Consider the following 230,686-nt stretch of genomic DNA (forward strand, 5'->3'; position numbering starts at 1 on the left):
TGACAGCAACAAATGAATTATTGCAGGATTTAAAAGCTCGTGGGCTTATTGCACAGTGCACAGCAGACGAAGAATTAGCTGAGCACCTTTCTACTGACTGTCGTACTCTTTATTGTGGTTTCGATCCGACAGCAGACAGCCTACATATTGGTAGCCTAGTACCTTTGTTAGTTCTTAAGCGTTTTCAACAAGCGGGCCATAAGCCATTAGCACTTGTTGGTGGTGCAACAGGTCTAATTGGTGATCCAAGCTTTAAAGCGGCAGAGCGTCAATTGAACACCTCTGATGTTGTTGGTGATTGGGTTAATAAAATCCGTGCTCAAGTTTCTGCTTTTGTTGAGTTTACAGAAGAGAAAAATGGCGCAGAAGTGGTGAATAACCTAGATTGGATTGGTGAAATCAATGTAATCGAATTCATGCGTGATATCGGTAAGCATTTCAGCGTAAATGCAATGATTCAAAAAGAATCAGTAAAACAACGTATCGACCGTGAAGGTTCTGGTATCTCATTTACTGAGTTCAGCTACATGCTACTTCAATCGTATGACTTTGCTGCGCTAAACAAAGCAAAAGAATGTACGCTTCAAATTGGTGGTTCTGATCAGTGGGGTAACATCACTGGTGGTATCGATCTAACTCGTCGTATGAACCGCAATAAAGTATTTGGTTTAACGCTACCGCTAGTAACTAAATCAGATGGTACTAAATTTGGTAAGACTGAATCAGGTACAATTTGGTTAGACCCAAGCAAAACATCACCATACGCTTTCTACCAATTCTGGTTGGGTACTGCGGATGCTGACGTATATAACTTCCTACGTTTCTTCACTTTCCTATCTGTAGACGAAATTGCTGCAATTGAAGAAAGTGACAAGAGTGTTCAAGGCCGTCCTGCTGGTCAAGGCGTACTTGCTAAAGAAGTGACTCGTTTGGTTCACGGTGAGGAAGGTTTAGCTTCTTCTATCCGTATTACAGAAGCGCTGTTCTCAGGTGACCTAGCATCACTAACTGAAACTGATTTAGCACAACTAGCGCAAGATGGTCTGCCAACGACTGAGCTTGACGCTTCTGAGCAAACTATCGTTGAAATTCTGACTCAATCTGAACTAGCAAAATCGAATAAGATGGCGCGTGAATTTATTGGTAATGGTGCAGTTTCAGTAAACGGTGAGAAAGTTGCTGATTCTGAAGTTGTTCTTAAGAAAGAAGACGCATTATTCGGTAAATACAGCGTAATTAAGCGTGGTAAAAAACTGTTTAATTTATACGTTTGGAAATAGAATAAATTAGTAATGGAGTGGAGTAGATAACTCTGTTTCATTACTTTATATTCAGGCAATAAAAAAGCGAACCGCATTGGTTCGCTTTTTTTATACTTGTTAATTTTTTCTATTTACTTAACGGTGCTTTGGTTTACGTTTAGCACCTGTACCGCTTGGCTTATTGGCGGTTGGTTTATTACCAGTGGTTTTAGGTTTACCATTGCCACTTGGTTTATTATTTGAATAACCATTACGAACGCCATTTTTTTGTCCGCTTGATGCTGGCTTATCTGAACCTGTATTTCCACTAGGTTTTCCACCATTCCCATTGCGGTTTTGACCTTGACCTTGAGAGCTAGGCTTACCGTTGCGATTACTCTTATTTTGACCACCGCGACTATTACTATTACGTGGATCACCATCAAACTGTGCTTGAGTATGCTTAGTTGCAAAACGTTTCGCGCCGTGACGTCCTGTTTGACGACGTTCAGCAGGTGTTTGTGTATCGATATCGTCTTCAGGCACTAAACAATGTGGCTTGTCACCAATAAGGTGCTTTTTACCCATCTCTGTTAGTGCTTCACGGATCATTTTCCAGTTTTTAGGATCGTGATAACGTAATAAGCCTTTATGCAGTCGACGTTGGCGTTCACCTTTAGCCACTGTTACATCTTCACGTTTTTTATATTTCACGCGTTTCAGTGGGTTTGTTTCTGAGTAATACATTGACGTTGCATTACACATTGGTGATGGATAGAAGTTCTGAACCTGATCACACTCAAGGTTGTTTTTCTTCAGCCACATCGCTAGGTTCAGCATGTCTTCATCTTCTGTACCCGGATGAGCAGAGATAAAATAAGGGATAAGATATTGCTTCTTACCGGCCTCTTGGCTGTATTTTTCAAACATAGACTTAAAGCGATCGTACGTACCCATACCTGGCTTCATCATTAAATCTAATGGGCCTTTTTCGGTATGCTCTGGTGCAATCTTCAAATAACCGCCAACGTGATGGGTCACTAACTCACGCACGTATTCTGGAGATTCAATGGCTAAGTCGTAACGAACACCAGAAGCAATTAATACTTTATTAATGCCTTTGACTTTACGTGCTTCACGGTACAAATCAATTGTATGTACGTGATCAGTATTTAACTTGTCACAGATCTTAGGGAAAACACATGAAGGGCGACGACAGGTTGCTTCTGCTTTAGGAATAGAACAACCTAAACGATACATGTTCGCGGTTGGGCCACCAAGATCTGAAATTGTGCCGGTAAATCCTGGAACTTTATCTCTAATTTCTTCTAATTCATTGATAATAGATTCTTTAGAGCGGTTTTGAATAATACGACCTTCGTGTTCAGTAATACTACAGAATGAACAACCACCAAAACAACCACGCATAATGTTGACTGATGTTTTAATCATGTCATACGCAGGGATCTTAGCTTTACCATACATAGGGTGTGGTACACGTGCGTAAGGCAGATCAAACACAAAATCCATTTCTTCTGTTGTTAGAGGAATAGGAGCTTGGTTTACCCATAATTCACGATCACCATGACGCTGAATTAATGCTCGGCCAGAGTATGGGTTAGTTTCTAAATGCATAATACGACTAGCGTGAGCATAAAGAATACGGTCACCGTTTAGTTTTTCATACGGTGGAATACGAATCGCTGTTGTTTTTGAATCATGGCTTGAAGCACGAACCGTAATAACTTGCGGTTGTTCTTCTTTTACTTCCGATTTGTTGGTTTCGCACTGCTCTTCTGTTGCGTATGGATTGATTGGAACAAAGACAGCTTTGCTTGGTTTTTCAATACGAGAAGAATCAATGATTTTAAAACCTTCAGGCTCTGCTGGTAAGTTTACTGCAGTACCACGAATGTCAGTCATTGTTTTTACGTCTTCGCCATTGGCAAGGCGATGAGCAACTTCAACCAATGCACGTTCAGCATTACCAAACAGAAGAATGTCACCTTTCGCATCAAACAGTACTGAGCGACGAACTTTATCAGACCAGTAATCGTAATGTGCTAAACGACGTAGGCTTGCCTCAATACCACCTAAAACAATAGGCGTATCTTTAAAGGCTTCACGACAGCGTTGAGAATATACCAGTACAGCACGGTCAGGACGCTTACCACCTTCATTATTTGGGGTATAAGCATCATCATGGCGAAGTTTTTTATCTGAGGTATAACGGTTGATCATTGAATCCATGTTACCCGCAGTAATACCAAAAAATAGATTTGGTTGACCAAGAGCCATAAATTCGTCTTTATTGTCCCATTTTGGTTGGGCAATGATACCAACGCGAAAGCCTTGTGATTCTAGCAAACGTCCGATGATCGCCATACCAAAACTTGGGTGATCCACGTACGCATCCCCAGTTACAATGATAATGTCGCAGCTATCCCAACCAAGTTGGTCCATTTCTTTACGAGAAGTAGGAAAGAAAGGGGCTGTTCCATAGCATTCTGCCCAGAATTTAGGGTATTCGTTTATTGGAGTTACGTTATGCATTAGTTCACCTCAGAATTTGGAGGCCGAATTATACCGATTTGAGGTGAGTTTAACCAGAAAAGAAAGCCCTCAATATTAGTAAGGGAGTTTCATTGGGTATTAAAGTTATAGATATAAACGACATAGGTAGGTGATAGAAATCGCCAGAAAGGATAGGGTAAAAATAATAGTCGTATCTTTGATCATGATGGTTGTGCCTGTTTTTGTCGTATGTATTGATAAGCTAAATTTAGCTTTATTTCATAAGATTTACGTGAGCATTAGGTAAATTGTTTGTAAGGAAAGTGCCTATTGGCTAAAGCATCACAGAATAAAACGAATAAAATCAAAAAAAACGCCAGTAGCATTAACCACTGGCGTTTAAGAATCGTTATCTATCTAACTTAATTATGCATACATTGGAACAAGTACCATGGTTCCTGCAATTACAGTGATTAAACCACAAATAACAGGGACAGAAGTACGTTTCACAACTTCAAATGGGCTGATTTTCGCCATACCAGATGTCGCTACAATAACGCCAGATACTGGAGAGATTGTGCGACCAAGGTTAGATGCTTGAAGCATTGGGATGATAAGGAATGCAGGGCTAAGACCCATTTTACCAGCCAATTGTGGTGCAAGTTCTACGAATGCATAGAACGGCGCGTTACCAGAACCTGTTGCAATAGCCGCTGCTACTGTTAGACCAGTAAGAAGAAGCATCAGTGCAACACCACCAGCACCCGCAGAATCAGCAAGGTGAAGTAAGTTATCAATCGCACCAACAGACATTAGGCCTTGTGCAAATACACCTGCCGCAACTAATAGCATTACCACGCCTTTAAAGGCATCAGCCATACCCGCATAACAAGACTCTAGATCTTCTAGCGTTGCTCTGCCATCTAGCTTATTAGTGATAAAGTTAATGACTGCACCAATGAAGATTGAACCCACAACGATAGTATAAATATCTAAAGATAAACCAGGGATAGTTTCGCCATTGAAGACAAAGACACCAACGATTGGCAAGAAAGGTAAAATCGCATAGTAAGAAGGAGCGTTTACTTCCATTGCAGAAATATCTACTTTTTCCATTGGCGTATTTTCTTTCTTATCTAGGTATTTATTCCAGAAGAAAGCCGCCGCTGCCATTACAATGATTGCACAGATTGAAACAGGTAATACCGTCTCAACTGCAAATGTATGTAGAGGAAGGCCAGATTTTTCTGCTGCAACAATAACGTCACCAGAAGTAGGAGAAAGAATGATTGCCGCTGGAGAGGCACAAACGGCTACTGCTGCTGGGCGAGAAATACCCATTGCTGTCATCATTGGGAATAGTGTTGCCATTAATAGCACACCAAGACCCGTTGCTGAACTCACTGCAAGAGACATTAAACACGCCACGATATAAGCAGCAACCAGCAAAACATAAGGTGATTTAATAAATGCTAATGGTTTAGAAAACTGTTTTACAACCACATTGTTTGCGCCAATGTGAGTCATGTAAGAAGCAAAACCACAAAGTAGCATGATCTGCATACCTAGGCCGCCCCCACGATATTGCAGCATATATTTCACGTACTCTAACGCATCAGTTAGTAAGTTACCTGTCGCGGTTACTTTTGCTGGTAGAACGGTATGACCTAATAAGCCAGCAATAATAAGTAGTGCCAAACCAGCAGTGAGTAGTACGCCAGCGGCTTTATATCCTTTTACGATAAAGTAACCGACCAAAACGGTAATTACTAAACCAATCATTAACTCCAACATGGAATTTCCCTCTAATTAAAATATTAAAATACAAAAATTGTGTAACTTATCTACATATTCTTACACATTTCGTAATAGAAACTTACCTAATTTTCACCTGTAGCACATCTGCTACTTAGCACCATCATGATCTAAAACAAATAAAAAATAATTCTGTTAATAAGATGATACTTAACTGTTGTTCTTGTTGCGAGGAAAGGATAACGAGTTGAAAATTAATAAGCTGAAATTTGAGAACTTAACATAAGTTGGTTCTTTTTTGAGCACTACTAGACGAAGTAAAAATAGCGTTTATACTATCGTCATTCTACTATTTAGCATTCTAAAATCCGGCCATAATTATGTTCTTTCAAACCTTACAATATATTCTTATTCCAGCTCTTTTAGGGGCGCAAATATTATTAACGATCATTTTGCATAAAGGGGATATTTGCCCAGGTCAACGAGGTCGTATACATAAATGGTTGCCAGTGTTGATTCTAGGCTGGTGTGTTATTGCCGGTGTAGGTATGACTTACGCTTCAATTTTTGCGATTAATTTTGTTCCTGCCATCGCCATTGCTGGTTTTTACTTAAGTGTTAAAACGGGTAAAACGCGTGATAAAGGCCCCTTAATAGTTATGGCGCTTGCGAATGGTTTTGCTGCAGCAAGTTTTGTTAATTTAGCTTTGGGTTCAGGTTCATTTACGCAATTATTTTTTGCTGTTACTGGCCCATTCTTATTTGGGGCATTATTAGCGCATCTTCTATTAACTCTAGCGAGAACTCGCTTGCAGGCGTTTCATAAATTATTACCTATTAGTGGAATAGTGAGTGGGATAGTTATGTCGGTTATCTTGTTATGTCAGACATTAAGTATTCATGAAATCTTCTTGGACCGAATGGCCGTTAAGCTCGGTATTGCGTTAAGTTTGATGTTAGTAAGTATTGGTTTTTGGAGTTTTCACTTATTCAAACAGCAAGCCGTGAAGTGGCAAAATCTAGCGTTAGCAAGCGTAATTATGGCTATTTCTGGTTATTATCAATTTCAGTTGTTTTTTGTGATGTAGTCCACGCATTCATTCTTAAAACTGGTCTACTCTAAGTATGTCTCTTAAGCAACATGGAGGGTGAAGATTGGATTTAAGTAATGCTCACGGACTAGAAAGTGGAATTCTACTCGGCATAATTAATGAAAAATTGCGATTGGAATGTCACAGTCTAGAAGAATTATCTAGTATGTATGAGCTTGATACACAAGGAGTTCAAGACAAGCTCAGTGGCTTGGGTTATCAATATGACCCATTAACGAATCAATTTAAAAATAAATAGGTTTTTTAATACACGCAATAGAAAACACACTTCGTTTAAGTCATTTTAATTCCATCTAAATGACTCTGGCTCTGCTGTTTCGCAGTAGAGAAAAATGCTTGTAAATATTTTTTATCATGTTCGCTGTCTCTAACGGCAGCGAACAATCTTCGCCATAAACCTTTCCCTAGCGGTTTACTCTCAATTAAGCCTTGTCTTGAAAACTCACTGATAGCCCAATTAGGTAATGCTGCAACCCCCAAACCTGCTGACACCATTTGTATTAACATGAGTGTGTTCTCTGCTTGTTTCCATTTTGCTGGTTCTACATTGTTTGGCGATAGGAAATGTTTTACTACATCTAAACGCTGTTTTTGTACGGGGTAAGTCAGCATAGTTTGATCGAGTAAGTCCTCTGGTTCTATATATTCTTTATTGGCAAGCGGGTGGTTAGTTGCCATTACTAGGCGCATTTCGAAATCAAACAACGGCTCATAATGAACTTCTCCGCGAGGTTGGATATCAGAGGTAATAACGAGATCTAAATCGCCATTAACCAAGGCTGGTAAAGGCTCAAACCCAAAACCCGATGAAAAGTCCAACTCTACTTCTGGCCAACCCACTTGATATTCTTTAATCGCAGGCATTAACCATTGAAAGCAAGAATGGCATTCAATCGCCATGTGCAGTCGTCCGTGTAAATCTTCTTTTAAACTAGCAATATCATATTCAGCTCTGGCCATTTTCGGCAAAATATCATCCGCTAGCTTTAATAATATCTCCCCTTCTGATGTGAATTTTACAGGACGAGTTTTGCGTAAAAAAACATGGTTACCAAGTCGAGCTTCAAAATCTTTCAATTGATGAGAAAGCGCTGATTGAGTTAAATGGAGTGCATTGGCTGTTGCGGTTAATGAGCCAGTGTCACGTAATGTAGTTAAGGTTTTTAGGTGTTTTAATTCAATCATTACTGTACCTCAAGGTCCGTTTGAGTAAGTTCAACAATCTTCACAGTAAAGTGAAAAGGCCATAAAGTAAACATCTAGACGGCTAAATAAAATTAGTGCATTTAAATAAAATCTAGCTTAGTTGAAATAAATTCATAATCAAAATGAAGTATTCGACGTTGTAGATAGTTCGAAAAAAGGTCATTGTTTAGCCATCCAAACGGCTAAGGGAATTAGACAAATGACAACAAAATTAAACAATACAGTAGGAAAAACAGTCACTCATATTTTAGGTTATCCACGAGTCGGTGCTCAACGAGAATTAAAATTTGCTCAGGAAAAATATTGGCGTGGCGAGATAGAACAAAAAGAATTACTGGCCGTGGGCAGTGAGCTACGTCAGCGCCATTGGCAAGATCAATCCACATCAGGGTTAGATTTTGTTACTGCGGGTGATTTTGCTTGGTACGATCATGTATTAACCACAAGTTTACTTTTAGGTCACGTGCCTGCTCGTCACAATAACGGATTTCCTGATTTAGATACCTTATTTAAAGTGGGGCGTGGTCAATCTCAAAACAGCTGTGGTTGTGGTGAAGCAGCGTCGGATATGACTAAGTGGTTCAATACTAATTACCATTACATCGTGCCAGAATTTTCTAAAAACGATAAATTTAATGTCAGTTGGTCACAACTTTTTGATGAAATTGCTGAAGCACAAAAGCAAGGCCATAACGTTAAGCCGGTGTTACTAGGGCCGCTTAGCTACCTTTGGTTAGGTAAAGAAGTGAATGACGAGGAAGTAGAGCAAGGGTTCGATCGTCTGTCTCTTCTGCCTCGCTTGTTGACGGCTTATCAAGCTATTTTCTCTAAATTAAATGCATTAGGTGTTGAATGGGTTCAAATTGATGAGCCAATTCTGGCACTAGAGCTACCAAAAGCATGGGCTGATTCATTCAAATTGGCTTATCAAGTGATTCAAAGTGACGTGAAATTACTCTTAACAACGTATTTTGATGGCGTTGAGCATCATTTAGATAAAATCACAAAACTTGCGGTAAATGGTTTACATATTGATATTTCTGCCGATCCACACCAGTTAGATGCAATAGTGAGTGCATTGCCAAAAGAGTGGGTACTATCCGTAGGTGCGGTTAATGGGCGCAATGTATGGCGTGCAGATTTAGAACGTTTGCATGAAAAGCTTCAACCAATAAAAGAAGCCTTGGGTGATAAGTTATGGATCGCAAGTTCATGTTCATTGCTGCATAGTCCGGTTGATTTAGAACAAGAAACAGAATTATCACAAGAAACGACACAGTGGTTTGCGTTTGCAAAACAAAAGCTAAAAGAAGTGACTTTGTTAGGTAGTGCACTGGATGGAAATCAAAATGCAATCTTAGCGTGTCATCAATACAGTCAGCCATTGCGTGAACGTGAGACAGCAGAGCACATTAATAAGCCTGCGGTACAGCAACGTTTAGCGGCAATTACTCCAGCATTAGCAGAGCGAGTAGATGGGTATTCAGTTCGAGCGCAACACCAAGCGGAAAAATTGGGTTTACCATTATTACCAACGACAACGATTGGTTCATTCCCACAAACCTCTGATATTCGTCAACAGCGCAGCGCGTATCGTGCAGGTAAATTAAACGAACAAGATTATGTTGCAGCAATGAAAGGTCATATTTCTGATGCAGTTGAGCGTCAAGAGCGTTTAGATTTGGATGTATTAGTGCATGGTGAAGCAGAACGTAATGACATGGTGGAATATTTTGCCGAGAACTTAAATGGTTTTCAAGCAACACGATTTGGTTGGGTTCAAAGCTATGGCTCACGTTGTGTTAAACCGGCTATCGTGGTGGCAGATATTGAGCGTGAAGCTCCAATTACAGTCAATTGGACTCAGTACGCACAGTCTCTAACAACCAAACAAATGAAAGGCATGCTAACAGGTCCTGTAACGATTCTTGGTTGGACGTTCCCACGTGAAGACATTACTCGTAAAGAAATCGCACAGCAATTAGCTCTGGTATTACGTGATGAGGTTTCTGATCTTCAGCAAGCGGGTATTAATATTATTCAAATTGATGAGCCAGCAATTCGTGAAGGATTACCAATTAAAAAGAGCGATCAAAAAGCGTACTTAGATTGGGCTGTTGAAGCGTTTAAGATCTCAGCGGCAAGTGCGAAATCAGAAACTCAAATTCATACTCACATGTGTTACAGCGAGTTTAATGAGATTATCGAATCAGTGGCGGCGTTAGATGCAGATGTGATCACGATTGAAACCTCTCGTTCAAACATGGAATTATTGAAAGCGTTTGAAGACTTTAATTATCCAAATGAGATTGGACCGGGTGTTTATGATATTCATTCACCAAATATTCCAAGTGAAGAGTGGATCATTGATTTAATTGAAACGGCAGCAGCGAAAGTTCCTGTAGAGCGTTTATGGGTGAACCCAGATTGTGGTTTGAAAACACGAAACTGGAAAGAAACAGAAGCAGCACTAGAGAATATGGTCAAAGCTGCGAAAGCATTACGTAAAAAATTACAGGTAAATGCTGCTTAACTTGACATAATCTACTTATAGTTAGTGTGCATTTACACTAAACGAATAAAGCGAAACCTTTTCATTTAAGGGTTTCGCTTTTTATTTATGTAAACTAACGAGTTGTAATCCAAAGTGCATGGATCATACCTGGGAACCAGAAAAGAATGGTAAGAACGATATTAATTAAGAAATCTTTTCCTGCTCCCTTTGCAAAAAAAACACCGACAGGAGGGAGTAAAACACAAAGAATGATTAAAACGAGTTTGTTCATAAATAGATCCTTTTTTTTGTTAACTAAATGTATTCCATTTATTTATTATGAGTGGCTATTGTTATATATCAACAAGTCATTCGTTTTTTTTAGGGAAAGTTTTACAAGTAAGGCGTTATTGTTATTTATGAATAAAAAAATTAACAGCACAGAGGATGAATAGAATTGTTAATTGTTAAAAAGAATGATTATCTATTTATATTAAAAATAGATGCTATAAAATACCTCGCAACTAATTAAGCTATTTTAAAGTTGTTTTAGGTCTCTTTTATGAAAAAAGTTCTCGTTATTTCTCACTCTCAAAGTGGACAATTAGCAAAATTTGTAGACTTAGCAACGGCTCATCTACGCCAAGCTGATTCAATTCAAGTCGATTATCATTGTGTTGAACCCGTTAAAAAATATCCATATCCTTGGTCGTTTTACCCCTTTTTTGATGCTTTTCCTGAAGCGATCTATATGAACGGTTGTGAAGTTAAACCTGCTGAGAATCTAGAAGAAGAGTATGACTTAATTATTTTGGGTTATACAGTATGGTTTTTGTCCCCTTCAATTCCAATTACTGGTTTTTTACAAACCTCACAAGCCAAGACTCTGATTAAAGGTAAACCTGTTGTTACTTTTATTGCCTGTCGTGATATGTGGGTAATGGCGCAAGAAAAAATGAAAACAGTTATTGCCGATCTAGGTGGAACACTAATTGATAATGCAGTATTAACCGATCAGGGCGGTTCAATTTATGCCTTCATTACTACTCCTCGTTGGTTGCTTACCGGTAAAAAAGATCCATTTTTGATATTTCCAACGGCAGGCGTTTCTGAACAAGACTTACAAGAGAGTGAGCGTTTTGGACATCGCCTTGTTAATGCATTAGAAAATGATCTAGAAAAGAAAAAAGAACCATTACTTAAAAACCTGAATGCAGTGACAGTAAATGGGAAGCTGATTGGTTCTGAAAAAATAGCAACACGTTCATTTATGGTATGGGGGAAACTGATTCAAAAGTCAGGAAAACCAGGCTCTTTTCCACGTAAAATTGTTATTACTATTTATGCTACTTTTCTTGCGCTCATGGTCTTGACATTAGTGCCGATAAACTTATTAGTGAAGAAATTAATTTCTCCTTTTAGAAAAAAAGCAGTAGAAGAAAGTATTACCTATTACGAAAAACCGTCAGGACGTTAGAATGAATAACAAAGTATACATTAACGATATTCAGGCTTTTTTGCCTAATGATGCCGTTGGTAATAAAGAAATCGAAAACGTCCTTGGGCAAGTGGGCTTACGTCCTTCTCGTGCAAAAAATCTCATTTTGCGATCCAACAAAATTAAGCAGCGCTATTATGCAATTAATCCTACAACAGGTGAAACGACGCATACGAATACTGAGCTTACAGCAGAAGCGATTAGAAAATTATCGTCATCTTCCTTTGATATTAATTCCACTGAGTTGTTAGCTTGTGGTACGACGATTGCGGATCAAATTTTACCAAATCATGCCCTAATGGTGCACGGTGAACTAGGGAGCCCTAGCTGTGAAGTGATAGCGACATCAGGCATCTGTTTGTCCGGTACCATGTCATTAAAATATGGTTATATGTCGATCTTGAGTGGTCAAAGTAGTAACGCGATAGTTACTGGTTCGGAAAATGCGTCAGCTATGATGCGTGCTAACAAGTTTGAAGCGGAAATTGAAACCGTTGTTGATGAGCTAGAACGCCAACCTGAAATCGCGTTTGAGAAAGACTTCTTACGTTGGATGTTAAGTGATGGTGCGGGTGCCGCTTTACTGACTTCTCAGCCAAATCCCGATTCAATCTCACTTGAAATTGAATGGATGATGCAAAAATCGTATGCCAATGAGCTTGATGCTTGTATGTATGCCGGTTGTGATAAACAAGCGAATGGTCGTTTAAAAGGCTGGCGTGAGTATGAATCTCAAGAATGGTTAGCTCAATCTATTTTCTCTGTTAAGCAAGACGTAAAACAACTTAACGAAAACATTGTTGAATATACGGTGACTAAACCACTAAAAGAGCTAGTTGAGCAAGGTAAAGTGAAGGCTGATGAAATCACCTATTTTGTACCTCATTACTCGTCTGGTTATTTCCGTGATCGTTTATACCAAGGAATGCTTGATGCCGACTGTGATATTCCACAAGAGCGTTGGTTTACTAACTTACCAAGTAAGGGTAACACGGGATCTGCATCAATTTATATTATGTTAGAAGAGCTGTTCCATTCTGGTGAGTTAAAAGTGGGTGACACATTATTGTGTTACGTACCTGAGAGTGGACGATTCTCTACTGCATTTATGCAATTAAAGGTCGTGTAATGGAAGCTAAAAAAGTACCGCAAGATAACATCTCAACCTACGCTAATAATGCGAAAGCCGTGTATGCCACTGATGAAAATGGCGAGTACTCAGTGGTCGCGTCTACCGGTTGGGAAGTCGAAGAAGAAGTCACAAAGCAAGCCTTAAATGAATTTGAACGACAAGCACAAGTAGCGTATGACTTGGTAAGAACAGGAGAAAAGTCCTCTTTGTATTATCATATGTTTGCTCAGCGTATGGATTTAATGGTGTTAGCGCAATCCGTTGGTTGGTTTCAATGGCGAGTTAAACGTCATTTTTCACCATCGGTGTTTGCTAAGTTATCGCCAGCTAAGCTTTCGGCCTATAGTGATGCATTAGGTATTTCAGTTAAGCAATTAACGAAATTACCTAACCTTTCGAATAAAAAATAAATAAAGCGTGTTTATGACCACTACCTTGAAAAAAAATAATACTCAGTTTCAACATAAACACTATGCACACTGCGAGAGCGGTGTCATGTCTTCGATGCTTACTCATCATGGCCTGCCATTATCAGAGCCAATGGTGTTTGGTTTATCAAGTGCTTTAGTGTTTGCTTATCTTCCGTTTGTGAAACTCAGCGGCATGCCATTGATTGCCTATCGTTCGATGCCTAAATCCATTATGAAAGGATTACAAAAAAGCATCGGTTTGAAAATGAAGTTAGAGAAATTTTCAAAACCAGAGCAAGGCACCAAGCGATTAGATGAGTTACTGGAACAAGGTAAAATCGTTGGAGCACAAACGTCAGTATTTTGGTTACCGTACTTTCCTGAAGAGATGCGTTTCCATTTCAATGCGCATAATTTGATCATAGTAGGCAAAAAACATGGTAGCTATAAGATCAGTGATCCTGTTTTTGAGCACTTAGTTGAAGCCGAAGAGAAAGCGCTACAAAAAGCACGCTTTGTGAAAGGGGTAATGGCACCCAAAGGGTCATTGTATTACCCAACGCATATTCCAACGTCGATTGATTACCCTAGTGTGATTGAAAAAAGCATTAAGAAAACCGCTAAAACGATGTTGAAAACACCGGTCCCTATTGCGGGCTTAAAAGGGATGCATTTTCTAGCAAAACATATTCGCCAGTTAGAAAATAAAGACGAGCATTATGCCAAGTTATTTTTAGGTCATATCATTCGTATGCAAGAAGAGATTGGTACCGGTGGTGCAGGTTTTCGTTATATCTACGCATCTTTTTTACAAGAAGCGTCAGAGCTAATTAATAACGAAAAACTAAAAACCGCTTCTATTGAGATGACGGCGATTGGTGATGAATGGCGTGAGTTTGCATTGTTAATAGCCAAAGCGATCCGTCCTCGAAATAAAAAAGCCATTGAATTTGATATTATTGCAGCAAAATTAGAATCAGTTGCCGAGCAAGAAAAGCAGCTGTACTTATCATTAATGCGAGCGTTTTAATGATCAAAATTAGTGGCTTAAATAAATCCTATGGTAACAAGAAAGCGTTAGATAACTTAACGCTCTCCATTCCCTTAAATAGTATTTATGGTTTGCTCGGTCCTAACGGAGCAGGAAAAACCACGTTGATCTCCATTTTAAATGGCTTAGTATCGTTTGATTCTGGGGAGGTCTCTTTTTTTGATTTACCGTTAAAAAAGAATCTAAATGCTATTCGTCAGCGCTGCTCTTTGATCCCTCAAAGCTTGGCTTTTTATGAGAATTTAAGTGTAAAAGAGAACTTAAACTTCTTTGCTGGTGTGCAAAAAATAAAAGGCAAAACCTTAAAAGATAATTTAGCGTATGCGGTAGAAACGAATCGCCTTGCAGCCATGATGGATCAAAAATCATCAACCTTATCTGGCGGTCAAAAACGCCGTTTAAATATAGCGATTGGTTTGTTAAATAACCCTGATGTTCTGTTTTTTGATGAGCCGACAGTGGGGATTGATCCTGAGTCTCGTAATGAAATTTTAGATACAATTAAGGCCTATAAGTCAGATAATAAAACCGTTATTTACACTTCACATTACATGCCTGAAATTGAAAAAATTTGTGATGAAGTGGCAATTATGAATGCAGGGCAAGTGGTGAAACAAGGTTCAATTTCATCAATGGTAAATAACGAAGAAAGCCAACAAGTCATTATCGAGCTCTATCCTAATTCTTCGACTCAATGGCATTTACTCCTTGCTCAATGCTGTGAGGTGAGCTTGATTGATGAAACAACATTATTGTTATCAAGTTCAAATAGTGTCTTGGTTGCTCAAGTATTAACGTGGCTTGAAAACGCCCATATTAAAGTAAAGCAGCTTCGTTATGGTGCAACGACGCTTGAGTCTCTATTTATTAACTTAACATCAAAAGGAAGAACTGATGTTTAAAGCAATGTTAATGAAAGAATTCTTGCTAGTTAGCCGAGATAAACATGCCTTAGCTGCTTTATTTATTATGCCTGTGGTGTTCATTTTGATTATGTCCTTAGCACTTAAAGATGTGATGAATGAAGATAAATCACTAATGACATATGCATTAGTGGATAACGATCAAAGTAGCGGCAGTGAAGCATTAATCAATAAATTATCCAATATACCAACACTAACCAAATACGCATTGGATTCTAGTGAATATCGCTCGCCAGAAGAGGAAGGGGTTCAATTTATTATCGATATTCCTCAGGGGTTTTATCAAGATGAATTACCACTAGAGATCAGTGTTGCTGCGGATACTTCTCCCTCACTATTAACTATTTTTAAGAATCAAATAGCACTGAGTTGGATGGGGAATAAGCTTGATGAGGTCAACTCTGCCAATCAAGACAGCTTTGGTTTCTTAGATGAGGCAACGGCAGATACATCTTTTGATGAAGCTGCCTTGATGGAAATTCAATACGCCAAATTAGCACAAGATGAAAAGCCAACCTCAACTCAACAAAGTGTGCCTTCTTGGATCGTGTTTGGTCTGTTTTTTGTCATTATTCCAATGTCGACCATCTTTATCAGTGAGCGTAAACAAAATACTTTAATGCGCTTAAGCACCATGAATTTAAGCTTGCCTGTGTTATTTGGCGGGAAAATTTTGCCTTATATGCTAATAAACCAAGTTCAGGTTTGGCTGATGATTGGGGTCGGTATGTATATAGTCCCTCTATTTGGAGCGGCACCATTAACTATTGGCGGCTCAGTCTTAGGCTTAGTTTTAGTCTCACTGTCATTAAGTTTATCTGCTATCGGATTATCTATTCTTGTTGCTACCGCCGTTGACAGCATTGAACAAGCCACCACGATTGGTGGCATTATTAATATTTTATTGGGTGCGATTGGTGGCGTCATGGTGCCTAAGTTTGTGATGCCAGAAGCAATGCAAACTTTCTCCAATATTTCTCCAATGTCGTGGGGCTTAGAAGGTTTTTTAGATATTTTCTTACGTCGAGGAAGCGTGATGGACGTGCTTAATGAAGCCATGGCATTGACGTTATTTGGCGTGGTTTCACTATTGATTGCCAGTATTGTATTTACTTATAAACAAAGGAAAAGTTAATGAAAGGGTCGTTAGATACAGAATTCAAAATAAAGCTTAAAAACATGATCCTTGAAGAGTGCGACAGAGAAGAAATTGCAGCAGATGAATTAGCAGATGACGTGGAGCTGTTTTCTGATGAGAGTGGTTTAGAGTTAGATTCAGTAGATGGATTGCAAATTTCAATGTTATTACAGCGTCACTTTAATCTACGTTTGGTAGACCCAAAAGAGTTTCGTCGTATTGTAACGACGATTAACTACCTTGCTGATCACCTACAACCAGAATAATAACGATGATTACGATACTTGGTGGTGAAGTACTCAGCGCGCTTGGAAATAAAACGCTGCAATTGCAGTTAATGAAAGAAGGTAAATACCAAACCGTAGATAAATCGGTTAATGTATTTGAGCAAATTAAAACACTGCCTTACTATGCGATTCAAGATGAAGGCAGTTTTGAACCTTTATTTGATCCTATTCCTTATTTAATTCAGTTGGTCACTTCCCTGTTTGAACAACATGATTTTTCTGAGCATGACCGTCAACGTTGTGGCTTGTTTTTGGGCTGCGCTGCTAATGATATTTCTCTGATGATCCCTCTCGGGACGAGTATTCAAGAAAATCAATGTCCTCAATTTTCAGGGGGTAGAGTAGGGAATGGGGTTTACGCAGATAAGCTGGCGTCTGAATTTGGTTTGAACCCGCTAAGTCTGACTTATAACACTGCTTGTACCTCTAGTTCTAATGCTATTTTAGACGCGGCTACTATGCTAGAAGCCGGTGTTGTTGATTATGCACTTGTTATTGGTATGGAGATGTTTGCGCCTCACTCTTTTGAGGGGTTTGTTTCGATGCAATTGCTTGCTCAACAGCAAACCAAGCCTTTTGATGCGAACAGAGATGGGTTGCTATTGGGAGAAGCGCTTGGTGTACTACTAATGAGTCGTGATGATGTCAAACCATCACCTTGGCAGTTTTGTGGTGGCAGTAGCCAGTGTGAAACACACAGTGTGACAGGCGTAAACTCTGATGGTTCTGGAGTGGCTCAAGTGATTAAAAGTGCACTACAGGCCAGTGGTGTTAGTGCAGAAGATATAACCGCAGTAAAATCACACGGAACAGCCAGTAATCTCAGCGACTTAGCTGAGGTAAATGGTATGAAGCAAATCTTTAATCAATCGCCTTCATTCTTTTCCTTAAAGCCATACATAGGCCATACATTAGGCAGTTGTGGGGTGAGTGAATTAGTCATTATGATGAATGCCATCAATAATGGTTTTATACCCAAAACCCCAAATTTCGAACAACAAGATGATGAAATTAACTGGACCCCGACACAAGTAATGATCCCGTGTGATTCTGGGGTGTTCTTACTTAACTGTTTTGGTTTTGGTGGTAACAACAATGTACTTGTTGTGGAGAAAATGTCAGCATGATGTATATCCATTGCACTGCCAGTGTCAATATAAGACAGGATCAAAACGTGGATGTAAAAGCTGAATGTAAAAAGGTTGCGCCTGCGTTTGTTCGTCGTACTGACCGTTTTATCCAGCTTGGTTTATTAGGGGTATCCGGCATTAAAAATCAGCAAGAATTAGATAAAAATACCGCGCTGTTTATGGTGTCGGGACAAGGGGATTTATCCGTTTTTAATCGTTTATGTCAGCAGCGCTATGTTGAAAAAATGCCACCAAAACCTGTTGATTTTATTAACTCATTAAGCAATACCGCGGGCTTTTATATTGCAAAATATTTAGAGCTTGAAAGTAAAAACCTTAATTTAGCACAGCAAGGTTTTGCAATAGAAAATGCATTCTTATTGGCTGATGCGAGCCTAAAAACGAAGCAAGAAGAAACGATATTACTGGGTGGTGTAGATGAGGGCGTAGAGCAATCTAATAATTCATATAGATATTTAGGTCTTTCGGCGAATACGCCTATCGGTGAGGGCTCTAATTGGATGCTACTGAGTGCAAATAAGCAAGATGCATTAGCAACCGTTGATGTGTTGACGTTAGTATTTGATAGTGTCGGCGTTATTGAATATCTCAACAACCAAGAAGAAGTCACTCATGTTGCATTTGGGCAGAGGATGCCTAAGTTCTGTTCTGACTTATTATTATCCAGAATTAATATTCCGGAGTTTGGATGGAATGAAGTTGCTGATTTTTATGAAACTAATGGATTGTTTGTATTAAATAGTTACTTAAATTCAAAGCAAGGTTGCTTGGTGTATATTGATTATTTTAATGATATTTATAGAGTAATAACTCTTAATGTCATCTAATAAATCAATAGTTTAGATACATTTTATTACTAGATGTCAGGTTTTTGTTCGACTACTTCTTTGTAAGTATTCATTGGCGATGTAGGATGGTATAGTCTGCGTTATATGTCTTTTCTAATTAAAGTAGAGTGAATGTCTAATTCTTTGTTATTTCATAGAACCTATAAACATGAATCAAGCGCCAAATGGGTTGTGTTTGTTCATGGTGCAGGGGGAAGTTCAACAACCTGGTTTAAGCAGATCGCCGCTTTTAGAAAGAACTTTAATGTCTTATTAATTGATTTAAGAGGGCATGGTCGTTCAAACCATTTCTCTCAAATTAAAGAGTTTATGAATAAGCAGTACTCTTTTAAAGTCGTAAGCCAAGATATTATTGATGTTCTTGACCACTTAAATATTAAATCAGCTCATTTTGTTGGAATGTCTCTTGGTACCATTATCATTCGTAATTTAGCTGAATTGGCACAAGATAGAGTTAGCTCTATGGTGCTTGCAGGTGCGATCACTCGTTTTAATTTCCGATCTCAATTTTTGATTAAGATGGGAGATATGACGAAAAATATCATGCCTTACATGTGGTTATATAAATTGTTTTCTTATGTTGTTATGCCACAAAAAAGTCAAAAAGAGTCACGTCATATTTTTACAAGAGAAGCAAAAAAACTGTGCCAGAAAGAATTTAAACGCTGGTTTAAGTTAGCGGCTGATGTGAATCCATTGATGCGTTACTTCAAAGATAAAGAGTTAGCAATCCCGACACTATATGTAATGGGAGCAAATGATTATTTATTTATGAAACCAGTAGAAGAAATGGTTGCAGTGCATAAATACAGTCAGTTGTTACAGATCCCTGAATGTGGCCACGTGTGTAATATTGATAGACCAAAAGAGTTTAATAAGCACGCGATAGAATTTATCGCAGCTCAATAAGCCTGTGGTAGCTTAAAATAGAAACGGCGATCATTATGATCGCCGTTTTGCTTTTGATTTTTTTAAAATTAAAGGATAACGGTTTTGTTGCCATAGACGAAAACATGATCATTTAATACTTTTGTCAACGCTTTACTTAATACCGATTTTTCTACATCACGACCAGCCATTGCCATGTCTTCTGCACTGAAGTTGTGGTCGACAGGAATCACGTCTTGTTTAATGATTGGGCCTTCATCTAAATCATTCGTTACAAAGTGTGCTGTTGCACCAATGATTTTTACACCGCGGTCATACGCTTGTTGGTATGGTTTTGCGCCAATAAAGGCAGGTAAGAAGCTGTGATGAATGTTAATGATTTTTCTTGGGAATTGAGCGACAAAATTTGGTGTTAGTACACGCATGTATTTTGCTAATACGACATATTCTGGGTCGTATGAATTAATCACATCCAACATTTTTTCTTCATGCTCTTCACGAGATAAGCCTTGATGACAAACATGATGGAAAGGAATATCGAATTTTTCGATTAATCCACCTAGTGTATCGTGATTCCCAATGACCGCAGCAATTTCGATATTCATCGCACCGGAATAAGCTTTAATTAAAATATCACCAATACAGTGTGCTTCTTTTGTAACTAGAATGACGACTTTCTTACAAGGCTCAGTAACTAATTTACGATGGCTACCTTCGGGTAAAGCTTGGTCAATATCAAGTAAGAAGGTCTCATCATTGAAAATCCCTTCTAGCTCAGTTCTCATAAAAAACTGACCCGTAACGTTATCTACATATTCATTATTGTGAACAATATTAAGTTGATGTTTGTAACAAATGTTGGTTATTTTCGCTATTAGCCCACGAGAATCAGGGCAATCCGTTAATAATATTTTCTTTTCCATTTTATCTCTTGTGCTCACGAAGTGTTGTCTATTAATTTGATATACCTATGGTTGTACCGATAAAAGAAGGATAGGTAAAGCGTTTTTCATCGAGTAAAATTTAAAATATAAATATGAAAACTCATCAAAGCTTATGGTTATATGGAGATATTAATAAATATCCTTCAGGAAACTTAACGTTTAGTTTCTGTGAAAATCTTGGCATAATCCCAGTCTTATTTTAAATTCACGATGAATGTAGGTTGATATGATTGCCAAGATTTTTTCTTCTTCAGGCGCGTTAGGTAAAGCCATTCCTGGTTTCCAACCTCGTCAACCTCAGCTTGATATGGCTCATGCGGTTCATGATGCGATTAAAAATAGTACTCAGCTTGTTGTTGAGGCAGGTACAGGTACAGGTAAAACTTTTGCGTATCTTGTTCCTGCTTTAGTTAGTGGTAAAAAAACCATCATCAGTACCGGTTCGAAAAACTTACAGGAACAACTTTTTCATCGTGATTTGCCTTTAATGACTTCATCTCTTGGATTTTATGGTCAAGTTGCTTTATTAAAAGGGCGCTCAAATTATCTTTGTCCTGAGCGTTTAAATCAGCAGTTAGTTGAGAGTCATACCCCACAAGCGAATCCCGAGTTATTAACACAATTAGTGAAAGTACGATCTTGGTCATCTGAAACGAAAACAGGTGATTTAGGTGATTGCACTGCGATTGCAGAAGATAGTCCCATTATTCCTTCAATAACTTCTACCAATGACAACTGCTTAGGTAAAGATTGCCCAAGTTTTGAAGATTGCTTTGTGGTAAAAGCGCGTAAAAAAGCAATGGATGCCGATGTTGTGGTCGTAAATCATCATCTATTTCTGGCTGATTTAGCGATTAAAGAAACTGGTTTTGGTGAGTTAATTCCTGAAGCTGATATCTTTATTTTTGATGAGGCGCATCAACTACCAGATATAGCGAGTCAGTATTTTGGTCAAAACCTTTCTAGTCGCCAATTAACTGAATTAGCGAAAGACATTGAGATCGGTTACCGCACTGAAGCCAAAGACATGCGTCAGTTACAAAAAGTAGCGGAACGTTTGGTTGGTGCCGCAATGGATCTTCGTATTATTTTAGGCGATACCAGTTTTCGTGGTAATTGGCGTGAAGCGATAAAATCACAAGCAGTACAACGTGAAATTGTACGAATTAATGATGCCTTTGAATTGGCTCATGATGTCTTGAAGTTAGCATTAGGTCGTAGTCAGTTATTAGATGCGGCTTTTGATCGCTGTGCATTATTAAAAAATCGTTTAGAGCGAGTATGTGATACGACGATTAGTGGTTATTCGTATTGGTATGAATGTACTCCTCGTCATTTTAGTTTGAACATTACGCCATTGTCTGTGGCCGATAAATTTAAAGAACATTTAGCTGATAAAGAAGGCGCTTGGATATTTACCTCAGCGACCTTAGCTGTAAATGATGATTTCTCGCATTTTACTCAACGTTTAGGGTTATCACCTAAAAAACAGTTTACGTTACCGAGTCCATTTGACTATCAAACTCAAGCATTATTGTGTGTACCTAGATTTTTGCCAGAGCCAAATAGTTATGGCATTGCGGATAAGTTAGTTGAATTACTGCAGCCAGTAATAAAACAGAATAATGGACGTTGTTTTTTCTTGTGTACCTCACATCAAATGATGCGTGATTTAGCTGAGCAATTTAGACAAACACTTGATCTTCCTGTGTTGGTGCAAGGGGAGACCACTAAGCAACAACTGCTTTCCGAGTTTATGGAATTAGGTAATGCATTATTGGTGGCTACAGGTGCTTTTTGGGAAGGAATCGATGTTAGAGGTGATGCCCTAAGCTGTGTTATCATTGATAAACTTCCTTTTACCGCACCAGATGATCCGCTCTTAAAAGCGCGCATTGAAGATTGTCAGCTAAGTGGAGGTGATGCCTTTGCACAAGTTCAAATTCCAGACGCGGTGATTACCTTGAAACAAGGTGTCGGTCGACTTATCCGAGATACAAAAGACAAAGGGGTATTGGTTATTTGTGATAACCGTTTGGTGACAAGACCTTATGGTTCAATATTTTTACAAAGCTTACCGCCAATACCGCGAACACGAGATTTACGTAATGTGTCTGAGTTTTTAGCGAAAGCCAATCAGACCGATGAAAATGAATCAGAAAAACAAGAAGCCATTTTAGAAGATTGAGGCATTAATGAGCGCAAAAATTTTAGCGGTAGATACCGCCACTGAAAACTGTTCTGTTACATTGATTGTTGATGGAAAAGTCTATTCTCGACGTGCAGTGGCACCGCGTGAGCACACTATTAAAGTACTTCCTTTTGTTGATGAAGTATTAAAAGAAGCGGGTGTGCGCTTACAAGATTTAGATGCGTTAGCATTTGGTCAAGGTCCAGGTAGTTTTACCGGCGTTCGTATCGGTATTGGAATTGCTCAAGGTTTAGCGTTTGGTGCCGATTTACCTATGGTGGGTATTTCTACATTAGAAGCGATGGCTCAAGCGGGTTACCGAGTGCATGGCGCTACACACGTTGCGGCGGCGATTGATGCGCGTATGGGGGAAGTATACTTTGGTATGTACCAACGTAACGGTGATGGTACTTGGACTTATAATGTTGCTGAAACAGTTTCTGTTCCTGAAGGACTAGCTACCTATTTACCAGAACAGTCTGGTGAATGGTTAACCGTAGGCACTGGTTGGGATGCGTATACAGAAGCATTAGCAGAATTACCATTAGAGCGTAAAGCATCAGATATACTTTATCCTGATGCTGAAGACATGGCATTACTTGCACAACAGAAGTTTGAGCAAGGTTTGGCACTGCCAGTAGAAGAATCTGCGCCTGTTTATGTCCGTGATACTGTGACGTGGAAAAAACTTCCAGGTCGTGAATAATAGATAAATGAATGGGGACGCCGCTCCCCGTTTTTTGATAAATAAAGAAAGGTCACTATGGTATCAATTCATGGGCTACCGCCAGCATTAGTACCGAATCAAAAGGTACAAAAGCAGCAAGCCGTTGAAAAGAAAAGTCAGGTTAAGAAAACGGGTGGCAGTAAGGCCATGGTTGCTCAACCTTCTAAAGTGGCTACTGCGATAACCAATCAAGTAAAGCAACTTAACGCATCCGAATATGCTAATTCCCGTATTCATTATGATTTACCAGAAGGTGGAAATCGTAAAGCGATGGAAGAGTATATGGATATTATGTTGCAAAAACGCAGAGAGGAACTTGCACAGCTCGTCGGTGTCGACCTGTATATCTAAACATTTAATTAAGGATATTTATGAAATCTTCATTACTGTTTCTTTGTATTTTATTTCTTGCGGGTTGCAGCTCCCTTCCTAAAGAATTAACCTCGTCTCAGACCAATACACTTATTGAGTATAACGCTTTTGTTACTGCTGCTCAAAATGATGAAAATGTCGAAGTTCGCTTAGGTGGTGTTATTGCTCGTATTGATAACCTAAAAGACACGACTCGCATTGAAATTGTGAATCTCCCTATCTCCTCATCAGGTAAGCCCGACCTCTCTCAAGAACCAACTGGACGCTTTGTTGTTTATCTTGATGGTTTTATTGATCCTATTACTTATTCTGTTGGACGATTAGTGACTGTTTTAGGGCAGTCGATGGGCATTGAAGAAGCGAATGTTGGGGAGTTTTTGTATCCTTTCCCTGTGATAAACGGCTCTGCTTTGCATTTATGGCAAATTCAAGAGTACGTGATGAGTAATGATATAGATATGAGTTATATGCCTTGTACTGGTGCTCGTTGCTTTCATCAGCGTAGTATTGAAAGCCGACGAGGTAAAGTCGTACAAGAAGTGAAATAGTTAGAATGATTTCATTTCAGGAATCTACATTTTCATTGCACCATGGTTTACTGGCTGTCATGGAAATTAAACCGGAAGAAATTCATCAAACGTTGGTGTTTTTACATGGCTGGCAAGATAATGCTGCGACGTTCAAAACAACGATGGAAGCGTATGCAAAACACAATCCTCACCACCATTTAATTGCTGTAGATTGGTTTGGGCATGGATTGTCATCCCATAAAGGGCATGATAATTTTTATCATTTCTTTGATTATATTGATGATCTTCACCAAATCATTTTGCACATCAAATTAGAGCAGGTGGTTTTAATTGGGCATTCTTTAGGAGCGTTAATTGCAAGTGCCTATTGTGCCGTATTTCCTGAGAAAGTATCCGCATTAATGATGATTGAAGGGTTAGGTCCATTGAGTGAAGAAGAAACTGAGATTTCCGACAGAATACGTCAAGGGATCTTAAGTCGTCAGCGTTATCGTAATAAGCCTCAGCGCACATTAAAAGATCACCAGTCCGCAATTGAATTACGATCTAAAGTTAATCAGCTTCCTGAACACCTGGTAGAGCCTATGGTACTTCGTTCATTGGTATCAAAAGGTGGTGATGTGAAATGGAGAACGGATGCAAAAGTAAAATGCGATTCTTTATATCGAATGAGTGAAGCGCATGCTTTATCATTACTCTCAAAAATAGAGTGCCCCGTAATTGCTGTTATTGGTAATGACGGCTATGGTCATTTAAAGCAAAAGTCTCATCGTTATCGTTATATTTCAGATTTTCAATGTTACCAAATAGAGGGGGGGCATCATTGTCATTTAGAATACCCTGAGCAAATTAGTACCCATATTGGTGCCCTTGTTAACAAAATAACCACATAGTTGCTTCACATATTTAAAAAAAGACTTCATTTATGGTTAAATAGCAACCGAATGGAGAATTGATAATAAAATTAGTTGACTATACTTGTAGAGTAAATAGTCTACTCGTAAAAGTGATAATGATCACTGTTTTGAACTATTGCTAAAAGAGCAATAAGTCGCATATAGAATAGGAGAAAAGCGTGGATAAAGTTTGGCTTTCACGTTACCCAGAAGACGTACCAGCAGAAATTAACCCAGACCAATATAGCTCATTGGTTGATATGTTTGAGCAGTCGGTTCATAAGTATGCCGATCAACCAGCATTTATTAATATGGGTTCAGTAATGACATTTCGTAAGTTAGAAGAGCGCAGTCGTGCTTTTGCTGCTTATTTACAAAATGAACTGAAGCTTAAAAAAGGTGATCGTGTTGCGTTAATGATGCCAAACTTACTGCAATACCCAATTGCATTATTTGGTGTGCTGCGTGCAGGTATGGTCGCGGTAAATGTTAATCCACTTTATACGCCACGTGAGTTAGAGCATCAATTAACAGACTCAGGTGCTGCGGCAATTGTTATTGTGTCAAACTTTGCTAGTACGCTAGAAGAGATTGTAGATAATACGCCAGTAAAACACGTAATTTTAACTAACTTAGGTGAACAGCTGCCTCGAGCAAAAGGCACAATTGTTAACTTCGTGGTTAAGTACGTGAAAAAAATGGTGCCAAAATACGACTTGCCAGATGCGACATCAATGCGTAATGCATTACGTAAAGGGCGTAGAATGCAGTACATCAAGCCATTTATTGATAGTGAAGACTTAGCCTTCCTACAATACACAGGCGGTACTACAGGCGTAGCAAAAGGCGCAATGCTGACTCATCGCAATATGATTGCTAACGTAATGCAAGCAAAAGGGGCTTATGGTCCGGTTTTAACCGAAGGCCGCGAGCTTATTGTGACAGCTCTACCTCTGTATCATGTATTTGCATTAACCGTAAACTGTTTATTGTTTATTGAAATGGGCGGTCGTAATCTGCTAATTACGAATCCACGTGATATTCCAGGTTTTATTAAAGAATTGCAAAAATACCCATTCACTGCAATTACAGGCGTAAATACGTTATTTAATGCATTAGTGAACAATGAAGATTTCCACGAATTAGATTTCAGTAACCTTCGTTTATCTGTTGGTGGTGGTATGGCTGTGCAGCGTGCCGTTGCTGAAAAATGGCAGCAGCATACTGGTTGTTACTTATTAGAAGGTTATGGTTTAACAGAGTGTTCTCCATTGGTTGCCGCATACCCTCATAACCTAACATCATATAATGGTTCGATTGGCTTACCCGTTCCGTCAACTGAAGTGCGAATAGTTGATGAAGAAGGCAATGTTGTTGCGAATGATCAAATAGGTGAGCTTCAAGTTCGTGGTCCTCAAGTAATGAAAGGCTACTGGAACCGTTCTGAAGCTACTAAAGATATGATCACTAATGATGGTTGGGTAAGCACGGGTGACATCGTTAAATTTGATGAAGAAGGCTTCTTACACATTGTTGACCGTAAAAAAGACATGATCTTAGTATCAGGTTTTAATGTATATCCAAATGAGATTGAAGATGTTGTTGCGCTTCATGGGAAAGTGTTAGAAGTTGCTGCTGTAGGTAAACCACACCCAACATCAGGTGAAGTGGTTCGTATTTGTGTTGTTAAGCGCGATCCAAGCCTTACTAAGGATGAGTTGATTGCTCATTGCCGTAAGCATCTAACTGGTTATAAAATTCCTCGTATTGTTGAGTTCAGAGATGATCTTCCAAAAACAAACGTAGGTAAAATTTTGCGTCGTGAACTGCGAGATGAATATAAAGCAGAAGAAAACGCATAATTTAGTTACTATATAGAAACATGATAATGCCAGCCTATGATCGCTGGCATTATTTTTATAATAAATATAAATAATAGAGACAAGATAGCTTAGTTTTTCGAGGTTAAGCTATCTTGCCTTATTAATTTTTAAGGAAGAATAGTGAAATTTGAAATCGTCACTCAGAGTCAGCGTTTGGCTGAGATCTGTCAGCAAGCAAGTAGTAAACCATTTTTAATGTTAGATACTGAGTTTGTAAGAACACGAACGTTATATGCTCGCTTAGGTTTAATTCAAATGTTTGATGGCGAGACATTAGCTTTAGTAGATCCCGTTGAAATTGATGATTTAACACCGCTTTGGGGTTTATTAAAAAATGAATCGGTAACTAAAGTGCTTCATGCGTGTGGTGAAGATTTAGAAGTGTTTCAACATTATGCGGGTTGTATGCCAACGCCAATGATTGACACTCAAATCATGGCTGCATTTTTAGGTTATGGATTGTCGACAGGTTTTGCAAAACTTGTTTCTGATTACTTAGGTGTAGATCTTGATAAAGGTGAATCTCGCACAGATTGGATGGCGCGTCCTTTATCTGATAAGCAATTAAACTATGCAGCAGCAGATGTACATTATTTATTACCATTATTTGAAAAGTTACAAGCGGAATTAGCACAAACAGAATGGACTGATGCAGCATACCAAGAATCGACTCTTGCAGTAAGAAAACGTGAAAAGCAACCAGATGCAGAGCAAGCGTATCGAGATATTAAGAATGCGTGGCAACTGAATCCTAAACAATTAGCGATTCTAAAAATGGCCGCAAAATGGCGTTTAGAAGAAGCAAGAAAACGTGATTTAGCAGTTAATTTTGTTGTGCATGAACTAAGCTTATGGAAATTAGCGCGTTTTAGCCTGCGTAGTAAAGAGCAGATGTTAAAAGAAGCATTTGATCCAAGAGAAGTACAACGCCATGGTGGGAAGTTATTGCGTTTTACTTACTTAGCTGATGAGCTTTCTGCCGATGAGTATCCTGAAGTGATTACACGTTTAATGGATTACCCTGGCTACAAGCAAATATTTAAGTTATTAAAGGATGAAGTAAAAGAAGCTTCAGAAGAATCAGGTTTAATGCCTGAATTCTTAGCGTCGAAAAAGCAATTAAACCAGTTGTTATCTTGGAAATGGAAAAAAGGGTGTGCGCCTGAATGTAAACCGGATGTTGTTCAAGGCTGGCGTGGTAAATTATTAGAAGCTCGTTTTATGTCAGTACTTGAGAGATAATAGTCATTATCTGTTTGATCAAAAAAGGGTGACTGTGATAGTCACCCTTTTTAATATCCGATATTAATCATGGGGATTAATGGTCATCTTCTGGCAGAGTCACATTCAGCTCTAATACTGATAGGTCTTCTTCTTTTTGTTCAAGAGATACTGTTACCATATCAGGGCTTACGTTTACGTATTTACTGATCACTTTAAGAATATCTTCTTTTAATTGTGGTAAATACGAAGGAGCAGGGCCGCCATTACGGCGTTCTGCAACGATGATCTGTAGCCTTTCCTTAGCTATGTTAGCAGTGGCTTTTTTTTGTGGTCTGAAAAACTCAAGCAATGCCATGCTTAACCTCCAAATAGTCGTTTAAAGATACCTTTCTTCTCTTCTTCTAAGAAGCGGAATGAAACTTCCTTGCCTAACAGACGGTCTACTGCATCTTGGTATGCAGAGCCTGCATTTGATTCTTCGTCAAAAATAACTGGAACACCTTTATTTGATGCGTTCAGTACAGATTGGCTTTCAGGAATAACCCCTAGTAGTGGAATATTTAGAATTTCTTCTACATCACCAACACTTAGCATTTCACCTTGGTTTACACGAGCAGGGCAGTAACGAGTTAGCAATAAATGCTGTTTTACTGGCTCAAGCGCATCTTCTGCACGGCGAGACTTCGAATCTAGGATACCAAGAATACGGTCAGAATCTCGAACAGAAGAAACCTCAGGGTTCGTTGTGATGATTGCTTCATCAGCAAAATATAGCGCCATTAATGCACCAGCTTCAATACCCGCAGGAGAATCACAAATAATGAAGTCAAAATTCATAGCGATAAGTTCATCAAGAACTCGACGTACACCATCTTTAGTTAGTGCGTCTTTATCACGAGTTTGAGAAGCCGGAAGGATAAATAAATTACCTACACGCTTATCTTTAATTAATGCTTGGTTTAGTGTTGCTTCACCATTGATTACATTTACAAAATCATAAACAACGCGACGCTCACAACCCATGATCAAATCAAGGTTACGTAAACCAATATCAAAATCGATTACTGCAGTTTTCTTGCCAGCCAGCGCAAGACCGGATGCAATAGCAGAACTAGAAGTAGTTTTACCTACGCCGCCCTTGCCTGAAGTCACAACGACAATACGTGCCATTTTTATTATTCCTTTTATGTTGTGCTATAACGTGAGGGTATCGATCTGAATACGGTCTTCGACCATAGTGATCATGACATTTTGATGCCAATACTCTTTGTCAATTTGGTCGCTTAACCAATAATTACCCGCAATGGAAATCAGTTCAGCTTGTAAGTTTTTACAGAAGACTTTTGCTTCTGCTTGTCCACTTGCTCCAGCAATTGCTCTGCCACGCAAGGTTCCATGTATATGTATACTACCATCAGCAATAACTTCAGCCCCAGGACTTACATGATTTAAAATCACAAGGTCAGCATCTTTTGCGTACACTTGTTGTCCTGAACGAATTGGTGTTTTTACTACCATCGTTGGCCGCATATTGGCTTTTTGTGTTACTTGTTGAGGTGTAAAAGAGGTCATCACTGCAAAACCAGCTGCGGTTGCCTGAGCCTGTTTATTTTTATCTTTGCAGCCCGTAATCCCTACAGGGATCATACCAGTGCGTTCGACACCAGATTTTAGATCAACAAAGTTAATTTCATTCGATACATTTTCAATATTGACCACAACAGGAGCAGAAGCAAAAAAAGAAGGTGCTTGAGCCACTTTTTCTTCAAGCATATTTAGAGCTTTTGCGATGTCATCATTAGGTAAATGTAATACTGAAAGGGTGAAATTACTGCCCTTTAAATCGGCTGTTTTTGTCATGCTATTCTGTATCTTGATAAATTTAATACCACAAATCTGATACCATGTTATAGTCAGTTTGACCGCACAGCAAGTTATCTTATTGTCTTAAGTGTACTTTTTAGTAGGGCTCTCATCAAATAGACATTGATTGAATGCGTTAAGTTGAGAGTAGGCCCAATCCTTTCAAAAATAGGTTATAAAATGTTCTGTTCAGTTTACAAAAGTACCAAAAAACAGGGTGCTTATCTTTATATTGAAAAAAAAGATGATTTTACTCCTGTTCCTAAAGAATTAATGACCATGTTTGGTACTCCAACCATGGTTATGGTGGTAAATTTAGCGGGTAGAACATTAGCTTCAGTTGATGTTGAGAAGGTGAAAACAGCAATAAAAGAAGAAGGTTTCTTTTTACAACTTCCACCACCACCAGAAAATTTGCTTGAAAAATATAAAAAAGATAAAGCTGCACGAAAAGAGAGATAATAATGAAGAAAAAATTACTGCTAGGGATAGTCAGTTTGCTCATGGCAACATCGGTAACAGCAAATACTCCAGAAGGGGAATTTCAGGACTATATTGTAGAATTAAAAAATGAAGCGAGAGGCATTGGTATTTCAGATCCTATTCTTGAGCGTGCATTTAAAGATATTGCATTCAAAGAAAAAGCGGTCAAATCAGATCGTAGCCAACCAGAAAAAAAATTAACGTTAGATGAGTATATTCCACGTGCTGTGCCGAAGTGGAAAATCAAACAAGCGAACGATTTATATCAAAAACACTATAAAGAATTAAACCGAATTGGAAATGAATATGGTGTTCAGCCTCGTTTTATTGTTGCGTTATGGGGCGTTGAAAGTAATTTTGGTAAATTAACTGGCGGTTACAATGTTATTGAGGCATTGACGACATTAGCTTATGACGGTCGCCGCGAAGAATTTTTCAAAAAACAAACGATGGCTGCATTAACCATTTTACAACAAGGTCACATTACACCTGAAAACATGAAAGGTTCATGGGCAGGAGCTATGGGGCAGTGTCAATTTATGCCGACTTCATTCTTAGCTTACGCTGTTGATGGTAATGATGATGGGCGTAAAGATATTTGGACTACCGAAGCCGATGTATTTGCTTCAGCTGCAAATTATTTAAAACAAGTGGGCTGGGATGATACTTATACTTGGGGTCGTCAAGTTCAGTTACCTGAATCGTTGGATGCTGAAAGTTTAAAAGGTTTATCTGAAGAAAAAGGTAAGACATTAGCTCAATGGCAAGAATTGGGTGTTCGTCGTTTAACGGGCAAAGCGTTACCTGATGTAGATATCGAAGCATGGTTAGTGCAACCAGATGACAAAGATGGCCGTGCTTACCTTGTTTACAATAATTACCAAGTATTAATGGATTGGAACCGTTCGCATTACTTTGCGCTGGCGGTGAGTCACTTGGCAGATTCTATTAAGTAAAAGCGAGACGCAGCGAGCTGCTTGAGGGCGCAAACTGCGTTTACTTAAGACGCTTCGCTAGAGAATTTCTCCAGCGAAGCGTCTCAAGGAATTTATTCCGTCTTAAAGGGAGCTTGCGACCGCTCTGCTCTTGAGGATTTAAATATCCAACGGCTTTCCTTTTAGCAATCTTCTCACCCACAATCTTCCTGGGTGCAATCCTTCAAGTACTGTATTTGGTAGCGGAATTGGGTCTCCCATGATCTGTGATGCTAAGGTCTCAGCCAGTAGTGGGGCAGAGCTTAATCCTCTTGAACCTAATGTCAGCATACAGAACAGACCTTCATAGACAGGAATATCTTTCGCTTCACGTAACCAGTGGCGTTTTTTATAGATATATTTGTACTCTTCTTGCATATCCTCAAAACGAACCACATTACCAAGAAATGGCAGGTGATCACGACTGGCACAGCGAATGCCAACACGAGCGTGATTGTCAGACGTATCTGCCTCTTTCACCCAAGCTTCATTAGGAATGCATTTTTTTAGGCGATCGCCATTTTCTATTTGATCTGATTCGTTAAACGCTAAGTCTAAATCACGACGATCGTAGCTTGCGCCAATACAGTGAGTTTGATGTTTGGTATTTTCAGGCGTTAAATAGCCGTCATAACACAGTACTGTTTTCAATTGTTTCAATGATTCTGTTGTAGGAATATGACTTACTTGCCCTCGAACAGGAGTCGCTGGAATGTCTTTGGTCTGCTCAAAATCAGTAAATTTATGCCCATTTGCAACCACTGCTGCTTGGTGTAGGTAAGCCCCTTTATTTGATGAAAGAGTCCATTGCTTTGCTTCACCCTGTGCTAGTCCGGTTATTTCTACATCACAATGAAGAGTAAATAATGGATTATTTGATAAATGTTCAAATAGGCCACGAGTAAGCTGTTTTGGACACAGCCAACCACCAAGAGGGTAATGAACGCTCTCCATATTGATTGGTAATCCAACATGTTGATTGGTTTCTTCTTTATTAAACGCAGTAACTAATTCGTTAGGGAAATTAGCCGTTAGCATTTTATTTAGTTTATTTTCTGATTTTTCATCCCATTTGAGTTGGGTTACACCGCACCAATCGTGATCAAATTCGGCGTGTTTCGCGGCTTGGTCGATAAACTGACGAGCAAAAATAAAACCGGGCGCAAAGAATCGTGATAATGAATTAAACTTCTCATTAAGTAGTGGGTAAACTGCCCCTTGTTTATTACCTGATGCCCCTTGTGCCGCTTTATCATCTTTACAATAAACCGTTACTTTTACACCACGACGAAGCAGTGTTGTCGCCAATGCTGCACTGGCAACGCCACCGCCAATGATAGCCACATCAGTAATATCTTCAGGAGTTGAACGAGCATACCAAACTGCATGGTTCGCTTTTGTTTTACGCTCTGTTAATGTACCTGCAATCATTTCTCTTTTATGAGCGAAGCCTTTGACTTTTTTCATATCAAAGCCTGCTTCAATCAAGCCTCTACGAACAAAACCTGCTGCCGTAAAGGTGGCGCAAGTACAGCCTTCTTTAGCAAGGCTTGCCATATTATTGAACAAGTCTTGATTCCACATTTCAGGGTTTTTACTTGGTGCAAAGCCATCTAAGAACCATGCATCAATAATACCGTTATCGTCCATCCAAATTTGTGGCATGCAATCTTTTATGTCACCAAACCAGAGATCGAGTGTTATCATGCCATCTTCCAGTACTAAACGATGACAGTCAGGCACAGCGGCAGGATAATGTTCTTGTAACTGTTCAGCCAATTCAGCCAATTCAGGCCACGCTTGATGGGCTTTAATTAAATCTGTTTTGGTTACTGGGAATTTTTCAAAGCTAACGAAATGAAGCTCTTTAAGAGGGGCGTCAGGATTTTGTTCTCTAAAGGTTTTAAACCATTGCCACACGGCAAGAAAGTTTAATCCCGTACCAAATCCAGTTTCACCAATAACAAAACGACGTTGGTCATATTCCTGCCATTTTTGTGGTAGATGATTTTGTTGCAAGAAAACATATCGTGTTTCTTCTAACCCATTATCGTTAGAAAAATAGACATCACCAAAATCATTTGAGACCGGCGTGCCAGACTCATTCCAATCAAGGACTGCATTTGTGATGCTGTTTTGTGGTAAAGTGTGGTTACGTGACATAAATTTGTACCATTAAAGATAATCTACGTCGGATTTTAACGACTTATAGGAAAGCTGACCACTTTGTTGTGCTATCTTCGCTATTATCTACCAAGATTTATGACTTATTAGGAAAGAATCATGAAAAGAGCCGTAATTACAGGCATGGGCATTGTTTCAAGTATCGGTAACAATGCAGAAGAAGTATTAGAGTCTCTGAAAGCTGGTAAATCAGGTATTAACTTCTCTGAACAGTTCGCTGAAAAGGGTCTGCGCAGTAATGTTTGGGGCGATTTGAAAATGAACCCTGCAGAACACATCGATCGCAAAAAAATGCGTTTCATGGGTGATGCGGCTGCGTTTGCTTACATTTCAATGGAGCAAGCAGTAGCAGATTCTGGCTTAACAGAAGATCAAGTTTCAAATGACCGTACAGGTATCGTTGCTGGTTCTGGTGGTGCATCATCACTAAACCAAGTAAATGCAGTAGATATCTTGCGTGAAAAAGGCGTTAAGCGTGTTGGTCCATATATGGTTCCACGTACAATGGCGTCTACGGTTTCTGCATGTCTTGCAACTCCGTTTAAAATTCGCGGTGTTAACTACTCGATGAGTTCTGCATGTGCAACTTCAGCACACTGTATTGGTCACGCAGTAGAGCTTATCCAACTAGGTAAACAAGACGTAATGTTTGCTGGTGGTGGTGAAGAGCTAGATTGGTCATTAACGATGATGTTTGATGCGATGGGCGCACTATCATCGAAATACAATGACACACCAGAAAAAGCATCTCGTACTTACGATGCCGATCGTGACGGTTTCGTTATCTCTGGCGGCGGCGGTATGGTTGTTATCGAAGAACTTGAACACGCACTTGCTCGTGGCGCTAAAATCTACGGTGAAATCGTAGGTTACGGTGCAACATCAGATGGCTACGACATGGTAGCACCGTCAGGTGAAGGCGCAGTTCGTTGTATGAAGATGGCAATGCAAAATGTAGACAGCGTTGATTACGTGAATACTCACGGTACATCAACACCTGTTGGTGATGCAAAAGAGCTAGGTGCTATCCAAGAAGTATTTGGCGCGAACAGTCCAGCAATCTCTGCAACTAAAGCAATGACAGGCCACGCACTAGGTGCCGCTGGTGTTCATGAAGCTATTTACTCAACGCTAATGCTAGAGCACGGTTTTATCGCGCCAAGCATCAACGTTGAAACATTAGATCCTGCAGCTGAAGGTCTTGATATCGTTACTGAAAAACGTGATCAAAAACTAACAACTGTTATGTCTAACAGCTTTGGCTTTGGTGGGACAAACGCAACGCTAGTAATTAAGAAATACGAAGCGTAATATTTGCGTAAAGCATAAGTAATAAAAACCCAGTTAATTCAATTGACTGGGTTTTTTTATATCTATTTTTTATGACGATACTGATGTTGCTTAATAGAGCGCAGTGATACACTGAATTTATAAACCTAAAGGACAGATATTGAAAATATGAAAATATTGATTGATGAAAATATGCCTTATGCGGCCGATCTCTTTAGTGAATTAGGTGAGGTTATCGCTAAGTCTGGGCGAACGTTAACTGCTGATGATTTAATTGATGTTGATGCGTTAATGATCCGCTCTGTGACTAAAGTGAATGCGGAGTTATTAAGTAAAGCCAATAAACTGAAATTTGTTGGTACAGCAACCGCAGGTATGGATCATGTTGATCAGGTTTTATTAAAAGATAAAGGAATTTATTTTACAGCCGTGCCTGGTTGTAACAAAGTAGGTGTTGCTGAATACGTACTAAGTTGCATTATGGTATTGGCTCAGCAGCATGGTTTTTCTATCTTTGGTAAAACATTTGGGATTATTGGTGCGGGGCAGGTTGGTTCTTATCTTGCACAATGCCTAGATGCATTAGACATTTCTTATTTATTGAATGATCCGATTAAAGAGCAAGAAGGTGATACTCGTGCATTTGTTTCTTTAGATAAGCTATTGGAACATTCAGACGTTATTACTCTTCATACTCCAATTACCCGAGATGGTGAATTTCCAACTTATCATCTAATCGATCAAACTCAATTATCAGAACTTCGAGATAATCAAATCTTAATTAATGCCGCTCGTGGGCCAGTTGTTGATAATCAAGCATTAAAACAGCGTCTATTAAAGCAAGACAGTTTTAAAGCGGTATTAGATGTTTTCGAGTTTGAGCCGCAAGTAGATATGGATTTATTGCCATTACTCTCTTTTGCAACGCCACATATTGCAGGCTATGGTTTAGAGGGAAAAGCTCGTGGTACGACGATGATTTTTAACTCTTATTGTGAGTTTTTAAATCGCGAAGAACGAGCAGAACCACAGAGTTTATTGCCAGTAGCCCCAATCCCTAATGTGACATTAAATCAGCAATGGGATCATTCAACACTGCACAATTTGATTCAGTTAGTCTATGATGTGCGAAAAGATGATGCCGTATTTAGAAAAGAGATCTCAACTGTCGGTGCATTTGATAAAATGCGTAAGGATTATTGGGATAGAAGAGAATACAGTGCTATCACGATCACAGGCGATAAAAATTGTGGTCTTACCCCGTTACAACAACTTGGATTTACAATCGAGGAAGTCTAATGACTCAAGAATTTGATGTTGCCATTCTTGGCGCAACTGGTGCCGTTGGCGAAGCAATTATTAGTGTATTACAAGAGCGTAAGTTTCCTGTACGTAATTTATATCTTTTAGCGTCTGAACGTAGCGAAGGCAAAACAGTTCGTTTTGATGGTAAAACATTAACCGTTGAAAATGTAGAAGAGTTCGATTGGAGTCAAGTACAAATTGGTCTATTTTCTGCAGGTAGTGAACTTTCTGAAAAATGGGCCCCAATTGCAGCGGAATCAGGTGTTGTTGTTATCGATAATACATCACACTTCCGTTACGATCACGATATTCCATTAGTGATCCCTGAAGTAAACCCAGAAGCACTTGTTGATTTCCGTAACCGTAACATTATCGCGAACCCTAACTGTTCAACGATTCAAATGTTAGTTGCATTAAAACCAATTCACGATGCTGTGGGTATTGACCGAATTAACGTATCAACATACCAATCAGTGTCTGGTTCAGGCAAAGCTGGTATTGATGAGCTTGCAGGTCAAGCGGCTAAGTTATTAAATGGCCTACCAGCAGAGAATAAAGCATACGATAAACAAATCGCATTTAACTGCTTACCACACATTGATGAGTTTATGGATAACGGCTACACCAAAGAAGAAATGAAAATGGTGTGGGAAACGCAGAAAATTTTTGCTGACGATACTATTACAGTAAACCCAACGTGTGTACGTGTTCCTGTATTCTATGGCCATGCTGAAGCGGTTCATGTTGAAACTCGTGCACCTATTGATGCAGCAGAAGCTACTCGCTTACTTGAAGAAACGGATGGAATTGAAGTATTTCATGGAAATGATTACCCAACACAAGTAAGTGATGCGACAGGTAAAGACCATGTAATGGTTGCTCGTATTCGTGAAGATATTAGCCATTCTATGGGACTAAATATGTGGGTTGTTGCAGATAACGTACGTAAAGGTGCAGCAACAAACGCAGTACAAATTGCTGAAGTATTAATTCGTGATTATTACTAATCATTGTAATTAATTTATGATTTAAGAGATTATTATTCGTTGATAAATGAGCAGTATAATCTCTTAAATTGAAAGTCTTAGTGAAAGCTAAGGCTTTTTTCTTCCATAAACCACACAGTTTTTACTTAAAAGCTACAGTTTTCTTATTATTATCCGATATAGTTATACAGATATTAATTTTTCATTTTATTTAAGAGGCATCTCTAGTGTCTGACGCATCCAAAAAATTGTTAAAAACGCTAACTCCTTTAGCCTTATTCGTTGCATCACAGTGTTCTGTTGCCAATGCCGCAGGTACAATTCAAATTGTAGGCCCAGAAGGAAAGGATAAAACTGTCAGTTCACAGGTAGTGACACAATCACAGCCAGCGAGAGCCACAACAATTCCTGCTACGGTAATAAAAGAAAGAAAATCGGCTCCGACAAAAGTTTATGGCCCAACAAGGGAAGATGAAACCTTATGGTCAATTGCAAGCCGTGTTAACCCATCGAATACCACATCGGTTCAACAAACGTTAATTGCTATTTATCGCTTAAATCCACAAGCCTTTGAAAATAATAATATTCATGGATTAGAGCCAAATAGTCGTTTGCGATTACCGACACTAGAACAAGTTCGTCGTGAAAATACAGATGATGCAAAACAGCTACTTATCGCTCATAAAAAGAAGCAAGCACCTCAACATGCATCAGCTCAAAAAACAGCAAGGTCTACGACAACAGAGAAAGCGCCTGTTTCAGTTAAAAAAGAAGTAGCGCCGACGGTAAATAAAGTAAAACCATCGGCAGTAGAAGCAAAACCAACTAAAGATATCATTAAAGTGGCGACGCCTTCTGCCTCTGCTGTGGAATTGAAATCTGAATTAGAAACTACAGAGCAAGAGTTCTCTTCATTACAAGAAAACAACCACCAATTGCGTGTTCGATTGGCTGAAGTTCAAAATGAAGTCGACAATCTAAAAAATTCATTAGGGGATGAAGATCGAATTCGAAGTGAAGTCGAAAAATTCATTAATGAACAAAAGCAACTTGCAGCAGCTGAGAAAAAAGCAGAACCAAGTGCAATGGATAATCTAGCCTCAAGCCCTGGTTTAATTGCCTTGCTTGCTCTAATCCCTGGCGCTTTAATTGCTGGTCTTATTGCTTTCTTCTTATTCCGCCGTAAGAAAGAAGAAGACGAAGAGAGCTCAGAAAGTGCAGCAACAGAGCAACCTTCAGCACTAATCATGCCTGATGATAATTTCAATATGGATGATGATATTCCTGAAATTAGCTTAGATGACGATGATGACCTTTTAGGTGATTTAAATGATGATGAATTCTTATTTGGTGACGATGATTCTGATTCAAATGATGACTTATTTGCTGAGTTTGAAACAGAGAAAAGCACGTCAGATAACGACGACCCATTTGCTTCGTTAGATGATGAAGACAATGATGATCTAGATTCAATGTTATCTGGTGAAGAGCTTGATCTTGATTTAGACCTTGATGGTTTAGATGACGATATTGATATGTCTTCAAGTGCGTTAACTGTTGATGCAGAAGAAAAAGCACTAGGCCTTGAGGAAATGGAAAAAGCACTGAATGATTTTGACAGTGATTTATTCTCAGCAAGCGATTTAGAAGAAGAAGATGATGATTTTGATTTGTCGCTTATAGATGATTCAGAATTATCCGCGTTAGATAAATCGGCTCCAGAACTTGATGATAACGAAGATCTTGAAGATGGAGAGCTCGATCAATCAATGTTAGATGATCTATTCTCGTCAATGGATATGGAAGATGATTCAGAAGATTCTGAATTAGATCAAGGTTGGGATCTAGACGAAAAAGAAGAAACTAAGCTAGCGCCTGAGCCTATGTCTAATTCTGTAGAAGACGAGTTGGATTTTGATACTTTATTATCAGGAATAGAAGACACTAATAAACTTGATGAAGAACCAAATAAAGGAGAAAGCATCGAGTTAGATATTGATGCTGCTTTGTTTGGTGAGCAAAACGAAGACAGCGTCAATTTAGAGTCTGAAGAAGATGCCACTACATTGTTAGATGAATTACTTGAGGAATCTGATGATGAAGAGAGTATTGAGCTCGATATTGAAGATGATAGTACAGCGTTACTTGATGAGCTATTAGATGAATCTGATAACGAAGAAGATAGCATTGATTTAGATATCGAAGATGACAGTACCGCATTACTTGACGAATTGCTTGGTGATGATGAAGAGCTGAGTGAAGGCGATGCTGATATTGAACTAGATGAAGACAGTACAGCGCTTCTTGATGAGCTTTTAGCTGATGAGGACGAAGAAGAAATAATTGAATTAGGTGAAGATAGCACAGTACTTTTAGATGAATTGCTTGGCGATGATGTTGAAGAGGAAGAAACCACCTCGGGAAAGAGTGGCGATGATACTGAAGTTGAAGGTGTAGCAGTATCAGAGACAATTTCAGAAGACGCACCTCGTGATGAAGATTGGTTAATTGAAGCAGACGAAGATGAAGATGATGACATTCCATTATTTGAATCTGATACAAAACAAGATGATGTTTCTCTTGAGCTTGAAGAGTCATTAGAACAAGAGGTTCCAAGTTTAGAAGCGACAGAGCAAGTAGAGGAATCAGAATTAATTACAGAAACTGATGATGAATTTGATGACTTGTTTGGTGAAACAGAAGAGCTAGATGTTGAGAATGATGAACTTCTGACTGAAGACGATGAAGCATCGTTCGAACTTGATGAGCCAGAAGCTGGGTTAGAAATAGAGCAAGATGATGTTTCTCTTGAGCTTGAAGAGTCATTAGAACAAGAGGTTCCAAGTTTAGAAGCGACAGAGCAAGTACAGGAATCAGAATTAGTTACAGAAACTGATGATGAATTTGATGACTTGTTTGGTGAAACAGAAGAGCTAGATGTTGAGAATGATGAACTTCTGACTGAAGACGATGAAGCATCGTTCGAACTTGATGAGCCAGAAGCTGGGTTAGAAACAGAGCAAGATGATGTTTCTCTTGAGCTTGAAGAGCCACTAGAACAAGACATTCCAAATGTAGAAGCGACAGAGCAAGTAGAGGAGTCAGAATTAGTTACAGAAACTGATGATGAATTTGATGACTTGTTTGGTGAAACAGAAGAGCTAGATGTTGAGAATGATGAACTTCTGACTGAAGACGATGAAGCATCGTTCGAACTTGATGAGCCAGAAGCTGGGTTAGAAACAAAACAAGATGATGTTTCTCTTGAGCTTGAAGAGTCATTAGAACAAGAGGTTCCAAGTTTAGAAGCGACAGAGCAAGTAGAGGAATCAGAATTAATTACAGAAACTGATGATGAATTAGACGACCTGTTTGGTGAAACAGAAGAGCTAGATGTTGAGAATGATGAACTTCTGACTGAAGACGATGAAGCATCGTTCGAACTTGATGATCCAGAAGCTGGGTTAGAAATAGAGCAAGATGATGTTTCTCTTGAGCTTGAAGAGTCATTAGAACAAGAGGTTCCAAGTTTAGAAGCGACAGAGCAAGTACAGGAATCAGAATTAGTTACAGAAACTGATGATGAATTTGATGACTTGTTTGGTGAAACAGAAGAGCTAGATGTTGAGAATGATGAACTTCTGACTGAAGACGATGAAGCATCGTTCGAACTTGATGAGCCAGAAGCTGGGTTAGAAATAGAGCAAGATGATGTTTCTCTTGAGCTTGAAGAGTCATTAGAACAAGAGGTTCCAAGTTTAGAAGCGACAGAGCAAGAAGAGACTAAGACTGAAGTATTTAATATCGATGACGAAAATGATTTCTCTTTAGATGACTTTTTAGAAAACAATGCTGTTGATTTTTCAAAAGAAAGCGACGAAGTTTTACCTCAGTCTGATGAGATTGAAAATGATGACAGCAGCTTTGAAGGGTTATCGATTGAAGATGCTTTGGCGTCTTTAGAAGACGATAAAGATGTTGAAAACATTAATTCTGAATTTGCGACTCCTGATGAGCTTGTTTCTGAGGAATCAGCCTGTGAAAATGAAGCATCAGATGCTGAAGATAAATCAGCAGCTTTTGACTTTCAATCACGGGTATCTGATGAAGAAAAAGAAGCACTAACTCATCTTGATAGTTCAGGTTTAGATCTTGATAGTATGTTAGATGATGGAGCTAGTGATTGGAGTGGGTTCAATTTAGATAACGCATCAAGCACTGATTCAGAACTGGAAGATGAAGATTGGTCAGAACAACCAAGTGTTGAGAATGACCCTCATGGGGCTGACCGTTTCTTAAGTATTGAAGCTCTGATTGTCGAAAGTGAAAGTGGCGATAAATCAGAGTTTGAAGAAGAAGAGTTAAATTTAGATGTTGGTTTAGATGAATTTCCTGACATGCTAAATAATCGAGAAGCACATGACGTTGATGTAAATAGCGATGCTCAAAGTAAACTTGATTTAGCTAAAGCGTATATTGAAATGTCAGATGACAAAGGTGCTTTAGAGTTGCTAGAAGAAGTTTTACGTTGTGATGATCCTGCTCTTAAGGTTGAAGCTGCAAAATTAATGAAACAAATTGATTAGTTCTTTTGAACTATCTTAAAAAGGCGGTGGCAGTGTGCCCCGCCTTTTTTTATAATGATGTATAACTGAATTAAAAGAATTAAATATCATGCGAATAGCTTTATGTATTGAATACGATGGTGCTGATTATTACGGTTGGCAACGTCAGAAGGACGTAAATAGTGTCCAAGCGGAACTAGAGAAAGCATTGACGGTTGTTGCCAATGAACCGATTGAAGTGATGTGTGCTGGTCGAACTGATGCCGGTGTTCATGGTACAGGTCAGGTTGTTCATTTTGATACAACAAGTTCTCGTAAGCTAGCTGCATGGATGATGGGTGCTAATGCGAATTTACCTAAGAATATAACAGTGCGTTGGGCAAAAGAAGTTACTGAAGATTTCCATGCTCGTTTTACCGCTACTGCTCGACGTTATCGTTATATTATCTATAACAATCGTTTACGTCCTGCAATATTAGGGCATGGTGTTAGTCACTACCACGAACCTTTAGATGCTGATTTAATGCATCAAGCGGGTCAGTATCTATTGGGTGAAAATGACTTTACCTCTTTTAGAGCAATACACTGCCAGTCTCGTAGCCCTTGGCGCAATCTGATGCATTTAAAAGTCACTCGTCATGGTGACTTCATTGTCATTGATATTAAGGCAAATGCTTTTGTTCACCACATGGTTCGTAATATTACGGGCAGTTTAATTCAGGTTGGTAAAGGTAAACAAAAACCAGAATGGATCGAATGGTTACTTGAAGCGAAAGACCGTAAATTAGCGGGGGCAACAGCGAAGGCGGAAGGCTTGTATTTAATTGATGTTGATTATCCGCAAGTGTGGGAATTGCCACGAGTTCCACTAGGACCATTATTTTTAACTGATAACTGATATTTCATTTAGATTAAATATGCGTATTTAATAAGCAAAAATTAGAGGTAGGTTCAATCTTGAAAATAGGTACAACCAGTTTTTTATCTACACTGGCTATTATTTATGGTTTAATCTATTTAATTGATTTTATTTCTCTTGCGATGGTGTGAGAGATCACTAATAAAAAGGTCGTCCATGAGTTGGCTTGAAAAGATTTTTAATACAAGCAATATTGTTAGTTCACGTAAAGCATCGATCCCTGAAGGGGTTTGGACGAAATGTACGTCATGTGAACAAGTGCTTTATTCTGCAGAGCTAGAACGTAATCTAGAAGTGTGTCCTAAATGTGACCATCATATGCGAATGAAAGCACGTAAGCGCCTTGAAACATTTTTAGATGCAGAAGGCCGTGTAGAAATTGGTCAAGAACTAGAACCAAAAGATCTTTTAAAATTTAAAGATTCAAAACGTTATAAAGATCGTATTTCAGCAGCACAAAAATCAAGTAATGAAACTGATGCTCTTATCGTAATGAAAGGCACATTATTAGAATTACCAGTTGTTGCGTGTGCGTTTGAATTCTCCTTTATGGGTGGTTCAATGGGTTCTGTTGTTGGTGCTCGCTTTGTTAAAGCGGTTGATGCTGCAATTGAAAACAACTGTCCTCTTGTATGTTTCTCTGCAAGTGGTGGTGCACGTATGCAAGAGGCATTAATGTCTCTAATGCAAATGGCAAAAACAAGTGCAGCGCTAGCGCGTTTATCTCGTAAAGGTCTACCATTCTTCTCTGTATTAACTGATCCAACAATGGGTGGCGTATCTGCAAGTTTAGCAATGCTAGGCGATATTAATATTGGTGAACCAAAAGCTTTGATCGGTTTTGCTGGTCGTCGTGTAATTGAACAAACAGTACGTGAAGACTTACCAGAAGGCTTCCAACGTAGTGAGTTCTTACTTGAACATGGTGCTATCGACATGATCGTTGACCGTCGTGAAATGCGTCAACGTATTGGTGGCTTAATGGCGAAAATGACGAATCAGTCTTCTTCATTAGTTGTTTCAGTTGATGGTTCAAAGTAAAAATCAAATTAAATGCAGATAAGGTTGCGAGTTCTTACTTTAAAACAGCAACCTAAGTCATATATACTGTCACTATATTCCGTCAGTGAAGTAGTTGAATTATGACACCATTTGATTCTCCGAAAGCCACATCTGATTTATCGGTGTGGCTTCGTTATTTAGAAAGCATTCATACAAGTGCAATAGATTTAGGCCTTGAACGTGTTCAGCGTGTTGCACAACGAGCTAAATTAACTAAACCAGCCTCAACGGTCATTACAGTTGCAGGAACTAACGGCAAGGGTTCAACCTGTGCGTTAATGGAATCCATTTTAATTAATGCAGGCTATCGTGTTGGTGTTTATAGCTCCCCTCATCTTATTCGTTATAACGAACGCATCCGTATCAACGGTAATGATTTATCTGATTCTCTGATCACTCAATCTTTTGCTGCAATTGAAGCATGGCGCAAAGAAACGTCGTTAAGTCTTTTCGAATTTGGAACACTTTCTGCTTTATGGGCATTTAAAGCACATCAAGTTGATGTTGTACTTTTAGAAGTTGGTCTTGGTGGACGTTTAGATGCAACAAATGTTGTTGACCACGATGTTTCAATTATTACGAGCCTTGCTGTTGATCATGTTGATTGGCTAGGTGACGATATAGAAGTGATTGGTTTTGAAAAAGCAGGGATTTATCGCTCTGAAAAGCCAGCAATTTGTGGACAACCTAATCCACCGTCAAGTGTTGCTGCTCATGCCGATGATATTAAAGCTGAGCTATACCAAGTCGGCTATCAATTTGATTATCAAGTAAATGCAGAAAACCAAACATGGTCTTGGAAAAGTGGGGCTTTTGATTTAGATAATTTGCCATTACCAAATTTACCATTAGCGAATGCTGCAACGGCGATAATGGCGTTAGGTACATCAGGGCTAGAACTGACAGATGTTAATATTGTTGAAGGCTTAAGATCTGCAAGTTTACCAGGACGAATGCAGCGTTTAACTCGTGATGGTGTCGAGAATGACGCAACAATTATTCTTGATGTGGCACATAATCCACATTCAGCGCATTATCTCGTACAACAAGTAAGACAACGTTTCCCAAATAAGAAAATTCATGCAGTAGTTGGTATGTTGCATGACAAAGACATCAAATCTACTTTAGCTGAGTTCACGGGAAGTGTGGATGTTTGGTATCCTGCATCATTATCAGGCCCAAGAGCGGCAAATGCTTGTGAGTTAACCGCTGTAATAGAAGTAGAAGCAACAGAGTATTCATCACCTGTAGAGGCGTTTAAAGTCGCACTGACACAGGCAAATAATGACGATTTAATTTTAGTCTTCGGTTCTTTTCATACGGTTGGTGAGGTATGGGATTACTGGAAAGAAGAAGCATGAGGTACATGAGTGTCTAGTCCATTTCAACGACGTTTAGTTGGAACCATTATATTGGTTGCCATTGGGGTGATTGTTTTACCTGATTTATTTGATGGTAAGAAAAAACATTACCAAGAAGAGTTTGCGAGTATTCCGATTAAACCTGAACTATCAAAGGATGTTGGGCAGTTTGAGATCCAAGAACCAATAGATTTTGATGCGGAGCTTCCTGGCGAGCCAGTAGAGGTGACGATTGAATCATCAAAAACGGAACCAAAAAAAGAAATACTCTCAATTGTTGAGAGAAAACAATCAGAGAAAGTAGAAAAAATAGATTACGCAAAGAGTGCTTGGATTATCCAGCTTGGCGTGTTCAGAAATGCAGATAATGCGACAAATTTAGCACTTAAACTACGTAAGCAAGGTTTCCAAGCGCATACTTTTCCTAAAGAACCTAAAAAAGGTGATTTAGTTAGAGTCGCCGTTGGCCCAGATGTTTCTAAACCGGATCTTGAAAAACAGTTGCCGAAATTAAAAGAAATAACAGGCTTAAATGGTCAATTGCTTAAATTTACACCACTAAACCCATAAGAAAACGTTTGCGTCGCGGATTTTTCTGTTAAAATGCGCAGCAACAGAGAAAAGATAAATTATGATTTGGATCGATTTTGTCATTTTAGGTGTTATTAGCCTATCAGCTTTAATCAGTTTGGTTAGAGGTTTTGTTAAAGAAGCGTTGTCGTTAGTGATTTGGTTTGGCGCCTTTTTTGTCGCTAGTAACTTTTATCCCAAGCTGGCCGTTTATTTCACAAATATACATGATGAAATGATAAGAAATGGCAGTGCGATTGCTGCCTTGTTTGTAGCGACACTGATCGTTGGTGCGGTGGTGAACTATGTTGTTGGACAGCTAGTTCAAAAAACCGGATTATCAGGAACCGATCGAGTGTTGGGTATTGTCTTTGGTGGGTTAAGGGGCGTATTAATTATAGCCGCGGTCCTTTTCTTTATCGATGCCTTTACCTCATTATCAGACTCTGAGTGGTGGAAGCAATCTCAATTGATACCGCAATTTTCGGTTGTCATTGAATGGTTCTTCGATTATTTAAAGGATACATCAAGTTTTCTTCCTGGCGCTAAATAGCGCCAGTTTTTTAGCAAATTGAGGACTCTAGGACATGTGCGGTATTGTTGGAATCGTAGGCGCAACACCTGTAAACCAGTCAATTTATGACGCTTTGACAGTGTTACAACATCGTGGCCAAGACGCTGCTGGTATTATTACCATAGAAAGCAATCGTTTCCGTCTAAGAAAGGCGAACGGCTTGGTGAAGGATGTATTTGAAGCAAAACACATGCAACGTCTACAAGGTAATGTAGGTATTGGTCATGTTCGTTACCCTACGGCGGGTAGTTCTAGTGCTTCAGAAGCTCAACCTTTCTATGTAAATTCACCTTTCGGGATCACATTAGCGCACAATGGTAATCTAACTAATGCGAATGAAATCCGTGAGACCTTATTTGAACAAGAACGTCGCCATGTTAATACTACTTCTGATTCTGAAGTATTATTAAACATCTTTGCTCATCATCTTGATGAGTCAAAAAATTATCCACTAACTCAAGAAGATATCTTTAGAACTGTTGCTAAGGTTCATGAGCAAATTCGTGGTGCTTATGCAGTAACGGCAATGATCATTGGGCATGGAATGGTCGCCTTCCGCGATCCTAATGGTATCCGTCCTTTATGTTTAGGTAAGCGTGAAGTTGAAGGTCATACTGAGTATATGGTTGCTTCTGAATCAGTCGCTCTTGATGCCGTTGGTTTCGACTTTATTCGTGATGTAGCACCTGGTGAAGCAATCTACGCACCTTTTGAAGGTGGTTTATATACGCAACAATGTGCACATGCTCCAAAGCTTAACCCATGTATTTTTGAATTTGTTTATTTTGCTCGCCCTGATTCATTTATCGACAAAATTTCAGTGTATAGCGCACGTGTTGAAATGGGGAAACGCCTTGGTGAAAAGATTAAGCGTGAATGGGATCATTTAGACATTGATGTTGTACTGCCAATTCCAGAAACATCATGTGATATCGCACTTGAAATAGCGCAGATCATTAATAAACCATACCGCCAAGGTTTTGTGAAAAACCGTTATGTTGGACGTACGTTTATCATGCCTGGGCAACAAGAGCGTAAGAAATCAGTACGTCGTAAATTAAATGCAATCCGCTCTGAGTTTAAAGATAAAAACGTATTACTAGTTGATGATTCAATTGTTCGTGGTACAACGTCAGAACAGATCATTGAAATGGCACGCGATTCAGGTGCTAAAAATGTTTATATGGTTTCTGCAGCCCCCGAAATCCGTTTCCCGAATGTATATGGTATTGATATGCCAAGTGCAAACGAATTGATCGCTCATGGGCGTGAAGTTGATGAGATTTGTAAAGCAATTGGTGCCGATGCGCTAATTTTCCAAGACTTACCTGACTTAGTTGATGCAGTGGGTTGTGGGAATCGTGAAATTGAACGCTTTGAAACATCTGTATTTAATGCTCATTATGTTACAGGTGATGTTGATCAGAACTACCTTGAATATTTAGAAGGGTTACGTGGTGATGATGCGAAAAAAGAAAGCGAAGCTCAAGATATAGCAAGCCTAGATATTTACAACGAAGGCGTGTAGTTTTAATTTTTAGTTAATAAAAAAGCCTGTGCTTTCCCACAGGCTTTTTTGTTTTTCTGATTGGGAGGCCCATTAATCAGAGATGTGGTTACTTACAAAATCAATGAATAAACGTACTTTCTCGGGTTGATGATTCTTATAGTTATAAACCATATAGATATCTCTAGGGTTTGCAGACCAATTTTTCAGTACGCGAACTAATGAACCATCTTCAATATATTGACTGATCATAATATCTGGCATGAGTGTTATCCCCAAGCCATCAGAACAAGCCATTCGAATTACATTTAATTCACTTGCTTCAAAGCGACCAGCATCAGTAATCGTTACAGATTCGCCTTCACTATTGGTTAAACGCCAGCGCATTAAAGGGTGACCTTTCAATAAACTGTGTTCATGCAATTCTTGTGCATGTGTTGGCTCTGAATTCGTTTCTAAATAAGCAGGGCTTGCTACTAAAATATCTTCCAAAGAACCAATTTGACGAGCAATAAGAGAAGAATCTCGCTGTTTACCAACTCTGAAAATGATATCCCAATCTGTCGGGTCAAGTTGCTCGGGTTGGTTACTCATGGTTAAATTGATGCTGATATTAGGGTAAAGCAACATAAATTTATTTAAAATGGGTTGGATCATACGCTTGGTTAGATTAGAAGGAGCAGAGATTTTGAGCTTCCCTGCGGCACCACGGCACTCTTCGCCTAAGCATTCACTTGTATTTACCAAGGTCGCTAAAATAGGGGCACACTCATCATAAAACTTTTGTCCAGCCTCGGTTAGCGATAACTTACGAGCGTGACGATTGAGTAAGCGAATATCTAAAGAATCTTCTAAGGCTTGAATACGACGAGTAATTGTCGCAACAGGTATAAGTGTCTTTCTTGAGGCGGCAGTATAGCTGCCATTATCAACTACCTGTCGAAACAGATTTAAATCATCTAACTTCATTATATTAAGATACTCTCTGTTTTTTCGAACGATGAATTGTAACTAAAACCCTAATGTAGGTGTTGTTATAAGTCAACTAAAGTGAAATCTATAAATAAAAGACCAAATTCCCCCTTAACGTAACAGTTATTAACAATCTTATCTAAAAATATTTGTGCTCAGGCGAATATCGAACTAACTTTATTTAGAGTGATAATTAGAAATATGAAAGGAATTTTCATTATTTGCTGAAGGAACGTGCAGAGGGTAGTCGTATGTCGGTAGAGCAATGTCAAAAAAATGTGGATGTTAGTAAAGCACCAGTAGAAGATTTACTGTTAAATAAAGATATTTTAATAGTAGATGATGATCCTATTTTTCGCTCTATGATTAAAGCGGTTGTAGAGAGTTATTCTTGCAATGTAAAAGAAGCAAGTAATGGACTCGAAGGATTACAGATACTACAGCACTCATTGCCTGATGTGTTGTTGTGTGACTTATCTATGCCAATCTTAAATGGTATTGAGTTTGTTGAAGAAGCCGTATTGGAATACCCAATGCTGCCCATTATTGTTATTTCTGGAACGGGTGACATGCAAGATGTCGCTAAGGTATTGAGACTTGGTGCGAAGGACTTTTTAGTTAAACCCATTAGCGATGTGTCTATTTTAATTAAATCATTGGCATCTGCGCTTAAATTAAGTGAAGAAAGTAGCCTACGAATGCAGGATTTTTCAAGTCAGTGGTTTAGAACTTCTGAATTGGATAAAAGTTGTAATGATGAATTGCATTGGCATTTGGATCACTTACAGAATGAACCTAACATAGGTAGAGAGTTGTTATTTGAGCTATTACCGGAGAGTGATGCTCAACATGGAAAATGGAAGTTGGGTTATCGGCTTTTACAGTCGACAGATGGAATGCCTTTAATTTTTGATTATGAATGGTTGCTTGATGGACGTTTGTTCTTCTACCTTGTTGATTCGGAGTCTGGTGGGGATAACGGTGTTATCTCGTGCTTGCTAGTCCGCGCTTTTTTTAACGATTTTATTCGAGATCAAAATATTTCACTTAATGCAATTTCTCAGATGGTTATGTCGATAGAAAAAGGCATGGAAACAATGGAAGATTCTCAGCCAATGTCAGCGATTTTTGGTTATGTCGATTTTGCAGAACAAGCTCTGTTTGTACTTTCAGCAGGCCTTGATGCTGTATGGGAAAATAACACTGAACGTCATGTTCTTCATGCTAATGAACAATTAACCTTAAATGCTGCGAAAAACCAAGTGCATCGCTTTCCTGTTACAGATCATAATAGTTTGTCACTAAATAACCTTGGTTGCAGTAGCTTTAAACTAGAACTGGGGGCATTCTAGATTGATTCTTTAGCTAAGAAGGTATCATAATAAAGATTCTTATCTAAATAGAGACGTTGATTTGCATTTTACTCGTAGAGTGCTCTGGTTTGTTCTTGGAGCAGTGGCACTTATTCTTGGTTTTGTGGGAATATTTTTGCCTTTATTGCCAACAACTCCCTTTTTACTATTAGCGAGTGTTTGCTTTATGCGTGTCTCTCCACGTATACATGCTTGGCTTATTTCTCATCCTAAATTAGGTCCTCCTATTGTTGAATGGCAAAAACATAAAACAATTAAAGCATCGATAAAAAAGAAAGCCACCGTAATGATAGTGTTAAGCTTTATATTATCGATAATACTCGCACCTATCTTATGGGTTAAAGTGATGCTTTTACTTTTTGCAATCATACTTCTTTACTGGTTTTCTACAGTCCCTGTGTCGTGATTTTTATTCCATACCATAGCTTGATCAACGACTCATCTCAGTTGGTATGACTTGCTCATAACAAAGAAAGTGAATAACATAAGTCGGTTAATTTATTTTAATGCCAAATTTAGGCAAAGTAGGTCATATAACCATGTCGACAGAAACAGTAGAACTGATTAGAAATAGCATTAAATCAATCCCTGATTACCCAAAAGCAGGCATCATGTTTCGTGATGTTACAAGCTTAATGGAAGACCCTAAAGCATACCAAGCAACAATCCAATTACTTGTAGAAAAGTACAAGAAAGGTGGTTTCACTAAGATTGTAGGTACAGAAGCGCGTGGTTTCCTATTTGGTGCGCCACTGGCGTTAGAATTAGGCGTTGGTTTTATTCCAGTTCGTAAACCTGGTAAATTGCCTCGCCCAACTATCGCTCAAACGTACGATCTTGAATACGGTACAGATACGTTAGAAATTCACACAGATGCGATTGTTGAAGGTGATAAAGTTCTTGTTGTTGATGACCTATTAGCGACGGGGGGAACCATTGAAGCAACAGTAAAACTTATCCGTCAACTTGGTGGTGAAGTAGAGCAAGCTGCTTTTGTTATCAACCTACCAGAAATTGGTGGTCAAACACGTTTAGAGAGCCTAGGGCTAAACGTATACAGCATCTGTGAGTTTGCTGGTCACTAATTCTTCATATACACACTAAATTTAGTGAGATTTCTCTATTCAAGGGAGATCTCATTTTTTTGCTGTGCTACGATTTAGATCTATTTTATTTTGGGCTGTATTCTATGAGCTATCAAGTTCTGGCGCGTAAGTGGCGTCCACATCATTTTAAAGATGTTGTTGGCCAACCTCATGTGCTTACTGCGTTAGAAAACGCGCTTGACCATAATCGACTTCATCACGCTTATCTGTTTAGCGGTACTCGTGGTGTGGGTAAAACCACTATTGCACGTTTGTTCGCGAAAGGACTGAACTGTGAAGAAGGGATCACGTCAACACCTTGTGGTGTGTGTTCTACTTGTAAAGAAATTGATGAAGGGCGTTTTGTTGATTTACTTGAAATCGATGCGGCTTCTAGAACTAAGGTAGAAGATACTCGTGAGCTACTTGATAATGTTCAATATAAACCTGCGCGTGGTCGCTTTAAGGTTTATCTGATCGATGAAGTTCATATGCTGTCGCGCCACAGTTTCAATGCGTTATTAAAAACATTGGAAGAGCCGCCAGAATACGTCAAATTCTTATTAGCAACGACCGATCCACAGAAATTACCTGTGACGATTTTGTCGCGTTGTTTACAGTTTCATTTAAAACATATCAGTGTTGATCAAATTCATGAACAACTTGATTTTGTTTTAGACAAAGAAGAAGTCACTAAAGATGCGAGAGCATTAGGGCTAATTGCTCATGCTGCGGATGGCAGTATGCGTGATGCTCTTAGTTTAACAGATCAAGCAATTGCACTTGGAAATGGTTCAGTAACCTCTGATATCGTTTCAGCAATGCTAGGGACGTTAGATACAGATCAAGCGGTGCGTATTTTAGAAGCGATTAGCACTAAAAACATGCAGACATTAATGAGCTGTGTAAATGATCTGGCTGATATGGGAATTGAGTGGGGTGGGTTAGCAAAAGAGATTGCAAATCAACTTCATAAACTCGCCATGTACCAAGCATTGCCTGCAACCCTTGATAAATCTCAACCAGATGCAGAACGTATTGAGTTATTGAGTAATCAACTGTCTCCTCAAGAAGTTCAGCTATTTTATCAAATTGCATTACAAAGCCGTAAAGACTTGCCATTAGCGCCAAGTGAAAAGACGGGGGTTGAGATGATGCTATTAAGAATGGTGGCATTTCGTCCTGTTCATGCCCAAACATTAGAAACGCAACCAATTGCCGTTCCTGCGGTAGAGCCACAAGTTGCGCCTCAAAGCTCTCAAACTCAAGCTGCATCTTCTCAAAGAGTTCTAACTAATAGACAGCCAGCAGCAAGGGGGCAAGAACCGATGTCACGTCCTAGCGTGCCACCAGTTCAACAAAATCAACAACAGAACTATGCGCCGGTGCAAAATATACCACCAATGCATTCAGAGCAACCACCAAGGTATGATGCACCACCGATGGGCGAATCGCATCAAACGATGCAACAACCATCACCTTCTGTATCTTCAGTACAACAAGAGCCTGTAGCAACTCCTAAAAGTGGTTTGTTAGGCGTGCGTAATCAATTGCGTAGTGCTAAAAATAATTTAACGAATACAACCAATGGTACTGGCTCAAAAAAGGTTAGTGCGGCATCCGATAATAAAAAAACGAGTTCAGTGCTAGAACGTATTGCTGAAAAGCAACATTTAGCCCCTCGTACTCAGGTGTCGCAAATTGGAAATTCAGCAACACAAGAGAAAAAACCAGAAGAACCGTATCGTTGGAAATCGACAAAACCAGAAGCTAAAAGAGTTGTTAGTGACATTACACCGACAAAACTTAAGCAAGCATTAGAGCATGAAAAATCACCAGAAATGGTACAACAGTTGGTTGATGAATCATCTCAGCAAGATGCGTGGTCAGCGTTAGCGATGTCTTTAACATTACCAAAATTGGTTCAACAGTTAGTGTTAAATTCGGCTTTTGTTGAACAGGATAATCAAGTGTCATTGCATTTGAGAGCAGAGCAAGCTCACTTGGATAGAGATAAAGCTAACGAGCAGATCACTCAAGAGTTAAGCAAAGCGCTAAACAAAGACGTAACAGTCTCTATTGATATTAGCTCTGAAGGCGTAAGTCCTTTGGAGTTACGTGAACAAATGTATCAAGCTAAGTTGCAGGCGGCATATCAGAGTTTGCAGCAAGATCCGCACGTGAATTTCTTTATGAAGAGGTTTGGTGCAGAAATAGATCAAGAAAGTGTTAGACCAATATAAAATAGTGGTATGCATTATCTAAAGTAAAAATATTCAATGTGGGTTGAAATTGGTATTTTTTACCCCCATTTTCTTAATATTAAAGAAGTAAACTTAAGAGAGAATTATTATGTTCGGTGGAAAAGGCGGCATGGGCAACTTAATGAAGCAAGCCCAGCAAATGCAAGATCGCATGCAGAAAGTACAAGAAGAAATCGCAAATACAGAAGTGACTGGTGAATCAGGCGCAGGTCTTGTTAAAGTAACGATCACTGGCTCTCACAGTGTTCGCCGTGTTGAGATTGATCCAAGTTTAATGGAAGAAGACGAAAAAGAAATGCTAGAAGATTTGATCGCAGCAGCGTTCAATGATGCATCTCGTCGTATCGAAGAAACACAAAAAGAAAAAATGGCTGGTGTTACTGGTGGAATGCAAATGCCACCGGGCTTTAAAATGCCATTTTAATTTATCTTAAATGATAAAAATCAAGACAGATTATTCGTATTTATCTTGGTAAAATTAGGCGGCTAAGTGGCTGCCTTTTTCTTTTCTGGAATATAAAAAAACTATGCGTACAAGTGGTTTATTAGAACAATTAATGGAATCGTTACGATGTCTTCCGGGGGTTGGTCCAAAATCAGCTCAACGAATGGCATTTCATCTTTTGCAGCGTAATCGACAGGGTGGAATGCAATTAGCCGATTCTCTCTCTCGCGCTATGTCTGAAATCGGTCACTGCTCTGAATGTCGAACATTTACAGAAGAAGATACCTGTTCTATTTGTTTGAATCCAAAACGTCAAGCTAGTGGTGAACTGTGTATTGTTGAAAGCCCTGCAGATATTGTTGCAGTAGAAGCAACAGGACAATTCTCTGGACGTTATTTTGTACTTATGGGGCACTTATCCCCTCTTGATGGTATTGGTCCTAGTGATATTGGATTAGATTTATTCGATCATCGCTTAGGTCGTGGTGATATCAAGGAAGTCATTCTGGCAACGAACCCGACGGTTGAAGGTGAAGCAACTGCTCATTATATTGCAGAGTTATGCCAAGAACACCAAGTAAGTGCTAGCCGAATCGCGCATGGTGTCCCTATGGGGGGAGAGTTAGAGTTAGTTGATGGCACAACGTTATCTCATTCTATTTTGGGTCGTCAGAAACTTTACTAAGAGTAATTAAGCGCGTAGCTAATTGGAGTGTTCCACCACTGAATGCTCCAATAAGATGAGCTTCTGTTGCGACTTTTGCATTGATAAGAGAAATGGTTGAAGCACTTGCTCCAAAGTATTGCTCCCAGCAAATCTTAGTGATAATACCAATTAACAATAACCACCCAGTGTTGCGTTTTTGTTTTATGTCTTCAATTGCAGCCCAAATAAATAAGCCATGTAATACACCAGATAATCCAACATAGGATTGGATAGGGGACAGTAATAAAAATACCCCTGTGATTAAGCTTATAAAAAACAATAGACCCCACAATTTTTTTGGATTTAATATGTCCTTAAAAATAAAACAAAATACCATTAGTGCGGCAGCATTCATTATTAGGTGAGCAAGATTAGTATGGGTAAAGTTACCAGTAATTAATCGCCAAACCTCGCCTTGTAAAATTAAGCTTCTATTCCAAACAAAAAAATCAGATACCGGAGTCAGCTGTGCAATACCAAGTGCAACTAAAACGGGAAAGAGTAATTTTAACAAAGCAAAGGTTCCTTGTGATTCGATTTTGTCTTCAATGCCTAAAAACAAAAAAAGCCTGCATCTGTGAGTGGATAAAGCCAATCTTAACAGAGGTTGAACTCATCATACTACAGCATCCAACAGAAGCTAAGCGACCATTAGGAACGGCTAAAATTTTATCGTTAAGTTTAGCTAATTGCCGTACTTTTATCGGTGAAAACTTTACTGAGCATACGGAGTTAAACCAATTATTAGACGATGATAAATATCAACACCAAGTTCTATTTTTAGATGGAACTAGCCAAGCAATTTCATCGACGTTGAATTATCTTGAGAAAAAGCAACGTGTAATTTTATTAGATGGCACATGGAAAAAAGCGTATAAAATGTGGCAACTTTCAACCAATTTGCATGCGTTACCAAAAGTACATCTTGATACTGAATTATCTGGTAATTATCGAGTTCGTAAAGCACCTAAAGATAATGCGTTATCAACAGCAGAAGCGGGTTATCACGTGTTGAGCCAACTGGATAGTGACGTAAGTAATGGTAATGATACGGAGAAATTTGATTCGATATTAACGGCATTCGATAACATGATTGAATTTCATATCAGTCAAATGCCTGAAGGGGTATACCAAAAGAACTACCGCTCAGAGTAGTTCTTTGGTTATTGATATCAAGGTGTGGTTTATCACCGTTAAATAGGAACAAATAGCTGATTATATAAACGTTGGGCATAGCCATCGGTCATGCCTGCAATATAATCAGCGATGACACGATGAGCATTCCCACCAGAAGCGATTGCCTCTTGCCACTCTCGTTTATCATTTTCAGGTAATAAACGTTCAGGATCTGAATTCAACGCATCAAATATTTCCATTACAATTTGTTGACCTTTGTATTCGATTCGCTGCATTTCAGAGTTATGAATGACGTACTGACCAACAAACTTTTTAAGGACCTCTAAAGCATAGGTCATTGAAGGACTCAAATATGCGTTCCAGCGGAGCAATTCTGACTCGAATTCAGGTTCTTCTTCAAAGGTTGTTTTCTTAATCGTAATCGAAGTCAGTAATGCATTTACGATACTGCCAATACCATCTTTACGTTTATATTGCAGACCTGAAAATAACTTATCGCTGATAGTTTCAATGTTTTCTTCAAACCATTCATCTCCGCAGTCCGCAAGTTTGCTGGCTACTGATTCTTGCCACTGATTTCGAGTGACAATTCCCATCACAATTGCATCTTCTAAATCATGAACACCATAAGCAATATCGTCAGCCAATTCCATAATAGAGCAATCAATAGATTTAAAGCGTGTTTTTCTATGGCTATCATCGTCTTCTTTTTGGAAGCGAAGTGTCGATAAAAGCGCTTTATCGTGATCTGATAATGGCGATAAAATCCAATTTAAGATTTGCTCGTCATCACGATAGATCCCTTTTGGTGGATGCCACTCAATGGATTTTAAATGACGTAGATTAGTGACATCTTCAGGGCGGAATGTTGAATGAACTTGATCTAAAAAAGCGGGATATTTTAAAACACCAAGCAGAGTTCTTCTCGCTAAGTTCATCCCGAAATGTTCAGTATAAGGTTCTAATTTACTTAATATGCGTAAGGTCTGCCCGTTACCTTCAAAGCCGCCATGGTTACGCATCATATAGTTAAGTGCGATTTCACCGCCATGACCAAAAGGAGGGTGGCCAATATCATGGGCCAAACAAATACTTTCCATCAAGCTTGTTGAGGTTAATAGGTTGCGGAATTCAGGTTGTCTTAATTTTAATTGAGCGACTACACCAGTACCAATTTGTGATACTTCTAGAGAGTGTGTTAAGCGTGTGCGGTAAAAGTCATTTACGCTGCCTGGCCCATGAACTTGAGTTTTTGCTTGCAGGCGACGAAAGGCAGCTGAATGAAGAATTCGGGCACGATCCCGTTGAAAAACGCTGCGCTGATCATTACGACGTAACTTTTGTTCGTTACTGATGCGATCTTCCCAATGTGGGAATAGAGTAATATCGATTGTTTTATTCATTATTATTGTTCTCGAAGTTATTGCTACCCCTATATCATTACAGGCTTGGTAAAAAAAGATCAACGACTTATTTGAAAAATAGAGCCAGAACACATTGTGAAATTATCATTATTTAGTTCATTAAAGTGGGTTGCTATAATCAAGTTCACTTTGTTATATGGAATATAGAGCATGAGCAGTGTCGTTAATTTACCGTATGAATTTGAACAGCTTCAACAGGCATATCAAGCGTCGCCATATTCTTCAAAAGAAGAACGACTCTTTTTACTCAATGAGCTGAAAACGTCGTTATTATCAGAAAAGAAAAACGCGGTTGAAGCCTTAGAAAAAGATTATGGCTATCGTAGTCAGTTTGATTCAACAATCTGCGACTTAATGCCGTCAATACAGCATATTAACTACACCACTAAACGCTTACCCAAATGGCTTAAACCTCAAAAACGTCATGCGGGTTTATTGCTCTCGCCTTCTAAATTACATATTAAATATCAGCCTCTAGGGGTTGTAGGCGTTATTGTGCCTTGGAATTTCCCTATTTATCTGAGTATTGCACCAATAGTAACGGCTATCGCCGCGGGTAACCGTGTGATGGTGAAATTAAGTGAATACACACCAGAGACCAATCAAGTGCTTCGCCGAGTATTTGCCTCTATTTCCGAACATATTTTCGTTGTCGAAGGGGAGGGAGATGTAGCTGCTGAATTTTCTCAACTTCCTTTTAATCATCTTTTATTTACGGGCTCGACTCAGGTTGGAAAATTAGTTGCCAGTGCTGCAGCCAAAAACCTTACGCCAGTAACGCTTGAACTTGGAGGGAAGTCTCCAGTAATCGTTGCGGAAGATGCGGATTTAATCTCGGCGGTTGATGCCATTATGTTAGGGAAATCGATGAATGCAGGGCAAATATGCGTTGCGCCCGATTATATTTTTGTTCCAAAAGAGAAGGTCGATAAATTTATTGCGCTTTATTCTCATCGTTTTTTACAGGCTTTTCCTGAGAAAAAAGGACATCGAGAATACAGTCATATTATTAATCAAACGCAATATGACCGGTTAACTCGCTATTTAGAAGACGCTGAAGGTAAGGGTGCAAAAATTACCTCAATTGGTGAGCCAGAGAAAACTCAAGGACGGTCATTTTTACCTCGTATTGTAACTAATGTGAATGACGATATGCTGCTAATGAAAGAGGAGGTTTTTGGTCCTATTTTGCCTATTATTGGATATCAACATATTGAAGAAGCCATTAGTTACATTCAAGATCGTCCGCGCCCATTAGCACTGTATATCATGTCTTTGGATAAAGAATTGATTAAAAAGATTAGCCAAAATACACACAGTGGTGGAATAGCTATCAATGACACGACCATGCATGTTGCTGCAGATGATGCGCCTTTTGGTGGTATTGGAGACTCAGGAATGGGCAGTTATCACGGCATTGAAGGCTTTAAAACCTTCTCCCATGCTAAAACAATATTGAGCACCCCAACTTGGTTACCAAGAGCAAGATTGTTGTTAAAGCACAAAAAATTGATGCTTAAATTACTAAGTCGGCAGTTTATGAGGTAATAGTTCTAATTTAGACGCTATTGGAATGGCTTAACGGTTGGCAAATGAGGGGAACAGTCGTATGATCTGTTTCCCTTTTTTAATGTGAATGATGACCCTTTTTATGTCTCAGCATCAACCTGTCCAAGGTGCGTCTTGGATGTTAACCGCAGGCCTTGCCTTTGCGATAGTTAACAGCATTGCTCAATACGTGAGTATGAACTTTGGTTTACCATCAACCATGGTTGCTTTGGTTCAATATGGGATTGCGTTGATCGTCATCTTGCCTTATTTACGCACATTAGGGCTTCGTAATTCGCTCCGAACTGAACATTTTGGAATGCATGCGTTACGTGTATTTTTATCCGTAATTGGTATTCAACTTTGGCTATGGGCTCTGGCGTATCCAGTACCAATTTGGCAAGGTATTGCACTGTTAATGACATCCCCTTTATTTGCAACTATTGGTTCTGGCTTATTCTTAAAAGAAAAAGTGGGTGCAGCTCGCTGGTGTGCAACGTTAGCTGGATTCGCGGGTGCAATGATCATTCTTGAGCCATGGGCAGATAGTTTTACATGGGCTACGTTACTGCCCGTTGGTGCAGCATTCTTCTGGGCGTGTTATTCACTAATGGTTAAGAAAATGTCAGCAAATGATTCTCCATCAACCATGGTGGTTTATCTTTTAGTTCTTATTACCCCTTTTAATATTTTGCTCGCATTACCTGATTGGCATACGCCAAGTGGCATGAATGTATGGTTATTACTTTTTGGTGCTGGTGTGATGACGGCATTAGCTCAGTGGGCAATAGTAAAAGCATATGCAGTCGCTGATGCGTCATTTGTGCAACCGTTTGATCATGCAAAATTACCATTGAACGTGTTAGCGGGTTGGGTGGTATTTGGTTGGGCACCACCAGGGCGTTTATGGTTAGGTGCTGTGATTATTATTGCTTCAGTTGCTTTTATTACGCAATGGGAACGTAAGAAGAAAACGGTTATTAAATAGCGTTACTTTCTATTAATAACGAGAAAGCCGATTCAATTAACATTAACGTTAGATTGAATCGGCTTTTTTATTTAGTCGTATTCTTAAATTAGGTTAGGTTTACTTCACTGCATCTTCAAGAATTTGACGAGATACCTCAAGAGTGATTGCTTGGTTTTCACCTAGAGCTACCATACCATGAGCTTCTAGTTGTTTAATGATTGCATCAATTGCTGTTGCTTTATCATCACCGTGCTCAGTTAATTCTGTTGGAGAGTTCAGGCTGTGGTAGAACGTTTCGATCTCAATGATAGTGCGTTCTGCTAAATCATCAGAAGCGTCTAAGCCAAATACGTTTTTACCCATTTTCTCTAGTTTCGCACGTTTTGCTTCGATTTGATTACGAAGTAAAGACGGTTGAATGATAGATAAAGAACGAGCGTGATCTACATGATAAAGGGCTGTTAGCTCATGACCAATCATGTGAGTAGCCCAGTCGTGGGGAACACCAGTACCAATTAAACCGTTTAATGCTTGGTTTGCTGTCCACATTAGATTTGAACGCCATTCGTTGTTGTCACGGTTTTCGTATTGCTCACCAAGAACTAATAGATTACGAAGTAGAGTTTCAGCGTAGCCATCTTGAACCATTGCACCCACAGGCATAGTTAGGTACTGCTCACAGGTATGAACCCAAGCATCAACTAAACCATTTGTTAATTGGCGCTCTGGTAGTGTTTTCATTGAATCAGGATCAAGCACTGCGAATTTTGGTTGTACTGCTGCCGCCATGAAAGGCAGTTTCGTTTGTGTTGATTTTTGAGTAATAACCGCGCCTGAGTTCGATTCAGATCCTGTCGCAGGGAGCGTTAAAATAGCACCTAAAGCAACCGCTTCTATCACGGTGTGTTTACCAATTAAGATATCCCAACCGTTACCATCGTATTTTGTTGCTGCAGCGACGTACTTCGAACCATCGATGACAGACCCCCCACCCACAGCAAGAATGTAATCAACGTTCTCAGCTTTAGCGATAGCAACTGCTTTATCTAATGTTTCAACTGTTGGGTTTGGCTCAACACCTGAAAACTCAATCCAAGAATGGTTAGCCAATGCTGTAACCACTTGGTCATAAACACCGTTGTTCTTGATAGAACCTCCGCCATAAATGACTAATACTTTTTGATCTTGTGGAATAGATGTAGCGATTGCTGCGATTTGACCTTGGCCAAAATGAATTTGAGTAGGGTTAACATAAGAGAATTTCATTGCTGTACCTCATTGGTTCCAAAAGGTGAATATTCTGTTTGCGACAGAATTTATTATTTCAATAAGTGCATATTAGTATTCAATGGTGGTATTAGAAAGGTGAATTTCTGCATTTTTATTGCCTATTTCTACAATTTTTGGTATTTTGGGAAAAGAAATTGATAGATGTGATCTTGATAAGATAAAGGAGCGGTGATGAAATCTCTTGGTGAATTAATGCAAAGTTATGCCGATCGTTATGGTTTTAATGATCTGGAAGGTATTAGAGAAACTGCAATACCAAACGTGTGGTTTTACCGAAGTAGTAAAGGAAATCAACGACAACCGTTTGTCTATCAATCAGGCATTATTGTCATGGGGAAAGGGCACAAGCATATTCATATTGGCAATCAACCTGTGCACTATGGGCCTGACGATTATCTGGTTGTCGGTGTGCCAATGCCATTAGAATGTGAAGCCTTTCCTGAAGATGACAGCCCATTACTTGGTTTAACAATTAATGTTGATTCAACCTTACTTCATCGCTTAGTTAATGAGCTTGAGGTCGCTAATTTTCAAGCTCCAGACAAATCGAATCAAGATGGTTTTGGGCTAACATCAGTAAAAATGGCTGATGACATGCTTGATAGTTGTAAGCGCTTAATGTTGGCGTTACACAGTGATCTTGATACTAAGTTACTCGGTGAATCTCTATTAAATGAGATCGTATATCGGGTTCTTACTGGTACAGAAGGGCATGTATTATTCAACTTAGCACATCATGATGGGCAATATGCTCGAGTGGCTAAAGCGATGAATAAAATGCATCAATCGTATGCCGATGGGTTAACTGTTCAGCATCTAGCAGAAGAAGCGAATATGAGTGTTTCTGCGTTTCATTCTGCTTTTCGCAAAGTCACGCTAGAGTCTCCGCTACAATATTTAAAAAAAGTACGTTTAAACAAAGCCAAAGAGTTGATTCAACTAGAAGGGCGACGTGTTAATGATGCCGCTCATTCTGTCGGTTATACCAGTACATCACAATTTAGCCGAGAGTTTAAACGTCATTTTAATATGACACCTAAAGGGTGCGTCGCTTAGTTTAGATAAAATAGGAATTTAAATATGTCAAATGTCGTATTTATAGCAACAAGCTTAGACGGGTATATCGCGGATAAAAATGGAGGGATAGATTGGTTACATACCATCCCTAACCCAGAAGGCAATGACATGGGGTATGCTAAGCATATAGATAGTATTGATGCGTTGGTGATGGGGCGCAATACGTTAGATATGGTATTGAGCTTTGGTATCGATTGGCCTTACTCAAAACCTGTTTTTGTATTGAGCACCACGATGACTTCAGTGCCTGAAGGATATGAAGATAAGATTTTTTTAGTGAAAGGTGCGCTAGTAGAAGTATTGGCGGATATTCATGCAAAAGGATTCAAAAATTTATATATTGATGGTGGTGTAACCATTCAGAATTTCTTAAAAGAAGATCTGATTGATGAGTTAATTATTACTACTATACCTGTGCTTTTAGGTGGCGGTTCTCCGCTATTTGGTGATTTAAACGCTCCCTTAAATTTTAAGTTCGTCAAGAGTGGCTCCTTTCTTGGTGCTATCGTTCAGAACCATTTTATACGAGAGCGTTGAAATATTTTTGATCATTAATTTAGTCCTGAATATTCTTATTTTTGCCATTTAACTCCTCGTTATTTATTTCTGTAGAGTTGAGATTGAGTAGTGAAGACATATATAAAATAGCCTCAACTTCAAGCCAATTTTTTGTTATGACTAATTTCGATTGATAATAGTCTTTAAGGGCTGTTGTGTGTGTTGTTGATAATAATTTCATAATAGAACCTACAGTTATTATTGAATAATACCAATTCTATTAATTACCTGATCATTTAATTAGCTACATTGGTATAAGCAAATTATTTCAAATTATAAGGAAGTAAAAAAGAGAGGGTATTTTTATTTTTTCTTCCTGTTATCTTTATTTTTAGCTGTAAATCTACTCAAATTAGCTGTATTTTCTTTAAATGAGGATGTTGGTTGCTAAAGATAGGTGATATTTTGATTGAAGATAAGTTAGCTCAGTATTATTTCCGAATGGTCAAATTAGGTGTTAGAACTGAGGTGTTAATTACCTTAAATGAGGTCGCCGATCTCGTTTTTACCAGCGCGAGGCATTGTCGTACGATATTAAAAGAAATGAGTCGTTTAGGTTGGCTAGAATGGCGACCGAAAGTGGGTCGAAATCAGCGGTCTATTCTTTACTTAAGCTTTCACATTGACGAGCTAAAGTCAGAATTAGCTAAGATAATGATCTCGAATGGTAAATATGAAAAAGCCTTATCTTTAATCAACAATGATCGTGCTTTGTTTGGTGCATTACTCCAAAACACATCTGGTGTGGTTCGACGTGAAGGGCAACTACATATTCAACTTACTTATCGCCGTTCTTTCTCTACATTATTACCACATCGTTCTTTAAGAAACAGTGAACGCTTTCTTTTACGCCAGGTTTATTGTTGTTTAACTCAGTGTGACAGCAATGGGGTACTTTCTTCTCAATTGGCACATCATTGGGTTTATAATGAACAATCGTATCAATGGCGCTTTTATTTACGTCCGGATTTGTCTTTTCATGATGGAAGTGCCATTACCGCAGAATGCATTGTGGAACTATTCCAAAAATTAAAAGTGTTGCCGGAATATCAAGACGAACTGGCACATGTTGTCGCTATATCTGCAAGCAATTCTCACTGTATTCAATTTCAACTAGATCAACCTGATTTTGGTTTTGTCGGACTACTGGCGGATGCTCGTTATTCTATTCAACCTGTCTCTCAATTATTTTCATCAAAAGCAATTGTCGGTAGTGGTGCTTTTCAAGTAGAAGAGCATTCAGAAACTCGATTACAACTGCAGGCTTTTGACCGATATTATGGCTGTAGAGCATTGGCCGATACGGTCACTATATGGAAGGTGATGAGAGATTCATTAGGCAAAATAGGAATGAAAAGCGGTGGTGCTGATTTAAGTAAAGAAGGGGAATGCACCCATTACCTTGAAAAGAATGAAGACAATAAAAAAGTTAAAAATAATGAGGTAAGAACACGAATTGAAGATGGATGTTTACTTGCACTTTTTAACCATAATTCAGGGTTATCATTATTACAGCGTAAATATTTAAGTCAGATTTTAGCGCCTGATAAATTGCAGGAACAATTGGTCCAATCTAGAGGTAAAATAGAAGCTGTGCCTGCGTATAATTTACTTCAGCATTGGATGAAAACGATTCATTCTCCTTCGGACAAACAAGAGTTACCTGATACTTTAACCATTGCAGTATTTGACCATCAAGCTTTGTTTAGATGCGCGAGCATTATTATCGAGCTATTAAATCAGGTTGGAATTAAGTGTGAAGTTAATAGTTATGTGTTTGATGATTTTTATCAAAAGGCGAAAGAAAATACATTGCTTGAAGACATCATTTTAACTAGCTTAGATTTAGATGATAATCGCCCTACATCTGTATATCGTTGGCTCTTATCCAATCCAATTTTACATCAAAGCCTTTCTGCTGATATTAAGGTGTGGTTGAAAGCAGAGTTAATTAATATTAGAAGCGAGAGTCAATTAGCGGATTATTTAGGGAAATTAGAATCTGTTGCTTCAAGTATGATCAGTGACTATAGGTTATTGCCTTTATTTCATCATAGACAGACTCTACGTTTTCAGGGCGTGCTTAAAGGGGTTTCTATTACAGGGTGGGGCTGGCCTGCGATTCAAGATGTGTGGACTGAGGATTAATGAGAATAAAAAATGCCTGCATTGAATGCAGGCATTTTTATTTTAACTAGAAAAGTTATTGTTTATAAGTATGTAAGAAACGCTCTAAACGACCAATTGCTGTTTCTAAATCATCAACACGAGGCAGTGTTACGATACGGAAGTGATCCGGTTTTGGCCAATTAAAGCCAGTACCTTGCACTAGCAATACTTTTTCTTTAATTAGGAAATCCAGTACAAACTTCTGATCATCTTTGATTTTGTACATTTTTGGATCAAGTTTCGGGAATAAATACATTGCGCCTTTTGGCTTAACACAACTTACACCAGGGATTTGTGTTATTAAATCATATGCTTTATCACGTTGTTCTAGTAAACGTCCACCAGGAAGCAGAAGTTCATTGATACTTTGATAACCACCTAATGCAGTCTGAATTGCGTGTTGCATTGGTACATTGGCACACAAGCGCATAGAAGCCAGCATGTCTAAACCAGCAATGTAACCTTGAGCGTGATCTTTAGGACCATTCAAGAACATCCAACCACCACGGAAACCACATACACGGTATGCTTTTGATAGACCGTTGAAAGTTACAGTTAAAATATCAGGAGCAAGAGTAGCAAGAGTCGTATGAACTGCACCGTCATAAAGTACTTTATCGTAAATTTCATCGGCAAAGATAATCAGATTGTTTTGACGGGCAATCTCAACGACTTGCAATAAGAAATCACGACTGTATACCGCACCCGTTGGGTTATTCGGGTTGATTAATACAATCCCTTTGGTATTTGGCGTGATTTTCTTTTTGATATCATCAAGGTCAGGATACCAGTCAGCGCTTTCATCACACATGTAATGAACTGGTTTACCACCAGAAAGCGCAACAGAAGCTGTCCATAATGGATAATCTGGTGCAGGAACCAGCATTTCATCACCATTATTTAATAGCGCTTGCATTGCCATTACGATAAGTTCAGATGCTCCGTTACCGATGTATACATCTTCAACGTCTAAATCTAATAAACCACGGCGTTGATAGTGTTGAACGACCGCCTTACGAGCAGAATAAATGCCTTTTGAATCACAGTAACCTTGTGATGTTGGTAGGTTTTTAATTACATCAACAAGAATTTCATCAGGGGCATCAAAACCAAACGGGGCGGGATTTCCGATGTTTAGTTTAAGAATTTTCTGTCCTTCTTCTTCCATTCTTTTAGCATGTTTAAGAACTGGACCGCGGATGTCGTAGCATACACTGCTAAGTTTTGATGACATTCCAATATTTTGCATGGTGAAACCCTGATAAAATGAAAAACGTTATACCACCAAATTACACTATTTTTAGGAGACTGAGAAATAATTTTTAGAAAATAATCATGTAAAAAAGGGCTCTACAATATTTCCTACTAATTTATGGGGAGTTTCTGATTCATTTGTAGTGAAAGTAGAGATTATGAGCGGAATTAGGCAAAATAAAGGATAATTTACTTTGTTTTAGATTTTCACAAAAAATAAAAATTTGATAAGAGTTTTATTTTTTATACATACAATTGATGTGAATTATTTTTTATTTTGTCACCTTTTGCTAGAATCACCAATTCATACAAGGAAATAACAAGCAATTCCGCTTGTGCAATACGGTGCCATGATGGCTGAAAACGATCAAGAGAGGTTAATTTGTCCACTTTTCAAAATGCCATTGAATCGATTCGTCATCAAATAGCGCAGGCAACGTCATTTCATACGATCTGTCTTGAGTTAGATTGGTCTGTTGGTGATCAACTGATTGATTGGCTTGAAGCTCAACCTGTTTACCCTAAATTTTATTGGCAGTCTCGTGATGGCCAAGAGGAAGTCGCGGTATTAGGCCAAGTAAAAACATTCACAGACCCAAGTGCAGCACAACAAGTATTAGCTCCACAACAGCGCATTTGGGGAGGACGTTCGTTTGATGGTCGTACCGAGCGTAATCGTCGTTGCATGTCATCATTCTTCTTTTTGCCGCAAGTTGAGATCTCACGTTTAGCGTCATCATGGCAGATCATGGTGAACTTATCAGAAGACAATAGTCGCTTGCTATCGACATTAAATAAATTATCTGAGAGTTTTATCTCGTTGTCTGAATTACATTGTCGAGTGACACAACGTATCAATACGCCAGAAAAAGCGGATTGGACCAATATGGTCAATAAAGCACTGACGGCCATTTCAAATAAACAGTTTGAGAAGGTAGTGCTAGCACGAAAAACGACACTGACGTTAGATCAAAATTTATCTTCTGCGCAGTTTTTGAAAGCCAGTCGTAAAGCAAATAGTCACAGTTTCCATTTTATGATGGCATTAGACAGTGAACACTGCTTCATTGGCTCAACACCAGAGCGCCTATATGTACGTAATGGTTATGCACTAAAAACTGAAGCGTTAGCAGGAACTATTGGTCGTGGGTATGACGAAGAAGAAGATAATCAATTAGCATCATGGTTAATTTCAGATAAGAAAAACCAATATGAAAACCGCCTAGTGGTGGATGACATTGTTAATCGATTATCTAAGTTTAGCTTGTCTATGAATGTGGCTGAAACATCTGAGCTAGTGAAACTGCGTAAAGTTCAACATTTAAAACGCCCAATCTCTGCTGAAATAAACAGTGATTGTAGTGATTCACAATTGCTTGATAATTTGCAGCCCACAGCAGCTATCGCAGGATTACCTCGAATGTCAGCATTGGACTTTATTATTGATAATGAACCTTTTGCCCGCGGTTGGTACAGCGGTGCCGTTGGTTTTTTAAGTCAACAACGCAGTGAATTTTGTGTTGCGATTAGAAGCGCATTAGTGATGGGAAATAAATTACATTTGTTTGCTGGCGCAGGGATTGTTCCAGGTTCTGAGCCAAGCAGCGAATGGGAAGAGTTAGATAGAAAAACATCCACGTTATGTACCTTATTAGAATCTGATATTTCTATAAATTCAGATATCACGGAGTCGCAAGTCGCATGATGCAACCAGAGCAGCAAATAATGCTAAACCAAGTTTGGGCTGAGTTGATTATTGAAGAGTTAGTTCGAAATGGAGTGAAGCATATTTGTATTGCTCCGGGATCTCGCTCAACCCCATTAACACTTGCTGCTTCAGAGCACGCACATTTATCTATTCATACACATTTTGATGAGCGAGGGTTGGGTTTTTTAGCGCTTGGTATTGCCAAAGCCTCAAATGAAGCAGTTGCTGTTATTGTTACTTCTGGAACAGCTGTCGCTAATTTATTGCCTTCTGTCGCGGAGTCGGGTCTAACAAAAGAAAAACTGGTGTTGCTTACTGCTGACAGACCGGTTGAGTTAATTAATTGTGGTGCAAACCAAGCAATCAATCAGCAAAGTATATTTACATCTCATGTTTGTCATTCTCTACAATTGCCTTCACCAAGTCTTAATGTTCCTGCACAATGGTTATTAAGTCGACTTGATCAAGCATGCTTTACACAGCAACAACAGGGTGGGTCTATTCATATTAACTGTCCTTTTCCTGAACCGTTTTATGGTAAAAAAGACGAAGATCTTCTACGTGATTATCTTGCACCTATTCAAGCGTGGAAAGCTGCATTCTCTCCTTATATTGAACAACCGACCTATTCCTCAAATGTGACCGTATCACCTCAATGGATGAAAGTAGCACAAAAGAAAGGGATGGTTATTATTGGTAAAGTGACGTTAGAAGAAGCACAAGCGGCTGCGGCATTAGCAAAAGAGCTAGGTTGGCCAGTGTTGGCAGACCCACAATCAGGTTATTACTCATCGTGGGCTCATTACGATTTGTGGCTGCAAAATCAGGCATGTGAAGAGCTGCTTGCTGATGTGGAGTGCGTATTGCAATTTGGAGCTCGTTTAGTTTCTAAACGCTTAGCTGCATGGTTAGAAAAATACCAACAAGATTATTACTTGATTGACCCACACGCAGAATTACTCGATGCAAGTTATCATTCTCATGTACGTTATCGTGCAGAGATCACGATATGGTGTCAGGTACATACCCAAAGTTTAGAGGAGCGAGGTTGTTTCTTTGATCACGCACCATTATTAGAGTGGAGTGAGTCACTTAAAGTTGCTTCACAAAATGCGCTCACGTTAGCGCGTTCAATGGTTTGTCATAGTGAAACATTATCAGAATTAAGTTTTGCGCTTAGCATAGGCCAAAAAGCTGAATCGTGTGATTGGTTTATAGGTAATAGCTTAATTGTTCGATTGTTAGATATGGTTGGAGAATTAAACCAACAACATACCTATACCAATCGTGGCGCGTCAGGTATTGACGGGCTTGTTGCTACGGCCGTTGGTGTTCAGTTGGCAAATCAACAGCCTTTATTGGTGTTAGTTGGTGATACCTCATTGCTGTACGATTTGAATTCATTAGCATTACTAAAGCAAGCAATGGCTCCCGTTGTATTGATTGTAATGAATAATGATGGTGGCGGTATTTTTGATTTATTGCCTGTTGATGAGAAGAAAAAAGATGACTTCTATCGTATGCCGCATCAGTTAGAGTTTAGCTATGCCGCAGAGATGTTTAGTTTGAACTACCATAGGCCAGAAACACTAACTTGTGCTATGTCTATGATAAATGAGGGCCTTAAAGAGGGGCTTCATTTAGTTGAAATTAACACACCATCGGGCCAAGTGGGTGAAGAGCTAACTCGTTTATTCCAAACGATTAAACATGCCACTTTATTCTAAATTAAGTGTGCCAAAAGAAAATACGACGCAATCTTGTGTCGTATTTTTGCATGGGTTATTAGGGTCAACTCAAGATTGGGATGAGGTTGTTTCTGGTATTGCTCAATCATATCCTGTGTTATTGATTGATTTACCCGGGCATGGACTGAGTAAATCAATAGTATTGGATGAAATTTTAGGATTTGAGCAAACATGCCAATTTATTGTTGAATCATTGCAGCAAACACCGTATCAATCGTTTGTTTTTGTTGGTTACTCTTTAGGTGGGCGAGTGGCTATGTATTTGAGTTCGTACTTTGAATTGCCGTCATCAATTTCTCTTTGTGGTTTATGTATTGAAGGTGGCAATTTTGGTTTGCGCTCAGAGAAAGATAAACGAGCTCGACTTAATCACGATATTCAATGGGCAGAACGATTTGAGCAACAACCCATTGCTGATGTTTTAGACACTTGGTATCAACAAAAAGTATTTTCTTCACTAAACCCTGAGCAAAAACAAGTTTTAGTCACTAAAAGAAGTGATAACCTTGGTCACTCAATTGGAATGATGTTGAGATCGACGTCACTCGCTAAGCAACCGTACTTGCTTGATGCTTTACATCGTAGCACCATTCCTATGCTTTATATTTGCGGCGAAGCAGATAACAAATTTCAACACTTGGCTGAGCAAAGTCAATTAACGTATCAAATCATTGCTCAGGCGGGTCATAACGCTCATGTGGAACAGCCCGAACGCTTTACACATGTACTTAATACATTCTTACAACAATGGAAATAAAACCCATGGCAAGAACTGTTGGCATTTCAGAACAAGAACTTTACGCTCCAGTAGATTGGACAGACTGCACCGCTCAATACGAAGACATTCAATATCATAAATCGGCTGACGGCATTGCGAAAATCATTATCGCACGTCCACAAGTACGTAACGCCTTCCGTCCTGGTACGGTTAAAGAGATGATTGATGCATTAGCTGATGCTCGTTATGACGAGAAAGTTGGCGTTATTATTCTTACCGGTTTAGGTGAAGACGCGTTCTGCTCAGGTGGAGATCAGAAGATCCGTGGCGATTACGGTGGTTATCGCGATGACAGTGGTACACACCACTTAAACGTATTGGATTTCCAGCGTCAAATTCGTACTTGTCCAAAACCAGTTATTGCTGCTGTTGCAGGTTATGCTGTTGGTGGTGGTCATGTTCTTCATATGATGTGTGATTTAACTATCGCAGCAGAGAATGCTCAATTTGGTCAAACGGGCCCTAAAGTAGGTTCTTTTGATGGTGGATGGGGTGCCTCTTACATGGCTCGTATCGTTGGTCAAAAGAAAGCACGTGAAATCTGGTTCCTTTGTCGTTTTTATGATGCTCAAGAAGCATTGGACATGGGCCTAGTAAATACAGTTGTTCCTGTTGCTGATTTAGAGAAAGAAACCGTTCGTTGGTGCCGTGAGACACTACAACATAGCCCAATGGCACTACGTTGTCTAAAAGCAGCATTAAATGCAGATTGTGATGGTCAAGCGGGTCTTCAAGAGTTGGCGGGTAACGCGACAATGATGTTCTACATGACTGAAGAAGGTCAAGAAGGCCGTAATGCATTTAATGAAAAGCGCCGTCCTGATTTCGACAAATTTCCTCGTAATCCATAAGCGATACGATCACTTATCTTCATAAGTTTAAGAGGCTCGGTTGAGTCTCTTTTTTCTTTTATTGGTTGGAGTAACAGATGAAAACAGCCAAGATATATCAGTACCAACTCCCTATGGACAGTGGAGTTATCCTTCGTGAACAACGTCTTCAGCAACGAGATGGATTGGTTATTGAACTAAGTGATGGAGCACGCTTTGGTAAAGGGGAAATAGCTCCTCTGCCTGAATTTAATCAAGAAACCTTAGAACAAGCACGTGAAGACCTACAGTCAGTAACTCAAGCTTGGCTAAATGGTGAAGAGTTAGATCTAGATGCGAACTGTCCATCAGTTGCATTTGGCTTTAGCATGGCACTGTTAGAACTTGAAGGCGGCTTACCACAAGACGGTAACTATCAAGCTGCTCCTTTGTGCTCTGGTGATCCTGATGATTTAGTTGTTAAACTGAATGAGATGAGTGGCCGAAAAATAGCAAAAATTAAAGTTGGGTTATATGAAGCTATTCGTGATGGCATGGTTGCTAATATGTTCTTAGAACTGATCCCCGATCTTTCTTTACGCCTTGATGCGAACCGTGGTTGGACACCGAAAAAAGCAGAGCAGTTTGCTAATTATGTGAATCCACAATTCCGCTCACGTATTGAGTTCTTAGAAGAGCCTTGTCATACACCACAAGAAAGCCTTGAGTTTACTGAAGCTACAGGCATTGCGATAGCTTGGGATGAAACCGTGCGCGATGATGGTTTTGAAGTAACAGCCCAAGACGGCGTGAAAGCAATTGTGATCAAACCAACAATGGTAGGCTCAATTGCTAAATGTATCGAACTTATTGAGAAAGCTCATCAATTGGGAATGCAAGCAGTGATCAGTTCGAGCATTGAATCAAGCTTAGCATTAACGCAGCTTGCACGACTTGCAGCTTGGAAAACGCCTGACACTATCCCAGGATTAGATACGATTGATTTGTTTAAGGCACAATTAGATACCGCATGGCCTAATTGCACATTACCAATGATTACTTTATCAGAGCTTAACGTCGTATGGGAAAACTGATCTCACCACTCTTCACAACATGGCCTTGGATTAAATGGGGTGAAGAGCGTGAACTAGAAATCGCGCTTCGTGATGGAGTTAACGTATGGACATGGTCTGAAGTACTAACGCAGATTAACCGTTATGCTAATGGCTTATTACAACAAGGCGTTAAACGTGATGATGTCGTTGTTGGCGTCGCTAAAAATAGCATTGAGCTGATTTGGTTGCAGCTTGCGTCGATTCGTATTGGAGCTCATTTTTCAGCGATCAACCCAAAAACGCCAACAAAAAAATTGCATCAACTTGTAACGAGTATTTCAGCGAAACATATTTGGTTTGGCGAGGGGCAAGAAACCATTTCAGGCACGTGGCATCATCTGCAATTAATTAATGCGGACTATGGTGTTATTGCAACGACATGGCAACCAGCTCGTTTAGCCACATTGACCTTTACATCAGGTTCTACTGGTTTACCAAAAGCGGTTGCTCATAGTGCAAGCAATCACCTACATTCAGCGTCTGGATTATTAAGTTGGATGCCGTTTGATACTTCTGATTCGTGGTTGTTGTCATTGCCGTTATTTCATATATCAGGCTTAGCGATTGTGTGGCGTTGGTTACTTTGTGGTGCGACATTAGTGATGCCTTCCGAAGATGGATTATTGAATGACTTGTCTGGGGTCACTCATGCCTCATTAGTTCCAACACAATTGCAGCGTATTCTTGCTAGTAGTGACGCATCTCGTCTGGCTTTAAAGCGTGTTTTACTTGGTGGCTCTGTTATTCCAACCGAGCTAACGGATAGAGCTAAAGAAAATGGTATTGAGTGTTGGTTGGGCTACGGTATGACAGAGATGTCTTCCACAGTGACAGCCAAGTTGGCAGATGGTCTATCTGGCGTTGGCCATGTACTTCCTTATCGTGAATTACGTATCGAAAAAGGGGAAGTCTTGGTTCGAGGTGAGGCCTTAGCATTAGGTTATTACCGTTCGGCTGGGGTTATGAGTATTACCAATGAAGATGGTTGGTATCAAAGTAATGATCTTGGTCATGTTGAAGGGGCAGAACTTCATATTCAGGGCAGAGCTGACAATATGTTTATTTCTGGTGGTGAAAATATTCACCCTGAAAAAATTGAATTAGCGTTGTTAGCACATGATGCTATTGAACAAGTGATCGTTGTTGATGTGTCAGATGACGAATTTGGTCAACGCCCTGTTGCTGTTATTAAAACGACAGAATCGATTAGCCATGACGAACTGCATTCTTTCTTAAAAGAGAAGTTAACTCAGTTTGAGTGTCCAATTCGCTATGAAACTATGCCAGAACATTTACTTGGAACAGGTTTGAAAATTTCCCGTCCACAAGTAAAAGAGTGGGTTAACTCATTGGCAATCACCGCGTAATTGAATTACTTTTTCACGCATTACGCTTGATGTAGCTAGATGTGGTGGTACGGGCTCTCCGGCTACCACTTCTATTTTTGACCAACAGCGACTTGGTCGTTTTAATATCGCTTTCCCACCGTGACGGCTAAAGAAGCTCCCCCATAAACCACATAATGCCATTGGTATTACTGGCACTGGCGAACGCTTCAAAATAATGTCTATCCCTCGTAAAAATGCACCAACTTCACCATTGTGAGTTAATACCCCTTCTGGAAAAATTAACACGATTTCACCGTTAGATAACGCCTGTTCGACATCGAAAAATGCACGACGAATAGAGCCACTTTTTGACGCATTAATAGGAATTACCTTGGTTAGGCGAAAGAAGTATTTAACCAAAGGTAATTCTGCATACTCTTCTTCCATTACAAATCGAATAGGGCGTGGGCACGCGCCACTTAGAATAAAAGCGTCCATATAAGTAATATGGTTACAGACTAATAAAGCGCCGCCTTCTTTTGGTAAGTTCTGTAAACCTTGGTGTTTAACTCGATATAACGTATGCGTGAGTGCCCATAATAAAAAACGAATGACAAAGACAGGTACTTTACAGAGTAAAAAGAGTGTGACAACGCCATTTAATGCGGCTAGCAAGATGAAAAACTGAGGAATAGAGAGCTCTAAAACAGACAAGCATACAATCCCTAGAATGGCGCTAGCAACCATAAACAATGCATTATAAATATTATTAGCGGCAATGATTTGTGCACGATGTTTAGCTTCAGGACGTTTTTGAATCAATGTGTATAAGGGAACAATAAATAAACCACCGGAGATCCCTAAAAAGAATAAATTAATAAAAACAGGCCATAAATCAGGGTGGCGAAAAATCGTGATGAAGCCTGTAATATCAACCGGTGATGCTGGTGTATATAAAGCAAGGTTTAGACCGAAGATGGTAATGCCTAGGCAGCCTAAAGGAATAATACCAAGTTCGACTCTGTGTTTGGATAACAGATCACAGCCAAGTGATCCCATTGCAATTCCAATAGAAAATAAAGCTAATAAAACGGTTACCGTAATCGCATTATCATTGAGATGTAAATGTGTAAAGTTTGGGAATTGTGTTAAATAGCTTGCCCCAAGAAACCAAAACCAACTGGTCCCCATAATAGAAAGAAATACAGTACGGTCTTGTTTGGCAATGCGGAAAGTTTGTTTTGTTTGTTTAATAGGTTGCCATTTAAAACGTAAATCTGGTGCAAGCGCTTCTGCATAAGGAATTGAACGACTAGCGAGATACCCTAATATAGCAAATAGAACGACGGCACCTGCTGCGATGTATTCTGAATGTTCTTGTGATGTGATAAAACCTGCAGCAATAGTCCCGAATAAAATAGCGAGAAAAGTACCTGTTTCAACCAAGGCATTACCAGAAACGAGTTCTTCGTCTTTTAGTTGTTGAGGAAGAAGGGCGTATTTAACCGGACCAAAAAAGGCAGATTGCGTTCCCATTAAAAACAAAAGAATTAGCAGTAAAGTGTAATTTTGAAGAATAAAAGCAAGAGCACCAAACAGCATAATGATAATTTCAGCTAGCTTTACTTTCCTAATGAACGCTGATTTTTCATATTTATCTGCAAGGATCCCTGCGGGTGCAGAAAAAAGAAAGAAAGGGAGAATAAATAAACCAGCAGCAAGGTTAATAAATAAATTGGAAGAGATGGGTAAACTATCAACACTGGCAAAAGCGACAAATAATAGTAGGGTATTCTTATAAATATTGTCGTTAAATGCACCGAAAGATTGAGTCAAGAAGTAAGGTAAAAAACGACGTTGAGTTAAGAGTTTGGCTTGCTTCGCCATGAAAAATCCCTTTAATTATAAAGCTAGTGTTGCTTCCACTGATTAATATAATTCAATAGTAGATTATCAATGAGCAGATGACCATCAATAGGTGTTGATGAAAACAGTAAATCATCTAAGCTTAATAACGTAATTCCGTGAACACTGGCCCAAATAACGCGACTACTTTGTTCTATCTCATTTTGTTCTTTAATTGGATTAATGGTTTTAATTATCTCTTCAAGTACGCCCATCATTTGGCTAATACGGTTCTTTTGCCAATCAGGTAAGGCCTCGCCATTCATATTATGTTGAAATACTAAACGCCAACGATTAGGGTGCTGCTGAGCAAAATCATAATAACAGTAGGCAATGGCTTTTAATGCTTCTGCAGGTGTAGCGCTGTTTTCGAGCCCTTGATTTACTTGCAACATAATCTCATCTAAGGTTTGAGCAATCGCGCGCAGCAGCAATAAGTTATAACTACCAAAAATATTAACTAACGTACTCGGTACGTAGCCAATGCTTTTTGCCAGTTTTCTTAAGCTAAGTTCGTGATGACTATGCTCACCAAGAAATACCTTTACATTCTCCAAGGCCATGTGGCGTATTTCGTGATGGGTATGGTCGTTTCTGCGAGCCATATAAACCTAATTAGATAATTATGAACAATGTTCTTAATTTTAAATGTATCTGTCGATTCTTCAAGTAAGAGTTTTATCAATTAGGGCACAAAGCACAATGTTGAGAATAAAATAGAGGGTTTTTAACACTCTGAAACATACTCATGTATTTTAATGCTCCCAATATGAAGCGAGGCAGGCTATTATCAGGTCAAATTATTTTAATATAGTAAAGGAATAGACAATGAAACGTCTTCTATCTATTGCTGCCCTAATGTTTGTTTTTGTTCTTTCTGCGCCTCATGCAGAAGCAAAGAAATTTGGTGGTGGTAAATCATTTGGTAAGAGCTTTAAAACAGCACCTGCACCAAAACAAAAACAACAAAATACAAATACCATTGGTAAACAAGATACAGCTAAAGGCGCATCAAGCAAAAAAGGCTTGATGGGGGGATTACTTGGTGGTCTTCTTGTTGGTGGTCTTTTAGCATCAGTCTTTGGTGGCGGCGGCTTTGAAGGTATCCAATTTATGGATATCATCATTATGGCGGGTGTTGCATTTGTTCTGTTTAAGCTTTTCCGTATGTTTATGGCATCGAAAGCAGGCAGCATCAATCAGAGGCAAGGGACCGCATATGCCGGCCCACAAGCCTCTCATAATGAGCAACCAAGCTTCCGTGATAACCAACAGTATTTCCAAGGTGAACAAGCACAATCACAGCCTACAGGTGGTTTTGGTGCTCCAGCTGCTGATGAAGTACCGCACAACTATCCACCAGGTTTTGATCTGCAAGGTTTCATCAACGGTTCTCGTGAGCATTATCGTATTTTGCAAGGAGCATGGAACCATAACCAACTTGAGACAATTCAAGAGTACGTATCAATCAGTCTGTATAATGACTTGGTTCAAGAGCGTGCAAATCTTGAAGGTGCGCAGCACACAGATGTAATGTTTGTTGATGCAGAAGTAGTGCGTGCTGATCATGATGCAAACAGTGCACAGCTAAGTTTGCAGTTCTCTGGTCGTTACCGTGATTCAGTAGAGGGCGTTGAAGAAGCCATTACTGATATCTGGCACTTAGAGCGCGATCTTACACAACCTAATGCACCTTGGTTGATTATTGGTATTCAAGCTTAAATGCTTAATAATTTGATTAAAAAATATCCTCATAGCGAGTAATCCTATGGGGATTTTTTATAGGTGTGATCTAGCTCTGTTTTAATCTTTTAAAGACAGTCTATGCTGAATTCAGTTAATAAAATAAGAGAGATATATTATGCCATTTAATAAAGACATCGTTGAAGAAATGAATCTTCTCAAGCAATTCCCACTAGAAAGCACTCAAGCGGGTTTAAAAGTTCATTCAGACGCAGCACCCGAAGCAATCAAAGCAATGAAGCGTCTTTTCGAGAAAGGTTTGGTAACACAAGAGGACGGTGGCTACTTAACAAGTCACGGTACTGAAATTTCAGAGCAAGTACAAAACGTAGTTCGCGTTTTATCGTAACTTCTATACATAGAAGTTAGAGCGTCATTGACTCTAGTTCAGTGATGGTTTGAATAGCTTGTTCAGGTGTTGACCCACATACATCAGGGCAAGCTTTAAATTGATGACATACCTTTGGGCGTTCAGTCTTGCCAAATAACTTGCATAAGTTCTCATCGTTTAATTGTACACAGCGAACACCAGCTGGCTTTCCATCAGGCATTCCAGGAATAAATGACGTAATACTTGGCGCTATACAGCAAGCTCCGCAATATAATCTACATTCCATAACGCTATCTCATTGCATATCAATTAAAGGATGCGCAAAATAGCACTCTTCCCCTTTCAGGTCAAAAGAACTCCGGATTCTTATTCGGTGATTAGTAAACCACTTGCACTTTTAGCTCAAGATGGGTATAAAACCGCCTCTTCCCATAACGAGTGTAAAGCAATGACTGAGCAATATTGGCAACAAAAAAAATTAGAAGAAATGACAGAGCAAGAGTGGGAATCTCTTTGTGACGGCTGTGGTAAGTGCTGTCTACACAAGTTAATGGATGAAGATACCGATGAAGTTTACTACACCAATGTTGCATGTAGCTGGTTAAATAGCAAAACGTGTTCGTGTAAAGATTACGCTAAGCGTTTTACCTCTGGTGAAAACTGTCTAAAACTAAGCCGTGAAAATATCGCTGAATTTAACTGGTTACCAGTGACTTGCGCATATCGCCTATTGGCAGAAGGCAAAGACATCCCAGAATGGCACCCACTGATCACCGGCTCTAAATCAGCAATGCATGCCGCTGGTGAAAGCGTAAGAAACAAGGTTGTTTACGCGATTGATGTGAAAAACTGGGAAGATCACATTACGAATCATCCTCACAGAAACTAAGTAAATCAAGTTTTTTCAGAGGGTTATATTTTTCTTTTCAATTAATAACCCTCTATATTATGAAGATCTATCGCCATTTTGTAACCACTAGATATAGTGATATTTTATAGGTGGGGTAGGGAATTCTTAGTTACAGTACCTTCCTTGTGAGTTTCATCATAAAGTGTTTCACTAATCGGCACTGTGCGGTTTTCTTTCCCTTCGCTTTTGTATTTATTCAGCTGAGAGCTTTTAGGTTAGCTATTTCTAAAAATCGACCACCAGTGATAAGGCTAACTTTTACTACCTTTAAAGTGTAAAGGTGCTGATATTAAACTAGGTTAGTATCAAGGAGGTATTTACTTATAATTAATGGGTTTATAGTACATTGGTATTCAATAAAGCATCGCATATCTCAATCAAGTTATGAAATTTATCATGTCCTAAGCGGTTGATAGGGGGATGAAAGCTAAAGCTTATACTTTCTCTTATTTAGCATTCTTATTATTTTGTATTTAATGCTTTTGTTTTTTTTGGGTAAATCTTTTTGCGCTATTGTCACAATGGATTTTCTCGGCATTCTAGAACCAATAACAGTATTACTACAAAATGGCGAAATTCCAGATAATAGACGTTTGGTAATCCAGGTATCTATTTGCATTGAATAGCCTGTTTTACTCGCTCTAGATAGTAGCATATCCGCAAAATATGGCGTTATTCCATAAACATATAACGGAAAAAATCCATGTGTTTTTATGAATGGTTCAGTCGAACTCTCACGCCAACCAGTTTCAGAAAATGAAACCATTCCGAGTTTAATTGTCTCACACTTTATAGCATCTAACATTATGTCTTGATGTATGAGAGCGTTATCTTCAATAATTATTGCAGGTTCTAAATCGTTAACAACTCGACTCCAAGCTGATGTATGAGCTTTCCAAGCTCCAAATTGTCCAGTAGAAAGCTTTCTCGATTTAAAAGACAATTGCCTATCGCCGTAATTTAAATTTTCTCTTTTTAAATTCTCTATCGATTCAGAATAAATAAATTCAAACTTTAAATTCAGACTATTTAATTGTCTTTCCATCATTGACATTCGGTCTTTGTTACCAGTCGTTAAAATATATATTTTCATTATTACCCTACGAATTATTTTTTTGTTTTGAAACTTTACATTTGCTTAGACAAATATGTTATTTATATCTTTTCATGCAATCTAGAATCCCAATTAATCGATAGGCCCGTATCGAAATTGGCTGATTTTTATTCGCTTTTGTAAAAAATTTAGTTTGAGTCATCAATGATATCTTTTATGCTTAAAAAAACAATATCGACGTTGGTTTTTCTACATTATGCATATGAGGCTAGCATCAACATAACCTTTAGTTTCTACGTTATTATTAGTTCAAATTTATAACTTGAATTGAGTATGTGAAAGGAGCTGGTTGTACGTATTGATATAGATTGTTTAATAAGAGATAAAAATAATTCGATCGTGTTAGATACGTCCTGGCAACGGTTGATAAATTGTTGGTTAGCTCAGTTCAAGTTCTTGGTATATAATATCTTATATCAGGTTATTATTTGATTCCTAAAAAACTAACTTATTGATATGTAATTACTGTTGCGACAGTTAATTTACAATAGAGGGCTAACTCATTGTTAAATATTGAATTTTATTTATGTGTTCAGTGTAATCATGTTACCAACTACCCGCACAGAAACTAATGATCAACAAACCAAAAACACAAAAACCTGATCGTAAAACAGCGATGCTTAACATCATTGAGTTGGTGAAAGCAGACTTTCCATTTGATGCGCCTGAAGCTCAGATATGCGGTGATACCTGTGTGGGTTGCCCACGTAAGTTGATTGAGTTGGTAGAAGGTGAGTTGTTGTATTGGGAGTCTTACGTTCAACGCGGAGAAACGCCGAATTTCTCAGAGATCGAAAGCTTTGCCAAACTGTGTAAAAACGTTCGTCGTGGTTTAGTTCGAAATGGAATTTTAGAGCCATTATCAAGATAATGCCGTTCTATCAACATCTTAACATTGCCTGCTGTTGTCACTGATGGTAAGGCAATCACTTCTTTAATCCTCTTCTGAAATAAATCTTGTTTATTCGCTTCCTTTAATGTTGTCGCACAGAATAGTTGTGTTTCTATGTGTAAACGAATTGTTGTCTTTTTTTAGACATTAGCGCTTGAGGCTCTCTGCTCATCTTAATACAATTTAACAGTACATTATAAAACATATTATAAAAACCAGTCAGCCAACGATAAGATAATAATTATGAAATTAGAAGCAATTGATTACACTGCTGAGAATGCAGCCGAACTGTTTGTTAAATCACTGCGTGAGACAGGCTTTGGTGTATTGAAGAATCACCCAATTCAACAAGAGCTTGTGCAAAGTATTTATGATAATTGGTATGAGTTTTTCAACAGTGAAGAGAAAGAAAATTTCCACTTCAATGTAGAGACGCAAGATGGTTTTTTCCCAGCGTCAGTGTCAGAAGTTGCGAAAGGACACACTAAAAAAGACATCAAAGAGTACTACCATTATTACCCAACAGGCCAATGTCCTGCTCAATTGAAGACTCAAATTCAAGAGTATTACGATAATGCAAATGTACTTGCCGCTGAGTTATTGTCTTGGGTTGAAAAATACTCACCAGAAGATGTTTCTGCATTGTACTCTCAATCGCTTTCTAGCATGGTCGAAAACAGTGATAAAACATTGCTTCGAGTTCTGCATTACCCACCGTTAGAAGGCGATGAAGAGCTTGGTGCTATTCGTGCTGGTGCGCATGAAGACATTAACTTATTAACAGTACTTCCTGCAGCTAACGAGCCGGGATTACAAGTTAAGACGAAAGAAGGCGATTGGCTAGATGTCCCTTGTGATTTCGGTAATTTAATCATTAATATTGGTGATATGTTACAAGAAGCGTCAGGTGGCTATTATCCATCAACAACGCATCGTGTAATTAACCCAGAAGGTGCAGATAAAACGAAATCTCGTATCTCATTACCGCTGTTTTTGCATCCAAAACCTGAAGTAGTGTTGTCTGAGCGTCATACTGCAAATAGCTACTTAATGGAACGTTTACGCGAGCTAGGCGTGATTTAATAAGTAACAGCGAAGAATCATATGAATAAGCGAGTAATTTAGGTTGCTCGCTTTTTTGTGTCACTGTGATCGAGATTGTTCCTCTATAGCTACTTTGTGGAGAGTGCCGCAATTAGGTATTTATATTTTTCTATAATGAAGAGAGAGAAAGATTAGTGGAGATAAAAGATATGGAATATCGAATTGTTGGCATTGCTAGTGAGCATGATAACGATATTTGCTACATCATTAAAAACGTTGGTGTTGAGTTTGGCGCAGTAGGTGAGGGCTTTGGTCCCTCTGATGATGAAGTGTTGGAAATGAGTAAGCATTATAATCCCGCATTTAAGAGTAAATACCTCATTCTTTTACTTGATGGGCGAGTGGTCGGTGGCTGTGGCTTAGCGCCATTTAATGGTAGTGATACGGTCTGTGAGCTACGTAAATTGTTTTTACTACCAGAAGCGCGAGGAAGAGGCTTTGGCAAAACGATAGCAGAAAAAGTGCTAAAATATGGCAAAGAGTTTGGATACACTCAATGCTACTTGGACACTCTTTCAAGTATGAAATCAGCGATTAACTTATATGAAACTCTCGGTTTTAGGAGACTGTTAAAACCGCTTGATGGTTCTGAGCATAATGGCTGTGATGTGTGGATGCTTAAAAAATTTACGGAGGCATAAATAACCAGGCAAACGTTTGCTTTTCTTCCTCTTTCCTGTATTATCCGCCAAAATTTTTACTTATAAAAATATTAATTAGGATATATACATGTCATACCTACGCTATTTATTTACTGGTTTATTTGTTTTTCTGTCGTTTTCTGTATCAGCAGCGTCAAAGCCTATCGTTTTGCAAGGCGCGATGGATATTGAAGTTAATTATATGGTGGAGCAGTTAAAAGATGCACAAGAAGTTACTTTTGGGTCTTGGACGTTCTGGACGGGAACAATAGATAATTACCCTGTGATTGTATCTCGAACTGAAGTGGGTATCGCAAATGCTTCTGCATCAACAACATTAGCGATTGAAAATTTCTCTCCAGAAATGATTGTGAACCAAGGGACTTCAGGAGGACATGATCCTGAGCTTTATCGTGGTGATATCGTATTAGCAACGAAAAGTTTCAACATGGGAGCGAACCGCTCTGAGTTCTCTAAAGAGGAAGAGGGTATTCAGCCTGAGAAATGGAAAAACTTCACAGTAACTATGCGTTTAAGAGAAGAAAATAAATTGGTTGAGCACGATGCGTTTTATTCAGCATCAGAGCTTGTTGAGTTTGCCTATGAAAATGTGAAACACCCAGCGAAAGGAAAAGTCGTGAAAGGCGTGATTGGTACTGCTGATGAGTGGAACCGTGAGGTTGCTAGAATTAATTGGCTGCATAAAACATATCAAACGGCGGCAGAAGAAATGGAAAGTTCATCAGCTGCCCTAGTGGCTGAGGCCTACAAAGTTCCATTCATTGGTATTCGAATCTTATCGAACACGGATTTACATAATCAAGATTTTGACCCAGAGACAGCGGTAACGAATCAAAAGTACGTTATTGACTTTGTGAAGCAGTGGATTGCAGAGCAGAAGTAATAAGCAGATACAAAAAAGCCCCAGCATTTCTGCTAGGGCTTTGAATGTGGTGGAGGGATAGGGATTTGAACCCTAGAACCGCTATTAACGGTTGCCGGTTTTCAAGACCGGTGCTTTCGACCACTCAGCCATCCCTCCGATGCGGTGAATAATAGTGGGAACCGTTCTTCTTGTAAAGGATTCTTTTGAATTAAAAATTCGTTTGCTCTAAATTCGATCATATCGATGAAAGTTAGAGCAAATCTCGTTATGCTTATCGTTTATTTTAAAACAGGACGTGCATTAATCGTTTGTACAGGGCGGTTATTTCCTTCGTACAAGGATTTAAATTGAGCTAATTGTTGCGATGAAATCGTAATTGGATTCTTCATTACAAACCAAGTCACTCCTTCTGTGCATGGTGGTGTTGTTAGTGAGCCATTAAATCGATAATAAGCTTGCTCCTTTGGAAGTAGGTTTGTTAGATCAATTTTAGAACCTAAATCCACTTCTCCCGATTTAGGCATTTTTGACCAAATTTTTGCCAATTCAAGATTTGTTTTCCCTTCTTTCAACATTACACCAACAACTGCGAGATTTCCGTTTTTGTCAGAATGGACTAAATGCATCTCTAGTGGAAAAGAATGACCAGCAATGAGGTTTTCACTTGGGGCATGGAAATGCAACTGAAGGAGATTAAATATTTTACCTTCTATTTCTATCGATTGTTTACCATCAAAATTCACTTGCACTGTATGCCCGTTATTGACGATGTTTTTCCCAGCTTGAGCATAGTTAAATACGATAGGACTTAATGTGCTTTCAATCGCACCAGTAATATCTATAGGAGATTGGTTAACACCTGTCTGACAGGTTCCATGCTAGTGCTCAGGAGCAGTTTTACCAGAGTAACTCCATTCAGAAGCAGAAACAAAGCAACTAGCAGATAGAGCGGTTAAAGCCGTTAACGTAGTAATTATCTTTTTCATGGAACTTAGGTCCTTATTATTTTATTAATGAAGAGACAGGCTAGTACAGACGATCATGAGATTAAAACGCTTTGAATTAAATTTAGACAGCTACTTCCATTTATATGAAACGGCTTGAGAATTTGTTTTACTTTTAAGGCATTATTGATTGGAATTAAGCAATTTTTAAAACTCAGACTCTATCTGAGTTTTGAAAGTGGTGGAGGGGGGGATTTGAATTCTAAGGTTAGTCATTAAATGCAGATATCGATGAGAACTCATATTCAACAGATACAAAAAAGCCTCGTCATTTCTGACAAGGCTTCGTTGTATTGGCGGAGCGGACGGGACTCGAACCCGCGACCCCCGGCGTGACAGGCCGGTATTCTAACCAACTGAACTACCGCTCCAATTTTTAAAACTCAGACTCTATCTGAATTTTGAAAAGTGGTGGAGGGATAGGGATTTGAACCCTAGAACCGCTATTAACGGTTGCCGGTTTTCAAGACCGGTGCTTTCGACCACTCAGCCATCCCTCCAATGCCGAGCATAATAGGCTGAACTACTTTTGTTGTAAAGTACTAATTTTAAAAAATATTCTGTTTGATTTAATTTTAAACAATTTGAGGGTGTTTAAAGCAATATTGAAGGTTTGATTATTGAGTTCTCTTAAGCTGGATAAATATAGGCCGGGAATAATGGGGATCTAGTTAGATATGACCAATGGATTAGTAGAGAGGGAACTCATATTCGACAGATACAAAAAAGCCTCGTCATTTCTGACAAGGCTTCGTTGATGTTGGCGGAGCGGACGGGACTCGAACCCGCGACCCCCGGCGTGACAGGCCGGTATTCTAACCAACTGAACTACCGCTCCAATTTTTAAAACTCAGACTCTATCTGAATTTTGAAAAGTGGTGGAGGGATAGGGATTTGAACCCTAGAACCGCTATTAACGGTTGCCGGTTTTCAAGACCGGTGCTTTCGACCACTCAGCCATCCCTCCAGTGCGGTGAATAATAGTAATATCCTTACTTCTTGTAAAGCATAAAATGCAAAAAAGTGTTTGGTTGCGCTATTTTTGCGCATTATGTTCTATTTTTAACTTAATTAAGCTGTTTTTCTATATAAAACAGTCGTTATTTAATAGCTAATTTTTTATTACTGACATAAAAAATCCCTTTGCTAAGAAAGGGATTTTAAAGATTACTTATTTTTTCGGATGATAAAATCGTTTTAACTCGGAGATGCCTTGCATCAATAAGGAGAGTTTTGGTTTTTCATCAGTAAGTCGATTATAGTTTTCATCATATACTTTGTAATTACCAAATGTATCGATAACAACAGTGTTTGTATTTGTTATTAAAGCGATATTCTTTCTATCCCCGGCTAATAACCAGCTACGATCATTGTCTTGGGTAAATAAGTTTAAGCCACTGCTGTAACTTTCTGATGGTGTCGTTGTTTTTAAGAATGACTCCATTAGCGTTGGTGCTAAATCTAAATGACTTGAACGTGTTGTGATTAATTCTGGCTCTACGTCAGGCCAATGAATGAGCATAGGTACTCGTAATTGATATTGGCTAAAGTTTGTACTTGAACCCCAACTATTTGTTTTGGTCTCATCAAATTCCATTCCGTGATTTGAGGTAATAATCACGATGGTTTTTTCCCAATCAGGAGACTGTTTTAGTGCTCTTAATACACTCTTTAGTTGTTGGTCTGTTTTCTGTACCGCTTTACGGTAATTAATTTCAAATGCACTTTGGTCTGAATTTTCTGTAGAGATAGGGCTAGTTGCATCGTATTCAGAAACAGAGGTTAGTTCTAAGTAACTAAACCAAGGAGTGTCAGGCGTTTGTGCTTTAAACCAATCATTCCATTGGTTAATAGCTTTTGTGTCAGACATCTTTTCTTTAGCGTCACTTAGCTCACCTTTAGTAAAGATGATTTGTTTATATAATGAAGAGTTGAAATCATCACCGCTGAATAACCCAAAAGAGTAATTACGGTTATGTAATTCAGCTAAAATAGGAGATTCAATATTTGAATTTCTAAAATTATCAACGTAATTCCCAGGAAGGCCATAGAAAAGACCAAATAGGCTTGTTGGGTTATTACTTGCACTATAATGATTGTTGTAATTTATGTTGTTCTGCGCAAAGCGGGTTAGGTTGGGCGTATCTGTATGATTTAATGTATCAGCACGAAGACTATCGATCATGATGATTTGTAAATTATAACCCGTTTGTTTTGTTTTAAATTTAATCGGCTCTAACGGATAACGCATTGCTTCTTGAGCTCCGCCAGTACCTTCTTCTTGAATTTGTTTTGCTAGTGCTTCGCGATCAATAAATCCATGCTTTTCTAAAAACGAACGTGCGGTCATTGGATATGATAGTGGGAAAGTTGCACGTTGAGCAGTTACGGGGCCATAAGCAGAAGCATCTGCCCATGTATGAATTAAATGGCTGCCAATAAAAGCAACAGAAAATAGAATAGCAAAAGGACGACCTACATGTTTATGAGCTAATTTACGTAGCTTATTCCAAACCCATTCAGATAGAGAAAGTTGAAGTAGGAAAATCACGGGAACGACAATGAATAAATATTGCCATTGTGTATTTAAATTTGATTTATCGTTGTTTAAAAGCATATCCCAAACCAGAGGCGTGATATGCAAATGAAGATTTTGATATGCGTAGGTATCAAGAAGTAATAATGTCATACCTGCTGTAGCAATAATGACACTTAACACCCGCATTAAGCGTTGGGATGGCGTAATAAAGGTTAAAGGAAATAAAACCAGAATATAAAAGCCAAAGACTAGGAAGCCAAAATGACCTATCCAGTTTAAAACCAGATAGGTCTGACCTAGTAGCGTTTCAGGCCATGGAGATTGCGATATATAACGTGTGCCAATAAGCATTGCAGCAATGATATTGAAAAAGCTGAACCAGTGGCCCCAAGTTATTAACTTAGAGACTTTGTCGCCGTAAGTATTTCCGCTATCAACCATGGTAATTGAATTCTCGCTCTTAGTGAGTTTTTGGTGTATCTAATGAGCTAAGCAGTGCTTGAGCAAATTTTTCAGCGATGATTTTACGCTGTTCTGCTGGCACTTCTTGGTTTAGTACATTCGTTGCAATGTTACCAACCAACATTAGAGATAGATCTGCCGGTGCGCGATGTTTATCTAGTACATCGACCATCTCTGTTAACATTTGTTCAATTTGTTTGTTGCTGTATTTAGAAGTAATAGCCATAAGTCTTTTCAGTTAATGATAGTGAAAGCGGCTTATGATAACCTACTATGTACGTCAACTAAAAACCTTTTCTATTATGAGTTTAACCCTTTCAAACGTAATTTTACATAAATTAGTAAAAAATGAGCAAGATGAACTCGAAGTTTGTCTACGAAATCAAACTCTTGACAACGAAGAGTTCACTGAAGCTCTAGTTTCAGAGCTGCATCGTGTCTTTAACTCTAAAGCAGGTAAAGGCTTTGGTGTTTTCAAGACTGAGAGTGAGTTTGGCCATTGGCTAGGATCTGTTCGTAAGAATGAAACACCCTTCTTAGAATTCAGTAATAAATCGGCTGAAAAATTAAAATCAGAATTGATTAAATATCCGTTTGCTGAAGAAGGTATCTTAGTGATTGCTGAGTACCGCTCGTTAGCAACAGAATATTTGTTTGTTGCTGTTCTACCATCAAATGAAAGCATGAAGGTTACGGAGCAACTAGATATTAGTTCGACTGATTACCTTGATATTGCAAAAATGGATATTGCGGCTCGTATTGATTTATCAACGTGGGAAACGGATTCAGATTCAAATCGCTACCTTACGTTTATTAAGGGGCGTGTAGGTCGTAAAGTCTCTGATTTCTTCTTAGATTTTTTACAAGCAGATGTTGGTATGGATACAAAGGTTCAAAACCAAGTATTGATGCAAGCAGTAGAAGACTTCTGTGCTGATGAGCGTTTAGAAAAAGACGAAAAGCAACAATATCGTAAGCAAGTATATGATTACTGTAATGGTCAATTACAAGCGGGTGAAGAGCTAACGGTAAAAGAATTATCGGGTGAGTTACCAACGTCTGAATCTGGTTCTAATTTCTATCAGTTTGCAGAAGAGCAAGGTTATGAGCTAGAAGAATCGTTTCCTGTTGACCGTACCGCATTACGTAAGTTAACGAAATTTGTTGGCGCTGGTGGTGGCTTGTCATTGAATTTTGATGCGATGCTACTAGGTGAACGTGTGTTCTATGATCCAGAAACCGACACTTTGACGATTAAAGGCACCCCTCCAAACCTTAAAGATCAATTAACGCGACGTCTAGGTTCTTCTGAATCATAATTCGTGTTTATATTATAAAAATTAAAGCTGTTAATTTACTTATAATTGACGGCTTGTTCTCAAATATTTGAGCATTTAATTTTTACAAAATGATACTCTACCAGTCCTTTAATTATAAAACTCTGGTTAGGTAGGGTTGTTCATGAAATATACCTCTAAACTTTTTGTCTCCAAGCTTTTCGCTATCGCTCTTCCCCTCCTTTTTCTCAATGGCTGTTCTTTACTTGAGCTGAAAATAGAATCTCAATCTGTGCCATTAACAACGACAGAGTTAAATACTCGAATATTAACTCGTGGTTACAGCAAACATTTCTTTAGTGAAGTTGAAGCTGCTGCAGATAAGATTTCTTCAAGCTATCCAAAAGACGATGTTTTACATCAATCTTATGTTTTGCTGTGGAAAATAAATGCAGAAGAAGGGTTGCAACGAGCGGCATATCAAGTCTCTCCTCAAATTGCCTTAATTGATTCGTGGGTTTTTGCGGCACAGATGGAGCAGTTTTTCTCCGTAGGTGGGAAAGGGGCTGCATTATTTGAAAGCGATGCGGATTTTAAAGCCAGTCAACTTTTGCATGAGGATATTAAAGCTTTGGCAGAAAAGCTGCTATCGAAATCTGAATTTAATGAAGCTCAAGAATTTATTACTGACTTTGTGTCGAAAAATCAGTTTGAAAGTTTAATGATGCGTAGAACTCCTGCATTAAAGGCGTGGTTAGCTCACCAAAACATTGATGAATCAGAAGCGGTAGCAACATTAGGAACAATGCCGGAAGCGTTAGGTGATGTTTCTGATCGTCTTGGTTTAGTCTCAGAGCAAACCCCGAAGATCATGACATGGAAAGCACAACTGATTGCATTGAATAGTAATGTAAATGGTAATGACATTAATAAAACCATGGAAAGCTTGCGTCATACTTCGGAGTCATTCCAAGATTTTGTTAAAAATAACCCTGAGTATATGCAAAACTTAGCAGAGCAAATGAGCTTGCAACTGCAGCCATTGCTTGATGACTTGGATATGAAAACCGATGATAAATTAAACCAGCTTAGTGCCGAACGTGTGGCTTTAGAGGCTATGGTCGCAAGAGAACGTGAAGAGTTGGTGAATATGGTCGAGAGAGAACGTAAAGCAATTGCGGTTATTGTTTCTCAAGAGCGGGAGAAGTTTACTCAAGACCTTGATAAAGTGTCACAAGATGTCTTAACGCTTGCCATGGATAAGGTTATAGACTTAATTAAAAGTACCATTATTTACTTTATCTTATTCATCCTAGCGATTTTCTTTGCACCTTTGGGCTTAGGTTACTTTCTAGGCAAACGAGCAGCAATAAAGAAAACGACTGTATAGATATTGGTTGTAAGGTTTAGATATAAAAAGCCCGAGGTTGAATAATCAACCTCGGGCTTTTTTTAGATATGCGATTTAGAATAGAACAGTATGAGTTACGCTGTTTTTGTTTCTACAGCAATAGCTTCATCTGTTTCTTCTATTGTGATAGTTGGTTCGCATTTATCAACAAACCAGCCCATGTAAGACGTTACAATCGTTACGATAATACATACAAAGCTTAACCACATGAATGGTGCGTAAGACAGTGTTGCAACACCAAGAATACTCGCCATGTAAATACCGTTATCACTCCATGGAACCATACCTGAAGTTAGCGTGCCGCCAAACTCAGCGTTACGAGAAAGGTTTTTACGTTTGTAACCTAAGCGGTCGTAGTTTTTCGCACAAATCTTTGGGGTAAGGATAAGTGATACGTACATTGCTGAACCAAAGATGTTACCAAAGAAAGCGGTAGCAATAGTACTTGTCGCTAGTGAACCTGGACCTTGAACGCGTTTTTCGAAAAGTTTAGCAACGGTTTCTAATACGCCAACTTTATCTAGTAGGCCACCAAAACCTAAACCAAAGACGATAACAGCAACAGAGCCAAGCATTGAAGACATACCGCCACGGTTGAGTATTGCATCAATGAAATCAACACCAGATGAAATAGAGAATGGAGCCCACGCTGTGTTAAATGCTGTTAAGAAGTCAATGTCTTGAACCATTACCGCCCAGATAATCCCCAGCAGTGAACCAAAGCTGATTACTGGGAAAGAAGGCATACGCATTGCCAGTAGGCCAAGAACAATAACCACAGGAACAAATGAGAATGGAGAAATAACAAATTGCTCTTCCATTGCAAGGATAACTGAGTCTACTTGGCTCATATCAACGTTACCTGCAAAGTGGAAACCAAATGCAGTGAACATGATACCAGTAATGATATAGCTGATAAGTGCAACTGGAAGCATACCTTTGATATGTTCCATCACCTCAACACCAGACATAGAAGAAGCAAGAATTACTGAGTCTGATAGTGGAGACATTTTATCGCCAAAGTAACAACCAGAAAGGATAGCACCGGCAGTAATCGGGGCAGGAACACCAAGACCTTGACCAATTCCCATCATCGCAATACCCGCAGTACCTGCAGCACCCCAAGAAGTACCGGTTGCTAATGCCGTTAATGAACAGATGATCATCGTTGCAAGAAGGAAGATCGATGGGTGAATTGCTTTTAAACCATAGTAAATAATGGTTGGAACAATACCGCCAGAAATCCAAGTACCTACCAAAGCACCTACAGCCAAGAGAATTAATACTGCTCCTAGTCCGTTGGAGATGCCATTTAGAGCCGCTTTTTCTAAAGATTTGTAATCATGACCTAACTTGATACCAAGAGTAATGATAATGAACCAACCAATATAAAGTGCTAATTGGATAGGTAAATCAAGTTGTGCCGTGAAAGAAAAGGCAAGAAGTAGAAATAGCCCTAAAGATATAATTACCTGTGTTATCGAAGGTAACTTTGTCGTTGCTTGCTTCATGTATAAAGCCTCTTTTTTGTATGCATGAATAAAATTCATACGATAAGGGATTGTGTTTTCTAAACGAGGTGCACTTTACCTTATGATCAACAATAGATCGATTAAGTATGGCTTATTTGTGATTCTTATCTCTAGGGCTGTTAATTTGATGAGTTTAAAGTAATTAAATGGTTAAATTTTTTATTTAAAATTGATAATGTTTGAATCTAATCCGAAAGTGATTTTTTTATTTTATATTGTGAATATAGTGTTGTTGTGATTTTGTTTTTCATTAATGCCCTATATTTCGGAGTAATTGTTGGCTTTTATTGTTATCTGTGAACTTTTATGAAGTGTAACGAGATGTTTTTATAACCAAATGTTGTTTTTTGATACTTTAATTTAATTTCCTGTAATTAATTATTGAAAAATAACTTCTTATTAACTTCAAAGCCGTGGGTTGATGACGTTAACTTTTAAATTGTTTGTTTTTTGTTCTTTTAAGAAAAGAGTGAGTCTTAAAATTTGAAAGAATATGATTCAGAAAATAATAAGTATAGGGAAAATAGTACTTGAGATTTTTGTCTGTTCATCATATAGATGGTGTAAGCACTTTTTATTTTTGAAATTACAGGGAGAGTACAATGAGAGTAGGTTTAGTTGGCTGGCGTGGCATGGTGGGTTCTGTTTTAATGCAACGTATGGTCGAAGAACGTGATTTTGACCATATTGAACCTGTATTTTACACCACATCACAAGTGGGAATTCCAGCACCAAACCTTGGAAAGGATGCCGGTTTACTTCAAGATGCATTTGATATTCAGTCCTTACTAAAATTAGATGCCATTATTACCTGTCAAGGCGGTAGCTATACTGAGAAAGTATACCCAGCACTCCGTCAAGCAGGTTGGAAAGGCTATTGGATTGATGCCGCGTCTACATTACGTATGAAAGATGATGCGATTATTACGCTTGATCCAGTGAACTTTGATCAAATTCAGCAAGGCATTCATGCGGGTACTAACACCTATGTTGGTGGTAACTGTACGGTTAGCCTGATGCTAATGGGGCTTGGTGGCTTATATAAAGCAGGTTTAGTTGAGTGGGTGAGTGCTATGACGTATCAAGCGGCTTCTGGTGCTGGTGCGAAAAATATGCGTGAGCTAATTTCTCAAATGGGCGTAGTGAATGATTGCGTGACATCTGAATTGGCAAACCCTTCAAGCTCTATTTTAGATATTGATAGAAAAGTAGCAGAAACAATTCGTTCTGATTCATTCCCAACATCAGAGTTTGGTGCTCCACTGGCGGGTTCATTGATCCCTTGGATTGACGTTAAGCGCGAAAATGGCCAGAGCAAAGAAGAGTGGAAAGCAACTGTTGAAACCAATAAGATCCTTGGTCTTCAAGATTCACCTATTGCGATTGATGGTACCTGTGTACGTATCGGTGCAATGCGTTGTCACTCGCAAGCATTAACGATTAAGCTGAAACAAGATGTGCCAATGGATGAGATTGAAGAGATCATCGCTACCCACAATGATTGGGTTAAAGTTATTCCTAATGAACGTGATATTACCGCACAAGAGCTAACGCCAGCAAAAGTGACTGGTACGCTATCTGTTCCTGTTGGTCGTTTACGTAAAATGTCGATGGGTAACGATTTCTTAAATGCCTTTATGGTTGGTGACCAGTTGTTATGGGGTGCAGCAGAGCCACTTCGTCGTACATTAAGAATCATTCTAAATGAGAAAAGATAGTTTCTTAATTAATACCAATCGTAGTAAATAACTGACCATCCTAACTGGTTAAAATGCTCGATAATTGCGTTGAAATTTTTGATTGTAGAATAACTAGTATTTAGTGAAAAAAAAGGCTCCCCATGAGATAATCTGGGAAGCCTTTTTATTATATTCAGACTGGTGCTTTATTTAGTGAGTTAATTCACCACGTAAACTTTGCTGCATCATTGTACGCATCGTTTCATAAGGCAGGTCTTTACTTAGTAGGAAGTGTAATTTAGCAAGTGCGGCTTCAGGTGTCATGTCGTAACCACTGATAACGCCAGCTTCTGCTAGGGCACAGCCTGTAGCATAACCACCCATGTTTACTTTTCCTGATAAACATTGCGTTAGGTTTACAACCACAACCCCACGTTCAGAGGCTTCTTTTAATTGAGCAAGAAGTTCTGGATTTTGCGGAGCATTACCAACACCAAAGGTCAGTAAAATCATCGCATTCACTGGTTGACGTAATGTATTTTTAATTACTTCAGCAGAGATACCTGGGTACATGGTTACTACACCTATTGGTTGTGGTGTAATGTTATTAACTGTGAATTCGCCTTTTGGCTGTTTATTAATTTCCGCACCATTAATTTGAATATTAATACCCGCTTCCAATAGTGGTGACAAGTTTGGTGAAGAAAACGCATCAAAGCCATCTGCGTGAGATTTTGTACTGCGATTGCCTCGAATAAGTTTGTTATTGAAAAATAACGTGACTTCATTAATTGGGTAGTTCGCCGCAATGTGTAAAGCGTTTAATAAGTTGCTTTGACCATCAGAGCGTAGCTCAGCAAGAGGAATTTGAGAGCCAGTAACGATAACTGGTTTACCAAGGTTCTCAAGCATAAATGACAGTGCTGAGGCAGTGTAGGCCATGGTATCCGTACCATGCAGAATTACAAATCCGTCGTATTTATCGTAGTTAGCACGAATATCATCTGCAATGCGTTGCCAATCTTCAGGCGTCATATCAGATGAGTCAATCAGTGGCTCATATTCGTGAATGGTGAAAATAGGCATTTCTGCACGATGGAACTCAGGCATTTGTTTTAATTGATGTTGCATGAATCCTGCAGCAGGAACATAGCCATGATCATCTGATTTTAACATGCCGATTGTGCCGCCAGTGTAGGCGATGTAAATGTGTTTTCTTTCCATAATAACAACGGTACAGAGTTATGGGAGGTGGTGCGATTATACTGTGCATTTGGCATAAAGAAAGCCCGACATGTGTCGGGCTCGTCATGCTTTTAAAGATTGCTACAGTTCAAACAGAAGAGATATTGCCCTTTTGGATCATTAAAGTTATTCAACATGTTGATGTCTGTTGCAACTTTGCTGATAGTCGGTTGCAATGCTTCAGGAGCAAGTGAAAATAATTCTGTCTTGATATTAGCGTTAAAGCTCATACTTAACTCTTCAAGGAATTGCTCCATTGGAGATAGCGGCTCTTTAACCCAGTAGAGGTTATATGACTCCATATTGGCTAATTGAGCTGCGGCTTGTACTGCATCATCAAAATCACCTAATTGATCAACTAAACCATGTTTTAGCGCATCTTTACCTGTCCAAACACGACCTTGGGCTACGTTATCAACCGCTTCTAAGGATAGATCACGATGATCACTCACCAGTTTAATAAAGCGGTGGTAGCCATGTTCGATACCTAACTGCATTACTTGAGCAACATCATCATTTAACGGGCGAGTTAAGCCAACGCCATTAAATGGAGAGGTTGAAATCCCATCACTGTGGATCCCCATTTTATTTAAACCTTTTTCAAAGGTGGTTAAAATGCCAAAAATACCGATAGAGCCAGTAATGGTGGTTGGTTGTGCAATGATCTTGTCTGCACTTGCAGAGATCCAATACCCACCAGAGGCTGCAACACTCGACATCGAAATAACCACAGGTTTCCCTGCTTCTTTAAGGGCATCGACTTCATTACGGATCACTTCAGAAGCAAAAGCACTGCCTCCTGGACTGTCAACTCGTAGAACGACTGCTTTTACGTTGTCATCACCACGGGCTTGACGAAGTAGGGCAGCAGTTGAGTCACCACCAACAGTGCCTTGGCGTTGAGTGCCATCCATAATTGCCCCACTTGCTACAACAACCGCAATATCTTGAGCATCAGGAATGATCGCAGGGCGAACTTGTGGGCGATAATCGTAATAACTGATTTGTTTAAAGCTGTCGTAGCCATTTGAGCCAAATTGCTCAATGAGATCTTTACGAACTTCTTGTCGTGTAGCCAGCTTATCGACTAAACCAAGCTCCACTGTCATTTGTGATAAATCACCATTAACAGTCTTTAATTTTGCAATGAATTGATCCATTGGCATGGTTAACGTTTTTGCATCAATTTGACGGTTAGTGGCAACATCATCTAAATAAGCATCCCACAATTGAGTTAGCCATACGGATGTTGATTCTTTTGCCGCATCAGACATGTCATTTCTAAGGTATGGTTCTACTGCTGACTTATATGTTCCAACACGGAAAACATGTGTAGAGACATTTAATTTCTCAAGTAAATCTTTGTAGTACAGAGTATAAGCACCATAGCCACGTAATAAAACAGTGCCATCTGGAGCCATAAAAATTTTATCAGCGTAACTTGCCAAATAGTATTGGCTTTGGTTGTAGTAATCACCAATGGCATAAACAGGCTTACCTGCCGCTTTAAATGTATTAATGGCTTTAGCGATATAACGTAATTTGGTTAGGCTGGTTTCATTCATTTCTTTTAAATGAAGCACTAAACCTGACACATTATCATCGTGAGCAGCAAAGCGAATGGTATCGACAATATCAAATAAGACGTTCTCTTGTGATTTTTGACTGCCTAATAAATCAGAGGTAACACGCTCTAATGGTTCACGAAACTTACTCTCTTCAACAATGGGGCCTGATAAGTCAAGAATGAGGGCTTTTTTCTCTACTTGTTGAGTTTCAACATTAGAGTCATCATTGCTTAGAAAAGTGAAAGCAATAACTCCCACAAAAGCAAGAAAAACTAGGTTTAATACCAATTGACGCGTAAAGGAAAGTAACTTCCATATCGCTTGAAAACATTTCCCTATGAAGTGGAATAACCCTTTCATATTGTTCCTTATTATTAGTTTGAACTCTGTGACTATCCTACGCTAAGTGAAGCAAAAAGTAACTAAGCGAAATAATCCTGAATGAGAATGAATGCTAATTAGTGTAAATAAGAAAAATATTGATGAATGTTGCATATTTGTAAATAGTTAATTGTAGCAAAGGCCTATAGCTACTATTCTGGTCAGACCACAATAATTATAAAAGCGATGGATTGTTATGACGTACCCACACCTTTTTCAGCCGTTAGAACTTGGGTTTACTCAATTAAAAAATCGAGTCTTAATGGGCTCTATGCATACTGGATTGGAAGAAAGTAATGATGGTTTTAAAAAATTGTCCGCTTTTTATGCTGCTCGAGCTAAAGGTGGGGTTGGGCTTATTGTTACTGGTGGTTTTGCGCCAAACTTTCGAGGACGTCTAACGCCCTTTAGTGCACAGTTTAGCTCTTCTCGTGCAGCGGAGAAACATAAAGCGTTAACTCGTGCTGTACATGATAATGGCGGAAAAATTGCCCTTCAGCTTCTTCATGCGGGTCGCTATGCGATGCATCCTTTAGCGGTGAGTGCTTCTGACATTAGAGCACCGATAGGTATGTTTACGCCAAGCCAAATGAGTGAGCGCCAAATTCAAAAAACTATCCATGATTTTGCTAATAGTGCGCATTATGCAAAACAAGCCAATTACGATGGCATTGAAGTAATGGGATCTGAGGGGTATCTCATTAATCAATTTATCTGTGCTAGAACAAACATGAGATATGACGATTGGGGCGGTAATTATCAAAATAGAATACGCTTCCCGTTAGAAATTATTAAAGCGATACGTGAAAAAGTAGGTACTGATTTTATTATTATCTTCCGATTATCTATGCTTGATTTAGTGGAACAAGGCAGCACGTTTGACGAGGTGGTGGAGCTTGCTCAAGCGTTAGAAAAAGCCGGTGTGACAATTTTAAATACCGGGATTGGTTGGCATGAAGCAAGAATACCAACCATAGCAACTCAAGTGCCACGCGCAGCATTTAGTTGGGTGACAGAAAAATTAAAAGATAAAGTCTCTATTCCTTTAGTTACGTGTAATCGCATTAATACGCCAGAAGTTGCAGAGAATATATTAGCATCGGGACAGGCCGATATGGTGTCAATGGCGCGTCCATTTTTAGCGGATGCTGAATTTGTAAATAAAGCAGAGCAAGACAAATCAGAATTAATTAATACTTGTATTGGCTGTAATCAAGCCTGTTTGGACCATGTATTTAAAGCTAAGCGAGCCACGTGTTTGGTTAACCCTCAAGCCTGTTATGAAACCGAGTTAGTACTTACTCCTACTGAAAAAGTGAAGTCAATTGCAGTGATTGGTGCAGGAATGGCTGGTTTATCTTGTGCGACATCAGCGGCCGAACGTGGTTATCAAGTAACAGTATTTGAGCGAAGTGATCGCATTGGTGGGCAGTTTAATTTAGCCATGCAGATCCCAGGAAAAGAAGAGTTTAAAGAAACCATTCGTTATTTCTCCAATAAATTAGATCATAAGAACATTATCGTTAAGTTGAATTATACCGTTGAAATGGATGAACTGCGCCAGTTTGATGAGGTGGTAGTGGCAACAGGCGTTAAGCCAAGAACCCCACCGTTAGAAGGTAGCGATCATCCAAAAGTGATTGATTACCAAACTTACATTAAGACTCAACCTAAACTTGGTCAAAAAGTGGCGGTGATTGGGGCGGGTGGTATTGGCGTTGATGTCGCGACCATGATCACTGAGCCTGAAGATCACACATTAGATGCGTGGTTAAAAGATTGGGATATTGATAAAAATATAGAATTTGAAGGCGGCTTAAAGCCACAAGAAACAGATCAAACGACTCGTGAAGTATGGTTGATGCAGCGTAAAAAAGGCAGCATAGGTAAAGGTCCTGGCAAAACGACGGGTTGGATCCATAAACGTACCTTACAAAAACGTGGCGTACATATGCTAGCAGGTGTTGAATATTTAAAAGTGAATGATGAAGGTTTGTATATTCGTCAAAATGAAGAGGTTAAGCTGCTCGATGTTGATCATGTTTTAATGTGTGCAGGCCAAGTATCTGTCAATGACTTAGTTGAAATATTAACCTCAGAAAAGATTGAGCATCACGTTATTGGTGGTGCAGATCATGCCGGTGAATTGGATGCGAAACGAGCAATTCGTCAAGGGGTTGAACTAGCCGCAAAACTTTAAGCTAAAATTCCAACAAGTTAGGCAACAAAACTTGATAACTGTCTATTTATACAGGTATAGTGCTGATGTTATTCACAACATCAGCACTTTTTTATGTCACGATTATTTATTGCAGAAAAACCGAGTTTAGGTCGAGCGATTGCCGCAGGCCTAGCAAAGCCACAGAAGAATCAACAAGGCTACATAGAATGTGGCAATGGCGACATTGTAACTTGGTGTATTGGTCACCTATTAGAGCAAGTTGAGCCTGATGCTTATGATGATAAATACAAATCGTGGCGTATGGAGCATTTACCTATTGTTCCTGAACAGTGGCAACTTCGTCCAAGAAAATCGTCGAGCAAACAATTAACGGTGATCCGAAAGTTATTGAAAACCGCTTCTCAAGTGGTTCACGCAGGCGATCCTGATAGAGAAGGACAGTTATTAGTTGATGAAGTTTTGGATTATTTAAAACTGTCTAAAATGAAAAAAGCCGCAACTCAACGGTTATTAATCAGCGATTTAAATTTACCGGCAGTAAAACGTGCATTAACGTCAATGCGAAGTAACCAAGAGTTTATTCCTCTCTCTATTTCAGCGTTAGCGCGCTCTCGTGCCGATTGGTTGTATGGCATGAACATGACTCGTGCTTATACCTTATTAGGTCAACGTGGTGGTTATCAAGGCGTATTATCCGTAGGCCGTGTACAAACGCCAGTATTAGGCTTAGTGACCCGTCGTGATGAAGAGATTGCTAATTTTGTTCCTAAAGCGTATTTCACCTTAGACGCATTAATTCCTTATCAAAATCCTCAGTTGAATGACGGACAAGCGTTTGATATTCGAGCGAAGTGGAAGCCAAGTGAAGCGTGTCAGCAATGGCAAGACGAAGAAGGGCGCGTGCTCAGTCTGAAATTGGTCGAAAACGTAGCTCAGAGAATTGCGAATCAACCAGCAACCGTCACTAAAGCTGAAAATAAAGAAACCAAGCAAAATGCGCCTTTACCTTATTCGTTATCGTCATTACAAATAGATGCTTCAAAACGTTACAACCTAAGTGCACAGCAAGTATTAGATGCGTGCCAAGCGTTGTATGAAAAGCACAAATTAATCACTTACCCACGCTCAGACAGTCGTCATTTACCCAAAGATCATTATAAGCAGCGTGAACAAGTATGCGCTGCAATTGGTAATAACGATAAGCAATTATCTAGCGCCGTAAGCAATGCCGATTTAACGTTGAAATCACGAGCATGGAATGACAGTAAAGTAGATGCTCACCATGCGATTATTCCAACCCCAAAATCGAGTGGTTCGGCAGGGCTTTCTGGGCTTGAAGAGAAGGTTTATCACTTAATTGCCCGTCAGTATTTAATGCAGTTTTATCCTGCTGCTGTTTACGCCGAAGCTGAGTTGGTGTTTGATATTGCAGGGGGTGTCTTTGCAGCCAAAGGCAAGCAGATGTTGTTTGCAGGCTGGCGAGTATTACTGGGCAAAGCTCAAGCACAAAATAGCGATGATGATGTAGCGAATAAAGTTCCTCCGCTTAAAAAAGGCGAAGTACATACTTGTCGTGAAGGTGAAATAAAACACAAGATGACGGAGCCTCCTAAGTATTTTACTGAGGCCACGTTGCTGCAAGCCATGACGGGTATTGCACGCTTTGTTGAAGATAAAGAGCTGAAAAAGATCCTAAGAGATACCGATGGATTAGGAACCGAGGCCACACGAGCAGGGATATTAGATACTTTATTTAAACGCCAACTATTAACTCGCAATGGTAAAAACATTCATGCGAGTGAGGCTGGAAAAGGCTTGATTAACGCGTTACCGAATGAGGCGACTTACCCAGATATGACTGCTCATTGGGAGTTTCAGCTACAAGGAATGACAGAAAGAACCTGTGCATATCGTCCTTTTATGTCTGAATTAGAAACCAAAGTCCTAAACTTTATGCAAAGGGTTCAGCAAGGTCCGGTACCAGAATCATTAAAAACGTTGAAAAGCCCGACAAAACCGCAATTTAAACGTCGTAGAAAAGCAAAGAAATCATAAAACTAGATCCGTATCATCGAACAGAATTAAAGAATAAATTAAGGTGCCTTCTTAACGTTACTTTTAGAATAACTAAGAAGGCAATATGACATTTAAACATGCAGTGGGTTTTGGTGTAGCAGGTAACTTTGCTGGGCATCTGGAACAAGCAGGGGAAGCAACTGATTTTTTAAATGTGAAAGTTGAAAATGCCATTCAACCAAAAGCACTGTTTCCATTTTATATCCCATCACAACAAGCAGGATTCTTATCTCAATATCCTTTGTCGTCTGATTCTATTATTCCACCTAATGATGCTGATAACCTGCAAATTGAACCAGAAGTTGCGATTGTGTTTGATATCACTTATCAAGACAATAAAGTGGTGGCCTTAACCCCGGTGAAGTTTGCGGCATACAATGATTGTTCAATTAGAAAGCCCAATGCAAAAAAGATAAGTGAGAAGAAAAACTGGGGTGAAAATACCAAAGGGATCTCACAAGATTTTATTGGGTTAACTTCGTTCACTAAAGGATGTGAGCTAGACTCCTACCGTATTGCAAGTTTTCATATTCGTAACGGTCAAATGAATCGATATGGAGAAGACAGTGCTGCGATTGATTACAGCTATTTTCATGAACAATTGAGTGAGTGGATGATTGACCGAATGAATAACCAGAAAGATGAAGGTCCCGCTGAAAATCTAGCTTTATATTTATCTAATGCAAATTATCCAGAACAAGCGATTATTAGTATTGGTGCAACACGCTATACAGAGTTTGGAGAAAGTAATTTTTTGCAACCAGGAGATGAAAGTATTGTCGTTGTTTATAACGGCGATAAATACAATCCAAAAGAGATTGAAATGATGGTTGATAATAGAAAGTTTGAAAGCGCAGAGATATCGTTATTATCTCAATTAGTTAAATAAGTGCTTCCATTATTTTGGCGTCAATATACTGTCACGTAAATGTAAAAGACCTTGTTTCTGAAAGATCTTTCACAGAAATATAGGTATTATAGCTGTTCATTTTCTGTTAAGAATTTATATATGCCAAAGCTAAATTTAAAACATGTCTTCATGATCCCGACGCTATTTTTAGTGCTAATCCTAAGTATTGTTTTAAATAATCATATATCGCAGTTAAAAGACAAGTTAACCGTGAATATGATCGTATTATTGATTCTTTACAGCGTTCAATAAAAGTAATGATCTCGCTTGATTACAATTTATCTCAGCTTTATAAGCAAAGTACTGGTAAATTTTATAACCATAATATTCAAATCGATGACGAGGCTGGTTTATGTGTTATTCACCCGAATAACAACCTAGAAGCCGTAATGGAGAGTCAAGAGGTCTCTGTACCTGAAACTCGATTAGACTACAGCATTGCAGGCATTGAAGAGTTATGCGATCCAAAATCAGAATTATATCAATTAGCCTCTAAAAAAATGACGCTCGCTCCTGTTATTTCTTTTATTCATGATTATGAAAACTATCTTCATGGCATCTATTTCATTTCTAAATATAAATATATTATTTCTTCACCAAGAACGATTGCTGAGAATTTAACTAAACAAAGTTTAGAAACCATCTATTCACGGCCATACTGGAAAAACAGTATGAAGAATGATAATCAAAAGCATATTACGTTCACACCTCCTTATACCGATGTTTTTTTTGATGGTTTAGAAGTGCTGACCTTTTCAACTCCTATATATTATAAAAACTTATTTAAAGGTGTTTTGGTTCTCGATTTATCGGTAGATAAACTTTTGCATTCAGACAGTGAAGTATCTAAGCATATTCAATTATTAGATAGCGATGAATATGAGCATTTTGAACAATATAAATTTATGCAACCTATTACTCTTAAAGATACGAATTTTACTTATTTCTTATACTATAAAAATTCGATAAAAGAAGAAGTTATGGGTTTTATTCTGCATGATGCTAAAACATTAACCTTAATTGGTGTTACTTATATTCTAGCTGTTTTACTTATTTTTTATTATCAAAGCCGTTTATCTCATCGATATTACCGAGGTTTGGCAAAACAGGATCCAATGACAGGACTTTATAATCGACGTGGTTTTGAAATGAGTTTACAAGATCGAGTGGTTAAGAAATTTGTCGGTTTTGCTCTGTACGACATTGATGACTTTAAGCAAATTAATGATGTGTTTGGTCATGATGTGGGTGATGAAGCGATTAAATATATGGCTAAAATACTGAATAAAAGTGTCAGAGATAGCGATATTGTCTCACGATTCGGTGGGGAGGAGTTTGTTATCTGTATTAATGCAGAATCAAAAGCCAGTATTGAAAGTGTCTGTGAACGTGTCAGAAAGTCAATTCAAGATTCGTCAGGTAAGGTGGTAACTGGTGGTTTTACTGTGTCTGGTGGCGTGACAATTATCGATTCTCATCAAGACTTTTCTTTTGAAAATGTGATTAAAAAAGCAGATGATTTGCTTTATAAAGCAAAAGAAGAAGGAAAGAACCGAGTTTATTTCTCATAAACTCGGTCAACTACACTTAGCTTATTCGTTCTAATTCTTGGTGTAGGCGTTGAACAATAGGTTCTGATTTTTTATGGCTTCGAATATCCATAAAAATATCTTTGGCTTCAGAGTATTCTTGACGAAGATAAACGAGCCATTGTTTTACTCGGTTAGAGTAATATTGACCTTTGTCACCTGCCATTTGTAATTTAGAGTAATGAATTAATAATGCAATCACTTCAGGCCATGGCATGGCGGCATGATTGTGTTTTACTACATTCCCTAAATTAGGAACGTTAAACGCGCCTCTGCATACCATTAATGAATCAATACCTGTAGCGGCAATACAACGCTGACCATCTTCGTAGTTCCAAATTTCACCATTAGCAATAATTGGTATATCTACTTTTTGGCGAGCTTGGTTTATGTAATCCCATTTTATTTCTTCGGCTCTGTAGCCATCGACTTTGGTTCTTGCATGAATTGTTAATTCGTTCGCACCCGCTTGTTTAATTGCATCCGCAATGGCAAAGCATTCTTCCGGTTTTTCCCAGCCTAAACGAATTTTTGCAGTCACTTTTTTATTATTGGGTACTGCATCTCTACACGCTTTGACTACCTGATAAATTAATTCTGGTTCTTTTAATAGCGCAGCCCCGCCTCGGCTTTTATTTACGGCTTTTGCTGGGCAGCCAAAATTTAAATCAATGCCGTCGGATCCAAGATCAATAGCGCGAGCTGCATTTTCAGCCATCCAATTAGGCTCTTGCCCTAATAATTGTAGGCGAATTGGCGTGCCAGATTTGGTTTTACTGTTGTTATGTAGCTCTGGACAGATGCGGTGGAAAACATGAGTGGGTAAGAGTTGGTCAACGATTCGAACAAATTCTGTTACACAGAAATCATAATCATTAATCTCTGTTAATAGCTCACGCATTAAATGATCAAGAACACCCTCCATAGGGCCTAGTATTACTTGCATATCCCACCTCTTTTATTGGAGGTGGGATTGTAGGGGGAAAGGGGAGGGATGTCACTTACTTCCTTTATTATAGCTTTTAGTTATCGTCTCGCCTGTAGAAGGAAAGTAATTTAATTGGTAACCGAGCTGATTTGTATTTGATATATCTGATGTATAGTAATACATACATGCTTGTGGTTTGCCTGCGATAGGTGATCCATACCAATATTCTATATCTGCACTAGTGGTGACAAAATTATCTCCTTTGTATGGAGCAATAGTTAAATCTTGATTTAATAGTGCGTTCCAAAGTTCACCGCAACCTTCACCTGTAATTTTCCCATGATAGGTAGTACCTAATGGAAAGCCTTCATTTGATGGGTAAATAGTATCGTCAGCAAAAATAACGCCAACCGCTGAACTTGCAGAAGGCTCACCTTGTAAGACCCATGCCTCATTGTACAAGTTTACAGCAGCAGTGAAGGCTGAAAATACCCCAGCGGCTCTAGATTTATGTGAATCATCTTGTAAACTTAAAAATTTCGGAGCAGCAGTAACTGCTAAAATCCCCAAAATAATAATAACCGCGATTAACTCAATTAAGGTGAATCCTCGACTTTTTTTCATAACATTTCTCGACAACAAAATAAAAAATATAACGGCATTTAGGTTCTAATAATTATTTACGCTATACTACGCCGAAAACTTAATTTCAGAAGTGAATAAATCATGAAGTATCAATTAATTACGCTTGATGGCGTTGATTTGAACTGCTCTAGCCTTTTTCTTGAAGGCGCAGTGCTTGCCGCAAATATGGCAACGAAGCCATTGGATCCAGAGGCGTGGTTAGGTGACATTATTGGTGCGGATAATGCACTTAAAATGACGAAGCCAATTTCTCAGCAAATAGAGCATCAATATTTACTACTTAAACGTAATGAATATGAAGTGACAAAAGTGGTTAATTTTGATGATCTTGAGCAACTTTCTGATTTCGCTGAAGGGTTTATGACTTTATGGCCTGTGATAGAAGAGCTATGGACTGATCTTCAAGTTGCTGATGGAACAACACGCATGTTATCAGCATTATTAACGACCATGATGCTTGCGGTTGATGAAGAAGAAACGCATCGTCAAATGGCAGAAAACGGAATTGATACGCCGCCAACGCTAGAGCAGATGTTACCTAAAATTGATTTTATGATACAGGAAGTTGCAATGGCTGCGGATGAATACCAAATTGGTTATAAAGGCCAAAAGGTAAACCCATATAAAGATGTGGGTCGTAATGATGCTTGTCCGTGTGAAAGCGGCAAGAAATTTAAGAAGTGTTGTGGGAAATAACACTAAGCTATCTTTTATACCAATCTACATAAGTATTTGATCATTCTTGCTTGTTAAAATCGATTATATCTGCGTTATACCTTTCTATTGCAAAAATTAGGTGTAATTAGACCCACTAGTTACTGTAATTTATGCCTTGCTCTAATCGATTTTTTTACGCAATTATCTGAACAACTACTTATCCAGAATGGTATTAGTGAAAATAGAATAAAAAAGCCATCGATTGATTGATGGCTTTTTTGTTTGCCCAGCAAAGCTGGCAAACCCATCTGCTTGCAAGATAGCAGAGTCACCCCGACTAAGGGGAAGACAATCTGAATGGCAAGGGCGTCACTGGCCAACGGTGGGGTCTGAAGGAAGCCATAGGAAGTTAGATGTACACAACTAACCGTAACCTGTTTCGGCGGGATTGGTGGGTAAGCGTCCAAAATAGCGCGAAGCCCAATACTTAGTCAGACCAATTCTGTGCTTGAGGGTGGCATATCTAACAGGGAGTCAGTGCAATAACTGGGGAAGCCTGGCATCTAAACTTAATTGTCAGTAAGTGGCTTAGATTCAAGAAGAAACTCAAGATCTAATGCCGATGTGAGGTGGCAGATGAACCCGTAGTAGTGAGTAAGGCTAGGCCTGTGAAAGCCAGTGATGGTGTGGAGGACAAAACCAAGCCGACTATCAGTAATATATCTGATAGAGTCAATTTGAGCCAAAAGCACTTATTGATTGCGAAGGGGGGAAGTGATTTATAAATTACCTTAAAGTGACGTAATTTATGATGGGTTCACGAATTACCAAATAAGGTAAAACTACAAGAAAAGCGCTATCAAGCGCGGCCCGTAAAACGAGTTGAGATCGCCAAAGACGATGGCGGTATCAGGTTATTGGGGATCCCCACAGTTCGAGACCGAATTGTTCAACAATGTTTAACGAATATAATGACTCCCATATTTGACCCAAACTTTCATCCATCCAGTTATGGATATCGGGTTGGGCGAAGCTGTCATCAAGCCATCAGCAAAGCTACACTCTTTATACGTAAATATAATAAGCGGCATGTTGTTGATATGGATCTGTCTAAATGCTTTGACATGCTTGACCACGATCTGATAATCAAGTTCGTGCGAAAGCGCATCGTGGATGGCAGTATCTTAGGCTTGATCCGTCAATTTCTAAAAAGTGGAGTCATGGTTGGTGAAAACTGGCAGAATAGTGTAATAGGCAGTCCACAAGGTGGGGTGATTAGTCCACTACTTGCTAATATCTACTTAGATGAATTCGATCAAGAAATGATGAGGCGTAAGCATCGAATAGTGCGATACGCGGATGACATTTTGATATTCTGCACCTCGAAAAAGGGTGCAGAGAATGCATTAAAAGTAGCTAGCCATATTTTAGAAGTAACGCTAAAACTTAAAGTGAATGAGCGGAAAACCCATATAGCACATAGCGATACAGGTATTAAATTCTTGGGAGTGGAAATTTTTACAAATTACACTGCAGTTCAAGAAAAGAAGCTCAAAACATTAAAAGCGAAAGTAAGACAACTCACCAAGCGTAATGGAGGATTGAATTTAGCGAGAGTGCTAAAGCAACTGAATCCAGTGCTCAGAGGGTTTGTAAACTACTTCAAAATAGCCAATATTACGAGCACACTGAAAAGCCTTGCGGCTTGGATAAGGCGGAGATTGCGAGCGGTACAAATGAGTTTGTGGAAGAAGCCGTGCAGATTGCATCGTCGTCTTAAGCAACTAAAGTACAAACCGCCATTTAAGTCCATAAAAATGGACTCATGGCGAAACAGTGCGAGTCCGTTAGCAAGCTATGCGATGCCTAATCAGTGGTTCAAAAATCTAGGCTTGTATTCAATAGACGAAGTTAAAACAGGTGTACTCGCTTCTTTTTATTAAGAAATAGTAAGTTGCAGGAGCCGTATACGAGGTCCGTACGTACGGTTCTGTGAGAGGGATGAGGCAAAAGCCTCACCCTACTCGATGTATTAAATTGAAAGATTTTTAGGCTGATTTCTTACTAAAAAATTGGGCAATAACAAAAATAGTTAAAGCGACCAAATTACCTGCAAAGATAATAACCAACCATTGAGGCATAGTTAGCGTTAAGAAATGCCAAACAATTTTGCTACAATCACCATATGCTTCAAACATCCAAGGGGCCCACTTATTTAGAGGTGCCCATGAAGGGAATTGTACAAATAAATCACAAGTTGCAAAAGGCGATGGGTTCAGTTGAAAATCTACATGTTGCATCGCTAGTTTTAAGCCCCAACCAGCACTTACTCCCCAAGCAATGAACCCACACCAACGAATAATAAGATTATTTGGATTTAATAATCCAATAATTGCAGCGCCTCCAATTCCCATCATAGCGACACGCTCATAAATACACATAACACATGGCGGTAGTTTCATTACATGCTGAAAAGTAAGGGCTGCTGCTTCAAAAAAGGCAATACATAGAAGTAATAAAAGCCAAGATAAGCGAATGCGAGAAAAGTGGTTAAGGGTTTGCATTTTTATTCCTTGTAAAAATAAAGGCTCCGTATATACAGAGCCTTTTTATCAAAAGTGATTATACCTTATTAATGACCACTAGAAACCGCAGAAGTTGCACTTTCTATTGCACCATGTGTAATCCATCCTAAATCGTAGAACATTGCTGTCATCGGCTCAAGGAAGAAAACAATACCAAATAAACCAACAAGGGCTAGTACAATTGTATATGGTAAGGCCATCCACACCATACGCCCGTATGATAATTGAATTAATGGAGCAAGTGCTGATGTTAGCAAGAACAGGAATGCAGCTTGGCCATTTGGTGTTGCCACTGATGGTAAATTGGTACCTGTGTTGATTGCTACCGCTAATAAATCAAATTGGTCACGAGTAATTTGGCCATCTAGTAATGCACTTTTTACTTCGTTGATATAAACGGTACCAACGAATACATTATCGGAAACCATCGATAGTACACCATTAGCAACATAGAATAGAGCAAGTTGAGTGCCTTTATCTTCAACAGCGAGTACTGCATCAATAATAGGTTTAAATAGCTCCTGATCGATAATTACAGCAACAACCGCGAAGAAAACAGCTAATAGAGCGGTAAAAGGTAAGGCTTCTTCAAAAGCTTTCCCCATTGAGTGTTCTTCTATCACTCCAGTGAAAGCCGTCGCTAAGATAATAACAGATAGACCGATAAGACCAACGGCAGCTAAATGAAGCGCAAGAGCGACAATTAACCAAACCGCAATAACGGCTTGAATAATGAGTTTAGCATTATCGATATTAGTACGGTTTTTACGTTCTTCTGATTCATATTCTTCAAGAATATTTCGAACATTAATAGGCAGCTTTGCACCGTAACCGCATATACCTAATTTCTCAACCGCAACACAGGTTAGCATTCCACAAACAAATACAGGTGCTGTAATTGGTAGCATTCGAATGATGAACTCGCCAAACATCCAACCTGCTTGATCTGCAATGATTAGGTTTTGAGGCTCACCGACCATTGTCATTACACCACCAAGGGCAGTACCTACACCTGCATGCATAAGTAAGCTACGTAAAAATGCACGGTAGTTTTCTAAGTCATCACGAGTTAATTCATCAGTTACATTTGAATCACACGTATGATCGTGGCTTGGTGTCCCGCCTTGCCCTGAAGCAACACGGTGATAAATCGCATAAAAGCCAACAGCAACACTGATAACAACAGCAATAACTGTTAAGGCATCAAGGAAAGCTGATAAGAAAGCTGCTGTGAAACAAAATGCAGCAGATAGGGCTGGTTTAGATTTGATGCCAATTAGTATTTTGGTAAAAATAAATAGAAGCAATTGCTTCATAAAGTAGATACCAGCAACCATGAATACAAGAAGTAAAAGCACTTCAATGTTAGCAACAAGTTCATGCTTCACTTGCTCAGCACTTGTCATACCAATGGCAATGGCTTCAATAGCGAGCAAGCCACCAGGTTGTAGAGGATAACATTTTAATGCCATCGCTAAGGTAAAAATGAATTCAATAACTAATAGCCAACCTGCAGTAAACGGGTCGACCAAAAAGAAAACAAAAGGGTTGATAATTAAAAAAGACAGTATTGCAAGTTTGTACCAGTCGGGGGCTTTACCAAGAAAGTTTTTGATAAATGCATTCCCTAGCGAAATAGACATGTGATGCTCTCTACATTGTTACGTTGGTTATATAAAAATAGGGGTAAGTAGGGAGTTGATAATAATCGCCTAACGTATTGTTATTATTAAGGATAAACAACTATTTAGAAAAACAACAAAACTAAATTTTACTATTTTGCCAAATAACTACCTAAACAGACCTAACCCCAGAGTAAAGGACTGAACTTTACTCTTTATTAATCAATAGTCAATATTTGAAAATAGATAAATTGATCAAAATGTGTCTTTGCTCGGTTTTATTGGCAAAACCTATAAAACACATAAAAAAAAAGCGTTATCAGTATTGATTATTCAGGGGAATTAATGCTTAAAAGTGGGAGAAATGTGTATAAATAGAGATTTGAATTAATAAGTGGTTAAGAATTTATTGAACTGGTGGTATGATGAGTAAAGTTATTTTATATAAAAAACGGATTGTAAACTTGTATGGTTATTAAGGCAAAAAGTCCTGCAGCATTTGCTGAAAAATACATTATTGAAAGTATTTGGAATGGTCGTTTTCCACCTGGGTCTATTTTACCTGCAGAGCGTGAGCTTTCAGAGTTAATTGGTGTAACTAGAACGACATTACGTGAAGTTTTGCAACGTTTAGCACGCGATGGTTGGTTAACAATTCAGCATGGTAAGCCAACAAAAGTAAATGATTATATGGAAACATCTGGCCTTCATATTTTAGATACATTGATGACTTTAGTTGATGCAAATAATGCGACTTCTATCGTAGAAGACTTACTAGCGGCGAGAACTAATATTAGTTGTATCTTTATAAGACAAGCATTTAAAACGAATAAAGAAGGCTCTTTACGTACCCTTAATCGTGTAATTGATTCTTGTGAACAACTATTAGCTTCTGAAAACTGGAATGCTTTTATTGATGCCTCTCCTTATGGTGTAAAGATTAAAGCTGAAGTAAAAGAAGATAATGAAAAAGATCCTGCGAAGCGTGAAGAAATTTTAATCGCTAAAACATTTAATTATTATGATTATATGCTTTTTCAAGGCGTAGCATTTAAATCTGGAAATCAAATCTATGGTTTAATTTTTAATGGTCTTAAAAAGCTGTATGCACGGGTAGGCAGTTATTACTTTTCGAACCCTGAGGCTCGTGAACTTGCACTGCAGTTTTATCGTGATTTAAAGCAGATCTGTGAAGAAGAAAGAAAAGATGCTGTCATGCCAAGAATGCGTCAATATGGTATTGAAGGTAATCTTATTTGGAATGAGATGAAATTAAATTTACCAAGTAACTTTAGAGAAGATGATCGTTAATATAATTATCTAAAAATATATTAAAAGGCAGGTTATTAAACCTGCCTTTTTTGTTTGCCCAGCAAAGCTGGCAAACCCGTCTGCTTGCAAGATAGCAGAGTCACCCCGACTAAGGGGAAGACAATCTGAATGGCAAGGGCGTCACTGGCTAACGGTGAGGTCTGAAGGAAGCCATAGGAAGTTAGATGTACACAACTAACCGTAACCTGTTTCGGCGGGATTGGTGGGTAAGCGTCCAAAATAGCGCGAAGCCCAATACTTAGTCAGACCAATTCTGTGCTTGAGGGTGGCATATCTAACAGGGAGTCAGTGCAATAACTGGGGAAGCCTGGCATCTAAACTTAATTGTCAGTAAGTGGCTTAGATTCAAGAAGAAACTCAAGATCTAATGCCGATGTGAGGTGGCAGATGAACCCGTAGTAGTGAGTAAGGCTAGGCCTGTGAAAGCCAGTGATGGTGTGGAGGACAAAACCAAGCCGACTATCAGTAATATATCTGATAGAGTCAATTTGAGCCAAAAGCACTTATTGATTGCGAAGGGGGGAAGTGATTTATAAATTACCTTAAAGTGACGTAATTTATGATGGGTTCACGAATTACCAAATAAGGTAAAGTCTCTATTTTAATGGCTAAGGGTGATACTAAAGCTGTGAATAGAACTGGGCACGGGGAGTAAGTGTTTCTCTTTACTAGAGGCATAGAGGCGGTTAAGCATATTGCGAATAAAAGGGCGTAGCCTTGCTAGAAAACTTAACGCGACAACGAAATAAACCTAACCAACATAAATAAAGTCAGCAGCAGGTGATGTGAGATAATAATTTGAGAGTACACTATAGCCTTTACGGGCGCATGCTATCACTGCAAGCGCTTTACGTGGCATACAAACAAGTGAGAAAGAATGGAGGCGCAGCTGGTATTGACGGGCAGCGTATCGATGATTTCACACAAAATTTGGAAGTAGAGCTCAGAAAACTATTACTTGAACTACAAGAAAAGCGCTATCAAGCGCGGCCCGTAAAACGAGTTGAGATCGCCAAAGACGATGGCGGTATCAGGTTATTGGGGATCCCCACAGTTCGAGACCGAATTGTTCAACAATGTTTAACGAATATAATGACTCCCATATTTGACCCAAACTTTCATCCATCCAGTTATGGATATCGGGTTGGGCGAAGCTGTCATCAAGCCATCAGCAAAGCTACACTCTTTATACGTAAATATAATAAGCGGCATGTTGTTGATATGGATCTGTCTAAATGCTTTGACATGCTTGACCACGATCTGATAATCAAGTTCGTGCGAAAGCGCATCGTGGATGGCAGTATCTTAGGCTTGATCCGTCAATTTCTAAAAAGTGGAGTCATGGTTGGTGAAAACTGGCAGAATAGTGTAATAGGCAGTCCACAAGGTGGGGTGATTAGTCCACTACTTGCTAATATCTACTTAGATGAATTCGATCAAGAAATGATGAGGCGTAAGCATCGAATAGTGCGATACGCGGATGACATTTTGATATTCTGCACCTCGAAAAAGGGTGCAGAGAATGCATTAAAAGTAGCTAGCCATATTTTAGAAGTAACGCTAAAACTTAAAGTGAATGAGCGGAAAACCCATATAGCACATAGCGATACAGGTATTAAATTCTTGGGAGTGGAAATTTTTACAAATTACACTGCAGTTCAAGAAAAGAAGCTCAAAACATTAAAAGCGAAAGTAAGACAACTCACCAAGCGTAATGGAGGATTGAATTTAGCGAGAGTGCTAAAGCAACTGAATCCAGTGCTCAGAGGGTTTGTAAACTACTTCAAAATAGCCAATATTACGAGCACACTGAAAAGCCTTGCGGCTTGGATAAGGCGGAGATTGCGAGCGGTACAAATGAGTTTGTGGAAGAAGCCGTGCAGATTGCATCGTCGTCTTAAGCAACTAAAGTACAAACCGCCATTTAAGTCCATAAAAATGGACTCATGGCGAAACAGTGCGAGTCCGTTAGCAAGCTATGCGATGCCTAATCAGTGGTTCAAAAATCTAGGCTTGTATTCAATAGACGAAGTTAAAACAGGTGTACTCGCTTCTTTTTATTAAGAAATAGTAAATTGCAGGAGCCGTATACGAGGTCCGTACGTACGGTTCTGTGAGAGGGATGAGGCAAAAGCCTCACCCTACTCGATGTTTGCCCAGCAAAGCTGGCAAACCCGTCTGCTTGCAAGATAGCAGAGTCACCCCGACTAAGGGGAAGACAATCTGAATGGCAAGGGCGTCACTGGCTAACGGTGAGGTCTGAAGGAAGCCATAGGAAGTTAGATGTACACAACTAACCGTAACCTGTTTCGGCAGCAATTGGTGGGTAAGTGTCCGAAATAGCGCGAAGCCCAATACTTAGTCAGACCAATGCTGTGTTTGAGGGTGGGATATCTAACAGGGAGTCAGTGCAATAACTGGGGAAGCCTGACATCAGCTCCAGCTATCAGCTGGAAGCATTATATCAAGAGGTGACTCAAGAGTAATGTTGGTGTGAGGTGGCAGATGAACCCGTAGTAGTGAGTAAGGCTAGGCCGATGAAAGCCAGTAATGGTGTGGAGGACAAAACCAAGCCGACTATCAGCAGCATGTCTGATAGAGTCTATTGCTACCAAAAGTGCAATTGATTGCGAAGGGGGGAAGCTTACTTAAAGACTATTATTCATATTAACAACGCTATATGAGTACACAAGCTATTTGGCGAAATAGGACATCTGGATTTGGTTATTTAGGAATAAGTAGACTGATACCAAGAGCCGTACAGAGGAGTAATCATGGTCCCTGAGGTAGATTGCCAACTGGCTAGAACGCCTTAAACCAGTGATGACACTCACCATACAGACAAGAAAATACGAAATAATAGCGCACTTAATTGATAGAGAAACGATGAGAAAATTCTACAGTTTATATGGACGCCTACTTGATTTGAGGGGTTATATAATGCATTTAAACAAGTGAAAAGAGCAAAAGGTGCGGCCGGAATAGACAGGCAGAGCCTGAGTGACTTTGAACAAAGTTTAGTAGAAAACTTAACGGCTCTTCATCAGGAATTAAGCCTTAAAACGTATCAACCTCAACCTGTTAAACGGGGAGAAATACCCAAAGATGGCGGTGGAATTCGTTTATTAGGTGTTCCGGCGGTTCGAGATCGCATTGTACAACAAGCCATCGTTGATGTGCTTGACCCCATTTTGGACCCAAACTTTCATCCGTCAAGCTAGGGATACAGAAAAGGGCGAAGTTGCCACCATGCAATCAATAAAGCATCAATGTTTATCCGACAATATCAACGACAATATGTCGTTGATATGGATTTATCGAAATGCTTCGACATGCTCGATCATGACTTGATAATTGAGAGCATAAAGAGACGAGTAACAGATGGAAGTATCCTAAAACTCATCAGGCAGTTTTTCGAGAGTGGAGTAATGATAAATGGGACATACGAGCCGACGACGATAGGCAGTCCGCAAGGTGGCGTAATTAGCCCCCTTATTGCCAATATCTATCTCGATAGATTCGATCAACAAATGATGAAAAGAGACCATCGCATGGTGCGCTATGCAGATGACATTTTGATTTTATGCCGTTCGAAAAAGGCAGCGGAAAATGCTTATGAGATGGCGGAAAAAATCCTAGAGGGCGAACTCAAGTTGTTGACCAAAAAAGATAAAAGCCACATGCACACAGCGATAAGGGCGTTAAGTTTTTAGGTGTAGAAATAAAGAGTAGATATACTCAAATTCAAGCTAAGAAATTAAAGGCCTTTAAAGATAAAGTTCGAGATTTAACCCGAAGGAATGGTGGTAAGCCACTATTACAGGTAATCAAAGAGCTAAATCCTCTGTTGCGTGGTTTTAGCCAATACTTTCGGATAGCCAATGCCAGTAAGCAGTTTAAAGCATTAGCAGGTTGGATAAGAAGGCGACTTCGTAGTATCCAGTTAAGGCTATGGAAGAAGCCAGAAAGGCTTCATCGATGGTTAAAGCAGCATAACTACAAACCGCCTTTTAAGCACATCAACATGCGAGTATGGAACTCGTCAAAGAGTCCACTAGCGAGCTATGCTATGCCAAATCAGTGGTTTACCGAGTTAGGACTATTTAATCTTGAAACGGTAAGTGTCGGAAAGGTGTTCACATACGAATATAAGTAAGCAGGAGCCGTATACGAGGTCCGTACGTACGGTTCTGTGAGAGGGATGAGGCGGCAACGCCTCACCCTACTCGATACGCCTACAAATAAGTAAATAGGGAAGAACCGTAAACAGTAAGGCTAAAAAACTATGAAAAAGTATCAAGCACTGTATAGTGCATTAGTTAATGTTAAATTGCATCACTGTAAGTTATATAAAGCACTAAAAGGCTGTTGTGAATAAAGTAATAAGTAGATTGATTGTTGGTGCAGCACTTGCCGTTGCTGTCAACGCACATGCTAAAATTTCTCAGTGGTCGATTGGTGCTGCTGCTTATTCTCCTTCATTCTATAAAAATACTTCTTCTAATACGACCATTATTCCTGTGAGCGGCTATGAGGGAGAGCATATCTTTTTACGTGGGCTTAGCGGGGGATATCGCTTATACCCTGTAGGAACCCCACAAAATATTATATTTCGTTTTATGTATGATCCACGTACATTTCAACCTGAAGACTCTGATAATATAGCTATGCAACAGTTAGATGAGCGTAAGAGATCTATTTTAGGCGGCGTTAGTTATTGATTACTCATGTAGTTATTGTTGAATTAACCGGTGGAATTGATGTTGGACGTGCTCATAATGGGATATATGCAGAAGCAGCCTGGCGTTTACCTATTAGAGGAAAAGGGTGGGCGATAACTCCGTCGTTTGGTTATTCATATAATAGTGAAAAGCTGAATAATCATTTATATGGAGTATCTTTGGAGGAATCTCAAAGAACAAATGGTGCAATTAATCCCTAGATCCCAAGAATAACCGACACACTTTGGTATAGATTAGAGAGTCAGTTGCCTATAAGCTTCAAGCTCTCACACAATCAACTAAGGTAATCCCATGGGACACCAATATAAGCAACTGACACTAAGTGAAAGATACCAGATTGAAGCTTGGAATACACACTGTATTTCTGCTCGGGAAATAGGACAAAAATTAAAACGGAGCAATGGTTCCATTTCAAGGGAATTACGACGCTGTCCTGCTGGAAGTTATTCTGCCAAGCAAGCGCATAGACATGCTTTTCAAAAAAGAACACTTTCAATTAAGCATACAAAATGTAACCAAAAGAATAAGAAAATTATTCAAACATACCTGCAACTTGGTTGGAGTCCAGAGCAGATATCTGGACGGATTCGTAAAGAAAAAATAGAAAATACAATATGTTGCAGTACGATTTACAATGTAGTTAAAAGAGAGCATTGGCAAAGAATGCTTGCTCGAAAAGGTAAAAAATACAAACTACGTAAAGGTGTAGAAGCAGGAGCAAGATTAATCCCTAACCGTGTTGATATCTCTCAACGGCCTACAATTGTTGACGATAAATCAGAAGTTGGCCACTGGGAAGGTGATACAGTTTATGGCCAAGATGGGTATTTAGTCACGATGGTAGAGCGAGTATCTAAGCTATTAGTTACCTGTAAAGTACGCAGTAAGTCCAAAAAAGCCGTTACTCGTGGAATAAATCGCATGATGAAGCCCTTTAAAGGGCTTTGCAAAACAATCACATTTGATAATGGCGGAGAGTTTGCGGGTCATGCTAAGATAGCTAAGCATCTGAACTGTGACATTTATTTTGCTAAACCTTACCATTCCTGGCAGCGAGGTTTGAATGAGAATACCAATGGTTTACTAAGACGTTTTTTCCCAAAGGGAATGGCCATTGGAGAACTTGCAGCAAAAGAGATTAAACAGGCAGAGTTTTTGATTAATTCGAGGCCTAGAAAGGCATTAAATTTTCTGAGTCCGAGTGAGTTTTTAAACGGTAAGCGTGTGTCGGTTATTGTTACGATCTAGCATCAATTTGATGCTGACTGGGATGGGCAATTTTTTATTGGTTTATCAACGTATTTTCATGTAACACCAAATATTCGTGCTACAGGTGGTTTTCGCTACGTTAATCTAGAAGGAAATTTAGAGGATAGCCCTATGATAGAACATACGACGAGCTCTACAGGTAACGTTGGTATAGCATACGTATTCTAAAAATATAAATGGTGGTTTTTAATTGATCCATTACAGTCATGTTTATCTATGCTTTCCAAACTAGAGATATAAATTATGAAGGTTGATAGTGTTCAGCCATAAATAAAAAGGGCCGTTCTATTATAGAATGGCCCTTTATATAAAAATTATACGCTATGATTAAACTAAGAAATCTTCTAAAGATTTACCAGCATCAAGTTGAGTTTGAAGAGCTGATGGAGTACGGCCTTGGCCTGTCCATGTTTTCTCAGCGCCCGCATGGTCTAAGAACTTATATTTAGCAGGACGAGGAGCTCGTTTTTGCTTAGTTTTAACTGTTGTAGAAGACATTGTATCTAATAGGTCTTCTGGTGCGATTCCACTTTCAATCATCATTTGACGGAACTCTTCAAGTTTTGCTTGTTTCTCAGCAAGTTGAGAGCGCTCTTCAGCTTCTGACTCTTGACGTTCTGCTACAACTGATTGTAGTTTTTCAAGTGCTTCTTCTAATTGCTCAAGTGTCATTTCACGAGATAGTACGCGTAGGCTACGTAAGTTTAGCAGTGTTTTAATAGTATCAGACATTTTTGATTCCATAATTTATTTTTGATAATACAATTATTATATAACAAGAAAATAATATAACAAATTTTTTAATAAATAAATAAATAAAAACCATCTTAATGATAAGAATATTAAGAGTGGTTCCTTATGATTGTAAAAATTGTAAAAATTGTAATTAAATATTGATAGAGTATCCCATTCTAGTTAGCTGGTAATCTAATGTTAAAATACTCAGATATAGTATTGCAAAATTGTGTTCAGTCCGTACAATGACTTCCACCTAAACGGGTAGAGGCGCATTGTCTAAGAGTAGATTGTTTGAGGGTGATTCCTATGACAACAATCGAAAGGAGTCAATGCCGAAGTTAATGACGTTCATCAAACGTATTAGCTGGGGTTATTTCGAAAAGGAATAACACTGCCATAGTCAATTTTATTTTTTAACTATGGAGCGCTACTGTGGGGAAATGTTTTAATATTCACTTCCTTTATAACGGCATTGCCGTGTCAACAGTAGATCTCCAACCAAACTGGTTGTTGTAGATCATGAACTTAGCTGATTTTTCAAATTCTCCGATATCAATATTGCCCCCATTAGTGGCTTTGGGTTTAGCAATTGTTACACGCCGAGTATTACTTTCTCTTGGTGTAGGTATCGTTTTAGGCGCAATTTTGCTGTCTAATTACTCCATTTCTGGCACTGCATCTTATACCTTTAGTTCTGTTAAAGGTGTTTTCATCGATGATGGTTCTATTAATACTTGGAATATGAGTATTGTTGCCTTCCTAATCTTATTAGGTATGACAACAGCACTGCTGACTCTTTCTGGTGGTACTCGTGCATTCGCAGAATGGGCACAAACAAGAATTAAAAGTAAACGTGGTGCAAAACTACTTGCTGCCTTTCTTGGTGTCTTCATTTTTGTTGATGATTATTTTAATAGCTTAGCTGTTGGTTCAATATCCCGCCCTGTAACTGACCGTTTTTATGTTTCAAGAGCCAAGCTTGCTTATATCCTAGATTCAACGGCTGCTCCAATGTGTGTGTTAATGCCTGCGTCAAGCTGGGGTGCTTACATTATTACTATTATTGGTGGCATTTTAGTTTCCCATGGTGTGACTGAATATTCGGCATTAGGCGCTTATGTACGTTTAATCCCAATGAACTTTTATGCAGTGTTTGCTTTATTAATGGTATTTGCCGTTGTTTGGTTTCAATTGGATGTTGGTCCAATGCGCGATCATGAAAATGAAGCTGCGCGTGGTAATGGATTTGATGATCAAGCGGTTAATGCTGAATCTAAAGATTTAAATGAAGAGCTAAATATTACGGAAAGTGAAACGGGTAAAGTATCAGATTTGATTTTCCCTATTATCGTACTTATCGTAGCGACTATTTTCTTCATGATTTATACTGGTGCTCAAGCATTAATTGGCGACGGTAAAGAATTTAATATTCTTGGTGCATTTGAAAATACAGATGTTGGTGCTTCATTATGTTACGGCGGCCTAATCGGTTTAGCGGCAGCATTACTTACTGTATTCCGTCAAGGTATTGATATTAAAGATATCGCTATGACAATGTGGATCGGTGCTAAGTCTATGTTTGGTGCAATTCTGATCTTATTATTTGCATGGACAATTGGTTCTGTAATTGGTGATATGCAAACGGGCTCCTACTTATCTAGTTTAGCGCAAGGCAGTATTGGTATTCACTGGATCCCTGTTATTTTATTCTTACTGTCTGGCTTAATGGCATTCAGTACAGGTACCTCATGGGGTACATTCGGCATCATGCTTCCAATCGCAGGTGACATGGCTGGAGCAACAGATATTACGCTAATCTTACCAATGCTAGGTGCTGTATTGGCTGGGGCTGTATTTGGCGACCATTGTTCTCCAATCTCAGATACGACGATTCTCTCTTCAACTGGTGCTCGTTGTAGCCATATTGATCACGTTGCAACTCAATTACCTTATGCATTATCAATTGCTGCTGTTTCTGCGGTTGGCTATATCGCTCTTGGTTTTACAGGTTCTGTATTGATGGCATTCCTTGCTTCTACTGCTGCATTTATCTTTGTTTGTAGTGGTTTAATGGTTCTGTCTAAAAAGCGTACTGTAACAGCGTAAGCGTCTTTTAGTTATAAATAAACCGGCCATCATGGCCGGTTTTTTATTGCTTTTTATTCTTTAAATCGCGATCATGACTCTCTTATCTATACTGATTGGAGTGCTTTGTGTCTCGTTATACTTTACCTAATATTGATAAACATTCACCCTTTCAAAAAGAATTCGAGCCTGTCATTCAAGATCTTATCGTCCATGTTCGCTCTGCTGTACCTAAATCGATTCATAGTATTTATTTATATGGCAGTGTAGCAAGGCGTGAAGCGATTCCTGGCCGCTCTAATTTAGATGTAACATTGATAACAACAGTTCCTTTAACCAATAAAGAACAAACTTTAATTAATACAATTAAGGTAAGGTTTCAATCTAAGTACCCTCAAATAACTGGGATTACGTTTACTATTGGAGAAGTAAATGAGGTATTGCAGTTAGAATCCATATTCAGTTGGGGTTTTTGGCTTCGTCATTGCTGTGTTTGTGTTTTCGGTGATGATTTATCTACACGATTTGGTGATTTTGAACCAAGTTGGGAGATCGCAAAAAATATGAATATGGACATAGAGGAATGGTTACAGGTATACACTAAAAAAATATCAGGTAGTACCAACATCAATGTTCAAGTGGAACAACAGAAAACGATAGCGAAAAAATTATTACGAAGCTGCTATTCTTTAGTCATGCATAAGGATAAGGGCTGGTATGATCATCCAGTACTTTGTGCTCGAAAGTTTTTGGAATATTATCCAGAAAAACAAACTGAAATTGAAAGGGTCGTCATGTTATTAAAAGGACGCAAAATCCCTAAGCGTTCAACTGTTGCTTTATTAGAAGAATTTGGTGGTTGGGTTGTCAGTGAGTTTAATAAAATTGAAAGAAGAATAGGGTAAGCATTGAATTCATATCAGAGTGGTTTTTTACTTACTCGACAAAATAAAGAGATAAACTCTAATACTTTGATTGATTTATGGGTTAAATGTGATGGTCATATCGCACATCTATTGATTGAGAATGAACAAGCCGTTGCTTTTATTTTGAAAGAACGCTTACCTGAATATGAATCTTTACTGAAATTAGAGAACATTCGTTATCTTATCAAGGAAACCCAGTTAGCAACCTTTCACCATGAACCTGTTGTAGGTCTTTACTTTTCAACGACTCAACAAAAACGTCAAGTAAGTCAATTGCTTGAACATGCCGATTTGCCTATTTTTGAAAGTGATATTCGATTAGCTGACCGTTATTTAATGGAGCGTTTTATTTGTGGCGGTTTGAATTTTGTAGGAACCGCGATACAGAAGAAAGGTTATATTGAATACCGCAATGTTAAAATAAAGTCAGCTCCTATCTCCCCTCAATTCACCAAAGTCTCGCTTGATATCGAATGTTCTGAAAAAGGCATTTTGTATTCGGTGGCACTCCATAGTGATTTAGACTCTCGAATAATTATGGTGGGAGAACCTGAAAATTCGGCTCAATCTATTCAATGGGTAGATAATGAAAAAGCACTGTTACTAGCTCTTGAACATTGGTTTCAGACATTTGACCCTGATATTGTTATTGGGTGGAACGTTATTAATTTTGACTTTAGATTATTAATTCAACGAGCTAAATGGCATAACCTAGCTTTTCGAATTGGTAGGGGTAATAGCACATTATATTGGCGAGATTCAGATAAAAACCGTCAACAAGGCTTTCTTTCTTTTCCTGGAAGAGTGGTTTTAGATGGTATCGATGCACTTAAAACCGCGACATATCACTTTTCGAGTTGGTCTTTAGAGTCAGTAGCGCAAGAGTTACTGAATGAAGGTAAATCGATACATGACCCAAGTGATCGTATGGGTGAAATTAATCGAATGTATCGTGAAGATAAGCAATCGCTCGCTAAATATAACTTACAAGACTGTATTTTGGTTACCCGTATCTTTGAATTAACCCATTTGATTGAGTTTGTTATTGAACGAACTAAATTAACAGGTGTGGAATTAGATCGTATAGGAGGGTCTGTTGCCGCTTTTACTAATTTATATTTACCAAGATTGCATCGCTCGGGTTATATCGCGCCAAACTTAGAGAGTGAAAGTTGGATAGCAAGCCCTGGTGGCTATGTTATGAATTCAAAACCGGGTTTATATGAATCAGTGCTTGTTCTAGATTTTAAATCATTATACCCCTCAATCATTCGAACATTTAGAATTGACCCTCTTGGTTTGATTGAAGGATTAAAACAAGAGATAGGAAAAGAAGAAGAACAAGCGATTGAAGGCTTTAGAGGTGGGCGTTTTCATAGAAAAAAACACTTCTTACCAGTACTAATTGAATCATTGTGGTCTGCGAGAGACGAAGCAAAACGTAATAATGAGAAAGCTTTTTCTCAAGCAATTAAGATAATCATGAACTCTTTTTATGGCGTTTTAGGCTCATCTGGATGTCGATTCTTTGATCATCGATTAGCATCTTCAATTACGATGCGTGGACATGAAATAATGAAAACGACTCGAGAGCTAATTGAAGAAAAAGGTTATGAGGTTATTTATGGTGATACAGATTCGACATTTGTTACCTTAGGAAAAGCGATGTCATCAGAAGAAGCGGATGATATAGGACAGAGCTTGGTTTCGCATATTAATCAGTGGTGGACACAGCATTTAGTATCGATTTACAACATTGATTCTGCCTTAGAGATTGAATATGAAACACATTATCGTACGTTTTTGATGCCAACAATTCGAGGTTCAGAAACGGGTTCAAAAAAACGTTATGCCGGATTGATTAGAAAAAATGGTAAAGAAGAGATTGTTTTCAAAGGGCTAGAGACAGTAAGAACGGATTGGACGCCTTTGTCACAAACGTTCCAAAAAGTATTATTTGATAAAGTTTTTCATCAGCAAGAAGTCAAAGACTATGTTCGTACTTATGTCGATGATACGAAATCAGGAAAGCTAGATAGTCAATTAATCTATAGAAAACGATTAAGACGAAAACTAGATGATTACCAAAAGAATGTCCCCCCTCATGTTAAAGCGGCGAGACTGGCTGATCATTATCGTCAAAAAATGGGGAAGCCACCTCAATATAAATATGGTGGTTGGATTGAATATATCATTACAACCGCAGGGCCTGAGCCTATTGAGTATCTAAAAAATCCAATAGATTACGATCACTATGTTGAAAAACAATTAAAACCGATTGCGGATGGGATATTGCCTTTTATTGGTTTAGATTTTACGCAGTTATCTGCGTCGCAATTAGGCCTATTTTAACGAATGTTTTTATTGTATATTGATGTAATAAGGTTGAAACTTACTTCTCTTATTTCATGTACTTATTTTTTTAATACGTGATATAGATAGGTAAATGAACCTTAAAGTCAATACTATTTTAATAGTAAAACTTTGCGTCTTAACGCATAATCAATATGAGACAGCCTTATTTTTTAAGGTAAAATAGAGCATAAAATTTACCTCAGTAGAGGTAGCTGTAAATTTAAGTCGGAGTGTCAGTTGTGATTAAAGTTTTCCTTGTAGATGATCATGAGCTGGTTCGCACAGGGATTAGACGTATTCTTGAAGACGTCCGTGGAATTAAAGTAGTAGGGGAAGCTCACAGCGGTGAAGATGCCGTAAAATGGTGTCGAACAGAGCAGGCAGATATTGTTCTAATGGATATGAACATGCCTGGAATAGGTGGCCTAGAGGCGACTAAAAAGATTTTACGATTCAATCCAGATATGAAAGTAATAGTATTAACTATTCATACTGAAAATCCGTTTCCAACGAAAGTGATGCAAGCTGGAGCGGCTGGATATTTAACGAAAGGGGCTGGTCCAGACGAAATGGTAAATGCTATTCGTATGGTACAAAGTGGACAACGTTACTTATCACCAGAAATTGCACAACAGATGGCATTAAGTCAATTTACTCCTGATTCTGAGAACCCATTTAAAGAGTTGTCAGAGCGTGAATTACAAATAATGATGATGATTACTAAAGGCGAAAAAGTAACGGATATTTCCGAACAGCTAAATTTAAGCCCAAAAACAGTAAACAGCTATCGTTATCGATTATTTAGTAAATTGAACATAAGCGGTGATGTTGAATTAACTCATTTAGCTATTCGTCATGGTATCTTAGATGCTGAGACATTGTAGTGCCTTCTTTTGATTCAAATGCTTTCTTAAAGTCTGTAACTCATCAGCCCGGTGTTTATCGAATGTATAACACTGAGGCTGAAGTTATTTATGTAGGTAAAGCAAAAGATTTAAAAAAGCGATTATCTAGCTATTTTCGCAGTAATATCCCTTCAGAAAAAACAAAAGCTCTTGTTACTCATATTGCCCAAATAGACGTAACAGTGACACATTCAGAAACCGAAGCCCTCATCTTAGAGCACAATTATATTAAGCAGTATTTGCCTAAATATAATGTATTGCTTAGAGATGATAAGTCATACCCTTATATTTTTATTTCCAATCATAAACATCCAAGGATCTCTATCCATCGTGGTACGAAACGAAAAAAAGGGGAGTATTTTGGTCCTTATCCCGACTCTGGAGCCGTTCGTGAAAGTCTTCATTTAATTCAAAAACTATTTCCTATCCGTCAATGCGAAGATTCAGTCTATGCAAATCGACACCGTCCTTGTTTGATGCATCAAATTGGTCGTTGCTTAGCTCCTTGTGTAAAAGGAATTGTTAGTGATGAAGAATATAAAGAGCAAACCGATTTTATTCGTTTATTTTTGCAAGGAAAAGACAGGCAAGTTATCCAGACATTAGTTGAACAAATGGAAGAAGCAAGTCAGTCATTGAAGTTTGAAAAAGCCGCAATGATCCGCGATCAAATTCAAGCGATGAGGCGAGTGCAAGAACAGCAGTACGTGTCTGATGATAGTGGTGATGATTTAGACGTCTTAGGTTTTGCAATAGAAAATGGATTGGCTTGCGTTCATTTGCTGATGATAAGGCAAGGTAAGATTTTAGGTAGCCGTAGTTTCTTCCCTAAAATTCCAGCTAAAACAGAAAAAGATGAAGTTTTTCTAAGCTTTTTAACACAGTACTATTTAAATCATTCTCAGGGTAGAACCATTCCAAACCGAGTGGTAACGAGTTTCGAATTTAATGGTGAGAGTTTAGAGGCTGCATTAACTGAACTTTCTGGTCGAAAAGTGACTTTTCAGTTAAACCCTAAAGGAATAAAAGGTCGCTATTTAAAATTAGCGGATACCAATGCATTCACGGCATTGACGAGTAAGTCGAATCATAAATTAACGATTTACCAGAGATTTAAACAGCTTGAAGAGGCATTATCCTTAGCGTCAATTCAACGGATGGAATGTTTTGATATTAGTCATACTATGGGGGAGAAGACAGTTGCTTCGTGCGTTGTTTTTAATCAGGAAGGACCAGTAAAAGCAGAGTATAGACGTTATAATATAACTGGAATAACCGGAGGCGATGATTACGCAGCGATGGCTCAAGTGCTTGAACGTCGTTACAGTAAACAACTCGATGTAGATAAAATTCCAGATATTATCTTTATTGATGGTGGTAAAGGGCAGTTGAATAGGGCCTATGATGTTATTTCTAAGTATTGGGATGATTGGCCAAAACAACCTCTTTTACTGGGTATCGCAAAAGGAGTGACACGTAAACATGGGCTGGAGACTTTGGTTAAAACGTCGGGTGAAGAATTTTCAATGCCAAGTGATTCACCAGCTCTGCATTTAATTCAGCATATTAGGGATGAAAGCCATAACCACGCGATTAGCGGTCATCGAGCGCAACGTGCGAAAGTAAGAAAAACCAGTACGTTACAGAATATCGAAGGGGTTGGCCCGAAACGAAGGCAGGCTTTATTGCAATATTTAGGTGGTCTACAAGAATTAAAAAGTGCAAGTGTTGAAGAAATAGCCAAAGTGCCTGGAATTAGTCATTCTTTGGCAGAAAAAATACAGGATGCGTTGAAACACGGATAAAAAAAGCGCACCATAGGATCAGCAGACCAAAATTTAAGAATTATTATGCGATTAACGATACCAAATATACTCACGTTTATCCGGCTAGCACTTATTCCAGTGTTTGTTGTTGTTTTTTACTTACCTTATGAATGGTCAGCGGTTGCTGCTGCAATGGTATTCTGGGTCGCAGGTTTTACAGACTGGTTGGATGGATTACTTGCAAGAAAATTAGGTCAAACCTCTCGTTTTGGTGCTTTTTTAGACCCTGTAGCTGATAAAGTAATGGTTGCAGCGGCTTTAATCTTGATCACTGAGCATTACCATTCTATTTGGATTACTATTCCTGCAATAACAATGATTGGCCGTGAACTTATTATTTCAGCTCTCAGAGAATGGATGGCGGAAATTGGTAAACGTGCAAGTGTTGCTGTTTCATGGATTGGAAAAGTAAAAACAGTTTCTCAAATGTTTGCTCTATGGGTTTTGATTTGGCGTTATGATGATTGGATGGTATGGGTTGGTTATGTTGCGCTTTATGTAGCAACAATTTTGACATACTGGTCTATGGTCCAATACTTAGCTGCCGCAAAAAATGATCTGCTTAATGCAGACGATTAGTTAGTTAATTGAGATGAAAAGCGAACTTAGGTTCGCTTTTTTGTTTGCCCAGCAAAGCTGGCAAACCCGTCTGCTTGCAAGATAGCAGAGTCACCCCGACTAAGGGGAAGACAATCTGAATGGCAAGGGCGTCACTGGCTAACGGTGAGGTCTGAAGGAAGCCATAGGAAGTTAGATGTACACAACTAACCGTAACCTGTTTCGGCGGGATTGGTGGGTAAGCGTCCAAAATAGCGCGAAGCCCAATACTTAGTCAGACCAATTCTGTGCTTGAGGGTGGCATATCTAACAGGGAGTCAGTGCAATAACTGGGGAAGCCTGGCATCTAAACTTAATTGTCAGTAAGTGGCTTAGATTCAAGAAGAAACTCAAGATCTAATGCCGATGTGAGGTGGCAGATGAACCCGTAGTAGTGAGTAAGGCTAGGCCTGTGAAAGCCAGTGATGGTGTGGAGGACAAAACCAAGCCGACTATCAGTAATATATCTGATAGAGTCAATTTGAGCCAAAAGCACTTATTGATTGCGAAGGGGGGAAGTGATTTATAAATTACCTTAAAGTGACGTAATTTATGATGGGTTCACGAATTACCAAATAAGGTAAAGTCTCTATTTTAATGGCTAAGGGTGATACTAAAGCTGTGAATAGAACTGGGCACGGGGAGTAAGTGTTTCTCTTTACTAGAGGCATAGAGGCGGTTAAGCATATTGCGAATAAAAGGGCGTAGCCTTGCTAGAAAACTTAACGCGACAACGAAATAAACCTAACCAACATAAATAAAGTCAGCAGCAGGTGATGTGAGATAATAATTTGAGAGTACACTATAGCCTTTACGGGCGCATGCTATCACTGCAAGCGCTTTACGTGGCATACAAACAAGTGAGAAAGAATGGAGGCGCAGCTGGTATTGACGGGCAGCGTATCGATGATTTCACACAAAATTTGGAAGTAGAGCTCAGAAAACTATTACTTGAACTACAAGAAAAGCGCTATCAAGCGCGGCCCGTAAAACGAGTTGAGATCGCCAAAGACGATGGCGGTATCAGGTTATTGGGGATCCCCACAGTTCGAGACCGAATTGTTCAACAATGTTTAACGAATATAATGACTCCCATATTTGACCCAAACTTTCATCCATCCAGTTATGGATATCGGGTTGGGCGAAGCTGTCATCAAGCCATCAGCAAAGCTACACTCTTTATACGTAAATATAATAAGCGGCATGTTGTTGATATGGATCTGTCTAAATGCTTTGACATGCTTGACCACGATCTGATAATCAAGTTCGTGCGAAAGCGCATCGTGGATGGCAGTATCTTAGGCTTGCTCCGTCAATTTCTAAAAAGTGGAGTCATGGTTGGTGAAAACTGGCAGAATAGTGTAATAGGCAGTCCACAAGGTGGGGTGATTAGTCCACTACTTGCTAATATCTACTTAGATGAATTCGATCAAGAAATGATGAGGCGTAAGCATCGAATAGTGCGATACGCGGATGACATTTTGATATTCTGCACCTCTAAAAAGGGTGCAGAGAATGCATTAAAAGTAGCTAGCCATATTTTAGAAGTAACGCTAAAACTTAAAGTGAATGAGCGGAAAACCCATATAGCACATAGCGATACAGGTATTAAATTCTTGGGAGTGGAAATTTTTACAAATTACACGGCAATTCAAGAAAAGAAGCTCAAAACATTAAAAGCGAAAGTAAGACAACTCACCAAGCGTAATGGAGGATTGAATTTAGCGAGAGTGCTAAAGCAACTGAATCCAGTGCTCAGAGGGTTTGTAAACTACTTCAAAATAGCCAATATTACGAGCACACTGAAAAGCCTTGCGGCTTGGATAAGGCGGAGATTGCGAGCGGTACAAATGAGTTTGTGGAAGAAGCGGTGCAGATTGCATCGTCGTCTTAAGCAACTAAAGTACAAACCGCCATTTAAGTCCATAAAAATGGACTCATGGCGAAACAGTGCGAGTCCGTTAGCAAGCTATGCGATGCCTAATCAGTGGTTCAAAAATCTAGGCTTGTATTCAATAGACGAAGTTAAAACAGGTGTACTCGCTTCTTTTTATTAAGAAATAGTAAATTGCAGGAGCCGTATACGAGGTCCGTACGTACGGTTCTGTGAGAGGGATGAGGCAAAAGCCTCACCCTACTCGATTATATTTTAAAAATAAATTATGTATAGTGATCTGATATAACAAGCTTTTGTATTGAATCTTTTCTTGTAATCAGAGCGATTTTTTCAATTAACTTACTCCTTAAGTAGGCTGAAGAGCTTGTTTTCGTTTGTTTTATATTCATTTTGAACGCATTTTATTCAAACGAAACAAAAACACAAAAATAGTGTTGACTCTAAGTGCTGAATCAGTAGAATGCGTCCTGTACCCAAGAGGAAGGCCGAAAATAAGCAGTCGACCAATTGAGGCTACAACGGCGCCTTGGCAGAGTGGCTATGCAGCGGATTGCAAATCCGTGAACCTCGGTTCGATTCCGGGAGGCGCCTCCATTCTCTTTTGTAGAGAAGACTTGCGACACTAGCTCAGCTGGTAGAGCGCAACCTTGCCAAGGTTGAGGTCACGAGTTCGAGCCTCGTGTGTCGCTCCAAATTTTGTAAAAAAGTAGTCAAGTTACATTGGCAGACTGCTTAAAAGATGGTGTCTAACCTGCTTTATTATAAAGCGCATTGGTTGGGAGCATCGCAATAAAGAATTGCGTGCCCTGGTGGTGGAATTGGTAGACACAAGGGATTTAAAATCCCTCGGCGTTCGCGCTGTGCCGGTTCAAGTCCGGCCCGGGGCACCATCGATTAAAGTCTATATCGTAAGATGTAGCATGCGACACTAGCTCAGCTGGTAGAGCGCAACCTTGCCAAGGTTGAGGTCACGAGTTCGAGCCTCGTGTGTCGCTCCAAATTTGTAAAAAAGCAGTCACGTAACATTGGCAGACTGTTTTAAAGATGGTGTCTAACCGTTCTTTTTAGAACACATTGGTTAGGAGCATCGCAATAAAGAATTGCGTGCCCTGGTGGTGGAATTGGTAGACACAAGGGATTTAAAATCCCTCGGCGTTCGCGCTGTGCCGGTTCAAGTCCGGCCCGGGGCACCATCGATTAAAGTCTATATCGTAAGATGTAGCATGCGACACTAGCTCAGCTGGTAGAGCGCAACCTTGCCAAGGTTGAGGTCACGAGTTCGAGCCTCGTGTGTCGCTCCAAATTGAAGAGCCCAGTCAGAAATGATTGGGCTTTTTTACGTTTATAATTTAATGATTATGAATAAAAATTTCCATAATATGAACAGCTGTGCTATTTTCCTTCACAATCTCGGAATAATTCTGGGGGAGACGCGTTTTAACTTTATATTTTTATTAGAATTTAAAGAGTAAATACGTAGGGTAGGTATCAACAACAATTTGTTGATAGAAGGGATACTAGTGACGGTAACGTCATGCTTATGGGAAACCCAACATTGGACACATTTAAATTACATTCTCAAATCTGCTTAATACTTCCATTATGCCCTGTCCTAGAAACAGGAAGCATCACCGAACCTTGATCCTTTGAAAAATAATGGCCATTACGTGGCTTAATTTCTATATGCATTTTGCTATGGATAGATTTTTCACATCTTAATTTTCAAAGTTATAAAAATGAGTGCACTCTTTGATGAGAGAACTGATGTTGCTATGTCGCAGTTATCAGTTCAATTGGTAGAATCAAATAGTCAGGAAGAATTCAACCAACAAGAAAAATGGAAACAACACTTTATTCAAATAGGGACAGGAGGAAGTGATAAATTCCTTTCTATGTTGAATCATACCAATCAAGCATTAGTTTCGGTATTTGAACAGGTGAGATCCCCGTATTCAGGAGTTACACCAGCCTTACTTGAAAAAGCCATTCAAAACGTAAATCTAGATGATGAACCATCAGAACTGCGGAATGTGATTGATAGAACAACAGATCTAGTGGTTAAAAACTCAATATTTGTTCAGCACCCAAACTGTATTGCGCATCTTCATACTCCGCCATTACTTTCCTCTATTGCTGCTGAAGCTATGATAGCAGCGCTTAATCAATCAATGGATTCGTGGGATCAAGCCTCATCAGCAACCTATGTAGAGCAAAAATAATAGATTGGGTATGTGGAAAATACCAGCTTGGAACAGTGTCTGATGGCGTGTTTACTAGTGGTGGGACACAAAGCAATCTAATGGGATTATTACTTGCCCGCGATTGGATAGCAGACAAAATAAGTCAACACTCAATTCAAAAAATGGGCTTACCAGAGTATTCAAATAAATTACGCATCATATGCTCTAAAAAATCACACTTTACAGTACATAAGTCTTCGTCTTTATTAGGGTTGGGCGAGCATTCAGTATCTAGTGTTGAAACAAACTCAAATGGCACGATCCATATCGATTCATTAGAGATAACACTCCGTGAATTGAAAGCAGAAGGGTTAATTCCATTTGTTTTAGTGGGAACCGCTGGTACGACAGATCACGGAGCCATTGATGATTTATCTGCATTGTCCTCTATAGCACAAGCAGAAGGTATGTGGTTTCACGTTGATGCAGCTTATGGTGGAGCTCTTATTCTAAGTAATAGTAAGCATAGATTATCAGGTATTGAGCAGGCAGATTCACTCAGTGTTGATTTCCATAAGCTATTTTATCAAACGGTGAGTTGCGGGGCGTTGCTGCTTAAAGATAAAGCAAATTTTAAATTTGTATTGCACCATACTGACTATCTCAATCGCGAAGAAGAGTTGCTACCTAACTTAGTCGACAAATCCATAGCGACAACTAAACGTTTTGATGCCCTAAAGGTCTTCATGACAATGCAAAATGTAGGGGCAGAGCAATTAGGAAAAATGTACGACCATTTGTTGATACAAACCAAGCAAGTAGCAGATGTAATTCAAAACAATGATCGTTTTGAATTACTGGAAGAACCGTCACTTTCAACCGTATTGTTTCGCTCTAACAGTAAAATTATCAAGGATTTAGGTAAACTAAATAAAACAGTCAGGCTAGAAGCGTTAACGCGTGGTATAGCCGTGTTAGGTGAAACGGTCGTTAATCATAATGTCGCGTTGAAACTAACCATCTTAAATCCATGCTTGAAGGTTTCAGATTTTGAATCTTTATTGGAACAAATTGATAACTTAGTAATTGAACAAGAGCAAATAAGGGTAAAACAATAATGTCTATTCTACAAATTGGTGCTGGTGGCGTTGGATGGGTTGTTGCACATAAAGCAGCACAAAATAATGACACACTGGGTGATATTACGATTGCTTCTCGCACTATTGAAAAGTGTGAAAAAATTATCGAATCGATTAAAGGTAAAAGTAACCTGAAAGATACGACTAAAAAATTAGAAGCAAAAGCAGTAAATGCTGATGATGTTGATGCACTTGTTGCTCTTATCAAAGAAGTTCAGCCTGATCTTGTTATTAATACTGGCCCTCCTTGGGTTAACATTTCAATTATGGAAGCGTGTTATCAAGCACAGGTTTCTTACTTAGATACGTCTGTTGCTGTTGATTTATGCTCAGAAGGCCAACAAGTGCCAGAAGCCTATGATTGGCAGTGGGGCTATCGTGAAAAGTTTAAAGAAGCGGGTATTACCGGTATTCTTGGTGCGGGTTTTGATCCCGGTGTGGTTAGTGTTTTTGCAGCATATGCGGTTAAGCATCTGTTTGATGAGATTGAAACGATTGATGTAATGGACATCAATAACGGTGATCACGGTAAAAAATTTGCAACCAATTTTGATCCTGAAACTAACATGTTAGAAATACAAGGGGATTCTTTCTATTGGGAAAATGGAGAGTGGAAGCAAGTTGCGTGTCATACACGTATGCTTGAGTTTGATTTCCCACATTGTGGTCGTCATAAAGTCTATTCAATGGCACATGATGAAGTGCGTTCAATGAAAGAGTTTATCCCTGCAAAACGGATTGAATTCTGGATGGGTTTTGGTGACACCTATTTAAATTACTTTAATTGTATGCGCGATATTGGTTTGTTAAGTCCTGAGCCGCTGACATTGCATGATGGTACAGTTGTTCAACCACTGCATGTATTAAAAGCGCTATTACCCGATCCAACCTCATTAGCTCCGGGTTATACCGGGTTAACTTGTATCGGTACTTGGGTGCAAGGCCAAAAAGACGGAAAAGAGCGTAGCGTATTTATCTACAATAATGCTGATCATGAAGTTGCGTATAAAGACGTAGAGCACCAAGCGATTTCTTATACGACAGGAGTGCCAGCGATTACTGCGGCGCTGCAATTCTTCCGTGGTGAATGGGCTGATGCCGGTGTATTTAATATGGAGCAGTTAAACCCTGATCCATTTTTAGAAACAATGCCTAAAATTGGTCTAGATTGGCATGTTCAAGAGCTAACGCCGGGACAACCAGACATTAAAACCCTAAAATAATAGGGTATAACTATCGTCATTATAAATGATGGTGAATTAATTTTAAGCCGATGAATTCATCGGCTTTGTTCGATTTATAGAGAAGAGAATCATGACTGCTCAATTGAAAAAAAGTGAGTTTAAAACCCCATATTTCATGATTGATGAAGCCAAGCTGATAGCGAACCTTGAAGTCGCGAAGCGCTTGAAAGATCTTTCTGGTGTTAAATTAGTACTGGCATTGAAATGTTTTTCGACATGGGGAATTTTTGACATCATCAAGCCTTATCTTGATGGTTCAACTAGCAGTGGTCCATACGAAGTAAAATTAGGCCATGAAACTTTTGGTGGTGAAACGCATGCTTACAGTGTGGGTTACAGCGAAGATGATGTAAAAGAAGTCGTCGATATTTGCGATAAGATGATCTTTAATTCGCAATCGCAATTGGCTGCTTATCGTCACTTAGTTGAAGGTAAAGCATCGATTGGTCTTCGCTTAAATCCAGGGGTTAGTTATGCAGGGCAAGATCTTGCGAATCCTGCGCGTGAATTTTCACGTTTAGGCGTACAAGTTGATCAACTTGATCCTCTTGTGTTTGAAAATTTGAATGGCGTTATGTTTCACATGAATTGTGAGAATAAAGACGTGGATGCATTTTCATCGTTGCTAGAGGCTATTTCAGCTAAATTCGGCACATACTTGGATGGCTTGGAGTGGGTTAGTTTAGGCGGCGGTGTCTTCTTTACTTGGCCTAATTATGATGTAGAGAAATTGGCGTTGGTGTTAAAAGCGTTTTCTGAAAAACATCAAGTTCAATTATACCTGGAGCCGGGCGAGGCGATCATTACCAAAACGACAGACTTAGTGGTAAGTGTGGTAGATATTGTTGAAAACGGCAAAAAAACGGCCATTGTAGATTCCGCTACTGAAGCTCATCGCCTTGATACATTAATTTATAATGAGCCAGCCTCAATATTAGAAGCGTCAGAGAAGGGGCAGCACCATTATGTTATTGGTTCATGTTCATGTTTAGCTGGAGATCAGTTTTGCGAAACGCAATTTGAGCAACCACTAAAAATAGGTCAAAAACTGCATTTTTTGGATAGTGCGGGTTATACCATGGTGAAGCTAAACTGGTTTAATGGTCTGAAAATGCCATCTGTATATTGCGAGAGAGCAACAGGAGAGATCGAAAAACTCAATGAATTTGGTTATGACGATTTTAAACGATCATTATCGAGGTGGGCGGTAAGCTAATATGTATCGTTAGATGTAAAAATGGCAGCGTAGTAAGCTGCCATTTTTGATTGCTTCGTCGCTTTTATTTAAATAACAGTAACGACCATATCATTACTCAGCGCTTCAATCTCCGCTGCTAAGTCATTTATATTAGCTGATATTGGCAACTTTAAGCTTAATGTAGCGGTAAATACACTGGTGCCATTCGCTGGAACCCCAATACGGTGGCTGTTCATATCAATTAATTCAACTGATTCTTTTTGCAAGATATTACTAATATCATTAACGATCCCTGCTCGGTCTTCCGCATCGACTTTTAATCTTGTGTGTTGATGTTCAACAATCGTTTCTAATGCATCAGTGAAAGTGACCAATAAGTCATCTTGCGATGCAAAATAATCTTGTACTGCTTTTTTATGGTTTGTTGGGACTTCTATTTTTATTACCGCTGAGATATGAGCATCAAGGTAATGAACTTTACTTACTAGCCATTTTCCTCCTTCCTCATGGGTAACAGAGGCGAGTTGTTTAATTAAATCTGGGCTAGCAATTCCAACAAAAGCAGCAATAAATACACTTTTCATAGTGAGGCCTCCAACTGAGTTAGGGTGTTCTTTTATTAAAAAGTATCTCTAACACCAGTGTAGACGCCTCGTTCTAAAAAAATTTGATAAACATCAAGTTATCGATAAGCCAAAAAGATCTAGTTCAAACTTTAGCCTTCTATTTTGTCTCTGTTCCTTGAGTGCCTAATGTTGCTGATAATGCATGCATTTCAGGTAAGATTTGATGCATTAAATGAAGTTGTTGCAGTACCATTTTGACTGAGTCTTCATCTTCATCACGCCATTCGGATAATCGTTTCTCAATGCTTTCTTCTGCGACAATATTTAGTTTTTCACTGCACTCGGTATTACTCAGTTGGCATTGAATTTGATTCAAATGCGAATGAATAATACGGTGTGATTCGGCAACTAATTGATGTGTTTCTTCATCTTTTAGGCGGACTCTATGGGCTCCAAGTGCAGATATGTAGCTAAGCATTGCATGGCATAAACAAAGAAAGCGGAATGATTCGTCCACTGCGGTTTGGTATTTTCCTGGCTCAATAAGCATGTTACTAATTGCCGAGCTAAGTGCAGCTTCATTATTATGGGCTTGGCGTCGAGATAATCGATATTGAAGAGAATCTTTTTTCCCTGCTCGATACTGAGCAATAATGTTTGATAAATAGTCTTGGTGGGCATGAACGGTATCAGCCATTACTTTGTGTAAACGTTTAGATTGCCAGTCAGGCAAAATATAGGTAACAGCAACTACCGCTAAGATACAGCCAACGATTGTATCGCCTAAACGAGGAAGAATCACCGCATAGCCTTCGCCTAATTGGTTAAAGCAGAATAAAACCAAGATGGTGATGAATGCTGTAGCAAAGCCGTAATTAGCAAGACGAAAAGCAAAAAAGAGTACGCCAGCAATAACCATTAAAACTAACTGACTATCAAGAGAGGGGAACAAGACTAACAGTGCCGTCCCTGCCAATAAGCCAATAAGTGTTCCAGCGACGCGAGCAACGAGTTTTTCTTTGGTTGCACTGTAGTTTGGTTGGCAAACAAAAAGTGTGGTTAATAAAATCCAATAACCACGTTCTAAATCAAATGCTTGAATAATTCCATAGCCAGTAGTCAATGCTAATGCCATTCGAATTGCATGGCGAAATAGAACGGAATCTGTTGTTAGATTCGCTTTTAATCGTTGCCACATTGCTTTTGGTGTATGCGCGCCTTGATCGGCTAATACTGTATCTTCTTCACTTTCTAAGCTTCGTTCTGGGTTACTTATATTGGCAAACTGGCGCTCAACGGTTGCGAGATTATTAAACAAATACTCCAATTGAATGACAGATAAACGCCATTCTGGTCGCTGTTGTTCTTTTAAAGCAATAAGTGACTGCTGTAGTTCATCTAAAGCAAATATAGAAGTTTGAGCGTGTTGGTAAGGTAAGCCAAGAGACAAGCAACGAGCGACTTCTTTACAAGCTTCCGATTGACTATGTAATAAATGCTTAAAGCGAAAGAGAATGTCACTTCGATTAAATGTATTAGCAAGATCTTGATAGCGATAATGGCTAGAGCTTACTCGCTCATGAATGTCTTGAGCAATAAAATAAATTTTCAGAAAACGGTCGCTTGCACCGACAACATGACCACCTTTTGCTCTTGTTAATAAAGATGCCTTGCTGTTATTCAATGCCGTCACCATTTGTGCGTTATTTTTTGCTTCTTGAAGGCGGTAAGGTTGCGGTATTAAATTTGTGACGGGATGAAACAACTCACTTTTACTATTCAAATAAGTCGCCATGGTTTCAAAAACAGTGGCCAAGTTTTGTTGTACTGGCTGTAAAGGCCAGAAAATTTGCCAAGTCAGTGAAATTGAATAATACCAAGCAGCACCACTAAGCAGAAGCATGGGTTGATACCAAATATTAGGGCTTTCAGATGCACCGAGCATGGTGTAAATCGCTATCAATAAAGAGCCAAACGCAATGCTTGCATAGCGAGGACCTAAAGCACCAAGCATGATAAAAGAGAAAGTCGAACAGAAAAGACCAATCGCAAATAATATGGGGGTTTTGAAAAGAAGTTCAATCGAGAAAGCCGCAACGGCAAAGCAAATAAAGGTTAAGAAAAGAGCTTTGAGTCGACCAGATAATTTATCGTCAGTTTCTGCTAATGCAGCAGCAATAATACCTAAAATTAATGGGGTTATAGCGGTGTTTTGTTCTAGATACCAACATGGGATAACGGCACCCACCAGAGCGATTAATACACGAACACTAAAATTAATGGTTTTATTGGACCAATATTGACGAAAAAGTTGGCGATAGCTCACGATAGGTATTATCTAATTTGTTGAAAAAAAACCATCATAACAAAGTCTTATTGAGAAAAAAGTAGTAGAGAGTAGATCATTGTCTTAATACTGATCTGGGACAACAAAAAAAGAACCTGATATCCTATCCATCTTCCAATCATTCATGAGTGTAGAAATTCACTCATAAATACAATTATCTTTAGGTAGTATCGAATCATGCAGATAAAAGCAACCACCTTCGCTCAGTGGTTAGTTCAAGGTGACTATTATCAACTTGAATTAGAGCAAGAGCAGCTGTTGTTTACTTCACATAAGTTCCAAGTATCTGTTCCGTTTGATAAATGGAGTGGCAAGGTTACCTTTCAAAGAGGATTAATTTGGAGTTCACTGTGTTTTTATAACCGCAACGAGCAAGTGGCATGGCGAGTTTCTGGTTTACCTTGGCAAGAGTGTGATGCCATCATTAATACAGTACTAAATTCATACGCAGATTGGAAAGAATCTAAAATTTCGATGCTTAATCAACTGAAACCACAAATGTTGGATTTAGTTGAAGAGTTTAGAGCGCAGCGTCGTTTTTTAAAGCAAACAGAAGCTCTGTTGATGGTTGAAAAGTTGTATGATTTATTTGAAAAAACCGGAATTTCTATTCCGCTTGCTGAGCAACTTCAACCAGATTGTATTGCGCCTGTTTTAGATTGGCTTACTGATCCTGAATTACAATTAAAGGTTCTTAATGATGATTGGTTAGAAGACCAAAAAACAGAATGGAAGGCCTTTTTTTCTGGTTGCGAATCTCAGCCTTTAAATGAATCTCAGCAAAGTGCGTTATTGTTAAATGAAGATCATACTTTAGTTTTGGCAGGGGCTGGTTCTGGCAAAACAAGTGTGTTGGTTGCCCGAGTGAATTATTTAATTGAAAGTGGTCAAGCGCAACCAGAGGAAATATTATTACTTGCTTTTGGTCGTCAAGCAGCCCAAGAAATGTCAGGTAGAATCATTGAAAAGTTGGGCACTGATATTGGCCAAAAGATTAAAGTTGCTACGTTCCATCAACTAGGTTTAGAAATTATTCGTCATGCCGAATACCAACAGCCTAAACTTTCTTGTCTTGTTACTGATGTAAAAAGTCGTAAAGAGTGGTTTATTCATGTACTTGATTCTGAATGGAAAAATGCGACGGCAACCAATCGTTGGAAAAAACACCTTAAAAAGTGGCCAATTGCCTATCTTCGTGGTGATGTAGATTTAAAAGAAGAATCACATAATGAAAAACTTCAAGAATGGTTATATAAACAAATTTGTCAACTAAACGCCCTGCAATTGGATAAAAAGGCAATTTTAGAAAAGATAGAATCGCATGTTGATGCGGCACGATTAAAAAGTGAATTAAATATCGTGTGGCCGTTTTTCAAGGCATATGAACGAACGTTAAAGCATGAAGAAGCGATTGATTATGAATTGATGATCTTAAAAGCGAAGCAATATATAAATAATAAAAAATACGCTTTGCCTTGGGCATTTGTCATGGTTGATGAATATCAAGATATTTCACCACAGCGTTTAGATTTAATTGAAGCTATTTGTCATAATGAAAATGCACGACAAGAAAAAGCGACCTTGTTTGCTGTGGGTGATGATTGGCAGGCAATTTATCGTTTTGCTGGTGCTGATGTATCTTTAACTACTGGATTTGAAAAACGTTTTCAATCAACTCAAATTGCACATTTATCGACAACATATCGTTTTAATGATCAAATTGGTGCGGTAGCAAATAGATTCGTTCAAGAAAATCCAATGCAACTTAAAAAAGAGCTGAACAGTTTTACTAAGCAAAAGCGAAAAGCTGTAAAAGTGATAGAGCATAATTCAATTGAAAAAGAATTACTGTCATTATCAAAAAATAGTAAAACAGGAGATACTGTACTCATTTTAGGCCGTAATCATAACCACAAACCAGACAGCTTTGATGAATGGAAAACATTTTATCCTGGATTGAATTTGGAATATAAAACGTGCCATGCAAGTAAAGGTACAGAAGCAGATTATGTATTCATTGTTGAAATGACAGATGGGCAGTTTCCAATGAAAACTCGAGCTGAATCGTTAGATGGTGCATTACTTCCTCATGAAGAGGAGTTTAGCTATGCAGAAGAGCGTCGTTTATTTTATGTCGCATTAACCAGAGCAAAGAAAAAAGTCTGGATCGCATATCATGGTAAGCCTTCTCCTTTTGTTCAAGAAATAGTCGATAAAGATTACCCTGTTATTCTTGAATGATTTGATTGCTTATATATGAAAAAGCCCTTACTTAACAATAGGTAAGGGCTTTTTATTAACCGGTGACTAGATAACGTATTGGATTATAAACGTTCAGCTAAATAGGCTGCGTAATCGGGGATCTCAATCTTAACTTCTTTTGTCATGTTTGGAGATGTAATCATTAGTTTCGCACTTGCGCGATTCATCGCAACAGGAACGTTCCATACAGTCGCTATGCGTAGTAGAGCTTTAACATCAGGATCATGAGGAACTGCGTTTAATGGATCCCAGAAAAAGATCATCATATCAATCTTACCTTCTGAAATTAAAGCGCCTAATTGCTGATCTCCACCCATAGGGCCGCTTAATAAACTTTTAATTGCTAACCCGGTTTCTCTGCTAAGAATATTACCTGTTGTACCTGTCGCAAATAGAAAGTGACCTTGTAATGCTTCCTTGTTTTCTGTAACCCAACGTAAAAGCTCTGGTTTGTAATGGTCATGAGCCACAAGCGCTATATTTTTATGGGCAGGGATAATCCGTGTTGTCTTTTTCATTAAAGGTTCCTTAATTATAATTTTCTTTAATTTATTACTTTTACATCTCAATTAAATGACACCGAAACTAACGTTGCACACCTACAAAAAATGTAGGGCGGTATTCCGCAGGAGAGAGAGAGTCGAGTAATACATTTTTTGGTAAATGGTTTGGTGTTAATGCTTCTATCTTTGGAGATAATCTAAAAGGTAGAGGTTTATGATTTAAGTACCCAATCGCCTGTTGAACACTTAATCTACCTTGTAAAACCATTTTGTCAGTAGGAGAAAATAGCACACGTTTACGTAATAAACCGCGATATACCGCATGACTTAGATAAGTAGATACTAATTCAACTTCATTTTGCATCTTTCTACTAGCAAGTTCACTAATAGCAACCTCAATTGCCACGGCGCCACCTACTAAATAATCTAGTTTTTCACTTTGAAGCGCGTCTTGAATAAGGTTGCGTTGTAATTCTTTGCTATTGTCTCCCCAATAGGTAGCACTAACTACAATATCACTTTCTTTTATTGCGTCATTAAACCCTCTAGTTACCGGTTTTGTTCCGCCACGAGTTTTTGGTCCTGGTAACCAACCAATATAAGTGATACCAGAGTCTTTAGGGTGTCTTTTAGCCAAAAATTCCCCAGCTTTATAGCCCATGTCATACCAATCTACGCCTACTTCACCAAGGTGAATAGGAGGGAGTGTCGGAAATGAACTTGTTAATTGATTTACAGTAGCAAAAGTAGGGATTCCCGAGGTTAAGCTTTTTAAATCATGTTGATAGATAATAGGGTCAACCGTACCTAACAGAATAGCGTCAGCACCAATAGATACGCATTGTTTGATTTGTTCTTTTTGACGTTCAACATTAGGGTAACCACCTGACTCATAAACGGTTAATTCAACATTATTACGCTTTGCTTCTTCAACCATGCCGTAATTGACTGAAAGCCAATAAGAATCTTTTAAGTGTGGATAAATAGCACACAATTTCCATGACTCTTTTGCGTGAGAAAGAGGGGATAATAAGATGGAAATAAATAAGATAGCTACGGAATGAAAAGTAAGTTTCATGGTCTCTTCGCACTGACTTTAGGTTGATGATATGATACTCGCATTACTTCATTTTCTAAAGTGTATTCAAGATTATGTTATTTGCTTCTACAGGGATAGGTCGAAAGCTATTTCTTACTTTTATGGTGATGATTGCTCTTATGGCTTTTGGATCTGTTGTAGGTGTCCTTGGCTTTTCTTATGTTGAAAAAACAGAAAGAACAGTGATAGATTCTGCGATCCCTGCGGTTATTGAAGCTCGATATATTTCCGATTTAAGTACAAAAATCATTTCCACTTCTCAGTTACTTTCTCAAGTAAACTCAGAAAAAGAACGCAAAAAATACGGCAAAGAATTATTTACATCGATTGAAAGTTTGTATGTTAGGTTGAAAGGATTAGGGGTTTATCCATTTGATAAGGCGTTACTTACTCGCTTAGATCATCAAGTGCAAGACATTGTTGATAACTTAGCAACGATGGGAAATAACGTCGGTGAGAAAGTTGTCCTGCACAGCCTTATTCAAAATAAAAGTCAGAAACTCACTCAAACTGCCCTTCAATTAGAAGAATTAGCGCGTTCGCAAGTACTTAACTCTAATACAATCACTATTGCGAATGTTGTTAAAATCTATGATTTTGTCGAAAATAACGATAAAAATTCGGTATATAAAGCATTAGATACTTTGGTGGAAATAGACCTTGATTTAGCGGAGCGTTTGCATGAATTACGTCTACTTACTTTTAAAGTTGTTAATACTATTGATGATGCGAGAAATAGCGATAGTATTGTGAATGTTGAGAAATTACGTCAAGATTTCAATCGAGACATGACAATTATTACTCGCCGTGTGCAAGCTGTAGAAGATCCAAGCAGAACAAAGCAAATGTTGGCATTAGCAAATAATTTAACTAAGAGTGAACGCCTTTTTAATGAGCTAATTCAATTAGTAAATATAAATCAAAAACTGAAATCATTAAGTGATGAAAATATTCATCAATTCCAAGAATTAAATCTCACTATTGCACAACTTTTAGAGCAAGCAAATGACGTTACGCAACAAGCCGTTGCTGATGTGAACTTTGTTTTGAAAGTTGTTCAACAGCTTCTTATATCAATTACATTATTAGGTTTATGTTTAGTTATCTACATTATGTGGCGCTATGTATATGCCCGCGTAATTATGCGACTTAATCAATATGAACAAGCAATTACCGATGTTGCTAATGGGCGATTAGACATAGAGCTAGATACATCAGGAGATGATGAATTGGCTCAAATGGGGCGCTCTATTCTTGTAGCTAGAGATACCGCGCAAGAACTGCAAGATTATAAAGATAGCTTAGAGTTACAAATAGCTCAAAGAACTCAAGAGTTAAAATCGAGTAACGAACGTTTAAATGTTGAAATAATTAATCATGATAAAGCGCGTGATTTAGCAGAACAAGCTAATCGTGCTAAGTCAGCGTTTTTAGCTACGATGAGTCATGAGATCCGAACTCCACTTAATGGTGTACTCGGAACGGGTGAATTATTACGTGGAAGTGGATTAACAGCACAACAGCAACAATATGTAGATATTATCAATCGTAGTGGTGAGAACTTACTTGATTTACTTAATGATATTTTAGACTACTCGAAAATTGAAGCTGGTCACCTATCAATTCGTCAGGTTAATTTTAATGTCCATTCGATGATTACCGACGTACACCACTTATTTAGTTCAAGAGCCCAACAAAAAGGGATCACGCTTGCTTTTGATGTTCCTGCAGACATTCCTGCGTGGTGGATGGGGGATTGTACTCGGATCAGACAAGTGCTAAATAATTTTGTCGGCAATGCGGTTAAATTTACTCATACAGGTAGTGTAACAATTCAATTGCATATCATTTTAGATACCACATTATTATTTGAAGTTGTTGATACAGGTGTTGGTATTGCTGAACATGAGATAAGTAGTTTATTTGAAGCGTTTACACAAGCAGAAGAAGGGCAGAAAGTCTATGGTGGAACCGGTTTAGGACTAGCCATCAGCCAGCGCTTAATTGAAGCAATGGATGGGGAAATCGGTGTTGATTCAAAAGAAGGGGGCGGAAGTACATTTTGGTTCTCTTTAGAGTTGGAAGAAGGGCATTGTATTACCGTTCATACTGAAGATAGTACGGTTCCTGATGTTGCACCTGCTCATATTCTTTTAGTAGAAGATAATCCTGTTAATCAAATGGTCGCTGTTGGTTTTTTAGAACGTTTAGGTCATAAGATTACTGCTGTTGATACTGGTCTTCTTGCGGAAGAGGCTTTGAAAAAAGACCAATTTGATATGCTACTTTTAGATATCAATTTACCTGATACTGATGGAGTGACTTTACAAAAACGATTGCGAAAGATCGAGCAATTAAAAGAAGGCGATACGAAGAATACGCCGATACTCGCTGTGTCTGCGCATGTATTTAGTGAAGATGTAGAAAGCTATTTAGCAGCAGGTTTTGATGGTTTTTTAGCTAAGCCTCTTATAGAAAATCAATTAATAAAAATGTTAAATCGCTTTTTAAGTAGTGTTTATCCTATGAAAGAATTTGATATAAACCAAGAGGGATTTAATCCTACAATTGACAGTTCCCCTGTTGAGGAAATTGATATGATTTTAAATGAAAAAGTGCTTATAAGTGATCTTGCCGTATTGGGTGAGGCTAGAATGCTTAAAATTATTGAATTATTTAGACTGTCCTCTAAAGATAATTTAATTCAACTGCAAGATGCGATTGTTAATAAAGAGGCTTACCAAGTCAATCAGCTCGCTCATAAGTTAAAAGGATCTGCAGGTAGTCTTGGATTAATGCAATTGCATGCGATTTGTAATGCTTATGAAGCAAGAGGAAAAAATGGTGATTTATCTGAATGCAGTGAGATTGAAATAGTTCAAGTTTATGAGCTCTCAATAGATGCACTAAATGATTTTTTTGATAAATGAAATTAACTTTATAAATATCAATGGTATGAGGTAAATTTATTCCTGATACCTATGGGTGTGATCAATTTATATTTATGACGATTTGATATAGTCCGTTGAATTATTTTTATGTCATATGGATAGGTTATGAAGTTAGCAGGACGTTTGTCAGTAAAAACAAAAATAGCATTGCCAATGGTAGCTATTGTTTTTTTATTCAGTATTATTTCAACTCTTAATGTGATGAAGCTAAATGAGCAAGCGGAGGTTAATTACAAATTAATCGAGCTTGTTCAACCAGTAAATGAATCTTTAGAAGATGCATACCGAGATCTTTATCAAGTTACCGCTGCAGCACAAGGTTTAATGCTTTCAACCACGAAAGCAGAAAGAGATCACCACTCGTTTGAATTTAAAGATAACGCCTACAAAGCGATTCCTCGTTTAAAAAAAGTAGAAGTCTTATATCAAGAAAATATCCTACCTTTAAATACTCAATTTGAATTAACTACGTTAATTAACGCGGCTGAAAAATGGGTCTCTCTCTATGAGCCTTTGTTTTCAAACCCTGATGATGCTCAATTCTATTATGAAGAAAATAATAGTCAGTTAGAAGACCAGTTTAAGATTATACGTAAGCAACTGAAATCAATTAGTAAGTTAATTATGAGTGAACAGGTCAAACTAGGAGAGCAAAGTCATTATGGGATTAATTCAGGTAAAATAATTTCTGAGGTTGGTGCCATTAGTGCTGTGATTTTTGGCTTGTTTGTTATTTGGTTATCAATTAACTGGATTGTGAAACCAATTCAGTCATTAGAGCTAGCAATGTCAGAGGTAGCTTCTGGCGAAGGAGATCTTACAAAGCGCATCGCGGTTACCTCAACTGATGAAATTGGTAAACTGGCACAAGCGTTTAATTTATTTGTATCAAAGATTCACGGCACAGTTTCAGATGTGATTGTATCGTCTAATACCGTTCGTTCAGAAATGGATAATATTCAAGTATTAACAAACAATATCGCTAAATTCTCTTCAAGCCAGCAACAAGAAAGTGAAGTGGTTGCAGCTGCTGTACATGAAATGCAAGTGACGAGTAATACGGTGAATGAAAATGCTAATGAAGCGGCGCGCGCAAGTTTAGGAGCAACAACAGAAGCCGATACGACAGAAGCCATTTTACAACAAACCGTGGTATCGATTGAAGGATTGGCTAATGAGATCACTCAAGCAGGTACTGTAATTCATACTTTGGATAGTGATGTATCAAACATAGCATCAATTTTAGATGTAATTAAAGGGATTGCAGACCAAACGAATTTATTAGCGTTAAATGCAGCAATAGAGGCTGCACGAGCTGGCGAGCAAGGACGCGGTTTTGCGGTTGTTGCTGATGAAGTAAGAGCGTTAGCAAGTAAAACACAAGACAGTACTGGTGAAATTGAAAAGATGATTGAACGCTTACAATCGGGAGCGAAAGAAGCGGTAGTTGCGATGGAGTCGAGTACTAAAAGTGGCAAAGAAACGATTGATCTAGCAAATGAAGCCTCTAAATCATTAAAACAGATCACAAGAGCGATTGTTATTATGAACGATATGAATACACATATAGCGACAGCAGCTAATGAACAAAGTCATGTTAGCGATGATGTCAACTCGAATGTACAGCGTATTGCTGATAATAGTACTCAAATGGTACAGATGGTGAATAGCTCCGAAAGTGCATGTGTTTCATTATCAGAACAGTGTGAGAGACTTGATGGTTTGGTTTCACAATTTAAAGTGTAATACCAATCGTAGTAAATTTTGATTGTAGAATAACTACTTATCGAAGCTATTTGTCGAAAAGTGCCGCCTTGTTCTCAAGCATTTTCCCTGCGCTATTTCTGATTGCTTACTTACTGTGATTGGTATAATTTTTAAATTTAAGTACTTATAAAAAATAGCCCACAATGATTGTGGGCTATTTTTATGTCTATTATATTTGTATAGAGCGTTTATTTATTTTGTAATAAGTAAGCGGAAAAACGGTCTTGCGTTTCTTTATCTGCTTTTTCATACCAGTAATGCAGCATTTGTTCAGCTGTATTCTGGCCTTGTTCATTTTTAATTTCTTTATGTGTTACGGTTACCATACCTTCTTTAAAAGCAGCAGGATCGTTAGTTGTATTGAATTGGGCTAGTTCAAATTGAATATTTCGACCAACTTGAACACCGTGATGGATAAGCTGTGATTGAGCGTAAGGGATCTCGGTATTATTTTGATCGATAAGTTGCCAATTTAAATCAGTATTAAAAGCTTCTGCTTTTTCTGGCGAATTATAGGTTGGAAACTTAAAGGTAATTTCTTTATCTGACGCTGAAAATTTAGAAATGATAATATCGCTAGAGACGATGATATTATCTTTACCTTGCTTAAAGACTGGGTTGTATCTAAATGCAATTTGGTGCACGCCATTCTCTAATTTAAGAGAAGATGAAGTAGAGAAGAAAGAGCTTTCTAATTCGACTTCTTGATTGTCAACCAACAGTAATTCAACATCTCCAGGAATAGTAAGTTGAATTGCAGCATTTACACTGACTGAAGTAAAAAGACAAAGGCTAGCAGCAAAGAGAGAATGAAATTTCATTATAAATACACCTAATCATTATTATTAGATTAAGTGTACTTAGATTCTAGTAATAAATAAACGCTTAACTGAATTAGAAATTATACGTTAATCCGAGATAAGTGGTCCCAAAGTCATATCCAATACCATCCATAATCGCACGTGCTATGTTGTGACCTGCTGTCAAAGTGAAATGTGTTGTAAAGTCATATCCAGCTTCAAAACCATAAGATAAGCCTAAGGCACTTTGGCTTTGGGCTCCTTTTCCTTTAAAACCTTTATTTCCTTCTTCTAAGTAAAAATCAATATCCATATCTAAGTAGTAATAGCCATACCCAAACATACTAGTGATAAAGAAATCAGATTCCAATATATAAGCTCGGTATTTCAAGTTTGCACCAAAAAAATGGGCATCGACATGACTCCTTGCAAACTCATTATCTTTCTTCCAGTCGTAATCAAAGCTGCCCATATTGTTATATTCAAGTTCAACAGACATATAAAATGTATCTGAAATTGGGAAATCATAACCACCTTTAATGTTATAACCACGATCAAGATCTGTTTGAACCCCAAGAAAAGTTACTGAAGATTCTTCGAGATTAGTTGTTATGTAATAGCCTGATTTATCAGCTTGTACAGAAAAAGAAAACAATATAAATGATATAAAACTCAATAACTTCATGCAATTATCCGTAATTTAATCTAGTTATCTTTATTATTCATAATGAATATAATAAATCCATAAACATAACAAGTTAATTACAAATTTTAACAAAAAAAAGCCCCTAGCTAGTAGGGGCAAAAGTTTCCATCGCTTTTGTTATAATTCAAAAATAGGATTAACCGAAGTCACCATTTACATAACCTTGGGTACGATCATCTTTTGGATTTGAAAAGATAATATGAGTATCGTCATGCTCTACTAATTCGCCCATCAAAAAGAAAGCTGTTTTATCTGAAATACGACGAGCTTGCTGCATAGAGTGAGTAACGATAACAATCGTATAATCTTTTTTAAGTGTTTCCATTAATTCTTCAATTTTATGTGTAGCAATTGGATCCAATGCAGATGTAGGTTCATCCATTAAAATTACATCTGGTTCCATAGCTATAGTTCGAGCGATACATAGACGTTGTTGTTGGCCCCCAGATAGTCCAAAAGCATGAGATTTTAAGCGGTCTTTTACTTCATCCCAAAGAGCGGCACTGCGTAATGATTTCTCTACTACCGCATCTAATACTTTCTTATCTTTAACGCCTTGTGCTTTTAAACCATACGCGACATTTTCATAAATACTCATTGGGAAGGGATTCGCCTTTTGGAAAACCATTCCTACTTTGATACGTAGGTCGGCAACGTCAATGTTACCGTAAATATCATCGCTATCTAGACTTACAAGCCCCGTTATTTTTACGCCTTCAATCAAATCATTCATGCGGTTCAAACAACGAAGTAGGGTTGATTTACCACAACCAGATGGACCAATTAACGCCGTCACTTGTTTTGCTGGGATCGGTAAGTTAATGCTTTTTAGTGCTTGGTTTTGACCGTAAAAAAGGTCTAAGCTTTCAATATTAAATTTGTTCATTTTAATTTCCTTACTGGCTGCAACTTCTTTTCGTGCAACCAGTGAATAAATAATGGGTAATAAGTTTTATATTAATGTGATGCTTTATTTATTTTTTGAGCTAGTAGCTTCGTAAGCATATTAATAACTAAGACAAGAACAATAAGTACTGTTGCTGTGCCATAGGCCTGATTCCATTCTTCTATAGTGAAGAGTTCAGTCGTTAACTTATATAGGTGAACGGTTAATGTTCTACCCGAATCAAATAATGAATCAGGGATACGAGCGACCATACCTGCGGTTAAGAATACTGGCGCAGACTCACCGATTACTCGACCGATACTTAAAATAACTGAGGTTAAAATGCCAGGCATTGCGCTTGGTAAAATTAAACGCCAGATAGTATAGATTTTTGATGCTCCTAACCCATAAGACCCTTCTCGGAAGGTTTGAGGAACTGCCATTAATGCCTCTTCTGTTGTTCGGATAATGACAGGTAAAATAAGTATACTTAGTGTTAATGCACCCGAAAGGATTGAGAAGCCTAGGCCTAAGATCCCCACAAAGAAAGTCATACCAAATAAACCGAAAATAATCGATGGAATGCCCGCAAGAGATTCAGTGCAGAAGCGGATAACTTTAACGAACTTACTGCCAATCTTGGCGTACTCGGTTAGGTATATTGCGGTCATTATTCCTAGAGGAGCAGCGACAGCAATAGAGGCTAATACCATATAGAGCGTAGCGACTATCATTGGGAAGATGCCGTGTTCTTCACCTGTACGAGTGTAGTCATCGGTAATGAATGACCAACTTACGTGTTGTAAGCCATTTGAAAGAATATACCAGATGATCCAGAATAAGAATCCAACGGTAATCGCGGCTGATAGCCAGATTAATCCCGCGGCAATCTGATCTTTTATTTGACGTTGCTTTTTAAGTTTATTCATTGTCTTATTTCGCCGTTTCACGATTTAAGTAAAGAAGAATGCCGTTAAGTGACATGATGAAAACTAACAGAACAACACCCGTTGCGTATAACGCGTTAGCATGGATACCACTTGCGTATGACATTTCAATTGCGATGTTTGCGGTTAATGTTCGCGCTGAATCTAAGATACCTTCAGGCATGGCAGGGGCATTACCCATAACCATAATGATTGCCATCGTTTCGCCTAATGCTCGAGCAATACCTAAAATTACGCCAGTCATTATGCCTGAACGAGCAGCAGGAAGAAGGATGCGGAATATGGTAAATATTTTAGATGCCCCGAGTGCCAAAGACCCTTCTTTATAAGTGGCAGGAACTGCTCTGATAGAGGTTTCTGATACCGTAATAACGGTAGGTAAGATCATTACTCCTAGCACGATAATACCAGCCAGAATGGTGTTACCAGCAGGAACTTGAAAGACGTCTTGAATAAGCGGAACGATAATAACAAGACCAAAAAAACCATAAACAACTGATGGGATACCAGCCAGCAGCTCAACGGCAGGACGAATGATATCAGCAACACGTTTAGGGGCGATTTCTGCAATAAAAATAGCCGTTAGTATTCCAATAGGCACACCAACAAGAACGGCACCGAAGGTTGACACAACAGAAGCAACAATCATGGTGAAGACACCATAGAGCGCAGGCGGTAGCCAATCTTGACCAAGTACAATACCGCTTACACCAACTTGTTGGAATGCTGGAATACTTTCTTTAACGATGAAGTAAGCAATAGTTGCTAGTGAAACGATACCAATAACAGCACAACTTAAAAATAAACCGTGAAAAATTCGTTCTCTCCAATCCACTCGCTTTTTTTGCCTTAGCGGGCTTTTTGAAGGGGTATCTTGATTTACTGAATTTTGATTATTCATTGCGATGGTCATAAAAATACTCACATGTCGAAAAATTCGAAATGGAAAAAGCCTGACCTTCGCAGGTCAGGCAAATTAAGGTAGAAATTAGTTAACTGAGATGTAGCCTTTCTTTTCAACTAGGTTTTGAGCTGTTTCTGCTGTCATCCATTCTAGGAATTTTTGAGCTTCAGCTGATGGTTGTCCTTCTTTGTATAGGACAAGGAAAGGGCGAGATACTTTATATGTACCATTTTTAATATCGGCAACGCTTGGTACTACATTATCAATTGAAAGTGCATGAACAGAGCTATCTACAGTGCCTAAAGAAATGTAACCAATAGCGTATGGATTACTTGCAACCATTGTTTTTAAGGCGCCATTGCCATTAGCAACTTGAGCTCGTTGTGAAATCGCTGAAACTTTCATACCTGATACTTTTTTCTTTAGGCTCATGATGTCTTCAAATGCGCCACGAGTACCAGAAGCGGTGTCACGAGTAATAGCAACGATTGGTTTGTCTGCACCACCAACTTCTTTCCAGTTTTTCACTTCACCTTTGTAGATAGCAGTTACTTGTTCAGAAGTTAACCCTTTTAATTTATTACTTGGGTTAACCACAACAGCGATGCCATCGTGTGCAACTACTAATTCTTTTAGTGTTGATTCTTTTTCTGATGCTTTAAGGTTACGTGATGACATACCTAAATCTGCAGAACCATTCTTTGCCGCTTTTACACCAGCTGAAGAACCAGGACCTTGAACTTCGATATACACGTTTGAGTGATCTTTCATGTAAGTTTCAGAAAAAACCTCCATTAGAGGGGTCACGCTGCTTGAACCAACGGCAGAAATAGTTTCTTTCGCTGATGCTGGTAATGCTACTACTGAACTCAGAATTGCTAGTGCGCCGATAACTGACTTTTTCATTTTCATTTCCTTTATGAGGCATACGTGCCGGATTAAGTTGACGAGGTCACTTTAGGAAATTTATATGACAGTAATATTTCAGTTTTCTTAAAAGTGTATGACAAGGCTATATTTATTTTTTTAAGGAAATGTTTTTTATCTATTTGTTTTTAATTATCATGGAGATATGTTTTTTCTTTGTGTTTTTAATGAAAAATAAATAATACTTTTATTCATGATATTATAAGAAGATACTTCATGTATGGTTAATTTTTTGGTGATATTTCAACCAATGAGAATGTAATCGTTTGTTATTTAATCAACTTTTTATTGATGTGTTTCGCAAATAAATAAACGGCGCTAGTGGTTTATTCGCTTATTTTTTTTAAAATATGCATTATTGTGTATTAATCCGAATTGGGTGCTGATAAATAAAAATGATTCAGAGTCTTGAACTGACTAACGCTGAGAGTAAACAAACGTTAGAGCAAAAAATAATTCAATGTCATGATAGACAAATCATTTCGGATCTTCTTTTTGAGTACTTCTCATCTAATTTTGAAGCGACATCAGCAGCCATTATTTCTCTTCGTAAAGACAGCTATGATTATCATGAAGATTATATATATGGTGATGACTTACCTTTAGACCGTATTCCTATGAGCCTTTGGGTTTGGGCTAGTCAATTTGGCAGTAGTGATGGGCTAATTTCTATTGCTAGTAATAGCATTGGCTGGGATTACAGACAAGCATTGAGTCATAACACATTCTTGTTTGTATTAGATAGCCATACCAGTAATCGTACCTATTTAGTGATTGAAAACATAACGATCTCTCCTGAAATTTTAGCTGAACAGCATAGGCTGAACTTTCTATACATCGCTGCATCTCAGTGGCAATGTATTAGAGCTGAAAGGAATGCGAGTAATGAAATTCGCTTAAGAGACATGAGAGCGGCTAAATACTTAGATGAGATAAAAGAACGCGATCTTTTTCTTGATAAAATGAAACTAGTCCAAAATATCTCTCTTAACTTATCAAAACATGAAACATTGGATGAATTGTTTAAAGCGGCGGTTGAAGCCGTTCGAGATGATATGGGTTTTGATCGTAGTGTATTTATGCTACTGGATTATAAGCAGAGATCCTTTAGTAGTACATATGGGACAAATGAGAATGGAGAGACGGTTCGAGAGCATCATAAAACATACGACTTAAATCAATTAGAACCTTCTTATATTGATGCATTATACAGCCGTTCAGAAACGTTAGTTGTTGTTGAGTCCGCACCACTTTATACAGCAGGGGAGGTTGTTGGCGAAGGATGGAATGCGATGTTGATATTAAGGGGGGAGAATTACCCTGTAGGTTGGTTAGCGTTAGATAATTTTATTAATCGTGAACCAATTACTATTTATCAGCAAGAGATGTTGAAGTCTTTTGCAGCATTATTATCTCAGATTTATATTAGAAAACGACGTGAGCAAGCGGTACGTTTATTGAATATCAGTTTAGTCGGTTTCTCTCGTTGTGAAACATTAAGTGATGTATGTCAAAGTGCAGTTTCTTTTGCTATTAAGCATTTAGGAGTAGACCGTCTTGGCATTTTATTAACTAATGAAGACTGTACAAGTTTGCAAGGAACATGGGGGACAGATCAGCAAGGCAACACCGTTGATGAATCTTATTTCTATAGTGAAAATTTAGATGTAGTTCAAGAAGCAATAGATAAACCTGAAACACTTATATATACAGAATCAGCCCCTATTTTTCATGACATGGAAGTGATTGGTTTTGGGTGTAAAGGCATTGCATTAATACAAACTACAGATAAGAAACCCTTTGCCTTTGTTGTTGTAGATAACTTTTTGACGAAGAAAGTTCTCAGTACAGAAGAAAGAGAAATAGTTAATTTATTTATATCTACATTAAGTGAGGTCTTACAACGTACCCAAGCAACTGAACGTTTAGAGAAATTAAATAAAGAACTAGAACTTAAAATTAAAGCGAGAACAAAGCAGTTAGAAACAATGAATGAACAGTTAGAGTTATTATCTTTGCAAGACCCTTTAACTGAGCTTGGTAATCGGCGACAGTTTGAAAAAAAATTCAATCAGATATTAAAAACACCAAATGCATCAAACGTAGCTGTGCTTTTAATTGATATTGATTTTTTTGGACTTTATAACACTTGTTATGGGCATTTACAGGGAGATAAAGCACTGTTGATGCTCGCAAGGATTTTAAATGATACTGTTAATGCGCTTCCGGGAGCTTCTTTTTGCCGTATAGGTGGGGAGGAGTTTGCAGTGTGTTTATCTGGCGTTAATATTGATGATTTAGAACAAATAGCATGTCGTATTCAACATCTATTAGCGGTTAAGAAAATTGAGCATAACTTAAGTTCTGTTTCTGAGTTTTTAACTGTTTCTATTGGTTGTATTGTTGCAAACAAAGCCGTCAAAAGTATCGACCATATATATCATGAAGCGGATATTCAATTATATAAAGCGAAAGAAAAAAGGAATTCAATCTGCTGTAAAACGGTTAATTAAAGCTACTTATTTTTAGTAGATAAGTAGCTTTAAATGACCAGTGAACTTATATAGAGCATACCGAACATGAAGATTGCTTCATCAACTTCATTTCACGCCAGTTCATTGAAAGGGCATCTAATATTAGTAATTTATTGATCAGCGGTTGGCCATAATTAGCTAATACTTTAATTGCTTCCAAGGCTTGAGTTGCGCCAATAATCCCAACGACAGGGGACATTACTCCAGCTTCAACACAGGTTAATGCTTGTTGACCAAATAAACTGCTTAAGCACTGATAACATGGTTCATTATCTTGATAAGTATAAACGCTTACTTGACCTTCCATGCGTATCGCTGCACCAGATACCAATGGTGTTTTTGACTCAAAGCATAAGCGATTTAATTGATTACGAGTATCTACGTTATCAGTACCATCTAGTACTAGATCATGATTAGTAATAAGTGTACGTAACTCATCATCAGATAAGCGCTTATCAAGAGTATCAATATGGCAATGAGGATTGATGCGATTCAATGCCATTTTTGCAGAAATAACTTTTTTACCTCCAATGGTTTCATCGCAATGAAGAACTTGGCGTTGGAGATTAGAGAGTTCAACAATATCATCGTCCACTAAGGTGAGCTTTCCCACACCCGCAGCTGCTAAATATTGGCTCGAAGTACAGCCTAAACCGCCAGCACCAATAATTAGAATTGAACTTTCTTTTAAGCGTTCTTGACCATCAAAATCAAAATTTCTTAGAATGATTTGACGATTGTAGCGCAACATTTCTTGATCGGTTAATTCAGCCATCTTTAAATGCTCTTTAATACAAAGAAGAGTTAAACAATTCAATAGTGACCATTTCGCCCGCTTCAACACGGCCGCGCTCGCGTTCTAACACAACAAAACAGTTTGCAACACTCATTGAGCTGAATGCGCCTGAACCTTGGTTGCCTGTTGTTGCTACTTCAAATTGTCCTTGAGCATTAATAGAGTAAATGCCACGCTGATAATCTGTACGGCCTGGGCGTTTCTTAAATAGTGTTGTTGAGACGGCAGGGATGGATTGTGGTGCTTCCCACTTTGAGTGACCCGCTAATTTCGCTAACATTGGCTGAACTAACACATACATGGTTAGCATCGCAGAAACTGGATTACCTGGTAATCCGCAGAAATAAGAATGTGGTAAATTACCAAATGCGAACGGTTTACCCGGTTTAATCGCGAGCTTCCAAAAGCCAATTTTCCCGAGTTCATCTAAAATGTCTTTTGTATAATCAGCTTCACCAACGCTTACTCCGCCAGAAGTAACGACAACATCGGCTTCTTTATCTGCTTTTAAGAACACTTCTTTTAGTGTTTTTGGGCAATCAGGGATGATACCTAAATCAATAGCTTCGCAACCAAAACGTTCGATGAGTACTTTGATACCATAGCGGTTACTGTCGTAGATCTGACCATCTTCTAATGGTTGGCCTAACGGTTTTAGCTCATCACCGGTAGAGAAGAAGGCAACTTTTGGTTTTACTACCACTGGAATATCATTAATGCCTAAAGAAGCAATTAGAGGGATATCTCGTGGTGTTAAGCGATGGCCTTTTTCTAAAACGGTTTGTCCTTGAGCAACATCATCACCAATTGGGCGGATATTGGTTTGTGGTTTAACATCAGCTAAAGACAGATCAAAGGTAATGTTACCGCCTGAATCTGAAGTCAGTTCTTGCATAATAACGGCGTCACAACCCTCAGGGATTTTTGCTCCGGTCATGATTCTGATGGTACTTTGTGCTGCCCACTTTCCTTCAAAGGGGATCCCTGCAAATGATTTTCCTGTTAGAGGCAGTGTTAAGGATTGCTCTAAGTCAGAGATACGAACGGCATAGCCATCCATTGCAGAGTTTGCAAAAGGAGGAACATTAATTGGAGAGCAGATATCTTCAGCTAAAACAAAACCAATCGCATCAGAAAGCGGTAATGTGTTTGTATTTGAGATAGGGGAAACTTGAGATAAAAGGGTGTCCAAAGCGGTTTCTACGGGGAGCAAACCTTGAGTTGCGCAGCAATCCATCATGATACTCTCTAAATTAATAGTAATAATGACTGCACATTATCATATTTTACCTCTGAACATCTAATAGACCCAGTAAAATCAGGGTGTATTTATCTGACAGAGCGAGTATCCTTAGCAAAGTTCAATTGATTAGGTTATTTGGAGTATACGATGTCATCATTCAGTGAATCAGCCATTTTAGTGCGTGATGCCCTTATCGCGCGTGGTCTTGAGACGCCAATGAAGGAAAATGGAATTAGTCGTGAAGAAAAAAAAGAACGTATAGAAGACCACATGCGTGAAATCTTAACGCTGTTAAGTCTAGATCTTAGTGATGATAGTTTAGAGGAAACGCCTCACCGAATTGCTAAAATGTATGTAGATGAGATTTTTTCTGGTTTAGATTACGCGAATTTCCCTAAAATTACTGTCATTGAAAATAAGATGAATTGTGATGAAATGGTACGAGTGAATGATATTACACTTACTAGTACTTGTGAGCATCACTTAGTCACTATTGACGGGAAAGCAACGGTTGCTTATATCCCTCGTCAGAAAATTATTGGCTTATCTAAAATTAATCGTATTGTTCGATTCTTTGCGCAGCGCCCACAAGTGCAAGAACGCATGACTCAACAAATTTTAGTTGCGTTGCAAACGTTACTTGGTAGTGATGATGTTGCGATAACGATGGAAGCTACGCATTATTGCGTTAAATCTCGTGGCATTATGGACGCAACAAGCAGTACAACAACCACTGCTCTTGGTGGGATTTTTAAACGAAACCCAGCAACAAGACATGAGTTTTTAAGCGGTATTCGTTAATAGAAATATGATATTTAAAAGCCCGTCACTTAAATGCTAAGAGACGGGCTTTTTTATGTTTATTAGATTTTCTTATATTAAGTTTTGGAATTAGTACTGTTAAAGCAATGGACTAAACATAGAAAAGAATCGTTCAGTAAAACGATGCGGTAAATTACGTTGTTGCCAAGTTGCTAAATCAACAGGTGTTGATTGATCTAAGTAACTATCAAGAACCCATGAGAGTTGTTTAGTAAATTCAGGATCATCGACAATTAAACTTACTTCAAAGTTGAGCCAAAAACTTCGCATATCTAAGTTGACGGTACCAATAATACAATGGCTATTATCAATAACGACGGATTTGGTATGCAATAGCCCTCCATTAAATTCATGGATTTGAACACCGGCTTTAAGTAGTGTCTCAAAGAAAGATTTAGATGCCCAACTCACCATCAATGAGTCATTTTTCTTCGGTAAAATTAATTTAACTTCAACTCCTCGATGTGCTGTAGTTCGTAATGTATGAAGCAATATTTCACTAGGCACAAAATAAGGAGTTGTGATCGTAATTGATGCTCTTGCTTGATTAATTGCAGTGATTAGAACCTGTTGAATAATATCATCAGGCATCCCTGGCCCTGATGGAACCACTTGAGTTGTGTGATTGAATGGGTCTATTGAAATAGGACATTCAGGTAACGTCGGTAATTCTCTGATCCCTGTTTCTACTTCCCAATCCCACGCATGAATCGTATTTAACACTGCGACATTAGGACCAGTTAAGCGGATCATTACGTCAACCCATTGCCCAACCCCTGAGTTTTGCTTGAAATATTGAGGATCAACTAGATTCATTGAACCAGTATAAGCAATCATATTATCGATGACGACAATTTTACGATGGAGACGTAAATCTAACCGTCTAAAAAACATACGAAGAGGGCTAACACTGAGTGCTTCTACAATATTGACGCCTGAACTTCTAAGAAGCTTAGGCCAATGACTTTTAAAGAAATCGATACTTCCTGCCGAATCTAAAAGTACATTAACGACAACGCCACGTTTTGCTGCTTTTATTAATGCACTTGCAACACTGTCAGCTAGCCCCCCATGATGCCAAATGTAAAACTCCATATTGATTTCATGTTCTGCTTTTTCAATATCTCTAACAATAGCCGTTAAAATTTCAGATGGTGTATTTAATAGCGAAAGAGTATCGCCACTCAACGCGGGAATACCTAATCTATTTGAGCAGAGATTATGAATTGTTGAGATTCTATGAGAAATAGATTGAGGTTGGTGGTGCTGACAATTATGGACTTGTGCAAACCATTCTTCATAAGGAGTAAACATAGCTCTAGCTCGTTCACCACGGGTTCGGCCAAGATTTAGTTCTCCAATTAAGAAATATGCCATTACCCCTAATACTGGAATGATATAAATGATCATTAACCAAGCTAAAGAGACACCAACAGGTCTTGGTTTAAAAACAACACGTATCGTTACACCGGCGACGAGTAGCCAATATAAAATAAAACCAATAAGAGTAAGTGCTTGATAAAATTTATCCATTAGCCTTTGTCATTGAGATAGTAAATGAATCTCTATTAAATCAGGTGTTGTAGGAAAAGAGTAGATAAGGAGGGAAAAATTTACAAAATAAAATTCATTGCTGGTTTTGTAAACATTTAAGTTAAAAAAGAGAGGTGTACGTTAAAAAATGTAACATAAGGGGGTTTCAATTTTATTCCTAAACTGTTTTACTTGCAATATTGAGCGTTAACCCAACCTTTTATAAGTGTATACTTTTTTGTACACCATTTTGATGCTCATATACAAACACAGCGCATATATAACGATATAAAATATTTGGAGAACTTGTGGCTATGAGTAATACCACTAATCCCCGTGATACCTGGGGTTCAAAATTAGGATTTGTAATGGCTGCGGCAGGATCTGCTGTTGGTTTAGGTAACATTTGGAAATTCCCATATACAGCCGGAGAAAATGGTGGTGGTGCATTTGTTGCTATCTATTTATTCTTCGTGATTTTTATTGGTTTTAGTGTGATGTTGACTGAATTTGCTATCGGCCGACGAACTCAAAAATCTGCAGTAGGTGCATTTAAATCGACAGATCGTCGTTGGACTTTTGCTGGTGTTATTGGCGTTGTCAGTGGTCTATTGATCATGGGCTTCTACCCGGTAGTTGGTGGTTGGGCCATTGCTTATATTGCTAAAGTAGGTACGGGGCTTTTAGATACTCCCTCCGCTATTGGCGATAGCTTTGGTGCTTTTATTTCGAACCCTGTAGAGCCGCTTATGTGGATGGGGCTATACCTATTTCTAAACATTGTTATAGTAATAAAAGGGATTTCTGGTGGTATAGAGAAAGCCGGTAAAATATTAATGCCTTTACTGTTTCTTATCTTAGTCATTGTTTCTGTAAAAGGATTAATGCTTCCAGGTGCGATGGCTGGTCTTGATTTCTTATTTAGTCCTGATTTTTCTAAAATTGACAGTAATGTAATTCTTGCTGCGTTAGGTCAAGCCTTCTTCTCATTATCTCTTGGTATGGGTTGTATGATGACTTATGGTTCTTACCTGAAGAAAAAAGAGAATTTAGTTCAAACAACCGCGATGGTTACGGCAATGGATACAGGTGTTGCTGTTCTTGCTGGTGTCGCTATGTTCCCTGCAATGTTTGCATTTGGCATGGCGCCGACAGCCGGTCCAGGTTTGGTGTTTGTTGTTGTTCCACAAATATTCGCCGAGATGGGTGGCCTGATTGGTCTTCTGCTTGCCTTATTATTCTTTATTGGTTTAAGTGTTGCAGCATTAACGTCTTCAGTATCTCTACTAGAAGTAGTCGTTTCTTACTTAATTGATGAGAAGAAATTTACTCGAATTAAAGCGGTAATTGCTGCAAGTTCTGTAATGGCTATTTTATGTGTGTTTGCTTCATTATCTTTAGGTGGTCTTGGACCAACATTGTTTGATACTGGTGCGTTTGATATCTTTGATTTATTAACTGATAAGATATTCTTAGCCGTTGGTGGTATGTTGGTATGTATTTTCGCTGGTTGGAGATTGAAACGTGAAGATCTTGAAGATGAAGTAACCAATGGCGGTGAAATTAAATTCCCACTATTTGGTTTATGGTACGCATTGGTTAAGTATATTATTCCTGTTGCAATCGCAATCGTTGCATTCATGGGGATTTCATCTGGCTTTGATGGTGGTAAAGGTCCAATCATGCTGTTAGGTGTTGCTATTATTGCTGGTTCTGCGCTTATTTCTAAGAAGTTCTAATTTAAGATAAGTGGCAGTAAATATACAGAACTATTAAATATAAACGAGAGTCTTATGACCCTCGTTTTTTTGTTTGCCCAGCAAAGCTGGCAAACCCGTCTGCTTGCAAGATAGCAGAGTCACCCCGACTAAGGGGAAGACAATCTGAATGGCAAGGGCGTCACTGGCTAACGGTGAGGTCTGAAGGAAGCCATAGGAAGTTAGATGTACACAACTAACCGTAACCTGTTTCGGCGGGATTGGTGGGCAGGGTTCCCGCATGTTATTTACGCGGATTTTCTTAATTTTTCGGGATAAAAATTTAAAAATAAGTTGAATTTGGCGATCTGACGTGATCTTATACTGTTTAGATAACTAAATGAGATTCAAAAGATGAATTACGACGAATTCAAAGACCATTTTAACATATTAAGTGATAGCCGTCAGAAACGAAAAATCACTTACGATTTCTTCGAAGTTTTGTTCCAAGTGGTGACAGCCATGTTGTGTGGAATGAAAACCTGGGATGAGATAGAAGCCTTTGGAGAAGAGAACTTAGAATGGCTTAAAAAGTTCAGTCCATATTTATCAGGCATTCCAAGTCAAGATACAACGGCTCGCATTGTTGGATTGGTTGACCCAGATGAATTTTCTCTTTGTTTTACTCGATGGTGTAACGACATTCAAAATGAAAAGTCGTTAGAAACCAATCATATAGCTATTGATGGGAAGTCTTTAAAAGGCACGTATGATTATAGTAAGAAGAAATGCCTAACACATATGGTTAATGCTTATTCTGTTGATACTGGTCTGGTTTTAAGTCAACTAAAAACGAGCTCGAAATCGAATGAAATAAAGACTATCCCTGAGTTGCTTAAATTAATCAGAGTTAAAGGTCGAGTAATTAGTGTTGATGCAATGGGTTGCCAGAGAGCAATTGCAGAGCTAATAGTTGAACGTAAAGGGGACTATTTAATGTCAGTAAAAGACAATCAACCAAGTCTCCATAAGGTTTTTACTGAACACTTTTCGTTAGGGCAATTATGCGATTATGCGAGTGATTCTTTTGAGGAAGAAGAAATTTGTCTACGGGGTCGTAAGACCTTAAGAAGTTATATTGTTGTTCCATTTACGGATAAATATGGAGATTTTGCCTCTAAATGGAAAGGCTTAAAAAGTTTATGTATAGCAACGACTTATCAACAGAAAAACGGAGAGCCTTCGGGAAGTTTAGGCGTTAGATACTTCATTTCTTCTAAGGAAATGAAAGCAGAAGAATTTGGCCAATTATGCCGAGGCCATTGGGGCGTAGAAAGTATGCACTGGTGGTTGGACACTGTAATGAATGAAGATAACAGCCGGATCATCTACAAGCATGCATCAGAAAACCTATCTCGAATTCGTCAAATGTGTATGAATTTTATTAAGCTTGTAGAGATGAAAGGGACATTGAAACGAAGACAATTGAAATGCGCGTTAAATACTGAGTTTCGAGAGAGAGTTTTGTTTGGTACTTAAGGGTTTTTAACAATTTTGTAACTCACGAGGGAACCCTGGATTGGTGGGTAAGCGTCCAAAATAGCGCGAAGCCCAATACTTAGTCAGACCAATTCTGTGCTTGAGGGTGGCATATCTAACAGGGAGTCAGTGCAATAACTGGGGAAGCCTGGCATCTAAACTTAATTGTCAGTAAGTGGCTTAGATTCAAGAAGAAACTCAAGATCTAATGCCGATGTGAGGTGGCAGATGAACCCGTAGTAGTGAGTAAGGCTAGGCCTGTGAAAGCCAGTGATGGTGTGGAGGACAAAACCAAGCCGACTATCAGTAATATATCTGATAGAGTCAATTTGAGCCAAAAGCACTTATTGATTGCGAAGGGGGGAAGTGATTTATAAATTACCTTAAAGTGACGTAATTTATGATGGGTTCACGAATTACCAAATAAGGTAAAGTCTCTATTTTAATGGCTAAGGGTGATACTAAAGCTGTGAATAGAACTGGGCACGGGGAGTAAGTGTTTCTCTTTACTAGAGGCATAGAGGCGGTTAAGCATATTGCGAATAAAAGGGCGTAGCCTTGCTAGAAAACTTAACGCGACAACGAAATAAACCTAACCAACATAAATAAAGTCAGCAGCAGGTGATGTGAGATAATAATTTGAGAGTACACTATAGCCTTTACGGGCGCATGCTATCACTGCAAGCGCTTTACGTGGCATACAAACAAGTGAGAAAGAATGGAGGCGCAGCTGGTATTGACGGGCAGCGTATCGATGATTTCACACAAAATTTGGAAGTAGAGCTCAGAAAACTATTACTTGAACTACAAGAAAAGCGCTATCAAGCGCGGCCCGTAAAACGAGTTGAGATCGCCAAAGACGATGGCGGTATCAGGTTATTGGGGATCCCCACAGTTCGAGACCGAATTGTTCAACAATGTTTAACGAATATAATGACTCCCATATTTGACCCAAACTTTCATCCATCCAGTTATGGATATCGGGTTGGGCGAAGCTGTCATCAAGCCATCAGCAAAGCTACACTCTTTATACGTAAATATAATAAGCGGCATGTTGTTGATATGGATCTGTCTAAATGCTTTGACATGCTTGACCACGATCTGATAATCAAGTTCGTGCGAAAGCGCATCGTGGATGGCAGTATCTTAGGCTTGATCCGTCAATTTCTAAAAAGTGGAGTCATGGTTGGTGAAAACTGGCAGAATAGTGTAATAGGCAGTCCACAAGGTGGGGTGATTAGTCCACTACTTGCTAATATCTACTTAGATGAATTCGATCAAGAAATGATGAGGCGTAAGCATCGAATAGTGCGATACGCGGATGACATTTTGATATTCTGCACCTCGAAAAAGGGTGCAGAGAATGCATTAAAAGTAGCTAGCCATATTTTAGAAGTAACGCTAAAACTTAAAGTGAATGAGCGGAAAACCCATATAGCACATAGCGATACAGGTATTAAATTCTTGGGAGTGGAAATTTTTACAAATTACACTGCAGTTCAAGAAAAGAAGCTCAAAACATTAAAAGCGAAAGTAAGACAACTCACCAAGCGTAATGGAGGATTGAATTTAGCGAGAGTGCTAAAGCAACTGAATCCAGTGCTCAGAGGGTTTGTAAACTACTTCAAAATAGCCAATATTACGAGCACACTGAAAAGCCTTGCGGCTTGGATAAGGCGGAGATTGCGAGCGGTACAAATGAGTTTGTGGAAGAAGCGGTGCAGATTGCATCGTCGTCTTAAGCAACTAAAGTACAAACCGCCATTTAAGTCCATAAAAATGGACTCATGGCGAAACAGTGCGAGTCCGTTAGCAAGCTATGCGATGCCTAATCAGTGGTTCAAAAATCTAGGCTTGTATTCAATAGACGAAGTTAAAACAGGTGTACTCGCTTCTTTTTATTAAGAAATAGTAAATTGCAGGAGCCGTATACGAGGTCCGTACGTACGGTTCTGTGAGAGGGATGAGGCAAAAGCCTCACCCTACTCGATGATTTAATGGAAATGAAAAAGCCTGATATAAATATCAGGCCTTAATGTATTTTAATGTGAGAGTATGGTTTATTCAATCTCACCATCAACGTAGTACCATTTTCCATCTTCTTTTAGGAAGCGAGAGTGTTCTTTTAATTGATGTAATTGCCTATTTTCAGAATAGGTTGCTTTAAAAGAAACAAAACCTTCATCATCGCTAGTATCTGATAAGTGTGAAGATACAACTTTCAGTTTTCGCCACTCGATCTCTATGGATTCTTCTATACCATTTCTAAACTCTTTAGCGTGACAAGAGGGATGGTAAGTATCAATAATATATTGTGTCAATTGTTTCACATGAGCACTATAACGAGAACGCATTAGTAATTCTGGTGTTTTTGCTAATTCATGGTTGTTATGAATTGGCTCACAACAAACAGAATAATTTTTTTTTGTACCACATGGACAATGATTTTTTTTAGGCATAATAGCGTTTGTTCTCTATTTTTCTATGTCATCTACCCATTCGGCAGATTCTTTATAACAGGTTGTAAATTCTTGTTCTGTAATTTTCAAGGAAACACAACATTGAGATACGGTGTTCCAATTGGCTTTTTCATAACTTTCTATCGCTAAGATTAATTTACCTAAAGAACCTTGACGCTCTGTTAATGCTAGCTTTATTTCAGTCGAAATTGGTAAGTGTTGGATTAGACTATTCAAAGGTTGATCTAATAAAGGTTCTAATAGTGAGAACAAACCGACCAAAAATGCTTGGCTTGGCTCTAGGTTGATATTGGTTTTATTTACAATTAACTCACATAACTTTGCACGATGTATGGAAAGAGTATAAAGAGATTGTGGTTTGTGTTGTGTTGCATGAGCGACAGCAACCAGCGATACAAATTGACGTAACTTGGTTTCACCTAAATAGACCAGAGCCTGCTTAAAAGAAGTTATTGGTTTATCAATGACTGAAGAGGCATTAACAAAACGCAGTAATTTATAAGATAATGAGACATCTTGGACTAAGTATTTTTCAACGGCATTAAAGTCAACAATCGGTGCTGAGATTTCTTTATATAGCTGCATTATTGATAATTGATTTGGTTGAATCGCTCGCTGTTGAAACATTTCTGGTTTACTGAAAAAATAACCTTGAAAATAAATAAACCCAGCAGCTTTTGCTTGCTCAAATTCTTCATAAGTCTCTACTTTTTCAGCAAGGAAAGAAATATTATATTTTTCACAATGACGAATGAATAGTTTTGCTTTTAAAATAGGTGTAGTACGAATATCAAACTTAATAATGTCGATATAAGGTAAAAATGGAGTCCATTGAGGATTTGGTTCGAAATCATCAAGTGCTAATTTATAGCCGCGTTCTGCAAGAGTTTTAACTGCATTAAGTAAGTCTTGGTTTGGGATACAATCCTCAAGGATCTCAACGACTAGATTATGAGAGTTAAATAGCATTGGAACTAAGTTAATTAAACTTTGTTGAGGAAAATTTACAAAGCCTAATTTATCATTGATAGCATTACACTGTGAGCTTAAAAAGTGATCAGATAGTAATCGACTTGTTGCTTCTTCTGCTTCTACTGCTGGAAACGTATTTTTTGGACCATCTCGGAATAATAATTCGTAACCAATCGTATTTTTTTTGATGTCTAAGATAGGTTGACGAGCAACATATGAATACATAAAACGTTATTCTCTACAGCGTGTTGAATCGAAACTGGCCTAATCATAATCTCTTTATTAAGAAAAGACTATGATTCTCCTTATTACAGAATAAGAGTGGGTTATTAATGTGATTTATTTAAAACTTTTTTCATGAAGTGTATATATATTGTTCTTATATTCAAGAATCGAGCCTTGCGTATACCAATCCCCAAGTACAATACGAGTCATTTCTTGATCATTAAAAGTGAAAACATGAGTATCTGGACGGTGAGTGTGTCCATGAATCAATCTTTTTACACCTTCTTCTGACATCACTTTTTCAACCTCACTCTGAGTGACATCCATAATCGTTAATTCTTTATGTTGTTTCTTCTCTTTGATTTTATCTTGTACGTTTTTAACGATACGTTGACGTATAAAAAGAGGGATACGATTGAATACCCATTGGAGCCATGGTTGGTGAACTTTTGCGCGGAATTCTTGATATTTGATGTCATCAATACAAAGCGTATCACCGTGCATGATTAGAACTTTTTCGCCATCCATATGAATAACGGTGTGGTCAGCTAAAAGTTGCACTCCGGTTTCTTTACAAAAGCGCTTATTAAGTAAGAAGTCTCGGTTTCCTTGAATAAAGTAACACTCAACACCTTGTTGGGTTAACGCTTTAAATGCATCTTTAATTACAACATTAAATGGTGAGTTATCATCATCGCCAATCCAAAATTCAAATAAATCACCTAATACATAAAGCTTTTCTGCATGAATAGCTTCATTGCTCATAAAATCTAGAAAGCAATCAGTGATTTCAGGTCTAAGAGGGGATAGGTGGAGATCAGAGATAAATAAAATAGTCATAAAATGCTTTTGGTTTATTAGGATGATGCCAGCTCTAATTTATAAAGCTGGCATAAAAACAGAATTATTCTGTAATTGTAGTACCAGTAATGAATACTTCTTCAACTGGAACATCTTGGTGTACATAACCGTAGTTACCTGTTGCAACACCTTTGATTTTATTTACTACGTCCATACCTTCAACAACTTCAGCGAATACACAGTAACCCCAACCATCCATAGACTCAGATTTAAAATCTAGGAATTTGTTGTCATTAACGTTGATGAAGAATTGAGAACTTGCTGAATGTGGTTCCATAGTACGAGCCATTGCTAATGTACCTACTTTGTTGCTTAGGCCATTGTTTGCTTCGTTTTTGATTGTTGCACGGCCAGTTTTTTCTTCAAGACCAGCAGTCATGCCGCCGCCTTGAACCATAAAGCCATCAATTACACGGTGGAAAAGCGTGTTGTCGTAGAAACCTTCTTGACAGTATTGTAAGAAGTTAGCACAAGTTGCAGGTGCTTTATCTTCGTGAAGTTTAACTGTGATGTCACCAAAAGATGTGTGAAGGATGATCATGAAATTACCTTTGTAATTGTATTTAAATAGAATTTGATTTTACCTAAGATTAAGGAGGATCTACAGGGAATTTTCTTGCTATCATTACTTAATATAGGTTTAATAGCCTTTATATATCCTTTAAACAAATAATGAGTAAAAAAAGAGCATGTTGAAAATATATAACTCACTTACACGCCAAAAAGAAGAATTTAAACCAATTACCGAAGGTAAAATCGGTATGTATGTGTGTGGGGTTACCATTTACGACTTGTGTCATATTGGTCATGGCCGTACGTTTGTCTCTTTTGATGTGATTTCTCGTTATTTACGTTTTTTAGGTTACGATCTTACTTTTGTTCGTAACATTACAGATATTGACGATAAGATCATTAAACGTGCCGCTGAAAATGGCGAAACGTGTGATACATTAACTGAGCGTCTAATTGCTGATATGCATGCTGATTTTGACGCTTTAAATATGAAACGTCCAGATGTTGAACCAAGAGCAACAGAATACATTACTGAAATTGTAGAGTTAGTAGAGCGTTTGATCGAGCGTGGTTTTGCTTACGTTGCATCTAATGGTGATGTTATGTTTGAAGTGAAAAAATACGACGAATACGGTCGCCTTTCTCGTCAAGACCTTGAGCAACTTCAAGCGGGCTCTCGCGTCACAATTGAAGAAGCAAGTGTAAAGCGTAGTGGTATGGACTTCGTATTATGGAAAATGTCTAAACCAGGCGAACCAACATGGGAATCACCATGGGGTCCTGGCCGTCCAGGCTGGCATATCGAATGTTCTGCAATGAACTCTTCTATTTTGGGTAATCATTTTGATATTCATGGGGGGGGCTCTGACCTTATGTTCCCACATCATGAAAATGAAATCGCTCAATCATGTTGCGCACATGATTCTAAGTACGTAAATACTTGGATGCACAGTGGCATGGTAATGGTTGACCGTGAAAAAATGTCTAAGTCATTAGGAAACTTTTTTACTATCCGTGACGTATTAGCGCATTACGATTCTGAAACAGTTCGCTATTTCTTAATGTCTGGTCATTACCGTAGCCAATTGAATTACAGTGAAGATAATTTAAACCAAGCTCGTGCTTCACTAGAGCGTTTGTATACCTCTTTACGTGGCCTTGATTTAACCGTTACTGCTGCTGGTGGTGAAGAGTTTGTTTCTCGTTTTTCAACCGCAATGAATGATGATTTCAATACGCCAGAGGCTTATTCTGTATTGTTTGAGATGGCGCGTGAAGTAAACCGCCTGAAAACAGAAAATGTTGAAGCTGCCTCTAAGCTTGGTGCGTTGATGCGTGAACTTGCTGAAGTATTAGGCTTATTATCTCAAGATCCAGAAGCTTTTTTACAAGGCGATAGTGGCAGCGATGATGAAGTTGCTGAAATTGAAGCATTGATTAAAGCGCGTAATGATGCTCGTGCAGCAAAAGATTGGGCAGCTGCTGATGCCGCTCGTGATGCTATTGCAGCGCTAAATATTGTTTTTGAAGATGGCCCAGAGGGCACGACATGGCGTCGTAAATAATATAAACAGTTTTATATAAAGGGCTGGTATTTCCAGCCTTTTTTATTACCAAACTTTTAAACTTTAATAGAGGACACATTTGTGGCTCAAATGTACTTTTATTACTCAGCAATGAATGCGGGTAAATCAACAACACTTCTTCAATCGTCTTTTAATTACCAAGAACGCGGAATGAACCCTGCAATTTTCACTGCAGCTATTGATGATCGTTATGGTGTGGGAAAAGTGAGTTCTCGTATTGGTTTAGATGCGGATGCGCATTTATTTAATATTGATATGGATTTGTTTGAGGTAATTAAAACACTTCATGAAAAAGAGAAACTTCATTGTGTGTTAATTGATGAATGCCAATTCTTAACTAAAGAACAAGTTTATCAGCTGACAGAAGTAGTTGATAAGCTGCATATTCCTGCGTTGTGTTATGGTTTACGTACTGATTTTTTAGGTGAACTATTTGAAGGCAGTAAGTACTTGTTATCTTGGGCTGATAAATTAGTTGAACTAAAAACAATTTGTCATTGTGGCCGTAAAGCGAACATGGTTATTCGTACTGATGAGCATGGGGTTGCTATTGCTGATGGCGATCAGGTTGCTATTGGTGGTAATGAATTGTATGTATCAGTTTGTCGTACTCACTATAAAGAGGCGTTAGGTAAATAAAACCAGTGCCAATAGCAATGGATATGTAAATTCTTATAGTGAAGAAATTAAGGCCAAATCCATCGTAATGGATTTGGCCTTTTTATCGTTGTTTTAAAAGAGTATTAATTACAAGTAGAAATACCTACTTCCTTCCATACTCCCCATTCACCAGAGGTTGATGGATCATTACCTTGAGTCCACCATTTTGCTTCCCATGTTTTACCTGCTTGAGACACTTGATCGCCACCAGTGTAAACCGCTGTTGCATCCCATGCATTGTCACAAGTTACAGGTGGGTTCCCAACATCTTTTAGTACAGTAACGCTTACTGTTGCTGTATTTGATGCTTGGCCATCATTTGCAGTGACCGAGAATGATAACGGAGTATCTGTTGTATAAGAACCTGAAGTAAAGGTTACTTTAGACCCTGTAACTGTTGCATCTATTCCTGATGGAACAGCCCACGTAAACGTAAGGGGATCGTTATCTGCATCAGTAGAAGAAGAGGCATCTAATATAACGACATCACCTTTATTGACAGAGCTTGGTGCAATAATTGCTGCCACTGGTGGGGTATTAACTGGTTCAGTTCCCTCAACTGTGACTGCTACAGAGGTAGAGTCAGAAGCTGTTGCGCCTTTATTGTCAGTTACCGTTAATGTAAATTGTAGAGTTTCAGATTGAGCAAAACCATCGGTAGAAAAACTAGCGTTAGCACTATTTGGATTGCTTAATGTTATTACTGGACCAGAGGTTTGAGTCCAAACATAAGAGACAATAGTTCCATCGCTGTCTGATGATAAAGATCCATCAAGTCGAACTGTAGCAGGAGCGATAACAGCAATATCAACTCCGGCATTAGCAATTGGTTTCTTATTTACTGGAGGAGTTACCGTACCATCACCAGCAAGACCTTCTTGCATTGCATTAAGAATATCACCATTATCTGCGTCAATTTCCCATGCAAATAAGCCACCTAACCCAAGTGAACGAACGTATTCACCTTTAGCAAGTACAGATTGTTTATTGTCATAAGTGATTAAATCACCATTGCTTGGATCATAAGCGTAAGCGGCTTGAGCAATATCATCATAACCCACTTCAACGCCTGCTTTATTTACGTAATTGGTCACTACATCTTTATAATCAATTACGCCAGCTTCCCAAGAACCTGCAACTTTACCATTACCAACACCTGTCATAGGGTTTGTCGGATCAGTCATGCTGTCACGTGTAACACCAGTCCAGCCACGCGCATACATAGCAGCACCAACGACTAATTTTTTAGCATCAACACCTTGAGCAAGTAATAAGTCGATCGCATTAGTGATTGTATAAGCAGGACCTTTACGAGGCTCGCCTTTATCATCTAACCCTGTCCCATCACATTCGCCTTGTGACATGTGTGAGCCACAGTTTAACGCAGTTTGATGCCCAACGACGTTATTCCAGCCGCCAAAGAAGTCATAAGTCATCGCAAAGATATAATCCATATATTGAGAAGCTGCTGCATAATCAACATCCTCAATCTTATCGTAACCAGCACCAATCGCAGAGGTTAACTCATACGTTTTACCTGTTTCAGCACTTAACTCATCAAGCATTGCTCTTAGTTCTTGCATTAATGCAACATAAGCTGGGCCATCATTTACAGGGTCACCACCTGTTGCACTTGCACCGTCACCACCAGGGAATTCCCAATCGATATCTACACCATCATAAAATTTCCATGTTTTAAGGAATTTTTTAACTGAAGCAACGAAGATGTCTCGCTTAGGTTTATCAACAAAGTCATAAAAAGGGTCTGATAAAGTCCAACCACCGATTGATGGAACAATTTTTAGGTCTGGATAACGTTGCTTAAGTGCCATCATTTGTCCATAAGTCCCTTTATAAGGAGTACTATGAACGTGACCAGATTGAGGCTGCGGCATTTGAACAGCAGCCCATGGGTCATGAATAACAACTTCATAGTCAGGAGTTCCTGCACAAGCACGGTTTAGAGCAGCTAAGCTGTTGCCGTTTTCAATTTCACCTAAAGAAGGGTTAGGGCCACAGATAGGAACAAAACCATAAAGAATATGGGTTAGATTTTGTGCTGGAATTTGGTCAACAGCAAACTTACGACCGTAAACCCCCCATTCAACAAAATAAGCACCAGAAACCATTCCATCTGGCGTGGTGTAATTTCCATTAGCAGGATCGACATTCATTGGCAGAGGATCTAAATGGCTACCATCAGTATCGGCAACAACAATTGCTTTGGCTGCACTGGTGCTACATTCTTCTGTTGCGCCTGAGCCATTACAAAGTTCTATCGTCATTTCGTATTGACCGCCTTGACGAACTTGTAGAACCGTAGACGCTTTTTGTGAAGCCGAAGGAGAAACCGCTTCTTCATGAACCACAACGCCATTTAATAGCACGCGCCATTTTTCTGCAGATTCACCAGACCAGCGATCCCAAGTAACAGGTACTTCTGCAAATTCTTTAATTGTCACTAAATCTTTATATGAGGTAGCTGCTTGATCTACATCGATAATTGAAAAATCACTTTCCATCCAAGAAATAATTGCTTGGCCAGGGACCGCAGCATAGCCTGGAGCGGATAGAGCAAGGGCAATTGCTGCAGAGCAAACCCCTAGTTTATTTTTAAACATAAATAACATCCTTGATTAATTCATCCTAAATGGATTGCTGCTGAAAAATTCAGCATTGCTACTATCTTTGTTCATATTTTATAAATATCCAATTACGATGCTGAATTTGGTAGCAATCTAGGATAATCAACATGTTTGATTTGTAATGCAGCTAAAATAATGAAGGGTCTGTCTAAAATTTATGCTTTATGTATTGCGTTACTTAAGGTGCTTAATTATTAGAGTTAATTAACTTATTTGCGTAAAAAAAGCTATTAATTAGCGTTTTTATCTATATTTTTAGCGATTTTTTAGCTTTCTATTCTTGTTTTTAATGTTCTTCTAGTCGAAATGGTATGGAATTTTATTTTTTTATAGTGTATCGGTACTCATATTTGCTGAAAGGTTAAAATGTGGTCGTTTATCCTGCTGGTTGTGATGTTTTTAAAAATTATTAGGCGTTTTGTAACAAAAATGTGGCAAATTACTTCAATGGTTGATAATGTTTCCCACAATTCTTCGAAGGTTTTTATGTTTTTTAAGCGTATTTCACGTTTTTAGATAATAAATGATTGGCAAGTCGTTTTGCCCGAAGAGTGTCATGGAAGCTAAATAAAATGTATTGGAGTTAATGCATGTATAAGAATAAAATTACACAAGCGATCTTGCTTGGTGGCCTGTCACTAACACTTGCCGGCTGTGGAGATAAAACCGCAGAGCAACCAGTTAAAGAAACTAAACCTGCTGAAAAACGAATGTCGACAGAAGTGGTTTATGCAGATGTTCAAGAACTGACTCGTGGTAATGGTACTGAAGTTGCAACTCTTGATCCTCATAAGTCTCAAGGTGTACCTGAGTCTCACGTGATTCGTGATTTACTTGAAGGTTTGGTAAATCAAGATGCAGAAGGTAATACCATTCCTGGTGTTGCAGAAAGTTGGGAAACAACGGACAACCAAAAATTCATTTTCCATTTACGTAAAGATGCTAAGTGGTCAAATGGCGATCCTGTAACTGCAGATGATTTCGTATACAGCTTCCAACGTGCTGTTGATCCTGCAACTGGATCTCCTTACTCTTGGTATATGGAATATACTAAGATGGCGAATGCTAAAGACATCGTTGCGGGTAAAAAAGATAAGAGTGAACTAGGTGTTAAAGCAATTGATGCCAACACTTTAGAAGTTCAACTTGATACTGCTGTTCCTTACTTTGTTAAAATGATGGGTCATACAACAGTAAAACCTGTTCATAAAGCAACGATTGAAAAATTTGGTGATCAGTGGACTAAACCGGGTAATTTTGTTGGTAATGGTGCTTATGTTGTTGACCAATGGGTTGTGAATGAGCGTTTAGATCTAGTTCGTAACGAACAGTATTGGGATAACGCGAATACGAAAATCAATAAAGTCACTTTCTTACCGATTGAAAATCAAGTGTCAGAAATGAATCGTTTCCTTTCTGGTGAGTTGGATTTTACAAACGAATTGCCTGTGGAACACTTTAAACGTCTGAAAAAAGAAGAGCCTGAATCTGTTTCAGTTGTTGGTAGTCTATGTACTTACTACTACTCGTTTAATACAAAAAAAGCACCGTTTGATGACGTTCGAGTTCGTAAAGCTATCTCTTATGCCATTGACCGCCCAATTATTTCTGATGTCATTTTAGGTCAAGGTCAAAAACCAGCGTATTTCTTAACACCAGAAATTACAGCGGGCTTTAATCCTGAGCTTCCTGCTTACGGTAAAATGACGCAAGATGAACGTGATGCTGAAGCAAAACGTTTATTAGCTGAAGCGGGCTTTGGTCCTCAAAATCCACTTAAATTTACACTTCTATACAACACGTCAGAAAACCATAAGAAAATTGCAGTCGCTGCAGGCTCTATGTGGAAGAAGACTCTTGGCTTAGAAGTTGTTTTAGAAAACCAAGAATGGAAAACCTACCTAGATTCAAAAGATCAAGGTCAATTTGAAGTAGCACGTGCTGGCTGGTGTGGTGATTACAATGAAGCATCTGCTTTTTTAACATTAATGGTTAGTAAGAATACAACTGGTGGTCAACATTACGGAAGTGCTGAATATGATGCATTGATTGAAAAAGCATTGGCATCAACTTCAGAAGAAGAGCGTACTGCTATCTATCTACAAGCTGAGCAGCTATTAGCGAAAGATATGCCAATTGCGCCTATCTATCAGTACGTTAAATCTCGTCTATTATCCCCTCAAGTTGGTGGTTTCCCAACAGGAAACGCAGAAGAGAAAATCTACTCAAAAGATCTTTACATCAAAGCTAAGTAATTAGTAGTAACTAAAACTATAAAAAAAGCCACTACACGCAGGATAGCGTGTAGTGGTTAGATCGATCTTTATTTTATTTTTTGTCACAGACTGGAAGAGTGAATTATGTTTCAATTCATTATCAAACGGATCCTTGAAGCAGTCCCAACAATGTTGGTATTGATCACTATCTCATTTTTTTTAATGAGGTTTGCTCCTGGTAACCCATTTTCTACAGAGCGGCCACTTCCGCCAGAAGTAATGGCGAATATCAATGCAAAGTATGGTTTAGATAAGCCTGTATTTGAACAATACACCACTTACCTTGGAAACATTCTGCAAGGTGATTTTGGACCATCATTTAAATACCAAGATTACACAGTTAATGAGCTGGTTGAAGCGGCATTACCCGTTTCTGCAAAAGTCGGTTTTTTTGCCTTTATCTTTACCGTTGTACTTGGTGTCTCCATTGGTACGTTAGCCGCATTGAGGCAAAATACCTGGTTAGATTACAGTATAATGTCAACAGCCATGATAGGGGTCGTAATGCCATCCTTTGTATTGGCCCCTGCACTTATTTATCTCTTTTCTATTGAACTTGGTTGGTTCCCTGCCGGGGGCTGGCATGATGGTTCATTTAAATACATGTTTTTACCAATTATGGGTATGTCCTTTCTCTACGTAGCAACGTTTGCTCGTATCACTCGCGGTAGCATGATTGAAACACTTAATAGTAACTTTATTCGTACGGCTCGAGCAAAAGGATTAAGTTACCGCTACATCGTTCTAAAACATGCGTTAAAACCAGCAATGCTACCTGTTGTTTCTTATATGGGTCCAGCATTCGTAGGTATTATCACCGGTTCTGTTGTTATCGAAACCATTTTTGGTTTACCGGGTATTGGTAAGTTATTCGTAAATGCAGCCTTCAACCGTGATTATTCGTTAGTAATGGGGATAACCATTTTAATTGGTTTCCTATTCATCTTATTCAACGCCATTGTTGATGTATTACTAGCTGTAATTGACCCGAAAATTCGTTATTAATAGGGAACGGACGTATGTTAACGAAAAAAGAAAATTTAGAAGCGATCGAAAAGTTCTCAGAAAATCTAGAGATTGAAGGTCGTAGTTTGTGGCAAGATGCGCGTCTTCGTTTTATGCGAAACAAAGCGGCAATGATAAGCCTTTGTGTGCTTACAGTAATGACATTAGCTGTGATTTTTTTACCTATGTTTAGTCAGTATGCTTATGATGATACCGATTGGTATGCATTGCATGAAGCACCAAGTATGACTCACCTTTTTGGTACAGATAGTTTAGGGCGAGATCTTTTTGTTCGTACTTTAGTTGGTGGCCGAATCTCATTGATGGTTGGTATCCTCGGTGCATTTGTCGCGGTACTTATCGGTACGCTTTATGGTGCAACTTCAGGATTTGTTGGCGGTAAAGTCGACCGTATCATGATGCGTTTTATTGAGATTTTATATGCGGTCCCATTTATGTTCCTCGTAATTGTACTAGTGACATTCTTTGGCCGTAATATCGTACTTATCTTTGTTGCTATCGGTGCAATTGCTTGGCTTGATATGGCTCGTATAGTTCGTGGTCAGACACTGAGCTTACGTAGTAAAGAGTTTATCGAAGCGGCACACGTTTGTGGTGTGAGTAAGTGGGGTATTATCACTCGCCATATCGTACCAAACGTATTAGGTATTGTTGCTGTTTATTCAACGTTACTTATTCCAAGTATGATCTTAACAGAATCTTTCTTATCCTTCCTCGGTCTTGGTGTTCAAGAGCCAATGACAAGCTGGGGTGCTTTACTTCAAGAAGGCTCTCAAACAATGGAAGTCGCTATTTGGCAACTAACTTTCCCCGCTTTATTTATGGTTGTTACCTTATTTTGCTTTAACTACGTGGGTGATGGTTTACGTGATGCGCTGGATCCAAAAGACAGATAATTCTCTGTGTGGACAGCTAATTATTAAACAAATTTGAGTAGGAAAGAATTATGAGTTTATTAGATGTAAAAGATCTGCGCGTAGAGTTTACAACTCAAGATGGTAACGTAACAGCAGTAAATGATTTAAATTTTTCACTTCAGCAAGGTGAGACATTGGGCATCGTAGGTGAGTCAGGCTCTGGTAAGTCACAGACAGTATTTGCACTAATGGGTCTATTAGCTAAAAACGGTATTATTACTGGTAGCGCAAAATTTGAAGGTAGAGAGGTTCTTAATCTTCCTGAAAAAGAGCTGAATAAAATTCGTGCTGAACAAATGGCGATGATTTTCCAAGATCCAATGACGTCACTTAATCCATATATGAAAGTTAGTCATCAGCTAATGGAAGTATTAATGCTTCATAAAGGCATGGGTAAAGCAGAAGCATTTGAAGAGTCAGTTCGTATGTTAGAAGCGGTTAAGATCCCAGAAGCTCGTAAGCGTATTACTATGTACCCACATGAGTTTTCTGGTGGTATGCGTCAACGTGTAATGATTGCGATGGCATTATTGTGTCGTCCTAAACTACTTATTGCGGATGAACCAACAACAGCACTAGATGTAACTATCCAAGCACAAATCATGCAGCTATTGAATGAACTAAAAAGTGAATTTAATACCGCTATCATTATGATTACCCATGACTTGGGTGTGGTTGCAGGCTCGTGTGATAAAGTATTAGTGATGTACGCAGGTCGTACAATGGAATATGGTTCAGTGAATGAAATTTTCTATGAGCCAAGCCATCCATACGCAGAAGGTTTGTTAAAAGCTATTCCTCGTTTAGATCAAGAGGGTGATATTTTACCAACTATCCCTGGTAATCCACCAAACTTACTTCGATTACCTACAGGCTGCCCTTATCAAGAGCGTTGTCATCGTGTAATGGAGCGTTGTAAGCAAGAAGCACCGATACTGCAACCATTTGCAAACGGTCGTTTACGTGCTTGTTTTTCTGAACAGGAGACGTGGTAATGTCAGCAGATAAAAAATTAATATTAGACATAAAGAACTTAAAAGTTCACTTTAGCATACCATCAAAATCAGTGTGGCCTTGGGCGAAACCTGCAAATTTAAAAGCGGTAGATGGTGTAAACGTTCGCTTATATGAAGGCGAAACATTGGGTGTTGTTGGTGAGTCTGGTTGTGGTAAATCAACGTTTGCTCGTGCAATTATTGGTTTAGTAGAAGCAACAGAAGGTGAAGTTGTGTGGCTTGGTCAGGACTTGACTAAACTGGAAGATGAGCCATTACGCCAAAAACGTAAAGAGATTCAAATGATCTTCCAAGATCCACTTGCTTCTCTTAATCCACGTATGACTGTAGGCGATATTATTGCTGAACCATTACAAACCTTCTATCCAAAGTTGACGAAAGATGAAGTGAAAGATAGGGTAAAAGAAATGATGGCAAAGGTGGGTTTATTACCTAATGTTATTAACCGTTACCCTCATGAATTCTCTGGTGGGCAATGTCAGCGTATCGGTATTGCGCGTGCGCTTATTTTAAAACCAAAAATGATCATCTGTGATGAACCAGTATCAGCTCTGGATGTTTCAATTCAAGCACAAGTAGTAAATCTACTGAAAGAGCTACAAAAAGAGTTAGGATTAAGCTTAGTTTTCATTGCTCATGACTTATCAGTAGTGAAGCACATTTCTGATCGTGTATTGGTTATGTATTTAGGTAACGAAGTTGAACTTGGCGAGTCTGATGCGTTGTTTAGTGACCCTAAGCACCCATACACTAAAGCGCTAATGTCAGCGGTTCCAATTCCAGATCCAAAGCTTGAAAGAGCCAAAACAATTGAGATGCTAGAAGGGGATTTACCTTCACCTATTAATCCACCATCTGGTTGTGTATTCCGTACTCGTTGCCCTCAAGCTACAGATATATGTGCACAGACTAAACCAGAGCTAAAAGGAACAGATGTACACGCCGTTTCTTGTTTAGCGGTAACCGATATCTAATGTAAAAAGCCATCATAATTCGATGAATTATGATGGCAATTTCAGTTTTAATCATTCAGCCTGTGACAGGCTTAAGCGCGATAATCTATTTATATCGCGCTTTTTTTATGTTTATACCAATCTACATAAGTATTTGATCATTCTTACTTGTTAAAATCGATTATATCTGCGTTATAACTTTTGTAATTAGATCCACTAGTTACTGCAATTTATGCCTTGCTCTAATCGATTTTTCCTACGCAATTATCTGAACAACTACTTATCCAGAATGGTATTATTCTGCTTCGCCGTCAATGTCAGCAAACCAGTAACCGATATTTACAAATTGCAGTAAATTAGCCACTGAATGTGGATCTTGCAGTAAACCCTCAACATCGAGTTGTGTGAATTCTGACGTTTCACATAAAGCAATCACATCATTTTTTACGCTTAAAGGGAAAACATAGCTTTCACCATCAATATAAAGCGTCATGTTATCTTCACATGTTTCGACTTCATGATAGAAAGCTCTAATTCCAGCGACTTTAATCAGAGCTTGACCTGACTGTAAATAGCTAATTAATTCTTCAGTTGTCCATTTTTCAGAATCAGGAAGGATATTTAAATGATGACGAGAATTACTTAAATATTCACCCATAAATTGCTTTAGAGTTTGTTCATCCGACATAGCATTTAACATCATTGCTTTTAAATCTTCAAAGCTCTGCGTGCTAATTTTAGTACCGTGATTTTGCGCTTGAAGATCTGGATTATGGTAATGCTCATCACCTTTGTCATTCTCAATAATGAAGTCTGCAAAATTACTCACTAATTCTTGTTCTTTTGGAGAACGGAAACCTGCGGAATAACTCATTGATGGTTCTAGTGCATAACCATCATGTGGGAAGCCCGGTGGGATATAAAGAATATCACCAGGTTCTAAGATTTGATCAATGATAGGATCAAAGCCTGTGATTTGCTTTAATGCACCATGACGGTGTTCTTCTTGATATTCACCAATATCACCAACACGCCAATGACGTTTACCTTGACCTTGAATGATGAAAACATCGTATTGATCAATGTGTGGACCTACGCCTCCATCAGGCACAGAATAGCTGATCATGATGTCATCAAATAACCAGTTTGGCATTTGTTTGAATGGCTTGAATAGTTCAGCCGCACCTTCGTGCCAGTGGTTAGCTGCTTGAACAATAATAGACCAATTAGTTTCACCAAGCGTATCGAATAGTTCTTCGCTTAATGGGCCGTGTTCCGCTTTCCATTCGTTGTTTAAGTTAGAAACAAAGCGAGAATCTACGTCATTTTCTAGCGTTAAGCCAGCGAGTTCTTCTGGTGTAACTGGGTCTTGGAAATTTTCAAAACCACCTTTGATGATCACGGGTTTTTTCTGCCAATATTCAGCAAGGAATTCTTTTAACGAAAATCTTAATTGATACATAATTTTTCCAATAAAAATGCCCGATAGCCGGGCATTTAGAATAAATTTAGGGTGAAGTTCGAGCTTAGAATTTCACGTTGTTATGATATTGACTCAGGATCTCTACCATTTTTTCCATGGTTTCTTTAGAAGGAGGATTTACTCCATCAAGAGGGTATTCAAGCCCCATGGCTTCCCATTTATGCGCACCTAATTGGTGGTAAGGAAGTAGTTCAATTTTCTCGATATTATCCATGTCTTTAATGAATTCACCAAGCAAGTGTGCTGATTCTTCATCATCAGTATAGCCAGGAACAATAACGTAGCGGATCCATGTTTTCTGGCCAACTTTATGCAAATAACGTGCGAAATCTAGAACTCGAGTGTTTGATACACCAATTAGTTCTTTATGAACGTCATCTTTCATCTGTTTAAGGTCAAGCATAACAAGATCAGATACTTCTAATACTTCATCAATAACATCAGTATGCTTACGAATATAGCCATTTGTGTCTAGGCAGGTATGTATGCCTTCAGCTTGTGCTGCACGGAAGAAATCACGAACAAATTCAGGCTGAAGCATCGCTTCACCACCAGAACAAGTAATACCGCCGCCAGATGCTTTCATGAAGTGACGGTAGCTTTTAGCTTCTTCAATTAGCTCAGTGACAGTAACTTCTTTACCTTCATGGGTATCCCAAGTATCGCGGTTATGACAATACATACAGCGCATTAAACAGCCTTGTAAAAAGATGATAAAGCGAATACCTGGACCATCAACGGTACCACAAGATTCAAAAGAGTGAATACGACCTACAGACATGACGACATTTCTCCGAACTATAATTATAGAGTCATTTTATTACACTTTGAGTGAATTAAGTAGGGTAAACCAGAGAGAAAAGAAGGGAATTATGAGGAAAGTAGAAATAAAAAAGCCCCGCCAAAATGGCAGGGCTCAATGCTACTTAATTAACGCTGAAATTATAGAGTTTCAGTGAAAGTACGTGCGATTACGTCTTTTTGTTGTTCAGTAGTTAGAGAGTTAAAACGCACAGCGTAACCCGATACACGGATAGTCAGTTGTGGGTAGTTCTCTGGGTGCTTAACTGCGTCTTCTAGAGTTTCACGGTTAAGAACGTTTACGTTAAGGTGTTGACCACCCTCTACGTTAGCTTCGTGGTGGAAGTAACCATCCATTAGGCCAGCAAGGTTAGAACGACGGTTGTCATCGTCTTTACCTAGTGCGTTAGGAACGATAGAGAATGTGTAAGAAATACCATCTTGTGCATCAGCAAACGGTAGCTTACCTACTGAAGTTAGAGATGCTACAGCACCTTTCTCATCACGGCCGTGCATTGGGTTAGCACCAGGAGCAAAAGGAGCACCTGCTTGACGACCATCTGGTGTGTTACCAGTTTTCTTACCGTATACAACGTTAGATGTAATAGTAAGGATAGATTGAGTAGGGATAGCGTTACGGTACATTTTAAGCTTACGGATTTTACCCATGAACGTAGAAACTAGTTCACATGCGATATCATCAACGCGAGCGTCGTTGTTACCAAATTTAGGGTAATCACCTTCGATGTCGAAATCGATAGCGATGCCATCTTCGTCACGAATTGGTTTAACTGTAGCGTATTTGATTGCAGATAGTGAATCGGCTGCAACAGATAGACCAGCAATACCACAAGCCATTGTACGACGAACGTCACGGTCATGAAGAGCCATTAGAGACGCTTCGTAGCTGTATTTGTCGTGCATGTAGTGGATAGAGTTCAATGCTGTAACGTATTGAGTTGCTAACCAATCCATAAAGTGATCTAGACGATCCATTACTTTAGCGTAATCAAGAACTTCATCAGTCATTGGCGCTTCTTTAGGGCCAACTTGGATTTTCAGCTTCTCATCAACGCCGCCGTTGATAGAGTAAAGCATTGTTTTCGCAAGGTTAGCACGAGCACCGAAGAACTGCATTTGCTTACCAACGATCATTGGAGATACACAACAAGCGATTGCGTAATCGTCAGAACCTAGGTCAGGACGCATTAGGTCATCATTTTCGTACTGGATAGAAGAAGTATCGATAGATACTTTCGCACAGAAACGTTTGAAGCCTACAGGCAGTTGTTCAGACCAAAGAACCGTGATGTTTGGCTCTGGAGAAGGCCCCATTGTGTATAGGCTGTTTAGGAAACGGAAGTTAGTACGTGTAACTAGTGTACGACCGTCAAGACCCATACCACCCATAGATTCTGTAGCCCAGATAGGGTCACCAGAGAATAGTTCATCGTATTCAGGAGTACGTAGGAAACGAACCATACGTAGCTTCATTACGAAATGGTCAATCATTTCTTGAGCTTGTTCTTCAGTTAGAAGACCCGCTTCGATATCACGTTGGATGTAGATGTCTAGGAAAGTCGAAGTACGACCTAGAGACATTGCAGCACCGTTTTGAGATTTAACAGCAGCTAGGTAGCCGAAGTAAGTCCACTGAATAGCTTCTTGAGCAGTAGTAGCAGGCTCAGAGATATCACAGCCGTATTTAGCTGCCATAACTTTGATTTGACCTAGAGCGCGGTGTTGTTCAGCAATTTCTTCACGAAGTTGCATTGTTGCTGTTAGATCTTCGCCTTTTTCAAAACGTTCTTGTAAAGAAGCGAATTGAGCTAGTTTGTCTTTGATTAGAAAATCAATACCGTAAAGTGCAACACGACGGTAATCACCAATGATACGACCACGGCCGTATGCATCAGGAAGACCAGTTAGAACACCTGATTTACGACAGTTTAGGATGTCTTTAGTGTAGATATCGAAAACACCTGCATTGTGTGTTTTGCGGTATTCAGAGTAGATTTTTGAAACCATAGGATCAAGTTCACGATCATATGCTTTACAAGAACCTTCAACCATACGTACGCCACCGTTAGGGATGATTGCACGTTTTAGAGGAGCATCAGTTTGAAGACCAACGATTGTTTCTAGGTCTTTATTGATGTAGCCAGCGTCGTGAGCTGTAATGGTAGAGATAAGAGAAGTATCAAAATCAACAGGTGCATGAGTTGCGTTTTCCTGTTTGATTCCTTCCATTACTTTAGCCCAAAGCTTGTTAGTTGCTTCAGTACCTTCAGAAACTAGGAATTCTTCGTCACCTTCATAAGGTGCATAGTTCTTTTGGATGAAATCGCGAACGTTAACTTCGTTTTGCCACTCACCGTCTGCAAAACCTGTCCAAGCTTTAGCAAATTGCTCTGCCATGATATACCTACCTTTCTTAGTAGAAAAAATACGTACTATTTAAGTGGTGTTATGAATAGACCACAACCCGTATGGGCAAATAGTACACTCTAATATTAATAACAATATGAATGGTTATAAAAACTAGTCTATAAGCATTCATATTGCGACTAACCGTTCGATTTTTCAAGAATACATTAAACTTTTTCTGTAAACCTTAAACTAAATCAATAAATCTTCAATTTTTTTAATAAAAATAGGGTAACTAGTTTGTTACCCCATAAGTATTATACGTGAGGAGTGTCTATTATAGTAGTGCCTTAATGCCGTATTGGCCTTCTAGCATACCTACTGCAAGCATCGCTACTAAACAAATGACTAATACGCCACCAGGGATCACGATACGGTCAACAAAAGAAAGATTCTTAGGACGCTCTTTATCACCGATTAATCCATTATTATCAAGAAGCATAGTCATAGCCCAAGCTAATACAGGGTTAGCAACAGCAGCAGCAAAGATGCAGATACCAGCAGATTGTGCATCTTTACTTTCTTTAACCATTTGTACACCAGCTTCAAGCATTGGTAAGAATACACCAACTAATAAAGCCATACACATAACTGGCGGCCAAACTGCGACATCCATAGGAAAACCTAGGATAGCGATGATCATTACAATCGTACCCAACAGAATAGCACCAGCTGGGATTGGACGCTTCGCAATAGCCGCTGGGATCATGTATGTACCCCAAGAAGACGTGATGTTACCACCACCAACAGCAGTACCAACCATTTGGCGGATAGAACACATGGTCATTGTGTCATCAACATCCATTAATACTTTTTCAGTACGGCGTGGGTAGTTTAGTTCTTGGAAAATACGGTGACCAAGAAAATCAGGAGACCACATAGCAACAGCAAGAATTGCAAATGGTAGAGATGCTAAGAAGTGCTGCAGGTTTGGAAGACCTAACATCCAACCTTCAGTTGTAGAGCCCCACCAGTAAACAGGATTTAGGTTAGGGATACCCATTTCAGTTTCAAATTTAAGATCGAAACCAGCACCAAGAGCAAGGGCAACCGCTAAACCAGCAAATGCACAAGCAGGAATTGCTAACCAACGTTTGTTAATACGAGCAAGGTAAGCGTACAGAACGATATTTACCGCTAATACGATTAAACCAATGTAACCAAGCTCACCTTCAAGACCAGTAGACCAAGATTGGATATTACCAATTTGACCCATTGCACCGCTAAAGCCTAAGAAGACAAGAAGACCACCAGCAACCCCTTCAGAGGTCAAGTTAACAAGTTTTGAGCCCCCTTTGAAATAACTTAATAGTAAGCCGAATACACCTAATAAAATGGCAAGAGCAAGAGGGTGTGCACCAGCTAAGGCGATCGCACCGATAAGTGGGATCATTGGGCCGTGGTTACCTGCAAGGTTAGCACGAGGGTTAAAAAAACCAGACGCTAAGATACAGAATAAAAAAGCAGGGATAAGCATTTCTACACGAGCAACTTCGATGGCAAATTCTTTACCTAAGTTGATGTGTGGCCATGCTTGCGTAAGGCCATCAGCCCAAGACATCATTACCGCAGAGTACATTGCGATAATGCCAATAGTACCGGCTAAAGCAGGAACAAGATCTTCAAGTTCAAAACGGAAATCACGGCCTGGTAAATTTAAACGAAAACGACGTGGTTTCATGATTTGAAGTTCATGATCTAAGTAATCTGAACGGCTAGCGAACTCAGAGGCTGGGCGATGTAGCTCGCTATAGCTCTTTTCGTTCTGATCTTTGTCTAAAGACATGGAATCCTCATAATAAATTTTAAAGTAAAATAAAGAGTCAATATATTAATAATATTGATGGATGTTTCTTGTTATTTGAGTCGAGTGTAGCACACGAAAATTAAGCCAATGATTGATCTTGATCACTATATATTTGTATATGAAAGAAAACTACAAAATGAGACCGTTAATACTTTGGTGTTATTATGTTAATGATAGATTTGTTACTTTATTTTTCTTTTAATAACATGGCTCTACAGTGTTTTTGATGCATATTTAGAATGGTATCAACAATATTGAATTTGTTAATATTTCTTAATAAAAAACAAATAATAGTAGTAATTCGTTTACATGTGGAACATATAGTATGTGCTAGATTGTGCGGATTTCAACATAAATTATAAAAATGAAATGTTTTCATATTGTTAGTTTTATAGTGAATATAAATATTTAAATTAAACTGATAAGTGAGTAGTTTTTAGACTAATTTGAATTAAAATTCTTTGTGGGGTTGAATTATGTTTGACCTTTATAGTTTAGTTAATAAATTGTTGCTTGTGATAATCTTGAGTGTTAAATTCTAAGAATAAAGAGAAAAACAAACGATTAATATGTATTTTAATTAGGAGTTATGGCGCATGAAGGATGCTGTCGCGCTAGAAGTGAAAGACTTACATAAGCACTTTGGGCAAAATGAAGTCTTAAAAGGGATTTCGTTGGAGGCTAATAAAGGTGATGTAATCTCTATTATTGGTTCATCTGGTTCAGGTAAAAGTACCTTCCTACGTTGTATCAACTTACTTGAAACACCAACTCAAGGTGAAATTTGGGTTAATGGTGAGCTGATTGAAATGAAAAACAATCGTTTAGGTGAGTCCATTCCTGCGAATGAAAAACAAGTTCAGCGAATCCGATCTCGTTTAGCAATGGTTTTTCAAGGTTTTAATCTTTGGTCTCATATGACCGTCTTACAGAATGTGATTGAAGCTCCTGTACATGTCTTAGGTATGCCAAAAGCCGAAGCGATTGAAAAAGCGGAACAAATATTAAAACAAGTAGGGTTGTATGAGCGCAGAGATTACTACCCGGGACACTTATCTGGTGGTCAACAGCAACGAGCTGCTATTGCTCGTGCATTAGCCGTTGATCCTGAAGTAATGTTGTTTGATGAACCAACGTCAGCACTTGATCCAGAGTTAGTCGGGGAAGTGTTGGGTGTAATGAGAGACCTTGCTGAAGATGGTCGCACCATGTTAGTGGTAACTCATGAAATGGCATTTGCTAGAGACGTCTCAAATCATGTGATGTTTTTACATCAGGGATTGGTTGAAGAGCAGGGGGATCCTGCAAAACTCTTCACGAATCCTGAATCAGAAAGGCTGAAACAGTTTATTTCATCTATTTATTAGATTGGTGAAATGAGTACTACCGAAACACAACACAGTAAATATGGATAAGAATAATTAAATTAGTTACAGGAGCAAGGAAATGAAAAAGTGGTTATTAGCAGCAATTGTTGCATCTACAGCCGTTACTGGCGCAGCTCAAGCAAAAGAATGGAAGCAAATCCGGTTTGGTATTGAAGGAGCTTACCCTCCTTTTAGTTGGACAGAGCCTTCTGGTGAATTAAAAGGTTTTGATGTTGATATTGCAAACGCATTGTGTAAAGAGATGGAAGCACGCTGTAAAATCGTAGCTCAAGATTGGGATGGCATTATCCCATCACTGCTAGCTCGTAAATATGACGCAATCATTGCAGCTATGTCGATTACTGAAGAACGTAAAAAGAAAATTGATTTCACAGAAAAATACGCACTGATCCCAAATAAGTTTGTTGCTAAAAAAGGCACAGATTTAGTAATGACAAAAGCGGGTCTTAAAGGTGTCACTGTTGGTGTTCAGCGTGCTACCACACATGATAAATACTTAACAGATAATTTTGGTAAAGGTGTTGATCTTAAACGTTATGGCTCATTTGATGAAGCGTATCTAGATCTTAAAGCAGGCCGTATTGATACGGTTCTTGGTGATGCATCAGCACTTGAAGAAGGTTTATTAAATAAACCGGGCGGTAAAGAATATGAGTTTGTTGGTCCATCATTAACTGACCCTAAATGGTTTGGCGATGGCTTTGGTATCGCAACTCGTAAGCAAGATAAAGATTTAACTCAGCAGCTAAATGCAGCAATTGATTCATTACGTGAAAAAGGCATTTATCAAGAGATCGCCTCTAAATACTTTAATTACGATGTTTATGGCGAGTAAACATGCAAACTAAGTATTAAAGGGAGGAGACACGCTCAGTGTCTCTTCCATTATTTCTAATAGTCATACTTACCCCAATATATATCGAGTAACTCTTATGTATTGGAGTAGGTATTAAAGCGAAAGCTTGGAAGCAGTATGTTAGATTTGCAAGGATATGAATCCTCCATCCTAGAAGGGGCAATAGTGACACTACAAGTGGCTCTATTATCTCTGATCTTAGCGGTATTCTTAGGTTTACTTGGAGCGTTAGCTAAAATGGCGCCTTATCGTTGGGCAAGGTCAATAGCAACCGTATATACAACAGTTGTTCGTGGTATCCCTGATCTTGTATTAATGATGCTGTTATTTTTTGGCGGCCAAATGCTGCTTAATAATGGCTTATACGCAGCGAATGAATGGATTAATGAGTGGATGATAAGCTCAAATCCTGATCATGAGTGGGTCTCCTACCTTCCAGATTATATTGAAATCAGTCCTTTTATTGCTGGTGTTCTTACTATTGGTTTTATTTTTGGTGCTTATATGGCAGAAACATTCCGTGGTGCAATAATGGCAGTAGACCGCGGTGAAATGGAGGCAGCAAAAGCTTATGGGATGAGTGGTGCGATGGCTTTTCGTCGTATTTTGTTCCCACAAATGATTAGGCATGCATTACCAGGTTTTGGTAATAATTGGTTAGTGTTATTAAAAACAACCGCACTAGTTTCGATTATCGGTTTAGAAGATATGGTTCGAGTGAGTTCAATGGCGGCGGGTACTACAAAAATGCCATTTACGTTTTATATGACTGTTGCGTGTATTTTCTTATTATTCACTGCTGTTTCAACGGGTGCTTTAAAGCTAGTTGAGCGTAAATTTAGTATTCATACGAGGTAAGCATGGATTTTTCAATTATTATTGAGAGCCTACCTGTTTATTTAGAAGGGCTTTGGACTACGGTTTGGTTAGTTGTTCTTTCTTTAGTTATAGGGTTGTGTATTGCGGTTCCTTCAGCAATAGCAAGAAATAGTCATAATCCATTAATTTGGATTCCAGCTTGGGCTTATATTTACTTCTTCCGAGGTACGCCTTTATTGATCCAGTTATATCTCATCTATTATGGCATGGATCAATTTTTTCCAGTGAAAGATACGCTTTGGGAGCACGCCTCTTTTTGTGCCTTAGTGGCATTTGCTCTAAATACAGGGGCATATACTTCAGAGATTGTTCGTGGTTCAATTAATGGTTTACCGCAAGGTGAAATAGAAGCGGCAAAAGCGTATGGCATGAACCAATTTCAAACCTACAAACGTATCATTCTGCCAAGTGCATTACGTAGATCGCTTCCTGCTTACAGTAATGAAGTGATTTTCATGTTGCATGGCTCTGCAATAGCAGGGATTGTTACTTTGATGGATTTAACAGGTGCTGCTCGGTTAGTTAATTCACGTTATTACGCGCCTTTTGAATCCTACATTGCTGCTGGCCTGTTTTATATGTGTTTAACGTTTATTATTATTTTTATATTTAAGCAGCTCGAAACTCGACTGCTTAGGTTTATGAGACCATTAAGTTAATTACATTTAAGTTATAATGAAAAAGAGCACGAAACTGTGCTATTTTTTATGTAGCATAGCTAGGTCACACTCTTGGGGAAATTGTTATGAACTTATCATTTTTATTGATAAGGCTAGTAAAGTTAGTTGTTATTTGCGTCTTCTTTTTGAGTCTTTTTGATTTCATTGAGCATGGTGAAATACTTTGGTATCAACGTTGGTTCTAATTGTAATGATAAAAAAAAGAGCACCTTTAAGTGCTCTTTTTACTTTATAGCCAGCTAGAATGATCCGTTATTTGCTACGATTAGTATTATACTGCGATATCTAGATATAGATTCACCCCCGTTAGCTCGCTGATTTCTTCTAAATAGTTCTTCAAATGAGGAGGGAAGTCTAGTCCTTTAACGACAGTGAGGTTGCGTAGGAATGGAAAAAAGTTGACGTCATCCCAAGTGATCTTATTGCCTTTTTCTGACGGTAAAGTAATGAAGTTCACATCAACCAATAAAGGTTTAAGTGCAGCGATATATTCATCACTTTGGCTAAGAGCCTCTTTAAAACTCATTTCAATAAATGCTTCTTTTTTCTCGGTAAACCACGTTACCGCTTCAGGGCGATCAAACTCAGGTAGCTCAAATTGAGTCCAACGAGGGAAGGTTAATTTATTAAATAAAGGGCGAGCATTACTTAGCCACTCAGAGGTATCGTCAGCGTGAGTGCCTTGCTCTATGACTGGATGATGATCGTTTTCATCGAGATACTTTGCAATATCAAGACTTTCAGCCATATAGCTACCGTCGTCTTTTTCTAGAATAGGTACCATGTTTGCACCTACCATTTCGATACGAGTATCGACATCATCATTTTGAAGATAAGTAAATTCAACAGGAAGCTTTTTTATTCCTGCGACCATTTTTGCTTTCATACAAAATGGACAGTGGTCAAAGATGAATAATTTCATTGTATTTCCTCAATAACACGAGTCTAAATAAGTTCTAGCCTATATCTAGATCATCTAAATGGAGTATTTAATGGGTATCGTGGCAAACTTATTTTTATTTGTAATAGTAACGTAATAAGAAAGCTCCCCCTTAAATTAAGGTAGAGCTTATTATTATTTAAACGTAGACCAGATTGGAGCATGGTCTGAAGGTTTTTCAATACCGCGTAGTTCGTAATCAATACCTGCTTCAGTACATTTAGTTGCAAGTGCTGGTGTAGCCATAACAACATCAATACGAAGACCACGGTTATCAACAAAGCCTTTTGAGCGATAATCAAACCAAGAAAACTGATCAGTTACATCAGGATGAAGGTTACGGAAGGTATCTTCAAATCCCCAATCTTTTACTGTTTGTAGCCATTCACGTTCTTCTGGCTGGAATGAGCATTTACCTGTTCTTAACCAACGTTTCGCATTTGGCTCACCAATACCAATATCTAAATCAATAGGGCTGATATTAATGTCACCCATAATGATTAGTTCTTCATCGCTCTTATGGTGAGTATTTAGATGAGTCATGAGATCTTTATAGAACTGGCGTTTATACGGGAATTTAGTTTCATGTTTAATGCTATCACCCTGTGGGAAATAACCATTCATAACGGTGAACTGAGAGCCATCTTTACGTTGATGTGTTGTCATGATCATACGTTTTTGATGCTCTTCGGTATCCGTATCAAAGCCATATTGAACAAAGATAGGCTCTTCTTTACATAGCATAGCAACACCGTAGTGTGCTTTTTGACCATGAAAATACACTTTATAACCCATCGCTTCAACAGCTTCGATAGGAAACATTTCGTTATGTACTTTGATCTCTTGGAGACCAATAACGTCAGGGTTGTGCTTATCAATGATAGCTTGAAGTTGATGAAGGCGAGCACGAAGGCCATTTATGTTGAATGAGATTACTTTCATTGGATTTTTAACCTTTTGATTCTTATTGTCTTTCTTATATAACAATGACTTATATTTTAACCTTACTGTGTATATAAACATATAAATAACAATAAAGGTATGTATTTGAGTCATTTTGTAGTCATTTTTTGATTTCGATTTATCGGGTTAAATTCAATAGCATTACTTAGGTGCTCTGATGAAAAGTACGCGTAACCCTTTGTCTATTTAATATCGATATAACCAAATGCTTTTTGCGCACAATACAGCATATTTTTATGCAGACAGTAGTTAATCTTAGTTTTGGCGTCTATTGTTAATTAGTGGTGTAATAATAAGGAGGTATGAGTGATTGTAGATATTAGCGTTATCTATTTAATCTTAGTGTCGTGGAATAAACCGAAAACGTACTCGGATTTAACTCAAGATTATAAATGTAGAACAGGTGATTGGCACTCTCCTCAATCTTGGGGTGAGGCATTAAGTCAGTTAAACAAGGTATTGGCAGATGCCCATGCGCCACCCTTAAGTGCACTTGTTGTATCGCAAAGTACAAATGAGCCGGGGGTGCTTTTTTGGGCTAGTGCGCCAAATGTCCCGCCGAAACACAACAACCCACTTAAACGTACGTTAATGTGGCAAGAGTTGATTAATCAGGTAGTGACGTATCAATGGCCAAAAAAGTTACCAATAAATTGAAGCCAGTTTATCTTTTTTAAAACGCCACTTTTTAAAGTGGCTTTTTTATACAGGATTTCTTGCGGGTAAGAAAATGGACTATTTTCAGCCCATTCGGGTAATAAAGGTTTTCTCGTCATCCACAAAAGCTACAAAGCTGCCGTGATAGATAAACACTCGACCACGCCCCTCAACTAGGCAGGCAAGCTGTGGGCTTAAATCTTCTTCGTCATCCTGACTTTGAAACGTACCGGTATCGGTGATTACGCCGCAGAGTGTCGGTAAATATCCATAAGTGCGCTTGGCTTGATCAATCAGGCTCAATTCGCTGGCGGCAGAGAAGCAAAAAGGGATTTCACCGGCTTCTTCGATAAATAAAGTTTTCAGTTCTTCAAAAGCTGTAATCACCAGCCAGTCGATGTCGTTAACATGATGGATAAACATAGGATTTCTCGGTTATTCTGGTGCGGAGATTTTATCACTATTTAGAGGGGAACGTAGTAGAGATTTATTTCCAGAATTTCCAGGTATTATTAGGTCATTACAAAACACGTTTTTGTTGATTTTCTTTCAATTACAATTGTGGTGACTAAATAAAGAAGGAGGTCAGCATGGAGGCTTTCAACAAAAAGAAACGAAGCCGCGTAAAAAAGCATATAGCTAGAGAGGCTTCATTGTATTTGTAGTAATAGCATATGAAGGTGTAGACACTTTTTGTGACAGTTATACTGGTGATCTCTTCTAACTACTTGAGAGTAAATGCATTTAATTATTATTTAAAATCAAATTATCATTAACTTGATAGATAAGTTAATTCATTAGCTTGGCAGAAGGCTTGCACGTTTCACAATGCCAAGTGCATTTTTGTTGGCCAAAGCCTGCTTTTATCCACGCCATTGTTACACTAGTTGATGGATTACAAAAGGCCTCTTTATTACATAAGCTACAAGTTTTCCATTGTGAAGGTTCTTGCTGCTTTTGAGTTTGTGCTATGTGCATTTTAATGCCTCTATTTATATTATTGAAAACAAAGGTACTGTATATTTGGACAGTGTTTTTGGCAAGTAATAAAAAGAAAAAATTCGCGTTTTATTTCTTATAGACACAAAAAAAGCCAACTCATTTATGAATTGGCTTTTCGATCTCTAAACGAGACAAATAATGGTGGGGGGGGACGGATTCGAACCATCGAAGCTTACGCGGCAGATTTACAGTCTGCTCCCTTTGGCCACTCGGGAACCCCCCCAACGGAGATTTTTATACTTAACTAACTCGTTTCCCAACAGAGCAATCAAGTTATCTTAATTGTTAACACAATTAAGAAGAATAATGGTGGGGGGGGACGGATTCGAACCATCGAAGCTTACGCGGCAGATTTACAGTCTGCTCCCTTTGGCCACTCGGGAACCCCCCCAACGGAGATTTTTATACTTAACTAACTCGTTTCTCAACAGAGCAATCAAGTTATCTTAATCGTTAACACAATTAAGAAGAATAATGGTGGGGGGGGACGGATTCGAACCATCGAAGCTTACGCGGCAGATTTACAGTCTGCTCCCTTTGGCCACTCGGGAACCCCCCCAACGGAGATTTTTATACTTAACTAACTCGTTTCCCAACAGAGCAATCAAGTTATCTTAATTGTTAACACAATTAAGAAGAATAATGGTGGGGGGGGACGGATTCGAACCATCGAAGCTTACGCGGCAGATTTACAGTCTGCTCCCTTTGGCCACTCGGGAACCCCCCCAACGGAGATTTTTATACTTAACTAACTCGTTTCTCAACAGAGCAATCAAGTTATCTTAATCGTTAACACAATTAAGAAGAATAATGGTGGGGGGGGACGGATTCGAACCATCGAAGCTTACGCGGCAGATTTACAGTCTGCTCCCTTTGGCCACTCGGGAACCCCCCCAACGGAGATTTTTATACTTAACTAACTCGTTTCCCAACAGAGCAATCAAGTTATCTTAATCGTTAACACAATTAAGAAGAATAATGGTGGGGGGGGACGGATTCGAACCATCGAAGCTTACGCGGCAGATTTACAGTCTGCTCCCTTTGGCCACTCGGGAACCCCCCCAACGGAGATTTTTATACTTAACTAACTCGTTTTCCAACAGAGCAATCAAGTTATCTTAATCGTTAACACAATTAAGAAGAATAATGGTGGGGGGGGACGGATTCGAACCATCGAAGCTTACGCGGCAGATTTACAGTCTGCTCCCTTTGGCCACTCGGGAACCCCCCCAACGAGAGATTTTTATACTTAGCAAGAGTTTTCCCAACGACCTTGCCAAGTGCGGAGCGAATAATAGCAAACTTCGTTTACCTGTAAAGTACTTTTCTTGGTTTTTTGGTTTAAATGATTGGTTTTTCGTCAAAAAGGAGTAAAAATCACCGTTTTTGAACAAATTAATTTAAAATGAGTCATACAGAAGTAATTGTTTTTACAGTTTATTGCGTCATCTTTACATTCATTGACGAACAAAAGTGCTTTCACTTGGTAAACTATAACCAGTAAGTAATTTTAATAATTCAAATAATAAGTATCAATATGAATCAAACTAAGTCTATTGCTCTTTCTGTTTTACTAGCATGTACTTTATCTACACCTTCTTATGCTAAGAAACCAAGAGGAAATCAAGCGGTTGCTGTTGTGGCTGAAGAAGTTGCAACACATGAGATCTCTCAGTCATTATCTCTTATCGGTAAGTTGAAAGCAGCGGAGTCTGTCATTATATCTCCCGAGGTTTCAGGGAAAATTGACCGCATTGCTATAAAAGCGAATCAAGAGGTAAAGAAAGGTCAGCTTTTAATTCAACTAAATGATGATAAGGCCAGTGCTTCAATAAAAGAAGCGCGTGCATATTTAAATGATGAAAAGCGTAAGCTAAAAGAATTTCAACGTTTAGCAAAAAAGAATGCGATTACTCAAACTGAAATTGATGGTCAAAAAGCAAGTGTAGATATTGCAGAGGCACGCTTAGAAGCCGCTAATGCAAATTTAACGGATCTTCATATCTCTGCGCCTTTTGCTGGCACGGTTGGTTTTATTGATTTTAGCCGCGGTAAAATGGTCAGTGTAGGAACGGAGCTGCTGACATTAGATAACTTATCTATGATGCAGTTAGATTTACAAGTTCCAGAACGTTATCTATCTATGTTATCAACGGGAATGACGGTTGAGGCAACAAGCCAAGCGTGGGGAGCTACGACATTCTCTGGAGAAGTTGTTGGTGTTGATTCTCGTATTAATGCTGAAACGTTGAATTTACGTATTCGTATTGAATTCCCAAATAAAGAACTGAAGATGAAGCCAGGTATGCTAATGGCGGCAACATTAGATTTTCCTGCGATTAATGCCCCAATTATTCCAGTTCAAGCATTAGAATACTCAGGTACTAAACGTTATGTTTATGTCATTGGTGAAGACAATAAAGTGACACGAACAGAAGTGACACTTGGTGCTCGTGTAGAAAACCGTGTTGTTATTAGCCATGGTTTATCTATTGGCCAAGACATTGTAGTCCAAGGCTTAGTGAATATGCGTGATGGTGTGGTTGTTAAACTGCTTGAGCAAGAATCAGCGTCTATGGCCGAACCTGTTTCTGAAGGACAATAATTATGTGGTTGTCTGATGTCTCAGTAAAAAGACCAGTTGTCGCCATTGTTTTAAGCTTATTGTTGTGTGTATTTGGTGCGGTTTCATTTAGTAAACTTGCTGTACGTGAAATGCCAGATATTGAAAGCCCTGTAGTCTCTATCAGTACTCGTTATGAAGGTGCATCGGCGACGATCATTGAAAGTCAAATCACGACAGTATTAGAAGATCAACTTTCGGGTATTAGTGGTATTGATGAGATCGAATCAACCACGCGTAATAGTATGTCTCGTATTACGATTACCTTTGATTTAGGTTATGACTTAAATACAGGGGTGAGTGATGTTCGTGATGCAGTAGCACGTGCTCAGCGAAGCCTACCAGATGAAGCGGATGATCCGATTGTTTTTAAAAATAACGGCAGTGGTGAAGCCTCGCTATACATTAATTTGAGTTCAAGTGTGATGGATAGAACGGAATTAACCGATTACACCGAACGTGTATTGGTTGACCGTTTTAGTTTGATCACAGGTGTAAGCTCGGTTGATATTTCTGGTGGTCTTTACAAAGTAATGTATGTGAAATTGAAGCCAGCTTTAATGGCAGGCAGAGGTGTGACAGCATCAGATATTACTGCCGCATTGCGTTCTGAAAATATAGAAAGCCCTGGGGGGGAAGTTCGTAATGACGCTATCGTTATGTCCGTACGTACTGAGCGCCTGTATAACCAAGCAGAAGACTTCAATTATCTTGTGGTAAAAACGGCCAGTGATGGTACGCCTATTTATCTAAAAGATGTTGCTGATGTGTTCATTGGCGCTGAAAATGAAAACTCAACCTTTAAAAGTGATGGCGTTGTTAACGTAAGTATGGGTATTGTTCCACAATCGGATGCTAACCCATTAGATGTTGCAAACTTAGTTCATGAAGAAGTCGAGAAGATCCAACAGTTTCTACCTGAAGGTACTCGTTTAGCGATCGATTATGATTCTACTGTTTTTATTGATCGTTCAATTTCAGAAGTTTATAGCACGCTCTTTATTACCGGTGGTTTGGTTATTTTGGTGCTGTATATCTTTATTGGTCAAGCTCGTGCAACATTAATTCCTGCTGTTACGGTTCCAGTCTCTTTGATTTCGTCGTTTATGGCGGCGTATTATTTTGGATTCTCGATAAACCTGATTACCTTGATGGCATTAATCTTGTCGATCGGTTTAGTGGTTGATGATGCCATTGTAGTGGTTGAGAATATTTTCCATCATTTAGAAAAAGGAGAGTCACCACTTTTAGCTGCCTATAAGGGCACTAGAGAAGTGGGCTTTGCGGTTATTGCTACGACACTTGTGCTCGTAATGGTGTTCTTACCTATTTCCTTTATGGATGGCATGGTAGGTCTCTTATTTACTGAGTTCTCTGTATTGCTTGCAATGTCGGTCTTATTCTCATCATTAATTGCCTTGACGCTGACACCTGTACTTGGCAGTAAGATTTTAAAAGCCAATGTAAAACCAAATCGCTTTAATTTGTTTGTAGATAAACTATTTGCAAGTCTTGAGCGTGGCTACCGTAAATCGGTATCTAAAGCGGTGGCATGGCGTTTATTAGCTCCTGTGATTATCTTAGCGTGTATTGGCGGTAGTTACGGTTTAATGCAGCAAGTTCCATCACAATTAACACCTCAAGAAGACCGTGGCGTACTGTTTGCATTTGTTCGTGGTGCTGATGCCACCAGTTACAATCGAATGAGTGCGAACATGGATGTTGTTGAAGAACGATTGATGCCACTACTAGGCAAAGGGTTCTTAAAATCATTTAGTATCCAATCTCCGGCTTTTGGTGGTAATGCAGGGGACCAGACGGGTTTTGTTATTATGATCTTAGAAGATTGGGCTGATAGAGAGCTAACAGCACAAGAAGGTCTTAATATGATACGTAAGACCTTGGCGGACATCCCCGATGCTCGAGTGTTCCCTATGATGCCTGGCTTCAGAGGTGGGTCGAGTGAGCCAGTGCAATTTGTTCTAGGCGGTTCTGATTATAAAGAACTTCAAAAATGGGGTGAACTATTAAAAGCCGATGCTAATAATAGCCCATTAATGGAAGGGGCAGATATTAACTATTCAGAGAAAACGCCAGAATTGGTAGTGTCTGTTGACCGTAATCGAGCTTCTGAGTTAGGCATTAAAATCTCTGATATTTCTGATACGCTTGAAATCATGCTTGGTGGTAAAAGTGAAACCACGTATGTGGATCGTGGTGAAGAATACGATGTGTATTTACGTGGTGATGAAAACAGTTTTAATAATGCGGCTGACTTAAGTCAGATCTACATGAGAACTGCGACGGGTGATCTGGTTACTCTTGATACGGTAACGAAAATTAACGAAGTTGCATCAGCGATTCGTTTGTCACACATTAATAAACAAAAATCGATTACGTTAACTGCAAACTTAAAAGATGGTGCGACTTTAGGGGACGCATTGGATTACCTTGATGCTAAGGCCATAGAAATACTCCCAAGTGATATTTCAGTTGCTTATACAGGGGAATCGAAAGATTTTAAAGAGAACCAATCAAGCATTTTAGTGGTATTTGGTTTAGCTCTATTGGTTGCTTATCTTGTATTGGCCGCTCAATTTGAAAGCTTTATTAACCCAATGGTAGTGATGTTCACTGTCCCTATGGGGGTTTTTGGTGGGTTTCTTGGTCTCGTTATCATGGATCAAGGTCTAAATATTTACAGTCAAATTGGCATGATCATGTTGATTGGTATGGTCACTAAAAATGGTATTTTGATTGTAGAGTTCGCTAACCAATTACGTGATAAAGGGGTTGAGTTGGAACAAGCGATTGTAGATGCGTCAGCTCGTCGTTTACGTCCGATCTTAATGACGGCATTTACGACATTAGCGGGTGCTATTCCGTTGATTATGTCCACAGGTGCTGGCTATGAAAGCCGAGTAGCAGTCGGTACGGTGATTTTCTTTGGTATGGCATTTGCGACATTAGTAACGCTGTTTGTTATTCCTGCAATGTATCGATTGATTTCTGGTAGTACGCATTCTCCTGGTTACGTTGAAGAGCAACTAAATAAAGAATTAGATCACGACATTAAAGGCAGAATCTCGCATTAATGTTGTATCTTAACTAAAAGAAAAGCGCCCATCTTTTTTATTGAAGATGGGCGATTTTTTATTTATAACTTAAACGAAATTAGTTTAAAAATAAGATCCGTTCGTTTTAGATCTTAGAGATTAAATCAGCCATTACTGCGTCTTTATTTTCTAAGTACTCATCTAAACCATTCTTACGTAAGTTACACGATGGGCAGTCACCACAGCCATCGCCAATGACGCCGTTATAACACGTTAATGTTTGATTACGTACATAGTTTAATTTGCCATATTTGTCAGCTAGTGCCCACGTTTCCGCTTTATTTAGCCACATTAATGGTGTGTCAATTTTCAGTTTACGATCCATTCCTAATACAAGAGACTGGTTGATCGATTTTACGAATTCGTCACGACAATCTGGGTAACCAGAAAAATCTGTTTCACAAACACCTGTAATGACTGATTCCGCACCTAATTGATAAGCGTAAATACCAGCGAGTGTTAAGAAAAGAATATTACGGCCAGGAACAAAAGAATTAGGAAGGCCATTTGCTTGAAGTTCATGAGAAACAGGAATATTGTCGCGAGTTAATGAACTGACAGCTAATTCGTTTAAAAGGCCGACATCCATTACTTTATGAGATGCAGCTCCTAGTTCAAGAGCGACTTTTTTAGCTACTTCAATTTCTTGATTATGACGCTGGCCATAATCAAAAGTAATACAATGAACATGGTCATATTGAGTCAGTGCTTGAATTAAACAGGTGGTGGAGTCTTGACCGCCACTAAATACAACAATTGCTGTAGACATAATGAATCTCAGTAGGATTATTTAGTTGTATTGTAATAAAAAAGCCAACGATGATCGATGGCTTTTATAGTTGTTCTACTGGTAGCGTTTATTTAATCATCCGCAAGATTTAGCCTTAGCAAGACGTTATTAGGAGATTCGGCTTATAATTGACCAGTCTTCTCAAATTCTTCTAATTGTGAAAGTACTGGAGTTAAGTCTCCTATATTTTCAGTTACCCATTCATCATTATAGTAAGTATCTAGGTATCGTTCACCACTGTCGCATAATAGCGTAACGATAGAGCCTTTTTCACCTCGTTGTTGCATTTCACAAGCGAGTTGTAATGCACCAAATAAATTTGTCCCTGTTGATGCACCAGCTTTTCTACCAAGTATGTTTTCTAACCAACGAGCAGTTGCAACACTGGCAATATCAGAAATAGTGCGCATTTCATCGATAACGCCGGGAATGAAGCTTGGTTCTACACGAGGACGTCCAATGCCTTCGATTCTGCTTCCACATTCTAAAGTAAGTTCTTTATTTCCTGTTTTGAAATAGTCATGGAATACTGAATTTTCAGGGTCTACAACACATAATTTTGTGTCGTATTTTTGGTAGCGAATAAATCGACCAATGGTTGCTGATGTACCGCCTGTCCCAGGACTCATTACTATCCATGTAGGCTCAGGGTTATCTTCTAATTGCATTTGGTTAAAAATACTGTCTGCAATGTTGTTATTACCGCGCCAGTCGGTTGCTCGCTCTGCATACGTAAATTGGTCCATATAGTGACCATTTAATTCTTCAGCAAGTCGACGTGATTCAGCATAAATCTCATCAGAGCGTTCTACAAAATGTGCTTTGCCACCGTAAAAATTGATCATCTCAATTTTTTTACTGGCTGTTTTACGAGGAACTACAGCAATAAACGGTAAGCCAAGTAAGCGAGCAAAATAGGCTTCGGATACGGCAGTGCTGCCAGAGGAGGATTCAATGATTGGTGTATTTGGACCTATCCATCCATTTGAAATCGCATAAAGAAAAAGAGATCGAGCTAATCGATGCTTAAGAGAGCCTGTTGGATGAGTGCTTTCATCTTTTAAATATAAATCGATACCATCGAGCATTGGCAAATCAAGTTTAATAAGGTGCGTGTCCGCAGAACGTTGGTAATCTGCTTCAATTTTACGAATAGCGTTATTAATCCAGTTATGATCTGTACACATAATTACTTTCCTTAAATTCGGTCAATGTAAATAGTAGTAGCGATGTGAATAATTTACCTTTATCTAATGAGAAAAACTTTGCTATATTTACTGTAAATTGGTTTTTTAATAGAATATTTTTCTATTTTGAGGTTTGTATGGGAAAGCACGAACTAGATAAGGTGGATAAAACTTTACTTTTGTTATTGCAAAAAGATTGTACTATCTCACTCCAAGAGTTGGCTGAAGCGGTTAATTTAACGACAACACCATGCTGGAAACGATTAAAACGCTTAGAAGAGGAAGGAGTGATTGAAAAGAAAGTCGCTTTACTTAACCCTGAAAAATTAGGGCTTAGCTTTAATGCGTTTGTGCTGATTAAAACATCAAATCATTCACAAGAGTGGTATAACAAATTTGTAGATACGGTCTCTGATTTTCCAGAAGTCATGGAGTTTTATCGAATGGCAGGAGAATATGATTATATGATCAAGGTGCTTGCTGAAGATATGAAGTCGTTTGATGGTTTTTACAAAAAACTAGTGAATAGTGTTGATGGGATATCTAATGTGACGAGTACCTTTGCTATGGAACCATTGAAGTATACAACTGAATTGCCTTTATAGTATTTACATTAACAATGCAGGCCGTTATTTAGGCCCGCATTATTTATTATGTTATTTCTTTTTCATTCTCATCACACCCTCTTGTATTGCAGAGGCAACAAGCTCACCTTTTTGGTTAAAGACCTCACCACGAACTAAGCCTCGTGAGCCGCTCGCATTGGTACTTTCAATAGAGTAAAGCAACCACTCATCCATTTTGAATGGGCGGTGGAACCACATTGAGTGGTCAATTGTTGCTACTTGGAAATTAGGCGTTAATAAGCTGACTTCATGTGGGTGAAGTGCTGTTGGTAAAAAGCCCCAATCTGAAGAGTACGCTAATAGATATTGATGAATTAACTGATCGTCAGGCAAATCTCCATTTGCTCTTATCCATAAATGCTGTGTTGGTGCTGCTTTTTTAGGTGCTAATGGGTTAACGATGTTTACAGGACGAACCTCAATAGGTTTTTCACCGCAGAAAATCTTTTGAACCGCAGGAGGTAAAACATGTTTAATTGCTTCTGCAAGTTGCGTCTCAGAGGCAAAGTTTTCTGGTCCCGCAATATCTGGCATTGCTGATTGGTGCTCAAATCCGGGCTCATCGCCATGATATGAGGCGGTTAAATAGAAGATAGGGCGGCCATTTTGAATCGCTTTAACGCGACGAGTGCTGAAACTTCTGCCATCTCTTAAATTTTCGACATCATAAATTATCGCTTTTTCTGGATCGCCAGGATAAAGAAAGTAGCTATGGAAAGAATGAACGGTTCTAGCATTATCAACAGTATAGCGAGCCGCTGAGAGTGCTTGGCCGATAACTTGACCACCATAAACTTGGGGTAATCCTAAATTCTCACTTTGCCCTCTGAATAAGCCTTGCTCTAATTGCTCGAGCTGTAAAAGGGTTAATAATTCGTTTAATGGTTTATTCATTTCTGTGCCTTAAATGCTTCTGACGTTATTGCTCTATTGTGAGGTAGATTCAGGTTGAGTTCAATAAGTTAAACAGGATGTTAATTGGGTCAAAATAACATCAAGCTCGTGTGATTTTGCTGTGATTTAGTTAGTTTTCTGTCAAAGGTGAACTTGATAAGAAGACAGTTCATTATATTAGGTTTATATTTATGTTGTTTTTATCAGAATATATAAATAAAGAGAGAATAAAATGAAAAAATCATTATTAGTGGCGTTATCTGTGGCTACAGGGATCACAATGGTTGGCTGCAATTCAGCGGATAAAACGGAAAAAGAAACAGTAAAACAAGAAGTTGTGGTACAAGAAGATGTAGCTCAAAGTGATGCTGCAAATACAGACGTTATTGAAGTGGCTGAAACGCAAGTAGTGACGGGCAGTGTTGGTTACCGTGAGCGTATCGCTCTACCTGCAAACGCAGTTATTACTGTTACGTTATCAGATGTTTCTTTGGCTGATGCGCCATCAAAAACAATTACAGAAGAGACATTTGAAGCGGGTGAAAAATCATCACCATTTGATTATTCTTTAGCGTTTAATACGGCAGATATTCAACCAAATCATACGTATGCAGTTCGTGCAACAATTAAGATTGATGGTAAATTACGTTTTACTACCGATACAAGCTACACTGTGATCACTGATCAAGAAAAAACAATGCAACAAGATTTATTACTTAAGGGTGTTCGTCAATAAGATTGATTAACCTTTTATAAATAAGTAGTTGTGCTTTAAGGCATGACTACTTTTTTAAAATGTAAAATTTTCCCATCTTCACGAACGATAATACCTTCCTCTTCGAGCTTCCCTTTTTGTTCTTTAAATTGCTCACCTTGCAATGAAACCTTTCCTTGAGAATTAACCACTCGATGCCAAGGCAATGTGCTGTCTTTAGGTAATTTAGCCAATGTTTTTCCTACATGACGAGAGTGGTTAGGGAACCCTGCCAGTTTAGCAAGTTGCCCATAGGTAATTACTCTCCCCTTTGGGACGAAGCGTAAATTTGTATAGATACTCTGGATAAATTCATTCATTGAATTAACGGCCTTATTTTAGAAAAGAGAGATAGGTCAGTGATAAAGCGAGTTATTACCGCTAAACTGAAATAGTAACAAAGTAAACAACTCTGTACCAAGGAGGGAAGGTGATGTTATTAGCTGTGTTATCTATATTATTAAGTTTTGTTCTCGTTGTTGTTGGTGTATTAGCATTTGGGGTTAGTGGTGGGCAACTTCCTTTACTTGCTTTGGCTATTCCGATGCTTTGGCTTATTCCTCAAGGTGGTGTCGCTACTTGGATATTACTCGTAGGAATGTCATTGTTTGGTTTAACGTTAAACTCTTCTCAGCCGCTATCGCTATCTATCGCAGTTTGGACTCTATTTCCATTACTTATGGTGATATTTTCTCGACGTAAAAGTGTTCATTTAGTGGTTTTTATTGTGTCTGTTGTTATAGCCATGGAAGCCGGAATAATGGCATTACAATATGAAGGGAAATTAGCAGGGAGCGCCTATTCGACGTTAATCCAGATAATCAGTGTTGTACTTGTGTGGGTGGCGGTAAGAAGTTGGAAACCTGTAAATAGTAATGCATGGTGGCCATTAGTTTTAGTTATCCCACTATGGATTGGGGGCTTACAGCATGCTGCGCTTGTCGCATTATCTATTACAGGACTTATTGTATGTTTACAGAGTGTAGGGCGTTCAAAATATAAAGATTGGTTGCCGATGATGTCTTGGCTTTTACCTGTTATAGGATTTAGTACATTAATTATATCGCCTAAATTTGAAGTCCCGACTTCGATTATGGTTTCTTGGTTAATGATCCTACTGATTGGCTGGGTAACTGATTTTATGATGCAAGTAGATGATGAGCCTGTGGATTAGGCCCATCATTTTTAGAGAAACTAAGAGTTAATCGTATTTTCGTCACTGGTTTTTGCTTTTTCTTCTACTTCAATGGGCTCTGGATATTCTGAAGGCTGGATCAGCTCATCATAATGACAAGCTTGATCCCGTCCTCGGCCTTTTGCTTCATAAAGTGCAATATCTGCGAGCTTAGTTAAATCATCAGATTGAAGCCCATTTTTAGGGTAAGTTGCGATACCAATAGAAACACTCAATTTACCTAATGACAATTCTTTAATTGCCAAATGAAGATCGCTAACGGCTTCACATAAAGACTTTGCTGCATGTAATGCACCTTCAGCACCTGTATTTGGTAAAATAATCGCTAGTTCTTCTCCGCCAAGGCGACAAATTGTATCTTCTCCACGCATAGTATTAAGTAATAATGAACCGATGGTTTTTAATACATAATCACCAGCATCATGCCCATAGTTATCATTAAAGCGTTTAAAGTGGTCAAGATCTAACATAAGAATCGACATTTCTTGTTTGTGTCGGTGAGCTCGCATTATTTCTTGGTTAATGGTTTCTTCGTAGTAACGACGGTTGTATAAACCAGTTAAAGGATCGCTTATGGCTTGCTCTCTCAATTTCTCTTGTAAATTTAAGTTCGCGAGTGCCAAACCAAGATGCTCAGCAACCGTGAAAGCAAGTTTTTGAACGCTCTTGTCTAAATGTTCTTTATCACCAAGGTAGATATGCATCATACCAATGGTGTTGCCATGTGCGGTCAATGGGATGCATAGTGTTTGGTCTGTTCCGGTCGCAGACATATGGGAACATGGCAGGGTGGTATATTTATCATTAGCGAGATGAAATTTACCTTTTCGTAATGCCCAGCATTCTTCAGGTGCGTAAGTTTTATTGCCTGGCCAAGCTCCGCCCCAATCGAGTTTTACTAGTAGTTGATTCCTAGATGAACGCATTAGAGATACGACGCCATTTACATCCCCTAAAATCCTAGGAAGGATATCTTCAACGACCATTTGAGCTTCATTGATTGAGTTACAAGCCGCAAGCATATTTGCAAGACGGTGTAATAGCTCAATTTCTTGAGTACGTTGTTCTATACGCTCTTCTTGTAGATCTTGCTCATTTTTTACTTGCTGTTGAATAAGCTTATTACTGAGTAGAGATGAGCCAATGACAAGTACAATGTTAATCCCCATTAAAATAATTAGGATGTTCATCAATTCTTCTACCATGGCATCGATACGAGTTAGTGGCGTTGCCGTTCTAAGAATATATGTTTGACCTTGGTATTCAAATGATTGTGCAGAGTAGAGTAAGTTTTTAAAGCGAGAAGTACTGAAGCGGGTAGCAGTGCCATAGCCAATATCTTTAGCGTTATTCACTTCTTCTCGGTTTAAATGGTTTTCAAGCTGTAAGACGGCGTTTAAAGAAATATCACTATCAGCAATTGGCGTGCCGTCTGATTTTATCAGAGTAATATGGTCTTCTTTGGCAATAACTAGTTTTGTTTTTATGTATACATCCAATGCTTTTAAATCAGAAAAGGAAACTTGGTCGTCATTGATGTCTTTTATAATACGAGAGGCTTCTTCAGATAGACTACCTTCAACTTTGTGCTCAAGCCAATTTGAGAGTGTTGAATTAAACACAAATAAGCCAATAGATATTGTAAATACCATTGATATTATAGGTAAATAAAGCCACTTTTTGCTGATTGTATTTTTACTCATTAACACCGCCTTATAAAACGCACGCCATTTAACAGTTTTATGTTCTATATATGAAGACGTAGCATAACTGATAGTTATATAAAGTAACAGATATTGTTACAAAGGAGAGTTAAAGTGTGAAGGCTTGTCGCTTTATTTAGTTTTAAGGGGGGGGAGCTTGGTTTAGGGAGGGTTAACGCCTTAATCTCTTTGATAGAGCATAAGATTAAGACGTATAGATTAACACTTAGTTTATAATTGCTTTCTTAATTCACTTCGTGTTTCTGCTGAAACAACAGACCAATGAGTTCCTTTAATCGCTCCTTCAAGCGACCAAAGTAATTCATCACTCACACTGTTTGAATGTGTCTGTTGAATTGCTTTATAAGCATTAACAGCTCCAGTGGTGCGCAACTCTTCAACAGTATTAATGCCTGCTTTTTTAAGCATTCTTTCTGTCGCTAATCTTAGATTTGGTAAATCTTTGATACGAGAAGGTCCGGCTGTTTGCTGTTTCTTTTTATCTTTTTTAGCGACATCTAAAGCTATGACAGCTTGAATTAAGATTGAGTCTGGCTCTTCCCAACATTCAGCTGAAATTGCAAAGTATTTAGTTACAACAGGAAAACCACGCTTTTTATAAACGTATGGTTCAAACCCTTGCTCTTTAAATAAATTGATAGTCTCATCACTAGCTCTTAAATGAAGTTTATCTTGAACAACAAGAGCGAACATAGTGCCATCAATAAAAATGCCAAAACCACCAAACATTGAGCGTGAAGTGATCTTACCTAAAGATGAAAGTAAATGAAGTGATTCTTTTAGTACTGGTTTATCCATTGCAATAATTCTCGGTTAGTAAGTCTATGTCACTAAACAACTGAGCCCGAGGAAATGGTAGCAAGTTCAAAGTAAGGTATTGTTATTTTAAAGTAAAAATTAACAATACTTGAGAGAATACTTACTGTCGGCAACCCCGCTACCTTATATATAAATACGTAGGCCGGAAGCTTTGCGTCCTGTACTTTCGTACAGTTTGCCCTGTTCGTGACTTTGCTGATAATATAGCAATTTATAGTAAGAGTTGTTGCACAATTGAGCGTAGTGTGATGTTGCTTCAAAAAATGATCATTTATTTTTGTTAAGTCGGTTCAAATTTTAAGTGTAAATTGAACCAACTCGTATTTTAATAAGTAAATAAGCGCTATTTGATTCTATTTGATACGCTGCTACGAGAGACAACTTCAGGCTGCATTTCAAAAATGCGACGCTCATGGTGCTTATCTTTAATGCGCTCTAATAAAATCTCTACCGCTGTTTTACCAACACGACGTTTAGGTTGGTGAATAGTTGTCAGGGGTGGAGAGAAATACGCCGATAATTCAATATTGTCGTAACCAATAACTGAGATGTCTTCAGGTACTTTTAAGCCCGCTTGTTGAATTTTACTTATTGCCGCCAGTGCCATAATATCGTTAAAGCAAAATAGTGCTGTTGGACGCTCTGTCATTGCTAGTACTTTATCTACAGCTTTTGATGCTGAAGCACACTCGAAGTCGCCTTCCAAAATCCAGTCAGGGTTAGCGCTTAAGTTTGATTCAGCTAAAGCTCGTTCGAACCCACGAACACGCTCTTTACACGTTAATTTATCTAACTGACCTGTAATACAAGCGATTTTTTCATGGCCGTTTTCAATTAAATGTTTTGTTGCTAAGTAACCGCCTTTTTCTGAATTATCAATGATTTTATCTGTACGTGGGCTATCTGGGCCCCAATCCATAATAACCATTGGTAGCTCAGTGTTTTTTTCAAGCAGCGCTAATAGTTGTTCATTAAGGTCTGAACACATGACTAATAGGCCATCAACACGTTTTTCTGAAAGCATGCGAAGATAATGTTTTTGCTTATCTAAATCGCCTTCAGTATTACACATAAATAAAGTGTAACCTTGTTTGTAACAGTAATTCTCAACACCATGCATAACCTCTGCAAAAAATGGGTTGAAAGATTGTGTTACTAACATACCAATCGTACGTGTTGTATTGCATTTTAAACTGCGAGCAACGGCACTAGGTGCGTAGTTTAGTTCTTCAACCGCTTCCCATACACGTTTTTGAGTTGCTTCGGCAACAAAACGAGTTTTATTAATTACATGAGAGACAGTGGTAGTAGAAACAGCTGCAAGTTTTGCAACATCTTTAATAGTAGCCATATAAAAGCCTTAATGGGTAAAATAAGGGGCTATTTATGTTCCAACAAAATTGATATTACATTATGTAGATATGATGGAAGATAAATAGGCCCTGGTTATAAATGAAAAAAACCGCCAAAAATGCGGTTTTCATTTAATGATCAAATTTTATCGTTTGCGCTCACATTTTATAGGTAAAGCATAGTGCAAACAATTAGTGATTTAATTAATTTTGTTAATGATTTGATTTATATCACACACCTGTAAAAATATTGTACCAATATATAAACTATAAATTACTCACCTGTAAGGAAAGTAACATCAAGTTGTAGAAAGGTTACAAGGAAAGTCGTTACTGCAGCATAAAAGCCGAATTCATCTCTCTCCTTACAAATATGGTTAAATTTTGGAGTCCAAGATAATAGCTGTTTATTAATAAAAGAAAGTTGCGCACTCATATAAGCTTCAAAGTCTTCTTCAGAAGTTTGCTGATTTGTCATTAGGATTAAATTCCCAAGGAAATCTAGTTCAATAGCTATATGGTCTGCGGGTTCATTGAATTCTGCTTTTTGAGCAATCTTGTACTTTTCTAGTAATTCACGCATATCTTGAGCAGGTTTTGCATTAAGAAGGCCTGATTTATCTAAATAGATTGATGCATAAGGTAGAGCACTGTTTTTGTCAGAACCTAAAAATGCTTGGCAAAAATCAGCTGATAATTCAAGCTGTGCATCGTCGCGAGCTTGAAGTTTATTTAACTTTTCAACCAATTCATTTACCGATGACGCTAATTCTGGCGTCTTCCCTAAATCAGACAGGAAAGTACGAACTTCAAAACTGTTATATTGTTCTAATTGTTCTTCTGTTAGTTCATTCGCTAATAAGTTCGACAACCACCAGTAAATTTCAGCGCGTTGTTCGTTAAATGCAGTTAATTCGTTCATGTCTCTTTGCTCCAAGAAATTTATTTAAGAATTGTACTGGATAAGTATGAAAAGGAATAGCACCTATCATTAACAGGGTGTATAAAGATATGTGTAAAGATTAAATTTCGATTTTTATTAATAATTGTTTTGAATCAATTAAAATACAGAAATATCAATTGAGAATTGGCATTATTACAAAATATGAATAGAATAAGATAAGAACTATCCAAATAACCATTAAAAGAGAATATTATGAGCTATCACATTTTAGTTGTTGAAGACGAAGTGGTAACTCGCTCTAAGCTTGTAGGCTACTTTGAAGCCGAGGGATATCAAGTGAGCGAGGCTGAAACAGGGGCAGAAATGCGAACTATTTTGGCTGAACAAAAAGTTGATTTAATTATGCTTGATATAAACCTACCAGGAGAGGATGGTTTATTATTGGCTCGCGAACTGCGCAGTCAATCTAATATTGGTATTATTCTCGTTACAGGACGAACAGATAGTATTGACCGAATTGTCGGTTTAGAAATGGGTGCAGATGACTATGTCACTAAACCTGTAGAGCTACGTGAATTATTGGTTCGAGTTAAGAACTTGTTTTGGCGTATGTCTTTAGTTAATGAGCCAGTTGAATTGGATGAGTCAAATGTAGTTCGTTTTGGTGAATGGACATTTGATATTCAGCGCCGTGCATTATCAAATAATGGCGAACCAGTTAAATTAACTAAAGCTGAATATGAACTGTTGGTGGCGTTATCTTCGTACCCAAATACGGTTCTTTCGCGTGAACGTATTTTAAATATGATTAGCCACCGTGTAGATGCACCAAATGATAGAACGATTGATGTATTGATTCGAAGAATGCGCGCAAAAATGGAAGTGGACCCTAAAAACCCACAGATCTTTGTTACCGTACACGGTGAAGGTTACATGTTCGCTGGTGATTGATAGTTATTAATTATCGTTAAAAGATTTAAATTGAACCACTCATATTTGAGTAATGCCAGTCAGTTAAGCTGACTGGCTTTTTTCTTTTTCCAGCAAGGGTACTTCACGGCTTTAGCTCGAACTCTCCTTGGATAGCGCCTATCTTCTCTCTTTGGCGGTAAAATGTAGTGAGCGGTATTTGCCTGTAAAGAGGCGATAGTCTTCGGGATATTACCTGCACTATTTAGTGACATTGTGTACAACATATTTATGATTGCCAGCGAGCATGATGTGAAACTTAATTGGTTTGCGTGAAGCCCCTTCACCGTATGTGACATCTTAACCATTTGATATCTAAGTAAGTTATAACCAAGTAATATCCCCCATAATTCTTGTCTAATCATCTCAGGCTTTTTACTTCGAAGGTGATGCTCACTATTTAGAAGCGTCTGTTTCATTTCTCTATAACCGACTTCTATCTCCCAACGCTCACTGTACAGCTCTACCATTTCAGACGATGGAAAACGCATTGGATCAACCATTGAAGTTAAAATTTGAGTCTCTTTTCCTTTCACTTTTTTACTCACTAACCGAGCTTCAATATATTCCGGCAGATCAAGGAACTTCTTTCTAGCTTGTGGCGATGTTTTTAAACGCACTAATTTATCTTGTCGACCTAAAGTTCGTACTTCCTCATATATTGTTCCTTTCTTCACAGGAAGCAACCAATGACGTTCCGATCCTGTTGTAGACCATTTATGAAGTAAGCCAAGGGAATAAAATCCTTTATCAAACAAAGTTATAGAGTTATCTGGAGTGGATGAGATAAGTTGTTCAGCTAAAACCATTTCACTGACTTTTGTGCTATCAAAAGCACTATTGATCAATAAATGGCTAGTGAGTTCCATTTGGCATACCATTCTGATTTGAGGGTAGCAGGTTTCGCCATGCTGATTACTTTTAGGTTCAAATACTTGAAGGTTTTCTTTTGTGTCAGGCGCTCGCCAAACTACGCCATCAACACCTAATAATTGTAAACCGTTCCATGTTGGATGGTTTGCTTCGGTATTCCAGATTTCAGCTGTTGATGTGAAAATATGTCTTACTGCTTCGCTTCCAAGTCTTTGTCTCGCTTGAACTACTGCACTCGGAGCCACTAGTGGCCGCTTTCCTGGCAGCATAAGCTGCATATTACTGGTAATGTCCCAGACTGACTCATCTCGATAGAAAGCCATGCCTAACACAACCCAAATCATCATATCTAATGGTAATCGGCGCTTACGGATCGTAGCTATCCCAGCCTCTTCTAAACATTGATTAATAAATTCAGGAGGTAATATATCACTGAGTTTTCCGAGAGAATCAGAATCAGGGACGAAATCATTAGCCAGTGTTAGAGCTTTAGTTAGTTGCATAAAAAATCCGATATTGGTTACCCAATATCGGATTTTGAAGGTTTTTAACGATCAGTCAAATGATCTGGAAAATTTCTTAACTGATCGGCATTACTCATATTTGAGTGGTTTTTTATTTATATAGCTGTCAATATAAACTGTGACTCATTCATAAGAAATTGTGATTTTAATTGTTTTTTATAATAAAATAATAAGTAGGAGTGCTCGCACTTGTCTATTCAAAAATAAAATTATTATAGGTTGTAAATGAAACAATTTCTTAAAATGGCAATGGTTGCCTCTGCGTTAGCTGGTATCTCAGGTTGTCAAAGTACAGATAATGCATCTGTAGCTACGGCGACAGAAACGAATTCAGCAGTATCTTCAATATCAACTTTCGATGCACTTCAAAAGCAGTATTTATTAGATAAGGTAACCTTCGATTCTATAGCAGATTTTAAGATTTATTCTGCGACGTCTTACACTGCAATGATGGAAGATTGGAGCGAAGCGAAAGAGGCCTATTCTGAAATAGAAAAAGAACCAAGTCTGATGAATGAAGAATATTCAATGTTCTCTTCTGGAAGCTATTCAGCGAAATATATGGAGTTGGTTTCTGCTGCGGATAATGAACTAAAAAAACTTAAAAATTATAAAGAAACAGCAGATGTTGTGTTGTCTGATGCAATTGCACAAATGGCATACATGAATTCAATTGATGTTAATGCGTATTATCCACAAGAGTTTTCAAGTTTAAATTCTCAATACAAAGCACTATTCGTATCTGTAATTGAAGATGGTATTGCAGAAGCGCAAACCAACCAAGCGTCTTTTTTAACCAAAGCTAAAGTAACTGAAATCAAAACCACACTAAAAATATACGTTACACCATTAGAGAAAGAATTTTCTGGGTTAACGAATAAAGGTTTTAAAGCCATTGCACCAATTAGTTATGGCCAAACTAAAGCAGAATTAGACAAAACGAAAAAAGCGGTTCAAGCAAATAATCGTGATCAAGCATTAATTGTTGATGCGATTGCTAAAACTCGATTCCAACTTGATCACCTTAAAAATATGGCTGCAGAAGTTAAATTGCTAAAAGCGGTTAAAAATGGTCAATTTGAACAATCTGTTTTGGAAGTAGAAAATAAATTATTATCTATTTCGCAAGCAATTAATGGTGATGATTACCGTGATCAGCCATTAAGAACGCAAACATCTTCGATTTTAGATGCTGTTCAACAAATGCATGATGTTAATAATACGATTGATTTAGAGGTTAAGATTAAAGAGCTGAATGCTCAAATTAAAACCTTAGAGGCCACTATTGAAAGCCAAACAGAAAGCCATGCAGGCGTTCAAAAGCAAGTGCTAGTTTTAACTCAACAACTTGAAAGAAATGATAATTTGATTAATAACTTAAATACAGTCATTGGATCTTATAAAGAAAAAGAAGAAATTGCAAAAACAGATAATTCAGCAACGACAGAAGAGAAAGTACAGAGTAATTCTGTAAAACAAGAAGAAACGGTAACCTTACCTGAATCTTCAGAATTAGCTCAAAATGCACCGACTGTAGAGGCGACTTCTGCTAAAACAGAGAGTACTGAAATTGTCGATATTCCAACAGAAATAAAGCCAATAACAGAAGCAACAACACCAATAGCTGAAGTTACTGCAACGACTGACATTAAATAAACGCCGTTAACTGCTAATAAGTATAGAGCACCTTAGGCATTGGTTTAAGGTGCTTTTTTATTGGATATTTATCCGTTTCTGATACACTGCGGCTGTTCACTTTTTAGAGGTACATCATGACATCACCAGAACCTAAATTAACCCGTTTAAATAAATTCATTAGTGATACGGGTTATTGCTCACGTAGAGAAGCAGATAAGCTTATTGATCAACAACGTATTACTATTAATGGCAAGGTTCCTGAAATGGGAACTAAAGTTGCAGAAGGTGATGAAGTTCTGGTGGATGGAAAGCCATTAAAAGAGAAGCAAGATCGCATTTATATTGCATTCAATAAGCCAGTAGGGATCACGTGTACGACTGAGCGTCATGTTGAAGGTAATATTGTTGATTATATTAATCATGAACAACGTATTTTTCCTATTGGACGATTAGATAAACCTTCGGATGGCTTAATCTTTTTGACCAGTGATGGCGACATCGTTAATAAGATCTTGCGTGCAGGTAATGCCCATGAAAAAGAATACGTAGTTCGAGTTGATAAACCCATTACAGATAACTTCTTAACAAAAATGGCTGCAGGTGTACCTATTCTAGATACCGTGACTTTGCCTTGTAAGATAGAGAAAGAATCTCGTTTTGTATTCCGAATTACGTTAACTCAAGGATTAAACCGCCAAATTCGTCGTATGTGTGAATATTTAGATTATGAAGTATTTAAATTAAAGCGCGTTCGAATTATGAATATTGATTTAGGTGAGTTGCAATCTGGAGAATGGCGTTATTTAACTGATTCAGAAATGGATCAAATTAACAATATGATTGGCACATCAAGCAAAACAGAAGAAGCATCACGTAAAGTTCAAGAAATTGATGGAAAAGTAAGAGTGATTAAAAAAGCGAGCTCAGGCCGTAATCACCACTCAAATAATAGCTTTAATGAAAAGCGTCGTGAAAAAGCGAAAGAAGAGCGTTTCGGAAAATCGACACCTAAGCGACGAAATGATCGTAAAGAACAAGGTAAACCACAATCAGAAATTAAAGTTTGGCGTCAGAAATAGACCGTTTTTTCAACATCTTAACTAAATTTTCTGTGTATTGGCGATAAAGTCTACAAACGAAGTGTTAAATACAATTTTTTATTTGACACTTTTTTTAAATCAGTTACATTAAGCCCCGTAAGAGAGATGGCGCCTTGGCAGAGTGGCTATGCAGCGGATTGCAAATCCGTGAACCTCGGTTCGATTCCGGGAGGCGCCTCCATTTCCTTATTATAAACAGAATTAAAAATTACGGCCTAGGCGGTAATTACAGATGGTGTCAGCCTCTCTATTTAATGGGGAACATGGTTAGAAGCATCGCATTAAATTGCGTGCCCTGGTGGTGGAATTGGTAGACACAAGGGATTTAAAATCCCTCGGCGTTCGCGCTGTGCCGGTTCAAGTCCGGCCCGGGGCACCATCTATTTATTCAGCAGATTAATGTTGGATTAATAAAATAAGTAAAACTGGCGCCTTGGCAGAGTGGCTATGCAGCGGATTGCAAATCCGTGAACCTCGGTTCGATTCCGGGAGGCGCCTCCATTTACTCTTTAGTAAATGTGTAAAGAATTAAAAATTACGGCTTAGGCGGTAATTACAGATGGTGTCAGCCTCTCTATTTAATGGGGAACATGGTTAGAAGCATCGCATTAAATTGCGTGCCCTGGTGGTGGAATTGGTAGACACAAGGGATTTAAAATCCCTCGGCGTTCGCGCTGTGCTGGTTCAAGTCCGGCCCGGGGCACCATCTTTTAAGAAGGCTTATCAGAAATGATGAGCCTTTTTTGTTTGCCCAGCAAAGCTGGCAAACCCGTCTGCTTGCAAGATAGCAGAGTCACCCCGACTAAGGGGAAGACAATCTGAATGGCAAGGGCGTCACTGGCTAACGGTGAGGTCTGAAGGAAGCCATAGGAAGTTAGATGTACACAACTAACCGTAACCTGTTTCGGCGGGATTGGTGGGTAAGCGTCCAAAATAGCGCGAAGCCCAATACTTAGTCAGACCAATTCTGTGCTTGAGGGTGGCATATCTAACAGGGAGTCAGTGCAATAACTGGGGAAGCCTGGCATCTAAACTTAATTGTCAGTAAGTGGCTTAGATTCAAGAAGAAACTCAAGATCTAATGCCGATGTGAGGTGGCAGATGAACCCGTAGTAGTGAGTAAGGCTAGGCCTGTGAAAGCCAGTGATGGTGTGGAGGACAAAACCAAGCCGACTATCAGTAATATATCTGATAGAGTCAATTTGAGCCAAAAGCACTTATTGATTGCGAAGGGGGGAAGTGATTTATAAATTACCTTAAAGTGACGTAATTTATGATGGGTTCACGAATTACCAAATAAGGTAAAGTCTCTATTTTAATGGCTAAGGGTGATACTAAAGCTGTGAATAGAACTGGACACGGGGAGTAAGTGTTTCTCTTTACTAGAGGCATAGAGGCGGTTAAGCATATTGCGAATAAAAGGGCGTAGCCTTGCTAGAAAACTTAACGCGACAACGAAATAAACCTAACCAACATAAATAAAGTCAGCAGCAGGTGATGTGAGATAATAATTTGAGAGTACACTATAGCCTTTACGGGCGCATGCTATCACTGCAAGCGCTTTACGTGGCATACAAACAAGTGAGAAAGAATGGAGGCGCAGCTGGTATTGACGGGCAGCGTATCGATGATTTCACACAAAATTTGGAAGTAGAGCTCAGAAAACTATTACTTGAACTACAAGAAAAGCGCTATCAAGCGCGGCCCGTAAAACGAGTTGAGATCGCCAAAGACGATGGCGGTATCAGGTTATTGGGGATCCCCACAGTTCGAGACCGAATTGTTCAACAATGTTTAACGAATATAATGACTCCCATATTTGACCCAAACTTTCATCCATCCAGTTATGGATATCGGGTTGGGCGAAGCTGTCATCAAGCCATCAGCAAAGCTACACTCTTTATACGTAAATATAATAAGCGGCATGTTGTTGATATGGATCTGTCTAAATGTTTTGACATGCTTGACCACGATCTGATAATCAAGTTCGTGCGAAAGCGCATCGTGGATGGCAGTATCTTAGGCTTGATCCGTCAATTTCTAAAAAGTGGAGTCATGGTTGGTGAAAACTGGCAGAATAGTGTAATAGGCAGTCCACAAGGTGGGGTGATTAGTCCACTACTTGCTAATATCTACTTAGATGAATTCGATCAAGAAATGATGAGGCGTAAGCATCGAATAGTGCGATACGCGGATGACATTTTGATATTCTGCACCTCGAAAAAGGGTGCAGAGAATGCATTAAAAGTAGCTAGCCATATTTTAGAAGTAACGCTAAAACTTAAAGTGAATGAGCGGAAAACCCATATAGCACATAGCGATACAGGTATTAAATTCTTGGGAGTGGAAATTTTTACAAATTACACGGCAATTCAAGAAAAGAAGCTCAAAACATTAAAAGCGAAAGTAAGGCAACTCACCAAGCGTAATGGAGGATTGAATTTAGCGAGAGTGCTAAAGCAACTGAATCCAGTGCTCAGAGGGTTTGTAAACTACTTCAAAATAGCCAATATTACGAGCACACTGAAAAGCCTTGCGGCTTGGATAAGGCGGAGATTGCGAGCGGTACAAATGAGTTTATGGAAGAAGCCGTGCAGATTGCATCGTCGTCTTAAGCAACTAAAGTACAAACCGCCATTTAAGTCCATAAAAATGGACTCATGGCGAAACAGTGCGAGTCCGTTAGCAAGCTATGCGATGCCTAATCAGTGGTTCAAAAATCTAGGCTTGTATTCAATAGACGAAGTTAAAACAGGTGTACTCGCTTCTTTTTATTAAGAAATAGTAAATTGCAGGAGCCGTATACGAGGTCCGTACGTACGGTTCTGTGAGAGGGATGAGGCAAAAGCCTCACCCTACTCGATTATTAAAAATATTTAACTGCTTTTATCCAGCGATGATATTTATCTTAATTTACTTAAGTAAATTGATACTTATAATGTAAGTAGTACTAAAATTAGCAGCCTTTCGTTATAAATTGTCATAATCACTTATTTTTTACTCAATTTGTGCTTTATTTTAATCAATTTACTTAATGTGATTATTTAAGTAATTACTTGACCTGATTAGTATTAGCCGTCTAGATGTAAACATTTCCAAACCAACTAAGTTACTGTATAATGCGCGCCTTTCTTCTTATGTATTATTTTTGCTTCAAGGCGAACATTATGAACCTTTCTGCTAAAACTGTTGTTGTTATTGCTATTGGTGCCGCTCTATATGGCATTGGTGGCTTACCTATGTTTGGTATTCCTGTTTTTGCTAATACAACATTAAAACCAGCGATGGCTGTGCTTGCGCTATTCTCTGTACTATATGGGCCTATTGTTGGTTTCTTAGTTGGTTTTATTGGCCATTGGGTAACGGACTTATTTGCAGGATGGGGTGTTTGGTTAACTTGGGTACTAGGTTCGGGTATTGTTGGTATGATTATTGGTTTATTTCCGATGATTATCAAAAATCGCATTGAAGTTGGATCTTTTGATAAGAAAGATTTTCTTATCTTTGTCGCATTGGCATTTGCAGGTAATGTTATTGGCTATGGTACTTCTGCTTTTTTAGATACCATTTTGTACGCAGAACCTTTCAGTAAAGTATTTATGCAACTTTGTATTATTGCTGCTGGTAACACAGTATTAATTGCTATTGTGGGTTACTTAATTTTGACCAACTTAGCAAAGCGTAAAAAACAAAGTACAAACCTAACAGAGGCGCCATAATTAATGAGCGTAACCTTTTCAAACTTCTCTTTTCGATATGCGTCACAGGACAAACCGACGCTTAAAAATATCAATCTAAGGATAGAGCAAGGAGAAAAGATCTTAATCGTTGGCCCTAGCGGCAGCGGAAAATCGACATTAGGTCAGTGTTTAAATGGCCTTATTCCCCACACGGTAAAAGGTGAAATTGAAGGTCAACTTTGTATTAATGACAAAGAGATTTCAGACTGGAAAATTGAACAATACACAGAGAATGTAGGTACAGTTTTACAAGACACAGATAGCCAGTTTGTGGGACTAACTGTGGGTGAAGACATTGCTTTTGCACTTGAGAATCAAATGGTATCAAAAGCAAAAATGTATCCTATAGTTCGTGATATCGCAAAACTAGTCGATTTAGAAAATCTATTAAATAAATCACCTTATGACCTCAGTGGTGGTCAAAAACAACGTGTTTCGTTGGGGGGGATTTTAGTTGATGATGTTGATTTACTTCTTTTTGATGAGCCGTTAGCGAGCTTAGACCCAAAAACAGGTAAAGCGACGATTGATATCATTGATGAGCTGCATAAAGGTAGGGGAAAAACGATAGTTATCATTGAGCATCGTTTAGAAGATGTTCTTTATTGCTCAGTTGACCGTATTATTTTAATGGATAATGGCGAAATCATTGCGGACATGACTCCTGATGAGTTAATTCAATCTTCATTGCTCGCAAAGCATGGGATCAGAGAGCCTTTATACGTTTCTTTATTAAAAAAATGTCAACTAGACCTTGCTTTGATTCCTAATATTAGTTATCTAGCATCAATCCCTGCTGAATCACTAAAACAAGCCGTATGTACTTGGTTTAGTGATGTGGAAGCAACCCTCTCTTTTTCTGAAAATAAGGATATTCTGCTGCGTGTTGATAACCTTACTTATTCTTATGATGGGGAAATAAACGCATTAGAAGATGTTTCGTTTAATGTAAAGAAAGGTGAGTTTGTTTCTATCCTTGGTAAGAATGGTTCTGGAAAATCTACGATTACGAAATTGGTGATGGGGGTATTACAACCAGATCAGGGAGCACTTTTCTTAAATGGTCAAGATCTGATAGAACTTTCTATCTATGAGCGTTCACAGAAAGTTGGTGTGGTTTTACAAAACCCAAACCATATGATTTCACATCACATGATTTATGATGAAGTCGCATTTGGTTTAGTGAATAGTGGACTATCTGATAGCGATATCGAAAAGAAAGTGCTTAATGCTCTTGAATTATGTGGCTTAAGTCGTTTCCGTCATTGGCCAATTGATGCATTAAGCTACGGACAGAAAAAGCGAGTAACTATTGCTTCTATTCTTGTTCTTGAGCCTGAATTATTAATTCTTGATGAGCCAACGGCAGGTCAAGATTATAAAAATTATACTTCAATGCTTAGCTTTATTAATCAGTTAAATCAAAAGCTTGGTTTGACCGTCATTATTATTTCTCATGATATGCATTTAGTTTTAGAGCATACGACGCGTGCTATTGTTATTGCAGACAGTAAATGTATTGCTGATCAAGATGTAACAGAAGTGTTTAGTCAGCCTGAATTGCTTAATAAAGCAAATCTAACGGTAACTAGTTTGTATGAATTAGCTGAGAAGTTAGAAATAGAGAATATTACCGGTTTTATACAGCAATTTATTGCTACTGAGCATGAGAGCAAACAGAATGTCCACTAATAAGCAAAGTTTTGGTATTAACTATGTGGATCTTGATACTTGGCTACACCGTTTAAATGGTGTGACTAAGTTTCTGCTGTTTATCACATGGATAACCGTAGTATTAACGACGTTCGATTTACGAATTATTATTCCATTAATATTGATTGGTCTGTATTTATTAAAAGAGACAAAAGTCCCTTTTTCTGCTTATAAACCACTATTGATTGGTACTGCCACGGTATTAAGCATGAATGCAGTATTTATGTTTTTACTGGCTCCAAATCAAGGGAATGAGTTATTAGGGTCAACAACGGTTTTAGTGCCTATTTTGGGGCATTATGTTATTACCCAAGAAACATTATTTTATTTAATCACAGTAACGCTTAAATATTTTAGTATGTTCCCCATTGCGCTTGTATTTGTGTTTACTACACACCCAACTGAATTTGCTGCAAGTTTAAATCGCCTTGGTTTACCTTACAAAATTGCTTATGCAGTCAGTTTAACATTACGATATTTACCTGAAGTTAAAAGTGACTTTATAAATATCATGCACGCACAGCAAGCTCGCGGTGTTGATTTATCTAAAAATGTTCCTGTATTTACTCGTATCAGTAATATCGCGAAAATATTAGGTCCCTTAATTTTTTCAAGTTTAGACAGAGCAGATGAAATATCCAATGCCATGGTATTACGTGGTTTTGGGAGAGGAAAAAGCCGAACTTGGTTTAGTGAAAAAGTAATAACTAAAACAGATAAGGTAGTGATGTTAGGTTTGTTAATTATTGTGATTTTGGCCATAACCAAGCGGGTTATAGAGACATCATTATTTTGGTATCCATTTAACTAATACCGTTAATAAGATAAAAGTAGGCTGCTTGGCCTACTTTTTATTTTTCTGTTTGGCTGAAATGCTCAATCACATCTGAACTGATGTTTTTATGACTAAAAATAAGCATTGATGTTAGTTTCTCAACCATTGCTTCTGGTTCTAGATCACTAAAAATCACATTATTAATCAGTGTTTTAATCAGTAATTCTTCATGCTCTAGAAAACCGCGAGCATCAATCTCTACTGGTATATCGCTGGGCATACGATCAAATTGTAAAAACGCCATATTATGATTAACACTAGAGGTTAATAGTTGTTCAGGAAACCATTCTTCACCAGTCACAACTTCTAATTCATTGCCGTGAGTCGCTTGAATATCTTGTAAGCTTTTAATTAATTCAGATATTTTCACATTTATTCTCAAGATGTGGAGTATTATTTATGTATATCAATACTATACTATACTTAAAATTTAAAGTTGATTGAATTTATATTTAGTTCAATTGCTTAGAGCGTTTGTTTTTCCACCATTTATTTAACCCAGAGTAACTCTTTTGCACAAATACTTTTTTAACGTGAAATATATATTTCTTTTAACCTTTTCATTTTTTTTGGCTGGTTTAGCTAATGCTGAGAAAGCGGATCATGAGGAAATAAAAGAAAATATAAGTACCGCTTCAACTGAGAAAGAAAAACAGTGGGGTATTGCTGGTGTAGTTCGTACAGCAAGTATTCCTTATGCGACAGACACTGAAACAGTATCTACTTTCATTCCTATGATGTTTTTTGAAAATGATTATGTATTTATCAACGGAATGGAAGGCGGTATTTTTTTATATCAAGAAAGTAATTGGCAACTTAGTGCTTTAATGAGGCTCCGTTATTTTGATTTACCTAAAGAAGCTCAAAATCAGGCGGGAGGTGATGTTGTCGATACCGGATTTCAGGTTCGCTATCATATAAACAAAGAGTGGTTTTTTGATTCAGAACTAGTGGTTGATCCTGAGTTTCGTGCTTATATGAATTTTAAATTAGGCGCTGAGATTGAATCTGGTGACTGGTGGTTTAATCCAAGCATTGAAACTCGATGGAAAGAATCAGAGTTTAATAATTATTACTATGGTTTAAATGACGATACTAATGACACATTAAGTGCAGGGATTGATGTTAAAGTTGGTTTCATGTCTCGTTACCATGTGACGTCTAATTTATATCTGTTGGGGGGAAGCTATGTTTCTCGTTTGGATGACAATGCCTATAACAGCGAATATATTGATAATCGTTGGGAGTTTGAATACTTTTTAGGGGTAGGCTTTTTCACCGATAACAGTACTTCTTCTCGAAAAAACATTAAAAACAAACCGTATTTACGAATAGCACACGGTTGGGCTACCCCCTCAAACATTGGCGATATTATTAATTTAGATTCAGAAAAGGATCCTTACAATAATCAAATGACGTCTGTTTTTTATGGGTTACCATTAACAGACGAGCTGTTTTCTTTGCCGATTGATCTTTATTTGACACCAGGTTATGTACAACATTGGAAGTCAGATGTACAAGATTTAAGCTCTGAGTTTGTTGTGGCAATTAAAGCCTATGTAACCATACCCTGGCCAACGAAATGGCGTTTTGGTGTCGCAGAGGGCTTATCTTATATTAACCATGTATCGTACATAGAACAGTCTGAGATGGATGAAAAAGGCTATAAGGAAAGTAAGCTATTAAATTACCTTGATTTTTCTTTTGATGTGAATTTAGGAGATTTATTCAACCATCGAGATCTTGATGGTGTTTGGCTCGGATATAGTATCCATCATCGCTCTGCTATTTTTGAAAACTCATCTCAATACGGAAGAATTAAAGGTGGTAGTAATTACAATAGTATCTATGTTCAATTTGATATTTAAGTTTTTCTTCTGAATAAAAAAGCACTGTATTTTCTAATGAGTGCCTTTTTTATATTGATACATTGCCATTAGAGTGAAATGTAGGATGAGGCTCTATATTGGGGGGCATAAAGATTAGCTGTCAAAATTAAAGCGTTGCGTCAATTTTTTGATATTACAATCAATGGGTTATGTATTGTTTGTTATGTTGCTACTTATGAGTGATAGACTGTTGATTTCTTGATGTTCGTCATAAAACAGACTTAATATTCATGATTTTAGGGGAATGCTTATGATATTACTTTGTGATGAAAATTAAGTGCGCTATTATTTTTTTGGAATGAAGATCATATAAAATTAACACTTGTATAAAGGACTGCTATGCGAGTATTTCAAAAAATTGCGATAGTCATGTTAATTCTTTCTATTGGTACGCTGACTTGGTATCACTTTCGTGGAGACACTAAAACCATCACTATTAACCCCGATGTGTATCAATATTATGCGACGGATGATAAAAAAGTAGGAGGAGTTAGTGAGTCTGTTCTTGTTGATAAAGATGGTCGACCTAATTTAATTTGTAAGCTAAAAAAGGGCAATTATCCTTGGCCATATTGTGAAGCTGCAATCCATCTTTCAGATAGCATTTTTGAAGGGATTGATTTGTCTGGTTATTCTAAATTAGTGTTAGATATTGATTATAAAAGCACTGATCCTAATGGGCGTTTACGTGTTTACTTACGTAATAGTAATCCTGCTTATACAAAAAGAAATGATGCAGCGTCACTAAAATTTAATGGTATTGAATATGAACCTGGTTTTAATGCGGGTCCAAAAGAGATTACTCTCTCTGATTTTCAAGTCCTGACTTGGTGGATTGCCGATTATAAAGTCGCAGTTGAGCATGCGGCACCAGAGTTCTCTAATGTCTCTATTATTGAAATTGCGACCTCTTCTGGTGTTCGAGAGGGCGATTTTGAAATGACGATAAATAGCATCGAATTGCATGGGGCTTGGATAAAAGAGACAACATTACTGAAAAGTATTTTGTATGCATGGTTGGTGATGATTATTACTTATGTGTTATACGAACAAAAAAGGTTAAGTAAAAAGCTTAAGGCAAGTACTTACCGTGAAGGTCGTTTAAGAAAGCTTAATGATAATTTAAAAGAGAAAAATGTAGAGTTTGCAGAGCTTGCTCATCGTGATTCATTAACGGGCGCTCGTAATCGAAATGCAGTGAGGGATTGGTTAGAGCGAATGGCTCAGCAAGTCCGTTGGGGTAAGCAAACCTTCTCTGTGATTTACATTGATATCGATTTTTTTAAAAAGATTAATGATAATTTAGGTCACCAAACTGGAGATGATATTTTAAGAGAGTTTGTTCTTGTGGTTACAGGTGCTATTCAGCGTACAGACTTTTTAGTTCGTTGGGGAGGAGAGGAATTTGTTGTCTTCTGCCCAAAGTACAATGCCGAGCAAGCAACAGAAAAAGCAGAGCATATTCGTAAGACCGTTGAACATCATCTATGGTGCCATAACGAGTCACTGACTTGCAGTCTAGGTGTTACAGAGATGAAAGATGAGCGTATAACGGAAGTGATTGCTCGTGCAGATGATGCATTATATAAAGCAAAAAATGCAGGAAGGAATAAAGTGATTACAAGTGTTAATGTCACCGATGTTGATGCTAACTCACGGTTCATCAACTAGTCTAATAATTATTCACTGTTACTGAATTACGATAAAGCCTTATGGTAAATAATACGATAAGGCTTTATTTTATTCGATAGGAAGAGAGCGGTGATCAATCGGTTCTTTAGGACCTAAAAACTTAGCTTGGACATTGAAAATATAGAGATCAAGCATCGCTTTGGTTCTTGCAAGAACTTCTCTGAATCGAATTTTTCTGTTTGCCCATCCGGTAGGGGATGGAACCACTAAACAAACAGTATCCATATCAAAATGATTAGAGATAAAGACCGCACGTCCACAGTGAAATTTTTGAGTCACAATGGTTAAGCTGTTGGCATCAAAAATTTCTTTTGCGCGTTGGACTGAATCTAACGTTCTAAATCCTGCATAATCCAACGTAATATTCTCTTCTGGAATACCTGCCTCTAATAAATCCCTTTTCATCGTCCATGGTTCATTGTATGAGCGATGAGCATTATCTCCACTTAATAAAAAATGAGTAACTTTATTTTTCTTATAAAGCTCAATAGCTGCATCAATACGGTATTGATAATAAGGGTTTAATGTTCGACGAATATATTTACTAGTGCCTAGAACCAATGCGGTTTCTTGAACTGGAAGTGCTTCAATATTTTGATATAACTGTGTTCGTGTTGAAAGTGACATATAAAAATCGGCAGCTAAAACAGAGGCGATAAAAATGATACTTATGATCGCCGTGATTTTTAACCACTTCTTAATGATGTCAAACACTGAGATTGTCATTATGCCTCAACTTAAATTAACGGTATTTACACTTGTCGATTTTTCTGTGCCCATGCACCAATTATAATAAAGGTCGAAAATACAATAGCAAGCATAAAGGCGGGTTGAATAGAGCGCAAAGCAGAACTGAGAATTGGGGATGCTTTGACAATAAGTAAGCCATAACCAAAGGCATTAATGCCAATAAAAGCACCTGTACGAATTAGGAAATGTTTACCAGATAAAAAGGCTCTAACTGCGCGATTAATATCGCTACCAAGCATAACAAGCGCACAGGCAATCATTGCGATTGAGATGTCAGCTAAATAAGGAGTTAAATAACTTCCCATCGTATTAAAAAAAGAAATAATGTGATTCATGTAAAAAGCCTTTTTATAAAATAATAATTGCTAGCTATTCTATCTCTTATAGAACAGATAGTTAAAAAAAAACCAGAGAAATTTTCTCTGGTTTTGATTTTGGTGGAAGTTTTTAATTAAAAAGCAGTACGTTTGTAGCGACGATACACTGGTTTCCAGAAATATTGTTCAATTTTCTGGTGTAATGCTTCATCGGTGATCTCTAAAGCATAGCCTTGTTCAATCGCTTTTTTAGCAACAGCAAAAGCAATTTTTTTAGATACCGTATGAATTTCTTCTAGTGGTGGAAGAAGCGCACCAGAGCCGTTAATCGCAAGTGGAGAGCACTCAGATAATGCACGGCTTGACTCTTGTAGCATCTCATCAGAAACACGAGTCGCTTTAATTGCTAATACACCTAAACCAATACCTGGGAAGATGAAGCTGTTATTACACTGTGCAATTGGGTAGGTTTGACCATTGTGTGTTACTGGATCAAACGGGCTCCCTGTTGCGACTAATGCTTGACCATCAGTCCAACGAATAATGTCGTTTGGTGTTGCTTCTACACGACTTGTTGGGTTTGATAATGGGAATACAATTGGACGTTCACAATGTTTGTGCATCTCTTGGATTACTTCTTTACTGAACAATCCAGGAGCACCAGATACACCAATCAATACTGTTGGTTTAGCATTACGCATTACATCAACAAGAGAGTAGTTAGGTTCTTCAGAAACCCAATCTTTTGTATTTTCAGTTTTTTGAACTAAGCGTTGTTGGAAGTCAAGTAGGTTTGGCATGCCTTCTTGTAATAAACCCCAACGGTCAACCATGTAAACTTGCGAGCGAGCTTGAGCATCTGAGATACCTTCCGATACCATCTGGGCAATGATTGCTTCTGCAATACCACACCCTGCAGAACCGGCACCAAGGAAAGTCACACGTTGTTGAGCTAGTGAGCTCCCCGCCGCTTTACAGGCAGCAAGTAGAGAGCCAACAGTAACGGCAGCAGTACCTTGAATATCATCGTTAAAGCAACAGATGCGGTTTTTATAACGCTCAAGTAGAGGCATCGCATTTTTTTGTGCAAAATCTTCAAACTGAACCAGAGCTTGAGGCCAGCGACGTTGTACAGCTTGAATGAAATCTTCAACGAAATCTTTATATTCGTCACCAGTAACGCGAGGGTGACGCCAGCCCATGTACATAGGGTCAGCAAGGCGTTGAGGGTTGTTAGTACCTACATCAAGAACGATAGGTAGAGTATGTGCAGGACTAATACCACCACATGCGGTATAAAGTGCTAATTTACCAATAGGGATACCCATGCCGCCGATCCCCTGATCACCAAGACCAAGAATACGTTCGCCATCAGTAACAACGATAACTTTTACATTTTGGTTTGCTGCGTTATTTAGCAGGTCATCAATGCGGTTTTTATTTTCATATGAGATGAATAAGCCACGGCCACGACGATAAATGTTTGAGAAGTTTTCACACGCTGCGCCAACGGTTGGCGTGTAAATAATTGGCATCATTTCGCTGATGTGGTTTTGGACTAAGCGATAAAACAAGGTCTCATTCGTGTCTTGAATATTGCGAAGGTAAATATGCTTATCCATATCATTTTCAAAACTTTGATATTGCTTATAAGCACGACCAGTTTGCTCTTCAATACTTTCGATAGCTTCAGGAAGTAAGCCTTCTAAGTTAAAATATTTACGCTCAGTAGTGCTGAATGCGCTACCTTTATTTAGCAGAGGAGTACTTAGAAGTGCTGGGCCAGCATAAGGTATATATAGGGGACGTTTGTTGTTATTCATTGTTATGCTTCTTCAAATCAAGAATGAATCACAGATCCTATGCCTACTTAACGCAAATATCAAAGTGTGAATGAAAATAAAGTGCGAATACAGTCATGTTTTTATCAATCAAATCCGCTAAAGTAGTGAAATATTCTATTATTATGCGGTTTATATGATTTTGTTACCAATTTGTGCCATACGATCTGAGTTTTCTGCTTCTATTCCACAGAAGAATTTAGTTATTCAATCTGAAACTGGGTCTGGGAAATCAACACATTTACCATTATGGGCTGCAGAAAAAGGGCGAGTATTGGTGATTGAACCAAGACGAATTGCCTGTACTGCTTTAGCTGAATATCTTGCGCAGCAAAATGGGACTGATTTAGGCACTGAAATTGGCTATGCAATCAAGTTAGATAGCCAATTTACTGAAGACAGCAAAGTAGTATTTGTAACTCCCGGCATTGCGTTAAAATGGTTTATGGAAGATAAGCTCGCTACGTTTGAGTTTGTAATGATAGACGAATTTCATGAACGTCGTTGGGATACCGACATATTACTCGCGTTATTGAATAAACATAAAGCTCATCGTCTGATCTTAACTTCAGCTACGATAGAAAGTGGGCCGCTGGCCAAGTATGTTGATGCCGATGTGCTTGTTGCTGAAGGGCGCCAATTTACCGTGGAAGTGTCTCATATAGCAAGTCATTCACAGCAGATCCCCACGAGCAAAGACCTTGTACAGCGAGTTACAGATGCATTGCAACAAACTATTCTGAAGGGGGAGCCTGGGGATATTCTCGTTTTTCTGCCCGGGAAAAAAGAAATTATTCAATGCGTTCAAATTGCAGCAGCTAAATACCCTAATGCCCAAGTCATTCCTCTTTTTGCTGGTGTTTCAGATATACACCGTAATCAGGCGCTAACCTCATCTTCTCAGCAACGTATTATTTTTTCTACTAACGTAGCAGAAACCTCATTGACGATTCCTAATGTTACCTTGGTGATTGATTCTGGTTTGGAGCGAAGGACTCATCAGAAAAATGGGCGAACAACTCTTTCACTGCAAACGATTTCAAAAGCAAGTAGAGAGCAGCGTTCAGGGCGAGCAGGGCGCACTCAGGAAGGACGAGCCATTCGATTATTTGGCGAACATGCCCCATTAGAATCGATGACACCACCAGAGTTACAAAGGGAAGAGTTGGTGGAAGCAGTACTGGCTGCGGCAAGCTGTGGTGCTAAATTACGAGATATGCTCCTTCTTGAATCGCTACCTGAAAAATCACTCTCTGCAGCAGAAGACAAATTAAAGCTAATGGGGGCAATCGATTCTGAGCTCTTCATTACTGATTATGGTTTACGTTTATTCCCCTTACCCATTGATGCTCTTTTTTCACATATGATCTCAGTGGTCGAAGGTAAAGCAGAAAAAGAAACGGTGGTTGATGTAGTCGCGGGATTATCTGTATCAAATAAATTGTTTTCATTATCTAATTCAGAAATGGCGTTAGATGACGTGTTACGTTGGAATCCAAAGTCGTGTGATGCTGTAACGCTAGCTTCTATTATTCGCGGTCATGATTGTAATGGATTAATTATAGATGATGACTTGCGTAAGGAAGCACAAGCCCTTGCTATGCAAATTAGAACAGAGCTTCTACTGCCTGATTTAGATGCGAGTAGCCGATTAAAAAGAGATGAGGTGTTGCTTCAACTCGTTAAGAAGTTACCTGAGTTGGTGTATGTTCGTAGAGAAAAACGAAGAGAAGCGTTTGGGAATGGTAAGCAAGAAGTTGTCTTAGGACGACAGAATTATTTTTTACCCACTCATGAAGCCGTAATCGTATTGGATCAATTTTCTCTTCCAGGAAGAGGCAATAAAACCTTAACAATAGGAACAGCATTAGCGCCGATAGATTTGTCCTCAATTGTTGATACTGGACTTGCTGAGTGCCGTATTGGCGAGTGCATTAATGACAATCAAGATCTTAAAATTACGCATGAATATTATTATGCAAATCGACGATTAATGATTAAATATGTAGAGCCGACAGGGGAGAATGCAATTCCAGTAATTGTATCTCAAGTAATAGAAGGGATAATATTACCGTCATTTAAAGAGAAAAGAATGAACGAAATTGCCGCTTGGCAGCTTTATTGTCAACTTAATGGCAATAAATTGAATTCAGTCTTGACGTTTGAATCTTGGTTTACATTACAACTAGAAGGGCTTGGTATTACGTCTTTAGAAGATATGACGTTATTTGATGAAACAGATTTTATATTTGATGGGATCCCTGAATGGGAGATATCTGATTTTATGAAAACCTATCCTCAACATGTTACTTTGCCGGATATCACCTTATCTGTTGACTATTTCCCACAAAGTAAGCGTATTTTACTGAATTATGTAAAAGGTCAACGAAAAGGGGATATTAAAAGGTGGGAGCTTCCAGTCTGGTCTGGTTGGCGGATTCAATATAAAAAAGCCAGTCGTAATATTGATGTTAAATAATTTAATAAGGTAAATTGGAATGTAGGTATGTATTTTGCTTTTCAATATAAAAAGGCAAGTTACTGACAAAGGTAAATTATGAACAAATGGATGCTATTGATTGCATTGACTCTACCCTTCATGACATCAGCAAAAACATTGAACCGTATTTCTTCGTATGAAGACAGTTATTTATTAGGAAGCTATACAGATAGCATTAATAAAGATGAATACATTAATGGTGGTTTTGAAGACGCTGATGGACTTCAGAATGTGGAAGTAAAGTTTCAATTCTCATTAGCGGTACCAATTATACCTATCAATAATACGACGGCATTTATGTTTTCTTATACGCAAAAATCGCTGTGGCAATTAGGCAACAGCGATATTTCATCGCCTTTTAGAGAAACAAACTATAAGCCTCAGTTCTTTTTAATGCATCAATCAAATATGCTGTTATTTAATAATGCAGAATTTGGTTATATGCATGAATCAAACGGTCAAACATCAAGTCTATCTCGCAGTTGGGATCGCATATATGGTGCATTGGAGCGTATTGATGGCCCAATTCAATATGGGTTTAGAACTTGGTATGTGTTTGCTGATGAAGAAAATAATGAAGATATTCTTGATTACCTCGGTCATTACGACGTATGGGTGAAAGCAGGTAATGATATTGGTGAGTTTAATACTCGTTTTCATTATAACTTTGAGACAGACAAAGGTGGAGTAGAAGCCGGTTACACCCTTTATTTAAATAAATTTGTCGGTTTGTATGTTCAAGCGTGGAAAGGTTATGGCGAAACGTTAATTGATTATAATTACGATCAAACTCGTATTGGTTTAGGCATGAAGTTAATTCCACCAAACTAATCGAAAATATTATTGCTGCGATATGACAAAAAGCTTCTATTCATGAAGCTTTTTTGTTTTTAAATTCCCCACTCTTTAATGATTATTTGGACTATGATGATGATCATTGCTATCAGTTTTAAATTGAATTACGATCGCGCCAGTTTTTTATTTGGGTACACAATATGATAATAATGATGTTGTTGAGTTTTGTAGTCATTGCAGCGGTACTGTGGTGGTTTTACAGCAGAGATAAAGCGACTTCTTTAAATCCTGTCTGGATGATATTTTTTGTCGTAATTAGCATGATTGTTATTTTTTCTTCTGGTTTACGCCCAGAGAAATTTGCTGTGAATAATAAAGCCATTACAGAGCCGTTAGGCCCTCTTTCTTATGAAGATAAGATGCGTCATTTGGAAGACCAGTTAAAAGAGTCTCCGAACAATGCAGATCTTTGGTTTGAAATTGGCCAAGGTTATTTACTTAATGGTGAACTAAAGCCAGCTAATATTTGTTTTGGTTATGCTATCCGTTTAACTGAAGATCCAACTGCTAATCAATATGCAGCAAAAGCAACTGCTCAATATTATTTACACTCTCAATTGTTTGATGAAGATGTCGAAGAGTTAGTAAAGAAAGCCTTAGCATTAGATGAATACAACCAAGCGGCATTAACTTTGATTGCTTCTGACCATTTTGTGAGTTTCCGTTATCAAAAAGCAATTAATGCATGGCAGAAGATTTTAGATTCAGAACGTGTTGATGTAGATAGAGTAACGATTATTAATTCAATTAACCAAGCGAAACAATTAATGCAAGCTCGTCGCTAGTTAAAGAGTTAAAGAGTTAAAGATATGAAAAAGCCGACATTTCTTTTGTGAAATGTCGGCTTTTTTGTTTGCCCAGCAAAGCTGGCAAACCCGTCTGCTTGCAAGATAGCAGAGTCACCCCGACTAAGGGGAAGACAATCTGAATGGCAAGGGCGTCACTGGCTAACGGTGAGGTCTGAAGGAAGCCATAGGAAGTTAGATGTACACAACTAACCGTAACCTGTTTCGGCGGGATTGGTGGGTAAGCGTCCAAAATAGCGCGAAGCCCAATACTTAGTCAGACCAATTCTGTGCTTGAGGGTGGCATATCTAACAGGGAGTCAGTGCAATAACTGGGGAAGCCTGGCATCTAAACTTAATTGTCAGTAAGTGGCTTAGATTCAAGAAGAAACTCAAGATCTAATGCCGATGTGAGGTGGCAGATGAACCCGTAGTAGTGAGTAAGGCTAGGCCTGTGAAAGCCAGTGATGGTGTGGAGGACAAAACCAAGCCGACTATCAGTAATATATCTGATAGAGTCAATTTGAGCCAAAAGCACTTATTGATTGCGAAGGGGGGAAGTGATTTATAAATTACCTTAAAGTGACGTAATTTATGATGGGTTCACGAATTACCAAATAAGGTAAAGTCTCTATTTCAATGGCTAAGGGTGATACTAAAGCTGTGAATAGAACTGGGCACGGGGAGTAAGTGTTTCTCTTTACTAGAGGCATAGAGGCGGTTAAGCATATTGCGAATAAAAGGGCGTAGCCTTGCTAGAAAACTTAACGCGACAACGAAATAAACCTAACCAACATAAATAAAGTCAGCAGCAGGTGATGTGAGATAATAATTTGAGAGTACACTATAGCCTTTACGGGCGCATGCTATCACTGCAAGCGCTTTACGTGGCATACAAACAAGTGAGAAAGAATGGAGGCGCAGCTGGTATTGACGGGCAGCGTATCGATGATTTCACACAAAATTTGGAAGTAGAGCTCAGAAAACTATTACTTGAACTACAAGAAAAGCGCTATCAAGCGCGGCCCGTAAAACGAGTTGAGATCGCCAAAGACGATGGCGGTATCAGGTTATTGGGGATCCACACAGTTCGAGACCGAATTGTTCAACAATGTTTAACGAATATAATGACTCCCATATTTGACCCAAACTTTCATCCATCCAGTTATGGATATCGGGTTGGGCGAAGCTGTCATCAAGCCATCAGCAAAGCTACACTCTTTATACGTAAATATAATAAGCGGCATGTTGTTGATATGGATCTGTCTAAATGCTTTGACATGCTTGACCACGATCTGATAATCAAGTTCGTGCGAAAGCGCATCGTGGATGGCAGTATCTTAGGCTTGATCCGTCAATTTCTAAAAAGTGGAGTCATGGTTGGTGAAAACTGGCAGAATAGTGTAATAGGCAGTCCACAAGGTGGGGTGATTAGTCCACTACTTGCTAATATCTACTTAGATGAATTCGATCAAGAAATGATGAGGCGTAAGCATCGAATAGTGCGATACGCGGATGACATTTTGATATTCTGCACCTCGAAAAAGGGTGCAGAGAATGCATTAAAAGTAGCTAGCCATATTTTAGAAGTAACGCTAAAACTTAAAGTGAATGAGCGGAAAACCCATATAGCACATAGCGATACAGGTATTAAATTCTTGGGAGTGGAAATTTTTACAAATTACACGGCAATTCAAGAAAAGAAGCTCAAAACATTAAAAGCGAAAGTAAGACAACTCACCAAGCGTAATGGAGGATTGAATTTAGCGAGA

The 230,686-nt window shown here is 38.6% G+C and carries 190 protein-coding genes, 22 tRNA genes, 3 pseudogenes and 2 riboswitches (2 of these 217 cut by a window edge); of the genes and pseudogenes, 133 read left to right on the top strand and 82 right to left on the bottom strand.

What is annotated here, in order from left to right:
• Positions 1–1,280 carry the 3' portion of a tyrosine--tRNA ligase gene (gene tyrS / locus AC2IP4_RS04205; protein ID WP_130048214.1) on the top strand. The gene continues 1 nt to the left of window position 1, outside the view, so only the last 1,280 of its 1,281 coding nucleotides appear in the window; only part of the start codon is in view: it crosses the left edge, with 2 bases visible at positions 1–2; it ends in the stop codon at positions 1,278–1,280.
• 117 nt (positions 1,281–1,397) lie between these two features.
• Here the strand turns inward: tyrS and AC2IP4_RS04210 are convergent, their stop codons facing one another.
• Positions 1,398–3,794 (bottom strand): YgiQ family radical SAM protein, encoded by a 2,397-nt coding sequence (locus AC2IP4_RS04210; RefSeq protein WP_486310580.1) that lies wholly within the window; start codon positions 3,792–3,794, stop codon positions 1,398–1,400.
• Positions 3,795–4,181: 387 nt separating this feature from the next.
• Positions 4,182–5,549, bottom strand: coding sequence for an anaerobic C4-dicarboxylate transporter DcuC (dcuC, locus tag AC2IP4_RS04215; RefSeq protein ID WP_130086081.1), 1,368 nt, complete (start codon positions 5,547–5,549; stop codon positions 4,182–4,184).
• A 341-nt stretch (positions 5,550–5,890) separates the two neighbouring features.
• Between dcuC and AC2IP4_RS04220 the strand changes: the two genes are divergently transcribed.
• Entirely contained in the window at positions 5,891–6,598 is a 708-nt protein-coding gene (locus AC2IP4_RS04220) for a hypothetical protein (RefSeq protein WP_130045520.1), read from the top strand.
• 67 nt (positions 6,599–6,665) lie between these two features.
• Positions 6,666–6,860, top strand: a complete 195-nt coding sequence (locus tag AC2IP4_RS04225) for a DUF4250 domain-containing protein (protein ID WP_130045519.1) — start codon at positions 6,666–6,668, stop codon at positions 6,858–6,860.
• A 35-nt stretch (positions 6,861–6,895) separates the two neighbouring features.
• Here AC2IP4_RS04225 and AC2IP4_RS04230 read toward each other — a convergent pair whose 3' ends face one another.
• On the bottom strand, positions 6,896–7,807 hold the full coding sequence (locus tag AC2IP4_RS04230) for a LysR substrate-binding domain-containing protein (RefSeq protein WP_130045518.1): 912 nt from the start codon (positions 7,805–7,807) through the stop codon (positions 6,896–6,898).
• 220 nt (positions 7,808–8,027) lie between these two features.
• On the opposite strand from AC2IP4_RS04230, the gene metE reads away from it, so the two are divergent.
• A complete protein-coding gene (gene metE, locus AC2IP4_RS04235; protein ID WP_486310581.1) occupies positions 8,028–10,361 on the top strand; it encodes a 5-methyltetrahydropteroyltriglutamate--homocysteine S-methyltransferase in 2,334 nt (777 codons plus the stop codon).
• A 94-nt stretch (positions 10,362–10,455) separates the two neighbouring features.
• Here the strand turns inward: metE and AC2IP4_RS04240 are convergent, their stop codons facing one another.
• Positions 10,456–10,614: a YqaE/Pmp3 family membrane protein gene (locus AC2IP4_RS04240; protein ID WP_105055112.1), complete on the bottom strand. Its 159-nt coding sequence runs from the start codon at positions 10,612–10,614 to the stop codon at positions 10,456–10,458.
• Positions 10,615–10,884: 270 nt separating this feature from the next.
• On the opposite strand from AC2IP4_RS04240, the gene AC2IP4_RS04245 reads away from it, so the two are divergent.
• The 10 genes from AC2IP4_RS04245 to AC2IP4_RS04290 all read left to right on the top strand — a co-directional run bounded on the left by AC2IP4_RS04245 (position 10,885) and on the right by AC2IP4_RS04290 (position 19,669).
• Complete coding sequence (locus AC2IP4_RS04245; protein WP_486306620.1) at positions 10,885–11,799, top strand: dialkylresorcinol condensing enzyme; 915 nt, start codon at positions 10,885–10,887, stop codon at positions 11,797–11,799.
• Position 11,800: 1 nt separating this feature from the next.
• Entirely contained in the window at positions 11,801–12,949 is a 1,149-nt protein-coding gene (locus AC2IP4_RS04250) for a beta-ketoacyl-ACP synthase III (RefSeq protein WP_375320911.1), read from the top strand.
• Positions 12,949–13,362 (top strand): DarG family dialkylresorcinol biosynthesis protein, encoded by a 414-nt coding sequence (locus AC2IP4_RS04255; protein ID WP_375320910.1) that lies wholly within the window; start codon positions 12,949–12,951, stop codon positions 13,360–13,362. Before AC2IP4_RS04250 ends, AC2IP4_RS04255 begins: the two co-directional genes overlap by 1 nt.
• 85 nt (positions 13,363–13,447) lie before the next feature.
• The gene (gene darH, locus AC2IP4_RS04260) at positions 13,448–14,392 is read left to right on the top strand and encodes a BtrH-related acyltransferase DarH (RefSeq protein WP_486306619.1); all 945 of its coding nucleotides are present in this window, start codon (positions 13,448–13,450) and stop codon (positions 14,390–14,392) included.
• Positions 14,392–15,315, top strand: coding sequence for an ABC transporter ATP-binding protein (locus AC2IP4_RS04265; RefSeq protein ID WP_486310582.1), 924 nt, complete (start codon positions 14,392–14,394; stop codon positions 15,313–15,315). The genes darH and AC2IP4_RS04265 overlap by 1 nt, the downstream gene beginning before the upstream one ends.
• Positions 15,308–16,471 (top strand): ABC transporter permease, encoded by a 1,164-nt coding sequence (locus AC2IP4_RS04270; RefSeq protein WP_375320906.1) that lies wholly within the window; start codon positions 15,308–15,310, stop codon positions 16,469–16,471. Before AC2IP4_RS04265 ends, AC2IP4_RS04270 begins: the two co-directional genes overlap by 8 nt.
• Complete coding sequence (locus tag AC2IP4_RS04275; RefSeq protein WP_375320905.1) at positions 16,471–16,740, top strand: acyl carrier protein; 270 nt, start codon at positions 16,471–16,473, stop codon at positions 16,738–16,740. The genes AC2IP4_RS04270 and AC2IP4_RS04275 overlap by 1 nt, the downstream gene beginning before the upstream one ends.
• Before the next feature lie 5 nt (positions 16,741–16,745).
• The gene (locus AC2IP4_RS04280; protein WP_486310583.1) at positions 16,746–17,888 is read left to right on the top strand and encodes a beta-ketoacyl synthase N-terminal-like domain-containing protein; all 1,143 of its coding nucleotides are present in this window, start codon (positions 16,746–16,748) and stop codon (positions 17,886–17,888) included.
• A gap of 47 nt (positions 17,889–17,935) precedes the next feature.
• Complete coding sequence (locus AC2IP4_RS04285; protein ID WP_486310584.1) at positions 17,936–18,739, top strand: hypothetical protein; 804 nt, start codon at positions 17,936–17,938, stop codon at positions 18,737–18,739.
• 132 nt (positions 18,740–18,871) lie between these two features.
• Positions 18,872–19,669: an alpha/beta fold hydrolase gene (locus tag AC2IP4_RS04290; RefSeq protein WP_486310585.1), complete on the top strand. Its 798-nt coding sequence runs from the start codon at positions 18,872–18,874 to the stop codon at positions 19,667–19,669.
• Positions 19,670–19,737: 68 nt separating this feature from the next.
• Here AC2IP4_RS04290 and purU read toward each other — a convergent pair whose 3' ends face one another.
• Positions 19,738–20,571, bottom strand: a complete 834-nt coding sequence (gene purU, locus AC2IP4_RS04295) for a formyltetrahydrofolate deformylase (RefSeq protein ID WP_375320900.1) — start codon at positions 20,569–20,571, stop codon at positions 19,738–19,740.
• Between the two features lie 247 nt (positions 20,572–20,818).
• Between purU and yoaA the strand changes: the two genes are divergently transcribed.
• The 7 genes from yoaA to rnd all read left to right on the top strand — a co-directional run bounded on the left by yoaA (position 20,819) and on the right by rnd (position 28,433).
• Positions 20,819–22,780, top strand: coding sequence for a DNA repair helicase YoaA (gene yoaA, locus AC2IP4_RS04300; protein WP_486306614.1), 1,962 nt, complete (start codon positions 20,819–20,821; stop codon positions 22,778–22,780).
• Between the two features lie 7 nt (positions 22,781–22,787).
• Complete coding sequence (tsaB, locus tag AC2IP4_RS04305; RefSeq protein WP_486306613.1) at positions 22,788–23,489, top strand: tRNA (adenosine(37)-N6)-threonylcarbamoyltransferase complex dimerization subunit type 1 TsaB; 702 nt, start codon at positions 22,788–22,790, stop codon at positions 23,487–23,489.
• 57 nt (positions 23,490–23,546) lie between these two features.
• Positions 23,547–23,861, top strand: a complete 315-nt coding sequence (locus AC2IP4_RS04310; protein WP_486306612.1) for a chromosome partitioning protein ParA — start codon at positions 23,547–23,549, stop codon at positions 23,859–23,861.
• 20 nt (positions 23,862–23,881) lie between these two features.
• A complete protein-coding gene (locus tag AC2IP4_RS04315; protein WP_486310586.1) occupies positions 23,882–24,430 on the top strand; it encodes a Slp family lipoprotein in 549 nt (182 codons plus the stop codon).
• A 5-nt stretch (positions 24,431–24,435) separates the two neighbouring features.
• Positions 24,436–25,305: an alpha/beta fold hydrolase gene (locus AC2IP4_RS04320; RefSeq protein WP_375320895.1), complete on the top strand. Its 870-nt coding sequence runs from the start codon at positions 24,436–24,438 to the stop codon at positions 25,303–25,305.
• Between the two features lie 182 nt (positions 25,306–25,487).
• Positions 25,488–27,170: a long-chain-fatty-acid--CoA ligase FadD gene (gene fadD, locus AC2IP4_RS04325; RefSeq protein ID WP_486310587.1), complete on the top strand. Its 1,683-nt coding sequence runs from the start codon at positions 25,488–25,490 to the stop codon at positions 27,168–27,170.
• A 141-nt stretch (positions 27,171–27,311) separates the two neighbouring features.
• A complete protein-coding gene (gene rnd / locus AC2IP4_RS04330; RefSeq protein ID WP_375320893.1) occupies positions 27,312–28,433 on the top strand; it encodes a ribonuclease D in 1,122 nt (373 codons plus the stop codon).
• Between the two features lie 76 nt (positions 28,434–28,509).
• On the opposite strand, the gene minE is transcribed toward rnd, so the two are convergent.
• From minE to minC, 3 genes are read right to left on the bottom strand one after another with little or no spacing between them, the layout of a single operon-like run.
• Entirely contained in the window at positions 28,510–28,770 is a 261-nt protein-coding gene (gene minE, locus AC2IP4_RS04335) for a cell division topological specificity factor MinE (RefSeq protein ID WP_060991419.1), read from the bottom strand.
• A 2-nt stretch (positions 28,771–28,772) separates the two neighbouring features.
• Positions 28,773–29,585, bottom strand: coding sequence for a septum site-determining protein MinD (gene minD, locus AC2IP4_RS04340; protein ID WP_060991418.1), 813 nt, complete (start codon positions 29,583–29,585; stop codon positions 28,773–28,775).
• Between the two features lie 24 nt (positions 29,586–29,609).
• Positions 29,610–30,275, bottom strand: a complete 666-nt coding sequence (minC, locus tag AC2IP4_RS04345) for a septum site-determining protein MinC (RefSeq protein WP_375320892.1) — start codon at positions 30,273–30,275, stop codon at positions 29,610–29,612.
• 183 nt (positions 30,276–30,458) lie between these two features.
• On the opposite strand from minC, the gene AC2IP4_RS04350 reads away from it, so the two are divergent.
• Together AC2IP4_RS04350 and AC2IP4_RS04355 are read left to right on the top strand one after the other, a co-directional pair.
• On the top strand, positions 30,459–30,740 hold the full coding sequence (locus AC2IP4_RS04350; protein ID WP_375320891.1) for a YcgL domain-containing protein: 282 nt from the start codon (positions 30,459–30,461) through the stop codon (positions 30,738–30,740).
• A 2-nt stretch (positions 30,741–30,742) separates the two neighbouring features.
• A complete protein-coding gene (locus tag AC2IP4_RS04355) occupies positions 30,743–31,717 on the top strand; it encodes a lytic murein transglycosylase (RefSeq protein ID WP_375320890.1) in 975 nt (324 codons plus the stop codon).
• 138 nt (positions 31,718–31,855) lie between these two features.
• On the opposite strand, the gene mnmC is transcribed toward AC2IP4_RS04355, so the two are convergent.
• On the bottom strand, positions 31,856–33,898 hold the full coding sequence (gene mnmC, locus AC2IP4_RS04360) for a bifunctional tRNA (5-methylaminomethyl-2-thiouridine)(34)-methyltransferase MnmC2/FAD-dependent 5-carboxymethylaminomethyl-2-thiouridine(34) oxidoreductase MnmC1 (protein ID WP_486310588.1): 2,043 nt from the start codon (positions 33,896–33,898) through the stop codon (positions 31,856–31,858).
• Between the two features lie 120 nt (positions 33,899–34,018).
• On the opposite strand from mnmC, the gene fabB reads away from it, so the two are divergent.
• From fabB to purF, 10 genes are all read left to right on the top strand, one after another.
• A complete protein-coding gene (gene fabB / locus AC2IP4_RS04365; RefSeq protein ID WP_060991413.1) occupies positions 34,019–35,230 on the top strand; it encodes a beta-ketoacyl-ACP synthase I in 1,212 nt (403 codons plus the stop codon).
• A gap of 147 nt (positions 35,231–35,377) precedes the next feature.
• Positions 35,378–36,508, top strand: a complete 1,131-nt coding sequence (locus tag AC2IP4_RS04370; RefSeq protein ID WP_486310589.1) for a 4-phosphoerythronate dehydrogenase — start codon at positions 35,378–35,380, stop codon at positions 36,506–36,508.
• Complete coding sequence (locus AC2IP4_RS04375) at positions 36,508–37,521, top strand: aspartate-semialdehyde dehydrogenase (RefSeq protein WP_486310590.1); 1,014 nt, start codon at positions 36,508–36,510, stop codon at positions 37,519–37,521. Before AC2IP4_RS04370 ends, AC2IP4_RS04375 begins: the two co-directional genes overlap by 1 nt.
• Positions 37,522–37,727: 206 nt before the next feature.
• Positions 37,728–42,086 carry a FimV/HubP family polar landmark protein gene (locus AC2IP4_RS04380; RefSeq protein ID WP_486310591.1) on the top strand — a complete coding sequence of 1,453 codons (4,359 nt, stop codon included), beginning with the start codon at positions 37,728–37,730 and terminating at the stop codon, positions 42,084–42,086.
• 88 nt (positions 42,087–42,174) lie between these two features.
• A complete protein-coding gene (gene truA / locus AC2IP4_RS04385; RefSeq protein WP_486306604.1) occupies positions 42,175–42,963 on the top strand; it encodes a tRNA pseudouridine(38-40) synthase TruA in 789 nt (262 codons plus the stop codon).
• A 177-nt stretch (positions 42,964–43,140) separates the two neighbouring features.
• Positions 43,141–44,025, top strand: coding sequence for an acetyl-CoA carboxylase, carboxyltransferase subunit beta (gene accD / locus AC2IP4_RS04390; protein WP_486310592.1), 885 nt, complete (start codon positions 43,141–43,143; stop codon positions 44,023–44,025).
• 101 nt (positions 44,026–44,126) lie between these two features.
• The gene (folC, locus tag AC2IP4_RS04395; RefSeq protein ID WP_375320883.1) at positions 44,127–45,407 is read left to right on the top strand and encodes a bifunctional tetrahydrofolate synthase/dihydrofolate synthase; all 1,281 of its coding nucleotides are present in this window, start codon (positions 44,127–44,129) and stop codon (positions 45,405–45,407) included.
• A 9-nt stretch (positions 45,408–45,416) separates the two neighbouring features.
• Entirely contained in the window at positions 45,417–45,977 is a 561-nt protein-coding gene (locus AC2IP4_RS04400) for an SPOR domain-containing protein (protein ID WP_375320882.1), read from the top strand.
• 61 nt (positions 45,978–46,038) lie between these two features.
• Positions 46,039–46,530 (top strand): colicin V production protein, encoded by a 492-nt coding sequence (gene cvpA / locus AC2IP4_RS04405; RefSeq protein WP_375320881.1) that lies wholly within the window; start codon positions 46,039–46,041, stop codon positions 46,528–46,530.
• A 34-nt stretch (positions 46,531–46,564) separates the two neighbouring features.
• On the top strand, positions 46,565–48,079 hold the full coding sequence (gene purF, locus AC2IP4_RS04410; RefSeq protein WP_375320880.1) for an amidophosphoribosyltransferase: 1,515 nt from the start codon (positions 46,565–46,567) through the stop codon (positions 48,077–48,079).
• A 72-nt stretch (positions 48,080–48,151) separates the two neighbouring features.
• Here purF and AC2IP4_RS04415 read toward each other — a convergent pair whose 3' ends face one another.
• Complete coding sequence (locus AC2IP4_RS04415; protein ID WP_375320879.1) at positions 48,152–49,027, bottom strand: LysR family transcriptional regulator; 876 nt, start codon at positions 49,025–49,027, stop codon at positions 48,152–48,154.
• A gap of 224 nt (positions 49,028–49,251) precedes the next feature.
• Between AC2IP4_RS04415 and AC2IP4_RS04420 the strand changes: the two genes are divergently transcribed.
• The 6 genes from AC2IP4_RS04420 (at position 49,252) to recR (ending at position 54,882) form a co-directional block, all read left to right on the top strand.
• A complete protein-coding gene (locus AC2IP4_RS04420; protein WP_375320878.1) occupies positions 49,252–50,382 on the top strand; it encodes a response regulator in 1,131 nt (376 codons plus the stop codon).
• A 124-nt stretch (positions 50,383–50,506) separates the two neighbouring features.
• Positions 50,507–50,809 carry a YbaN family protein gene (locus AC2IP4_RS04425; protein WP_486317130.1) on the top strand — a complete coding sequence of 101 codons (303 nt, stop codon included), beginning with the start codon at positions 50,507–50,509 and terminating at the stop codon, positions 50,807–50,809.
• A 133-nt stretch (positions 50,810–50,942) separates the two neighbouring features.
• Entirely contained in the window at positions 50,943–51,488 is a 546-nt protein-coding gene (gene apt, locus AC2IP4_RS04430) for an adenine phosphoribosyltransferase (RefSeq protein WP_375320877.1), read from the top strand.
• Between the two features lie 104 nt (positions 51,489–51,592).
• Entirely contained in the window at positions 51,593–53,731 is a 2,139-nt protein-coding gene (gene dnaX / locus AC2IP4_RS04435) for a DNA polymerase III subunit gamma/tau (protein WP_375320876.1), read from the top strand.
• A gap of 109 nt (positions 53,732–53,840) precedes the next feature.
• The gene (locus tag AC2IP4_RS04440; protein WP_060991399.1) at positions 53,841–54,176 is read left to right on the top strand and encodes a YbaB/EbfC family nucleoid-associated protein; all 336 of its coding nucleotides are present in this window, start codon (positions 53,841–53,843) and stop codon (positions 54,174–54,176) included.
• Positions 54,177–54,279: 103 nt separating this feature from the next.
• Positions 54,280–54,882 (top strand): recombination mediator RecR, encoded by a 603-nt coding sequence (gene recR, locus AC2IP4_RS04445; protein WP_105055081.1) that lies wholly within the window; start codon positions 54,280–54,282, stop codon positions 54,880–54,882.
• Here recR and rrtA read toward each other — a convergent pair.
• Positions 54,854–55,417 carry a rhombosortase gene (rrtA, locus tag AC2IP4_RS04450; protein WP_375320875.1) on the bottom strand — a complete coding sequence of 188 codons (564 nt, stop codon included), beginning with the start codon at positions 55,415–55,417 and terminating at the stop codon, positions 54,854–54,856. The genes recR and rrtA overlap by 29 nt on opposite strands.
• A gap of 14 nt (positions 55,418–55,431) precedes the next feature.
• Between rrtA and AC2IP4_RS04455 the strand changes: the two genes are divergently transcribed.
• Positions 55,432–56,058: a tRNA-uridine aminocarboxypropyltransferase gene (locus AC2IP4_RS04455; RefSeq protein ID WP_375320874.1), complete on the top strand. Its 627-nt coding sequence runs from the start codon at positions 55,432–55,434 to the stop codon at positions 56,056–56,058.
• Between the two features lie 38 nt (positions 56,059–56,096).
• Here the strand turns inward: AC2IP4_RS04455 and AC2IP4_RS04460 are convergent, their stop codons facing one another.
• Positions 56,097–57,443 carry an anti-phage deoxyguanosine triphosphatase gene (locus tag AC2IP4_RS04460; protein WP_375320873.1) on the bottom strand — a complete coding sequence of 449 codons (1,347 nt, stop codon included), beginning with the start codon at positions 57,441–57,443 and terminating at the stop codon, positions 56,097–56,099.
• 171 nt (positions 57,444–57,614) lie between these two features.
• Between AC2IP4_RS04460 and AC2IP4_RS04465 the strand changes: the two genes are divergently transcribed.
• Both AC2IP4_RS04465 and AC2IP4_RS04470 read left to right on the top strand, forming a co-directional pair.
• Positions 57,615–59,012, top strand: coding sequence for a coniferyl aldehyde dehydrogenase (locus AC2IP4_RS04465; protein WP_486310593.1), 1,398 nt, complete (start codon positions 57,615–57,617; stop codon positions 59,010–59,012).
• Between the two features lie 103 nt (positions 59,013–59,115).
• Positions 59,116–60,000, top strand: a complete 885-nt coding sequence (locus tag AC2IP4_RS04470) for a DMT family transporter (protein ID WP_486306597.1) — start codon at positions 59,116–59,118, stop codon at positions 59,998–60,000.
• Positions 60,001–60,099: 99 nt separating this feature from the next.
• On the opposite strand, the gene AC2IP4_RS04475 is transcribed toward AC2IP4_RS04470, so the two are convergent.
• Positions 60,100–61,248 carry an iron-containing alcohol dehydrogenase gene (locus AC2IP4_RS04475; protein WP_375320870.1) on the bottom strand — a complete coding sequence of 383 codons (1,149 nt, stop codon included), beginning with the start codon at positions 61,246–61,248 and terminating at the stop codon, positions 60,100–60,102.
• Between the two features lie 195 nt (positions 61,249–61,443).
• Here AC2IP4_RS04475 and AC2IP4_RS04480 point away from each other — a divergent pair, with 195 nt between their 5' ends.
• Together AC2IP4_RS04480 and AC2IP4_RS04485 are read left to right on the top strand one after the other, a co-directional pair.
• Positions 61,444–62,328, top strand: a complete 885-nt coding sequence (locus AC2IP4_RS04480; protein WP_486310594.1) for an AraC family transcriptional regulator — start codon at positions 61,444–61,446, stop codon at positions 62,326–62,328.
• A 24-nt stretch (positions 62,329–62,352) separates the two neighbouring features.
• A complete protein-coding gene (locus AC2IP4_RS04485; protein ID WP_375320868.1) occupies positions 62,353–62,886 on the top strand; it encodes a dihydrofolate reductase family protein in 534 nt (177 codons plus the stop codon).
• Between the two features lie 19 nt (positions 62,887–62,905).
• Here AC2IP4_RS04485 and AC2IP4_RS04490 read toward each other — a convergent pair whose 3' ends face one another.
• Entirely contained in the window at positions 62,906–63,088 is a 183-nt protein-coding gene (locus AC2IP4_RS04490; protein ID WP_375320867.1) for a hypothetical protein, read from the bottom strand.
• Positions 63,089–63,291: 203 nt separating this feature from the next.
• Between AC2IP4_RS04490 and AC2IP4_RS04495 the strand changes: the two genes are divergently transcribed.
• Positions 63,292–65,055 carry an SgrR family transcriptional regulator gene (locus AC2IP4_RS04495; RefSeq protein WP_375320866.1) on the top strand — a complete coding sequence of 588 codons (1,764 nt, stop codon included), beginning with the start codon at positions 63,292–63,294 and terminating at the stop codon, positions 65,053–65,055.
• A 55-nt stretch (positions 65,056–65,110) separates the two neighbouring features.
• Here AC2IP4_RS04495 and AC2IP4_RS04500 read toward each other — a convergent pair whose 3' ends face one another.
• Together AC2IP4_RS04500 and AC2IP4_RS04505 are read right to left on the bottom strand one after the other, a co-directional pair.
• Positions 65,111–66,325: a pyridoxal phosphate-dependent aminotransferase gene (locus AC2IP4_RS04500; RefSeq protein ID WP_105055071.1), complete on the bottom strand. Its 1,215-nt coding sequence runs from the start codon at positions 66,323–66,325 to the stop codon at positions 65,111–65,113.
• Between the two features lie 248 nt (positions 66,326–66,573).
• Entirely contained in the window at positions 66,574–66,720 is a 147-nt protein-coding gene (locus tag AC2IP4_RS04505; protein ID WP_181044580.1) for a hypothetical protein, read from the bottom strand.
• On the opposite strand from AC2IP4_RS04505, the gene AC2IP4_RS04510 reads away from it, so the two are divergent.
• The 6 genes from AC2IP4_RS04510 to menE all read left to right on the top strand — a co-directional run bounded on the left by AC2IP4_RS04510 (position 66,713) and on the right by menE (position 73,855).
• Positions 66,713–68,035 (top strand): isochorismate synthase, encoded by a 1,323-nt coding sequence (locus AC2IP4_RS04510; RefSeq protein ID WP_375320864.1) that lies wholly within the window; start codon positions 66,713–66,715, stop codon positions 68,033–68,035. The two genes, AC2IP4_RS04505 and AC2IP4_RS04510, sit on opposite strands and share 8 nt — an antisense overlap.
• Positions 68,032–69,765 (top strand): 2-succinyl-5-enolpyruvyl-6-hydroxy-3-cyclohexene-1-carboxylic-acid synthase, encoded by a 1,734-nt coding sequence (gene menD / locus AC2IP4_RS04515; protein WP_375320863.1) that lies wholly within the window; start codon positions 68,032–68,034, stop codon positions 69,763–69,765. The genes AC2IP4_RS04510 and menD overlap by 4 nt, the downstream gene beginning before the upstream one ends.
• Complete coding sequence (gene menH, locus AC2IP4_RS04520) at positions 69,749–70,543, top strand: 2-succinyl-6-hydroxy-2,4-cyclohexadiene-1-carboxylate synthase (protein WP_486310595.1); 795 nt, start codon at positions 69,749–69,751, stop codon at positions 70,541–70,543. The genes menD and menH overlap by 17 nt, the downstream gene beginning before the upstream one ends.
• A gap of 5 nt (positions 70,544–70,548) precedes the next feature.
• Positions 70,549–71,415: a 1,4-dihydroxy-2-naphthoyl-CoA synthase gene (gene menB, locus AC2IP4_RS04525; protein ID WP_375320861.1), complete on the top strand. Its 867-nt coding sequence runs from the start codon at positions 70,549–70,551 to the stop codon at positions 71,413–71,415.
• Positions 71,416–71,492: 77 nt separating this feature from the next.
• Positions 71,493–72,467, top strand: a complete 975-nt coding sequence (gene menC / locus AC2IP4_RS04530) for an o-succinylbenzoate synthase (RefSeq protein ID WP_375320860.1) — start codon at positions 71,493–71,495, stop codon at positions 72,465–72,467.
• On the top strand, positions 72,455–73,855 hold the full coding sequence (gene menE, locus AC2IP4_RS04535; protein WP_486310596.1) for an o-succinylbenzoate--CoA ligase: 1,401 nt from the start codon (positions 72,455–72,457) through the stop codon (positions 73,853–73,855). The genes menC and menE overlap by 13 nt, the downstream gene beginning before the upstream one ends.
• On the opposite strand, the gene AC2IP4_RS04540 is transcribed toward menE, so the two are convergent.
• Entirely contained in the window at positions 73,835–75,703 is a 1,869-nt protein-coding gene (locus AC2IP4_RS04540) for an MFS transporter (protein WP_486310597.1), read from the bottom strand. The genes menE and AC2IP4_RS04540 overlap by 21 nt on opposite strands.
• 23 nt (positions 75,704–75,726) lie before the next feature.
• Positions 75,727–76,326, bottom strand: a complete 600-nt coding sequence (locus AC2IP4_RS04545) for a TetR/AcrR family transcriptional regulator (protein ID WP_375320857.1) — start codon at positions 76,324–76,326, stop codon at positions 75,727–75,729.
• A gap of 223 nt (positions 76,327–76,549) precedes the next feature.
• Between AC2IP4_RS04545 and AC2IP4_RS04550 the strand changes: the two genes are divergently transcribed.
• Complete coding sequence (locus tag AC2IP4_RS04550; protein WP_375320856.1) at positions 76,550–77,443, top strand: Tim44 domain-containing protein; 894 nt, start codon at positions 76,550–76,552, stop codon at positions 77,441–77,443.
• A 139-nt stretch (positions 77,444–77,582) separates the two neighbouring features.
• The gene (locus AC2IP4_RS04555) at positions 77,583–77,813 is read left to right on the top strand and encodes a TIGR02647 family protein (protein ID WP_060991377.1); all 231 of its coding nucleotides are present in this window, start codon (positions 77,583–77,585) and stop codon (positions 77,811–77,813) included.
• A gap of 16 nt (positions 77,814–77,829) precedes the next feature.
• On the opposite strand, the gene AC2IP4_RS04560 is transcribed toward AC2IP4_RS04555, so the two are convergent.
• The gene (locus AC2IP4_RS04560; RefSeq protein ID WP_375320855.1) at positions 77,830–78,081 is read right to left on the bottom strand and encodes a YkgJ family cysteine cluster protein; all 252 of its coding nucleotides are present in this window, start codon (positions 78,079–78,081) and stop codon (positions 77,830–77,832) included.
• Positions 78,082–78,243: 162 nt separating this feature from the next.
• Between AC2IP4_RS04560 and AC2IP4_RS04565 the strand changes: the two genes are divergently transcribed.
• Positions 78,244–78,684, top strand: coding sequence for a YcgN family cysteine cluster protein (locus AC2IP4_RS04565; protein WP_486307318.1), 441 nt, complete (start codon positions 78,244–78,246; stop codon positions 78,682–78,684).
• A 448-nt stretch (positions 78,685–79,132) separates the two neighbouring features.
• On the opposite strand, the gene AC2IP4_RS04570 is transcribed toward AC2IP4_RS04565, so the two are convergent.
• Complete coding sequence (locus tag AC2IP4_RS04570; RefSeq protein WP_486310598.1) at positions 79,133–79,798, bottom strand: glycosyltransferase family 25 protein; 666 nt, start codon at positions 79,796–79,798, stop codon at positions 79,133–79,135.
• Between the two features lie 592 nt (positions 79,799–80,390).
• Between AC2IP4_RS04570 and AC2IP4_RS04575 the strand changes: the two genes are divergently transcribed.
• The 4 genes from AC2IP4_RS04575 to AC2IP4_RS04590 all read left to right on the top strand — a co-directional run bounded on the left by AC2IP4_RS04575 (position 80,391) and on the right by AC2IP4_RS04590 (position 83,360).
• The gene (locus AC2IP4_RS04575) at positions 80,391–80,690 is read left to right on the top strand and encodes a hypothetical protein (protein ID WP_486310599.1); all 300 of its coding nucleotides are present in this window, start codon (positions 80,391–80,393) and stop codon (positions 80,688–80,690) included.
• A 264-nt stretch (positions 80,691–80,954) separates the two neighbouring features.
• The gene (locus AC2IP4_RS04580) at positions 80,955–81,794 is read left to right on the top strand and encodes an isopenicillin N synthase family dioxygenase (protein WP_486306591.1); all 840 of its coding nucleotides are present in this window, start codon (positions 80,955–80,957) and stop codon (positions 81,792–81,794) included.
• A 170-nt stretch (positions 81,795–81,964) separates the two neighbouring features.
• Positions 81,965–82,456, top strand: a complete 492-nt coding sequence (locus AC2IP4_RS04585) for a GNAT family N-acetyltransferase (protein ID WP_105055060.1) — start codon at positions 81,965–81,967, stop codon at positions 82,454–82,456.
• 88 nt (positions 82,457–82,544) lie between these two features.
• Positions 82,545–83,360, top strand: a complete 816-nt coding sequence (locus tag AC2IP4_RS04590; RefSeq protein WP_486310600.1) for a 5'-methylthioadenosine/S-adenosylhomocysteine nucleosidase — start codon at positions 82,545–82,547, stop codon at positions 83,358–83,360.
• Between the two features lie 47 nt (positions 83,361–83,407).
• Here the strand turns inward: AC2IP4_RS04590 and AC2IP4_RS04595 are convergent.
• The 8 genes from AC2IP4_RS04595 to AC2IP4_RS04630 form a co-directional block, all read right to left on the bottom strand.
• Positions 83,408–83,498, bottom strand: a tRNA-Ser gene (locus AC2IP4_RS04595).
• Positions 83,499–83,620: 122 nt separating this feature from the next.
• A complete protein-coding gene (locus AC2IP4_RS04600) occupies positions 83,621–84,184 on the bottom strand; it encodes a carbonic anhydrase (RefSeq protein WP_486310741.1) in 564 nt (187 codons plus the stop codon).
• 456 nt (positions 84,185–84,640) lie between these two features.
• Positions 84,641–84,717, bottom strand: a tRNA-Asp gene (locus AC2IP4_RS04605).
• 38 nt (positions 84,718–84,755) lie between these two features.
• Positions 84,756–84,846: transfer RNA gene (locus AC2IP4_RS04610), tRNA-Ser, on the bottom strand.
• A gap of 261 nt (positions 84,847–85,107) precedes the next feature.
• Positions 85,108–85,184 (bottom strand) — tRNA-Asp (locus AC2IP4_RS04615).
• 38 nt (positions 85,185–85,222) lie between these two features.
• Positions 85,223–85,313, bottom strand: a tRNA-Ser gene (locus AC2IP4_RS04620).
• Positions 85,314–85,517: 204 nt separating this feature from the next.
• Positions 85,518–87,326, bottom strand: coding sequence for a DUF3413 domain-containing protein (locus AC2IP4_RS04625; protein WP_486310601.1), 1,809 nt, complete (start codon positions 87,324–87,326; stop codon positions 85,518–85,520).
• 19 nt (positions 87,327–87,345) lie between these two features.
• Positions 87,346–87,573, bottom strand: a complete 228-nt coding sequence (locus tag AC2IP4_RS04630; protein WP_060991367.1) for a YejL family protein — start codon at positions 87,571–87,573, stop codon at positions 87,346–87,348.
• Positions 87,574–87,649: 76 nt separating this feature from the next.
• Between AC2IP4_RS04630 and yejK the strand changes: the two genes are divergently transcribed.
• Positions 87,650–88,666, top strand: a complete 1,017-nt coding sequence (gene yejK / locus AC2IP4_RS04635; RefSeq protein ID WP_486307317.1) for a nucleoid-associated protein YejK — start codon at positions 87,650–87,652, stop codon at positions 88,664–88,666.
• Between the two features lie 142 nt (positions 88,667–88,808).
• Positions 88,809–90,014 carry a chemotaxis protein gene (locus AC2IP4_RS04640; protein ID WP_375322709.1) on the top strand — a complete coding sequence of 402 codons (1,206 nt, stop codon included), beginning with the start codon at positions 88,809–88,811 and terminating at the stop codon, positions 90,012–90,014.
• Between the two features lie 95 nt (positions 90,015–90,109).
• On the opposite strand, the gene nhaC is transcribed toward AC2IP4_RS04640, so the two are convergent.
• Entirely contained in the window at positions 90,110–91,546 is a 1,437-nt protein-coding gene (nhaC, locus tag AC2IP4_RS04645; protein WP_375322708.1) for a Na+/H+ antiporter NhaC, read from the bottom strand.
• A gap of 623 nt (positions 91,547–92,169) precedes the next feature.
• Here nhaC and asd point away from each other — a divergent pair.
• Complete coding sequence (gene asd / locus AC2IP4_RS04650) at positions 92,170–93,285, top strand: aspartate-semialdehyde dehydrogenase (RefSeq protein ID WP_486310602.1); 1,116 nt, start codon at positions 92,170–92,172, stop codon at positions 93,283–93,285.
• 171 nt (positions 93,286–93,456) lie between these two features.
• Here the strand turns inward: asd and ansA are convergent, their stop codons facing one another.
• A complete protein-coding gene (ansA, locus tag AC2IP4_RS04655) occupies positions 93,457–94,470 on the bottom strand; it encodes an asparaginase (RefSeq protein ID WP_375322706.1) in 1,014 nt (337 codons plus the stop codon).
• 92 nt (positions 94,471–94,562) lie between these two features.
• Positions 94,563–96,419, bottom strand: a complete 1,857-nt coding sequence (gene sppA, locus AC2IP4_RS04660) for a signal peptide peptidase SppA (protein WP_375322705.1) — start codon at positions 96,417–96,419, stop codon at positions 94,563–94,565.
• A gap of 217 nt (positions 96,420–96,636) precedes the next feature.
• Here sppA and AC2IP4_RS04665 point away from each other — a divergent pair, with 217 nt between their 5' ends.
• The 4 genes from AC2IP4_RS04665 (at position 96,637) to AC2IP4_RS04680 (ending at position 103,179) form a co-directional block, all read left to right on the top strand.
• The gene (locus AC2IP4_RS04665; RefSeq protein WP_375322704.1) at positions 96,637–98,640 is read left to right on the top strand and encodes an FAD-dependent oxidoreductase; all 2,004 of its coding nucleotides are present in this window, start codon (positions 96,637–96,639) and stop codon (positions 98,638–98,640) included.
• Between the two features lie 93 nt (positions 98,641–98,733).
• Positions 98,734–100,677, top strand: coding sequence for a DNA topoisomerase III (locus AC2IP4_RS04670; RefSeq protein ID WP_486310603.1), 1,944 nt, complete (start codon positions 98,734–98,736; stop codon positions 100,675–100,677).
• 85 nt (positions 100,678–100,762) lie between these two features.
• Positions 100,763–101,587 (top strand): DUF5718 family protein, encoded by an 825-nt coding sequence (locus tag AC2IP4_RS04675; RefSeq protein ID WP_375322702.1) that lies wholly within the window; start codon positions 100,763–100,765, stop codon positions 101,585–101,587.
• Positions 101,588–101,865: 278 nt separating this feature from the next.
• Positions 101,866–103,179 carry a sensor domain-containing diguanylate cyclase gene (locus AC2IP4_RS04680; RefSeq protein ID WP_486306587.1) on the top strand — a complete coding sequence of 438 codons (1,314 nt, stop codon included), beginning with the start codon at positions 101,866–101,868 and terminating at the stop codon, positions 103,177–103,179.
• A 16-nt stretch (positions 103,180–103,195) separates the two neighbouring features.
• On the opposite strand, the gene dusC is transcribed toward AC2IP4_RS04680, so the two are convergent.
• The gene (dusC, locus tag AC2IP4_RS04685) at positions 103,196–104,143 is read right to left on the bottom strand and encodes a tRNA dihydrouridine(16) synthase DusC (RefSeq protein WP_486310604.1); all 948 of its coding nucleotides are present in this window, start codon (positions 104,141–104,143) and stop codon (positions 103,196–103,198) included.
• A 51-nt stretch (positions 104,144–104,194) separates the two neighbouring features.
• Positions 104,195–104,749 (bottom strand): type II secretion system protein, encoded by a 555-nt coding sequence (locus tag AC2IP4_RS04690; protein WP_375322698.1) that lies wholly within the window; start codon positions 104,747–104,749, stop codon positions 104,195–104,197.
• A gap of 102 nt (positions 104,750–104,851) precedes the next feature.
• Between AC2IP4_RS04690 and AC2IP4_RS04695 the strand changes: the two genes are divergently transcribed.
• Both AC2IP4_RS04695 and ltrA (AC2IP4_RS04700) read left to right on the top strand, forming a co-directional pair.
• Positions 104,852–105,466: an SEC-C metal-binding domain-containing protein gene (locus AC2IP4_RS04695; RefSeq protein WP_375322697.1), complete on the top strand. Its 615-nt coding sequence runs from the start codon at positions 104,852–104,854 to the stop codon at positions 105,464–105,466.
• A gap of 848 nt (positions 105,467–106,314) precedes the next feature.
• Positions 106,315–107,370, top strand: coding sequence for a group II intron reverse transcriptase/maturase (gene ltrA, locus AC2IP4_RS04700; protein ID WP_486310742.1), 1,056 nt, complete (start codon positions 106,315–106,317; stop codon positions 107,368–107,370).
• Between the two features lie 105 nt (positions 107,371–107,475).
• On the opposite strand, the gene dsbB is transcribed toward ltrA (AC2IP4_RS04700), so the two are convergent.
• Together dsbB and nhaB are read right to left on the bottom strand one after the other, a co-directional pair.
• On the bottom strand, positions 107,476–107,991 hold the full coding sequence (gene dsbB, locus AC2IP4_RS04705) for a disulfide bond formation protein DsbB (RefSeq protein WP_486310605.1): 516 nt from the start codon (positions 107,989–107,991) through the stop codon (positions 107,476–107,478).
• A 68-nt stretch (positions 107,992–108,059) separates the two neighbouring features.
• The gene (gene nhaB / locus AC2IP4_RS04710) at positions 108,060–109,655 is read right to left on the bottom strand and encodes a Na(+)/H(+) antiporter NhaB (RefSeq protein ID WP_375322695.1); all 1,596 of its coding nucleotides are present in this window, start codon (positions 109,653–109,655) and stop codon (positions 108,060–108,062) included.
• Between the two features lie 447 nt (positions 109,656–110,102).
• Between nhaB and fadR the strand changes: the two genes are divergently transcribed.
• The 8 genes and pseudogenes from fadR to AC2IP4_RS04750 form a co-directional block, all read left to right on the top strand.
• Positions 110,103–110,945, top strand: coding sequence for a fatty acid metabolism transcriptional regulator FadR (gene fadR / locus AC2IP4_RS04715; RefSeq protein WP_105055041.1), 843 nt, complete (start codon positions 110,103–110,105; stop codon positions 110,943–110,945).
• 849 nt (positions 110,946–111,794) lie between these two features.
• A complete protein-coding gene (gene ltrA / locus AC2IP4_RS04720) occupies positions 111,795–113,030 on the top strand; it encodes a group II intron reverse transcriptase/maturase (RefSeq protein ID WP_486310149.1) in 1,236 nt (411 codons plus the stop codon).
• Between the two features lie 890 nt (positions 113,031–113,920).
• A complete protein-coding gene (locus AC2IP4_RS04725; RefSeq protein WP_486310606.1) occupies positions 113,921–114,187 on the top strand; it encodes a hypothetical protein in 267 nt (88 codons plus the stop codon).
• 48 nt (positions 114,188–114,235) lie between these two features.
• A complete protein-coding gene (locus AC2IP4_RS04730; RefSeq protein ID WP_486310607.1) occupies positions 114,236–114,679 on the top strand; it encodes a reverse transcriptase domain-containing protein in 444 nt (147 codons plus the stop codon).
• 29 nt (positions 114,680–114,708) lie between these two features.
• The gene (locus AC2IP4_RS04735; RefSeq protein WP_486310743.1) at positions 114,709–115,122 is read left to right on the top strand and encodes a group II intron maturase-specific domain-containing protein; all 414 of its coding nucleotides are present in this window, start codon (positions 114,709–114,711) and stop codon (positions 115,120–115,122) included.
• A gap of 226 nt (positions 115,123–115,348) precedes the next feature.
• Positions 115,349–115,890, top strand: a pseudogene (locus tag AC2IP4_RS04740) (MipA/OmpV family protein); the annotation flags it as partial.
• A gap of 109 nt (positions 115,891–115,999) precedes the next feature.
• The gene (locus AC2IP4_RS04745; RefSeq protein ID WP_486310608.1) at positions 116,000–116,956 is read left to right on the top strand and encodes an IS30 family transposase; all 957 of its coding nucleotides are present in this window, start codon (positions 116,000–116,002) and stop codon (positions 116,954–116,956) included.
• A 3-nt stretch (positions 116,957–116,959) separates the two neighbouring features.
• Positions 116,960–117,145, top strand: a pseudogene (locus AC2IP4_RS04750) (MipA/OmpV family protein); the annotation flags it as partial.
• Between the two features lie 159 nt (positions 117,146–117,304).
• Here the strand turns inward: AC2IP4_RS04750 and AC2IP4_RS04755 are convergent.
• Positions 117,305–117,709 (bottom strand): H-NS family histone-like protein, encoded by a 405-nt coding sequence (locus AC2IP4_RS04755; protein ID WP_060991350.1) that lies wholly within the window; start codon positions 117,707–117,709, stop codon positions 117,305–117,307.
• Positions 117,710–117,969: 260 nt separating this feature from the next.
• A riboswitch (Lysine riboswitch) is annotated at positions 117,970–118,153 on the top strand.
• 81 nt (positions 118,154–118,234) lie between these two features.
• On the opposite strand from AC2IP4_RS04755, the gene AC2IP4_RS04760 reads away from it, so the two are divergent.
• The 16 genes and pseudogenes from AC2IP4_RS04760 to nspC all read left to right on the top strand — a co-directional run bounded on the left by AC2IP4_RS04760 (position 118,235) and on the right by nspC (position 134,085).
• Positions 118,235–119,821, top strand: a complete 1,587-nt coding sequence (locus tag AC2IP4_RS04760) for a Na+/H+ antiporter NhaC family protein (protein ID WP_486310609.1) — start codon at positions 118,235–118,237, stop codon at positions 119,819–119,821.
• A gap of 107 nt (positions 119,822–119,928) precedes the next feature.
• The gene (locus AC2IP4_RS04765; protein WP_486310610.1) at positions 119,929–120,705 is read left to right on the top strand and encodes a nucleotidyltransferase domain-containing protein; all 777 of its coding nucleotides are present in this window, start codon (positions 119,929–119,931) and stop codon (positions 120,703–120,705) included.
• 3 nt (positions 120,706–120,708) lie between these two features.
• Complete coding sequence (locus AC2IP4_RS04770; RefSeq protein ID WP_486310611.1) at positions 120,709–123,078, top strand: DNA polymerase II; 2,370 nt, start codon at positions 120,709–120,711, stop codon at positions 123,076–123,078.
• Between the two features lie 242 nt (positions 123,079–123,320).
• Complete coding sequence (gene uvrY / locus AC2IP4_RS04775; RefSeq protein WP_060991346.1) at positions 123,321–123,965, top strand: UvrY/SirA/GacA family response regulator transcription factor; 645 nt, start codon at positions 123,321–123,323, stop codon at positions 123,963–123,965.
• Positions 123,965–125,791 (top strand): excinuclease ABC subunit UvrC, encoded by a 1,827-nt coding sequence (gene uvrC / locus AC2IP4_RS04780; protein ID WP_486310612.1) that lies wholly within the window; start codon positions 123,965–123,967, stop codon positions 125,789–125,791. Before uvrY ends, uvrC begins: the two co-directional genes overlap by 1 nt.
• A gap of 45 nt (positions 125,792–125,836) precedes the next feature.
• The gene (gene pgsA / locus AC2IP4_RS04785) at positions 125,837–126,391 is read left to right on the top strand and encodes a CDP-diacylglycerol--glycerol-3-phosphate 3-phosphatidyltransferase (protein ID WP_486310613.1); all 555 of its coding nucleotides are present in this window, start codon (positions 125,837–125,839) and stop codon (positions 126,389–126,391) included.
• Between the two features lie 839 nt (positions 126,392–127,230).
• Complete coding sequence (gene ltrA, locus AC2IP4_RS04790; protein WP_486310614.1) at positions 127,231–128,466, top strand: group II intron reverse transcriptase/maturase; 1,236 nt, start codon at positions 127,231–127,233, stop codon at positions 128,464–128,466.
• Positions 128,467–128,826: 360 nt separating this feature from the next.
• A tRNA-Cys gene (locus AC2IP4_RS04795) sits at positions 128,827–128,900 on the top strand.
• 22 nt (positions 128,901–128,922) lie between these two features.
• Positions 128,923–128,998, top strand: a tRNA-Gly gene (locus AC2IP4_RS04800).
• A 111-nt stretch (positions 128,999–129,109) separates the two neighbouring features.
• A tRNA-Leu gene (locus AC2IP4_RS04805) sits at positions 129,110–129,196 on the top strand.
• Positions 129,197–129,228: 32 nt separating this feature from the next.
• A tRNA-Gly gene (locus AC2IP4_RS04810) sits at positions 129,229–129,304 on the top strand.
• A gap of 108 nt (positions 129,305–129,412) precedes the next feature.
• Positions 129,413–129,499, top strand: a tRNA-Leu gene (locus AC2IP4_RS04815).
• Between the two features lie 32 nt (positions 129,500–129,531).
• A tRNA-Gly gene (locus AC2IP4_RS04820) sits at positions 129,532–129,607 on the top strand.
• Between the two features lie 492 nt (positions 129,608–130,099).
• Positions 130,100–131,604 (top strand): annotated as a pseudogene (locus AC2IP4_RS04825) (pyridoxal phosphate-dependent decarboxylase family protein); the annotation flags it as partial.
• Positions 131,604–132,848 carry a carboxynorspermidine synthase gene (locus AC2IP4_RS04830; RefSeq protein WP_486310615.1) on the top strand — a complete coding sequence of 415 codons (1,245 nt, stop codon included), beginning with the start codon at positions 131,604–131,606 and terminating at the stop codon, positions 132,846–132,848. The pseudogene AC2IP4_RS04825 and the gene AC2IP4_RS04830, both read left to right, overlap by 1 nt.
• A gap of 91 nt (positions 132,849–132,939) precedes the next feature.
• The gene (gene nspC, locus AC2IP4_RS04835) at positions 132,940–134,085 is read left to right on the top strand and encodes a carboxynorspermidine decarboxylase (RefSeq protein ID WP_375322688.1); all 1,146 of its coding nucleotides are present in this window, start codon (positions 132,940–132,942) and stop codon (positions 134,083–134,085) included.
• A gap of 68 nt (positions 134,086–134,153) precedes the next feature.
• Here the strand turns inward: nspC and AC2IP4_RS04840 are convergent, their stop codons facing one another.
• Together AC2IP4_RS04840 and yccS are read right to left on the bottom strand one after the other, a co-directional pair.
• Positions 134,154–134,651 (bottom strand): glycine cleavage system transcriptional repressor, encoded by a 498-nt coding sequence (locus AC2IP4_RS04840; RefSeq protein WP_375322687.1) that lies wholly within the window; start codon positions 134,649–134,651, stop codon positions 134,154–134,156.
• Between the two features lie 139 nt (positions 134,652–134,790).
• Positions 134,791–136,959 carry a YccS family putative transporter gene (gene yccS / locus AC2IP4_RS04845; RefSeq protein WP_486306586.1) on the bottom strand — a complete coding sequence of 723 codons (2,169 nt, stop codon included), beginning with the start codon at positions 136,957–136,959 and terminating at the stop codon, positions 134,791–134,793.
• Positions 136,960–137,157: 198 nt separating this feature from the next.
• On the opposite strand from yccS, the gene helD reads away from it, so the two are divergent.
• Positions 137,158–139,221: a DNA helicase IV gene (helD, locus tag AC2IP4_RS04850; RefSeq protein ID WP_486310616.1), complete on the top strand. Its 2,064-nt coding sequence runs from the start codon at positions 137,158–137,160 to the stop codon at positions 139,219–139,221.
• 83 nt (positions 139,222–139,304) lie between these two features.
• Here the strand turns inward: helD and AC2IP4_RS04855 are convergent, their stop codons facing one another.
• A complete protein-coding gene (locus tag AC2IP4_RS04855; RefSeq protein ID WP_060991337.1) occupies positions 139,305–139,760 on the bottom strand; it encodes a methylglyoxal synthase in 456 nt (151 codons plus the stop codon).
• Positions 139,761–139,827: 67 nt separating this feature from the next.
• A complete protein-coding gene (gene torT, locus AC2IP4_RS04860) occupies positions 139,828–140,823 on the bottom strand; it encodes a TMAO reductase system periplasmic protein TorT (RefSeq protein ID WP_486310617.1) in 996 nt (331 codons plus the stop codon).
• Positions 140,824–140,897: 74 nt separating this feature from the next.
• On the opposite strand from torT, the gene torS reads away from it, so the two are divergent.
• Positions 140,898–143,774: a TMAO reductase system sensor histidine kinase/response regulator TorS gene (torS, locus tag AC2IP4_RS04865; protein WP_486310618.1), complete on the top strand. Its 2,877-nt coding sequence runs from the start codon at positions 140,898–140,900 to the stop codon at positions 143,772–143,774.
• Between the two features lie 126 nt (positions 143,775–143,900).
• Positions 143,901–145,541 (top strand): methyl-accepting chemotaxis protein, encoded by a 1,641-nt coding sequence (locus tag AC2IP4_RS04870; RefSeq protein WP_486310619.1) that lies wholly within the window; start codon positions 143,901–143,903, stop codon positions 145,539–145,541.
• 209 nt (positions 145,542–145,750) lie between these two features.
• On the opposite strand, the gene AC2IP4_RS04875 is transcribed toward AC2IP4_RS04870, so the two are convergent.
• From AC2IP4_RS04875 to AC2IP4_RS04900, 6 genes are all read right to left on the bottom strand, one after another.
• Positions 145,751–146,383 carry a YccT family protein gene (locus tag AC2IP4_RS04875; RefSeq protein WP_375322682.1) on the bottom strand — a complete coding sequence of 211 codons (633 nt, stop codon included), beginning with the start codon at positions 146,381–146,383 and terminating at the stop codon, positions 145,751–145,753.
• A gap of 73 nt (positions 146,384–146,456) precedes the next feature.
• Positions 146,457–147,047 (bottom strand): porin family protein, encoded by a 591-nt coding sequence (locus tag AC2IP4_RS04880; RefSeq protein ID WP_105055027.1) that lies wholly within the window; start codon positions 147,045–147,047, stop codon positions 146,457–146,459.
• A gap of 157 nt (positions 147,048–147,204) precedes the next feature.
• Positions 147,205–147,954 (bottom strand): phosphate ABC transporter ATP-binding protein PstB, encoded by a 750-nt coding sequence (gene pstB / locus AC2IP4_RS04885; RefSeq protein WP_486310620.1) that lies wholly within the window; start codon positions 147,952–147,954, stop codon positions 147,205–147,207.
• A gap of 71 nt (positions 147,955–148,025) precedes the next feature.
• Complete coding sequence (gene pstA, locus AC2IP4_RS04890; RefSeq protein ID WP_375322681.1) at positions 148,026–148,883, bottom strand: phosphate ABC transporter permease PstA; 858 nt, start codon at positions 148,881–148,883, stop codon at positions 148,026–148,028.
• Between the two features lie 4 nt (positions 148,884–148,887).
• Positions 148,888–149,814, bottom strand: coding sequence for a phosphate ABC transporter permease subunit PstC (gene pstC, locus AC2IP4_RS04895; protein WP_486310621.1), 927 nt, complete (start codon positions 149,812–149,814; stop codon positions 148,888–148,890).
• A gap of 75 nt (positions 149,815–149,889) precedes the next feature.
• A complete protein-coding gene (locus AC2IP4_RS04900) occupies positions 149,890–150,711 on the bottom strand; it encodes a phosphate ABC transporter substrate-binding protein (protein ID WP_375322680.1) in 822 nt (273 codons plus the stop codon).
• Between the two features lie 416 nt (positions 150,712–151,127).
• Between AC2IP4_RS04900 and AC2IP4_RS04905 the strand changes: the two genes are divergently transcribed.
• A complete protein-coding gene (locus AC2IP4_RS04905; RefSeq protein WP_375322679.1) occupies positions 151,128–153,245 on the top strand; it encodes a sensor domain-containing diguanylate cyclase in 2,118 nt (705 codons plus the stop codon).
• Positions 153,246–153,291: 46 nt separating this feature from the next.
• Here AC2IP4_RS04905 and moeB read toward each other — a convergent pair whose 3' ends face one another.
• A complete protein-coding gene (moeB, locus tag AC2IP4_RS04910) occupies positions 153,292–154,041 on the bottom strand; it encodes a molybdopterin-synthase adenylyltransferase MoeB (RefSeq protein WP_375322678.1) in 750 nt (249 codons plus the stop codon).
• Between the two features lie 13 nt (positions 154,042–154,054).
• On the bottom strand, positions 154,055–155,299 hold the full coding sequence (gene moeA / locus AC2IP4_RS04915; RefSeq protein WP_375322804.1) for a molybdopterin molybdotransferase MoeA: 1,245 nt from the start codon (positions 155,297–155,299) through the stop codon (positions 154,055–154,057).
• Between the two features lie 153 nt (positions 155,300–155,452).
• Here moeA and folE point away from each other — a divergent pair, with 153 nt between their 5' ends.
• Positions 155,453–156,106 carry a GTP cyclohydrolase I FolE gene (gene folE, locus AC2IP4_RS04920; RefSeq protein WP_105055020.1) on the top strand — a complete coding sequence of 218 codons (654 nt, stop codon included), beginning with the start codon at positions 155,453–155,455 and terminating at the stop codon, positions 156,104–156,106.
• A gap of 99 nt (positions 156,107–156,205) precedes the next feature.
• Here folE and cls read toward each other — a convergent pair whose 3' ends face one another.
• Positions 156,206–157,660, bottom strand: a complete 1,455-nt coding sequence (gene cls / locus AC2IP4_RS04925; protein ID WP_375322677.1) for a cardiolipin synthase — start codon at positions 157,658–157,660, stop codon at positions 156,206–156,208.
• A gap of 308 nt (positions 157,661–157,968) precedes the next feature.
• Here cls and AC2IP4_RS04930 point away from each other — a divergent pair, with 308 nt between their 5' ends.
• The 3 genes from AC2IP4_RS04930 (at position 157,969) to ltrA (AC2IP4_RS04940) (ending at position 162,801) form a co-directional block, all read left to right on the top strand.
• Positions 157,969–159,399: a sodium-dependent transporter gene (locus AC2IP4_RS04930; RefSeq protein ID WP_375322676.1), complete on the top strand. Its 1,431-nt coding sequence runs from the start codon at positions 157,969–157,971 to the stop codon at positions 159,397–159,399.
• 372 nt (positions 159,400–159,771) lie between these two features.
• Positions 159,772–160,896 (top strand): ISAs1 family transposase, encoded by a 1,125-nt coding sequence (locus tag AC2IP4_RS04935; protein WP_375319889.1) that lies wholly within the window; start codon positions 159,772–159,774, stop codon positions 160,894–160,896.
• 669 nt (positions 160,897–161,565) lie between these two features.
• Positions 161,566–162,801: a group II intron reverse transcriptase/maturase gene (gene ltrA / locus AC2IP4_RS04940; RefSeq protein WP_486310622.1), complete on the top strand. Its 1,236-nt coding sequence runs from the start codon at positions 161,566–161,568 to the stop codon at positions 162,799–162,801.
• Positions 162,802–162,956: 155 nt separating this feature from the next.
• Here the strand turns inward: ltrA (AC2IP4_RS04940) and AC2IP4_RS04945 are convergent, their stop codons facing one another.
• The 4 genes from AC2IP4_RS04945 to AC2IP4_RS04960 all read right to left on the bottom strand — a co-directional run bounded on the left by AC2IP4_RS04945 (position 162,957) and on the right by AC2IP4_RS04960 (position 165,975).
• Positions 162,957–163,355, bottom strand: coding sequence for a YchJ family protein (locus AC2IP4_RS04945; RefSeq protein ID WP_486310623.1), 399 nt, complete (start codon positions 163,353–163,355; stop codon positions 162,957–162,959).
• A 15-nt stretch (positions 163,356–163,370) separates the two neighbouring features.
• Entirely contained in the window at positions 163,371–164,573 is a 1,203-nt protein-coding gene (locus tag AC2IP4_RS04950) for an EAL and HDOD domain-containing protein (protein WP_375322674.1), read from the bottom strand.
• A gap of 114 nt (positions 164,574–164,687) precedes the next feature.
• On the bottom strand, positions 164,688–165,413 hold the full coding sequence (gene lpxH, locus AC2IP4_RS04955; RefSeq protein WP_105055016.1) for a UDP-2,3-diacylglucosamine diphosphatase: 726 nt from the start codon (positions 165,411–165,413) through the stop codon (positions 164,688–164,690).
• A gap of 64 nt (positions 165,414–165,477) precedes the next feature.
• Positions 165,478–165,975, bottom strand: a complete 498-nt coding sequence (locus AC2IP4_RS04960) for a peptidylprolyl isomerase (RefSeq protein ID WP_375322673.1) — start codon at positions 165,973–165,975, stop codon at positions 165,478–165,480.
• A 148-nt stretch (positions 165,976–166,123) separates the two neighbouring features.
• On the opposite strand from AC2IP4_RS04960, the gene cysS reads away from it, so the two are divergent.
• Together cysS and AC2IP4_RS04970 are read left to right on the top strand one after the other, a co-directional pair.
• A complete protein-coding gene (cysS, locus tag AC2IP4_RS04965) occupies positions 166,124–167,512 on the top strand; it encodes a cysteine--tRNA ligase (RefSeq protein ID WP_486310624.1) in 1,389 nt (462 codons plus the stop codon).
• A gap of 81 nt (positions 167,513–167,593) precedes the next feature.
• Positions 167,594–168,172 carry a thymidine kinase gene (locus AC2IP4_RS04970; protein ID WP_375322672.1) on the top strand — a complete coding sequence of 193 codons (579 nt, stop codon included), beginning with the start codon at positions 167,594–167,596 and terminating at the stop codon, positions 168,170–168,172.
• 104 nt (positions 168,173–168,276) lie between these two features.
• On the opposite strand, the gene AC2IP4_RS04975 is transcribed toward AC2IP4_RS04970, so the two are convergent.
• Positions 168,277–170,814 (bottom strand): glycosyl hydrolase family 18 protein, encoded by a 2,538-nt coding sequence (locus AC2IP4_RS04975; protein WP_375322671.1) that lies wholly within the window; start codon positions 170,812–170,814, stop codon positions 168,277–168,279.
• Positions 170,815–171,428: 614 nt separating this feature from the next.
• Between AC2IP4_RS04975 and AC2IP4_RS04980 the strand changes: the two genes are divergently transcribed.
• The 5 genes from AC2IP4_RS04980 to oppF all read left to right on the top strand — a co-directional run bounded on the left by AC2IP4_RS04980 (position 171,429) and on the right by oppF (position 177,047).
• Entirely contained in the window at positions 171,429–173,093 is a 1,665-nt protein-coding gene (locus AC2IP4_RS04980; RefSeq protein WP_375322670.1) for an ABC transporter substrate-binding protein, read from the top strand.
• A gap of 105 nt (positions 173,094–173,198) precedes the next feature.
• Positions 173,199–174,119: an oligopeptide ABC transporter permease OppB gene (oppB, locus tag AC2IP4_RS04985; RefSeq protein ID WP_375322669.1), complete on the top strand. Its 921-nt coding sequence runs from the start codon at positions 173,199–173,201 to the stop codon at positions 174,117–174,119.
• A 14-nt stretch (positions 174,120–174,133) separates the two neighbouring features.
• Positions 174,134–175,036 carry an oligopeptide ABC transporter permease OppC gene (oppC, locus tag AC2IP4_RS04990; protein WP_105055009.1) on the top strand — a complete coding sequence of 301 codons (903 nt, stop codon included), beginning with the start codon at positions 174,134–174,136 and terminating at the stop codon, positions 175,034–175,036.
• Between the two features lie 50 nt (positions 175,037–175,086).
• Positions 175,087–176,052 carry an ABC transporter ATP-binding protein gene (oppD, locus tag AC2IP4_RS04995; RefSeq protein WP_375322668.1) on the top strand — a complete coding sequence of 322 codons (966 nt, stop codon included), beginning with the start codon at positions 175,087–175,089 and terminating at the stop codon, positions 176,050–176,052.
• Entirely contained in the window at positions 176,052–177,047 is a 996-nt protein-coding gene (gene oppF, locus AC2IP4_RS05000; RefSeq protein WP_375322667.1) for a murein tripeptide/oligopeptide ABC transporter ATP binding protein OppF, read from the top strand. The genes oppD and oppF overlap by 1 nt, the downstream gene beginning before the upstream one ends.
• A gap of 274 nt (positions 177,048–177,321) precedes the next feature.
• Here the strand turns inward: oppF and AC2IP4_RS05005 are convergent, their stop codons facing one another.
• From AC2IP4_RS05005 to AC2IP4_RS05020, 4 genes are all read right to left on the bottom strand, one after another.
• Positions 177,322–178,488, bottom strand: coding sequence for a JmjC domain-containing protein (locus AC2IP4_RS05005; RefSeq protein WP_375322666.1), 1,167 nt, complete (start codon positions 178,486–178,488; stop codon positions 177,322–177,324).
• A gap of 64 nt (positions 178,489–178,552) precedes the next feature.
• Entirely contained in the window at positions 178,553–179,290 is a 738-nt protein-coding gene (pflA, locus tag AC2IP4_RS05010; protein ID WP_375322665.1) for a pyruvate formate lyase 1-activating protein, read from the bottom strand.
• Positions 179,291–179,451: 161 nt separating this feature from the next.
• Entirely contained in the window at positions 179,452–181,728 is a 2,277-nt protein-coding gene (gene pflB, locus AC2IP4_RS05015) for a formate C-acetyltransferase (protein ID WP_105055004.1), read from the bottom strand.
• 286 nt (positions 181,729–182,014) lie between these two features.
• Positions 182,015–183,523 (bottom strand): DUF3360 family protein, encoded by a 1,509-nt coding sequence (locus AC2IP4_RS05020; RefSeq protein ID WP_105055003.1) that lies wholly within the window; start codon positions 183,521–183,523, stop codon positions 182,015–182,017.
• A 617-nt stretch (positions 183,524–184,140) separates the two neighbouring features.
• Between AC2IP4_RS05020 and AC2IP4_RS05025 the strand changes: the two genes are divergently transcribed.
• The 4 genes from AC2IP4_RS05025 to AC2IP4_RS05040 all read left to right on the top strand — a co-directional run bounded on the left by AC2IP4_RS05025 (position 184,141) and on the right by AC2IP4_RS05040 (position 187,326).
• Complete coding sequence (locus AC2IP4_RS05025) at positions 184,141–184,911, top strand: ABC transporter ATP-binding protein (protein ID WP_375322664.1); 771 nt, start codon at positions 184,141–184,143, stop codon at positions 184,909–184,911.
• 79 nt (positions 184,912–184,990) lie between these two features.
• Positions 184,991–185,767, top strand: coding sequence for an ABC transporter substrate-binding protein (locus tag AC2IP4_RS05030; RefSeq protein ID WP_375322663.1), 777 nt, complete (start codon positions 184,991–184,993; stop codon positions 185,765–185,767).
• A gap of 138 nt (positions 185,768–185,905) precedes the next feature.
• Positions 185,906–186,646 (top strand): ABC transporter permease, encoded by a 741-nt coding sequence (locus AC2IP4_RS05035; protein ID WP_105055000.1) that lies wholly within the window; start codon positions 185,906–185,908, stop codon positions 186,644–186,646.
• 2 nt (positions 186,647–186,648) lie between these two features.
• Positions 186,649–187,326, top strand: a complete 678-nt coding sequence (locus AC2IP4_RS05040) for an ABC transporter permease (protein WP_105054999.1) — start codon at positions 186,649–186,651, stop codon at positions 187,324–187,326.
• Between the two features lie 292 nt (positions 187,327–187,618).
• On the opposite strand, the gene grxB is transcribed toward AC2IP4_RS05040, so the two are convergent.
• Both grxB and xthA read right to left on the bottom strand, forming a co-directional pair.
• Complete coding sequence (gene grxB / locus AC2IP4_RS05045) at positions 187,619–188,269, bottom strand: glutaredoxin 2 (protein ID WP_486310625.1); 651 nt, start codon at positions 188,267–188,269, stop codon at positions 187,619–187,621.
• Between the two features lie 153 nt (positions 188,270–188,422).
• Positions 188,423–189,229: an exodeoxyribonuclease III gene (gene xthA / locus AC2IP4_RS05050; protein ID WP_375322661.1), complete on the bottom strand. Its 807-nt coding sequence runs from the start codon at positions 189,227–189,229 to the stop codon at positions 188,423–188,425.
• Positions 189,230–189,556: 327 nt separating this feature from the next.
• Here xthA and AC2IP4_RS05055 point away from each other — a divergent pair, with 327 nt between their 5' ends.
• Positions 189,557–189,907 (top strand): hypothetical protein, encoded by a 351-nt coding sequence (locus AC2IP4_RS05055; protein ID WP_105054996.1) that lies wholly within the window; start codon positions 189,557–189,559, stop codon positions 189,905–189,907.
• 84 nt (positions 189,908–189,991) lie between these two features.
• Here the strand turns inward: AC2IP4_RS05055 and AC2IP4_RS05060 are convergent, their stop codons facing one another.
• From AC2IP4_RS05060 to AC2IP4_RS05100, 9 genes are all read right to left on the bottom strand, one after another.
• The gene (locus AC2IP4_RS05060) at positions 189,992–190,330 is read right to left on the bottom strand and encodes a cytosolic protein (protein WP_375322660.1); all 339 of its coding nucleotides are present in this window, start codon (positions 190,328–190,330) and stop codon (positions 189,992–189,994) included.
• A 366-nt stretch (positions 190,331–190,696) separates the two neighbouring features.
• A complete protein-coding gene (locus AC2IP4_RS05065; protein ID WP_105054994.1) occupies positions 190,697–190,885 on the bottom strand; it encodes a hypothetical protein in 189 nt (62 codons plus the stop codon).
• Between the two features lie 163 nt (positions 190,886–191,048).
• Positions 191,049–191,132, bottom strand: a tRNA-Tyr gene (locus AC2IP4_RS05070).
• 84 nt (positions 191,133–191,216) lie between these two features.
• Positions 191,217–191,300: transfer RNA gene (locus tag AC2IP4_RS05075), tRNA-Tyr, on the bottom strand.
• A gap of 84 nt (positions 191,301–191,384) precedes the next feature.
• Positions 191,385–191,468: transfer RNA gene (locus tag AC2IP4_RS05080), tRNA-Tyr, on the bottom strand.
• Between the two features lie 84 nt (positions 191,469–191,552).
• Positions 191,553–191,636, bottom strand: a tRNA-Tyr gene (locus tag AC2IP4_RS05085).
• A gap of 84 nt (positions 191,637–191,720) precedes the next feature.
• Positions 191,721–191,804 (bottom strand) — tRNA-Tyr (locus tag AC2IP4_RS05090).
• Positions 191,805–191,888: 84 nt separating this feature from the next.
• Positions 191,889–191,972: transfer RNA gene (locus AC2IP4_RS05095), tRNA-Tyr, on the bottom strand.
• Positions 191,973–192,056: 84 nt separating this feature from the next.
• Positions 192,057–192,140: transfer RNA gene (locus AC2IP4_RS05100), tRNA-Tyr, on the bottom strand.
• A 306-nt stretch (positions 192,141–192,446) separates the two neighbouring features.
• Between AC2IP4_RS05100 and AC2IP4_RS05105 the strand changes: the two genes are divergently transcribed.
• Together AC2IP4_RS05105 and vexH are read left to right on the top strand one after the other, a co-directional pair.
• Positions 192,447–193,514: an efflux RND transporter periplasmic adaptor subunit gene (locus AC2IP4_RS05105; RefSeq protein WP_375322659.1), complete on the top strand. Its 1,068-nt coding sequence runs from the start codon at positions 192,447–192,449 to the stop codon at positions 193,512–193,514.
• A gap of 2 nt (positions 193,515–193,516) precedes the next feature.
• On the top strand, positions 193,517–196,627 hold the full coding sequence (vexH, locus tag AC2IP4_RS05110; protein WP_375322658.1) for a vibriobactin export RND transporter permease subunit VexH: 3,111 nt from the start codon (positions 193,517–193,519) through the stop codon (positions 196,625–196,627).
• Positions 196,628–196,733: 106 nt separating this feature from the next.
• On the opposite strand, the gene queC is transcribed toward vexH, so the two are convergent.
• The gene (gene queC / locus AC2IP4_RS05115; RefSeq protein ID WP_375322657.1) at positions 196,734–197,417 is read right to left on the bottom strand and encodes a 7-cyano-7-deazaguanine synthase QueC; all 684 of its coding nucleotides are present in this window, start codon (positions 197,415–197,417) and stop codon (positions 196,734–196,736) included.
• 143 nt (positions 197,418–197,560) lie between these two features.
• Positions 197,561–198,625 (bottom strand): PLP-dependent cysteine synthase family protein, encoded by a 1,065-nt coding sequence (locus AC2IP4_RS05120; RefSeq protein WP_375322656.1) that lies wholly within the window; start codon positions 198,623–198,625, stop codon positions 197,561–197,563.
• Positions 198,626–198,762: 137 nt separating this feature from the next.
• Here AC2IP4_RS05120 and AC2IP4_RS05125 point away from each other — a divergent pair, with 137 nt between their 5' ends.
• Positions 198,763–199,230, top strand: a complete 468-nt coding sequence (locus AC2IP4_RS05125) for an Lrp/AsnC family transcriptional regulator (protein WP_375322655.1) — start codon at positions 198,763–198,765, stop codon at positions 199,228–199,230.
• Between the two features lie 51 nt (positions 199,231–199,281).
• On the opposite strand, the gene tesB is transcribed toward AC2IP4_RS05125, so the two are convergent.
• Positions 199,282–200,145, bottom strand: coding sequence for an acyl-CoA thioesterase II (gene tesB, locus AC2IP4_RS05130; protein ID WP_375322654.1), 864 nt, complete (start codon positions 200,143–200,145; stop codon positions 199,282–199,284).
• Positions 200,146–200,377: 232 nt separating this feature from the next.
• Here tesB and AC2IP4_RS05135 point away from each other — a divergent pair, with 232 nt between their 5' ends.
• The gene (locus AC2IP4_RS05135) at positions 200,378–200,881 is read left to right on the top strand and encodes a YbaY family lipoprotein (RefSeq protein ID WP_375322653.1); all 504 of its coding nucleotides are present in this window, start codon (positions 200,378–200,380) and stop codon (positions 200,879–200,881) included.
• A 35-nt stretch (positions 200,882–200,916) separates the two neighbouring features.
• Here AC2IP4_RS05135 and AC2IP4_RS05140 read toward each other — a convergent pair whose 3' ends face one another.
• The gene (locus AC2IP4_RS05140) at positions 200,917–201,219 is read right to left on the bottom strand and encodes an MGMT family protein (RefSeq protein WP_375322652.1); all 303 of its coding nucleotides are present in this window, start codon (positions 201,217–201,219) and stop codon (positions 200,917–200,919) included.
• 113 nt (positions 201,220–201,332) lie between these two features.
• On the opposite strand from AC2IP4_RS05140, the gene AC2IP4_RS05145 reads away from it, so the two are divergent.
• Complete coding sequence (locus AC2IP4_RS05145; RefSeq protein ID WP_375322803.1) at positions 201,333–202,073, top strand: VP0952 family biofilm-associated protein; 741 nt, start codon at positions 201,333–201,335, stop codon at positions 202,071–202,073.
• Between the two features lie 20 nt (positions 202,074–202,093).
• Here AC2IP4_RS05145 and AC2IP4_RS05150 read toward each other — a convergent pair whose 3' ends face one another.
• The 4 genes from AC2IP4_RS05150 to torD all read right to left on the bottom strand — a co-directional run bounded on the left by AC2IP4_RS05150 (position 202,094) and on the right by torD (position 206,911).
• Positions 202,094–203,797 carry a sensor domain-containing diguanylate cyclase gene (locus tag AC2IP4_RS05150; RefSeq protein ID WP_375322651.1) on the bottom strand — a complete coding sequence of 568 codons (1,704 nt, stop codon included), beginning with the start codon at positions 203,795–203,797 and terminating at the stop codon, positions 202,094–202,096.
• 231 nt (positions 203,798–204,028) lie between these two features.
• Positions 204,029–204,616 carry a TfoX/Sxy family DNA transformation protein gene (locus AC2IP4_RS05155; protein WP_375322650.1) on the bottom strand — a complete coding sequence of 196 codons (588 nt, stop codon included), beginning with the start codon at positions 204,614–204,616 and terminating at the stop codon, positions 204,029–204,031.
• Positions 204,617–204,742: 126 nt separating this feature from the next.
• Positions 204,743–204,827: riboswitch (cyclic di-GMP riboswitch) on the bottom strand.
• Between the two features lie 153 nt (positions 204,828–204,980).
• Positions 204,981–205,988 (bottom strand): HTH-type transcriptional repressor PurR, encoded by a 1,008-nt coding sequence (purR, locus tag AC2IP4_RS05160; protein ID WP_375322649.1) that lies wholly within the window; start codon positions 205,986–205,988, stop codon positions 204,981–204,983.
• A 275-nt stretch (positions 205,989–206,263) separates the two neighbouring features.
• Complete coding sequence (torD, locus tag AC2IP4_RS05165; protein WP_486310626.1) at positions 206,264–206,911, bottom strand: molecular chaperone TorD; 648 nt, start codon at positions 206,909–206,911, stop codon at positions 206,264–206,266.
• 234 nt (positions 206,912–207,145) lie between these two features.
• Between torD and torR the strand changes: the two genes are divergently transcribed.
• Complete coding sequence (gene torR, locus AC2IP4_RS05170) at positions 207,146–207,844, top strand: two-component system response regulator TorR (protein WP_105054981.1); 699 nt, start codon at positions 207,146–207,148, stop codon at positions 207,842–207,844.
• A gap of 59 nt (positions 207,845–207,903) precedes the next feature.
• Here the strand turns inward: torR and AC2IP4_RS05175 are convergent, their stop codons facing one another.
• Positions 207,904–209,238 (bottom strand): IS4 family transposase, encoded by a 1,335-nt coding sequence (locus AC2IP4_RS05175; protein ID WP_375320795.1) that lies wholly within the window; start codon positions 209,236–209,238, stop codon positions 207,904–207,906.
• Positions 209,239–209,484: 246 nt separating this feature from the next.
• On the opposite strand from AC2IP4_RS05175, the gene AC2IP4_RS05180 reads away from it, so the two are divergent.
• From AC2IP4_RS05180 to AC2IP4_RS05225, 10 genes are all read left to right on the top strand, one after another.
• Positions 209,485–210,915 (top strand): hypothetical protein, encoded by a 1,431-nt coding sequence (locus tag AC2IP4_RS05180; protein ID WP_486310627.1) that lies wholly within the window; start codon positions 209,485–209,487, stop codon positions 210,913–210,915.
• 116 nt (positions 210,916–211,031) lie between these two features.
• On the top strand, positions 211,032–211,976 hold the full coding sequence (gene rluF / locus AC2IP4_RS05185) for a 23S rRNA pseudouridine(2604) synthase RluF (RefSeq protein WP_486310628.1): 945 nt from the start codon (positions 211,032–211,034) through the stop codon (positions 211,974–211,976).
• Between the two features lie 128 nt (positions 211,977–212,104).
• Positions 212,105–212,178 (top strand) — tRNA-Cys (locus AC2IP4_RS05190).
• 111 nt (positions 212,179–212,289) lie between these two features.
• A tRNA-Leu gene (locus tag AC2IP4_RS05195) sits at positions 212,290–212,376 on the top strand.
• A 48-nt stretch (positions 212,377–212,424) separates the two neighbouring features.
• A tRNA-Cys gene (locus tag AC2IP4_RS05200) sits at positions 212,425–212,498 on the top strand.
• Between the two features lie 118 nt (positions 212,499–212,616).
• Positions 212,617–212,703, top strand: a tRNA-Leu gene (locus tag AC2IP4_RS05205).
• Between the two features lie 836 nt (positions 212,704–213,539).
• Positions 213,540–214,775, top strand: coding sequence for a group II intron reverse transcriptase/maturase (ltrA, locus tag AC2IP4_RS05210; RefSeq protein WP_375321735.1), 1,236 nt, complete (start codon positions 213,540–213,542; stop codon positions 214,773–214,775).
• Positions 214,776–215,164: 389 nt separating this feature from the next.
• Entirely contained in the window at positions 215,165–215,716 is a 552-nt protein-coding gene (locus tag AC2IP4_RS05215) for an ECF-type riboflavin transporter substrate-binding protein (RefSeq protein WP_375322645.1), read from the top strand.
• A gap of 3 nt (positions 215,717–215,719) precedes the next feature.
• A complete protein-coding gene (locus AC2IP4_RS05220; protein WP_486306568.1) occupies positions 215,720–217,429 on the top strand; it encodes an ABC transporter ATP-binding protein in 1,710 nt (569 codons plus the stop codon).
• Positions 217,419–218,261 (top strand): energy-coupling factor transporter transmembrane component T family protein, encoded by an 843-nt coding sequence (locus tag AC2IP4_RS05225; protein ID WP_105054977.1) that lies wholly within the window; start codon positions 217,419–217,421, stop codon positions 218,259–218,261. The genes AC2IP4_RS05220 and AC2IP4_RS05225 overlap by 11 nt, the downstream gene beginning before the upstream one ends.
• Before the next feature lie 40 nt (positions 218,262–218,301).
• Here the strand turns inward: AC2IP4_RS05225 and AC2IP4_RS05230 are convergent, their stop codons facing one another.
• The gene (locus AC2IP4_RS05230; RefSeq protein ID WP_375322643.1) at positions 218,302–218,655 is read right to left on the bottom strand and encodes a VC1380 family protein; all 354 of its coding nucleotides are present in this window, start codon (positions 218,653–218,655) and stop codon (positions 218,302–218,304) included.
• Positions 218,656–218,896: 241 nt separating this feature from the next.
• Between AC2IP4_RS05230 and AC2IP4_RS05235 the strand changes: the two genes are divergently transcribed.
• A complete protein-coding gene (locus AC2IP4_RS05235) occupies positions 218,897–220,153 on the top strand; it encodes a MipA/OmpV family protein (protein WP_375322802.1) in 1,257 nt (418 codons plus the stop codon).
• Positions 220,154–220,513: 360 nt separating this feature from the next.
• The gene (locus AC2IP4_RS05240) at positions 220,514–221,845 is read left to right on the top strand and encodes a GGDEF domain-containing protein (protein WP_375322642.1); all 1,332 of its coding nucleotides are present in this window, start codon (positions 220,514–220,516) and stop codon (positions 221,843–221,845) included.
• Positions 221,846–221,914: 69 nt separating this feature from the next.
• Here AC2IP4_RS05240 and AC2IP4_RS05245 read toward each other — a convergent pair whose 3' ends face one another.
• The 3 genes from AC2IP4_RS05245 to AC2IP4_RS05255 all read right to left on the bottom strand — a co-directional run bounded on the left by AC2IP4_RS05245 (position 221,915) and on the right by AC2IP4_RS05255 (position 224,756).
• Positions 221,915–222,592: a SanA/YdcF family protein gene (locus tag AC2IP4_RS05245; RefSeq protein WP_375322641.1), complete on the bottom strand. Its 678-nt coding sequence runs from the start codon at positions 222,590–222,592 to the stop codon at positions 221,915–221,917.
• 26 nt (positions 222,593–222,618) lie between these two features.
• Entirely contained in the window at positions 222,619–222,951 is a 333-nt protein-coding gene (locus AC2IP4_RS05250; protein WP_105054972.1) for a DUF3392 domain-containing protein, read from the bottom strand.
• Between the two features lie 116 nt (positions 222,952–223,067).
• Positions 223,068–224,756: an NAD-dependent malic enzyme gene (locus AC2IP4_RS05255; protein ID WP_375322640.1), complete on the bottom strand. Its 1,689-nt coding sequence runs from the start codon at positions 224,754–224,756 to the stop codon at positions 223,068–223,070.
• A 154-nt stretch (positions 224,757–224,910) separates the two neighbouring features.
• On the opposite strand from AC2IP4_RS05255, the gene AC2IP4_RS05260 reads away from it, so the two are divergent.
• The 4 genes from AC2IP4_RS05260 to ltrA (AC2IP4_RS05275) all read left to right on the top strand — a co-directional run.
• The gene (locus tag AC2IP4_RS05260) at positions 224,911–227,253 is read left to right on the top strand and encodes a helicase-related protein (RefSeq protein ID WP_486310629.1); all 2,343 of its coding nucleotides are present in this window, start codon (positions 224,911–224,913) and stop codon (positions 227,251–227,253) included.
• A gap of 78 nt (positions 227,254–227,331) precedes the next feature.
• Complete coding sequence (locus tag AC2IP4_RS05265; RefSeq protein WP_375322638.1) at positions 227,332–228,105, top strand: phospholipase A; 774 nt, start codon at positions 227,332–227,334, stop codon at positions 228,103–228,105.
• 164 nt (positions 228,106–228,269) lie between these two features.
• Complete coding sequence (locus tag AC2IP4_RS05270) at positions 228,270–228,914, top strand: heme lyase (protein ID WP_105054968.1); 645 nt, start codon at positions 228,270–228,272, stop codon at positions 228,912–228,914.
• A gap of 863 nt (positions 228,915–229,777) precedes the next feature.
• Positions 229,778–230,686: the 5' portion of a group II intron reverse transcriptase/maturase gene (gene ltrA, locus AC2IP4_RS05275; RefSeq protein WP_486310308.1), read on the top strand. It continues 327 nt past the right edge of the window; 909 of the gene's 1,236 nt are visible here — the first part of the coding sequence; it begins with the start codon at positions 229,778–229,780; its stop codon lies off the right edge, out of view.

The sequence above is a fragment of the Aliivibrio thorii genome, from assembly GCF_057368585.1.

What these genes read in the sequence shown, in the direction of transcription:
- AC2IP4_RS04210 (WP_486310580.1), bottom strand. Translation starts at nt 3,794, where the DNA reads ATGCATAACGTAACTCCAATAAACGAATACCCTAAATTCTGGGCAGAA.
- dcuC (WP_130086081.1), bottom strand. Translation starts at nt 5,549, where the DNA reads ATGTTGGAGTTAATGATTGGTTTAGTAATTACCGTTTTGGTCGGTTAC.
- AC2IP4_RS04220 (WP_130045520.1), top strand. Translation starts at nt 5,891, where the DNA reads ATGTTCTTTCAAACCTTACAATATATTCTTATTCCAGCTCTTTTAGGG.
- AC2IP4_RS04230 (WP_130045518.1), bottom strand. Translation starts at nt 7,807, where the DNA reads ATGATTGAATTAAAACACCTAAAAACCTTAACTACATTACGTGACACT.
- metE (WP_486310581.1), top strand. Translation starts at nt 8,028, where the DNA reads ATGACAACAAAATTAAACAATACAGTAGGAAAAACAGTCACTCATATT.
- AC2IP4_RS04240 (WP_105055112.1), bottom strand. Translation starts at nt 10,614, where the DNA reads ATGAACAAACTCGTTTTAATCATTCTTTGTGTTTTACTCCCTCCTGTC.
- AC2IP4_RS04245 (WP_486306620.1), top strand. Translation starts at nt 10,885, where the DNA reads ATGAAAAAAGTTCTCGTTATTTCTCACTCTCAAAGTGGACAATTAGCA.
- AC2IP4_RS04250 (WP_375320911.1), top strand. Translation starts at nt 11,801, where the DNA reads ATGAATAACAAAGTATACATTAACGATATTCAGGCTTTTTTGCCTAAT.
- AC2IP4_RS04255 (WP_375320910.1), top strand. Translation starts at nt 12,949, where the DNA reads ATGGAAGCTAAAAAAGTACCGCAAGATAACATCTCAACCTACGCTAAT.
- darH (WP_486306619.1), top strand. Translation starts at nt 13,448, where the DNA reads ATGTCTTCGATGCTTACTCATCATGGCCTGCCATTATCAGAGCCAATG.
- AC2IP4_RS04265 (WP_486310582.1), top strand. Translation starts at nt 14,392, where the DNA reads ATGATCAAAATTAGTGGCTTAAATAAATCCTATGGTAACAAGAAAGCG.
- AC2IP4_RS04270 (WP_375320906.1), top strand. Translation starts at nt 15,308, where the DNA reads ATGTTTAAAGCAATGTTAATGAAAGAATTCTTGCTAGTTAGCCGAGAT.
- AC2IP4_RS04275 (WP_375320905.1), top strand. Translation starts at nt 16,471, where the DNA reads ATGAAAGGGTCGTTAGATACAGAATTCAAAATAAAGCTTAAAAACATG.
- AC2IP4_RS04280 (WP_486310583.1), top strand. Translation starts at nt 16,746, where the DNA reads ATGATTACGATACTTGGTGGTGAAGTACTCAGCGCGCTTGGAAATAAA.
- AC2IP4_RS04290 (WP_486310585.1), top strand. Translation starts at nt 18,872, where the DNA reads ATGTCTAATTCTTTGTTATTTCATAGAACCTATAAACATGAATCAAGC.
- purU (WP_375320900.1), bottom strand. Translation starts at nt 20,571, where the DNA reads ATGGAAAAGAAAATATTATTAACGGATTGCCCTGATTCTCGTGGGCTA.
- yoaA (WP_486306614.1), top strand. Translation starts at nt 20,819, where the DNA reads ATGATTGCCAAGATTTTTTCTTCTTCAGGCGCGTTAGGTAAAGCCATT.
- tsaB (WP_486306613.1), top strand. Translation starts at nt 22,788, where the DNA reads ATGAGCGCAAAAATTTTAGCGGTAGATACCGCCACTGAAAACTGTTCT.
- AC2IP4_RS04310 (WP_486306612.1), top strand. Translation starts at nt 23,547, where the DNA reads ATGGTATCAATTCATGGGCTACCGCCAGCATTAGTACCGAATCAAAAG.
- AC2IP4_RS04315 (WP_486310586.1), top strand. Translation starts at nt 23,882, where the DNA reads ATGAAATCTTCATTACTGTTTCTTTGTATTTTATTTCTTGCGGGTTGC.
- AC2IP4_RS04320 (WP_375320895.1), top strand. Translation starts at nt 24,436, where the DNA reads ATGATTTCATTTCAGGAATCTACATTTTCATTGCACCATGGTTTACTG.
- minE (WP_060991419.1), bottom strand. Translation starts at nt 28,770, where the DNA reads ATGGCATTGCTTGAGTTTTTCAGACCACAAAAAAAAGCCACTGCTAAC.
- minD (WP_060991418.1), bottom strand. Translation starts at nt 29,585, where the DNA reads ATGGCACGTATTGTCGTTGTGACTTCAGGCAAGGGCGGCGTAGGTAAA.
- minC (WP_375320892.1), bottom strand. Translation starts at nt 30,275, where the DNA reads ATGACAAAAACAGCCGATTTAAAGGGCAGTAATTTCACCCTTTCAGTA.
- AC2IP4_RS04350 (WP_375320891.1), top strand. Translation starts at nt 30,459, where the DNA reads ATGTTCTGTTCAGTTTACAAAAGTACCAAAAAACAGGGTGCTTATCTT.
- AC2IP4_RS04355 (WP_375320890.1), top strand. Translation starts at nt 30,743, where the DNA reads ATGAAGAAAAAATTACTGCTAGGGATAGTCAGTTTGCTCATGGCAACA.
- mnmC (WP_486310588.1), bottom strand. Translation starts at nt 33,898, where the DNA reads ATGTCACGTAACCACACTTTACCACAAAACAGCATCACAAATGCAGTC.
- fabB (WP_060991413.1), top strand. Translation starts at nt 34,019, where the DNA reads ATGAAAAGAGCCGTAATTACAGGCATGGGCATTGTTTCAAGTATCGGT.
- AC2IP4_RS04370 (WP_486310589.1), top strand. Translation starts at nt 35,378, where the DNA reads ATGAAAATATTGATTGATGAAAATATGCCTTATGCGGCCGATCTCTTT.
- AC2IP4_RS04375 (WP_486310590.1), top strand. Translation starts at nt 36,508, where the DNA reads ATGACTCAAGAATTTGATGTTGCCATTCTTGGCGCAACTGGTGCCGTT.
- truA (WP_486306604.1), top strand. Translation starts at nt 42,175, where the DNA reads ATGCGAATAGCTTTATGTATTGAATACGATGGTGCTGATTATTACGGT.
- accD (WP_486310592.1), top strand. Translation starts at nt 43,141, where the DNA reads ATGAGTTGGCTTGAAAAGATTTTTAATACAAGCAATATTGTTAGTTCA.
- folC (WP_375320883.1), top strand. Translation starts at nt 44,127, where the DNA reads ATGACACCATTTGATTCTCCGAAAGCCACATCTGATTTATCGGTGTGG.
- cvpA (WP_375320881.1), top strand. Translation starts at nt 46,039, where the DNA reads ATGATTTGGATCGATTTTGTCATTTTAGGTGTTATTAGCCTATCAGCT.
- purF (WP_375320880.1), top strand. Translation starts at nt 46,565, where the DNA reads ATGTGCGGTATTGTTGGAATCGTAGGCGCAACACCTGTAAACCAGTCA.
- AC2IP4_RS04415 (WP_375320879.1), bottom strand. Translation starts at nt 49,027, where the DNA reads ATGAAGTTAGATGATTTAAATCTGTTTCGACAGGTAGTTGATAATGGC.
- apt (WP_375320877.1), top strand. Translation starts at nt 50,943, where the DNA reads ATGTCGACAGAAACAGTAGAACTGATTAGAAATAGCATTAAATCAATC.
- dnaX (WP_375320876.1), top strand. Translation starts at nt 51,593, where the DNA reads ATGAGCTATCAAGTTCTGGCGCGTAAGTGGCGTCCACATCATTTTAAA.
- AC2IP4_RS04440 (WP_060991399.1), top strand. Translation starts at nt 53,841, where the DNA reads ATGTTCGGTGGAAAAGGCGGCATGGGCAACTTAATGAAGCAAGCCCAG.
- recR (WP_105055081.1), top strand. Translation starts at nt 54,280, where the DNA reads ATGCGTACAAGTGGTTTATTAGAACAATTAATGGAATCGTTACGATGT.
- AC2IP4_RS04460 (WP_375320873.1), bottom strand. Translation starts at nt 57,443, where the DNA reads ATGAATAAAACAATCGATATTACTCTATTCCCACATTGGGAAGATCGC.
- AC2IP4_RS04465 (WP_486310593.1), top strand. Translation starts at nt 57,615, where the DNA reads ATGAGCAGTGTCGTTAATTTACCGTATGAATTTGAACAGCTTCAACAG.
- AC2IP4_RS04470 (WP_486306597.1), top strand. Translation starts at nt 59,116, where the DNA reads ATGTCTCAGCATCAACCTGTCCAAGGTGCGTCTTGGATGTTAACCGCA.
- AC2IP4_RS04475 (WP_375320870.1), bottom strand. Translation starts at nt 61,248, where the DNA reads ATGAAATTCTCTTATGTTAACCCTACTCAAATTCATTTTGGCCAAGGT.
- AC2IP4_RS04480 (WP_486310594.1), top strand. Translation starts at nt 61,444, where the DNA reads ATGAAATCTCTTGGTGAATTAATGCAAAGTTATGCCGATCGTTATGGT.
- AC2IP4_RS04485 (WP_375320868.1), top strand. Translation starts at nt 62,353, where the DNA reads ATGTCAAATGTCGTATTTATAGCAACAAGCTTAGACGGGTATATCGCG.
- AC2IP4_RS04490 (WP_375320867.1), bottom strand. Translation starts at nt 63,088, where the DNA reads ATGAAATTATTATCAACAACACACACAACAGCCCTTAAAGACTATTAT.
- AC2IP4_RS04500 (WP_105055071.1), bottom strand. Translation starts at nt 66,325, where the DNA reads ATGCAAAATATTGGAATGTCATCAAAACTTAGCAGTGTATGCTACGAC.
- menD (WP_375320863.1), top strand. Translation starts at nt 68,032, where the DNA reads ATGATGCAACCAGAGCAGCAAATAATGCTAAACCAAGTTTGGGCTGAG.
- menH (WP_486310595.1), top strand. Translation starts at nt 69,749, where the DNA reads ATGCCACTTTATTCTAAATTAAGTGTGCCAAAAGAAAATACGACGCAA.
- menB (WP_375320861.1), top strand. Translation starts at nt 70,549, where the DNA reads ATGGCAAGAACTGTTGGCATTTCAGAACAAGAACTTTACGCTCCAGTA.
- menC (WP_375320860.1), top strand. Translation starts at nt 71,493, where the DNA reads ATGAAAACAGCCAAGATATATCAGTACCAACTCCCTATGGACAGTGGA.
- menE (WP_486310596.1), top strand. Translation starts at nt 72,455, where the DNA reads ATGGGAAAACTGATCTCACCACTCTTCACAACATGGCCTTGGATTAAA.
- AC2IP4_RS04540 (WP_486310597.1), bottom strand. Translation starts at nt 75,703, where the DNA reads ATGGCGAAGCAAGCCAAACTCTTAACTCAACGTCGTTTTTTACCTTAC.
- AC2IP4_RS04545 (WP_375320857.1), bottom strand. Translation starts at nt 76,326, where the DNA reads ATGGCTCGCAGAAACGACCATACCCATCACGAAATACGCCACATGGCC.
- AC2IP4_RS04550 (WP_375320856.1), top strand. Translation starts at nt 76,550, where the DNA reads ATGAAACGTCTTCTATCTATTGCTGCCCTAATGTTTGTTTTTGTTCTT.
- AC2IP4_RS04555 (WP_060991377.1), top strand. Translation starts at nt 77,583, where the DNA reads ATGCCATTTAATAAAGACATCGTTGAAGAAATGAATCTTCTCAAGCAA.
- AC2IP4_RS04560 (WP_375320855.1), bottom strand. Translation starts at nt 78,081, where the DNA reads ATGGAATGTAGATTATATTGCGGAGCTTGCTGTATAGCGCCAAGTATT.
- AC2IP4_RS04565 (WP_486307318.1), top strand. Translation starts at nt 78,244, where the DNA reads ATGACTGAGCAATATTGGCAACAAAAAAAATTAGAAGAAATGACAGAG.
- AC2IP4_RS04570 (WP_486310598.1), bottom strand. Translation starts at nt 79,798, where the DNA reads ATGAAAATATATATTTTAACGACTGGTAACAAAGACCGAATGTCAATG.
- AC2IP4_RS04575 (WP_486310599.1), top strand. Translation starts at nt 80,391, where the DNA reads ATGATCAACAAACCAAAAACACAAAAACCTGATCGTAAAACAGCGATG.
- AC2IP4_RS04580 (WP_486306591.1), top strand. Translation starts at nt 80,955, where the DNA reads ATGAAATTAGAAGCAATTGATTACACTGCTGAGAATGCAGCCGAACTG.
- AC2IP4_RS04585 (WP_105055060.1), top strand. Translation starts at nt 81,965, where the DNA reads ATGGAATATCGAATTGTTGGCATTGCTAGTGAGCATGATAACGATATT.
- AC2IP4_RS04590 (WP_486310600.1), top strand. Translation starts at nt 82,545, where the DNA reads ATGTCATACCTACGCTATTTATTTACTGGTTTATTTGTTTTTCTGTCG.
- AC2IP4_RS04625 (WP_486310601.1), bottom strand. Translation starts at nt 87,326, where the DNA reads ATGGTTGATAGCGGAAATACTTACGGCGACAAAGTCTCTAAGTTAATA.
- AC2IP4_RS04630 (WP_060991367.1), bottom strand. Translation starts at nt 87,573, where the DNA reads ATGGCTATTACTTCTAAATACAGCAACAAACAAATTGAACAAATGTTA.
- yejK (WP_486307317.1), top strand. Translation starts at nt 87,650, where the DNA reads ATGAGTTTAACCCTTTCAAACGTAATTTTACATAAATTAGTAAAAAAT.
- AC2IP4_RS04640 (WP_375322709.1), top strand. Translation starts at nt 88,809, where the DNA reads ATGAAATATACCTCTAAACTTTTTGTCTCCAAGCTTTTCGCTATCGCT.
- nhaC (WP_375322708.1), bottom strand. Translation starts at nt 91,546, where the DNA reads ATGAAGCAAGCAACGACAAAGTTACCTTCGATAACACAGGTAATTATA.
- asd (WP_486310602.1), top strand. Translation starts at nt 92,170, where the DNA reads ATGAGAGTAGGTTTAGTTGGCTGGCGTGGCATGGTGGGTTCTGTTTTA.
- ansA (WP_375322706.1), bottom strand. Translation starts at nt 94,470, where the DNA reads ATGGAAAGAAAACACATTTACATCGCCTACACTGGCGGCACAATCGGC.
- sppA (WP_375322705.1), bottom strand. Translation starts at nt 96,419, where the DNA reads ATGAAAGGGTTATTCCACTTCATAGGGAAATGTTTTCAAGCGATATGG.
- AC2IP4_RS04665 (WP_375322704.1), top strand. Translation starts at nt 96,637, where the DNA reads ATGACGTACCCACACCTTTTTCAGCCGTTAGAACTTGGGTTTACTCAA.
- AC2IP4_RS04670 (WP_486310603.1), top strand. Translation starts at nt 98,734, where the DNA reads ATGTCACGATTATTTATTGCAGAAAAACCGAGTTTAGGTCGAGCGATT.
- AC2IP4_RS04675 (WP_375322702.1), top strand. Translation starts at nt 100,763, where the DNA reads ATGACATTTAAACATGCAGTGGGTTTTGGTGTAGCAGGTAACTTTGCT.
- AC2IP4_RS04680 (WP_486306587.1), top strand. Translation starts at nt 101,866, where the DNA reads ATGATCTCGCTTGATTACAATTTATCTCAGCTTTATAAGCAAAGTACT.
- dusC (WP_486310604.1), bottom strand. Translation starts at nt 104,143, where the DNA reads ATGCAAGTAATACTAGGCCCTATGGAGGGTGTTCTTGATCATTTAATG.
- AC2IP4_RS04690 (WP_375322698.1), bottom strand. Translation starts at nt 104,749, where the DNA reads ATGAAAAAAAGTCGAGGATTCACCTTAATTGAGTTAATCGCGGTTATT.
- AC2IP4_RS04695 (WP_375322697.1), top strand. Translation starts at nt 104,852, where the DNA reads ATGAAGTATCAATTAATTACGCTTGATGGCGTTGATTTGAACTGCTCT.
- dsbB (WP_486310605.1), bottom strand. Translation starts at nt 107,991, where the DNA reads ATGCAAACCCTTAACCACTTTTCTCGCATTCGCTTATCTTGGCTTTTA.
- nhaB (WP_375322695.1), bottom strand. Translation starts at nt 109,655, where the DNA reads ATGTCTATTTCGCTAGGGAATGCATTTATCAAAAACTTTCTTGGTAAA.
- fadR (WP_105055041.1), top strand. Translation starts at nt 110,103, where the DNA reads ATGGTTATTAAGGCAAAAAGTCCTGCAGCATTTGCTGAAAAATACATT.
- ltrA (WP_486310149.1), top strand. Translation starts at nt 111,795, where the DNA reads ATGCTATCACTGCAAGCGCTTTACGTGGCATACAAACAAGTGAGAAAG.
- AC2IP4_RS04730 (WP_486310607.1), top strand. Translation starts at nt 114,236, where the DNA reads ATGTTTATCCGACAATATCAACGACAATATGTCGTTGATATGGATTTA.
- AC2IP4_RS04745 (WP_486310608.1), top strand. Translation starts at nt 116,000, where the DNA reads ATGGGACACCAATATAAGCAACTGACACTAAGTGAAAGATACCAGATT.
- AC2IP4_RS04755 (WP_060991350.1), bottom strand. Translation starts at nt 117,709, where the DNA reads ATGTCTGATACTATTAAAACACTGCTAAACTTACGTAGCCTACGCGTA.
- AC2IP4_RS04760 (WP_486310609.1), top strand. Translation starts at nt 118,235, where the DNA reads ATGAACTTAGCTGATTTTTCAAATTCTCCGATATCAATATTGCCCCCA.
- pgsA (WP_486310613.1), top strand. Translation starts at nt 125,837, where the DNA reads ATGCGATTAACGATACCAAATATACTCACGTTTATCCGGCTAGCACTT.
- ltrA (WP_486310614.1), top strand. Translation starts at nt 127,231, where the DNA reads ATGCTATCACTGCAAGCGCTTTACGTGGCATACAAACAAGTGAGAAAG.
- AC2IP4_RS04830 (WP_486310615.1), top strand. Translation starts at nt 131,604, where the DNA reads ATGTCTATTCTACAAATTGGTGCTGGTGGCGTTGGATGGGTTGTTGCA.
- nspC (WP_375322688.1), top strand. Translation starts at nt 132,940, where the DNA reads ATGACTGCTCAATTGAAAAAAAGTGAGTTTAAAACCCCATATTTCATG.
- AC2IP4_RS04840 (WP_375322687.1), bottom strand. Translation starts at nt 134,651, where the DNA reads ATGAAAAGTGTATTTATTGCTGCTTTTGTTGGAATTGCTAGCCCAGAT.
- helD (WP_486310616.1), top strand. Translation starts at nt 137,158, where the DNA reads ATGCAGATAAAAGCAACCACCTTCGCTCAGTGGTTAGTTCAAGGTGAC.
- AC2IP4_RS04855 (WP_060991337.1), bottom strand. Translation starts at nt 139,760, where the DNA reads ATGAAAAAGACAACACGGATTATCCCTGCCCATAAAAATATAGCGCTT.
- torT (WP_486310617.1), bottom strand. Translation starts at nt 140,823, where the DNA reads ATGAAACTTACTTTTCATTCCGTAGCTATCTTATTTATTTCCATCTTA.
- torS (WP_486310618.1), top strand. Translation starts at nt 140,898, where the DNA reads ATGTTATTTGCTTCTACAGGGATAGGTCGAAAGCTATTTCTTACTTTT.
- AC2IP4_RS04870 (WP_486310619.1), top strand. Translation starts at nt 143,901, where the DNA reads ATGAAGTTAGCAGGACGTTTGTCAGTAAAAACAAAAATAGCATTGCCA.
- AC2IP4_RS04875 (WP_375322682.1), bottom strand. Translation starts at nt 146,383, where the DNA reads ATGAAATTTCATTCTCTCTTTGCTGCTAGCCTTTGTCTTTTTACTTCA.
- AC2IP4_RS04880 (WP_105055027.1), bottom strand. Translation starts at nt 147,047, where the DNA reads ATGAAGTTATTGAGTTTTATATCATTTATATTGTTTTCTTTTTCTGTA.
- pstB (WP_486310620.1), bottom strand. Translation starts at nt 147,954, where the DNA reads ATGAACAAATTTAATATTGAAAGCTTAGACCTTTTTTACGGTCAAAAC.
- pstA (WP_375322681.1), bottom strand. Translation starts at nt 148,883, where the DNA reads ATGAATAAACTTAAAAAGCAACGTCAAATAAAAGATCAGATTGCCGCG.
- pstC (WP_486310621.1), bottom strand. Translation starts at nt 149,814, where the DNA reads ATGACCATCGCAATGAATAATCAAAATTCAGTAAATCAAGATACCCCT.
- AC2IP4_RS04900 (WP_375322680.1), bottom strand. Translation starts at nt 150,711, where the DNA reads ATGAAAAAGTCAGTTATCGGCGCACTAGCAATTCTGAGTTCAGTAGTA.
- AC2IP4_RS04905 (WP_375322679.1), top strand. Translation starts at nt 151,128, where the DNA reads ATGATTCAGAGTCTTGAACTGACTAACGCTGAGAGTAAACAAACGTTA.
- moeB (WP_375322678.1), bottom strand. Translation starts at nt 154,041, where the DNA reads ATGGCTGAATTAACCGATCAAGAAATGTTGCGCTACAATCGTCAAATC.
- moeA (WP_375322804.1), bottom strand. Translation starts at nt 155,299, where the DNA reads ATGGATTGCTGCGCAACTCAAGGTTTGCTCCCCGTAGAAACCGCTTTG.
- folE (WP_105055020.1), top strand. Translation starts at nt 155,453, where the DNA reads ATGTCATCATTCAGTGAATCAGCCATTTTAGTGCGTGATGCCCTTATC.
- cls (WP_375322677.1), bottom strand. Translation starts at nt 157,660, where the DNA reads ATGGATAAATTTTATCAAGCACTTACTCTTATTGGTTTTATTTTATAT.
- AC2IP4_RS04935 (WP_375319889.1), top strand. Translation starts at nt 159,772, where the DNA reads ATGAATTACGACGAATTCAAAGACCATTTTAACATATTAAGTGATAGC.
- ltrA (WP_486310622.1), top strand. Translation starts at nt 161,566, where the DNA reads ATGCTATCACTGCAAGCGCTTTACGTGGCATACAAACAAGTGAGAAAG.
- AC2IP4_RS04945 (WP_486310623.1), bottom strand. Translation starts at nt 163,355, where the DNA reads ATGCCTAAAAAAAATCATTGTCCATGTGGTACAAAAAAAAATTATTCT.
- AC2IP4_RS04950 (WP_375322674.1), bottom strand. Translation starts at nt 164,573, where the DNA reads ATGTATTCATATGTTGCTCGTCAACCTATCTTAGACATCAAAAAAAAT.
- lpxH (WP_105055016.1), bottom strand. Translation starts at nt 165,413, where the DNA reads ATGACTATTTTATTTATCTCTGATCTCCACCTATCCCCTCTTAGACCT.
- AC2IP4_RS04960 (WP_375322673.1), bottom strand. Translation starts at nt 165,975, where the DNA reads ATGATCATCCTTCACACATCTTTTGGTGACATCACAGTTAAACTTCAC.
- cysS (WP_486310624.1), top strand. Translation starts at nt 166,124, where the DNA reads ATGTTGAAAATATATAACTCACTTACACGCCAAAAAGAAGAATTTAAA.
- AC2IP4_RS04975 (WP_375322671.1), bottom strand. Translation starts at nt 170,814, where the DNA reads ATGTTTAAAAATAAACTAGGGGTTTGCTCTGCAGCAATTGCCCTTGCT.
- AC2IP4_RS04980 (WP_375322670.1), top strand. Translation starts at nt 171,429, where the DNA reads ATGTATAAGAATAAAATTACACAAGCGATCTTGCTTGGTGGCCTGTCA.
- oppB (WP_375322669.1), top strand. Translation starts at nt 173,199, where the DNA reads ATGTTTCAATTCATTATCAAACGGATCCTTGAAGCAGTCCCAACAATG.
- oppC (WP_105055009.1), top strand. Translation starts at nt 174,134, where the DNA reads ATGTTAACGAAAAAAGAAAATTTAGAAGCGATCGAAAAGTTCTCAGAA.
- oppD (WP_375322668.1), top strand. Translation starts at nt 175,087, where the DNA reads ATGAGTTTATTAGATGTAAAAGATCTGCGCGTAGAGTTTACAACTCAA.
- oppF (WP_375322667.1), top strand. Translation starts at nt 176,052, where the DNA reads ATGTCAGCAGATAAAAAATTAATATTAGACATAAAGAACTTAAAAGTT.
- AC2IP4_RS05005 (WP_375322666.1), bottom strand. Translation starts at nt 178,488, where the DNA reads ATGTATCAATTAAGATTTTCGTTAAAAGAATTCCTTGCTGAATATTGG.
- pflA (WP_375322665.1), bottom strand. Translation starts at nt 179,290, where the DNA reads ATGTCTGTAGGTCGTATTCACTCTTTTGAATCTTGTGGTACCGTTGAT.
- pflB (WP_105055004.1), bottom strand. Translation starts at nt 181,728, where the DNA reads ATGGCAGAGCAATTTGCTAAAGCTTGGACAGGTTTTGCAGACGGTGAG.
- AC2IP4_RS05020 (WP_105055003.1), bottom strand. Translation starts at nt 183,523, where the DNA reads ATGTCTTTAGACAAAGATCAGAACGAAAAGAGCTATAGCGAGCTACAT.
- AC2IP4_RS05025 (WP_375322664.1), top strand. Translation starts at nt 184,141, where the DNA reads ATGAAGGATGCTGTCGCGCTAGAAGTGAAAGACTTACATAAGCACTTT.
- AC2IP4_RS05030 (WP_375322663.1), top strand. Translation starts at nt 184,991, where the DNA reads ATGAAAAAGTGGTTATTAGCAGCAATTGTTGCATCTACAGCCGTTACT.
- AC2IP4_RS05035 (WP_105055000.1), top strand. Translation starts at nt 185,906, where the DNA reads ATGTTAGATTTGCAAGGATATGAATCCTCCATCCTAGAAGGGGCAATA.
- AC2IP4_RS05040 (WP_105054999.1), top strand. Translation starts at nt 186,649, where the DNA reads ATGGATTTTTCAATTATTATTGAGAGCCTACCTGTTTATTTAGAAGGG.
- grxB (WP_486310625.1), bottom strand. Translation starts at nt 188,269, where the DNA reads ATGAAATTATTCATCTTTGACCACTGTCCATTTTGTATGAAAGCAAAA.
- xthA (WP_375322661.1), bottom strand. Translation starts at nt 189,229, where the DNA reads ATGAAAGTAATCTCATTCAACATAAATGGCCTTCGTGCTCGCCTTCAT.
- AC2IP4_RS05060 (WP_375322660.1), bottom strand. Translation starts at nt 190,330, where the DNA reads ATGTTTATCCATCATGTTAACGACATCGACTGGCTGGTGATTACAGCT.
- AC2IP4_RS05065 (WP_105054994.1), bottom strand. Translation starts at nt 190,885, where the DNA reads ATGCACATAGCACAAACTCAAAAGCAGCAAGAACCTTCACAATGGAAA.
- AC2IP4_RS05105 (WP_375322659.1), top strand. Translation starts at nt 192,447, where the DNA reads ATGAATCAAACTAAGTCTATTGCTCTTTCTGTTTTACTAGCATGTACT.
- vexH (WP_375322658.1), top strand. Translation starts at nt 193,517, where the DNA reads ATGTGGTTGTCTGATGTCTCAGTAAAAAGACCAGTTGTCGCCATTGTT.
- queC (WP_375322657.1), bottom strand. Translation starts at nt 197,417, where the DNA reads ATGTCTACAGCAATTGTTGTATTTAGTGGCGGTCAAGACTCCACCACC.
- AC2IP4_RS05120 (WP_375322656.1), bottom strand. Translation starts at nt 198,625, where the DNA reads ATGTGTACAGATCATAACTGGATTAATAACGCTATTCGTAAAATTGAA.
- AC2IP4_RS05125 (WP_375322655.1), top strand. Translation starts at nt 198,763, where the DNA reads ATGGGAAAGCACGAACTAGATAAGGTGGATAAAACTTTACTTTTGTTA.
- tesB (WP_375322654.1), bottom strand. Translation starts at nt 200,145, where the DNA reads ATGAATAAACCATTAAACGAATTATTAACCCTTTTACAGCTCGAGCAA.
- AC2IP4_RS05135 (WP_375322653.1), top strand. Translation starts at nt 200,378, where the DNA reads ATGAAAAAATCATTATTAGTGGCGTTATCTGTGGCTACAGGGATCACA.
- AC2IP4_RS05140 (WP_375322652.1), bottom strand. Translation starts at nt 201,219, where the DNA reads ATGAATGAATTTATCCAGAGTATCTATACAAATTTACGCTTCGTCCCA.
- AC2IP4_RS05145 (WP_375322803.1), top strand. Translation starts at nt 201,333, where the DNA reads ATGTTATTAGCTGTGTTATCTATATTATTAAGTTTTGTTCTCGTTGTT.
- AC2IP4_RS05150 (WP_375322651.1), bottom strand. Translation starts at nt 203,797, where the DNA reads ATGAGTAAAAATACAATCAGCAAAAAGTGGCTTTATTTACCTATAATA.
- AC2IP4_RS05155 (WP_375322650.1), bottom strand. Translation starts at nt 204,616, where the DNA reads ATGGATAAACCAGTACTAAAAGAATCACTTCATTTACTTTCATCTTTA.
- purR (WP_375322649.1), bottom strand. Translation starts at nt 205,988, where the DNA reads ATGGCTACTATTAAAGATGTTGCAAAACTTGCAGCTGTTTCTACTACC.
- torD (WP_486310626.1), bottom strand. Translation starts at nt 206,911, where the DNA reads ATGAACGAATTAACTGCATTTAACGAACAACGCGCTGAAATTTACTGG.
- torR (WP_105054981.1), top strand. Translation starts at nt 207,146, where the DNA reads ATGAGCTATCACATTTTAGTTGTTGAAGACGAAGTGGTAACTCGCTCT.
- AC2IP4_RS05175 (WP_375320795.1), bottom strand. Translation starts at nt 209,238, where the DNA reads ATGCAACTAACTAAAGCTCTAACACTGGCTAATGATTTCGTCCCTGAT.
- AC2IP4_RS05180 (WP_486310627.1), top strand. Translation starts at nt 209,485, where the DNA reads ATGAAACAATTTCTTAAAATGGCAATGGTTGCCTCTGCGTTAGCTGGT.
- rluF (WP_486310628.1), top strand. Translation starts at nt 211,032, where the DNA reads ATGACATCACCAGAACCTAAATTAACCCGTTTAAATAAATTCATTAGT.
- ltrA (WP_375321735.1), top strand. Translation starts at nt 213,540, where the DNA reads ATGCTATCACTGCAAGCGCTTTACGTGGCATACAAACAAGTGAGAAAG.
- AC2IP4_RS05215 (WP_375322645.1), top strand. Translation starts at nt 215,165, where the DNA reads ATGAACCTTTCTGCTAAAACTGTTGTTGTTATTGCTATTGGTGCCGCT.
- AC2IP4_RS05220 (WP_486306568.1), top strand. Translation starts at nt 215,720, where the DNA reads ATGAGCGTAACCTTTTCAAACTTCTCTTTTCGATATGCGTCACAGGAC.
- AC2IP4_RS05225 (WP_105054977.1), top strand. Translation starts at nt 217,419, where the DNA reads ATGTCCACTAATAAGCAAAGTTTTGGTATTAACTATGTGGATCTTGAT.
- AC2IP4_RS05240 (WP_375322642.1), top strand. Translation starts at nt 220,514, where the DNA reads ATGCGAGTATTTCAAAAAATTGCGATAGTCATGTTAATTCTTTCTATT.
- AC2IP4_RS05245 (WP_375322641.1), bottom strand. Translation starts at nt 222,592, where the DNA reads ATGACAATCTCAGTGTTTGACATCATTAAGAAGTGGTTAAAAATCACG.
- AC2IP4_RS05250 (WP_105054972.1), bottom strand. Translation starts at nt 222,951, where the DNA reads ATGAATCACATTATTTCTTTTTTTAATACGATGGGAAGTTATTTAACT.
- AC2IP4_RS05255 (WP_375322640.1), bottom strand. Translation starts at nt 224,756, where the DNA reads ATGAATAACAACAAACGTCCCCTATATATACCTTATGCTGGCCCAGCA.
- AC2IP4_RS05260 (WP_486310629.1), top strand. Translation starts at nt 224,911, where the DNA reads ATGATTTTGTTACCAATTTGTGCCATACGATCTGAGTTTTCTGCTTCT.
- AC2IP4_RS05265 (WP_375322638.1), top strand. Translation starts at nt 227,332, where the DNA reads ATGAACAAATGGATGCTATTGATTGCATTGACTCTACCCTTCATGACA.
- AC2IP4_RS05270 (WP_105054968.1), top strand. Translation starts at nt 228,270, where the DNA reads ATGATAATAATGATGTTGTTGAGTTTTGTAGTCATTGCAGCGGTACTG.